The sequence below is a fragment of the Flavobacterium polysaccharolyticum genome (genome assembly GCF_038739875.1).
Lineage (GTDB): Bacteria > Bacteroidota > Bacteroidia > Flavobacteriales > Flavobacteriaceae > Flavobacterium > Flavobacterium polysaccharolyticum.
In genome coordinates this window covers 1-230,686 of the sequence record NZ_JBCGDP010000006.1, presented here as the reverse complement: position 1 = coordinate 230,686, position 230,686 = coordinate 1, and the positions used below count along the sequence as shown (strand labels likewise).

Here is a 230,686-nt window from a genome sequence, read left to right as displayed (position 1 = left end):
TTAATTTTTTGAACAGTAATACAGCAATTCCTGCCGTCATAAGTATTAACCCCAAATCAGTAATTAGTGGTTCAAGATGGGTTGATGCTTCTGCAGCTGCACTCATTGTTTTTGGTTTTGAAAATTATAAAATCTCGATTTTGGCTAATTTACAAAAATCGTTTTTGAAATCCTGTTTTTGAGCTACAACAAAAAGTTAAAACCAAAAAAAGCTATCGGTTAGGATAGCTTTTGTAGGTAAAAATATTTTTTGGACGATTAAATCCCAATAAAATTACTTGGTGTGATTTGAAGTAATTCTGCCTTTATTGCATCAGAAACTTCTAAAGTAGCAATAAATGCATGCATAGAATCTTTAGTGATTGCTTCGTTCGTTCTAGTTAAACCTTTTAGTGCTTCATAAGGATTTGGATAGGCTTCTCGACGCAAAATCGTTTGAATAGCTTCTGCGACTACCGCCCAATTATTTTCTAAATCTTCGTGGAATTTACTTTCGTTCAGTAACAATTTGTTCAATCCTTTCAAAGTCGCTTCAAAAGCAATAAGTGTATGTCCCATTGGTACACCAATATTTCTTAAAACGGTACTGTCTGTTAAATCACGTTGCAGTCTTGATAAAGGCAATTTAGCAGACAAATGCTCAAAAATCGCATTGGCAATGCCTAAATTTCCTTCAGAATTTTCAAAATCAATAGGGTTTACTTTATGTGGCATAGCCGATGAACCAATTTCGCCCGCTTTGATTTTTTGTTTGAAATACTCCATCGAAACATACGTCCAAATATCACGGTCCAAGTCGATAATGATGGTGTTGATTCTTTTTAAAGCATCGAAAAAAGCAGCAAAATGGTCGTAATGTTCAATTTGAGTCGTTGGAAAAGAGTGGTGTAATCCCAAAATATCTTCTACGAATTTTTTACCAAATTGTCTCCAGTCAATTTGTGGATAGGCAACGTGGTGTGCATTGTAGTTTCCTGTTGCACCACCAAATTTAGCCGCAAAAGGAATATTGAACAACAAACGCATTTGCTCTTCCAAACGCTCAACGAAAACCCCAAGTTCTTTTCCTAAACGAGTAGGAGAGGCAGGCTGACCGTGCGTACGTGCCAGCATAGGAACGTGAGCCCATTCTTGACTTAACTCTTTCAATTTGGCAATTAAACCAATCAAGGATGGCATATACACTTTTTCAAATGCTTCTTTTGTCGAAAGCGGAATAGCCGTGTTGTTGATGTCCTGAGAAGTCAATCCAAAATGAATAAACTCTTTGTGAGCAGAAAGACCCAATTTTTCAAAAGCGTCTTTTATAAAGTATTCTACCGCTTTTACGTCGTGATTGGTAACTTTTTCAGTTTCCTTAATCCAAAGCGCATCTTCGGTACTAAAGTTTTTGTAGATGTTGCGTAAACTCTCAAATACATTTGGGTTTACTTCAGTTAATTGTGGTAAAGGTTGTTCGCATAAGGCAATGAAATACTCGATTTCAACCAAAACACGGTATTTAATCAACGCTTCTTCTGAGAAAAAAGGCGCTAATGCAATTGTTTTATTTCTATATCTCCCATCAATAGGAGAAATGGCATTTAATTCGTTTAAAGTAGTCATTGTTGTGTTTTTTGTTCGAAAGGCACAAAAATAAGCATAAGTGTTCAGTATTCAGTTTTCAAGACTTAGTTTTTTTCTCTAATTCCAATAACTTTTGTTGCAAAACAAGAATTCCTTCTGTAGCCTTCATAGCAATACAAGTCAGCGGATTTCTCAAATTCGAAATTGTAGTCGCTTTGGGGTCAATATAAAAAATAGGAACATTTTTTGGTGCAAAATCCGTCAGTCCTGCCGCAGGATACACTTGCAACGAAGTCCCAATAATGGCGATATAATCCGCTTGTTCTACCAAATCAATCGCGGCTTCTAGCGCAGGAACTGCCTCACCAAACCACACAATATGCGGACGCAATTGGTAACCGTTCGTATCACAATCGCCCAGTTGCAAATCGCCAGACCAATCCAAAACATACGATTCATTTCGTATACTTCGTACTTTTAGCAACTCACCGTGCAAGTGTAAAACGTTCTGACTTCCCGCACGCTCATGCAAGTCATCCACGTTTTGTGTGACAATATGAACCTCAAAATCCTGTTCCAATTCCACCAAAACCTGATGCGCTAAATTAGGTTGTACTTCCAATAATTGTTTTCTACGTTGATTGTAGAAATCCAAAACCAAGGTCGGATTCTTTCGCCAACCTTCTGGCGTTGCCACCTCCATTACATCGTGTCCTTCCCACAATCCGTCGCTATCTCTAAAGGTTTTTATGCCGCTTTCAGCACTTATTCCAGCTCCTGTTAATACTACTAATTTCTTTTTCATTTTTCGAAAATTAATTTGTTTACCATTATTTGGGCGTGCCCACAGCTTCACAAAGGGGCATTCAGCAAGCGTGTTATGCGCCCCTTTGCGAAGCTGCGGTCGGGCTATCCGCGCTACTTCGGTAGCCAGCTACTATCCCTCACGCAAAAAAAACAACTCAAATAAAATCATTTTTTCAATCAATTCCCAATTCCAAAACTCAAAACTCAAATTCCAAAATCCAAATCACTAACTATTAATCACTAATTACTAAGGACTAATTACTTTTCTTATTTTTGCCAAAAAAAAAATCAGGCATGATAGATTTGGATTATCTAGAATATTTAGAAGGATTTTTAACCGACAATAGAAAAGAGAATTTCTTAAAAGTACTCAAAAACAGAACCAATCACTTTACAGTGGTAGTCGAGGACGTGTTTCAAATGCACAATGCTAGTGCGGTAATGCGTAGTTGTGAAGTTTTTGGTGTACAAAATATGAATGTAATTGAGCAGCGTTTTGGTAAACGAATCGACAAACAAATCGCTATGGGCGCTCAAAAATGGGTCGATATTACCCCATTTGATTCGGTAAATAATTGTATCGACACGCTAAAAAGTAAAGGCTATCAAATCATAGCCACCACACCTCATACCAATGATTGTGATTTGGAGGATTTTGATTTTTCTAAACCCAGCGCATTGTGTTTTGGTACCGAAAAAGAAGGTTTATCCGAAGAAATCATGCAAAAAGCCGATGGATTTCTCAAAATCCCTATGGTAGGTTTTACCGAGAGTTTAAACATTTCAGTATCTGCAGCTATTATTTTGCAAAATCTAACCAATCGACTGCGCAATTCTGATATTTCTTGGCAATTAACCGAAGCACAAATTCTCGAAAAACGACTCGATTGGGCACGAAAATCAATCAAAGACATCAAACGCATCGAGGTGCGCTATTTTGAGAAGAATTAGAAATTTATTTCACTAATTAACTTTATGTTTTTAATGTCGGTTGGATCCAATTCGTATAGATAGACGCCATTATCTCCTATGGCGTAAAGAGAGTTGTTTTTGATAATTAAGTCAAAGCATTTTTTTTCAATTACATTTTCTAAAACAGGTTCGGCTGGGTTTTGAATATTGAAAATTTTAATAACATCATCACACACTAAAAGATAGTTTGTTGAAAAAAGTGTAATTCCTTTGGGTTGTATGAGATTTCGACTATGTATTAGCTTTGGGTTGCTAAGGTTTTTTGTGTCATATACTTGTAAAACATTCACATTATTGCCGCATAATGCATTTGAATTTAAGGTTACAAAGGCATGTGTACTATTAGCAATCACTGGATCACATGCGGTAAAATGTTGTACGCTGGAAAGTTTTGTCGGGTTTTCAGGATTTGTTATGGAATAAATAAACATTCCGTTTCTAGAACCTATATATAAATTGTCTCCAAACGAAAACAAAGTTTCAATATTAAAACCAATTTGAGTTTCATTAACTTTTACTGGTTTTTGAGGATTTATTAATGAAAAAACATTGAGTTTCATCTCATCCACGCAATACAAGTAATTTCCTCTTATTGTAAAAACAGCCAAAGAACCTCCTTGACCAATCTCTGGTGTTGAGTTTGAGTCACTATCAGAACAGCCTAGAACAATAAATATAATTAGTAAGGATATTATTTTTTTCATTTATTTCCAGTCTATAATTATTTGATTATTTGTTGGATTTCCGAAGCTTCCATCAGGAGCCCTTTTTTGAGGAAACACATTTTTATTTCTATTGGTTACCAATAATTTATTGTTGCTCTTATCAAAAGTTGCAGTTACTAAATCTACAGCTTGGTTAATGAAAATGATTTCGTCAATGATTGCCAAATCGGTGGCGCCAGGTGCTTTTATAAAATGGATGAGAGTTGGCTTTTTAGGATTGGAATAATCATAGACGTGAAATCCTTTATTGACATCATTGATAAACATTAAATCTCCTTTAATGTATATTTTTCCAGATTTGATAATAGGTTGTGGATTTTGGAGAGCTATCGATTTTTCAAATGCGATTCTTTCCATTGTAACAGGTTTGTAAACAGGTTCACTAGTATCTCCTCCAGTTGTTGGCCAACAGGAATAAAAAAGGAAAGGAAAAATAAACAGTACTATTTTTTTGCTCATTGTTAAATGTTTTACTAAAGGTAAGAAAATAAATAAACAAGCTTTCGTTGTTTTTTAATTTTCACATTATCAAATAGTTATTTTTCAAAAAAAAACCGCCTCACAGTTGAGGCGGTTTTTAAAACTTATTTTAAAATATTTAGCTTACTAAAACCCAAGTTCCAGCTGCCAATAAGCTTTCAGCTTTTTTGTATTTCATCGTTTCTGTTTTGCCAGTAGCTACTTCTTGAATAGTTACAGTGTCATTACGATTAATTTTAGGCTGGTCGCGAACAATAGTTTCAGTCACTTGACGGGCTTGTGTTTGCCCTGCCTCACGATTGATACTTTCGCTATTTTCGATTTCGTCTTTATTCAATTGGTAATCGTCTTTTGGACGAGCTACTTCTTTAGCTTCTTGAATTCTTTGATTTTCTTGAGCAGGTAAGTCACCTTTAAATAAGAATGAAATCACTTCTTTATTCACATTATCCAACATAGAACGGAATAAGTTGAAGGCTTCTAACTTGTAAATAAGCAATGGGTCTTTTTGTTCGTGAACTGCCAATTGAACCGATTGTTTCAATTCGTCCATTTTACGCAAATGTTTTTTCCAAGCTTCGTCTACAATCGCTAAAGTGATATTTTTCTCGAAATCAGCTACCAATTGAGTTCCTTCAGAATCGTAAGCTTTTTTCAAATCAGTTACCACATTCAAGGATTTGATTCCATCAGAAAAAGGAACTACAATGCGCTCGAATTGGTTGTTTGGATCCTCATATACACTTTTGATAATAGGGAAGGCCTCTCTAGCACTTCTTGCTGTTTTTTCGGTGTAAAAATCTAAAGTAGCTTTGTATACTTTTCCAGTTAATTCTATTTCATTCAGTTTAGCAAAATCACTTTCGCTAACTGGTGATGTAATTGAGAAATAACGAATCAATTCAAATTCAAAGTTTTTGAAATCGTTGCTTAATTTATTGTTGGTGACAATTAATTCGCAAGTATCATACAACATATTGGCGATGTCTAGTTTTAGACGCTCTCCATGTAAAGCATGACGACGACGTTTGTACACTACTTCACGTTGTGCATTCATAACGTCATCATATTCTAATAAACGTTTACGAACTCCAAAGTTGTTTTCTTCTACTTTTTTCTGTGCGCGTTCAATAGATTTGGTCATCATAGAATGTTGAATCACTTCACCTTCTTGTAAGCCCATTCTATCCATTACTTTGGCTACTCTTTCAGAACCAAACAAACGCATTAAGTTGTCTTCTAACGAAACATAGAATTGAGAACTTCCTGGGTCTCCTTGACGACCTGCACGACCACGTAACTGACGGTCCACACGACGAGAATCGTGACGTTCTGTACCGATAATGGCCAATCCACCAGCTGCTTTTACTTCTGGTGTCAATTTGATATCCGTTCCACGACCCGCCATGTTGGTAGCGATAGTTACCACACCTGGTTTACCTGCTTCCTCAACAATTTGAGCCTCTTGTTTGTGCATTTTCGCATTCAATACGTTGTGCGTTACACCACGCATTTTAAGCATTCTACTCAATAACTCTGAAATCTCTACTGATGTTGTCCCAATTAATACCGGTCTTCCTGCTTTAGATAATTCGGTAACATCTTCGATAACGGCATTGAATTTTTCACGAGTCGTTTTGTAAATCAAATCGTCTTTGTCAATTCTAGCCATTCCTCTATTGGTAGGAATTTCAACTACATCAAGTTTGTAGATTTGCCATAACTCGCCTGCTTCAGTAACTGCGGTTCCTGTCATACCACCTAGTTTGTTATACATTCTAAAGTAGTTTTGTAAAGTAACAGTAGCAAAAGTTTGAGTGGCTGCTTCAATTTTTACGTTTTCTTTGGCTTCAATGGCTTGGTGTAATCCGTCAGAATAACGACGACCATCCATTATACGTCCTGTTTGTTCATCAACAATAAGGATTTTATTGTCCATGATTACATATTCTACATCTTTTTCAAAAAGAGAATAAGCTTTTAATAACTGAGTCAAAGTATGAATACGTTCGCTTTTTACTCCAAAATCTTGGAATAATCTTTCTTTAGCTTCCGCTTCAGCATCTTTGTCTAAATTTTGTTTTTCGATAGCCGCAATTTCAGTTCCAATGTCTGGAAGAACGAAAAAGTCCGCATCCGTATCGCCAGAAAGGAATTTGATTCCGTTGTCGGTCAATTCTACTTGATTATTTTTCTCTTCAATAACAAAATATAGTGCTTCATCAACAATGTGCATTTCACGATTGTTGTCTTGCATGTATTGATTTTCTGTCTTTTGAAGCAATTGTTTGATACCTTCTTCACTCAAGAATTTAATCAATGCTTTGTTTTTTGGTAAACTTCTGTAGGCTCTCAACAAATTGAAACCACCGTCTTTAGTGTTACCTTCTTTGATTAGTTTTTTAGCTTCTGCCAAAAATCCATTAGCCAATTGACGCTGTAAACTTACTAGGTTTTCGATTTTTGGTTTCAATTCATTAAACTCATGACGGTCTCCTTGAGGAACTGGACCAGAAATAATCAATGGAGTTCTAGCATCATCAATCAATACAGAATCCACCTCATCAACAATGGCGTAATTATGTTTGCGTTGCACTAAATCTTCTGGCGAATGCGCCATATTATCTCTTAGGTAATCAAAACCAAACTCATTATTGGTTCCGTAAGTGATGTCTGCATCGTAGGCTTTTTTTCTTCCTTCAGAATTTGGTTGGTGATTGTCGATACAATCTACTGTTAAGCCGTGAAATTCAAATAGAGGGGCTTTCCATGTGCTATCACGTTTTGCTAAGTAATCATTCACAGTTACTAAATGTACTCCATTTCCAGTAAGTGCATTTAAGTATAATGGAAGGGTAGCTACTAATGTTTTTCCTTCACCCGTTTGCATCTCAGAGATTTTACCCTGGTGCAACACCATTCCGCCAATCAACTGAACGTCATAATGAATCATGTCCCAAGTAATTTCTTTACCAGCTGCATTCCAAGAATTGGCCCAGTTAGCCGTATCTCCCACAATGTTGATGTAGCTTTTAGTGGCTGATAATTCGCGGTCTTTCGGGGTAGCTGTAACGCTAATGGTAGTGTTTTCTTTGAATCTTCTTGAGGTTTCTTTTACCACAGCAAAAGCTTCAGGAAGAATATCCATTAAAGTTTTTTCAGAAATATCATAAGCTTCTTTTTCTAAAGCATCAATAGCGATATATATATCTTCTCTTTTATCGATATCTGAGATGGTTTCTACTTCTTCTTTCAAAGAAGCAATTTTAGCGTCTTTCTCAGCTCTTGCTTGTTTGATCTTTTCTTTGAAGAAAACAGTTTTGGCTCTCAATTCGTCGTGTGAAAGTCCTTGTAAAGTACTTTCAAAACTTTTGATTTTATTTAGATAAGGTTGTAAAGCTTTAACATCCTTTTGAGATTTATCGCCTACAAATACTTTTAGTATGCTGTTTATGAAACTCATGATTTAGTTGTATTTCTGTTTTATATTGTGTGTTATTTCTAACAAAAAAAAAGCCTCTTTTTTGAGACTTTTTCTTGGGTTACTTTTTAATACTCATCCTCGTTCCAAAGGTAATCTTCGTCCGTAGGATAATCTGGCCAAATTTCTTCCATTGATTCATATATCTCGCCCTCATCTTCAATAGATTGAAGGTTTTCTACTACTTCTAATGGAGCACCAGCTCTAATAGCGTAGTCAATAAGTTCGTCTTTGTTAGCAGGCCATGGTGCATCACTTAAATAAGATGCTAATTCTAATGTCCAATACATATTTTGTCGATTTAATTTGTGCAAAAATAAATTTTTTACGGAATAAAACAAGTAAAAAGTGATTTATTTTTGCGTAAAGTTAAGAACGTTTTTTTTAAGAAAAAAATTACTTTCTAGGAATCCATTTTACTTCCTCAGCGTTCAAATCCAAGGTCAACTTTCGTGCCAATACAAAAAGATAGTCAGAAAGTCGGTTTAAGTACTGAATTGCTATTGGAGCTACTGGCTCGTTATGACTTAAATGTACCGCTAAACGCTCTGCACGTCGACATACACAACGCGCAATATGACAATATGACACTGTAGTATGTCCGCCTGGAAGTACAAAATGCGTCATTGGAGGTAATAAAGCTTCCATTGTGTCAATTTCTATTTCAAGGAATTCAATATCTTGATCAGTAATGCCTAAGTTTTTTAGACGCAATTCACCATTTTTTAGTACCTCTTTTTCGGGTGGAGTGGCAAGAATAGCTCCTATAGTAAACAAACGATCTTGCACCTCAATAAGTGTGTTTTTGTAATGATTATCCATTTCTTGGTCGCGAATCAGGCCAATATAGGAATTGAGTTCGTCGACAGTGCCATAACTTTCAATTCTAGCATGGTCTTTAGGTACTCTAGTTCCTCCAAATAGGGATGTAGTTCCTGAGTCACCAGTTTTAGTATATACTTTCATTAGAGTAAGTGTTCTAAGTTTATTTTATCAATGGTTGTTGATGGCTGTAAATATAAAAAAAGACCGCTAAAAGCAGTCTTTCTTTAGTGGATAAAAAAATTAGAATCCGAAAATTTCTTCTAAAGATACTTTCTTTATTTCACCTAATTTTTTCATTTCATTCATATCAATCTTACTTTCAGATGCTACAATGGCATAACTGTAAGGTTTATTGGCTATGAAGTTATTGTGAAAAGTTTTGAGGTCATTCATAGAAATTTGATCTACGGTAGTAAATGTTTTTTTTCTGATATCCTCTTTTAATCCTAGTTGCTTTGCTGCTAGGTAATTAAAAATAATGTTGTCTTGCGTAATTCTTTCGGTTTGAATGTCTTTTTTAACTTGACCTTTGGCTAAATTTAAATTTTCGCTTAATTCAGGTAAGTTGTTCAAAAGTTCATTCATTGCTGTTGTAGCCTCTTTGAATTTGTCAGCTTGACTTCCGACATAATTCAAAACAAGATAGTTGTCTTCTTTCTTTTCAGGTTCTACATAATATCCATAGGTGCTATAAGCTAAGGCTTTACTTTCTCTAATAGTTTGAAAAACCACTGATCCCATACCGCCACCGAAATAGTTATTGAATACGTTAATGATTGCATTTTTATTGGCATCATAGGTTTCTGTATTTCTTACCCAACGCGTTTCAGCTTGTACCATATCATAATTGGTAAAAAACACTTGGTTTTGAGTTTGAACCAATGGCTTGAAAACTTTGGCTGCTGGTGTTGCAGTAAAAGTTGCAGGAACTTTGTGTAGCGCTTTTAATTGATTTACAAAAGTAGTTAATGGTGCTGGACCATAATAAATAATCGTTTGTTCGTAATTGTTCATGTTTTTCAAACGACTCATTAAATCTTCTGTTGTCAAGGATTCTAATTCAGCTGTTGTTAAAATAGAGTTGAATTTATTTACTGGGCCATAAGTAGCATAGCTAGTTAGTCCTTGTAAAATAGCATTTTTGTTTGCTTTTACATCTTTTCTTGATTTTGCAATCCTTGCTTTTAAAGCTTTTAAAGCGTTTTCATCAGCTTTGGCATTTGAAATAACTTCTTCATACAATTGAACTGCTTTTTCAAAATTTTCTTGTAATCCTTCAATGCTCACGGTGGTATATTCTTCACCACTTGAGATATTGAAACTACAGGCAATTTTATAGAATGCTTTTGAAATTTGTTCAGTACTCATTTTATCGGTACCTAAAAATTGAATGTATTGTGTTGCTAAGGCTTGTTTTGAGTCATTTAAAGTACCGATTTTATAACGGTATTTTAATCTAAAAATAGAGTTGTCTTTATTTTGAACATAAAGTACTTCTGCTTTTTCGATTTTAGATTTCTGAATGTCTTTGTTGTAATCCAAAAATACAGGTGTTGAAGCAATGCTTGGAATAGCGTTGACTTGTTTTAAGAAGTCAGATTGTTTGTCCGCATTGGTTTCAACAGGAGTAATTTGTGGTTTTTCAATTTTAACTTTGTTTTTGTTTTCGCCTTTTCTTTTGAAAACGACTACATAATTGTCTCCAAGATATTTGTTAGCAAAGGCTACAATATCTTCTTTTTTTAATTTTGACAAATCGTTTACATAAGCTACTTGATCTCTCCAATCTAATTCTGACGTGAAATTGCTCATTAAATTGCTAGCGCGATCTCCGTATTTTTCAGTTTCGTAGATTTTACTTTTTTTAATGTTATTGATGATTGAAGGAATTAAATCATCATCAAAATTTCCTTTCTTTAAATTTTCAATCTCAGCTAAGACTAATGCTTTTGCTTCTTCTAAGGTTTGGCCAGTAGTTGGTGCTGCAGATAAATAAAGAACACTATAATCGATCAGGCTGTAGTTGAATGCGCTCGCGCGAAGCATTTTTTGTTTCTTAACTAAATTAAGATCCAATAAACCGGCTTTGCCATTAGTAAGTACTTGTCCAACTAAATTTGCTAATAAGGCATCTTTGTCTTTGTTACCAGGAAGACGGTAACCGATGGCAAAACTCTCTGCATCTGGGCCAACAACTTCAATCGCTATTGGTGCTGTTATAGGAGCTTCTGGTTCAAAAGTATATTTTTCAATTGCTTTGGGTTGCATATAAGCAAAAGCCTTGTCTATTTTTGCAATTATCTCATCTGGATTGAAATCACCTGACAAGATAATGCCCATGTTGTTAGGTACGTAGTATTTGTTAAAATACTTTCTGATTTCTATTAAGGATGGGTTTTTTAAATGCTCAACTGTTCCAATAGTGGTTTGTAAACCATAATTGTGTTTTTTGAATAGGTTGGAAAATAAAGCTTCCGAAACTTTACGACCATCATTGTCTAAACTCCTGTTTTTTTCTTCATAAACAGCTTCTAGTTCTGTATGAAAAATTCTTAGAATTGGATTTCTAAAACGTTCCGCCTGTACGGCTAAGTATTTATCCAAAGAACTACTTGGAACATCATCAGTATATACCGTTTGCTCAAAAGAAGTAAAGGCATTGGTGCCTTGTGCCCCCATAGCAGACATCATTTTGTCGTACTCATTGGCAATAGAATATTTACTGGCAACTCCCGAAGTTTGATCGATTTTCTTATAGATTTCTTTTCTTTCGATACTGTCTTTTGATTTGTTGAATTGCTCATACAAAGCGTCAATTTTGTCTAATTCAACTTTTTCTTTAGACCAATCCAAAGTTCCGTATTTATCCGTTCCTTTAAAAAGCATATGCTCTAAGTAATGAGCTAATCCAGTATTGGTAGAGGGATCGGTTTTGCTTCCAGCTTTAATAGCGATGTAAGCCTGAATACGAGGGTCTTTTTTAGTCGGGCTTAAAATTACAGTTAAGCCGTTTTTTAAAGTATAGAAACGGGCTTTAGTAGCGTCATTAGTAACATACTTGTAAGTATATCCATTACTTGAAGCTTCTTTCCATTCAATAGGATCTTGTGCTACAACAGTAGAAATTGAGCATAAGAATAGTAAAGATAAAATTGGTTTTTTAAACATATTTATAGGCTTGGTTAATGTAAATTATTTTGTAGTATCTGTTTCGATCAATCCATCTCGCAAACGAATAACTCGGTGGGCATAAGCCGCAATATCTTCCTCGTGCGTCACCAAGATAACGGTATTTCCTTGTGCGTGAATGTCGCCAAATAACTTCATAATTTCAACAGAAGTTTTACTATCTAGATTTCCGGTAGGCTCATCTGCAAGGATAATAGAGGGTTTGTTGACAAGGGCTCTTGCAATAGCAACACGCTGACGCTGACCTCCCGAAAGCTGGTTAGGTTGGTGGTCCATTCTGTCGGCTAGGTTAACTTGTTTGAGTACATCAGTAGCACGGGCCACACGGTCTGATTTTGAATAACCAGCATAAATCATGGGCAAGGCAACATTGTCCAAGGCTGTTGTTCTGGGTAAAAGGTTGAAGGTTTGGAACACAAAACCAATTTCTTTATTTCTAATTTCGGCCAATTCATCATCTCTCATTTTACTGACGTCTTTGCCGTTCAAAATATAATTTCCAGAAGTTGGTGTGTCTAAACAACCCAAAAGATTCATTAAGGTAGATTTTCCAGATCCAGAAGGTCCCATGAGGGCTACATATTCGCCTTTATTTATTTCTAAATCAATTCCTTTTAATACATAAACCGTTTCGTTACCCAATGAAAAATTTCGTTTGATATTGGTTATTTTGATAAGTGGATTGCTCATTATTGGTTGGAAGTTTAATAGTTTACTTTGCTTGATAGCAGATTGGACTGCAAATGATTGATATTGTTACAACAAATTTAAATTATTTAAGTGTTTAAATAATTTTAAATCCGAATTACAAAATGCTCTTTGGCTTGTTCCTTTCTAAAGAATACCAAGCCCCATTGATAGGTGTCGATAGTTACTCTCACTTGAGGGTGTTTTTTTATAATTTCCCAAGCTTTTTCCATAGCCGAAGACCAATGAATATCATCAAAAATCCAAACGGTTTCGTTGTTTATTGTTGGTAATAAATGTTCGAAGTAGTCCAAGGTTGCTTCTTTTGAATGGTTTCCATCAAAATAAATGAAATCGTAGTTTTTATCGAGTTGATTTGATGTAAAAAAAGATTCAAATTGGGTGGTAATAGTAGTAATATTTTCAAAGTTACTTTTTTGTAATTGCTCATTGGCTATTTTTGAAGTTTCGACACAACCCTCTAGAGTCGTGAGCTTGGCTCTTGGATTGCCTAAAGCTAGAGCTGAAGTTGCTAATCCTAAGGAAGTACCAATTTCCAAAATTGATTTTGGCTGGAAATATTGAACAATTCTACATAATAACTCAGCTCGTTTTGACGAAATTCCAGCAGTTTGTGCAATTTTTGAAATCTGTCTTTTGTTGGATTTGAAAACTCTTGAACCTGCTCCAAAATCAGTAACATCGATAGTGTTTCTGTTTTTTAGCAATGCCTTTCGATACGCTTTTAAAAGAGCATATTCTGGTTTCTTTTTTTTGTCATAAAAACATCGGGTTACCAATGAAAAAACAAAAGGCGAGTGCACGCCATGTTCGTTCTTGGAGTGCCATAAAAATTGTAAAAAAGAGTTTAATTGAAAAAGCATATAATATCAAAAAAATTTTAGTAATTGAAAGTTTAAAATAACTATTCAACTCTTGTTACAAAGAAAAGCACAAAAAAGAACAATTTAAATCTAAGCACAAAAAAAGCCACAACAAAATAATTTTAGTTGTGACTTTACTATGTTTTTTAGTTTCAAAATTAATTTACCGAAACCAATTTTATATCAAAGAGTAAAACCGAACCTCCCGGAATTGGTCCATAATCAAAACTCCCGTAACCTAGATGAGCTGGAACCAAAAGAATGCCGCTACCTCCCGTTTTAAAATACGGAATTCCTTCTGTCCAACCTTTGATTACTTGATTTAGTCCGATGGTAATTCCTTCTGCTTTACTCTGATCAAACACAGTTCCGTTTGTAAAATAACCTTTGTAAACTACTGTTACATTTGAGGTGGATGTAGGTTGTGTTCCAGTTCCGGGTTCAGTAATGATGTAATATAAGCCAGAATTCGATCGCTGAGCCGTTGTAATATTATTTTTGGTTAGATAGTCTTTGATTTCTTGTTCGTTTTTTGCGGTGTAATCTACTGCTACTGGTGGTGTAATCGGCTCAGAATTAGAGCAAGAAAGTAATAGTAAAAAGGCAAATAATGTGAAGATTTTCTTTGTCATGATTATGGTTAAATTGTTAATTAATGAAATTAGGATATAAAATTTATCCCTCTAATTTAGCTGATAGTTCAAACCAACGTTCTTCTTTGCTTTCAATTTTTTTGATGATGTTTTCTAGTTCTTTGGCTTTTTTCTCGATTTCTGCATCGGCAACTTTTCCGTCTGAAAAAAGCTGTTCAATTTTGGACTTGTCGATTTCTAAATCTTTGATTTCGCGTTCAATTTTTTGAAATTCTTTTTGTTCGTTGAACGTTAAATTTCCCGATGGATTATTTTGTTTCCATTCTTTTTTTTCTGCTTTATTGTCTTCTTTTTGAATTACATCGTTACTGTCTTCATAAGCTCTAAAGTCAGAGTAATTTCCTGGGAAAGTTTCAATTTCGCCTTGTCCTCTAAATATAAATAGTTGGTCTACGATTTTATCCATAAAATAACGATCGTGAGATACAACCACCAAACAACCTGGATAATCTAAAAGAAAACTTTCTAAAACATTCAGCGTTACAATGTCTAAATCATTTGTTGGTTCGTCCAGAATCAAAAAGTTGGGATTCTGAATCAAAACGGTACATAAATACAATCGTTTTAATTCGCCTCCACTCAATTTTTCTACATAATCGTATTGTTTTTTTGCGTCAAAGAGAAAACGCTCCAATAATTGAGAAGCTGAAATCATTCTTCCTTTGGCTAAAGGGATGAATTCTCCGTACTCTTTAATTACATCAATTACTCGTTGTCCTGGTTTTGGGTTGATACCGCTTTGTGTGTAATATCCAATTTTGATTGTGTCTCCAACTACTACTTTTCCGTTGTCTAGAGGAAGTGTGCCAGTAAGCAGATTTAAAAAGGTTGATTTCCCAGTTCCGTTTTTGCCAATAATTCCGATACGTTCCCCTCTTTGAAAATCATAACTAAAGTTGTCTAGAATAACGTGGTCCTTGAACTTTTTGGAAATTTTATGAAGCTCTACGATTTTGCTTCCCATTCGCTCCATATTAATTTCTAGTTCAACTACGTTTTCTTTTCGACGACTTTGTGCTTTTTCTTTAATTACATAAAAATCATCTTGACGTGATTTGGATTTTGTAGTTCTAGCTTTTGGTTGACGACGCATCCATTCAAGCTCTTTTACGAATAAATTTTGAGCCTTATCTACACTAGCATTTTCAGAGGCAATACGTTCTTCTTTCTTTTCTAAATAGTAAGAGTAATTGCCTTTGTATTGGTATATTTTTCCGTTGTCGAGTTCAATGATTTCATTACATACGCGCTCTAAAAAAAAACGATCGTGTGTAACCATAAACAAGGTGATGTTTTCTTTTGCAAAATAGCTCTCCAACCACTCAATCATTTCCAAATCGAGGTGATTTGTTGGTTCATCCAAAATCAATAAATCAGGTCGATTAATCAAGATAATGGCTAGGGATAATCGCTTTTTTTGGCCACCAGAGAGACTTTTTACTTTAAGTTTGAAGTCTTCCAGCTTTAATTTGAACAAGATTTGTTTGTATTGTGTTTCAAAATCCCAAGCATTATGTCGGTCCATAGCATCGAAAGCCTTTTGGTAGGCTTCTTCGTCTTCTGGGTTTTCTAGTGCTTTTTCATAAGCTTCAATAACTTTCAAACTTTCATTATCTGACGCAAAAATACTTTCTTCGATTGTTAATTCGTCTTGTAATTTATTATCCTGAGATAAAAAAGCCATTCTGATGCTTTTTCTTAAAACAACTTGTCCAGTATCAGGCTCGTCTAGACCATTAATAATGCTCATTATTGTGGTTTTTCCAGAGCCATTTTTAGCAATAAAAGCAATTTTTTGGTCTTTGTTGATTCCAAACGAAATGTCTTTAAAGAGCGTTCGTTCTCCAAAAGATTTTGATATATTTTCGACAGATAAGTAATTCACAGTGCTTATTTTTTTGCAAAAGTAAACTATTCTATAGCCATTTGCGAATTATTTATCAAAGTGTGAGGGTTGTTTTTTAGGAACAGATACAAAAGGCATTTTCAGCAAAGATGGGTCCCGCTGTCCACTATATCTCCTGTCTGGTTCGTTCACCAGTCAGGAGGATGCCGCTCCCATCGGGGTTAAAGAATAACAAGGTTACTTTTTGTGATTATTTAGATAATACTATTCAAAAATAAGTAGCATTTCATTTTAGACAAATTAGTCATCTAAAGTTTCGTAAATCTGAATAAATGTGTTCATGATTAAAAGGAAATATAAATTACTAATACTATAAATGTAGGGTCATTTGAGGTTACTTATTGAACTAGTACTTGTTGCTTTTTTCTTATTCAAAAAAGCGTTTACATGTCTTATATGTTTCATTTTTAAAGTTTGGCAAAAAAAACGACTGTTTACAAAAACTAATTTTTTTTCTTTTGGTCTTTAAGTTCCACAATGTGCCATTGTTGCGGAATCTTCAAAAATGGTTTTCTGACGAAAGCTTCGTTGGTCAAATAAAAGCTATTGCCATCAGTCGTTGCAATTCCTTCAATTTGATGAAATCGTAGTTTTAGATTGATTCTTTTTTTGGAACCCGAAAAAAAATGATTGCCTTCAAAATCATATAAAAGATATAAAAAAGGACTTCCTCTCTTGGTATACCCACAAAGCACTATTTTTTTCTCAGCATTTAAATATGTAGCTCCAGTAATCAAGCCTTTGCAATCCCAAGAAGCTTGTAGTTGTGCCACTTGATGGTCTGTTTTGTTGGGCAGAGCATAAAGGCTTGTAGTAGTCGTTTCCCATTCTTTAGTAAACAAATAAATACTGTCTTTCGTTACTATAAAAGCTTCGCAATCAAAAGCTGTTTTGTTGGGTTTTAGCGGACTAAAATCCGTTTGATTGCTATACGAAAAAGTGATCGTTTCAATATGAGGTTGTTCTTGCAAAAAGGATGTTTTCTCAATTTTTAAAATACTTAAATCTTTTCGATTCCCCGAATAGTTGTTGCCAAAGTCTCCTATATATAGGTAGGAGCTATCTTGTGTGATTTCTTCCCAATCATGATTTACGACTCCGTTTAGTTTAATTTTTCTTTTGATTTTTCCTGAATTGTCCAAACCGTAAAGCGTGGTGTCATGGTCGTCATTGTGTGTCCAAAATAAACCCTCAAAAAACACTAAACCCGAAGTTTCTTTTATGGAATCCGACATAGGAGTTGAAAGCAAGGGTTTTATTTTGTTTTTGGGACACTCACAGTTTTTCTTTTTTACTACAGCAGCATTGATACCCTTATTTGTTTGAGGATAAGCTATAGAAAAACAGCAGATTAAGTAGAACAAGAATTTCATGGACATTCATTCTAATGAATGGTAAAAATAAGGAAATACATTTGTAATAATTTTTTAATAGTAAGAATAATCACTTGTGCTTTTGAGAGAATATTATCTCATTATATTTGCATCATGCAATTATCTGTTATCATTCTCAATTACAACGTTCGCTATTTCTTGGAACAATGTGTGCTTAGCGTTCAAAAGGCGTTAGAAAACATTGAAGGCGAAATCATAGTTGTCGATAATGGGTCGTCTGATGATAGTTGCACTATGATGCAAACTCGCTTTCCAGAAGTAAAACTCATTCAGAACACCGAAAATCTCGGTTTTCCAAAGGGTAATAATATTGGAGTTGCTGCCGCTAAGGGAGAATATCTCTGTATTTTGAATCCCGATACAATCGTTGCCGAAGATACTTTTGTAAAGGTTTTGACTTTTGCCAAAGCTCAAGGAAATCTCGGAATTGTTGGTGTAAAATTAATTGATGGTTCTGGGAATTTTTTACCTGAGAGCAAGCGCTGTGTTCCCACGCCTTGGGTGGCTTTTACAAAAGTCATGGGCTTGTATCGATGGTTTCCTTCTGTTTCAATTTTTACTAAATATTATGCGCAACATTTACATCCTGATCAAACGGGTAAAGTAGATATCCTTGTAGGGGCTTTTATGTTTCTTTCTCGCGAATTGTACCTAGGTGTAGGTGGATTTGATGAAAACTGTTTTATGTATTCGGATGATATTGACTTGTCGTATCTAGTAGTACAAAAGGGAAAAGATAACTTTTATTTTCATGAAACGACAGTGTTGCATTATAAGGGAGAAAGTACTATAAAGGATGGTGCTTACATGAAACGCTTTCAAGAAGCTATGCGATTTATTTATCAAAAACATTTTAGAGTTTCCTTTTTCTTTGAAATTTTCATGCAATTAGGGATTTTCTTTTTTTCTTTATTCAAAACCCTTCAAGGGAAATCCAAGAATCAAAAAGAGCCTACAGGTTACTTGTTGTGTTCTTCCAACGAAAAATTAGCAAATGAGTTGCAATTGGTTTTAGGAAAAAAAGTCTTTTTTCAGCCTTTTGAAGGAGAAAAAATGGTAAATTCGTGTCTTTTTAAGAGAAAGCATGGAACCGAAATCATTCTAGATAATGAGGATATTTCTTTTAAAGAATGTATAGCGATTTTAGAATCGTTAAAGAACCAAGGATTTACTTTTAAAATTATACCAAAAAGTTCTAATTTTTTGATTGGAAGTAATAATAATAACGAAAGAGGTATGATTTTAAAAATTCGGTAAAAATTACATTTAATGTAATTTATATTTAAATTATTTATTAATTTCGCAAGCAGAAAATAAAAATCACCTTTTAGGTTAATAATATGGCAAGATTTGAATTAAAGCTTCCAAAAATGGGAGAAAGTGTTGCAGAAGCAACTATTACCAATTGGTTGAAACAAGTTGGAGACAAAATTGAAGCAGATGAAGCAGTTTTAGAAATTGCAACGGATAAAGTGGATAGTGAAGTTCCAAGCGAAGTTTCTGGAGTATTGGTTGAGCAATTATTTCAGGCAAATGATTTGGTTCAAGTAGGGCAAACCATTGCTATTATTGAAACCGAAGCAGGTGAGGGGGTTACAACTGTTGTGGTGAATGAAGTCCCAGAAGAAGCGGTGGCTATCGAAAAAGCGATTGAAGTAGCTAAGGATACTGTGCTCGCTCCTGTAGATTTTACCGAATCGGATAAGTTTTTATCGCCTTTGGTAAAAAATATCGCAAAAGAAGAAGGTATTTCTGTTGCTGAACTACAAACTATTTCTGGAACTGGAAAAGAAGGAAGAATTACCAAAGCGGATATTTTAGAATACCTTAAAAACAGAGGAAATCAACCTAAAGTTACGGTAACGCCATCATTAATGGTGGATACGATCGTACCTGTGGCGACAACAGTAGTATCAAAAGCAGTTCCTGTTTCTGTAAATGGAGGAGACGAAATTGTTGAAATGGATAGAATGCGTAAGTTGATTTCGGGTTACATGGTGGCTTCTGTTCAAACTTCGGCTCACGTACAATCATTTATTGAGGTGGATGTAACGAATATTGTAAAATGGAGAGATCGAGTAAAAACAGCTTTCGAAAAAAGAGAAGGTGAGAAGTTGACTTTTACGCCTATATTTATGGAGGCTGTGGCTAAATCGTTAAAAGATTTTCCAGGAATGAATATATCTGTTGATGGTGATTTTATTATCAAAAAGAAAAATATCAATTTAGGTATGGCAGCAGCTTTGCCTAACGGAAATTTAATAGTTCCTGTTATCAAAAATGCCGATCAGTTGAATTTGGTGGGAATGGCGAAAGCAGTAAATGATTTAGGAAATCGCGCCAAAGCAGGAAAGTTAAAACCAGACGATACGCAAGGGGGTACTTATACAGTGACGAATGTGGGAACTTTTGGTTCTGTCTTTGGAACACCAATTATCAATCAGCCGCAAGTGGGGATTTTAGCTTTGGGAGCTATTAGAAAAGTGCCTGCGGTAATCGAAACTCCTGAAGGTGATTTTATTGGTATTCGTCAGAAAATGTTCTTGTCTCATTCTTATGATCATAGAGTGGTTGATGGTGCATTGGGTGGAAGTTTTGTAAAACGAGTAGCTGAATATCTAGAAGCCTTCGATGTAAATAGAGATTTCTAATACTATAGAATAAAAAAATACAAAAAAAAACTGACTTTGGATAATTCAATTGTCGGTTTTTTTTTTTTTTTTTGTGTCTTACTCTTTTATAACAAGGGGAGGGATTGGTTTTATCCTAAAATGTTTAAACACTTGTTTTTAATCATTTTTAATGAATTATATTTGCAACCTTATAATAACCAAAAATGGAACTGAAACTAAATAGACCAATTTGTTTTTTCGATCTGGAAACAACAGGCATTGATATTGGGAAAGATCGTATTGTAGAAATTTCAATTTTTAAAGTGTATCCAAACGGAAACAAAGAAAGTAAAACATGGTTGGTGAATCCAACAATACCAATTCCAGCAGAGTCTACTGCGGTACACGGAATAACCAATGAAAAAGTAGTGAACGAGCCTACTTTTAAAGAATTGGCCTCACAAGTGCATTTGATGATTAAGGATAGTGATTTGGCAGGATTTAATTCGGATCGTTTTGATATTCCGCTATTAGCAGAAGAATTGTTGAGAGCAGGATTAGATTTCGATATGAAAAATAGAGTTTCGGTAGATGTTCAGACAATTTTTCATAAAATGGAAGAGCGAACATTGGCGGCGGCTTTGAAATTTTATACTGGCAATTTACTCGAAAATGCCCATTCAGCTGAAGCAGATACGATGGCAACTTATGAGATTTTGAAAGCACAACTGGATCGTTATCCTGAGTTGGAAAACGACATGAAAGTATTGTCAGAATTTACAACACGTAAAAAGATTGCCGATTTTGCAGGAATGATTGCGTTTGATAAAGATAACGAAGAGATTTTTACTTTTGGAAAGCATAAAGGGGTAAAAGTAGATAAGGTACTTGAATCGGAGCCAGGTTATTTTAGTTGGATTCAAAATGCTGATTTTCCTTTGTATACCAAAAAAGTGCTTACAGCTATTAAATTAAGAAAATTAAATACTAAATAGAGTGATTAGTGAAGGGTAATTAGTGAATAGCGCTTGTTTTCTAATTACTATTCACTATTTACTAATCACTAAGGATATGAAAATAATTTGCATAGGCAGGAATTATGCCAACCATATTGAAGAGCTAAAAAACGAGCGTCCCACCGAACCAGTTGTTTTTATGAAACCCGATTCGGCTATTTTGCTCAAGCAATATCCATTTGTGATTCCAGAATTTTCGGAAGATATTCATCACGAAATTGAGTTGATTGTAAAAATTAGTAAAGTTGGAAAATACATCGAACCTAAGTTTGCACATAAATATTATGATGAAATTAGTGTTGGAATCGATTTTACAGCAAGAGATTTACAGGAAAAACTAAAACAAAAAGGGTTGCCTTGGGAAAAAGCAAAGGCTTTTGATGGTTCGGCAGTGATTGGAGAATTTTTATCTAAAACACAGTTTAGTTCGTTAGAAAATCTTACATTTGAGTTAGTCAATAACGGACAAACAGTTCAGAAAGGCTGTTCTAGTCATATGTTATGGTCGATTGATGAATTGATTGCTTATGTGTCTCAGTTTTTTACTTTGAAAATTGGAGATATTATTTTTACTGGTACACCAGCAGGAGTAGCGTCAGTTCGTCCGAATGATATATTAGAAGGTTTTTTAGAAGGACAACAACTATTTAGAATACAAGTAAAATAATGGCTTTAAAATACAATCTCTCCAAAGTGTATGCACTTTCCGATAATGATCCAGAATTTGTTCAGCAAATTTTGACTCTTTTTGTTACCGAAGTTCCAGAGGATTTGAAAAAAATCAAAGAAGGAATTGATAATAAAGATCATAAACAAGCTTATGCATTCGCTCATAAAATTAAGCCTACCCTTGATTTAATTGGCTTAAATGTAGCTTTTGAGGAAATTCTTCAAGTGGAAGCTTGGACCAAAGCCGAAGGAAGAAAAAAAGATATTATTGAAACGTTCAAGAGTGTTAAAAAACGCGTAAAAGAAGCTGTTAAGGAAATTAAAAAGGATTTTGATTTGTAACTAGCTTTTTTTTAAATTATACATCCATTTCAATTTATTATTAAATGAAAGCAGCCATAATTACTATCGGTGACGAAATTCTTATTGGTCAAATTGTAGATACCAATTCGGGTTACATTGCCAAAGCTTTGGATCGAATAGGGATTGAGATCAAAGAAATGTTATCTATTAGTGATGACAAACAGGCTATCTTGGATACTTTTGCTTTACTGCAAGATCAAGTTGATATTGTTTTGATTACGGGAGGTTTAGGGCCTACTAAGGATGATATTACCAAAAAAACAATTTGTGATTATTTTGAGGATGTACTTGTTCGTAATACAGATGTAGAGGCTCATGTGATTGCTTTAATTGAAAGAGCGTTACAAAGAGAAGCGTCTCAAATGAATAAAGATCAGGCTTTGGTGCCTTCAAAATCTACCGTTTTGCATAATGAAGTAGGTACTGCACCGGGAATGTGGATCCAAAAAGGACAGACGGTTTTTGTTTCGTTACCAGGAGTGCCTTATGAAATGAAATATTTGGTGGACAATCAGGTGGTTCCTAAGATCGTGAATGAATATGAGCGTCCTTTTATTATTCATAAAACGGTTTTGACTTACGGTCAAGGAGAAAGTTTAGTAGCGGAACGTATTGAGGTTTGGGAGGATAATTTGCCCGATTTTGTCAAATTAGCTTATTTGCCAGCTCCTGGAAGAGTGCGTTTGCGTTTGACCGCAAGAGGAATCGATAAATCGTTTTTAGAAACTGAATTGGATAATCAATTAGCACAATTGAGTTCGCTTATTGGGGATATTATTGTAGGTTATGATGAAGAAGAGACTCTAGAGGTGGTGGTTGGAAGGTTGTTAATGCAAAAAAACAAAACGCTAGCAACAGCAGAAAGTTGTACGGGAGGTAAAATTGCGCAATTGATAGCGGGAATTTCTGGAGCTTCTAATTATTATAAAGGAAGTGTGGTGGCTTATGCTACCGAAATGAAGATGAAGTTGTTGGGGGTTGCTTCGGATACCATTCAAAGCTTTAGCGTAGTAAGTGCCGAAGTCGCAAAGGAGATGGCTTTGAATAGCCAAAAAATCTTCGAAACTGATTATGTTATCGCTACAACAGGCAATGCTGGTCCTTCAAAAGGAGACTCAACGGCTGCCATCGGCACCGTATTTATTGCTTTGGCAACCCCAGATGGAGTCCTTGTAGAAGAGTTTAATTTTGGTCAACCCCGAGAAAAAGTAATAGATAGAACGGTTGCTAAGGCTTTGGAAATGTTGCAAAAAGAAATTTTAAAAAATGTGTTATAAATTTTTGTTTCATCCGTTTATTTTTCTTTTCTTTGCACCCTGATTTTGAATAACGATAAAAGATAAGCATAATGTCAAGAGTTTGTGACCTTACAGGTAAAAGAGCGATGGTAGGAAATAACGTTTCTCACGCTATGAATAAAACTAAGAGAAAGTTTTCTGTAAACTTAGTGAAAAAGCGTTTTTATCTTCCAGAAGAAGATAGATGGATTACTCTTAGAGTAGCAGCATCTACGATAAAAACAATTAACAAAAATGGAATTGCAGCTGTTTTGAAAAAAGCGCAGTCTGAAGGATTTATAAAATAATCTTTTTCCTAAATAAATATATAGCAAGATGGCAAAGAAAGGTAATAGAATCCAAGTAATTTTAGAATGTACTGAGCACAAAACAACTGGTGTTGCGGGAACTTCAAGATATATAACAACAAAGAACAAAAAAAATACTCCAGATAGATTAGAGATTAAAAAATTTAATCCAATCTTGAAACGTGTAACTGTTCACAAAGAAATTAAATAATTAAAGATTTTAATAGACTCTAGTTTCATAAATTAGAAATTTGTTAAAATATTAAAAAACATTTAAATCATGGCAAAGAAAACCGTAGCATCGTTACAAACCGCTTCTAAGAGATTATCAAAAGCCATCAAAATGGTGAAATCTCCTAAGACTGGTGCATATACATTCGTAGAATCAATTATGGCTCCTGAAGCTGTTGATGAATTCTTGAAAAAGAAATAATTCATACACGCATTATACATAAGCTACTTTCATTCGGAAGTAGCTTTTTTATTTTTATATTTACGCTCTAAGTGAGTGATTGTCTTTTTATTGTATTTATAAATAACTACCCCATGAGTTTTTTTAAACGTATATTTTCTACTGAAAAGAAAGAGACTTTAGATAAAGGTCTTGAAAAAACGAAAGTTAACTTTTTTACTAAATTAACCAAAGCCGTTGCTGGAAAGTCGAAGGTTGATGACGATGTATTGGATAATTTGGAAGAAATTTTAGTTGCTTCGGATGTTGGAGTTACTACTACTTTAAAAATTATTACACGTATTGAAAATCGTGTTGCAGCAGATAAATATTTAGGGGTTGATGAGTTAAATGGAATACTTCAAGAAGAAATTGCTGGTTTGTTATCTGAAACCAATAATGGTGAAGCTACAGAATTTGTAGTTCCAATCAGCACTAAACCTTATGTGTTGATGGTGGTGGGCGTAAATGGAGTGGGTAAAACCACTACTATTGGCAAATTGGCTTATCAGTTTAAGAGGTCAGGATACAATGTAGTGCTTGGTGCAGCAGATACTTTCCGTGCGGCAGCCATCGATCAATTGCAGATTTGGGCAGATCGTGTTGGAGTACCTATTGTGAGACAGGAAATGGGAAGTGACCCAGCTTCTGTAGCTTTTGATACACTACAGTCAGCGGTGGCTCAAAATGCCGATATTGTGATTATTGATACCGCTGGACGTTTGCATAATAAAATCAATTTAATGAATGAGCTATCAAAAGTGAAACGTGTGATGCAAAAAGTTGTTGCTGATGCGCCTCATGATGTACTTTTGGTACTAGATGGTTCTACAGGTCAAAACGCTTTTGAACAAGCCAAACAATTTACCGCTGCTACCGAAGTTACTTCTCTTGCGGTTACTAAATTAGACGGAACAGCCAAAGGTGGCGTTGTGATTGGTATTTCGGATCAGTTCCAGATTCCTGTAAAATATATTGGAGTAGGTGAAGGAATAGAAGATTTACAAGTCTTTAATAAGTTTGAGTTTGTAGATTCTTTCTTTAAATAATTTATATGAAAAATTTGAGCCCTTTATATTTGTACTTCATCAGTATGATTTGTCTTTTCTTGGCGAATTTAGTTAGAGGCAAAATGGATTATGCGTATGGTTTTTTTCTTGGAGCTGGCGTTGTTCTTTTTCTAATTGGTATTTACAAGAAGTTTAGTGCGAAATAAAAGCTGATTTTTCCTTGCTTTTTTTGTGCTAGTTTATTGTTTTCTATCTTTTTAATTGTCTTTTAGTTGCTTTCCTTTTTCTTTTAAAATGTGGAATGCGAACAATTTTTCTTTGTTTCTTTACTTGATTTAGGCGTACTTTGTAATTAGAGCAGACGTGTTGTTGTGCACTGTTTTTCTAGCCCTGATGGGAACGGCATCCTTGTGGTCCCGGGGTTCGGGACGACAAGATATAGTGGACAGCAGGAAATAGCTCCTTATAAAAAATAAAAATATTCTATGAAAAAAGTAGTTGTAGTAGTAACCCTTTGTTTGTTTTTTTTAGGGTGTCAACCTAAAGTTGAGAAGGAATCGGTGACTTTGTTGACTGGGTATTGGGAGATTGAGAAAGTGGTTTTCGAGGAAGGTGAAGATAAAGAATACCCGAGCAATGATAGTTTTGATTATTTTGAAATTAAAGGCGATACCGGATTTAGAAAGAAAGTAATGCCGCAATTGGACGGTACGTTTCAGGCGAATGATTTGGTAGAAACGATTCGTATTCGAGAGAAAGATGATCAAATTATTCTTGATTTCAAGACTGATTTTGCGCAATGGTCAGAGGAATTGGTAAGGATTGATGCAAAGGAATTGGTCTTGAGGAATGCAGAGCAAAAAGAGTATCACTATAAAAAACAGGTCCGATAAAAATTATTGACAATGGCAAAACGACTAAATGATCAGAATACGGTAGGTGATGTCTTGAAGCATATTATTGAAGTTAATAAATTGCAAACGGGACTTAACCAGATTGATGTTCGTGAGGCTTGGAAAAATTTGATGGGGAACGGTGTGAATCATTATACCAAAAATGTGATTTTGAAAGGATCCGTTTTGTATGTTGAATTATCTTCTTCTGTTTTACGGGAAGAATTGAGCCACGGGAAATCGAAAATAATTGCGATGATTAATGAGGAATTACGTCGTGATGTGGTTAGAGACGTGGTGTTGAGATAAAGTAAAAGTGTTCAGTTTAGTATACCGACTAAATAACGTTTACTGAATTATAATTTTCAGGTAATAAAAAATCCCATTTTGCTCTAAACAAAATGGGATTTTTTTATGAGATAACTATTTTTAGTGCATTTTACTGCCCACTAAAAACTGTTTACTGAACACTGATTTAGAATTGCTCTCTTCCTGCAAAGTGGAAAGCACCTTCGATAGCAGCATTTTCGTCGCTATCAGAACCGTGAACTGCATTTTCTCCGATAGAAGTTGCGTAAGCTTTACGGATAGTTCCTTCAGCAGCCTCAGCTGGATTAGTTGCTCCGATTAAAGTTCTGAAATCTTCCACTGCATTTTCTTTTTCTAAAATGGCAGCAACAATAGGACCACGAGTCATGAATTCTACTAATTCTCCAAAGAAAGGTCTAGCTGAGTGTACTGCGTAAAATGCTTGTGCGTCAGCAACAGTCAATTGCGTTAATTTCAAAGAAACGATTTTGAAACCTGCATTTGTAATCATTGCTAAGATGTTTCCGATGTGTCCGTTTTCTACAGCATCAGGCTTAATCATTGTAAAAGTTCTATTTGTAGCCATTTTTTGGTTTTTTAAAATTTGGTGCAAAAATAGACTTTTTTTGCAAATACAATTTGTGAAATTGTCATTTTTAAGTCAAATTTTTGATTATGCGATAAAATAGCGTGATTATACTTTAAAAAACAGTTTCTTTTGGTAGAAATACCACAATAAAAGACTCCAAAAACCTACATAAAGCAAAGCAAAGACGAGTGAAGCATTCATTGGATTTTGGAAATGAGGCAAAACTCCAAATTCATAACTGTAGGTCCAAAAGTCGATTGGAGTTTTATCTTTTGGATTTTGTACCAAAATCATTACCAAAGCTTGAGGAATGATTTGCGATAAAAAGAAAACAATCATAGGATTAACTCCCCAAACCAAAAATAGGGTGATTCCTTTTTTGAAGTTGAGTAGGTCAATACAATAATATAAAATCGTCAAGATAAGCGTGGCCAATCCAGCGGTATAAAGTACATAGGAGCTGGTCCATAAGGCTTTATTGATTGGGAAAACAAAATTCCAAAGCCAACCCAAGAGCAGTAATAGTGCTCCAATGCTCAGCATTTTTTGTGCTTTTGATTTTTTGGATATATTCATATTGAGTAATTGCCCAATTTGAAGGCCTAATAAACCCGTTACGATAGCAGGAATTGTACTCAGAATACCTTCTGGATCCCAAGTTTTGGTGGCTTCCCAAACGTGTTCTGATAATACCATTTGGTCCACCCAAGTAGCTAAATTGGTTCCTTTTTCGAGATTGGTAATTACAAAGCCAGGTGCAGGAACTAATGTCATTAGCGCCCAATAGCCCAGTAGTAAAACACTGCTTACGATGAGTTGCATTTTGGGCGTAGTTTTTAAATATAAAAGAGAAGCGATGAAATATATAATCCCGATACGCTGTAAAACCCCAGGAAGACGTACGTTTTCATAAGCTGGGATACCGCTGTAAGCAAGGAACATAAAAAGAATAAAACATCCAATGGCCAAATAGGTTTTGGTTTTTTGATTGAAATTCCCCATTAAAGCATAACCAACAATAGCTGTTATAAGTAGGCGAATAATCATTAATGGTGTTCCTTCAAGGTCTAAAAACTGAATTTTACCGAAAAAGTTAAAGAACAAACCTAGGTTTATCATCCGCAATGAACGAACAAAGATTTTGTTGAAGGTTGAACTATCATAGGTTTTAGTTGGCATGGCAAAAGCAATGGCGGTTCCCATGATGAAAACAAAAAATGGAAATACCAAATCGGTTGGAGTACAGCCGTGCCATTCTGCGTGTTGTAAGGGAGCATAAATCGTGGACCAACTTCCAGGATTATTGACAACAGTCATTAATAAAATAGTTAATCCTCGAAATACATCCAATGAAATCAGTCGGTCTTTGCTCATGAAAAAAGTAGGTTTTAAAAGGTAATAATGGTAAAATTGGTAGACAAAGGTTTTATTTGCTCAACCAATTTAGGAATCAGTTGCTCGCCATTTTCTAAATAAAATTCAGCAAAATTAGCTTGACGTTCTTGCAAACTTTGGTTAGGAAAAAGTTCATTTTGAAGTGCCGTGATTCGATTCAAACTATCGGCTAATTTTCGTTTTTGTGCTTTTAGCAATCGTTTTTCAAGTTGTTCTAGTCCTTTGGTTTGTTTTACTTCCTGCGCTTTTACAGCGCCTTCAAAAGAACGGTCGGTTTTGGAAGCGAGTTCATTTAGGGCTTGAAACTGTTGTTGTAATTGCTGTTTCAAATCGCTTAAATCTATGGCGAATTCCGATAATTGTTTGGTTTTGTTGTTGATTAAAAAGTTTTGTTTTTGGAATAAATCGCTCCAAGTCAAGGCTAAGGCATCGGCTTTTTTTAGCTGTTTTTTAGTGGCTAAAACTACGGAGTTACGCACAATAAGCATTGGAAAAGTCACTTTTACCGCATCAAAAAATGATTTCAATTCTAACCAATAGGCTATTTCTCCACCACCACCAATATAGGCTAAATTAGGCAGAATAACTTCTTGGTATAAAGGACGCATCACTACATTAGGGCTGAATTTTTCAGGGTGAAGTTCCAATTCGGCAAGTAGTTCTTGTTCTGAAAACTGGAGTTTAGTATTGTTTATTTTGTACAATCCGTCTTCAAAAATAATACGCTCTCTTAAGTCGTCTTCTATAAAAAACAAATTGATTTCACGAGGATTGACTTGAACGGTATAATCTCCAAATTGATGGATAGTTTCATTCACTTTTGAAAAAGCTGTTTGCTTAAGTACCTCTTCCTTAATGAATGGAATAAATTGTCTTTTTAGATTGGCATCATCAGCATCCAAAATGACTAATCCGTAGTGACCAAAAAGAGCATTGGCCAAATATCTAGTCGCGTCTGCTAGATTGGTGTGCTTCAAATAGGCTTCTTGAAATAAATTTTTTAGCATTTCGGCATTGGTACTGCTCCCTAACTCTAGTGCAAAAATCGCTAAAAAATCTTCGAGACCTTCTGCAGATAAGCGCCCAACTGGTCCTGTACTTTCTCTGTTCCAACAGAATTTTTTTCCTTTGAAAGTAAAGTAATTGATTTCTTCAAAATCATGGTCTTCGGTAGCCATCCAATAGACTGGGACAAAATTTTGTTCAGGATATTTTTGTTGTAATTCCTTAGTAAGATTGATGGTTGAAATGATTTTATATAGAAAATACAAAGGTCCGCTGAATAAATTCAGTTGATGACCTGTTGTAATGGTATAGGTATTGGAATGATTTAAAAGTTTGATGTTGTTTAACGTTGCCGTTGAAGCATTGATTTTGGCATTTTGGGCTTCAAGAGCAGCAACTAATACGGCTCTTTTATTGTCTTCGAAGTTGGCTTTCTTTTCTTCTATTTGAGGGCCAAAGTTTTCAAGAGTTGGGAATCGATGGTACAAAGGCTGTACGTTTGGTTTTTGGTCTAAATAATCATTGATTAATGAGGAAAAATACCCAGAATTTTGAAAGCTGATACAGTCGGATGGCATAATGTTGTTATTTGATGCTAAAATATCAAAAAATATTATAAGACATTGTAAAAAACTTCTCTTTAATAGGAGGGCTTATTTTAATTCATGAATATTTATTTGAATCGTTTACTATGAAGTTGCTTCTCCTAAGTTAAGTTTTATAAATTGTAAAAATTGATTCATCAGATAAGATTAAAATAATAAAGCAACTCAATTTGAGTTGCTTTATGTTCAAGATAATCATAGTTGTAAAATTCACAACTGATTTTGCATACTAATGAAAAAGGAAATTATTAGCACTCCTGCCATAAAAAGCATTCTGTATATTGATGCCTTAAATGTTGTTGTGCCATTGGTTTGGTCTTCTTTTTTCTGTTTAATAAGATTTTAAATTTGGATGTTGTTATAATGCATAAGTTGTAATTCTAAAAGGATTTGAAAAACTTGTAAAAGTGTAAATTGCATTAGAAAATTGTATATTGAAATTTTCTTTTTTAACATACAACCCATTAGGATCCATCAGTTCTGCGTCAATTTCTTTCAAGAATGCTGGTTCTGGAATGATAACACCATTGCTCTCCCAAGAATCATGTGTAAGTACAATTGTTTTGTTTGTACTATTTTCAGCCGTTGATATATTGTGATAAATTGTCTTTTTGCCACCAGCGAATCTATATTCAATATAATTACCAAAAGGAGTATTGAAATTCAATTGTATTCTACTTAGATTTTGGTTTGCTGGTAATGTTCCATTTACGGCATTTAATAATGATATACATAGAGGAGAATTTGTAGGTGCTTTTGATAAGAAAGCTGAAATATACCCAAATGATGTTTGAGGGTTACCATCCAAAAGTTTTTTGTAATCATTCGTTATTATTAATGGTTTGTTACTATATTTTATGGTGGCAGTAATATTATTTGTTCCAGTGGCAGTAAAGGCTCCGCTCGCACTATCATAAGTAAAGTCGGTTAGTTTTTGATTACCAACTTTGACAGGCGGACTTACAATAATACCAGTTGGCGTGTAAGCGATACCGATGTTACTAGTCATGTTAGAACCTGATTCTATCGAATTAGCTGTCGCATATCTAGTTGCTTCAGTAAAGTTGAAATCAAATTGACTTGTTTTTGAACCATCGAAAGTTTCTAGAAGCCTGAATAGAGGTCTTGTGCTATTACCAATAACATTAGGGATCATAGCGATGTTTTTAGCTAAGTTTGACCAGTCGTCAGCTGTAGCTTTTACAAAACGTAATTCTTTAAAACTTCTATTCGTTTTGAAAATGATTTGATCATTCTCTTTACCATAATAAAGGAATTGAAAGTCTCCTTTATACCCCTTTCCTCTCAAACTTGCTACAGGATAATTGTTAGAATCAGACAATAAATGTATTCTGTTTTTTGTTGTAAAAACAAGACTTACTGTACTTCCTAATTCGATGCTGTATTCGCTAGAATACGTTCCAGTATCGCTATCGAAATCTGAGGCCATGTCTACTTTTCCTTGTTTAAATTTAAATAAGTGTGTATAGCCTCCCAACTGTGTAGTATCTGTAAAATAAACAGCTTTCCATCCGTATTGTGCGGATTCTAATAGGTCATTAAGCTCTTTTTGTTGTGCATTTAATCGTTCCGATGGAGTAGCGTTAAATGGAGAATCTAGTGATTCTTTATTATCACAAGAAAGAAATTGGAATACAATGAAAGCAACCAATAAGTGATTAAATATTTTCTTTAATTTCATAATTTTAAATTTATATTATAAATTGTTTAGTTGAAATATGTTTTTTGGTTAAACAAATTCGTGTTTAGAAACTAATATTATCCATTAATTACCGCATTAGTGTTTTTTTCAGCTTCATCTCTAAGTTTATAGAAATCAATACCAAAAGCATCCTTGAAATACTTTACTACAACAGCTTCTTTACTTTTTATACTAGCTTTTGCAGTGCTGCTTGTTATGGCATTTAGTATAGCTTCGTATTCCGCTTTTGAGTTAACCAACATAATAGATGCCATTTCTGCAAAATCTTCATTAATGTTTGACCTTGCATAGTCTGTAATGAAACCTTGTTCTCTAGCCACAGCTGTAGAAGTCGCATACCAGTTAGAGGTATATCCTGAAGGTGTTATTTTTGAAAACGTTTTCTCATCAAATGGTTTCGTTTGATTAAGAATATGTAGATATTCATGCTGAATAGTATGAATAAAGCGTTTCACGTTTTCGCGATCTTTTTTGTTAACATTATCGGTTTCAAACAAAGTAATTCTTTGACCTCCTTCTGCTAGACCGAGTGTTATTGTTCCTGTAGTATTTAAATTAATTCCACCCACAAGTACAAATTCTCTTGGAGCAATCTTTTTTACAAAATCAGGACCTGCGATGGTTTTATAACTCTCCAGCCAAATTTTTTGAACAATTTCTAGTACAGACTGTACCTTAGACTGCAAGGGTGGATATAAAAAACGATTATTATCTACTACATTTTGGTTCCATTTATATTGAATATTGATGTTGTATGTATTCAAATAATTATTATCAATCCAAATGTCTAATTCTGACTTAGCTGGTGTTGATAAATCTAATTGACTTTCTTTAAGGCCTTCCTCGCTTGAACAGGCATTAAATATCAGCAATACTAAAGTAAGTAATGCTATTTTTTTTACTTGTTTTAATATTTTCATAGTTCTGTTGTTTTGTTAACGTGGATTTTTTTCGATTCCTGTATTAGATACGTGTAATGGGATTTGAATAGCTTTTCGTTTATCGTCTTTTGTTAAAATATTATCCGCTTGATTATATGATTGATGGGTTACTTTTAAAGCAAACCTTTTAATATCAAGCCATCTTAAGCCTTCATGAATAAATTCTCTTCTTCTGATTTCAGCAATTGCTTTTATATAAGAAGCTTGTACAGGAGTTAAGCTATAAAAGGGTGTGTATTCATCAGTTATAACAGGATATTTTGCAATTACTTTAGCTTCTGTTATTTTATCAGTAGCGATATTGTAATTTTTTACACGAATTGACATAAAGTAATCTAATTCTTTATTAGCCAAATCGATTTGATTGGTCATAATCAGTGCTTCGATTCTGTTTAGGTACAACTCGTCATTACTTAATAATACAAGACCGGTAAACGGAAGACCAATTCCAGCATTTGCGTTAGTATATTTAAAGTATTCAGTAAATTTAGGAACGAAAATAGTGATTTGACCATTGTAAGATAACGGGCGGTATAAATATTCTTTATTTACTAAATTTGTTGATACTCCAAAGAGTTCGTCTCTATTTGCGCCTGTTAATTGAAATCTATTTGAATAAAAACTTCTAGAGTAAATAGATGAAGCAGAAACAATTAATAGGTTAGTGTTTTCACTTTCTTGAGAATATTTTCTTGTACCTGTATTAAAATCTACATCTAAATAGGATTGATAGTTTCTTAATTGATCAATTTTGTTTGCAGATAATTCATTAGAAACTTCTAAAACCTTATTCCATTCGCCTGTAATGGCATAAAAACGACTAGCAAATGCGTTTGCAGCAGCTTTGTTAAAGTGGAATTTTGGCAATTTGTAATTACTATTGACATATTTAAGGCCTTCTTCTAAATCTGCTTTAATATAATTGAAAACTTCTTCCACTGTATTTCTAGTGTATTTTTTTATCAATACGTCTTCGGGTTCTAATACATATGGTATTCCCAAATCAGTTTTTGCTGTTGCAGGATTATACCTTTGAGAAAAAAAGCTAACAAGCATAAAGTGAGAATAAGCTCTGGCAATAAGTGCTTCTCCTTTTTGAGGATTTAAATTACTTGGGTTACCTAATTTTTTTATGGCATCAAGTGCTTGATTGGCATGTGCAATAGCATTATAACAAGCATCCCAATAAAAAGAAGGAGTGTCTCTTTGAATATCATCCTGCATTTCCCAGTTGTAATTTTGAGTGTTCTTTATAGTTGTCAGTGTTAAATCACCACTGTCAAAAACATTATCCGTCATTGTTTCAGCAAATTCCATATAGTTGGCTTGCGGATATGCATTAACTAATATTTCAGATATTTTTTCTGGTGTATTTAATTGTGTTCTGTTGTCAGGAATCTCAGAAAGGAAATCATCGCAACTACTTGAAAGTACTAATGTCAATAAGAGACTTAGTGTTATATTTAGTTTTCTCATTTTTTTGGTTTATTAAAAAGATACGTTGATAGAGAATGTATACTGGCTAGTTATCGGTTGAGATACTCCACCAGATCTATAAAATTCAGGATCTTGTCCGTTTAGTTTCTTGTCAGAATAGATTAAAAGTGGGTTAGCTGATGACCCTTTCAATGTGAAGATGTTAAGTCCTAATTTTTTCTTTAAATCTTTAGGGAATTCATAGCTAATAGCTACATTTTTTAATCTTACGAAAGTACCGTCAGCAACACGTTCATCTGAAAAATTATAAGCATTGTATGCTCTTGTTAAATCTTTTGAATCTGCTGCATAGTTTGCAATTAATCTTTTGTCAGCAATAACCGGAATTGTTGTTAATGCTTCATCTCCTGGATTGATCCATCTATTTGTGAATTCTTTAGTAAAAACAGTTAAATCGTCATAACTGTCAGAGTATATAGGATTCAAACGAACTTTGTTTCCTCCAGCAGCAACAATAAGAACACTTAAAGACCAATTGTCATAAGTAAAGGTGTTGGATATACCTGCAGATTTGTTAGGTTCAATTGATCCTTCGTATTTTAAATACTTAGTTACATTTTCTGAATCTTGAAAATTTGCTCCAGATACATTATCTAATTCTCCTTCAGGCATAATAAAAGTAGGTAATCCTTGGCTGTTTAATCCTGTAAATTGATAAGAATACAAGGCATTTCTTGGATGACCAATTGCATTTCCTCCAGTCCCATCTACTAAACCTAATACTGATGGTGTGTTTTGTAATTTTGTAATTTCTTGATCAAATATGGAGAAATTAAAAGATGTTGACCACTTTAATCTAGTGTTGTTTAGGTTTTTTGTTGTAATAGCAAGCTCGATACCCTTAGTTTCCATATTGGCATTATTTCCTTGCTTTAATTTTTGACCTCCAATACCTGAAGTAGTTACAAAATCAACTAAATCAAACGCTTTACGTCTGTAAACATCAGTAGTGAATTGAATTCTGTTATTGAATACACCTAAATCTAAACCAATATTGGTTTCAAATTGTTTTTCCCAAGTTAAGTCTCCGTTTTGAAGTTCATCAATATTCAAACCAGTTTCTCTATCTCCAAGATTAAGACGGTCAGTTACAAAACTTCTATAGATAGCTAATGAATTTGTTGCTGGCCCGGCCGTAGCAGTTAAGCCATATGAGCCTCTTAAGCTTAAGGTGTTCAACTTTTCCATGTTTTTCATGAAGCCTTCCTCCTTAATATTCCATTTTCCACTAAAAGTATAAGTTGGTAGCCATCTAGAAGAACCGCTATTTCCTTGTCTATTAGAACCATCATATCTTCCTGTGATAGATGCTGTATAACGTCTGTCGTAAGTGTATCCTACTTTTCCAAAGAAACCAACGGTTCTTTCTCTTTCTTCGTTAAAACCAAAATATGATTCGCCACCATTTATTAATTTTTCTAATATTCTAGGATCTGTAAATGCGGTTAAACCTTTATTATATTGTATTCCGTATGATGTGAAATTATTACTATTTCTATCAACAGATCTAAGTTCTTGACCAAATAAAGCATCAAATTCATGAATTTCATTAAACACATTTTTGTAGCTAAAGCTATTACGAATATTAAATGAGGTTAAATCATTAGAAAATTTTCTTAATATTCCTCCATTTGGTAATACTGAAATTTTTGGAGCTGTTAAGTTGTCTGGATCTTGGTACAAAAAGATGTTTTGATCTCTTACAATAGTAGTTTCTTGAGCATTATAAGCACCAACTATATTAGATTTTTCTAAAATATTATGTTCTCTTGTTGTATTAGCACTTCTAATATTTCCTGTGAAATTGTAAGTGAATTTTGGACTTATTTTGTATTCTAAATCTGCCTGAAAACGAATGTCTTTCACTTTGATGTCCATATAATTGTTTTCTAATTCTTCAATTATATTTATAGGTGCCCAATTGTTTCTATAGTACTCGTAATTACCATTTTCGTCATAGGGTCTCAAGGTTCTGTTGGTGTTCAATACATAATTAAATGGGTTGATGTCAAAGTCTCTTGTTGTGCTTCCGCTTACACCATCTCTGAGGCTGTCATAACTTCCTGGCGCAGACTGGTTCCTCAAAGAGGCTTGTGTTGATAATGTAAGACTTAATTTATCATTAATAAAAAAAGTATTTTTAATGTTTGAAGTAAATTGTTTTACATTGTCTGCTAATGTCCATCCAGGATCATTGTAAAATCCAAGTGATGCAAAATAAGAATTGTTTACACCTCCTCCAGATAAGTTCAAAGAGTGATTTTGTGTAATTGAAGGTCTGAATAAAGCGGCAAACCAATCTGTATTTGCTAACTCATACTTTTGTAAGAAAGCATTTCTACCTGCTGCATCATTTTTAACTCCAAAAGTACCATTAGTTGTGTTGTAGGTATTAATTGCTCTAGAAAGAATATTATAAACGCCTCCATATCGGCCTTGAGAAGTTGAAGGTAAGTCAAGGAACCCTTTTGCTTCAATTTCTTTAAGAATACTCATAGTTTCTTGAGAATTTAAAATATCATACTGACTATAATTAGGTACTGTTCTTACAGTTTGTTCTAATGAATAGTTTATGTTTAATGGAGATTCTCTTTTTCCTTGTTTAGTGGTAACTACAACTACACCATTTAAGGATCTTGAACCATAAATAGAAGTTGCAGAAGCATCTTTCAAAATTTCAATACTCAAAACGTCATTAGGATTCAATCCAGCTATTGAAGAGCTTAGTAGTGTTTCTGAGTTACCAGAAGCTAGGTCTTGAAACGATAGGTTTACTATGTCTTCTTGTACAATACCGTCAATTACCCAAAGTGGTTTTGTGTCACCAAAAATAGATGAAGATCCCCTAACTGTAATTTTTGGAGCAGTTCCAAAAGTTCCAGTTACGTTTTGAACTGTTACACCAGCAGCTTTTCCTTCAATCATTCGGCTGATATCAACAACTCCTTCAACTAATAATTCTTTTTCAGTGATTTTACTTACTGCACCAGTAAATGTTCTTTTAGATGTTTTTTCGTATCCTGTAGTTACAACTATTTCTTTAAGTTTTTCACCAACTTCTTTTAGAACAATTGTTTGGGGTAAGTTGTTTATGTTTACTTCTTTTGTTTCCATTCCAATATATGAAATGACAAGTGTAGTGTTGTTTTCAGGCACTGAAATCGCAAATTTACCATCATAGTCAGTAAGCGTTGTAATTTTAGTTCCTTTAACTAGAATGGTTGCGCCAGGTAGAGGGTTTTGGTCTTCGTCTACAACTTTTCCGATTATGGTTCGCTTGTTTTGATTAGTTGTATTCAATTTATCAATGTCAATAGAACTTGCTTTCTGTAGTTTATTTTGTAAAATGATTTGATTGCTTACTTCAAAGTATTCTATATCAAGAGGATTAAGAATATTCTTTAGTATGTTAGAAAGTGACTCATTTGTTGCTTGGTAGTTTACTATAGAATTAAGTTGACTAATTCTAGAATTGTATGAAAATTTTACATTAGCGGATTTTTCTAGTTTCTTAATTACTCTATTTAAGTTCATGTTATTAAGGCTAACAGAAATTTTAGTATCTAATTTTTTTTGTCCTTTGACACTATTTGCAAGGGTAATTGTTGAAAACACAAATGCTAACAGGATTTGATATAATGTTATTTTCATGATTCGATAGAGTAATCGTTGTTTAACAACAGGTTTTTTCATAATTTTGGTTGGGTTTTATTAGTACTTATTACGGGTATTTTAAACTCTTTTGATTACTTTTTACAGAAAGTAATTTGGTTTTTTTTAATCGGTGTCAAAATGTTACAGCATGTTGGCACCTTTTTTTTTTAATCTAAATTTTTACATAGGCATAATTTTAATTGCAACCATCGGTTGTTATAATAATTTGATTTTCATTCATTTCGTAGCTGGTGTTTTTTCCTAATGCATTGCATATAATCTTAAGTTTTTCTAGTAATGGTTCGTCGCTAAGCGATGTGGTAAGAAAGCAATCTTTAAGTTTTTGTTTTGGATAGTCTATCTTAACTTGATAAGCTTGTTCAATAGTGTTGAAAATTTGAGTAACTGGAATGTCATTAAATTCAAAACTTAGTTGTTCAATATTTGTACTAGATTGGAATAAAGATTTGTCTTTAATGATATCAGTAACTTTATCAAATGTTGCACTCTTTTTAGTAAAACGAACCGCTTCATTAGGTAATAAAGTGATCTCTTCATTTTTGTTAGTACTATTTTTTTGTGACTTCACTTTTACTTTACCTGTTCTAACCAATACTTCAATGTTGGGTTGGTTTTCAAAAGCACTGATTCTGAAGCTTGTCCCGACAACTTTTGTAACAATTTCATTGGCAAAAACAAGGAAGGGTTTCTTAGGGTTTTTACTAATTTCAAAAAAACCTTCACCCGATAAATAAACTTTTCTTTCATTTCCAGTAAAATGTATTGGATAGCTTAGTTTACTATTGGGTTGTAGCAATACTGAACTTTTATCAGATAATATTATGATTTGAGGTTTGTTACTATTGTTAATTTGTACAATAATGCCGTCATGAATGTTTTTTGTTAAAACATTATCGTTTTTTGAAGCAGTATTTTTAAGATGTAAGTTGTAAAAGCTGTATCCGAGAAAAACGAAAAGTAAAAGGGATGCTGCTAATTGTGTCCATTTAATGTGTGGTATATTGAAGGTTGTTTTGTTCTTTTTTTGCTCCTCTTTTACTTCAATTTTGTCCCAAGTAGAAAGTAGTGCAGATTGTAGCTCTTCTTGGGTCACTTTTTGTACATTAGTCTTTAATGCTAAAATCCAAAGCCTAGATTCTTCTACTAATTTTGCTCGTTTTGAATTTTCTAAAGTCCATTCTTCCCAGTTTTCATTGTCTTGGTTGTTATGTACCCATAACTTGAATGATTCGTCCATTAAAAAATCATCAATCTCAGTATAAAAGTCTCTTTTTTGCATTTGTGAAGGGTAGTTATAAACACATAAAGGACAATTGTTTTAAAATATACTCATCAAATTGTGAAAATTTTTAAAAAAAAGATTATGTTTTTGAGAAGTTCTTGTAAATGAATGGTTTTTTTGAAGGAGTTTAGATGGATAATCTTCCAATTTACTATTTATGAAAGTTTTTTTTGGAATAAAAGGACTGTAATTGTAGTTGAATTAGGTGAATTTTGAAGAAACAAAAATTGATATTTTTAAATTTAAATCAATGTATAAATGATTATGTATAGCTTTTTTATTTCTAGTTTTTTAATCTATGAATTATTATTTGATTCATTTATCAGCAAGTAAAATTTGTTTTTTTACTGAATATAATTAAAGTAAGCTTATTCATTTATACTCTATAAAAACATGCTATTTTGGTAGATCAAGAAATTGTAAAAATGAATGTCAAGTATTGTACCTGATTATAAATTAGGATGTTTTTTTAATGTAAGTTTAAATTATGCTTTCTTATTGCTAATTTTGAATAGATAAAAAAGGTAAAATAAATATAAAAGTACTCCAATCTTTACGAAGTTTGAGGAGTGATCTGTGAAGTAAATTGCTAGTAGATTGATAGTTTATGTTTAAAATTTCTGCTATTTGATCAATGCTTAGCCCTTGATGATATCTAAGGAATAAAACTTCTTTTTGTTTTGAAGGTAGCTGATTTATTAATTTGTTTAGTTGACTAATTCTGTCTCTACTATTTTCATCTATTATTAATTCATGTTCAATAGAAAAATCAAAAAGAAATTCTAGTGCTTTTGTCGATGTTGACGTATTAAATATTTTATCACGTTCTTGTTGTCTAGCAATTCTTTTGCGAACACTAGATAATAGATAGATTTTAGGTGAAATATTTTCATTTAGAGACTGTTTGTATAACCAAACATCCACAAACACGTCTTGAATGCAATCTTTGACTTTATCCTCGTTTGATGAGAAGGAACACCCGTACAAAACTAATTGATTGAAATATTTTTCAAACAAATTTGAAAAAGCTTTTTCATCGCCATTAATTAATTGTTTCCATAATAACTCATCGTCAATTACTTTGATATGTTCGGAGGATTCTATCAATTTATTCGGTGTTTGGTATTAAATTTTTGTTAATATTTTGTAATAGTACGATTAATATCAAAAACATACAAATTAAACTATTTATTTGTGTTTACATTTTTTAAAACACTATTTTTTTGTTAGTAAAATACTAATAATGCTAATTTATTAATGTTTTATTGGTATTATTTAAAAATAAATCTTTGTAATTGATGTTAAAAAAACATAGTTTAGCAAATCAACCGTTTTAGAAAAAAACTATATTAATTGATGTTTTATTGATAATATTGATTAAGTTTTAAAATATAAAAATTTGTTGTTATTTATTTCATATGAATTTGAAAACAGAGAATAATCAGAAAAACAGATTAAGACACGTGCTTTTTGGCAGTTTGATAGGAACGACCATTGAGTTTTTTGATTTTTATATTTATGCCAATGCCGCGGTATTGGTTTTTCCACAACTTTTTTTTCCGAGTACAGATGCTACTATGGCTACGTTGCAGTCACTAGCTACGTTTTCTATTGCTTTTTTATCGCGTCCCTTAGGTTCGGCTTTTTTTGGACATTTTGGGGATAAGATAGGTCGTAAATTTACCTTGGTAGCCGCATTACTAACGATGGGAGTTTCTACCGTTGCCATTGGTTTTCTGCCGAGTTATGCTAGTATTGGTATTGCAGCACCTTTGTTGTTGATGTTGTGTCGTTTTGGACAAGGCGTTGGTCTAGGAGGAGAATGGGGTGGAGCTGTTTTACTAGCCATCGAGAATGCGCCAGCCAACAAGAGAGCTTGGTACGGAATGTTCCCACAGTTAGGCGCTCCGATAGGTTTGTTGCTTTCAGGAGGGACTTTTTTGCTTTTAACGGATAGTATGTCCAACGAAGACTTTATGAATTATGGTTGGCGAATTCCCTTTATAGCCAGTTCGCTTTTGGTAGTGGTTGGTTTTTATATTCGAACTAAAATTTCTGAAACGCCTTCTTTTGAACAGGCTAAAAAAGTAGAAGAAGAAGTAAAAATCCCGTTTCTTACCTTGCTTACCTCTTACAAGAATCAATTGATTTTTGGAACCTTGGCGGCAGTGACTACTTTTTTGGTTTTTTATTTAATGACGGTATTTACGTTAAGTTGGGCAACTTCTGATTTGGGTTTCACCAAAAGAGATGCTCTGTTGATTCAGTTGTTCTCCGTGCTCTTTTTTGCGCTGTTTATTCCTGTTTCGGCAGTGGTTGCAGATGCGATTGGGCGTCGCAAAATGCTTGTTTTGGCTACTATTGCCATAGCTGTTTTTGGTTTTTTCTTCCAATTTTTTCTTAGTTCGGGAAGTGCTGTAATGGTAACTGTTTTCGTTTGTATCGGAATGGCATTAATGGGATTTACCTATGGTCCTTTAGGCACCTTTTTGTCTGAGTTGTTTCCAACACAAGTCCGTTATTCAGGAGCTTCCTTAACCTTTAATTTAGCAGGAATATTTGGAGCTGCTTTTGCCCCTATGATTGCCATTTGGTTGGCTACGGATTATGACATTTCGTATGTGGGGTATTATTTGACGGGGGCTGCTTTGTTGAGTTTAGGTTCTCTTTTAGTAATTTCTAGAAAAAGTCATCAGTTTTAAGTTTAGCTTATGAATTGGTTTTGATGTAAGACCAGTTTAGTCATATTAAAGTTGACATACTTTAAACTATTATACATTAATGTCTTTGAATTCATACTTAATAGCATAACGAATCATATTTGTAAAAGCTTCCGTTGTTAATTCTGGAATTGGGAGAATAGAATTTAACAAAGTAGTGTTGTATTCATTTTTATCAGCAATAAAATAAGGTTTTAGATGCTTACCAATGCTTTCATAATATAATTTTTCGATAGTATTTTGGTATTGAAAATCTGGTGTGTTTTCTACAAAAGTATACTTAGCGTAGTTTACTTCTTCCATAATTATTTTTAATCCTTCTGAGATATTGAAACTTTTATGATTGACAATATTTAGCTGTTCGATATCTTGTCTTTCAAAAGTTTTTAAAATTGCCTTAGCAACATAATCAACCGGAATGATATTTAAAACGGTTTCTTTATTGATAATAAACCTAATACTGTCTTGTTTCTTTTTTCGCTTAGCAGTGAAATGAAAAAACTTTGCTACAAGATAGAAAACCATATATTTCGGTATGAAATAATTGTTTTCATTACTCATCATTTTGCCTCCAATGACACTTGGTCGTAATATTTGAAACGGCAGACCATAAGCGCTACATTCTTTAGCAATAAATTTTTCTGAATGAAGTTTTGCATTTTCATAACTATTTCGATGATTGGGTTCGAAATCTAAATTATGGAAGTCATTTTCGATAAGTCCATTTCTTGTTCCAGAGGCAAAAGCAGTACCAATGTAGACGAATTTTTTGATATAAGGATGTAACGTAGTAAAAAGTTCTTTTGTAATTAGGAAATTCTCGTTGAAAATTTTCTCTTCTACTTCCTCGTCCGTAGAAAGATTTACGTAACCAGCGGAATGAATCAAATATGATCCAGAAATTTCTTCTAATAATGATGAGTTATTGCTCTCAAGATTTATTATCTCATAATATTTTTCAAGATTCTCAAGTCCAAAATCTAAAAGTATTTTAGGAGTATAATCACTGGTTAATAGTTCAGTAATGCGATCAGATGCTGATTTTTTGCCATTACTTCGAGCTATGATGTATAATTTAGAATATTCGTTTTTATTTATAAAAAGTTCTAAGAACTCATACATTATATGTGATCCTAAAACACCTGTTGCTCCTGTTAGAATTATTTTCATTGTTTTTTTTTGAGCTGCAAATATAGTGTAATTGAATGCATACTTTAAGTTGTTTGGATTGGAGGTAACCATTACTTTTTTGGAGTAGGATTGAAGTTGTCTGTTTTTGAAAGATTTCTTTTTTAAAATAACTTACTTTTGCATTAAAACAATACCGCTTTGAAACAAAAACTCTTTCTCATCACGCCACCGTTTACCCAACTCAATACTCCGTATCCAGCGACCGCGTATATGAAAGTTTTTTTGAATACCTTTGAAGTACCCTCGGAACAAGAGGATTTGGGTATTGAGGTGATTTTGAAATTGTTTTCGAAAGAAGGACTTGAAAATTTGTTTAAAGTTCAAGGTTTAAAGTTTAAAGTTTCTGAACAAATTATTTCGCATAATTCGAAACGTATAATTGCCCTACAAGACGAATACCTCCAAAACCATAGATCCAGTAATTGCTTTTTTGCAAGGAAAAAATCCAACTTTGGCTTTGTAAATTTGTCAAGAAGACTATTTGCCTGAAGCGTCTTGTTTTAAGCAATTAGTAGAGAATAATATAAATTTTAATATTCAAATTGCATATTAAAAGGTCTTCAAAGTTTATTTTGAAGACCTTTTTTTATCGTTTTAAGCTAAAGTGATTTTTAAATTCAGAACCGTTTTTTCGAGTAGCCATAAACCAATAATCCGTAGCTGGAAGTACATGACCAAGATATGTTCCATCCCAAGAATCATTATTTCTTAATTCTTTGACCAGTTTACCATAGCGATCAAATATTCTGATGGACGAGTTAGGTTCTAAATAGTTAAAATCAATTGTCCAAGTATCGTTGAAGCCATCATTATTTGGTGTAAAGAATTTTGGATACGGAAGTGCATCTACTAGATTAATACATTCACTATTTATAGCATCGAGAATAGTTATCAAAATTGGAATTCGGGTACTTTCGCAATTGTTTACAGTTTGAGAGGCGTAATAGGTTATTCCATTCGTTAGTAAAGTGGATTCAGGTAAACTTATCAAAGACGTGAGACTATCGAACCAATTTATATTTTGTCCTAAAATCGAAATATCGCTAATTTTTGCATTTTTTTGAACGCAAAAGGATTGTATTGCTTCTGCTGTTGGTGGAGTACTATCTTGTATAATTGAAGTAACCGCTAGTCGTTCACTTTCACAACCATTAATTGTTTGTGCTGCAAAGTAGGTCTTTCCGTTTTGAAGAGTAGTGTTGTTTGATAAAAGGTTGCCACCTACTTGGGCATCATACCACTTGATGGTAGTTCCAGAAATAGTTAAGTTAGAAAGAAGTGGATTTTCATCGATACAAAATTGTTGATTGCTTTTCGCTAATGGTAATGGTGTATCTTGAATTCTAATTAGAATTGGAATTCTACTACTTTCACAACCTATGATTTGAGAAGCATAATAGGTAGTATTGTTTACTAATAATTTGTCATTAGGGAGAGTAACTGTCGAAATAGCACTATCATACCATTTTATATTTTGTCCTGATATCTGTATGGAATTAAGTGATGCTTTTTCATTTTTACAGAAGGATTGAAATGCGTTTGCAGTTGGGCTAGGCGGAGTATTTGTAATCGAAACAGTAATTCCTAATCGTTTACTTTCACAATTATTAATGGTTTGAGTAGCGTAATAAGTTGTGCCATCAATAAGATTTGTAGTTGCTGCTATGGAAGAACCATTACTAGATGCATCGTACCATTTTATGTCGGTTCCAGTTATTTGAATAGCAGCAATCGTTGGGTTTTGATTACTACAAAAGGTTTGATTTGTATTTGTGATTGGTGTAGGTGTATTTTGAATATTGATTAAAACAGCAGTTCTCTCGCTTTCGCAGCCGTTTAAAGTTTGTGATGCATAGTAAGTAACGCCGTTTTGCAAAGAAGTATTACTAGCGAGTAGATTTCCATTGGTTAAAGCATCGTACCATTTTACATTTTGCCCTGTGATGGCAATCGAATTTAAAGTTGTATTTTGTTGGATGCAAAAGGTTTGGGGAGAGGTTGAAACAGGCAAAGGTTGAGCATTAATTATTACCTTTTGGTCTTGAGTAACCGAATTTCCATTTCCATCTTGATAGTTCCAAACAATTGTGTAAGTTCCGGGTAATGTATAAAATAATGGGCTTGTAGTGGTTCCTGTAACAACTCCTGTACAGGCATCTGTGGCAGTTGGAATTGTTGTAATTGAGGTGTTACAGTCTCCATAAATAGTAGGTAAAGTTGTTAAATCAGGGATGGGTGCATCTGCATCTCCAACAAAAACATCTATACTTTTTGTGTCATCACAACCTCCTGTTCCAGTTATGGCACAAAAATATTTGCCACTATTTATGGCAGTAACATTAGGAATTGTTGGGTTTTGTAGTGATGAAGTAAACCCATTGGGACCAGTCCAGGAATAATTGGTTCCACCTGAGGCCTTAAGTTCAAGAGTAGTTCCTGTGCATATTGAATTATTACTAGTGACGGTAATATTAGAAACACAGTCTTTGAATTTTATCAAAAAAGTATCAATATCTCCATTCTTATTTTTTTGAAATGCATCTGCTGAAGCAATATTAGTGTTACTGTATGTCCATCCAGATATATAAAAAACACCATTTTTTTCGTATGCGATGTCTCCAGAATAATCTGCGCTTTCTCCTCCATAATAGGTTCCCCAAATTCTTTCACCTGAAGCTTTAAATTTTATAATATACAGATTAGAATGTCCTTTAATGTTTTCTTGATAAGATCCAATGGTTGCAATATTATTACTACTTGTACCACTGCTAAATAGATAAATTGAATTATTTTCATCAATGTTTAGTGAGTTGTTTCCCCAATCACCATCATATCCTAATCCTCCATAAAACGTACTCCAAATTAAATTTCCGTTATTAGTAAATTTAGCAAGATAAATATCATATTCACCCCCGTTTTTTTGTTGATAAGAATTTATGTTTCCAATACCGTCAATGCTTCTAGTATGGCCTGTAATTATAAAATTATTTTCATTATCAATTTTAATATTACTATTTATATCATAATCGTACCCACCATAATAAGTACCAAATACTCTCTCTCCATTCGAGTTGAATTTTACAACAAAAGAATCATTCCAATGCATTGTGTCATAATGAAATTTTTCATTATATGAACCAACTGTAGCAATTCCATTAAAACTATCAGTTGTTCCTGAACAGAAAATATTATTATTAGAATCAACATCAATTGAAATTATGGAATCATGTCCATCATTGCCACCATAATAGGTAGCCCATATCCTTTGTCCATTAGGAGAAAATTTTGCAAGAAAACCGTCTGAACCTTGATTCTGACTTGATGTTGTTGGGGGTACTGTAGGTTTAAAACTGTTGGCAGTAGCTATATTATTAATACTATGAGTTAAACCTGCAATTAATATATCTTGATTATTATCAATTTTTATACTTGTTGCATCTTCGACAAATTCTCCGCCATAGTATGTACCCCATATTCTTTGTCCATTTTGATCAAATTTGATTAACATTACATCATACCATTCGTTATAAGTTGTTTGATGTGATCCTGGTGTAGCAATATTTGTTGTACTTCCTGTGTCTCCCAAAGCATAAAGATTATTATTACTATCAAAATCTATTGCTCTAAATATATCTCTATGATTTCCACCATAATATGTGCCCCAAATTCTTTCGCCATTTTTATTGAATTTTGAGATAAAGGCATCAATATATTCAATAAGACTTGATTGATGACTAGCACTAGTTGCTATGTTAGTTGCGCTTGAGGTATGCCCGCCTATGTAGACAAACTGATTATTTGTTTTAACAATACCATTAAAATTGTTTTCTTCTCCTTCACCTCCATAATACGTCCCCCATAGCCTAATGGGCACAGGGTCAATTACCACAGTTTTGCCAGATACATTTTCAGCACTTTCAAAGCCATACACATTCTTCTTAATTTTTTTATATCCAACCGCAATCTCTTTTTTAACTTCTCCATCTTCAGTCCAACTGGCAGGTAGGGTTTCCTCCATTTCGCCAAAACGAACGCTCATTCGGATTTTATTGTCAACTAATGCTGTTTCAGCTCCTCTAAACTTTAATTGTATATCTGATATATTTCCTTTTGGGTGGATTACAAAATTGTATTCTACGGTTTTTAATGTGTCTTTTGGAACCGTGAAAACCACATCAATGTTAGGGTAAATGTTTTTATAGGTGATTTGTTGGTATCTATGAACTTTCAAAACACCATTGGGCTTATTGGAAACGTTATAAAAATTATCGTAATCTTTCGATTTTTCTTCTTTTATGAGTTCTACATTAGGATTTGAATTCAGAAAGTCAATGTCTATCCTATGGTAAATGTGCTCTAAAGAATAATCAGGAATTACTTCTTTATTTTTTTCGGGTTGTAATGATGGATGAATTTTTGATTTTTGCTTTTCAGTCAGTGGATGTTTTTTGGTTTCATAAATATCATATGAAAAACCATTAGTTTTAATTTGAACATTCAATCCAGCTGAGTTTAGAAGATATTTTACTGCATCATTGGGTTTGCCATTTTGGTCTATAATTTGGCCTTTATTCTCTTTAAAACCAATTGTTTTGTTTTTATTTTGAGCAAAAGAAGAAGTGATTATTAAAATAAGTAGTAGGAATATTTTGTATTTCATTTTTCAAATTTAACAGGCATAAATGTAGCTAATTATATATAAAAAGAGCAATCTATCTTCGAGATTATGTGTATTTTTTAATCAAAATTTTGGCAACCAATCTTTTTCAAAAAAAACAATTTTTATCCCTTATTTTTGCATCAAAACAATACCGTCTTGAAACCAAAACTCTTTCTCATCACGCCACCGTTTACGCAACTGAATACCCCGTATCCAGCGACAGCGTATATCAAAGGTTTTTTGAACACCCTTGAAGTGCCCTCAGAGCAAGCGGATTTGGGTATTGAGGTGATTTTAAAATTGTTTTCGAGAGAGGGATTGAGCCCCCTAGCCCCCAAGGGGGGAACTAGCAACTTGTCTGATAATGCGAAAAGAATAGTAGCACTTTGGGACGAATATCTCAAAACCATAGATTCAGTGATTGCTTTTTTGCAAGGCAAAAATCCAACCTTGGCTTTGCCAATTTGTCAAGAAGATTTTTTGCCCGAAGCGTCACGTTTTGCGCAATTGGAGGAGTTGGATTGGGCTTTTGGTACGATGGGAACACAGGATAAAGCCAAACATTTGGCAACTTTGTACCTTGAAGATATTTCGGATTTTATAGTCGAATGTGTCGATGAAAATTTTGGGTTTAGTCGTTATGCTGAGCGTCTGGGTCGAAGTGCCAATTCGTTTGACGAATTGTACGATGCTTTGCAAAAAGAACCTACTTATATTGATGGTATTTTATTGTCTATTTTAGAAGAAAAAATAGCCAGAATTCAGCCTGAATTATTGCTGATTTCTGTGCCTTTTCCTGGGAATTTGTACAGCGCTTTTCGTTCGGCACAGTGGGTGAAAAAGCATTATCCGAATATTAAAATTGCAATGGGAGGTGGCTTTCCCAATACCGAATTGCGTTCGCTTTCGGACGCTCGAGTGTTTGAGTTTTTCGATTTTATTACTTTAGATGATGGGGAACTTCCTGTTGAATTACTAATTTCCAATATTCAAAATCCAAATTCCAATGAGTTCAAAAGAACTTTTCTGCTAGAAGAAGAAAAAGTCATTTATAAAAACAATGCTACTAGACCTGATTATAAACAATCGCAAGTAGGTACTCCAGATTATACAGATTTGTTGTTGGATCAATACATTTCTGTAATCGAAGTGGTGAATCCGATGCATCGAATGTGGAGTGATGGTCGTTGGAACAAGTTAACGATGGCGCATGGCTGTTATTGGGGCAAATGTACTTTTTGTGATATCTCTTTAGATTACATCAAAATCTACGAACCCATAGCCGCCAATTTGTTGTGCGACCGAATGGAAGAAATGATGACGCAAACGGGTCAGAATGGCTTTCATTTTGTTGACGAAGCAGCGCCACCAGCTTTAATGCGAGCTTTAGCACTTGAAATTTTACGACGAAAATTATCGGTTACTTGGTGGACGAATATACGTTTTGAGAAAAGTTTTTCGGCCGATTTATGTCGATTACTAAAAGCTTCAGGTTGTATAGCAGTTTCGGGTGGATTGGAAGTAGCTTCTGATCGTTTGTTACAATTAATTGATAAAGGAGTAACCGTGGAACAAGTAGCCAAAGTGACTCGCAATTTTACGGAATCAGGTGTTATGGTACATGCGTATTTGATGTACGGTTACCCAACCCAAACGGTTCAAGAAACGATAGACAGTCTCGAAATGGTGCGTCAATTGTTTGAAGCAGGAGTGTTGCAATCTGGATTTTGGCATCAGTTTGCGATGACGGCTCATAGCCCAGTGGGATTGTATCCAGAGCAATTTGGTGTTACGCCAGAACTACTTCCCTTACAAGGTTCAGAGAAAGGAATTTTTGCCATCAATGACATTAATTATACTGACAAAACAGGTATTGACCACGAAAAATTTAGTTTCGGATTGAAGAAATCCTTGTTCAATTTTATGCATGGTATTTGTTTCGACTTTGAGCTGCAAGAATGGTTCGATTTCAAAATTCCAAAAACCAAAATTCACCCTGATTTTATTTTTAATGCACTTCAAGAAGAAGAAAATTTCACCACAAAACCTACAGCCAAAGTAGTTTGGTTGGGAGGAAAACCTTCGGTTGAATATTTTACTAAATCCAAAAAAGGCAATTCTTGGGAACTCGCTAAATTGACCTTTCACGATAAAAAAGAAAGTTTTGCTGTTCAAACCAATAAAGCGGAAGGCGAATGGTTGCTTGCTATTTTAGATAAAATTTCAGTTTCACAATCCAAAGTGTATTCTTTTCAAGAAATTAAAGCTGATTTTGAAGACCATTTATCCGATTTTGAGCTGTTTTGGTACTCAAAACCGATGCAAACGTTGCGCTCCTTTGGATTATTAATTTTGTAATTTATTTACATTTTTCTTTCGAAATCTATCGTTAGAAAAACCAATTTTCATTATTTCTTTTAAAACAGTTTACTACTTAGTATTTTTTGTATAAAACTTACTTTAACTGTGTTACGAAAACGTTTTCTTTAATTACATTTACCAGTACTAAAAACGTAAACATGAGTAGTAGTTATCAACTAAAAGTAAATGATACTTTTCATTTCGAATGCGATGCAGCCTCAGCCAATGCGCTAGATGTGGTTGCGACAACTGACAATCAATTTCATATTTTAAGTGAAAACAAGCGGTATCAAGCTCAGATTATAGCTGCTGATTTTCATAAGAAGGAATACACTATTGAAGTGAATAATTCAGTGTATACTGTAACCATTGCTGACGCTTTGGACCTTTTGATTAAAGAAATGGGATTTGATACCAGCACGGTACAAAAAGTTAATGCCATTAAAGCACCAATGCCTGGTTTGATTTTAGAAATCAATGTGAGTGTGGGACAAACCGTTCAAGAAAACGATAATTTACTTATTTTGGGAGCGATGAAAATGGAGAACAGTTTTCAATCGCCACGAAATGGAGTAATCAAATCGATTGCTGTAGCTGTTGGCGATGCCGTAGATAAAGGACAATTGTTGGTAGAATTTGAATAGAAAAAAAATGAAAAAAATACTAGTTGCCAATAGAGGAGAAATCGCGATTCGCGTGATGAAAACTGCTCGAAAAATGGGAATCAAAACAGTGGCGGTGTATTCTACTGTAGACCGAAACGCGCCTCACGTAGCTTTTGCAGATGAAGCGGTTTGGATCGGTGAAGCACCCTCCAATCAGTCCTATTTGTTAGGAAATAAAATTATAGAAGTAGCCAAAGCGGTTCAAGCAGATGCGATTCATCCAGGCTATGGTTTCTTGAGTGAAAATGCTGAGTTTGCCGAAGAAGCTGAAAAAAACAACATCATATTCATTGGTCCAAAATCCAAAGCCATTCATATTATGGGTAGCAAATTGGCAGCCAAGGAAGCTGTTCTACAATACGATATTCCAATGGTTCCTGGAGTGGATCACGCGATTACCGATATTGAAGAAGCTAAGCGAACCGCAAAAGCAATTAGTTTTCCTATTTTAATCAAAGCTTCTGCTGGAGGTGGAGGTAAAGGAATGCGCGTGGTGGATAATGAAGCCGATTTTGAAGCACAAATGAACCGTGCTATTAGCGAGGCAGTGGCTGCTTTTGGTGATGGAGCGGTTTTTATTGAAAAATATGTGGCGTCGTCAAGGCATATCGAAATTCAAGTGATGGCTGATAGTCACGGCAATGTATTGTACTTGTTTGAAAGAGAATGTAGTATTCAACGTCGTCATCAAAAAGTAGTGGAGGAAGCTCCCTCTGCAGTTATCACACCTGAAATTCGAAAAAGAATGGGTGAAGCCGCTGTATTGGTTGCTAAATCTTGTGATTATTTAGGTGCAGGAACCGTGGAGTTTTTGGTAGATGAACAACTGAATTTTTATTTCTTAGAAATGAACACGCGTTTGCAAGTAGAGCATCCAGTTACTGAAATTATTGCTGGAGTTGATTTGGTCGAAATGCAAATTCGTGTGGCTAGAGGTGAAGCGCTTACCATTCAACAAGATGATTTGAAAATTCACGGTCACGCTGTAGAATTACGTGTATATGCCGAAGATACTTTAAATGGTTTTTTACCGAGTGTAGGTAATTTAGAAGTCTACCAATTGCCAGAAGGCGATGGTGTCCGAGTGGATAACGGATATGCTCAAGGTATGGATGTTCCTATTTATTATGACCCGATGTTGGCCAAATTAATCACTTACGGAGCCACTCGTGAAGAAGCTATTCAGCGTATGGAACAAGCTATTGCGGATTATAAAGTGGAAGGCGTGCAAACTACCTTACCATTTGGTGCTTTTGTAATGCAGCACGAGGCGTTTCGTTCGGGAGATTTTGACACCAATTTTGTAAAGAAGTATTACCATCCTGAGATTTTAAAAGAACAAACCCAGAAAGAAGCATTGATTGCAGCAAAATTGGCGTTGAAACAGTATTTACAGGACCAAAAAGTACTTCGATTGCCTAATTAAATAGGCGCTTGGTACATTTTAATAACAACAGAAAAGTATGGAATCTAAAATAAAAGTATTAAACGAAAAAATAGCACTAGCCCAATTGGGTGGTGGTCAAGCGCGAATTGATAAACATCACGCTGGTAAGAAACTAACCGCAAGAGAGCGTGTTATGTATTTGTTGGACGAAGGTTCTTTTGAAGAAATTGGGATGTTAGTTACCCACAGAACTACCGATTTTGGAATGGAGAAGGACCTGATTTACGGAGATGGTGTAGTTACGGGTTACGGAACTATTAATGGCAGATTGGTCTATGTTTTTGCCCAAGATTTCACCGTTTTTGGTGGTTCTTTGTCCGAAACACACGCCGAGAAAATTTGCAAAGTGATGGATATGGCGCTCAAAGTGGGTGCACCTATGATTGGATTAAACGATTCTGGAGGCGCCCGAATTCAAGAAGGTGTACGTTCTTTGGGAGGTTATGCTGATATTTTTTATCGTAATGTACAATCTTCTGGGGTGATACCTCAGATCTCTGCGATTATGGGACCTTGTGCGGGAGGTGCGGTATATTCACCTGCGATAACCGATTTTACTATGATGGTAGAGAATAACAGTTATATGTTTGTTACGGGACCTAATGTAGTGAAAACGGTAACCAATGAAGAAGTAACTTCAGAAGCTTTAGGTGGAGCCGTAACTCACGCTTCCAAATCAGGAGTGGCGCATTTAACTGCTCCCAACGGAGTGGCTTTGTTGAATAGTATAAAAAATCTTTTGAGCTATTTGCCACAAAATAATAAAGAAACAACTCCAAAAGTACCTTATGTTTTGGGCGATGAAGTACGAATGGAATTGGCTACCATTATTCCAGACAGTGCCAACAAACCGTATGATATGCACGAAGTGATTCGAGGGATTATTGATGCCGATTCTTTTTATGAAATTCATAAAGATTATGCCGAAAATATTATTGTTGGTTTTGCTCGTTTGGGAGGAAGAAGTGTCGGAATTGTAGCCAACAATCCAATGTTTTTGGCAGGCTGTTTGGATGTGAAGAGTTCTATCAAAGCTGCGAGATTTGTTCGTTTTTGCGACAGTTTCAATATTCCGTTGTTGGTGTTGGAAGACGTTCCGGGTTTCCTGCCAGGTACCGATCAAGAATGGAACGGAATCATTGTGCACGGTGCTAAATTATTATATGCTTTTAGTGAGGCTACAGTGCCAAGAGTTACGGTGATTACTCGAAAAGCTTATGGTGGAGCTTATGATGTAATGAACTCAAAACACATTGGTGCCGATATGAATTTTGCTTGGCCTACAGCAGAAATTGCGGTAATGGGTGCTAAAGGTGCGTCTGAAATTATCTTCAAAAAAGAAATTAGCGAAGCCGAAGACCACGAAGCAAAACTATTAGAAAAAGAAGCTGAATATGCTGAGTTATTCGCCAATCCGTATACTGCAGCACAACGCGGATTTATAGATGAGGTTATTCTTCCAGAAGATACACGTCGAAAGTTGTTAAAAGCCTTCAGTATGCTCGAAGGAAAAACAGTCCATAGACCAGACAGAAAACACGGCAATATTCCGTTGTAGTTCATTGGAGTAATAAAATGACAAAACCACCTGAATAAGGTGGTTTTGTCATTTTTATAAAGAGATGTTGAGAGGTTAACAAAAAAAACGAAACCCAATCCCGTGTAGGTTTTCAATGGTAATTCCGGGTTCATTGGCTAGAATTTTACGCAATCGGGAAATAAAAACATCCAAGCTGCGACCCATGAAATAATCATCATCACCCCAAAGTGCCGTTAAGATTTCTTCTCGTTTCAAGACTACATTTTTATTGTCTAGAAATAATTTCAATAATTCGGATTCTCTTTGGGTTAATTTTATTTTTTCGTAATCATTCCAAAGTAAATAGTTTTTGGTATCGAAAATATATTTTCCAATTTGATAATGCTCTTTTTCAAGTTTCACCTTTTTTTGAGAACGTTTTAAGAAAATTTCAATTTTGAGCAATAATTCTTCGATACTAAAGGGCTTTACTAAATAGTCATCGGCTCCCAAGCGCAGTCCTTTGATGCGATCTTCTTTGAGTGTTTTGGCTGAAAGGAAAATGATGGGAATATGAGTGTCTACTTTTCGTATGGCTTCGGTCAATTCAAAACCATCTTTTTTGGGCAGCATAATGTCGAGAATACAAATGTCAAAAGCTATTTCATGAAACCGTTCTAAGGCAGTTACACCATCTTCACAATGATAAACATCATACTGATTTTGTTCTAAATTGTCTTTTGTCAAAAAAGCCAAAGTGGCATCATCTTCGACATATAAAATTTTTCGATTATTCATTTTTTATCGGCAATACTAAAGTTATGGTTGTTCCAAAAGTCTCATTGTTTTTAGCAATTATTTTCCAATGATGCAAATCACAAATTTTTTTAACATAATACAATCCTAGTCCAAAACCATTGATTTCATTGCTTTTTTTGGATGGAATTCGGTAAAACTTATCAAAAATAAAAGAAATTTTTTTAGGCTCAATCCCAATTCCGTTATCGATACAGTCGATTTGTAAATGCTGTTTAGTATCAGTAAAACGAAGAGTGATTTCGGGTGTTTTATCGCAATATTTTATCGCATTGTCGAATAAATTATAAATGATGTTTGAAAAATGAAAAACATCACCGTTTAGCTGAGTTTTGGTACTTTGATTCTCTAAATGAAACACCACCATTGGATGCTTGAGTTGACAGTTTTCTATTATTTCTTTGATGATCGGAAGAAATTCAAAAGTAGTTTTTTGGAGTTGTAACGGCGTAGCATCCGATTTGGCCACCGTTAAAATCTTCTCGATGTGCTGGTTCAGTTTGTTGCTTTGCTCCACAATGATTTGGGCATATTTTTCCAACTTTTCGTCATCAGTAATTGGTTTTTGTTTACTCAAATAATTCGAAGCAATTAGTATGGACGACAAGGGTGTTTTGAATTCGTGGGTCATATTGTTGATGAAATCACGTTGTAAATCGGAATATTTTTTTTGTTGCAAAAGCGTATAAATCGAATACACATATATCAAAAGAATCAACACCAAAACCAATGAAAGTACGAACCAAAACTTAAGAGAGCTGAATAAAAAGCTCGTTTCGTTGGGAAAACGAATGGCAAAATAATACACCAAGTTTTTGTGTTTGGGAAAATGAATAGAGTGCTTAGAAGTATCTTTTTCGTCAAGCGAAACATAATTGCCATAAACCATTTCGTCGCTCTGACAATTATAAATAGCATATTCGAAATCTGTGGTTACGCCTAATTTTTTAAATACCGATTTGAGGTAAAATTCCAAAATCGAGGCATCAAAATCATTCTCAACATTAACGATGTAATAATCATTAGAGATTTTTTGCACTGGATTTTGCACCGGAATTTCTTGATTGTTGCCTTTGTATAAATTTTTGGCTACTTCATATAATGCAATATGAGCTTTTTGACTGAATTTTTTTTCTTCAATTCGAAAAGCTTCTTTGGTCCATAAAAGTTGTGCCAATAAAATACCTATAATGGCAATTAGTCCAATGACAATGATACTATTGAGGCGATTGATTTTCAAGAAAGGATCTTTTTTTGATGTAATATTAAGTAAAAATAAGTTGTTTTTAAGGCATTAACAAGTCGTTAACAATCATTTGAATTTGTTTAACAGCAATAAGAAAAAGAGTAACTATATTTGAAAAGTAAAAAATAGAACACTAAACAATTAAATATAGAAATTATGAAAATGTTAAAAATCTCTTTATTGGCAGTAGCTTTTGGATTAATGTCTTTCTCGGCTATTACTCCAGTTAAAACAATGGTAACCAAAGTAGCAAATTATGCTAGTGTTTTGGTTTGGAAATCAGAAACCATTGATGTGGGTTCTATTCCACAAGGCACACCAAAACCTATTGTTTTTGATTTTAAAAACACAGGAAAAACTCCTGTAATTTTGACTAATGTTCAAGGTTCTTGTGGTTGTACAGCTACTAATTATACTAAAACTCCAATCGCTCCAGGAAAATCAGGAACGGTTACGGCTACTTACAATGCAGCAGCAATGGGAGCTTTTACTAAAACTGTTACGGTAACTTCTAATGCAGAAACTACTCCAAAAGTATTAACTATCAAAGGAACTGTAGTTGCGGCTAACGTGAAAAGCTAATACAAAATAGATTATAAAGGCAATCAAACCACTCTCAAAAGGGTGGTTTTTTTGTGCGTTTACTTTTCGGATGGATAAATTTATACGATCAGTGTATCAAAAGGGAAGTGGATTGATAAAAAAGCAAATAGTATAAATCCATTTGGTAGTATTTGATTAGAAAATGAAATAATAGTATCTAAATTTACTAATCTATCCCTTTAAATTTGTAGCTTATGTTAAATAAATTTCCAAAATTCATGTTTTTAAATAAGTTACGTTTTGCTTTGGTTTTGTTGTTGTTAGTGATAAATGTATCGGCGCAACAAAAACAGGAAAGTTCTAGTTATTATACTTTGTCAGGTCGAGTAGCTCCACTCGAGAATAATCAAGTACTTCTTATTGGTTCAGCTGCTTCGGTGGCTTTTGAGTTTACGGGTTCGACTTGTGCTATTTCGCTTCAAAGTGTAGATGGTTTTGAACATCATAATTATGTTTCTTTGGTAGTAGATGGTGAGTATCTGGGTCGTTTACGAATAGAAAAAGGAAGTGCTCAATCTTTTCCAATACAAGTTACTTCTGCTAAAGAAACGCATCGATTAGAGGTGTATAAAGCCACGGAGGCGGCCAATGGCAGTGTGCTTTTTGCAGGTACGACAGCCCAAGTGATTCCGTCGAAAACAAAAATCAAAAACAAAAAGAAAATCGAGTTCATAGGTGATTCGATTACTTGTGGAATGGGCAATGATTCGAATCCGATTCCTTGTGGTTCGGGCGAATGGTACGATCAACACAACGGTTATTTGGCCTATGGACCAGTGCTTTCTAGACGTTTGGATGCAGACTATCTGTTGAGCTCTGTTTCTGGAATTGGAATGTATCGCAACTGGAATGACGAGCATTTGGAAGAAGCCATTATGCCTGATGTTTACGAAAATTTATACTTGAACAAAGACCAATCCAAACCGTATGATTTTGCTTTTCAGCCGGATTTGGTGAGCATTTGTTTGGGTACCAATGATCTTTCGGATGGTGATGGAAAAAAGCCAAGACTGCCTTTTAATGAAGAAAAATACGTAGCGAATTATATTGATTTTATCAAAACGGTGTATAAACATTCACCCAATACCCGAATTGTTTTGTTGACTAGCCCTATGGTTTCGGGAGATCGTAATGTGACTTTGGTGAAATGCTTGAAAAAAGTAATCCAAGCTTTTGAAACGGACAAAGCTCACAAACCGATAACCTTGTTTGAATTCCAACCGATGTCTCCCAAAGGTTGTGGTTATCATCCCGATACTAATGATGATAAAGTGATGGCGGATCAATTACTTCCTTTTTTTAAAAAATTATTATATGAAAAATAGACTTTTTGCCCTAGTCGTTTTCTTCCAAGTTGGTTTGGCTTTAGCCAATGTTACGCTTCCGAATATTTTTTCGGATAATATGGTTTTGCAACGCAATGCTGATGTGACATTATGGGGTTGGGCAAATCCGCAGGAAGAAGTAGTGATTACTCCTAGTTGGAACAACGAAACGTACAAAATCAAAGCGAGCAATCAAGCCCAATGGGAAATTAAGATTCCAACGCCCAAAGAAGGAGGACCTTATACAATTACCATAAAAGGCTACAATGAACTTGTTCTTAAAAATATTTTGATTGGAGAAGTTTGGATTTGTTCCGGGCAATCGAATATGGAAATGAGTGCCGGATGGGGAATAACCGATGGCGATGAAGCAGTAAAGAATGCCACAAATACCAACATAAGATTCTTTTCGATTCCCAAATTAACGGCGTCCACAACGCAAAATAATGTATCTGGTACCTGGACTACCTGTACACCAGAGACGATGAAATATTTCAGCGCTGTGGGCTATTTTTTTGGGAAGCGTTTGCAAGAAGAATTAAAAAATGTACCGATTGGTTTGATTTCATCCAATTGGGGAGGAACGCCAGCAGAGATTTGGATACCAGAAGAAGTGATTCAAAAGGATGCTGTTTTGTTGGAAGCTGCGAAAACTAGAAAAGAAGAAAGTTATGGCCCCAATCAGCCGGGACGAGCCTTTAATGCTATGATTTATCCGTTGACTAAATTCAAAATTGCTGGGGCCTTATGGTACCAAGGAGAAAGCAATGTGGGATCAACAGTTTATGATAAAACCCTCACAGCTTTAATTACTTCCTGGAGACAATTGTGGCAGTATGACTTTCCGTTTTATGTGGTTCAAATTGCTCCTTATAAGTATGGAGAAGATCATTTTGGTGGTGCTGTGATTCGCGATGCTCAGCGAAAAGTAGCCCAACAAGTTCCTAATACAGGAATAGTGGTTACTAGCGATATTTCGCCTATTGATGATATTCATCCAAAGGATAAAAAATCGGTCGGGATTCGATTGGGGAATTTGGCTTTGGCGAATACGTATAAAACCAACAAAACATTGGTGAATGGTCCATTGTTTAAGGCCATAAAAATGGAAAAAACTAAAGTGATAGTCACTTTTGACTATGCCGAAGGCTTGCATTTTAAGGATAAAAAAGCTGATTTATTTGAAGTTGCGGGTGCTGACAATGTGTTTTATAAAGCAACAGCTGTGATTAAGAATAATTCGGTCATCGTACAATCGGATAAAGTAAAGACGCCGACTAAAGTGCGTTACGCTTGGAAAAATACGGATCAAGCCACACTTTTTAATCAAGCCAATTTGCCGGCTTCGACTTTTATAAGTGAGTAAGTACATAGCATAAATTTGTCATTTCGACGGAGGAGAAATCTCATAACTTGATTGATATAAGCTGTTCACAATATGTGATTCTTCGTTCCCCAGAATGACCAAAAAACGAATTGATTGATGGGATTTCACGTGAGGGATAGGAGTGAAAAGCCCACAGCTCCGATTTTTTCGGAGAGGACTTGTAGCGGATAGCTTGACCTGCCTACTGAGCTTGTCGAAGTATCTGGCAGGGCACGCCCAAAAAGTAAAAAAAAAAACATAATATGAAGCAAAAAATAGTAGTAATGACAGGGATTTTTACCCTGATGACAACAGTAAGTATGAATGCACAAAAAATACCACATTTAGATCAAACGAAACCCATTGAAGAACGAATTGATTTGTTAATGCAACAAATGACGCTGGAGGAAAAAGTGGGACAAATGAATCAATACAACGGCTTTTGGGAAGTAACTGGACCTGCGCCCAAAGGAGGAGATGCAGAAAAGAAATACGAACATTTACGCAAAGGATGGGTGGGCTCCATGCTTACAGTTCGCGGCGTAAAAGAAGTAAAAGCGGTGCAAAAAATAGCAGTCGAAGAAACCCGTTTGGGGATTCCGTTGATTATAGGTTTTGACGTGATTCATGGATACAAAACCTTGAGTCCGATTCCGTTGGCCGAAGCTGCGAGCTGGGATTTGGAGGCGATTAAAAAATCGGCTCAAGTGGCAGCAGACGAAGCATCGGCGGTGGGGATCAATTGGACATTTGGCCCAAATGTGGATATTTCGAATGATGCGCGTTGGGGACGAGTGATGGAAGGTGCGGGAGAAGATCCTTATTTGGGAAGTAAAATTGCCAAAGCTAGAGTAACTGGTTTTCAAGGAGACACCAAAGCCGATTTGCTCAAGGTGAATACGATAGCAGCTTGTGCGAAACATTTTGCGGCCTACGGTTTTGCCGAATCGGGAAGGGATTACAATACAGTAGACATTAGCGATTCTAAATTATACAATACCGTTTTGCCTCCGTTTAAAGCGGCGACAGATGCTGGTGTGCGTACGTTGATGAATTCGTTTAATATTTTGAATGGCGTTCCTGCTACAGGGAATGCCTTTTTGCAAAGGGATATTTTAAAAGGACAATGGAAATTTGACGGATTTGTGGTGTCGGATTGGGCTTCGGTTCGAGAAATGATCGCACATGGTTTTGCCAAAGATGGAGCAGAAGCGACTGCAAAAGCCGTGATTGCGGGTTCAGATATGGATATGGAATCGCATTTGTATGTGGTTGAATTGGTGAAGTTGGTCAAAGAAGGAAAAGTAAAAGAAGCGTTGGTAGACGATGCGGTTCGCAGAATTTTGCGTGTGAAGTTTGAATTGGGCTTGTTTGATAATCCGTATAAATATTGTGATGAAAAGCGTGAGAAAGTGACCTTAGGTAGCAAAGCCAACAATGAGGCAGTGCTGGATATGGCAAAGAAGTCGATTGTATTGTTGAAAAACGAAAAGGGATTACTTCCACTAAAAAAATCGGGTCAAAAAATTGCCTTGATTGGAGCTTTGGCCAATGATAAAAACAGTCCGTTGGGAAGCTGGAGAATTGCTTCGGATGATAATACAGCGGTTTCGGTTTTGGAAGGAATGCAACAGTACAAAGGCAATCAATTGACGTTTGAAAAAGGAGCCGATTTGACGGTAGGTAAAACGACCTTTATTGACGAACTGGTGTTTAATACCGCCGATAAAAGCGGATTTGAAGCGGCCAAAAAAGTTGCCGCAACCGCAGATGTGGTAGTGATGGTTTTGGGTGAACACGGTTTTCAATCAGGAGAAGGACGTAGTAGAACCAATCTTGATTTACCAGGCGTTCAACAAGAATTATTAGAAGAAGTTTATAAAGTGAATCCAAATATTGTTTTGGTTTTAAACAACGGTCGACCTTTGGCTTTACCTTGGGCAGCGGAACATATTCCTGCGATTGTTGAGGCTTGGCATTTGGGAACACAAACCGGTAATGCGGTGGCTCAGGTGTTGTATGGTGATTACAATCCGAGTGGTAAATTGCCAATGTCTTTCCCAAGAAATGTAGGTCAAGTGCCAATTTATTATAACAATTACAACACAGGAAGACCTGTAAATAGTGATAAAAATGTGTTCTGGTCGCATTATACGGATGTAGAGAAAACACCTTTGTTTCCTTTTGGTTTTGGATTGAGTTACACTACTTTCGATTATAAAAAATTGAAAATCAACAAAGCTTCTTTCGCAAAAGGAGAGCCGGTTGTGGTTTCGGTGGATATTACCAACTCCGGTAATTATGATGGTAAAGAGATAGCGCAATTGTATATCCAAGACGTTGCAGCAAGTTTGGCTAGACCTGTAAAAGAACTAAAAGGCTTCGAGTTGATTGCTTTGAAAAAAGGAGAAACCAAAACCGTAACCTTTACTTTGACTGAGAAGGAGTTAGGATTCTATGATAATGCTGGGAAATACTTGGTAGAAGCGGGAACCTTTAAACTGATGGTTGGCGGAAGCTCGGATAAAGGTTTGGAAGGCCAATTTGAGTTGGAGTAATTCATAAATAAATACGAATTTCACGAGTTTGCACCAATTAATTAGTGTAAATTCGTGAAATTCGTGTTTTATATTTATATCATTTTAAATCAGAATTATGCAATACAACAGATGTGGGAAAAGTGGTCTGTTATTACCGCAAATTTCTTTGGGTTTATGGCACAACTTCGGTTCGGTGGATTCTTTTGAAATTGCGGAAAGTATCGCTAAAACTGCTTTTGATCGAGGCATTACTCATTTTGATTTGGCTAATAATTACGGACCAGTTCCAGGTTCGGCAGAGACGAATTTTGGTCAGATACTAAAGAATAATTTTCAAGGCAATCTACGAGACCAAATTGTAATTTCGACCAAAGCGGGTTACACTATGTGGGAAGGTCCTTATGGTGATTGGGGATCACGAAAATACCTGTTATCAAGTTTGGATCAGAGCTTGAAGCGAATGAATGTAGACTATGTGGATATTTTTTATTCGCATCGTTTTGATCCAGAAACTCCTTTAGAAGAAACGATGATGGCATTGGATTTTGCCGTTCGAAGTGGGAAAGCTTTGTATGCAGGCATTTCGAATTACAATCCAGAACAAACCAGAGAGGCTACCGAAATTTTGAAGCGATTAGGCACTCCTTGTTTGATTCATCAAGCAAAATATTCGATGTTGGTAAGAGCTCCCGAAGAAGGATTGCTAAATGTTCTCGAAGAAAGGGGAGTGGGTTGCATAGCTTTTTCGCCTTTGGCACAAGGTCTTTTGACCGATAAATATTTGAAAGGTATTCCGGAGAATTCTAGGGCTCACAATCCTAATGGACATTTACAAGAAGCCGAAGTTTCGGAGGAACGCATTCAGAAAATCATTCGATTGAACGAAATAGCGAAAGAGCGAAATCAATCCTTGGCACAAATGGCTTTGGCTTGGTTACTCAAAGACCATAGGATAACTTCGGTGTTGATTGGAGCAAGTTCCGTAGGGCAATTGAACAACAATATCGATAGTCTGAATTCGCTTTTTTTTACAACTGATGAATTGGAGGCTATTGAGAGGGTTTTAGATTATAATACTATGTCTTTTTAATTTTATTGTTATTTTATTTTGTATTGTTTTTAACGAATTGATAATTAGTTATTTTTGCTTTTATAAGTATAGATTTATTTAATTGGTAAGTGTTTTTTTAGGAATATTTGGTTAAAAAAAACATGCTACTTTAAAATTTCACAAGTATGACATTAAGTATTAAATTCAAAAATTTCGTTTTCTACCTATTTTTTCTAGTAGCAAATATTGTGTTTTCCCAAAAAGTTCCTTTGATAAAAGAACAGTTACTTCCGCTTTCGCATTTTGAAATTAGTTCCGATTATGGAAAATTAGTTGATGGTGTAACAGGATTAGACAATACGCTTACTTATACACCGGCCGAAAATTCCTCGCCCATTTCATGGTCACATAAAATTTTGATTGATTTAAGAGGAACCTATAATATTACTCAATTAAAAGCCTATGATGGATATGGAACACCAACGATTAATTGGTATGCAGGTACGACTCCTTTTAATACTACATTAATTCGAGGTCCCATTAGTCTTACAGGATTTAATAGTTATAATACACAGAATGTTAGTGCCAATGGCGTTCGTTATATTATTTTAGAACAGTTAGAAAATCTTTCACGTTTCCCCTCTGAAATAGAAGTTTACGGAACAGCTATTACAACTATTCCAATAGTATCTTCAAGTATAAAGCCTGCTGTTGATGCAAAACAGTTGCTTGGGGGTAATGGTTTCTTCTGGGAAGATCCTAATAATGTTGGTGTTTTTACTAATTATAGATTGTTTGCCGAAAGTCAGTGGTTTTTTAATGATGCCCAAAAGTTAATGGTTTCTCCATCTAATTCGGGAGGTGTAAACATGAAAGCACAACTGACCTCTTTTAAGAATAAAGGTACTGAGTCAGTTATAGTGTTACAAAAATCCCCTAATTTTATCATGAATGAATCAGCTACGGTTCATAATGGTGATTATAAGCCAATTGCTTATAATATAACGGATTATAATACACCATCAAACTGGTTAGATATTGCTAAAGCTTATTATCGGATAGCGGGTTATTTGGGTACTCAACAGATACCCAACACGGATTTAAATTTTAATACTACCCCAAGATGGAATGGAGATGTTCTTAATGTTGAAGAAAGTGGCTTAGGATTGGCAAAATGGATTGAAATTTTAAATGAACCCGATAAAAATTGGAGTTCACCCGTTACTGCAGGTTATTATACTCCTTATACATTGGCCTCTTTAATGTCGGCTGCTTACGATGGACATCAAGGGACTATGAGCAAAGCGGGTATAAAAACAGCCGATCCTTCTATGAAAGTAGTTATGGGGGGAATTTATAAGTTACAAGTAGAATATGTAAAGGCAATGCATGAATGGGCTAAGGTAAACAGACCAGACGGAAAGTTCCCAGCTGATGCTATTAATTTCCATCATTATAACAATAACGACAACACAGGTGGGCAAGGAACAGGAACAGCATCGGTGCATCCAGAACAAGGTCAGTTGTTTACACAAATGCAGCAAGTGGTTGAGTATCGAAATAAATACTTGCCAGATCTTGAAATATGGTTATCAGAATGGGGAATGAGTACTAATTTAGGAAATCTTAAAGTACCTAATCTTGCCAGTTATGGCACTAAAGAAGATGTGCAAGGTGCTTGGATGATTCGAACTTATTTGTCATTAATGAAATTAAACATAGACAAGAGTTATATGTATGCCACCGAAGATGAAAATGATCCAAACAATAATTCTTTGTTTGGAGGAGTTGGAATTTTAAAGCATGGGACATTAGAGAAAAAAAGATCTTATTACTATGTGACCGACTTTATCAATTTGTTTAAAAATAATAATTATAAATTAAAAACTGATTTGTCTACCGCTAATGTTAGAGATTATGTTTTTGAAGATGTTGCACAAGGGAAAGAAATGCGTTTTGTATGGTCACCAACAGGAAACGAAACAACTATAACAAATTATAATGTAAATATAACAGGCTCAAACATAACTGGTTTTCAGTTTACTGGTGGTACTCATCCTATTAATAATTATCCTAATTCAAATACTATTACTGTTACCGAAATTCCTAGGGTTTATATCTATAATACTACTGCATTATCAGTAAATGAAAACGAAAGCGAAAGAGTAGTGTTTTATCCTAATCCAACTTCTGGAAAAGTCAGTATTAATCTTCCAGTTCAAAGTATTACGTTACTTAATTTAGCTGGATTAGAATTAGAGACGTTTAATTTAACAAATAAAACATCAGAAATTGATTTGAAAAATTATCCAACAGGAGTTTACGTCCTTAAAATAAGCACAGCAGACAATAAAACAAGAAGTGCAAAAATTATAAAAAGATAAAAGATAGAACTATAAATCAGCCACAAACTTATATGCCCCATAATTTAGTCCTAAATGACGAGATTATGGGGCACATTTTATTCTAAATATTAATCGAGGGCAGATCTGCTTTTAAAAATTTAAACTACAAACTTAGGTTTTTAAATGTTTTATTGAATTTTTTGATCAACTGCATAGTACTGGTTTCTGATGAAAAAACAGAGTTTAATCCCTGTGGTTCCTGAGGAGGATCAGTGGTGAAATCTAAACCTATTTTCCATTTTCCATCTTTGGGATTGTTTTTGGCTATGCCAGCATACCCCCAAAAGTTCAAAGCAACAAAAGGTTCTTTGTTGGTAACCGCTTTCAATAGTCGATCAAATACAGCTTTGTAAAATTCGTTTCTATATACTACTGAAGCTTTTCTGTCTAGACTTTCTTGGCTTCTTGGATATCCAAATTCTTCTAATACAATTGGCTTTTGCAATCTCTTAGCGACTGCGATATGTTCATCGATATAAGCCATTGTTTTTTCAATAGCGATTGGAGTGGATCCTTTTTCATCTTCTATCTTATACCAACCCCAGTTTTTGGGCCAAATATGCATAGTTAAATAGTCTATATTTGGATTGGTATGTGTTCTTTCGAAGGTGGCTAAATCGTCATTAGACCCCGCTTTTCCTTCAGACCCCGTTGTGATGAGGTGATTAGGATCCAATCGGTTCATTTCGTTTACGACTTCATTGAGCCATTGGGTAAAAGCGGCTTCGTTTTCTTTAGTAAATACACGGGGCTCATTGGCTACTTCCCATGCCATAATAGCGGTGTCTTCAGTGTATTTTTTATGGGTGATCGTATTGGTTCTTCCCATAATAAACTGAAGGTGTTTTATAAAATCGGCTTTGCAGGGTTCACAAGTATGAAATTTGGAGGTGAATTCCATAAACTGCGGCCAAGTGTTGGGAGCAATATTAGGGTTGGGTACTTTTCCGTAACCATTCCATTCTAAATATTTTGCCATGCCGCCTGACCATTCCCAATTGTTGTTGAGGTACAAAATGGCGTTCAAATCGCGTTTACCCATTTCGGATAACACATAATCTAGACCTTCTAATAGTTCTGTGTTATAGTTGTTCTTATTGGATTGCAAAGCTGGTGTAACGGTGTAATCTTGGTCGCCACCTTCTGCACCTACAAGGATTCTTAAATTGGTTATGCCATTAGCTTTGAGTTCATCCAATTCTTTTAAAAGCCGTTTTCGGTCACCTGTTTTGGCACCAATCATCGCTCCATACCAATAGTTTGTACCAATAAAATGGTAGGCTTTACCGTTTTTGATGAATTGGTTGTTTTTTACAGTAATCATTTTTTGAGCTTGTCCAAAAGCAGTACAAACAAGTAAAAATGACAATAGGAATACTTTCTTCATTTGAAAAATTAATTAGGTAAAACGTACATTTTTGGTAGTTTATTAATCAGAGCCGATTTGGTTTTTGTAGCAAAAGTGGTAAAATCTGCCACGTTTGAAGTGCCAGGGGTAGGTACATAATAGCCATCTTTTGAATTAGTCCAAAAGAGTACATAACTTATCTCGATGTTGTTGTTGGTAAGGGAACTGTATAAATAAGTCGAGAACCAATTGGCTATGGCAGGAGTAGTAGCTGTTACTTGATAACCTGTTTCGGTCATGGCCGCAATTTTTACTTTGCTAATGGCAAGTTCCGAAATCATTTTTAGTTTGGTATTGGCGCGATCGGCTCCAGTTTGTCCTTGGTTATTAAAGTCACCATAATTATCCATTCCGAGTACATCCACATAAGCGTCACCTGGATATCTGCTCAAATAGTTGTTTGCGGTGCTATATGAATTGTCAGGGGAAAAGGCATACAATACATTATGTACTCCTTTGGTATTCTTAAGGTAGTCTACTGTAAATTGAAAAGCTGTTTTGTACTCTTCTGCGGTGCAATAATTTTGTCCCCACCAAAACCAATTGCCATCAAATTCGTGAAATGGACGGAAAATAACAGGGATCAATACGCCATTGGCGTCCTTTAAGTTCAAGAAAATAGAAGCTACTTTGTCTAACTTTTGTTTGTACCAATTGTGATTGCTTCCGCCGGGTAAAATACTTTTGAAAGCTGTTGCTTTTTGTTCTGTAGTCATATCGGCAGCATAGAAACTTTCTTCTTTGAAGGGTTCTCTCAAGTGCCACGCAAAAGTGGTAATCATTCCTTTACCGAAGGCTTCTTTGGCATCATCAATGATTATTTTTTCTTGTTGGTAAAACCAATTATCGCTTTGTCCGTTATTGTTTTTGTCGGTGATAAACATAAAATCTAAACCTAAAACCGCGGGATCGTTTCCTGTCGTTTTTTTAATGTCAGATTGTGCTGATGAACCATTGTTGTAAAAGCCATTAAATGCGTCTTGTTGACCTATGGCAAAATGGGTTTTAGCAAGTTTTTTTAAATTGTAAAATAAGGCTACTGTTGCTTCGGTTGCATTGGCATCGACCATATAGGTTTTTACATTTTTTGTAGTCAATGCATCTGTTGAGGTTGGCGGATTTACCACAGGATCAGTGCTCGAATTATCTTGTTCTTTGGAACAGGAAATAAATATAAAACAGCCGATTAACAGGAAATAAAAGTTGATTTTTTTCATAGGTTTTAGTTGAAGGTTACGTTAATAGCATCTGCATAAAGGGTTCCGGTAGCAAATCCTAGCGCTACCATTATTCTATACTTTTTAGTTCCTGATGGAAGAGGAAATGTTTTGGTGTAAAAGGTCCAATCGGTGGTTCCTGTGACAAAACTAATGTTTTGATCGTCTCCCGTTTTTTGGTTGTCATTTCCTGCAAAAGCTACATTGAGTAAGCCGTTGTTCCAAGTGTCTTTTCCTTGTTGAATCTTTTCTGATTTTAACCAGCCAGAAATAGTTATGGTTGTTGCTTTTTCGGGGACATCAGCAATTTGATCAATACCATTCCAATCGAAAGTTGATGATTGTATCATTAGTGCTGCTTTTCCTTCTTTGGTTACGGTATTTGACGTAGATGCATTCCCTCGCCAAGCAGTATTTCCGTTCTCGAAGTCACCATTGGTAAAGAGTGTTACTTTTGATTCTTTACTAGGTTCAATGGCAGCCATGCGCTTGGTGTTTTCTTCTTCTTGAAATTTGTTGAGTTGTTCTTGGGTTATAGGAATTGCTTTTATATCATCAAAAAACAAGGTGCCATTGGTCTGTCCAAGCGCCAACATGATTCGTAGTTTTGATGCGCCATCTGGTACGTAAACTCTTTTTTGGTAAAAAGTCCAAGGAGTGGTACCCACTACTGCGGCGATACTTTCGTTTTGAATTCCTTTTTCTCCCGATGATAAAAATTCAATATCGAATTTTCCAGTATTCCATTCGTTTTTCCCTTTTTCGACGCCATCACTTTTTACCCATCCGCTCAATTCTAAAGCAATTGTGTTTTTGGGAAGAGGAATAATTTGATCTATACCTTTCCATTGCTCACCAACATATTGATTGATGGTACAGCCATTTTTACCGGTTTTTTTATCGTATGGTGAAATAGTAGCGATATCGTTTCCTCTCCAGTAGGATAATTCGGCTTCGAAACCGCCATTTTTGATAAGATTCGTTTGTGCATAAGTCATCCATTTGAACAATAGCAAAGCAACAAGAAGTAGTCGTTTCATAATCAGTAGCATTAAGGATTAGGTTGCTAAATGGCTAAGCTTTTGATCTAAGAAAATAGTTGTAGGGCTTTTTGTTAAACTAAGTGTATGAAGATTAATTTTGGGAAAATTTGATTCTCGTTTTCTTAGCCATTAGTAACTTAAAAAAGATTTAGATTCTGTGAATCAGTTCTATGCAAGCGCGGCTGTTGTGGTAAGGGCATTTCCAGAAACCCGCTTTGTCTTTTTGCATAGTAGAATAGTCGCTATTTACACCCCAAAACCATTCTCCATTTTCATGGTCAATGATATGTTTTTTGACAAAAGACCAATTATGAAATACAATGTCTAAATAGTCTTGATTTTCCGAAAGCTGCCAAGCATTGTAATACCCAATCATTAATTCTGCTTGAGGCCATGAATGTTTTTCGGCCATTAACTGTTGTGTTTCAGGATCGTATTCGTACCATAATCCACCGTCGGTATCAATGCCCTCTTTGGTCACCTCGGCGATTTGTATTGCATGTTTTTTGTACTTAGCAACCAAAGTAGTGTCACCAATTATTTCGGCGCATTGTAACAATAACCAAGCAGCCTCAATATCGTGACCATAAGAAATGACATCTGGTTTTTCGATCCAATTTTCATCAAAAAACAAACGTAAATGACCATTTTCGGTATTGATGAAATAGGTTTCTATGGTGGTTAAAAGTTCGATTATCGTTTGACGAAGCGTTTCGTCTTTCCAAACTTTATACAAATTGGCATATCCTTCTACGATGTGCAAATGTGTGTTCATCGTTTTCTTTTCGTTAGCATCTTTGTCGCTCAAACGCAGGTCGTCAATGAGTTTCCAGTCACGAGTAAAGGCTTCCAAATAGCCTTTGTTTATTGGGTCAAAGCTGTAGGCTTCTATTTTTTTATAAAGTTGGATGGCAATGGTTAATGCTTCTTCGCTTTTTGAAATGGAGTAATATTCAGCCATTCCGTAAATCACAAAACCTAAGGCGTAAATTTGGTTTTTGGTATCTTTTGGTGTACTATCAAAATGTAAGCTCCAAAATATACCACCGTGTTCAGGATCAAGAAAATAGTTTTTGATGTATTCAAAAGCTCTTCTAGCAGTGTTTTTATGTTCTTCGTTTTTAGATAAATGATAGGCAGCCGAAAATGCCCAAAGAATTCGGGCATTTAAGACAGCACCTTTATCAGCATCGTCATTTTTATGATTTTCAAAATCAATTTGGCCGATAAACCCTCCGTTTTTACTATCAATTGTATGATTCATCCAATATTCTAGTATGTTTTGGAGTTCTAATCGCAACTCGATTTTTAGGTTTTTTAATTCGCTTGTCACAAGGTTTAGATTAATTTGTTTTTCTCTACTTGTTTGATAATGGTTTGTACGGAACCTGCAGAAGTAAAGGTGTCTTCTGGAGTGTTAGTGACATAATCTACTAACTGTTCTATGCTAGAAACAGCTACATGCATGCGTGTATCCGAAGAAGCATAATAGATGTATACAGTTCCATCCTCATCGGCAATCCAACCGTTTGAGAACAATACATTTGATACATCGCCCACTCTTTCTGCACCTTCTGGAGCCATAAAATGTCCTGCGGGATAGTGTGTTACTTTCGAAATATCATTCAAATCGGTCATAAACATATAGAGTGTATAACGAAGACCAGCGGCGGTATTACGAACACCGTGTGCTAAATGTAACCATCCTTTTTCAGTTTTGATAGGAGCTGGACCCAAACCGTTTTTTAGTTCATAAACGGTATGGTATTGTTTTCCGTAAATGATTTGTTCTTCTTTCACTACTGGATTGCTCATGTTTTCAACGTAGCCTAATCCAATGCCGCCACCGTTTCCTACATCGATGAAGCCATCTTGTGGACGAGTATACAAAGCATATTTTCCATTTATAAATTCAGGGTGTAAAACCACATTACGTTGTTGTCCCGTATTTGAGATTAGGTCAGGTAATCGCTCCCAATTCACTAAATCTTTCGTACGAACAATTCCTGCATTGGCAATAGCCATACTCGTGTCACCGGCAGGAGCTTTAGGGTCTTTACGTTCGGTACAAAATATGCCATAAATCCAGCCGTCTTCGTGTGCAATTAAACGCATATCGTACACATTGGTGTCTGGTTCTTCAGTTTGAGGAATAACACAAGGTTTGTCCCAAAATTTGAAATTATCCACTCCATTTGGACTTTCGGCAATAGCAAAAAAAGATTTTCTGTCTACACCTTCTACACGTACCACGGTGATGTATTTGTTATTCCATTTTAGGGCGCCAGCGTTGAATGTAGCATTAATACCAATGCGTTCCAATAGCATAGGATTGGAGTTTGGATCAAAGTCATAGCGCCACTCAAGTGGAGTATGAGCAGCAGTTATGATAGGATTTTTGTAACGGGTGTAAATCCCGTTTCCAGCAGTGTTTTCTGGTTCATTTTTTTTCTCAATTAGTTTTTGAAATTCCTTTTTCAAATTTTCTAATCGATCGGCTACTATGGTGTTTTCAGATGTAATCATGCTATAAAATGCTAATTCAAAGTTTATTTTTATTTTTCTCGTTTATTGTTGAGTTCGTCCTCTATAATTTGTAATTTTTCTTCGTTTAATGGGTAAAAAAAGATGAAAATGACGGATATAACTGCTGCTATTGCTGGGAGCACACTTAGCATAAGTTGAATCCCGTTTTGAGTATCTGTAGTTTGTGCCACATTCGCTTGAAAACCATAATATCCTAATAACCATCCGGTTCCAGCTCCTCCAATGGTCCAGCCAAATTTTTGAGACATCGATGAGGCCGAAAATACTAGGCCAGTTGCTCTTCTACCTTGTTTCCATTCAGAATAATCGGCACTATCAGCATACATCGACCAGATTAATGGGAAAATACAACCTGCACAAATACTAATGAGCACTTGGAAACTTAAGATCCAATAGATTTCATCGTTTTTGAACAGATAAAAAATCAGACTAAAGATGGCTGCTAAAAACATAGCACCCAAGAATGTATTTTTCTTTCCTAATTTATTGGCAATGGGCGTAGCAATTACAACTCCAATAATATTAGCGGCTTGCCCTAAAACCAAATATATAGAAGTAGGTGTCATATGGAAATCGGTCCCGAAAAGGGTAAAATCAAAATTAATAGAGCTACTTACATAATATTTGAAATAGTATACCGCAGCTCCATCTCTAATTGAATTGAAAATTAAAGCCCCAACACCTGCACCAAGGAGAATCCACCATGGACGATTTTTTAGCAAGTCGTTTAAATCTTCTTTCAGGTTCGATTTTTCGTCAGAGATAGGTTGTACTCTTTCTTTGGTCCATAAAAAGCAGGCCCAAAAGAAAATCGTGGTAATAACTCCAAAAACCGCAATTGTTATCAACCAACCCGATTTTGAATTGAGGTTCCCACCAAAATAATTTACCAGAGGTTCGATAAGCCATAGTGCTAGCAAGCTTCCGCCAAAGGCAAACACCATGCGGTAAGAAGAAAGGGTGGTTCTTTCTTTTCGGTCAGAGGATAAAACGCCAAGCAAGGAGGCATAAGGAACATTGATAACGGAATACACCATCATCATTAAAGAATAGGTGATATAGGCGTAAATGATTTTGCCTTTTTCGTCAAAATCTGGCGTGTAAAAAGTTAGCACTCCAATTATTGCAAAGGGTATGGCAGTCCATAATAAATAAGGTCTGAATTTCCCCCATTTTGATGTTGTTCTATCAGCAAGAATTCCTACAATGGGGTCAAAGCAAGAATCCCAAATTCTAGTGATTAAAAACATGGTTCCAACTACTGCTGGTGCTAGGCCAAACACATCCGTGTAGAAAAACAGTAGGTACATGCTGAATATTTTCCAAAACATAGAAGACGCAGCATCGCCAAGTCCGTAGCCTATTTTTTCTTTTAAACTTATTTTTTCGTGCATTTTTTTTGGATATAAGGTTTTGGTAATTATTTATTGTAAAGGTTTTCCTTTGCAGCATCTTTCTCAAAAAAGATACGTTCTAAATTATAGAAATCTACAAAATCTTTAGCGCTAGTTTGCCCCTTGAATGGTGCATAATAGTGCATTTTTTTCTCTTGTTCCTGCCAGCCATGATTGCGCCAAACCAATACATAGGAAATTTCGAAATCGCCCATAGCTTTCATTAGCGTATCGGTCCACCATTGGCTGTAAGGGATGGCTTCGTAGCCCGTTTCGGCAAATGCCATGATTTTGTTTTGCTCTTTGGCAATTTCGCTCATGATTTGAAATTGTTTGAGACAATTTTCAACAAACGAATGGTCTTTGGTTGGGTCATTGTAAACGTATTTATCAAAACTGAGTATATCTACATAATTTGAACCTGGATAAAAGGCAAGAAATTCTTCCTTAGAGTTAAAATCGGCAGTATTGTATACATAGATCAAGTTATGAATTCCTTTTTTTTGGAGATATTCAAATGAAAATTGCCATAATTTTTTGAATTCTTCGGGCGTACAATTTCCTTTTCCCCACCAAAACCAGTTGCCTGTAAGTTCGTGAAAAGGGCGGTATAAAATGGGAATAGCTTTTCCTTTGTCATCTTTCAATGATTTTAGAAACTTAGCTTCTTTATCCAGCCATGATTTGAATTTTTTATGGTTTTCACCGCCAGGTAATATTGAAGCTATGCTTTTGGTGGAGTTATCCCAAGCATTTTTTCCGCTGATAGGATTGTCTAAATGCCAACTAATCGTATTTACGCCGCCTCTTTTTTTAACGTCAGCCATGTAACGTCTCATGAGCTCAAAAGATACACCATCAAGATTTTTCGGACTGCTTTTTTCAATCCCACCAAGATCCCATCCATATACTGCAGGATAATCTCCTGTGACATCTTTTACATCGCTACGACCTGGTTCGTATTTCCAGTTTACGCCATAAGCCAAATCATCTTGATGGCCAAAAAGAATGGCTTTTTTACTTGTTGTAATGAGATTTTTGTAAAGTGCAATGGTTTCTGGTGTTGATTTTTTGTCAGAAATTGATAAAATAGTATTATTCATTTGGCCAAAACCAATTGTACTCATGCTCAGTAAGAGTAGGCCAGTGGGTATTATTTTATGAAGGTTCATTTACAATGATTTTGTTTTCAGTGGTTTATCTACTTGTTGTTTTTGTAAGAAACCGTTTTTATAAAAATAGCTCAAATCAGATGATAATTTGATAATCGTATAAAATTTAGTTTGATAAAAAGTGATTTTGATTAATTTATAGGTATACAATTGAAAATTGTATAATTCTATTTTTCAAAGATAATTCGAACTCTTTTGTCTTAGTAGTATTATTTTATCAAATTTATATCATATAATTGCATGCAAAAAAGGAAAATATCATGAGTGCTTTAACAAATTTTTATAGAGAGATCCCTCCGTTGTCTGGTGGAGACAGTTTTTTGGTGTTTGATAGAATCAAAGATAATTTTGATTTCCCGGTGCATTATCATCCAGAATTTGAAATCAATTTCATTAAGAATGGTAAAGGCGTGAAGCGAGTAGTGGGAGATAATATTGAGGAAATAGATGAGGTTGAGCTAGTTTTGGTGGGGCCTAATTTGTATCATGGTTGGGAGTTACATAGATGTACTAATAAAGAAATACGTGAAATCACGATTCAATTTCATAATGATTTGTTTCATGAGTCGTTGTTGTCAAGGCGGATTATGCATCCTATAAAAGACATGTTTAATCGTTCTATACATGGTATTTTATTTTCAAAAAGTACTGCTGTTGCGCTCACAGATCGCTTGATTAAGCTCTCGAAGCTAGATGGGATGGATTATTTCTTGGAAATTACTTCGATTTTATATGATTTGGCTACCTCTAGAAATCAACGTCTATTGTCCACATTTACAGTTGATAATGATACTTTTGAAGAGTATGATAAAATGAAGTTGATCTATGAATATGTTCAGAAGAATTTTTCGGAGAAGATCAAATTAGAAGATGTGGCAAATGTGGCAAGTATGACTACCATCTCGTTTAATCGTTTTATTAAGAAGCGTACTGGTAAAACCTTTGTGAATTATATTAATGATATTCGTATTGGTTATGCAGCTAGGTGGTTGATAGAGAAGGATTTGAGTATTTCAGAAATTGCTTTTAAATCGGGTTTTAATAACATAGCGAATTTTAACAGAAGTTTTAAAACCATAAAAAAAAGAACACCTAGTCAGTACAGAGATGATTTTTCGGGTCTTAAAAGAATATTGTAAATTGTTGATTTTTATTGCGAAAACGTTTGAATTTATGGAGTTTGAGTGATTTAAAATTATATAAATCGCATTTTTTATTTATTTTTTTACATATATTTTATTTTTACCTCGATATATTTATGGTATTCTTTATTTATTTTCGAATAAGTAAAAATATTATCATGAATTGATATAATACTATTAATTTGATGTTTAGTTCTGTTATAAATTTGTTAATTATAAAACAGATTAATTAATATGGATTTAAAATTAGAATTCCTTACTACTGATTTTAAATGCTTAACTAACTAAACACTTATTATGAAAAAACTATTGTCTAATTTTTTGCATTGGAAAGGCGACCTCAAAGTGGTTCCAATGTTTTTAATTGTATTGCTCTCCAGTAATTTTATTACTGCGCAAAATAAAGTACGAGGAACTGTAAAAGATGTTACCGGAATGTCTATTCCTGGTGCCAACATAACGGTTGTAGGAGCCACGAAAGGAGTTTCGACTGGTTTTGACGGTCAATATGTAATCGATGTGCCTGATAATGCTACTTTATCTTTTTCTTTTATCGGATTTGTTACTAAAAAAGTAGCAGTCAATGGTGCAAAAGAGCTGAATGTAGTCTTGAATTCTGCTGCTGAAGATTTAAAAGAAGTAGTAGTCAATGTTGGATATGGAACTCAAAAGAAGAAAGATATTAACAGTTCTATTTCTTCAGTAAAAGCCAAGGATTTAGAAAACATCAAAATGGTTAGTGTAGACCAAATGCTGCAAGGAAAGGCTGCTGGGGTTACTGTTACTAATAATTCAGGAGCGCCCGGGAGTGCTGCCTCAGTAAGGGTTCGTGGTACTACTTCTATTTCGGGGACTAATGAGCCTTTGTATGTAATTGATGGTGTGCCAGTTTCTGGTGATGCGACAGGAAGATCAACTAGTGGACAACCCTTAGCAGGTAGAGACGGATTTTCTGCCTCAGGGGGTAGTGGTAATAATGCGGTGAGTCCATTATCGATGATCAATCCAAGTGATATCGAAACAATGGATATCTTAAAAGATGCTTCTGCAACTGCTATTTATGGATCAAGAGGTGCTAATGGGGTAATTATTATTACCACAAAATCAGGAAAAAAAGGAACGGGAAGAATTTCTTATGAAAACTTTACTTCTTTTAGTACTGTGGCAAACAAATTAGATGTATTGAATTTAAGACAATATGCCACTTTAAAGACTGATTTAGCCAGGCTTTGGGGTTTTCAAACACGTCAAGAGTTTTCTCATCCAGAATTGCTAGGTTCAGGAACTGATTGGCAAGATCAAGTATACAGAACGGCTATTACTAAAAGTCATCAATTGTCTTTTTCAGGAGCCAAAGACGGAACAAACTATTACTTATCAGGAAGTTATTTAGATAACGAAGGAACAATTATCAACTCAGGTTTAAAAAGATATACTATTCGTTTGAACTTAGATTCAAAAGTTAAAAACTGGCTAAGAGTTGGTGGAAATATTACAGGTGGTATTACAAATGAAGATATTACAGTTAATCAAAGTTTTACTGGTTTGATTGCTAATACTTTACTACAGTCTCCAGATATTCCTGTTAGAAACACAGATGGAACTTTTGCTGGTCCTCCATCTTCAGAGCAAAGTGTAACGTATTATAATCCAGTAGCTGAGGCATTGACTAGAGAGAATAAATTAGTTAGAAAAAACTTTTTAGGAAATGTTTATGCTGAAGCAGATATTTTTAAGGGATTAAAATACCGTGTGGAAATGGCAGCCAATACCGAGTTTTCTGAAAATGATGACTTTAGACCTTCATATGCTTGGGGGAGTCAAGTAAATTTATTAGCTGATTTGGATGTAAGAAGACAAAATTGGTATTCTACCAACGTAAAAAACTTATTGACATATGATAAGAGTTTTGGAAATCACAAAATTACTGTTCTATTGGGACAAGAATCTAATGATTCACATTGGGAAGGTTTAATTGCCTCAGCTCAAGGATTCAAAACTAACTCGATTCATACAATTAACTTAGCCGATGTAGATAATAACACTATAACACAATATAAGGGAAGTGCGTCACTTGCTTCTCTTTTCTCTCGTGTGATCTATGATTTCAATAGTAAGTATAGTGTAACAGGATCTATTCGTCAAGATGTTTCTTCTAAGTTTGATCCTACTACAGACAATCAAAAAGGAGTTTTCAAATCTATTTCTGGTTCTTGGAAATTGTCGAATGAGTCTTTCATGGAGTCCACTCGTGACTATATAGATAACATCAAATTTAGATTTGGTTATGGTGAAACTGGAAATCAGCAAATTCCTAACAACGCTTATTCTGCTATGTTAGGTGTTCAAAACTCTGGATTAGGAAGTGGCTTTTTACCTGCTAATTATCCTAACCCAGACTTAAAATGGGAGTCTTTGAATCAAACTAACTTAGGTATAGATTTTACTTTATTTAGTTCTAAATTATCGGCAAGTTTCGATATGTATAATAAAGTATCTAAAGACTTTTTATTCCAAGTGCCATTACCATTATACTTAACTGGTGGTGGAGGTTTTAATGGAGGTATTTCTGCTCCATACTCTAATTTAGGAACGATGAGTAATAAAGGGTTTGATATTACTTTAGCTTTTGATACCAAATCTTCAGGCAATTTTAACTGGGATACTTCTCTGGTGGTTTCTCATTACAAAAACAACTTAGACGAAATCGCTAACGGTATTGTGTTAACTCAGGAAGTAAATACCAATGGATTTCAACCTGTTGTAGTGACCAATACTTTAGTGGGTAATCCTATTGGAATGTTTTACGGTTATGTTGCCGAAGGAATATTTAAAGATCAAACCGTTTTGAACAATGCGCCATTACAGTTTGGACAAACTGTAGGGACAGCAGCAGGGCAAACTGCTTTAGGAGATGTAAAATACAAAGACATCAATGGTGATGGGGTAATCGATCCTAAGGATAAAACATTCATTGGTAATCCTCACCCAGATTTCACCTTTGGTTTTACCAACAACTTTAAATACAAAAATTTTGACCTATCTGTTTTTGTTCAAGGGTCATATGGTAACGATGTAATGAATTTAACTAAAAGAGCTGGTACTACAAATGCTTCTTTATACGACAATCAATTAGTAGATGCTTTAGATTATTATTCTCCTACCAACTTAGCTAGTAATAATCCAAGACCTATAGGTGATACCGCTAACAGTAACTTGGTGATTTCGTCTCGTTATGTTGAAGATGGTTCTTATGTCCGAATTCAAAATGTAACTTTTGGGTATTCTTTGCCTCGCGATATAATTGAAAGAATCCATATGTCAAGATTGAGATTGTATGCTACCGCTCAAAACTTATTTACTTTCACAAAATATACAGGTTACGATCCTGAGATTGGTTCTTTCAATCAAAATGTGCTTTTGTCTGGAATTGATAACGGAAGGTATCCAATATCTAGAACATTCACTTTTGGATTAAATGTAGAATTTTAATAAAAATAGAAACAAAATGAAAAAGAAATCTTTTTTAAATAAATATAGCTTGCTGTTTTTAGCAACAGTATTGCTGGTATTAGGTTCATGTCAAGATGACTTTACAGACAGACCTTCTGAAGACGGAATTAGTTTAGACTCTTATTACAGCACAAATGATCAAGTATCTTCGGCTACTAATGGGATGTACAGCAGAACCTGGTTTCAAATGTATAATAAATTTTGGTGGTCACTTGAAGTAGGTTCTGGTAATATGTTTACTTATTCTGCAGATGTAGCAGGTTTAAGAACATTTTCATTGAACGGTAGTGATCCAGAATTAGTAAACGGTTGGTCTGCTTTATGGGCCAATGTGCAACAATCTAATATGATTATCAATTTTTTACCTGCAAGAGTTGGACCAGCGGTAAGTAAAAGTGTTTTAGATAACACTGTAGGAGAGGCTTATTTTTTGAGAGCTACCGCTTATTTTGATTTAGTGAGATTATGGGGGCCTGTGCCAATTATTGAAAATCCTTTGACTTATGCTAGTGACCCTTATATTAATACTAACAGAGTAGAGGACATCTATCAATTAATTATAATGGATTATTTAAAAGCGATCGATTTATTAGTTGAAAAAAATAGAGGATCAAATTATGCTAGTAACGGACGTGTCTCTAAAGGTTCTGCAAGAGCAATGTTGGCTAAAGTATATTTGTACCAAAAAGACTATGCTAATGCTAAAAGAATGGCAGAATTGGTTATCAATAGTGGAGAATTCAAATTATTAGGAGGAGAGTTATTACCTACTAAAAGTTTTGGTGATTTATTTACTTATCCAAACAATAATAATGAAGAGTCAATTTTTGCAATCCAATGGAAAGGTGACGGAACCTACGGTTCAGCAAACAACTGTAATACACAATTTGGTTTCATTGATGGAACTTTATCGACATCGAATGCATCTTATGCAGGTGTTTTTGCACCAGCTCAGGAGATTTTCACTTTGTATGAGGCTAATGATAGAAGAAAACATGAAACCATCATGGTTGGAGGAGATAGTTATCCAAACATTAAAACATCACTGGGTACGGGTTTTACGGTACCAACGGATAGAGATTTGGCTCAAGGTTCAGGTGGAGCCATCAAAAAATATTGTATTGGATTAGTAAATGGGGCAGTTACAGGTCCAGCAGATGGCTGGGCAATGATGGACAACAATACATATAAAATGCGTTATGCAGAATTGTTGCTCATTCATGCTGAAGCTATTTTGGCCGGAGGCGCAAGTACTTCTGATGCTGCCGCTCTAAAATCAATCAATGCCGTCAGAAAAAGAGCTGGGCTTACAGACTTAACTTCGATTACTTTTGACAATATCTTTCTTGAAAGAAGAAAAGAGTTGTGTTTTGAAGGAGATTATTGGTTTGATTTAGGACGTATCGATAAAACAAAAGCTATTGCGATTATGTCGGCTCAAAACAGAGGTGATAGAAGAGCCTCTGCTACATTTACTCCAAATTATGATCCAAATAATCATGCTGCCAACGATTTTTACATGGACTACCCAGATAATGAGGTGGCTAAAAACCCAAAATTATTGGAAGCACCTGTTCCATATACATTTAAATAACGTTTAAAATTTAAAATTAGGAATCGTCATTACGACTATCTTTTTTCAATATCATAATAATGACGATTCCATATTTAACTGTTAACTAAATAAATTATATAAATATGAAAAATATAAGAATAAAATACATACTACCTTTCTTTACCATGGTAGTTATGGTACTGGGTTTGTTTTCTTCGTGTGATAACGAAACCGATTCAGGTACAACTTTGGCCATTACAAATGTGGCTAAAGCAGAGGAAGGAGATTTGACTCCAGTGACTCAAGGTGATCCAAGCAATTACTATATTATTCGTGGAACTGGACTATCAACCGTTCAAAAAATCTATTTCAATGATTTCGATACTTATTTTAATCCAGTTTTAGTGACTGATACTGAAATATTTGTTTTAATTGATGAAAAAACACCTTATGCGAATGCAAGTAATAAATTAAAAGTAGTAACCAAAAATGGTACAATAATTTATGATTTTATTGTAAAACCACCTGTGCCAACTGTGTTAGGTTTTCAGCCGATTAATGCAGTGGAAGGTGATGAAGTGATAATTAAGGGAAGATATTTTCTTGACCCTATAGTTACAATTGGTACAGTAAGTGTTCCTGTAATCTCTTCAACACTTGAAGAAATTAAAATCAAGTTACCTGCGGGTGTGGATAAAAAATACATTACAGTAACCAATATTTCTGGTGCAACAGATTCTAAACAAGCCATTGGTACTGCTATATATGACGATGTGTATCGTGGCATGGAGTGGGGTGGACCATGGTCTAATTACCCAGTTGATTTGGCTTACACGACAGATGTTTATCAAGGAAAAAATTCCATTCAGTATCAATTTGGTGGATGGAGTGGATTAGGTATGGGGTTCACCTCTGTGAGTTTGGCTCCATACAAAGCCATTCGTATAGCAGTAAAAGGTGCTAAAGAAGGAACACTTAAAGTGGTAGTTAGTGGCAACTGGGGAGCAGCATACTCTGTTCCTGTCACAACTCAATGGGCTAGTGTTGAAATTGAACTTTCCAAAATTGGTAATCCTACAGTTTTCAATGAACTGGTTATGCAAGAATCAGGTAATACTGGAGGAAATACAATACTTGTTGATGATATTGGTTTCGTTTTAAAATAAATTGGTTTTTATTTGAGTTAGTTTTGAGATATTCCCTAACATTGAGCAGTTAGGGAATTCTTTGTTGTTAGATTCCGTGTTGGCTATTCTTGTTTGTAGGATACTAACACGGAATTTTGTTTTACAAGTATTTTTTAAGCCGTCATTACAAGCAGAAAGCATTGTGATACAATAGATGATAATGAGTAAGATGCAACAAATAATAGCATTAATTGAAAAAAAAGTATCATTTTTTATGATTACTATTTAGTAAACTTGTAAGTCACATCCCTTTGAGATTATAAAATCTTTACTAATGAAAAAGCCCTATTACATACTATTTTTACTATTCTTTTTTTTTATTTATCCAGCTTTAGTTTTTCCTCAATTTACGTCTAATATTAGAGAACATATCACTATTGATCAAGACTGGAGATTTGCTTTTGGTCACCCTTTTGATACTAGTAAAGATTTTAATACAGGAACAGGTTATTTTTCCTATTTGGCCAAAACTACTTATGGGGATGGAGCAGCCGCTTCAGATTTTGATGATCGTTCTTGGCGAAAATTAGATCTTCCCCATGATTGGGCTGTTGAGCAAGGATTTAGCGAAAAAGCCAGTTACAGTCATGGATTTAAAAGAATAGGGCGCGCTTTTCCAGAAACGAGTATCGGGTGGTATCGAAAAAAAATAACCATTCCACAAAGCGATTTAGGTCGCCGAATTCACATTGCTTTTGATGGTGTTTTTCGCAATGCTATCGTTTGGTTCAACGGGCATTATTTAGGAACTCATCCCTCAGGTTATTTGGGATTTGAATATGATGTAACCGATTATGTCAATTATGGAGGAGAAAACACGATCGCTGTTCGAGCAGATGCAATGATGGAAGAAGGTTGGTTTTATGAAGGAGCAGGCATTTACCGCCATGTTTGGCTAAATAAGACGAATTCGTTGCATGTACCAGCAGATGGAACTTTTGTGAGTACCACAAAACTGAGCAATGCCAGTGCTCAACTAGCCTCAAAAGTTGCAGTTGTCAATGAAGGAAGTAAATCGTATCAGTTCAAAATTGTACAAACCGTTTTAGATGCAGTAGGAAAATCAATTGCAACAACCACTATTGATAACCTTCAGCTAAAACCTATGGAAACCAAAGAGTACGAAACCAATCTAACTATCGATAATCCTAAACTTTGGTCGGTAGATCAGCCGTATTTGCACAAAATGGTAACTACTATTTATGCTGGAAATGTGTTAACAGATACCCAAACCACAATTTTCGGAATTAGAACGGTGTATTTTGATGCTAGCAAAGGATTTTTCTTAAACGGGAAGCACCTTAAAATCAAAGGAACCAATAATCACCAAGACCACGCAGGAGTTGGAGTGGCTATGCCAGATGCATTGCAGGATTTTCGTATTGCTACTTTAAAATCTTTTGGGTCTAATGCTTATCGATGTTCGCATAATCCACCTACACCAGAATTGCTTGAAGCTTGTGATCGCCTCGGAATGCTAGTAATTGATGAAACAAGATTGATGGGTATTGCAAGCACTCAACTCAGCGAGTTGAAGCGAATGATGCTTCGTGATCGCAATCATCCAAGTATTATTAGCTGGTCTATTGCCAATGAAGAGTGGGGAATAGAAGGCGATATCAAAGGCGCCAGAATGGCTCGAACCATTCAAGATTACGCCAAAACGATTGACACTACTCGAGGTATAACAGCAGGAATTAGCGGTAATTGGGACAATGGTATTGCAACTGCGGTAGATGTTATTGGTTACAATTATATCAAACATGGAGGCAAAGAAACAACTGATAAACACCATCGTGAGTTTCCTCATCTGGCCAGTTGGGGTACCGAAGAAGGTTCTACTTTTGCCACCCGAGGCATTTATTTTGAAGACAATGAAAAACAATTTAAACCAGCCTATGATTTTCCACAATCTCCTATAGCACATAGTATAGAACAGGGTTGGAAACATTATGATGCAAGAGATTATTTAGCAGGAATGTTTATTTGGACAGGTTTTGATTATCGTGGTGAGCCTACACCTTATCAGTGGCCAGCAACAGGTTCTTATTTTGGAATGTTGGATCAATGTGGTTTTTATAAAGATGATGCTTGGTACCTCAAATCCTGGTGGGGAACAGAACCGGTTTTGCATCTTTTACCTCATTGGAATTGGAAAGGAAAAGAAGGACAACTTATCGATGTTTGGGCATACAGTAATTGTGATGTTGTAGAGCTTTTCCTCAACAAGAAAAGTCTTGGCAAAAAAACAATGGAAAAAAATGGTCATTTAGAATGGAAAGTAAAATATCAAGCAGGAACCTTAGAAGCTATTGGCTATAAAAACGGCAAAAAAACCTTGACCCAAACCGTAAAAACGACTTCCGACGCGGTTGCTCTAGGTTTACAATCCAATGTAAAAACAATCCAAGCCAATGGTACTGATATTGCTTTGATAACGGTAGATACCAAAGACAAATCGGGCTTGTTTGTGCCAACTTCAGAGGACGAAGTCGCTTTTAGCATTTCTGGACCAGCAAAAATTATTGGCGTTGGAAACGGAAAGCCAACAGCAACAGAACCCGATCAATTTTTAGAAAAAATAACGGTTGTTCCTATTTCAAATCTCAAAGAAAAAATAGTTAACTCCATTTCTGAAGCTTCAGAAACTGTTGATAACTTGGATATTTCCAATTGGGACAATGCATTCAAAGACAGTCGAGATACTATTTTCGAAAAGAAAGTAAAAGCCCTGGTTTATAGAACGGATTTTGAGTTACCCGAAAATTTTAAAGAGAGTAAAATCACCTTTTTTTATAATAGTATCGGTAAATCCCAATCCATTTATATTAACGGAAAACAAATTGCAAATGCTATTCCCGAAAATAAAAAAGGCGACAGTTTTATTTTAGATAAAGCTACTCTTCGTTCAGGAAAAAACAGCATTGTCATCGTTGCCGAGCCTTTAACATACAAGTACAATTGGAATCCAGTAAATACCAATCCAGGTACCATTCAACTTATCTCACCTGCAGCGACTTGGAAGAGAACGCTTTTCAGCGGCCTAGCGCAAGTCATCCTGCAATCAACAGGCGATGCTGGGCAAATTACCCTAACAGCCACCAGCAAAGGACTCAAAAAAGCAATAATTCAAATCAATGCCATTAAAAACTAAAATACTAAACACACAACATCTTGATTTAATTGGGCGTGTCCCGCCAGAAAAAGGCGGGTCGGGCTGTACGCTCCCGCTTCCCGATAAAAAATCGGGAGAGCTCCGCTGCCATCCCTCACGCAAACCCTGCTACTCAAAACCTTTGCATTATAGCCAAATGAATACATTATCTTAACAAATATAAAAATAGAATAACATGAAAAAAATACTCATCACTTTATGTATAAGTGCCATTACTTTCCTTGGTTTTGCACAAGGCAACACCCGCACACAGGAACTCGGGAAATACGAAGGTCTTGCTATGACGCCACCAATGGGTTGGAATTCTTGGAATACCTTCGGAACCAATATAGACGAAAAGTTAGTCAAAGAAACCGCTGATATTATGGTGTCTTCTGGTATGGCAGCTGCAGGCTACAACTATATTGTACTCGATGATGGCTGGATGGCCAAAGAACGAGACGAAAACGGCAATCTAGTGCCAGATCCTATTAAATTTCCAAACGGAATGAAAGTGCTTATCGATTATGTACATTCCAAAGGACTAAAATTCGGCTTGTACAATTGCGCAGGAACACATACTTGTGCTGGTTACCCTGGAACACGTGGTTACGAATACCAAGACGCTCGTTTTTATGCTAATTTAGGTGTTGATTTCCTAAAATACGATTGGTGTAATACCGCTGGAATTACTGCCAAAGAGGCTTATACTACTATGAGTAATGCCCTCAAAAAAGCAGGTCGCCCTATCGTATTTAGCCTATGCGAATGGGGAGACAATCAACCATGGGAATGGGGAAAACCAGTAGGAAACCTTTGGAGAATTTCGGGAGATATTTATCCTTGTTTTGATTGCGAATTCAAACATCCAGAAAATTGGTCTTCATGGGGATTCATGAAAATTGCCGAAATGCGAAAAGATATTCGTAAATTTTCAGGCCCAGATCATTGGAATGATTTTGATATGATGGAGGTAGGTAATGAAATGACTACTATCGAAGATCGTTCGCATTTCGCTATGTGGTGCATGTTGGCTTCTCCTCTTATTGCTGGGAATGATTTTAGAAAAATGAAACCCGAAACATTGGCTATTTTGACTAATAAAAACTTAATTGCTGTAAATCAAGACAAATTAGGTATTCAAGGATTCAAATTGACGGTAGAGGATGGTGTAGAAGTTTGGGTAAAACCATTGTCAGATGGAGCTTGGGCAGTCACTTTTTTAAACAGAACCGAGTTACCAAAAACAATCAACTTCGATTGGAAAAAACACCCAATCAAAGATGCTGATTTTGGTTTTGAAGCTGATTTTGCCAAAAACACTTATCAACTTCAAGATCTTTGGAAAAATAAAAGTGCAGGGTCGACTAAGAAAAACTTTGCCGCATCCATAATTGCACATGATGTAATCACTTTGAAATTAATCCCTTAATTTAGCAATATGAAATCTAAACACCACTTTTTTATAGTAGCTCTTTTGCTTGTTGGATATTATTCCAACGCTCAGTTTGTGAAGAAACATGGGCAACTAAGTGTAAAAGGAACACAACTTGTAGATAAAAATCAAAATCCTATCGTTCTTAGGGGGGTAAGTTTTGGCTGGCACAATTGGTGGGGTAAATTCTACAACAAAGGTGTAGTAAAAACCTTGAATAAGGATTGGAACGCTACTGTTTTGAGAGCCGCAATGGGTGTTGATGTTGATGAAAATTGCTACATTAAAAAACCAATTGAATCAAAAGCAACAATTGAGGCAGTGATTAAAGCAGCAATAAAGCAGGATATTTATGTGATAATTGATTTCCACAGTCATAATATTCACCTCGAACAAGCAAAAATATTTTTTGATGAAATGTCAAAAGAATATGGAAAATACCCAAATATAATTTACGAAGTTTTTAACGAACCTGATAACGAAACTTGGACAGAAGTAAAAGCTTATTCGCAAGAAGTGATTAAAGTGATTAGAAAAAATGATCCTAAGAACATTATTCTTGTTGGCACTCCGCATTGGGATCAAGATATTCATCTAGCCGCTGCAGATCCAATAGTTGGTTTTGAAAACATAATGTATACTATGCATTTTTATGCGGCTACACATGGCAAATGGCTTCGAGACAGAACTGACGATGCGATCAAAAGTGGCTTGCCTATTTTTGTCTCCGAATCGGCGGGTATGGAAGCCACTGGTGATGGTCCTTTAAATAGTATTGCATGGCAAGAATATATCGATTGGATGGAAGTAAGAAAATTAAGTTGGATTACTTGGTCAATTTCAAGCAAAGACGAAACCTGTTCAATGCTTAATAAATCGGCAAATTCCGAAGGTGATTGGAAAGATAGCGATTTGAAGGAATCCGGTGAAAAAACCAGAGCTTATCTAAAAAAGTATACTACAGATAATAATAAATAGATTACCCGTTGGGTGTAATTATTTGCAGTAAAATACACTGACTAGATATTGGTCAAGATACTGAAATTCAGTATCTTGATGTCGCCAAACAAACCAATATCTATGTCAAATATAGTGAAAAATTATTTTAGAGTTTTAGAAGTTATAAGTTCTTTGAATTGTGAATTGGAATATAAATCAGATGTTGGAAGAAAACAAAAAATGTCTGATTTAGAAGTATTTGCATTAAGCCTAACAGCTGAATTTATGTCTATTGATAGTGAAAACTCTTTGTTTAAAGAGATAAATAGAGAACAAATTTCCAATTTAATTGAACGAAGTCAGTTTAATAAAAGAAGACGAAAATTGTTTTTCTTTTTAGAAGAAATAAGAACAAAATTAGCGTCTCGGTTTTTAGAATTTGAAGATTATTTTATTGTGGATAGTATGCCGTTGGAGATTTGTAAATTTGCTCGTCATAGGAGAATTAAAATTTGTAAAAACGAGTTTGAAACTGCTCCTTCAAAAGGGTTTTGTGCTTCTCAAAACAACTGGTTTTACGGATATAAATTGCACGGGGTTTGTTCTATAAATGGAATTTTCCATTCATTGGATATTACAAAAGCAGAAGTTCACGATGTTCATTTTTTAAAGAACATAAAACATCAAATGTCTGATTGTGTTTTGCTTGGCGATAGAGGTTACTTGTCTCAAAGCATTCAATTGGACTTGTTTCAAACGGTAAATATTAAATTAGAAACCCCAAAAAGGAATAATCAAAAAGACTATAAACCACAACCTTATATCTTTAGAAAATCAAGAAAAAGAATTGAAACATTATTTTCTCAACTATGCGACCAGTTCAGAATTAGAAACAATTACGCTAAAACTTTTGAAGGTTTTAAAACAAGAATTTTAGCAAAAATAACAGCATTAACATTGGTTCAGTATATCAATAAATTCATTTTTGATAGACCGATAAACAATATTAAAAATCAAACAATTTAATTACACCCAACGGGTTAAATAGATTCATAAAATATACTTCGAAACACTATTGATCGACTAAAACAATTACGTCAGAAAAAGTAAATTATAGGGCTTAAAAATTCATTTTGATTGGTTAGGTAGCTAAATAAATTATTACAAGTCAGTCTCAAAAGTTGTTTTAAAAACAGCCCTGTTCTTTTTGAAAAAACTTCTAAACACCAATAAGTTCAATTTTTTTTGGATTTTTCTGTAGATACTAAGTAACTAGGAAATAATAATTCAAATACTGTTTTAAAAACAACGAGAGGAAAACTTGTTATACATAGCAAGTGTAAGAGTTTGTTGTAGTGTTAAATGCTTTTTTTGTCGAATTACTTATAAGGTTTGGTGATTTTATTTCTGAAATAATTTGTGATAGCCAAAAAAGTATTCTATATTTGCACCCGCGTTACGGGGTGTAGCGTAGCCCGGTTATCGCGCCTGCTTTGGGAGCAGGAGGTCGCAGGTTCGAATCCTGCCACCCCGACAAAATCCTTTCTGAGTTTCAGAAAGGATTTTTTGTATATATGGGATTTACAGTTTACATATTATATTCAAAATCCGCTGACAAATAGTTAGAATTTCCGTTAAGCGGAATAGATTCTGCCACCCTGACAAATTCTTTCTGTGTTCAAGAATGTGTTTTTTTATTACTCCATAATCAAAACAAATACTTCAAAGTGAGTTATTATTTTTTAAAATCCTATTTTTGCGTGTATTTTAAAAAACTCAAAACACAATGTCAAATACTATCGAAAAAATTAAATGCCTAATTATAGGTTCAGGTCCTGCGGGTTATACCGCTGCTATTTATGCAGCTAGAGCCAATATGAATCCAGTATTGTACCAAGGAATGCAACCAGGGGGACAATTGACTACGACTAATGAAGTAGAAAATTTTCCAGGTTATGTAGACGGTGTAACTGGGCCAGAAATGATGATTCAGTTGCAACAACAAGCACAACGTTTTGGCGCTGATGTGCGTGATGGTTGGGCTACCAAAGTTGATTTCACTAGAGATATCCACAAAGTTTGGATCAATGATACCATCGAACTACACTGCGAAACCGTAATTATTTCTACTGGAGCTTCTGCAAAATATTTAGGTTTGCCATCAGAACAACATTATTTAAAAATGGGTGGCGGAGTTTCTGCTTGTGCTGTTTGTGATGGATTTTTCTATAGAAATCAAGAAGTGGTAATCGTTGGAGCAGGAGATTCAGCTTGCGAAGAAGCACACTACTTATCTAAGTTGTGTAAAAAAGTTACGATGTTGGTTAGAAGCGAAAAATTCAGAGCTTCCAAAATTATGGAAGAAAGAGTACGTAAAACCGAAAACATCGAAATCCTTTTAAACCACGATACAGTTGAAGTTTTAGGAGATGAACAAGTGGTTTCAGCTATCAAAGTAAAAAACAAAACCACCGATGAAGTGTATGACATTCCAGCTACCGGATTTTTCGTAGCCATTGGTCACAAACCCAACACCGATATTTTCAAAGATTACTTGACCTTAGACGAAACGGGTTATATCGTAAACGTTCCAGGAAGTTCAAAAACGAATGTAGCAGGAGTTTTCGTAGCAGGAGACGCTGCCGATCACGTGTACCGCCAAGCCATTACTGCCGCTGGTACAGGTTGTATGGCTGCATTGGATGCCGAACGTTATTTGGCTGCCAAAGAGTAATTTTTTTAGGAGCAGTATTCAAAGCGCTTTTTTGTGAGCAAAGTCCCGCTCTCCGTTATAATCTTTGTTGCCGAACCCCGGCAACAAAGGATTTCCACTACGATCGGGGCTAAAGAGCTGCAATAGTCCTTTTGGGTTACATTTTAATTTTAGTCATAAAAAAAGTCCTTCACGAAGAAGGACTTTTTTTGTGTCTACTAAAAACTATTCTTGGCTTATCGAACCGCCAGAACTTTCACTTTTTTTCAGGCTTTTCGGCTTGTTTTTATAAGAGATGTTTGCTCCGCTAGACGCTTCAGCATCGAGACTTACCAACGGATGTAGTGATTGAATACTTCCCGATGAAGCCTCAGACTTGATATCGTTTACCAATAATTCGTCTGCATTAATAGAACTTCCGCTGGAAGAACTGGTTTGTAAACTAATGGCTTTACCTTTCAATTCAATACTACTTCCGCTTCCAGAATCACAAATTATTTTTTCAGATTCTATGTTCAAATCTAGTGAGGCCGCACTCGATGCATCAATCTTAAATTCTGTAGCTTTAAAGGTAGATTTACTATTTACAGTCGAAGCACTATTGGCTTCAATACCTTCTATAATAGGAGCTCGAACAATTACTTTTTTCGAAGTGATATTCAAGAAAGAACTGTATTTACATCCAATAATAAGCTTACCGTTTTCTACTTTGGTAGTGATTTCTTTTTGCAAATTATCATCGGCTTCTACTATAATCTCAACTTTATCGGCTTGTTCTAGTACCAAATCGATAGCGTTTCCTACTTCAATACTTTTAAAATCGCCATTTACAATTCTCTTTTCGGTGGTCACATTACCACTTCCTGTGATGGAATTGAAATTTGTAGACAAGTTACAAGAAGCAAATAGTAATGCGGTCAGTGTAACAATGATGAATTTTGTTACTAAAGTGATTATTTTTATCATGGCTATTCGGTTTTGATGATTATTCCGTCTTTATTGATTTTTAATTCTTTTATATCCTTATTGGATTTAATTAAAGTATCTTTTTTAATAGAAATTCCATTTTCATTGATCGTAACATTAGCAGAACTTGAATCATTTTCTACATCATCCCATTCGTCCTCATCATTAGGGCAATTTAAACATTTTATTTGAGAATTAGTTACTTTGTAAACGTAATTATCTGAGCTATAGTGTAAATTGAAGAAATCATTATCTGAACGATCATAGTTTTGTACTGATGCGTCTGGTTTTAATAATGTACCTTCTGGTAAATACAAATACAATTCTACTTCTTGGTCACGGAATTTATTTTTTACATCGGTCAATAAATAATTGTCTAAATACAAATGATTCCCTTCTACTTTTATACCATATTGAATTTTTTCAGCTCTGAATTTTGCATCTTGAAACGATTTTCCTTTAGCGGTTCTTTCAATTTGGATGTAAGGTGTTTTTTCATCAGTATACAAAATTCTCAAGCTTACATTGTTAGAATAAATCAATTTGTTGTTCGCAGAATCTTGTACAAATTCAAACTCGGTGTGATCGTCAATATCTTTTGTGTAATAATCATTATATCTGAATTTTACGAATAAAGTATCGTTTGCACTCAAAGGAATATTTTGTTTTACTACAGTTTTTCCATCATACGCTACTTGAGTAGCAGTTTTTACTCCGATAGAGATTAAGATGGCAACAGAGATTAACCACAAAGCCAACAAGCTATATTTAGCAATATTCCCAATTGATCCAATAGTTGGAGATAATAATTTGAATCCTAAAATAGTTAGGAAAAAGAAAGGTATGCCTACAGCAAAAAACATCAATAACCCAAAGCTCCAAACAGGATAATCAGCAAAGTTACCAGCTTCAATAAAATTTTGCCAAGGAAAATCTATAAATGCTGAGGATCCTAAGGTAAAAACTCCAATAAATAAGCTAACTAGTGTAAAAAGTCCTGTTAAGATTAAAATAACACCCAAAACTTTAGAGAAAACTTTAAAAAGAGTCATAATAAAATCACCTAAAGAGTTTCCCAACTTTTCGGCTCCAGATTTTACTTGGTTTCCCATTTTGTCATAATCGGCATTTTTGAATTTACCAGATACATTTTCAAATTCTTCACGAACTTTTTTCTCAATATTAGAGATGGTTACGGGTTCTCCAGTCATTTCTAATTTTTCTGAAGTTGTGATGGCTTCAGGAGTTACAATCCAAAGGATAATATAAGCCAATATACCTGAACCAAATCCAGCAAAAACAAAAATTAAGAACATGATTTTTAACCAAACTGCATCGATCCCAAAGTAATGTCCTAGACCTGTGGCTACACCACCAATCATTCCTTTTTCTTTATCACGGTATAATTTTTTGGTAGCTCTAGTGCCATAATCATTAAATTTTCCTGAAGTGCCTGTTTCTTCCTCAATGATATAATCTTCAGGTTGGCCCATTACAGCGATTACTTCATCAACATCTTTTAGACCAACTACATGTTTTTCGCTTTTTTGTTTTTCATTTAATAATTCTGAAACACGCATTTCGATGTCTTTTATGATTTCTTCTTGACCAGAAGATTTAGACAATGAGCGTCTGATAGCTTCAAAATATCGAGTTAATTTTTGGTATGCATCTTCATCAATATGGAAGAACATTCCTCCTAGGTTTATATTTACAGTTTTGTTCATGATTATTGTTTTTGGTTGGTTATTAGACTTACGGCTTCGGATAATTCATTCCAAGTGCCGCTTAATTCGGTTAAAAAGGTTTGTCCTATTTCGGTTAGACCATAATACTTTCGTGGCGGTCCTGAGGTAGATTCCTCCCAACGGTAGTTGAGTAATCCGTCATTTTTTAATCGAGTTAGCAAAGGATAAACGGTTCCCTCTACAACTAACAATTTTGCGTCTTTTAAAGTGTCTAATATTTCAGAAGTGTAAGCATCTTTTTCTTTTAAAACTGATAAGATGCAAAACTCGAGAACACCTTTACGCATCTGGGCTTTTGTGTTTTCAATGTTCATAATTTTCGTTTTGATTTTTTGTTTGATTAGAACTGTTCGTTTTTTGATTACTTTCCATTATAGGTGATAGTTGAGATGATCTATAGTGTTGATTAGACTACTATATACTACTTTATAATTGATTACTTTATAAAGGGAATAGTGAATGGATATTGGTATTTTTCTCCATTTGATGTTTTCACAGCTGCAATAATTATTAAGAAGAATTCTGCTATTTTGAATCCAACAAAAGCAAGAGCAGCGATGATTCCAACTGTAATAAGCCCAATGTGATCTTCAAAATTGAAATCTTTTAGTACCAAGCCTTGATTGTGATAAAAATCATTGAATGTCATGTTGCCAAAAACAGTGAAAATTAAAATAGGTAAAGCAATTGCTGCCATAACCAAAGAGTAAATAAGTATACTCAATTGAAAATTAATAGCTTGTTTTCCATGATGGTCTATAAATTCTGATTGATCTTTTTTTGAAGTCCAAATCAAAATAGGGAAGATATAATTTCCAAAAGGAATTATATACTGGCTCAGTGTACTCAGGTGAGTAAATGTTGCAATGTTTTTTTCTGATGATGTTTCCATGATTTAAAGTATATAGTAATTTCTTATGCAAATATATGTCTAAAAGAAAGTATCTTGTATCGCATAGTAGTAAATATTAACACAATATTAACATTTTAGATGTGTTTTAATCTTTTGTGTGCTATATGTTTTGCTTTGTTTTACAGTTGTTTAGCGCTATTTTGGCTTTAAAGACTTTTGAAGAGGGAGTAAGTTTTATTTTTATATGTATGCATAGTATTTTTTTGTATTTTTACCCAAAAACCAATACATAATGGAAATAAACGTATCAAAATTGAATCAATTCTTGCTTTTTAAATTGCCTTCAGCATTTTTATGTGGAGTAAGAGTAAAAGCTATTAATGAAAAGCAATGTGTAGTAAGTGTAAAACACCGTTGGATCAATCAAAATCCGTTTAATTCGATGTATTTTGCTGTACAAGCTATGGCGGCTGAGTTGTCTACTGGCGCTTTAGTGATGTTTCAAATTCAAAAAAGCGGTAGAAAAATATCTATGTTAGTAGCTAACAACAAAGGGAATTTTACTAAAAAGGCCACAGGCAGAATTACATTTATCTGTAATGATGGACATTTGATAGAAGAAGCAATAAAACAAACTATTGCTACAGGTGAAGGGCAAACCTTTTGGATGAAATCCATTGGAACCGATGAAAAAGGAGTTCAGGTTTCTGAAATGGATTTTGAATGGAGCGTTAGAGTAAAATAATAAGTTCTATATTTAAGTAAACAATAAAAAAATGCCTCAATTGAGGCATTTTTTTATTTTGATTTTTTAGAAGAGCAACATTTTTTACCTTCTGCTTTGCATTCGGTCTTTGTTTTTGTTGCTTCTTTTTTAGTTGTTGAAGTTTCTTTTTTTGTTTTTTCTTTAGCTGGAGCTTCTTGTGCTTGAACTGACAAAGCAAAGAATGAAAAAGCTAAAATTGCTGCTACTTTTTTCATTGTATTTAAGTTTAGTTTATGATATACTTTTATATGCTATCAAATATAACAAGAAAATCAATTGTACGATTTTTATCAGCTTCTTTTTGGTAAAAATTAACAAAGGCCCTAAGGTGTACATTGATAATGGTTTAAAGTTGCAGTGAGGGTGAAGAGTGAATAAGATATAAAAAAAGCCTCAAATTTACTATTTGAGGCTTTTAGTAGCGAGACCGAGATTTGAACTCGGGACCTCAGGGTTATGAATTCGGAATTTAAAAATTAATTCCAGTGTTTGCAGGGGTTCCCGAGGGCTATTTTAGTTAAAATTGGCACAAATCGTATGCGTTTCCGTATGCAATTTTGTTATTGAATTTTCCTTATAGAATCTATGGTAATCTAAATTTTTGAATTGTTTTTATTATTAATTTTTTCTGTTTTTTCGGCATAAGAATTTTAAATTCTAAAATACTTCTTCTTCCTCTCTCTTCCAAACCACTCGCATACTACTATGCGGGTTGACTTTTATCGTGGTCATTCGGTTTTAAGAGTGATTGTAAAAAGGCTTTGTCTTTTCTTAATTCTGCATTCTCTTTTTTTAGCGCTTCATTTTCGAATTGCAATTTTGTCAATAAACTATTCTGGCTCATTTCGGCCAAGGTTTCGTTGTATCCTTCAAACAATTCAAACAGGTTAACTTTTAAAGCATTTGCTATATTTTGCAATTTAGAGAGCGGAATGTCTGATTTTCCGTTCTCGTAGTCTACATAAGTTCGCTTTTTTATACCTGAAAGTTCAACGATTTCGTCTTGAGTTAGTTTTTTACTCTCTCTTACTTCTTTGATAATCAGTTGCATGAAATTTGTTTTTGGAAATTTGTGGTATTTTTTTATAAAAATTGCAAAATATTGCAATTGTTGCATATATTTGCAATAGTTGAATTTGCTATTTGTACGCCTTTGTAGCGTAATTGTAGCCGCAAATGTAACAAATATATATTGCAGTTTATTGCTATATGATATAAAATGTTGCAGATAATTGAATTATTATTCGTCACAAAGTATAAATAGTACACTGGCAACATGATACGAACTCAAAAAATTAATAGACGATACCGATTGCATCAAAAATTAAGAAGAGCTGGATTACGCTATAGTGCAACGCTTCGAACCATTTATGTACCATGGAATTTTGAAATTGAGAATGCTGACTTGAAAGAATTACAAAAAGATTTTAGTTACCAAATACAATTTGAAATATGATTAACAACCAAGAAAGAACCAGTATTATTAAAACTTTAGGAAAGCAGTACTCAGCCACAATTTCCTTGCATTTGAAAAAAAAGAAAATCAAAAACGCTATTGGCGAAGACTACACGAGACAAAGCATCCGCACTTTTGTCAATGGAATGCGTGAAAATGAACAAGTAGAATTGGCTATTATGCAATTGGTCAACAAAACCGTAAAAGCCAAAAAAGCACTACAACTCAAACGTCAACGATTATTTAAAGTGTAAGGGCAATGAACAATCCCAAAGTCTTATCTATACTTAACAATGCAAAAATCTTTCTTTCCCCCGAGGAATTGAAAGAACTCGCCTTGTGTATCGATAAAGAAGTGGGAAGACCTGAACCCCGAAAAATTAGAAAATCAAAACCCTTACAGAATTGGACTTTAGAAAGTGTAACCGAAAATTTATTGGCTACCCAATTCAAGAGCAAACGTAGATCCTAAAAATACCTCCAGCAACTGCTGAAAATTCCTTGATGTATTCGGGTCTATTGGCCCGATACAGCAAGGATAAATGCTGACAATATGAAAAATAACTCTTTAGATAGCAATGTTTTTTCATTAGCTTCTCATCTTTTTGGTTTTGGAAACACAGACCACAAATACAAAACCCTTGAAAGCATTGCAACGACCGTTGCAACTTCTTTGCAACTTGAAAATAGAATTATGGCAGTTTATCCTGCAATAACCATTGAAGCCTTTTCCATCACAATGGATAACTACAGAAAGTACATTTCAGGTTATAATTTTCAAACGAATGCCGAGAATGAATTAATAGATAAACACAACGAAAATGTTAGATTGTTTCTGAGGAACAATGAATTAAACGAGGTTCAGAAATCATTTTCTATTCTTTTTGCAAAGAAAAATCAATCCTTAAAACCAAGAGCGTTTAATCAAAGTGTAGAAGATTTTTGCAATGAATACGGAATGATTATTTGCAAAAAGAAAATCCAAACGGTTAAGTATGCTACAGAATTGGTTTTTCAAAACTTGCTTCATCTTTACAATTCCCAATTGATGAAGCGCAATGAACAGTACATGAAATTGGGAGTAACAGCCGTTCGCCCAATTGAAGAATTCAAAATCAATTCGTTTTTAGTAACTGAGTTAAAGCGCAACGGAGTGAATAGTTTGTCTCTTTGCACTAAAACCGTTCGGAATCACAGACAGCGTTTGGAAGAATGTGGAGTGTTTATCGATTATGTATTCAAAGGGCAAAATAGACCCGTAGAATTACATATCAATCCTGAAATTTTGACCGTTTTAGATCTCAAAACCTCAAAATTAACAACTTCTGAAAATCAACGTTTTACCCTTGAAAGCGAGAAAGTTTTACCTGATAACAATGAGAGTACTAGAACATCTTTAAATGAATCTCAAAAGAAAGAGAATGTGAAAAACATTTCTCTTTTTAAAAAGGAGTTCCCTTCGGTCACGCCTTCTCATTTGTTTTTTACTAGAACACCAGCCAGCAATATGCAAAATCCAACCGAGGTGGCGCCCGCGGAAACTGTTAAAAAAGAAGCAACTTTATCCGATAAACTTCAAAATTTAATCTTGCACCCTCAAGAATTGGCGGTAAACTTGGCTAACAAAGAGTACAACAATTACAAGCCGATTGATATTCGCTATTTGTTCAAAGAAGCCTATTCGGGAACTATGCTCAAAGAAGATTTTAGGCAATTAGTGATTCAAGACTTTTTCAAGAGTATTTCTAAGATTTACAAAAATTCCACACCGTTTGCAGGTTCTTGGAAAAAAGCCATTTCACTTTATATGGAATTCAAATGGATTGCTTTTACTGGAGAAGCCTTTAACAAAGCTTCGATTGTGGATGATATTCAGCAAATGCGTTGGCGTGCAGAATGGGCCAGAAAATGGTTTGTGAAAAATGAATTCCCTCCATTATTTCCCTTCGATTATTTTGATATGACCCGAAAAACGGCAAAAGAAGTGGGTTTTGAATACACTAAAGTAAAATGGAACGAACATTTACAGGGAAAAGCAAAATACGAAGCCATTAAGAAGAAACAGGAATGTAATGCACAACGCAGAAAAGAAGCTATCAATCACGCTAAAAAATGTGAGAATGAAGTCAACCGCTTTTTCAAAAACAAAATTACACTACCGCAATTATTTGATTATGTCGAAAAGAATTTGCCTGCGTCATACTTGGAAAAGTTACCCCAAATGATTGAAAAAAAGTGCTTGAAAAGTACTAAGAAAGTAGTTGCTGCATCTGATTTTGTACAATATGATTTGAGTGATTTTTAACCTAAACCTTTTATATCTATGCCAGTATTTGCACCCGAAGCATCCAAAATCAAAATGGTGATCCTTACTAAAAGCAAACAAGACAATGCAGTTTGGTGGTCGCCAATCAATCAAAACAAACGGAATTCACAACGCATTATAGAAAGCATGCTAAGACGTTTTGAAAAACATGCCCTTGCAAAAATGACCAATGTTATCCAGTTCTATGAGAATGGAAACCTAATTGCCGAAAAAAAGTTATGACCAGTATTCAATTGAAAAAGTGTACTCGAGACGAAATTGAGGTGCTACGAGAACAAATTAATGCTTTTATTCAGAAACGAGAAGAAAAGCAAATTAGCAAAGGAAAGGGCAATTTTGATTTTTATGTCAGTTGTATTTTGATGGATATTTTGAGACGATTATCCTTAAACCTTCGCAACAAAATCGAGTTGAGTTTCAAGAATTGTATTTCTGTTCGGATGACTGTTTTTGAAGCAACGGCACTTTTAATTGTATGCCATTGGGATATAGCTTTTTTAAATGCCTACCAAAAAAATGTCCTTTTGAAAACCCGAAATAGTATCGACCAACAACTAACCAATTTGAATTAAAACCAAAGAAAAATGCTAAAAACATTGTACTACATTCGAAATAAAAAAGAGTTGCAAGAGCTGTATTTGAGCCAAATGCCCGAGAAGTGTATCCGAAGTGAAATCAATTCGATTATCAACGAAACTAGAAAAGATATTTCTCCTGGTATGAGATTGAATGCAAAAAATATCAAAACCGAAGAAGCCTTGATTTTCATTGACCGAAACGGTACTCCTGACGGCTATTTGTTGTCCGAAGAGTTAAAAATCAAACTCAACGAATACCGAGAAGTTGAACTGAAAAACAAACAATTTTTAAAGAAAATTAGCCATATCTCGTAATTACGGTATCCCATCAAGCAACCCAACCAATGCCTTTATCAATCAGAATTTTATTATCCGAATTCTCGAAAAGCCAAAAGGAAATTCGACAAAAAACAAAAATTAACCTCTAGTAATGAGCTTTCTAACTTTATAAAAGACGAACAGATTAATAAAAGCTTTTTGATAAGTGTTTATATCCCTTTTTAAATGATTTATATTAAAAAGACCTGAAAAAGCCTACGCCTAATTGTTTGCCGTTATAAAAAGGTGCAATAGTTGAAATAGTATTTTTTTCTTTGGTTTTAAATATTTTTCCCTGAATCCATGGATTAATCCAATAAGCAATTTTTGTGCTTAAAATACCAATTCCAGCACCTGCAACTACATCTGTCAGCCAATGTTTGTCGTTATAAATTCTGAATGCTCCTGTTCCTGTGGCAATTATATATCCGGAAATTCCATACCATATTGAAACATCTTTATATTCTTGCCAAAGGAACTCTGCACCTGCGAAAGCGGTAGCGGTATGTCCTGAAGGAAACGAATTGAAAGCTGAACCATCGGGTCTTTCTACTTTAGTAATTGATTTTAAACTAAGTACAGTAGCCGACATTAGCAAATAAGAAGTTCCTAGTATGATAGTTCTGTCTTTGAAATTATGCTTCCCTTTTATGCCTAAAGCATTTAATCCATAAACGGATAGTGCAGGTGCATATTGTGAAAAATCATCAATTGTGATTTTTCCATCAATATCTTCATTTACTTCGTCTTTTATTTGAGTATTGAAGAGTTTCAACTGATCACTTTCAATACCAATTATTCCATAAGCTATTAAGAGAGACGGAACAATTACTTGTTTGTAATTGAATTTGAGATGCTGGTTGGTTATTGAAGTTTTAATGCTATCTGTATCAATTTTTTGAGCATTAATAATATTCGTTATAAAAACAAAAATGCAAGCTATTTTTATTATACTATTCATTTTGATATTAAATTCTAAACTATTATTTCCAATCCACTTTTTATCATTGAAATTTCTATTGTATTAGTTTTGAAATTATGAAATTCTCCATCAATTTGGATGTCTAAAAAGATTTTATCTGGCATTTCAATACTTATCTTTTCTAATAATTTGTGTTGCGCTATTTTGAATTTTTCAATTTTATTGAATATTACACTCATAGCTAAAGTTATCTTTTCAAGAAAGTGTAGTTGCGGTACTAGAACCAGATCTAACTTACCATCATCTAAACTTGCTTTAGGTGTTAGACTCATTCCATAGCCCATTTCATTTGAATTTGAAATAAAAACTATTAGAGTCTTTGTATTGATAATTTGATTATTAAACGAAAGTATCGTCTGCATAGGTGTAAACTGAATGCTTGAGGCTATTGACGCCCGAACATAAGACATCAAAGTTCGCTTAGTGTAACTCTCATATTTTTTTATAATCAGTGCATCAATACCAACTCCTACGTTGCTAAAAAAATACTGTTCGTTTACTTTACCAACATCAATGAATTTAGTGTTATCCTTGCGTATTATTTCTGTTGCTTTATCTAATGATTTTGGGATACTTAAATTAGAGGCTAAACCATTTCCAGAACCAACCGGAATAATTCCTAATTTTATTTTGGTGTTGATTAAACAAGAAGCTACTTCATTAATAGTACCATCGCCACCACAAGCTACAATGCAATTTGGATTATTTTCGATTGCTTTTTTAGTGAGTGTTATTGCGTGTTTTTTATAATTAGAATAATCAACTTCAATTTTAAAGCTTTCTTTTGGAAAATGTTTTTCTAGTTCTGTTTTGTTAATATTATGTTTTCCTTTCCCTGAAATTGGGTTTATTATAAAATGAATATACCGCATTATCTAAGCAATTTGTTGGTAAATAAATAATCAGCCGTTTGGTACCAAGAAATTGTTTCGTTAAGAAATGGTTTATTCATTGGTAATGGTTTCAAACTATTGTCTGTTTTATTCCAAGTATAAAATGCTTGCTTTTTTTGGTCGGACAAAATCATTACTTTTTCTTTTTTCATCAATACTAATTTTCTGTATGTTCCCACTAATGCGCGTTCTTCAAAGGATGGATTAAATACATTTTTACCAAAGAAATTGCTTTCATAACTCCAATTCATAATTGAGAAAAAAGTTGGGAATAAATCTATTTGAGAACATTGTTTAGTAACTTTTTGATTTAGTTCTTCGGGAAAATTTACTATGAACGCCGGAATGTGATAATTTGCTACATCAATTTCATCTTTACCTGCACTACTCGCACAATGGTCTGCAATAATTATGAAAACAGTATTTTTAAACCAAGGTTTATTCTTTGCTTTTTGAAACATTTTCTTTATTGCATAATCAGTATATTTTACTGCTCCTTCACGACCAGTTCCAGATGGAATATCTATAGCATTATCAGGATAAGTGTAAGGACGGTGGTTGGATGTTGTCATCACAAAATTGAAAAATGGTTTATTGTTTTTGTAATGTTCGTCAGCTACTTTAATCATTTTAGAGTAAATATCATCATCGCAAATTCCCCATGCATTTTCAAAAGTTACTTCATCATCATTAATGTTATTTCTAATTGTTTTAATTTTATCACTTAATACACTTCCACGTCCACGATCATAAATTGTAAATCCGTTTCCGCCAAAATAGGCATTCATATTATCGAAATAACCATCACCACCGTAAAAGAAATTAGAATCATAGCCTTTGCTTTTGAAAACATTTGAAACGGTGAATAGGTTTTGATTTTCTGGACGTTTCACTATACTTTGTCCCGGCGTTGGCGGAATACAAAGTGTCATTGCTTCCATGCCTCGAACTGTTCTTGTGCCTGTAGCGTACAAGTTCTCAAAGAAGATGCTTTTTTGTGCTAAACTATCTAAAAATGGTGTTATGTTTTCTTTATTACCAAACTCTTTCATAAAACTGCCGCTTAAACTTTCAACCAAAATGAAAATTACATTTTTCTTACTTGGTTTTTGGTTAGTGCTGGTTGTTATTGTTCTATAAATCGAAAATCCTTCCGACTGGTATTTACTATTTGTATCACTAAGTTTATTTCTGATTATATCAAAAGCAGTTTTGTTATTTACAGAAGTATAGAACTCATTGTAGACCATTTGATTGTTTCTAAAGGCTGCAAAAAAAGAATAAATTCCTGATTTTGATATCTCGGCATTATACCTGTTTTTTGACCATTCAGCTTGATTGTTTGTAATAAAAAAACTAAAAAATAATGCAATTACAATTACAGCTGAAAGCATAATTGTTCTGTCTTTAATACTTGCTTTAGACTGAAATGTATTTTTAATGCTGCCAAGCTTATAAAAACCAAACAATATAATTCCAGTTATTGCTAAAACTCCAAAAATAAGTATAGGTAGTGGATAGGATTGCTGAATGTTGGCAACAACTTCGTGTGTATATATTAAGTAATCAACAGCGATAAAATTAAATCTCGTTTTAAACTCATCCCAAAACGTAATCTCTGCAAAAAATGTAAAGACTAGTATGAAAATTGTTAGTGAGGTGAAAAACCAAACTAAAATTTTATCTACCCAAGTGCCAATCCATTTATTTGGAAATAAAAAGTAATATGCTACCGCAGGAAGTATAAAAAAACTTATTGTTCCTATGTCATAGAAAAAACCTGTTAGAATTGTTCCTATGATGGTAAACAGATTAAAAGAAACTTCGTCATATTGCCAAAAAATAAGTGAAATACGTAAAATGAATGAAAAGGTTAGAAACCATAAAACGAATGCAAAAAGCAAACTGTAACGAGGTGATAAATTGATTTTATTAAACATAATTGTTTTTTTTAGAAAGAGTCAATAAAGTCCTCACAATTAAGGATTAATTAAAGCAAGAAAATTGTATTAACTTTTATTGAATTTCTTATAAATGTTAGTTTTTTTAAATATTGGCAAAAGTGAAAAACAATTTTGAAGAAATATTGAATTCTAATTTTGATAGGTTAATGCGAACTAAAATTTATAATTATAACCTATTCTAATTACTTGTGTTTCGTAGTAATCGTTACTAGTATAACTAAAATCTTGACCTTGAATTTCTTTCTTAATTACCAATGTATTTAAGAGGTCGGTTGCATTTATAAAAAATTCTCCTTTGCCATTTTGAATTGATTTTTTCAGTCCTAAATCAATTGAGAAACGCGCTTTTATTTTGCCTTGTGGTATAATATCAGGTGCCAAATATATTGCTGTTAACTGGGCATCTACTTTTTTAGACAAGTGTAATGTGTTATTCCACTTTATGTTGCCAGAGAAAATATCTTGTTTTGTAGCAGAAAATGTATTGGGTTCAGGATATAAATTTTGAACTGTAAACGCACCAATTTGATTGTAATACGCATTTAGATTTAGATTGGATGAATACCAATTTGCTATATCCTGTGAAAGAACGATTTCAACACCTGTATTGGAACTTTTATTTACGTTTTGAAAGATGGCATAAATTAAATTACTACTAGGAACAGTAGAAGCTATTCTAGTTATAGTTGCATCGGCAAAACGATGGTAGATTGCCGAGTAGAAGTAACCTTTTTTCAAGTTTCTTTTAAAACCTAGTTCTACTAGATTTGTGAATTGGGGTCGTAATCCTGGATTACCCACCTTAATAATTTCAGCATCATCATACTTAGGGAATATTCTGATATCCACTTCGTTTGGTCTGTCAATTCTACGATTGTAAAATAATGATATTTTGTTGTTGTCATTGATTTTATAAGCAAAACGGAGGTTAGGAAATGGTTCAAAATACGAGTATCCATCAGTCTTGTAAGTTGGGTGATTCGGATTTACTTCATATTCTAAATCTAAGTATTCTAGGCGTAATCCAATTTCAGCTTCGATTGTATTGGTTTCGTAAATGTAGTTTCCATAAATCGCAGGAATGATTTCTTCATAGGTTGCCTTTCCACCTGCATTTGCATCCAAAGGTGAATTTATTCCGGGAAAGAATTGCATATTAGTTGGAATTATGCGGTTTCGAAATTTTAAACCTGTTTCGAGGCGACCATATTTTAATGGCTTTATGTAATCTATATTGAAGTCAATTACACTTTCATCTGATAGCAGTTTGAAAGAGTCTTTACTGGTTGAATAGGGTAAAATATTATCGAAGAAATATTTTTCGTCTTCCCTGTGAAAGGTATAATTGAAGCCTATATTTAATAAATGCCCAGCTTGTTTAAATTTATGTTGATAGGCAGCTGTCCCCATCACTGTAGTTTTTAATTCGTCTTCTAAAAATTGCCAAAGGCGCAATCGTTCGGAATAGTCTTTATTAAAAAAAGGTTGGTCGCCGTTATCAATAATTTTTTCTGAACCAAATAAACCCGAAACGGTTAACGTATTGTTATCATCAATTGCCCAATCAATGCCAGATTTGATAGTGGTGAAATGGGTGTTTCGATTTCGCTTTAATTGTTGATTAATGATTGTACCATCATTGTAAGTTCGAGTTACGAATTCATTTTTATTTAGCGTTTCTGTATATAGATAGTCGCCTTGGAAAAAAGCATTGATTTTGTTTTTACGATAATTGAGCGATAAGGTTGGATTAACTTTTGGAGTTAATGAATATTGTGGTCGAATCGTAGGTAAATTTTGTTTTCGTTCCCACAAAGCACCTAATCCAGAGGTAAAACCTATTTTACCATTAAAGCCTTCTTGTTTATTTTTCTTGTAGATGATATTGATAATTCCAGCATTTCCATTGGCATCATATTTTGCTGATGGATTATTAATGATTTCTATTTTATCGATTGCTGAAGCAGGAATATTATCTAAACCTGATTGATTTCCAAATCCTGTTAATGCTGTTTGTTTACCATCAATCAATACAGTAACTTTATCATTGCCTCTAATTTGTACTTTTCCGTCTTGGACAGTAACACCAGGTAAGTTTTGCATGGATTGTAAAACAGAGCCGCCACTTTGACTAATATTGTCAGCCATTGAAAACGTTTTTTTATCCATTTTCTCGCTGACAGTATTTGTTTTAGAAACCACTACCACTTCTTGTAAGGTTGTAGCATCTTCTTCCAGTTCGATAGTTCCTTGATCTAAAAATTCGGAAAGTGAACCAACATAAACTGTTTGTGTCTTGGTTTTGTAACCAATAAATGAGAATTCTAAAATATAGTTTCCAGATTTGATATTGGTCAATGAAAATCGACCTTCTTCATTGGTAATAGTTCCAGAAATTATAGTATTATTATCTGAATTTTTTAATGAGATATTTACATATGGTATTGCGATTTTTGCTGTTTTATCTTTAGTTATGCCAGATAATGTTGCTGATTTGTTTTGTGCTGTTAAATTTGCAACCAATAATTGTAGTATTGCTACTAATAGAAAGTTTTTAATTTGCATAATATTTTTTCCTTTTACTTCTTTTAGCAAAGTTCTAAATGGAATTTGAAGAAATATTGAATTTTAGAAAACTATTTCAAAGTGGTGCATTCTATCTCTATAATTATAGCTAATGGTCCAATGATTGGTATCTACAATTTTCTTAATGATGGACAACCCTAGACCATTACCTTGTGAGGACGGATTCGATTTCGAAAAACGTTCAAACATTTTTTCAGTTTGTAAAGGTAAAAGAACTCCTGTATTCGAAAATACTATGCTATCAGTGGTCAGTTTGATATGAATTTTACCATTAAGAATATTGTGATTTATAGTGTTTAAAAAAAGGTTGTTAATTAATGTTTCAACAAGAAAATGATTCGAATTAACTATAGCTTCCTCTAACAATTCTGTTGTAATATTTATTTTTTTTGAAAGGGCTTGTTCGCTAAAAAAATCTAGTTGATTATTGATTATCTCACTTAAATTTATTTTCTCGATTTGATAGTATGAGTTACTATCAATTTTGGATAAAACCAACAAATTTTTATTAAGCTTAACAAATTTTGAAGTAGTGATATTTAAATCATCAATTAATTTGAACTGTTCTGAGTTTAGGTCTTTTCTTTGTATAATATTCTCTAGTTTACCTTTAAAAATTGCAATTGGTGTTTGTAACTCATGCGCCGCATTTTCTATAAACTCTCTCTGACTTTGATAGATGCTACTGTTTTTATGGATTAAATTATTGATGGCATTATTTAATCTTTCGAACTCTTCGGTTGTACTTGTTATTAATTTTACTGAGGTAAATTTGTCAATTTCAAATAGTTCCATTTTATCTAATGCTACATAAAATGGTTGCCATAATTTTTTTGAAATTATTTTAGTAATAATGAAAAATCCAATAATCAGTAATAAGAATAGAGAAATAAAAAGAATCACGGTACTACTGATAAGATTTTCTTTTTCGACCATATTCATTTTTGCCGAAAAAGTAAACCATTTGTGTTCAATTTTTACAGGAGAATTAAGAACTCTGAATGGCTCATTGTCTTTGTTTAAGGCATCGTAATAATTATGATCGAACAAACTATCTTTTGAATTGCCGTTGAATTTTTCGATTGTGATATCTCGATTGAATTTATTCCAAAGCACAATATCTTTGATAGTCAAGTCCTTTTTGGTGAATTGATCGAATTCAGCTTTAATGGCATATAAATCTTCATTTGCTTCGTGCTCAAAAAGAATATTAGATACCTCATAAAATATTGGCGCAATAGTAAAAAGAATAACTACTGCATAAATAAAATAATACTTTAGTATTTTTTGGAGTAGTTTTTTATTCCGCTTCCCATTTATATCCTGTTCCATAAACTGATTTTAGATAATCGGTTGCACCCATTTCCTTGAGTTTTTTTTTCATATTTTTTATATGGGCATATACAAAATCATGATTATCTAACATATCCGCCATATCGCCCGATAAATGCTCAGCAATAGCACTTTTGGAGAGTACTTTATTTTTATTGCCAATCAAAAATAACAATAAATCCATTTCTTTTTTGGTAAAGTCTATTTTATTACCTCTGATTTTAACCAACTTACTAATGGTGTCAATCTCAATTTCATTAAAAGAAATCACATTACTTCCATTAAATTGCTTTCGTCTAACCAATGCTTGAATGCGAACTAATAGTTCTGAAAGATGAAAAGGTTTAGTTAGATAATCATCTGCCCCGAGTGTCAACCCTTCAATTTTAGTCTCCAAAGTATCTTTGGCAGAGATTATAATGACACCATCCGTTTTATTTTGCTTTTTTAGTAATTCTAAAATTTTAAAACCATCGCCATCTGTCAACATTAAATCTAAAAGAATGCAATCGTACGAATATAAATCTATTTTCTCGATGGCAGCTTTTAAGGTAGTTGCTGATTCACAAACAAAATCGTTACTGCTCAAGTAATTTATGATACTTATTGCAATTTCGATTTCGTCTTCTATTATTAAAATTTTCATATTACAAAGAAACTAACCAATTTTGAATGAATGTTGAATTTTAGTATTTTACAGCTACTTTCCCTTGCTATCCTTTCTTTTAATTTACTTAAGATAAACTGTATTTTTTCTGTAATTTTTTTTTTGAAGTTAAGCCTGTTATTTGGTAACCATTATTCCATCTTTATGCATTTTTAGCAGCTCTATTTATTCTCTGCTGCTTTTGGAACTATTACAAAGCGCTAATAATATCTAAAAAGTTTTTAGCTGTATAACAACCCTCAACGTTTTTATTCTCGAAAACCATAAAGTATTTATAGTTATCGCCTGATTTTTCAGCCCATTTTTTGCCTAAAACATTTTTTGCTTTACTGTCATCATTGTCTAGGAAATCACCTTTGGTTTCCACTAAAATGATGTTTTGTTTTTGTGTGTAAAGAATAAAATCGGGGTAGTGATTGTTGCTAAAACCGTTTAGATAAAATCCTTTATCTTTGGTTACTGAATTTCTATGCCAAAACAAAACATTTTCTTGTGAAGCAATATCCATAATCAAACGTTGTTCAAAATTATTCATATCGCCTTCACGTTCGTAAAGTGATTTGTCAATTTTAGCCCCTTCTTTTGTGTGAATTAGTGTTTCTTTAAACTTGAAACTTGGCTTTACAATTATTTTATTGGTGTCCAACAATCTACTAAATTCTTCTTTTGCATGTTGGTTTGATAATTCTAAAATCTTGGCTTTTATTTTGTAGACGTAATTGTATTCATTGTTTACCGCATCAATAATCTCTTCTGTAGAAAATTCACTGAAGATACGCTCGATGTATTTCTTGATTTCTTGTTCTGGAATTGGTGTCATATTACCAATTTTACCCACCATTATACTTGTAATATCTTTAACCTGCTTTTCCTTTGGTTTGGCTACAATGGTATCAATCAATATTTTTTTTGCTTGAATACTAAATTTAGAAATTATAGCATCTTTACGAACTTCATCATAATCGACCTTTACAATGTCGGCACTAACACTGTTAAAATCAATTTCAATATCTTTTGAAGACAATTTGAAGGTACTTAATAACTGGTCTCTATTCAAAAAAACTTCTCCTTGACTTAATTCGTCAAAAATTAATTCGCGACTTAAAACATCTGTATCTAATTTTTTGTAAAACTGAGGTAACTCTATATTTTCGGCTACTTGATGAAAATGTTCAACTATTTTGTAACGTTTTGGTTCTTTTCCCATTTCTCTTAAAAGGTATTCGGTACTATCTCCTGTGTCTTCATTTAATCTTGTATCAAATGCATTTCCTTGTTCGATAGCTTTTTGAGTAATTTGATTTATTGTTGAATTCGCAGTGGGTGTAAACTCTTTTTCTAAAGGATCAAATTGAATTGCACCTATATTGATATTTGTAATATCGTTATCATCAAACTGTTCACTAGATTTGTCTTCGTTTGAAGTTCCAAACAAATCTCTATCTAAGGCTTCCTTGTCTGATATTGGCGCAACATTGTTTTCAGGGATAATTTCTTCGGCATAATAGTCTTTATTGCTAAATCCTGCATCTTGCAGTCCTTTGACAATATTATCCAAGGTTTCATTGAATTTAGCAGAAGCTGTTAAAACAAAAGACAAATTTAATAAGGGTTCTTTATGCTTTAATACATAAGGCTGACGCAATACTCTCCCTAAAATTTGTTCTACTTCTACTGCTGATGATTTGTCTGCTAATGAAGCTAAAATATAGGCAAATGGACAATCCCATCCTTCTTTTAGTGCATTGATTGTAATAATGTATCGAACAGGACAATTTTCATCCATTAGGTCGATTCCTTTCAACTCATCTAAACCACTTACTTTGATTTTGATTTGCTCTTCAGGAATTTTTAACTCAATTAGTTTCTCTTTAATCTTAGTATAGGTTGTATTGTCACTTCCTTTAATATTGGATTGTGCCTGAAAAAGAATAATTGGTCTTATCTTTTTGCCACCTTCTAAAGATTCTTGAATTGCTAGCTGTTCTAATTGTCTTTGTAAATGTAAAGCACTATTGATTACTTCTTCTTTGCGGCTGTGGTTATAGACAATAACTGGTAATTTTACCATATGCTCTTTTTTCAATTCGATAGCATTGACATAACTAACAATATTGCTGTTCTTTTTTGGCGTAGCGGTTAAATCTAGTACAAATGATGGATTCAAATTTTGCAACATTTCAACACTCAAATCACTTTCGGCATTATGACTTTCATCAACAATAACCAATGGATTTAGACTTCGAATAATATTGATTAAAGCACTTTCGTCAGTGTCAGGTAAAACCAAATCTTGCTCAACAACAGTATCTCTAAATGCTTCCAAGGAGCCGTTTTGTTGGTATATTTTTCGGTCGTCTTTTTTCTTGGAATTAATTCGTAAACTACTAAAATTGAATACAAAAATATTCAACTGTTCGGAAACGGATGTTGGATTAAAATTAGCTCCTTGCAACAAACTTTCTTTTTCATACACTTCCACACTATGATTAAATAAAGTATTTAATTTTTGGCGGTAAGGATGAGATGAATCAGATAAACTTGAGGCTGTTTGTTGTAATAAGTTACTCCATGGCACTAACCAAACCACCGCTTTTGGTCTGCTACTGTCATAAGTACTAAAAATAGAGTGTATGGCATTGCAGGCAATAAATGTTTTTCCTCCAGCGGTTGGAACTTTTATTGCTATGTGTGGTGTATTAAGAATGTTGTCTTTGTAGGGAACCATTCCGCTATATGTACCATCAAGCTTTAATTCGTATGGTCCAACTTTGTCTTCCCAATAGTGTTTGAAGGCTTTTGCTGGGTTAGCATACTTTTGAAGGTATTCTAAAAATAATTCTAGATCAGTAATTACTTGTTGCTGGTAGGATTTTAACTCCATTTATTTTTTATTTGCTTTTTATTCCTGTTTTTGCATTGAGTTCTTCATACCGTTTGGATGAAGGAAATCGAGAAACGCAAGCCTAGATGCTTTGCGTTTTTTGCTTTTTATAACTTTTCGTTTTCTAAAGTGGTCGAATTCGACCACTTTAGATAGTTTCTAATTTTGAAATCCAGTTATTAAATCTTGGGCATTTGGATCTAATTTTATTTATGCCAATATCCTGAGCCAATAAACAGCCATGTGTTATTTTAGAATAATCTTTAATTATTTTAAGTAACCTTTTAGAAGGAGCCGTAACACTACTGTCATTTATTAATTCGGGGTTTTCATTCTCATTTATAGTTTGAACTAAATAATCATAATCTAGAAATTCATTTTCCTCAAAACCATTATCGAAAACATTAATGTCGCAAAATAATAAGCCTTCAAATTCGTGTAATTGAATGTAAGGGATAAATCTTTGATGTAACTGAGCAGGAATACTTGAAAGCATTCCCTGTTCCATTAAATCCATTCCAACATTTTTATTATTATGTTGATTGGCTTGTAACCAATTTGGATAATTATGATTAGCATGAATACCATAAAAATCAATTAACGTTGTTACAAATGCCGTTGGGTCTTGTTTTAAATGGGTTTCAATTTGATGTTTTAACGAAGACCAATTTACAATACCCCCTGCTGTTTTCTTTATTGTTGGATTTTGAATTACAATTCCAAATTGGATAAAATGCGGTTGTAAAATGTCATTACAAAATTCTTGTTCTGTTTGCCCTTCACAAACTATAATTAATCTTTTCATTCTTATACTTTTATAAAAGGCTGCCCCGAATTAATAATATTTTGTTCCCATAAATCACCTAAAGTGAATTTCTCGAACCATACGCTTAAATTATGAGAATTTAGTCTTTTAAAAACCGTTTGATTTTCCTCTACACTTCTGTCCATAACAATAACGTCCTCTGGTTCAAATTTAGAAATTAGTCCTGGTGATTGTGTTGCAACAATTATTTGAGATTTACTTGAAGCTGATTGTATCATACCAGCCAATTTTCCTATTGCAAAAGGATGTAAACCTAATTCGGGTTCGTCAATAATGATTACTGATGGAGGAGTTGGTTGCATTAAAAGCGTAGCCAAAGCAATAAATCTCAATGTTCCATCCGATAATTGGTATGCTGAAAAATTACTTTCGGCATCGCCTTTATCAACCCAACGTAACGCGATTTCATTCTCATCTAGTCGACTTGGTTCTAAAATAAATTTATCAATGTAAGGAGCAACTGTTTGAATAGTTTTTTCAATACGATTGTAAATTTTTGGATGTTTTTCTTTTAATAAATAAAGAAAAGCAGGAAGATTTCGACCGTCTTGCTTTAAGTACTGATTATCATTGATATCACACTCCCTTCTTAAAAAAGAAGTTGCTGAAGTATCGTGAAAATGAAAAACTTGAATATTTATTAAATGTTTACTTAAATAATTATTTCTATAGGAACCACTTTTCGTGATACCACTTTCTTCTAAATTATAATTTACATAATAATTACTTATAACGTTTTCTCTTTCAACATTATATCCTGAGCCTTCTTTGTCAAAGAATAATCCTCCTTCTTTAGTTTGAATTAGGTTAAAATAGTAAGCATTATTGTTTCCGTTACCACTATCAAAAATGAGTTTCCCAAATAAACTCTCAGTTGTTTTTCTTCCAAAATAAAGTAAATTATCCGCTTTTTCTTCTTGAACGAATTTTTGCAATCTTAAATTAAAAATAGCATTGATTAATTTGAAAAAAGAAACGAAATTACTTTTCCCAACTCCGTTACTACCAATAAGAATATTGATTGGTTTCATTTCCAATTCTAGATTCTTAATAGATTTATATCCTTTTATTTCTAAATAGTTTATCATAATATTAATATTTAAAACCTCGTTATATCTCTCGGAATTTTTTTGAAAATGATGTGATGCTTTAGCATAAAATCTTTTTCGAGTAAGCAGTTATCTGCATAAATGATATATTGACTGGCTTTGTGTTTTATTTTGGCCATAAAATCATAATCTACCGTTGTAATCGCATCTTTAATGTAATAAAAATAATAATCTGTTTGGTCTTTTGAACCTATGCGATAGTTTTCTTTTACAAGTGAATGCGTTGGGTTGTAAGATGTTCTTGTTTCAGAATACCAAATATATTTCAAGATGTTTTCTATACCTACGGACTCATTCAAAATATCTTCTTCCAAAAACAAAGGCTCGCCCAACTCATAATAATCAAAACTTCCTCCTGTGCCTTCTGTTTTTTTATTGTCTTCACCATAACCTTTAATTACGCGTTTCACCCTTTCGGCAGTAATGGTATTGGCGTAATCTTCCATTTCTATCAAAATGAATTTTCTATTACCGCCATCTTGTTTATTCAAATTCAAGACTGCGTGGGCTGTTGTTCCTGAACCCGCAAAACTGTCTAGGATTATGTCATCAACATTGCTAATTGACCTGATAGCTTCTTCAATAAGTTCCAAAGGTTTAGGATAACTAAATGTTTTTGTTTGAAAAATTTCATTTAAAAGTTTTGTTCCGTTTACTGTATGAAATGATTTTTCATTCCAAATAGTTGGAATCTGATTTCCTTCTGTTTTGTTTTCTCCAAAATCTAGTGTTGGTATATCTGAATTGTTATTTAAAACCTCTAATTCTCCTTTTTTTATTTTTTTTATTACACCTTCTGGCAGATACTGTATGCTATATAAGTTTTTATTATTTTTATTATTATTTGGGCTTATTTTTATATAGCCTTTTTCCCAATCAGAAATTAGTCTGTCAGAAATTAATCTCCAGACACAATCATCTCCTTTACTTGTTACCGGCCAAATACAAACGCAATTTTCAGGAGCTTCATTATAATCATATTCAAAATCTTCAGTATTACCAGTATATGACCCTTCTTTAATTTTCTGATTTAATGATTTTCCAACTCCTTCAAGTTTCCCTGTGTTTTTATTTACATATATAGGATAAGTTTGATTAGGTCTTTGAACTTTATTGAAAGTTGCTAATGTTAATCCTTCAAATGGCGATCTAGATTTTCCACCTGCAAATGATAAACTGTTAGGATCAAAATCATTTGAAACTATAAAAATTAAATATTCATGGACATAATTAAATCCACCAGAAGGTTTCCCACCAGAAGTTTGAACGGTAATAGTCACAATTTGCCTATCAGCAAAAATCTCTTTGCACAATAAGGTAAACGAAGATAATTCATGATGGCTTAAACTAATAACTAAATTACCGTCTCTATGAAGTAGTTTCTTAAGCAATTTTAGGCGTGGATACATCATACACAACCATTTGTCATGGCGGGTTAAATCTTCTCCTTCCTTACCTACAATCTCACCTAACCATTTTTTGATTTTAGGATGGTTTACGTTATCATTATACACCCAACTTTCGTTTCCTGTGTTGTAGGGTGGGTCAATGTAAATACATTTTATTTTGCCTTCGTATTCTGGTAATAGGCTTTTTAGGGCTTCGAGGTTGTCACCATGAATGATTTTGTTGCCACTATCGTTAGGTTCAGATTGTTGTACACCATCAGCAAAGCCATATTGTGGCTCTAGTATTTTGTAGGGTACGTCTTGGTGATGGTTGATTACTTTTTCTTTTCCGATCCAGTTTAATGTAGGCATTGCGAGTCGCTAGTTTTGTTATGATTTTTTTGCATTTGAATTGTGTCGACAGTGTCGGCACAATTCATTTTTTTTCTTACACTAACATAAATTACAACTTAATTGCAAAATATGTTAGTGCCAATCAACAAACATACAAAAATGCAATTGATTGTAAAAGGAAGTTACATGAATATCGTGGGCAGTATAACCCAAAAAAAGTGCATAAGATTATTTATATAAAATATAAAATATAGCTTTTTTATTACTTATTTCTGTCAAATGAAGTATAGTATAGTTGAAGCAAAAGAGGGTTGTTTGAACAATAAATTTCATAAATCCTTTGCAAACCCTTTGCAACTTTACCCCATCCTTTGCAAAGCGGTTTCATCCTCTCCAACCTTCCAATTCTTAATAAAAAGCTTTTGATATTTGAATTCAAGAAACAAAAGAAAGCCTGATATTCTATGCAAGAACGAAACGAAAATGGACATTGATAGCTTGTTACAACGAAAACTATTAGGCGGTCAAGAGTACGAGCCGTTGTTTCCTAAAGTTGCTTGTGATAAAACAAAGTTAGGCAACGGCAATACTTTTGATACCGTTCGACTGATAAAGGAAATGGTTATCAAGTACAACGACCAAACCAAGCAAGTTGCAACGCTTTTGCAAAGGGAATCGTTAAAAGAAACCTGTGATAAGATTTACTGGTTTTTGTATCATCACATTCAGTACAAGGCGGATGGGATGGAGCAAAATTTAAGAAGTCCAGCCTGTGCATTCAAGCAACGAGCCGTGGGAGTTGATTGCAAAACCTATTCGATTTTTGCCAGTTGTTTGCTAGTGAATTTAGGGATTAGACATTACATAAGACAAATAAAACAACCGAGTTTTCGCCCTGATTTATTTACTCACGTGTATGTCATTGTGCCTTTGAATCAGGAAACAGGCAACATAAGCGAAGGCTATTTTATCATTGACGGAACGACGAATAATAACCGAGAACCCATACATACCATGGCACACGACACCGAAGTTAATTTACCTCATTTTGGATTGAATGCCCCCAAAGGCAATCGCAAAAACGTTGCAAAGAAACCGAATTTCTTTGCAAAGCCCTCTTCAAATGTGGTGTTGGTATCGGCTATTGTGGTGGTAATTGGAGGAGCGTTTGTATTTGGAAAATCAAATTAAACTATGCAGTATGATAATTATAAATGATGGCGGAGTAGGATTAGGAAAATCCAAATTCCTGAGAAAAATTAGGCTTCGAGACGTGAGCTTAAAAAACACAATCAAGGTAGCAAAGTTTGCTGCACCCATAGCAGCGAGTTTTATTCCTGTTGGCGGTGGTGTTGCTTCCAAACTAATGGATTCTAAAACGGGTAGATTGGTTCGAAAAGTAGCCAAATCCAAGGCTGTAACTAAGGCGGTGCAATTGTCAAAAACACCTATTGGTAAACAAGTTGTTGACACGATTAAGAACCGTCCGAGACCCCAATTGACCACGGTAAATGAGATCACACCTGCTTCATTTGCTACCCCTGAAATTGGGAATGAACAAAGCCAAAGTGCCGATACGAGTTCTTATCAAAGTGAGACAAGCGAAAGCAGTACGACCGAAAAAGAACCTGTTGGCGAGTTAATGCCTATCAAACCCGTTGAACAAAAGCCAAAAGACAATACTATGCTGTATGTAATTGGAGCAGTGGTTTTGGGAGGAGGAATTTACATGGCCACAAAAAAGTAAAACGTAATTAAATCAATAAAAGTAAGATGAATAAAGAAGTAGCAATCATTGGTGGTGGAGTTGTTGGAGGTGCGGTATCAAATGGAGTTAGCACTTTATTACCCCAATCCGAAAGTCCGATTATCAATATCGTTTTGGCAGGAGCTTCGGCTTTTGGAGCCACAAAAGTCAGAGGAACATCCACAAAAGATAATCTTTTGAAAGGCGCTTTGATGGGTTCAGCTGTGGTGCAAGCCTTGACAGGAATAAAAAAAATAGCCGATAAAAGTTTGAGCACTAGACTTACAGGAGATAGCAAAGCCACCCGATTTATCAAAGGAGCTGTAGGCTTGGCTTGTCCTTGTGACGAAGGTTTGCAAGGTACTTTCATGGGAGGCGATGGTCAAATTTACCAGTACGATGAAAACGGCTTGAACGGCACTTTCATAGACGAAGCAGGAAATGTTTTTGAAATGAATAACGGTCTGAATGGCGCATTGGAAGATGAATTGTACGACCACGGACTACAAGGACCTGAAGCCAACATTTACGGAATGGAAGACGAAAGCGGTCTGAACGGTTCCGATGAAGAAGATTTGTATTCGGAATTATACCAATAGCAACAAGAAACAAACTCAATCTTGACTCCCCTTTCCTTTGGAGAGGGGTCGGGGGTGAGGAAAAACAATCAATCATCAATCAAAAAACAATCAAATGACTAGAAGAGTAGAATTAGCGTCAGCGGTAGCGACAATCAAGGCTAAAAGAAATGGTGGAATTCCAAGAGTGGGGCAATTAAAATTGACCGACAAAACGCTTTACTTAAATGTGAAGATCAAAGGAAATGCAGGTATTGTAAATCTAGTAGATGTCAACACTAGAAGAGAAGTTGGAATTACCAACATTGATGGAAACAAATTAAACGCAGGCCGTGACTACATTTTGGATAGCATGCGTGTTTTGTTGGGAGCCACGGGTTCAGACGATTTGAAAAATGAAACTTGGGTAAGCCCTTGGAGCATTACAGGACAAAACAGTTTGCCTAAAGCCTTTTTAGGAGCTGAGTTCCGAATTAACCAAGACAGAAATCAATTGGTAGATATGCCGATTACCGATTTATGTCAAGATGGATTTGTGTCTTCTTTTAGAAGTTTATCCACTTCGCCTTTGATTCGTTCGAATATGGAGTTTGAAATGGAAATCGAATACCCAAAAGGTGTTTCCGTTCCAGCTGACCAAGAGCACAATATTCGCATTGAAATACGAGCGCACCAAGCACAAGTTTAATCCGTAAAGGTTCAATTTATAAAGCCGTATCAGTAATGTTTACGGCTTTTTTTCAACACTATTCACTATGGCAGTAAGAGAAAAAGTAATCAATTTATTGATTCCAACCGAAGGAAATGAAGCAATGCTTACCACGGCTTTAGATGTGGGTTTTATACTGGGAGCTGAATTGCACACCAACCACAACGACCCTGATAATTTTGCCGAGTTTGGTATTTATGATGATAGTGGCGTAGCGTTTTCAAAACCTACTCACGTAAATCATTGGAAACGAAGAGAAGGCGCAGGATTTGAGGATAGTTACAAACCCTTGCTTTTTGATACGGAATCTAAAACTTTCACCTTCAAAGCAAAGACGGCAAAATCAGTAGATAAAGACACCTATTTTCATTTGATTTTGATGTACAAAATAAATCCTTCTAGCTGTTAAGACTTCTAAAAATGACACAAGACATTCTAATTATTAACACAGGAGTAGTTTTTTTGAAACTCAAAAAAGACCAGGACATCACCATTGAGGATGTAACGACTTTGCAAGTAATCAATAGTGGTTTTGTGCCCGTTTTTATCAATGATTTGGAGTTGGCTAGCAAGGAAAGAGCCACGATTGTAGTTTCGGATGGTTCTACTTCAAAAGTGGAATTATCCATTCGTTTTGCACCAACGGATACCAATGGTTCGAGTGAATTTTCAAAATTCAGTTGGAACAAAAAAGAACTAGATATTGTCTATAAAAAATTAATACGATGCAGGAATTAGATCATCTCATAGAAAAATTAAACACCGACCAATATTCGGCAGTTTCGGTTTTCGATTTGGATACCAATTCGTTTGTGTTTCGCAATAAAACCCATGCTGAAATCACAGCTGATGAAGGAACGGCAGAACAGTTTTTTGAAACCCTTTTTGCCAAAGGTCACAAGCGATTAAGTTTGAGTTTGAAGCGCAAAAACGGAAGTACGTTCAAAATTGATGGTCAAAGTTTTGAAGTCAATTTTTCAAAAGATACTTCCGAGCCAATGCCAGCTCCACAAGCACCCCATGTACCACCTCCGCCAACCGATTTTTTTCAGAATTCGTATGGTTTAGGAACACTGGACATGATTAATTTATTTGTAGCCAAAGGCGATGCCCAACGATTGTTGACCGAAAATGAAGTCTTGAAAGCCGAAAATAAAGAGTTTAAAAAGCAAAATGAAGAGCTGAAAGAAGAACGCTTGGCTTCCAAATATGACATCAACAAAAGCAAAGGCAATCAAGAAATGTTGTTAGGAGCCATTCAGCAATTGCCCGCTTTAATGAGTTTTGTCAAAGGTACACCGCCTGTGGGTTTGGGAAATGCGGTGGAAAGTTTCACTTCACCAGCTAAAAAACAGTTTGCAACGGCTTTGCAAAACATAGACGATTCAGTTGTAAATGTTTTGGATAGCATCAACAACGGATTGAATTCTAATGCTGAATTCTCGAATGAATTAGCAGAATTATTAAAAAAACATCACTTATGGGAAGCGTAAAACAAAGTATTCAAATCGAAGTGGTTGCCAAAACCCCTTTTGAGTTAAAACCAAAGACATCGGCAATCAAAGAACTCGCCAAACTCGATGCAGAAGTATTGACCAAGTTGGCGGAACTATCCAAAAATAAATCAGCCATCACGCAATTGAAAACCAATTTTGAGATGATAAAAGGGTTTTTAACGGCATAAAACAAAAGGAAGATGGAAAGTACAATGAGGTTGAGCCCAAGAGGAATGACCGTTTTGAAAGTGGCACTCTTGGGCGGAATATTTGCCTTTGCCTACTATAAAATTTTCAAAGGATTCCAACAGTTACGAGCCGACAAAAGATACAAACCAAGCAATATCAATGTAACCCAAGCCAAAGCAAGAGCCGAAGCTATTTACACCGCATTGCTGGGTTTTGGAGCCAATTACAAAACTGTAGAGAACAACTTAACAGGTTTGAATCACAACGGTTTTATTATGGTGTACAATGAGTTTGGAGAGCGAAGAAGTGCCACGTTGGTCAAGATGAATTTAGTGGAATGGTTGCAAGATCAGTTCAATGAAACCGACATTGCCAAGTTGAGATTTTTAATAAAAGGATTTTTCTAATGACAAATAAAACGAAAATACTACTAGGCGTATCGGTTTTGGTTATTGGAACTGGGATTTTTTTTCTAACCAAGAAGAACAAAAACGGACAATCGGTTTTAGGTGGAGGAACCAAATATATTGATGAAGGCGATGTGAATATGATTCCAGTATTTTCTGCTAGTCAAAAAGCCACAACCTTGTACAATGCCATGAACATTTACACCGGCACAGACGAGCAAACAATCATTGAGGAACTAACAGGAGTTTCACAAGCTCAATTTGGTTTAATCAGTAAAGCCTTTGGACTTAGAAATTACAACCGCTATTTGGGATACAATACCATTGGCGGAACTCCATTGCCTTTGAAAACGTGGTTGAGAGAAGAGTTAAATGATGCCGATTATCATTTGTTGCGAAAAAAATTTCCAATGTATTTATAATGTAGAATATGAAAGTGAGCAAAGAAAATAAAGTACTACTAGGAACAGCAGTAGTTGGAGCGGGAATTTTAGGTTTTCTGTATTGGAAGAAAAAGAAAAAAGAAGCCGAAGAGGATTTGATGGTTTATACTCCAGAACCCGTAGCACCAGCAACCCCAAAAGTAACTATTCAACAACCCGTAGTCGGAGCCGTTTTAGACAAAAACAAACTATTGTTTAAAGGAAGTAAAGGGCTTGAAGTGCGAGAATTGCAACGTTTGTTGGGCGTTAAAATTGATGGTGATTTTGGAAACATGACAAAAGCAGCACTATTGGCCAAAAAAGGAGTAACCAAAATCAGTCTCAATGGATATGCTAAAAAGAAAGTAGCCAGTAAAGCACAACCAACCGCTTTTGTTTTGCCCAAAAAAGGACAAAAAGTAATGGCGATTCAAAATGATGTGAGCGTTTTCAATGCCCAAAAAACAGCCGAAGGAACCTATTTCAATACAGGAACCAAGCCTTTTATCGGTGGAAGCTTTGATTACGGAGAACATATCGGCGTGTTTGTCGCTTCAAAAGTGGGCGGTCAATATTTAATCAACCGCAATGGGGTGTATTATTTTGTGAATGGCAATGCCGTAAAACCGTATTAAGATGAAATCGCCACTAATAACAAGTTTGTTGCAAACAAACACTAATAAATAAAAGGCGATACCATATTTGACCTTTAAAAAATAAATTTTACAAATATGAAATCAGAAACCAAAGTTGTACTCGGAGCAGTAGCCATCATTGGATTGTTGTTGCTCATGGGAAATAAAAACAGTGAACCACAAAAAGTACTATTGTAATGGCAAATTTCAATTTATTTCTACCCGAATTACTAAAAGCGGAAGGAGGGTATCAAAACAAAATTTCCGACCGTAAAGGCAATACCAACTCCCTTGGGCAAATGGTGGGAACCAAGTACGGAATATCTGCACCCGTTTATGAAACGTATATCAAACGCCCGCCAACGGTAAGCGATATGAAAAATCTGCCTTTATCTACAGCGGTTTTGATTGCTAAAAAATATTATTGGGATGCTTGCAATGCCGATGAAATTGAAAATCAATCCGTAGCGAATCTCATTGTAGATCATTATTTCAACTCGGGAAAACGAATGTTTGTCAAGCAAGTGTTGAAAGACCGATTTGGAGCCAAAATAAAAGTAGACAGCAAGATTTCAAGAGATACCATTGCGCTCATAAACGCATCGAATCCAGAGTTTTTGCATTTCGAATTAAAAAAATCAAGAGAGAAGTATTACCGAAGCTTGGGCGGTGTGAATTTAAGAGGATGGCTCAATCGTTTGTCTCGTTTTGTTTTCGAAAAAAAAAAGCCCAAACCGAATAATCACCCAATTGCTTCTGCCAAGCCTAGTTATAGCTACGCTTGGGATTGGCTCGTATTTACTAACAAAAAAGCCTTCCAAAAATGAAAAGTACCTTCTTAAATAGTATCAAAGAATATCAGGATTATTTTCTTTTTCTCATTGTGGTTTTGGCTGGCGTTTTTACCAAAGTGTATAATGCCATATCCAAAGGAAAAAAGCCAAGATTGAGTTGGTTTCTTGCCGAAGGCATTATGAGTTTTTTTGTGGCTTTCTCGGTCTATGCCGTATGCGACCAGTATTTGAATTTGAATAAAATTCTAACCTATGTCATTTGTGCTTGGGGAGGTTCCTTTTCCACTTTAATCCATAGTGAGGTTGAAGACTTAATCAGTAGCTTTTTTGATGTGCTAAAAAGTGTCATAAAAACAAAATTTAGATAACTATGAATCCAAATTATCAATCCGAGAATCCATTAAAAACCTTTTTGCAAACCCTTTTGGTTTTAGCGTTCGTTTTCATGCTTACCCTTTTAATGAATGGGTGCGCTTCAAAACCCCTAGAAAAAACACATACCATCGAACGATTGGTAACCTACAAAGCGGATAGCTTGAAAGTAACGGTTGTCAACCAAGCCGTTTTGGATAGTTTATTTATTCAGGTTTCCAAAGTGAAAACGGTAAAACCCGAATGTGATAGCATCACACAAATAACCCTTGACCAACTTTTGATGCAGCTCAATAGCAAAAAGAAATCAGGTCAAAACGAAATGGGTATTTATTACGATACCATAAAAAAAATGATTGTGGGTTGGCAGAAAATGGCACAAACCCAAAACGAAAAGTCAGCGAGTAACAAAATCACAAACACGGTAGCCATTGAAAAAGAAAAAATTCAAATGCCTGTGAAATACATTCCCATTTGGATTAAGATTTTGGCGGTTTTGGGAGGAGTAACTCTTGGGGTTTTGGTGTGGCGAGTAGCTAAAGTTTGGGTGTAATTGTTTTAATAATCACAAAATGAGTGTACGAAAAATTATCATCGGTGTGGGCATAGTGGCAGTAGTTGGCTATTTTTTATTAGGCAATAAAATCAAGAAAATCATTGAGCAGTTTCAATTCGTGAAAGTGTATCCAGTGGCTTTCAAAAAGTTTGATGTCAAATGGAATGATGGAGTTCCCTTTGTGACGTTTCTTTTGGATTTGAAAATGGTTAATCCAACTGGGGTGAATTTTGATGCCAATATTGTTGCAGTGACCTTAAAACGCATTTTGTTTTATGACAAAAGAAATATGCTTTTTGGGAGTTCCGAAGTGAACATTAACTCGATCAATATTCCAGCCAATTCCAATATCATACTCAAAGAAATCCCTGTAAAACTAGATTTACAAACCGCTATTACCACCGCCATCACCATTTTACGAAATGATGGTTTCAAAATAAACGAGATTAGAACAGAAGCCGTAGTAAGCATTTTAGGAATCGATTATACACTTTCATAACATGACTTTAGCAGAAGAATTCAACAACTTAAACGGGAAAGTGATTACTAGAGAAACACTTGAAAGTCTATTGGTCAAAGCCGAAAAAGAGCAAAATTCCACTATTTCCAATCGAATTAGAAAAGTGTTGCAAGCATATATATCCGATACTTTTTTAATTGAATTGCAACATACCGAATCCGCTTTTGGGTTAAATGGTGTGGATGTTCAAGGACATACAGGCTTGTTGAATGGTTTGGATTTTATTCCAGAATCCGAAGATATTGGATTGGGAAAACCCGTTTCTCCCGATGAAATCTATGATATGGTGACCAAGCGCATGATTGATTTAATCAAAGATGCCAACAAAGGCGATTACAAACGAGCTTGGAAAGAAGAAGGTTATTTGGTTCCATATAATTTCATTTCCAAAAAGGCTTATCGAGGAGTGAATGTAGTGATGTTGTCTCCTCTTTTTGGGATGTTGGATAATCCTTATTTTTTGACATTCAAGCAAATTCAAGAGAAAGGGGGGAAAATCAAAAAAGGAAGTCATGGGTATCGTGTGATTTATTATTCAACCTACGACAAAGAATATTCCGATGCTGAAATTGAAAGATTGAATTCGGTAATTGAAGATAACAAATTAGAGAAAGGCGATAAAAAGACAGTCTATTTCTTGAAATACTACAATGTCTTCAACGGACAAGATATAGAAGGAATCGATTTTGATTTAGAAAATTTTCCGTTTTTAGGCAAAGTAGTGAACAATGAAATAGAAACTGGAAACAATCAGAAAATTGAAGTAGCCGAAGCGATAGTGAGAAACTATCCCAAGCCACAACCTGAAATTCGATTTACAGGAAGCAGAGCTTTTTATGTTCCAGCAAAGGATTTGTTAAGTATGCCTGAATTGTCAAAATTCAAAACTTCAGAGGATTTTTATAGAACCTATTTCCACGAGTTAAGCCACAGTACAGGACACTTTAGTCGATTGAAAAGAGATTTAGCCAATGAATTTGGGTCGGCTGAATATGCTTTTGAAGAGTTGATTGCAGAGTTTGGAGCCGTTTTTTTATCGGCACAAGCAGGGATTATGTTTTACACCAATAAAAACCATGCAGGCTATTTAAAAGGATGGAACGATGTGTTGTTATCAAATTTAGAAAACGACAATCGTTTCTTGATGAAAGCCAGTAGCCAAGCTCAAAAAGCAGCAGACTTTATTTTGCAACCCGATGCTAATGGTGATTTCTTGTTTGTTAAGGAACTTTTGAAGTCAGAAGGCAAAGTGAAAAAACCGACAACCAAGCGTGTATCCAAAGTAGCTACGCCCAAAAAAGCAAAAGCTACTCCAGCTAAAAAAACAACGCAATCAAAAGCAAAAACACCAGTTAAAAAGCCAACCAAAAAGCCAACCAAAAAGCCAACACCAAAAATTGGCACCAATGCAATTGCTTCTTTAAGAGATATTGGAAATGGATTTTTGATGATGCATAAAATTGAGCTAAAAGCCACGGAATTTAGAGAAAGTAACGAAGTGGTTTTTGAACCGAGAAGTTTTGGAAAAATCAATGTAGATGGATTAATAATCAACTACAACACCAAAACCAAAATTTTTGAAGTTGCAGAAATGCAAGCAGGTAAAAAGGAAGACCAAATATGGGTGTATTTGGAAACCAAGCAACTTGTTATGGCTTTGAAAGAACTCATTAAAGGTAATAACAGAAAGCCGAAGAAAATCATTGATATGTCGGTGAAGCCCAAAACGTCAAAGAAAGTTGTCCAACCAAAACCAACAGTTGACAAAACGGAAACGGTAGAGGAACCTAAAATAGAAGGCGGTCAATATGCTTTGTTTGGAGCTGTAAAAGGGAACAAAACCAACCGAAATACCTTGGCTTATAAAATGGCAAACAAGTCTAAAAACGTCAATTATTTCAAGATTGACAACTTAGAAATGGCGCAGTTTTTAGGTCAAATTGAGCGCAAGAATAAAGAAAGTGTCGTGATTTCGTTAACAGGCGGACAAGGTTCGATGAAGACCAGAATGGCTTTTCAGTTTATGAATGCCATGGCGCAAAACTACAAAGTGGGTCACGCCAGTATCGAAGAGCATCCCGAGAGTAATTTATATTTTGACAAAGCCGAGCAATATTTAAATGCCAAAGCTTTGAATCATATCGAAGCTCCCGAAGTAAAATCGGTGCAGGAATTAGAGCAGCTTATTGCCAAAAATGATGTGATTGTCATTGATAGCTTTACCAAAATGCAAGAAATGCATAAAGGATTTGAGGTAGATAAAGACTTGCGAAAAAAATACGATGGTAAATTGTTTCTAGTGATTTTCCAACAAACCACTGATGGTAAAATGCGTGGCGGAAGCAAAAGTCAGTTTGATGCTGATATTGTTTTGTTTACTGAAAAGAAAACAGATTATCATGAGAATTATGTCTATGCCGACAAAAACCGCTATCAAGACAAACCTTTGGACGGCTTGAAGTTCAATATTTTCAATAAACGATTACTACGAAGTGGAACGGAAACACCAACCGTACCAACCAGTAAAAGAAGATTATCATTTAGTGTGAATTAAGTATGGAAACGATAAAACAACTCGAAGCAAGATTGTTATTTGAAACCAAACAATCCAATGCCTTTAGATTTAAAAGAAACGAAGCCAGATCTATAAAGGAACAGAAAGCTTGGCAAACCTTAATTGATTTAGCTGACCAAAGTAAAAAAAAACTTAGAACTAAAATTGAAATTATGAAAGCAGGATTAAAAAAACCAAGTGTGAGAGGTTTAAAAACCGTGTGTACTAGAGTAGTAAAAGCCACAGGCTTGAAAGTAGATGGTACACTAAAAAAAGGCTACAAATACATCAAAGGCGGTAAAGTCGTCAAAGTGGCACAACCAAAAAAGCCAGTAAAAAAACGTGTGGTAAAAAGAGTTGCTAAAGCCAAAACACCAAAAAGGAGAGTAGTTCGAAAAAGAAAAGTTAGAAGAGCGGCTTAATTTCTAAATATGAGCAAAATTGTAAAATTTGTAAAAGATAAAAACGGAAATGTCTTGTTGTTTCGCACACAAGACAATTTCCTAATTACCTCTTTTAGTCCGGCACAAAATGTGGTTGGTGTTCCTTCTTCGGTTACTCAGTTTAAAATCCAATCCGAAGCTTCTTTTGGGAACAATCCTTTTGTTATGGATTATTTGCAGGTAGCTACTGAATTATGTGAACCGATGATTATGGCTCAAAACTTCAATGCTTTTTTAATTGAATTGGCTGAAAAATTCTTTTTTACCGACAATTGTTGTGATGGTGGAACTGGTGAACAGGGCATTCAGGGAGAGCAAGGAATCCAAGGGGAACAAGGTATTCAGGGAATCCAAGGAGAAAAAGGCGAACAAGGAATTCAAGGTGTTCAAGGAGAACGTGGATTTCAGGGTGTTCAAGGAGAACAGGGCATTCAAGGCACAAAAGGAGATAAGGGGGAACAAGGACTTCAGGGTATTCAAGGCGACAAAGGCGATAAAGGTGACAAAGGCGATCAGGGTATTCAGGGTATTCAAGGAGAAAGGGGAGAACAAGGAGTACCAGGAACAGGAACTTCGGGACCAATTCCCAATCGATTCGAACCCAATTCTGGGTATAGTCCAAACTATGATGGGTATTCATTAATGGATTATATAACTGCAAATGGCGATAGACAAACGTTTGTCAGTCTATTCAATGAGCAAGGAATTCCTTCGGGAACTTTGGGAATGATCGATACGGATGGTGTTTACAAAGCGTTGATGAGTTTAGCTACAGTGGAACGTGTAGTTGAATTTGCTTTTAAATATGTGGATTTGGTTAATGGTCTTAACACTATTGCTTTACCTGATACGGCTTTTGGAGAAGTAATAGATGTTTTAAGTATTCGAGATGCATCAGGAAATAACATTCCTTTTCGATTTACTAATGTTGAATACTGGCGAAATGCGAACATCTTTGTAACGCAGGCCTATTCCAATGTGAAGATTAATTTTTTAGTAAGCCATTTCAAATATTCACCAGTGAATTTTCAACCTGTTTGGTAATAGTTTTTAATGAGAGTGATTTATACTTTTCATCCCACAATTCTAAGTAGAGAATGGGTAAAACCTGATTTTCAACAATGGTTCCTTAGAAAATCTATCAAAGATGCTTTGCGGTTTTATTCAGAGGTCTATTTTTATACCAATGATGAATTTGCAAAGCAAATCAAAGACATTCAAGGGATACATATTATTATTCAAGAACCAAGACCATTTGATAAAGAACTTTGGGCTATGCCTAAAATTTTTGCTTATGAAGCGCAAAACATCCCTTTTTTATTCCTTGATTTAGATGTAATTTTAGGACATCAACCCGAGTTTGATTCGGTTTTGGTGGAAAGTATTGACAGTGGTGCTTTTTTTAAAGAAAGCTACAGACAAGCTGAAAAACACCATACTCATGCCTATAACATGGGAGTTTACGGTTGTAAAGATTTGAGCTTCAATACTGAATTTTGTAAAAAAGCGCATCAATTTATAGCTGATAATTATGAAAAATTCGCCAAAAAAGGTATAATTCGATTTATGCCCATCTATTTCGAACAATTAATGTTAGCCGAAACTTTGAAGGAATTCAACTTAGAACCCAAACTAATTGACAACCCTAATTATGTTCACTTAAAAAATCAAAAGTGGGATCTTGAAACGTATAATAAAATGCTCAAAAAATAGAAGAAAACTATTTATTGCGCATTATTAATATGTTTTGAATAATCCTCAGGAAGAACTGCATCAATATCACGTAAATATTTATCCAAAGCAACCATTGTTTCGTGACCTGTAATCAACATCAATTTGCTTTTAGCTTCAAATGGAGTGCTGTTTTTTACAAATTCATGGTACAGTTTGGTAATGAAAGTGTGTCGGAAACTGTAAAGACCATAATCCTTACCTAAGCCTAAGCTATCTTTTACTTTTTTGAAACGTTTACTGAAATAATCTCTTTTGTCAGTTTCATTTGTTGCCCACTCTTGCCCAATTCCATTAGGAGTAAATAAATAACTCTCTGGATGGAATTTCTCTAAATCGGGTAAAGTAGAAAGTAATATCTCGGGTATGATTTTCACTTTTACCGCTTTGTTTTTTGCTCTCACGTAAATCCTTCTATCTTTTACGTTTACGTCTTTAATTTGTAAGCGTACCACTTCAACGGGGCGTAAATGATTATAAGAAATGAATTGAATGAACAGTAACATCAATTCATCATTACTTTTTAGATAGTTGAAAATGTCAACTTCTTGTTTACTGCTATAGGTTTTGTTTCGCTCAGGATTAGATTTTAAGACATTGATTTTTTTGACAAAATTGTCAGGAATAATATCGTTATCCTCCAAAGATTGAAAAAACATGGATAAAATAGCTCTTGTGTTGTTTCGATTTTTGGCACTGGTTGTCGATAAAACGCTATTCAAAAACGTCACAATTGTTTTTTTGTTAACCGCTGTAATGTATCGGTTTTCAAAACCGTTGGCCAAAAGCCATTTTTCAAAAGATTTGATTCGTATTCTATAATCTCGAAAACTATTATCTTTTAAAGTGTTTTTCTTAAGTTCTAAAGAAAAGGTTATAGCATCAGGAATTGAATATTTTTTTGTTTCGTCTACTGGAACAGAATCTTCATCATAAGGATTAAAGCCATTTTCTAAAATATTCTCAACAGCTTTGGCTAAAATCTTAATAGCGTTTTTTCTTTCCTTAAGATTTTTGAATTTGTTTACCCCAGCATAGATAGGAGTCTGTCTTTCTAGCTTGTCAGTTGCAGGGTTTCTGTAGGAATAATATACATACCAACGCTTCGATAAATCACCGTTTGCATCGTATATTTTAGGTGCTGAATATTGACTTTTGTATTCCAAATCGTATGCGTTAGCGTATTCATTTGATAAGAGGTCGATAATTTTAGGCATAAAAAAACGGTTTTAAATTGCTTTAAAACCGCATAAAATCTGTGTTTTTTGATTTTTCAACCTAGTAGCGAGACCGAGATTTGAACTCGGGACCTCAGGGTTATGAATCCTGCGCTCTAACCAACTGAGCTATCTCGCCTTATTCTGGTTAATTGAATAACCCCTGAATGCGGGTGCAAATATAAAAATAAAATTAGAGTTGGCAAGCATATTGATGTAAAAAATATTTTTTTTTAAAAACGTTTTATTTTGGCATTATATTCTTATATTTCCAAAAAAAAGTAAGTATGGATCAAAAAGTAAGATACGAGATTGAATTCCCAATAAACTCTTCACCACAATTATTGTATCAATATATATCTACACCTTCAGGTTTGGCGGAATGGTTTGCTGATGATGTGAATTCAAGAGGAGAATTTTTTACTTTCATTTGGGATGACACAGAAGAAAAAGCAAGATTAGCTTCAAAAAAATCTGGAGAGAAGGTTAAATTTAGATGGGTCGATGAAAAAAACAAAGACACAGACTATTTTTTTGAATTGCATATTCTTGAAGATGAATTGACTAAAGATGTTTCTTTATTGGTGATTGATTTTGCCGAGAAAAACGAAGTATCTGAATCTTCACAATTGTGGGAAAATCAAATTTCTGATTTAAAACATCTCATCGGTTCCGTATAGTAAATGTCTATTTTAAACTATATCTTTGCCCTAAACTAACTTTAGGGCTTTTTTATGATTAATTTTAATGGAATACTACAGGATTCAGATACAAATTTGTTAGAACAAAATCGTGGTTTTTTATATGGAGATGGTGTTTTTGAAACACTGAAAATTGTAGATGGTAAGATTTTATTTTTTGAAGATCATTATTTTAGATTAATGGCAGCTATGCGAATTGTTCGTATGGAAATCCCAATGAATTTCACATTAGAGTATCTCGAAGAACAGGTTTTGTCTTTGGTTAAAAATAATAAATGTGAGTCATCCGCTCGTGTTAGAATAACAGTTTACAGAAATAATGGTGGTTTTTATTTGCCTACTAATAATACCGTGTCTTTTTTAATTCAAGCTTCAGCTATAGAGAGTTCAACCTACAGTGTTAGTGAAAAGGAATATGAAGTAGATTTGTATAAAGATTTTTATATCCCAAAGCAATTATTGTCTAGTCTGAAGACAACTAATAAAATAATTCACGTTACAGGAAGTATTTTTGCTAAAGAAAATGATTTGGATAATTGTATTTTGCTAAATGATAGTAAACATGTTGTAGAGGCTTTGCAGGGTAATTTGTTTATGTTAATGGGGAATACATTAATCACTCCACCAGTAAGTGAAGGGTGTTTGAATGGTATTATGAGAAAGCAAATTTTGAGTTTGGCTAAAAAAGAAACTACTCTAGAAGTTGTTGAACAAGTTATTTCTCCTTTTGACCTTCAAAAAGCGGATGAATTATTTGTAACCAATGTTATTAAAGGCATTCAGCCGATTACCAAATACAGAAAAAAGGAATTTGCAATTGAAACAACCAAAATGTTGAATGATATACTCAATCAACATTTGGGGATGAATTAGTTCAAATAAGGGTTTTCGGGGGCATTGGACCAAATTAAATAATCGCCACCTAATTCCATTAATTGTTCTTTCCAGAAATGGGTAGAGGATTTTCCGATTATTTTGTTTTCATATAAGTTTTCGGCTATGATCCAAGAGTTGTCTTCCATTTCGTTTTCTAATTGTTTTTCTACCCAACCTGTATAGCCAAGAAAAAAACGAATGTTATTTTTTCCGATTAAACCCAAATTAATCAATTCTTTGGTGGATTCAAAATCGCCCCCCCAGTAGATGCCATTTGAGATTTCAACACTATTGGGGATAAGATCAGGAATGTTATGAATAAAGTAAAGATTGTCTTGTTCAACAGGTCCGCCATTGTATATTTTGAATCGAGCCTCAATCTCAGGGATCAAATCATTAATGGTGAACTTTAAAGGTTTGTTGATTATAAAGCCAATAGAGCCTTCTTGGTTATGATCGGCTAATAATATTACGGATCTATTAAATGATAAATCACCAATTAGCGAAGGTTCTGCTATTAGCAGGTGACCTTTTTTTAATTTTTCTGATATCATAATTTTTATTTTTTTTATTAAATTTAACAAAAAAAAAATTATTTATCAAAAAATAATCGTTCAAATGCAAAAAAAAACCTTCCATATGGAAGGTTTTGATGTATTATTGATAGAATGGATTAGTTTACCGCTCCTTCTAAATCAGCCCCAGCTTTAAATTTAACAACATTTTTTGCTGCAATTTGAATAGTTTTTCCAGTTTGAGGGTTTCTACCATCTCTAGCCGCTCTTGAAGAAACTGACCATGATCCGAAACCTACTAAAGATACTTTTCCTCCTTTTTTCAAGGTACCACCTACATTTCCTAAAAATGATTCTAATGCTAATTTTGCAGCTGCTTTAGTAATTCCTGCATCAGCAGCAATAGCGTCGATTAATTCTGATTTGTTCATAATAAATAGTTATTAATTGTTGGTTAAAATGTTATTACAACAAATTTAGTAGGATTTGCGTTCCTTGCAAGTGTTTTTGTGATTTTTAGCCAATTTTGTTAATAACTTACTTTTTTTGTTCATAAAAGAAGCTTTGAGAAAGCCTGAAATTTGGGAGTGCCTATTTTTACTGGTGTTAAGCCACTATAATGTTTTTAGAAAAAGTAATGCCATTTAGTAGTTCGGCAGTTTTCATTCTTTTTTTTCCAGGAAATTGTAAACTCAAAATTTCAATAAAGCCATTGTGTATGGCTATTTTTAATTCTTTTTTGGTGCAAACGATACTTCCAATAGGATTGGAATGAGATTCTGTTACAATTTTTGACTCATAAATCTTAACATTGTATTCGGTATTATTGTCTATAAAATAGCACCAAGCGGCTGGATAAGGGTTTAAACCACGAATCAAATTATGAATACTTTCGGCGGATTGATTCCAGTCTATTTTGCAATTTTCTTTGTTGAGTTTATAGGCTGTTTTGATTTCTTCGTTATCTTCCTGAATTGTTGGGTTAACTTTGTTTGATTCAATAAGTCTTAAAGTTTCTATAACTGTTTCGCTTCCAATATACATCAGTCGATCATGCAATTGCCCTGCATTTTCTTCTTTTTCGATTGTTGTTTCTTTACTAAGGATCATCGCGCCTGTGTCGATTTTATCGTCAATAAAGAAGGTGGTAACGCCTGTTTTGGTTTCTCCATTGATAATGGCCCAATTAATAGGTGCGGCACCTCTATAATTAGGTAATAAGGAAGCGTGAAGATTAAAGGTTCCTAATTTTGGCATTTCCCAAACAACTTTTGGAAGCATTCGGAACGCCACTACAATTTGTAAATTAGCATTTAATGCTTTTAATTCTGCCAAAAAACTTTCTTCTTTGAGGTTACTAGGTTGTAGAATTTTTAATCCTTTTTCTAGTGCATACTCTTTTACTGCTGAATACTTGATTTTTTGTCCTCGTCCTGCTGGCTTATCTGTAGCGGTTATTACCCCAACTACTTCAAAATTATTTTTGACTATTGTATCCAGAATTCCTACTGCAAATTCAGGAGTTCCCATAAAAACGATTCGTAATTTTTCCATTTTATTGTAAAGTGTATTTATTGTTGGGTAACATTTTAATTTTGTTTTGCTCTAGCAAGGTTTGTAGTGCAAAGATAATAGCATCGGCACTTTTTTGTGTCTTTTTTTCGAGTTGTCTTGAGTTTAAATCTTCTTTTTGCAAAAGTTCACGAATGACATTGGGAAGTTCTTCATCAAAAGTCAAAGTTTTTGAATTCGAGATGCAGTAGGAACAAATACCACACTCTCGGCTTGATTTTTCTCCAAAATAAGCAAGAAGCAGCTGACTTTTGCATTGTTTTTTATTTTGTGTATACTCGATAACATTAGCCAGATGCTCTTTTTTTAATTGATTTTGTTGGTCCAAATGTTTAACTACCCGATTGATGGTTCGTTCATCTTCTCTTACTTCATTAAAAAGAATGGAGGCATCATTGTTTTTTGCATGATACTCAATGATTTCCTTTTCGGTTAATTTTTTTAAAACGAAATGAACGTCCTCTTCCTTGACGTTTGCTTTTTTGGCGATTAGTAAAAGGTTGAAAGGTGTTTGCATTTCGTATATTCCTGGATAAGTTCGAAGTATAGCTAGAATAATCTCTTCATCATTTGGATTAAGGCTAATGTGTCGAATTACTTCTTTGGACGGAATTAGAAATTGCAAGGTTATTTTTTCAGAGAATTCTTGAGATAAAGTAATAATACCCTGTTGGTCCAGAAATTGTAACGCTTGATACGATTTTAGAATTGGAAAACTATATTTTGTGCAAAAATGATTTAAGTTGAAGGTGAATTGTTCGTTTATTCCTTCTCCGTAAGCGATTTTAAAATAATTACAAAGTTTGACAAAAGCTAAATTCAAAAAAGGGCGATCTGGTAAATTATTAATGAATTGAGCTGTTGCCTGAAGGCTATCTGATGGACTGTTTAATAAAATGGCATACGCTTTATTGCCATCTCTTCCTGCTCTTCCTGCTTCTTGATAATAATTCTCTAGATTTTCGGGTAATTGAATATGGATGACGGTTTTTACATTGGCCTTATCGATTCCCATTCCAAAAGCATTGGTGGCAACGATAACTTGTGCCTCTTCGTTCATCCACCGTTGCATGTTTTTTTCTTTCTCTTTATACGATAAGCCGCCATGATAATACGTGGCTTTAAATCCCAAAACGTTGAGTTGTGCAGCAATGTCTAAACACGACTTTCTATTTCTTACATATATAATAGAAGGTGCAGGGTTTTTTATCAGTATTTGTTGAATACGATACAATTTGTCCTCGACTTCAAAAACCATATAGGCTAAATTTTCTCTAGCAAATGATTTTTGAAAAATAGCAGGTTGATGTAAGTTGAGATCTTGTATAATGTCTTCTTTTACTTTTGGTGTAGCAGTGGCTGTCAATGCCAAAAAAGGAATTTTAGGGAAGTGTTCTTTAAGATGGCTGATTTTTAAGTAAGCAGGTCTAAAATCATGTCCCCATTGCGACACACAATGCGCTTCGTCAATAGCGATTAAGTTGATGGGTAGATTTTTGATTCTGTCCAAAATCCAATCAGCTTGAAGTCGCTCCGGAGAGAGATATAGAAATTTGTAATTCCCAAACTGACAATTGTCTAACAAATCAATAATTTCTTCAGTTGCAATTCCGCCAGTAAGAGCTATAGCTTTGATGTTGCGCTGTTGAAGATTGACTACTTGGTCTTTCATTAAAGCGACAAGAGGTGAAATGACCAGACAAATGCCTTCTTTTAGTAATGCAGGAACTTGAAAACATATCGATTTGCCTCCACCCGTTGGTAGAATGGCTAAGGTGTCCTTACCATTATGAACCGATTCGATAATTTCCTGTTGAAGTGAACGGAAACTATCGTGTTTCCAATATTTTTTTAGAATTTGTAAGGCTTCTTGCATGGATTTCAGTTTCGTTCAAACTAGAAATCTATTCCCGATTTCTTAATTATTTGCTGGAAATTCGGTCTAAGATAAAAAGAATTCTGTTATCAACGGTATCTTTTGGAACTTCGATTAATTCGTAGCCATAGTTTTGATAGGTCTCTTTCAGATGAATGTATATTTGTTGCGCTTGTTCATAGTTTTCGTAGCGTTCACCATCGCTTTTGTATATTTCTTCCCAGGGAGGGAGCATGAATATTTTTGAATACGTACAAGCCAAGCAGGCTTCTTCAAAATGTGATGGATATGCATCGCCAATAAAATTCATATAAGCGACTACGTCAGGCACGCCTCTGTCTATAAAAACTACTGGATGAGCTTCTTCTTGTGCATCGTTAAATTGTTTAATTCTTCCTTCGAGTAGTTTTTGACTAAACAATATTGGATTTTCTAGAAATAATTGGTCAATTCCTTGTTTTTTGGCTTCGGCAGTTACTTGTCTAGAGATTTCTGGATAACAGCAATGTCCCATAGCTGTAAGCTGATTAATGATAGTTGATTTTCCTGTTCCAGGACCGCCAATAATAACGATGATTTCTTTTTGCACGTTTTGTAAATAAGGGCGCAAATTTACCTAAACTTATTGGTTTTCAAAACATTTTTGTTAGGATTATTTATGGTAAAATATACTATTGATTTTGATTGATGTTTTGGATAAAGACAAGATATAAATGTCTTGGTTATGAGTGTTTTACTTTTGGGTTTCTTTTTTGAGTTACAGAAAACAGTTTTTTGGATAAAGCTACTTTGTCTTAATTGCTTATTGTAAAAAAAAATCCTAAATCCTAGTTGTAAATTCTTGAATCTGCCCTCAAAAATGTATATTTGCGTTTATTTTAAATTAGTAATGGATAAAGATAAAGAAAAAGAGACCGCTGCTTTTTATGAAAGATTACAAGTAGAATTAGATAATAGTAATACTTGGCCAGCGGAATACTTGTTTAAATTTATTGTTCCTTCAGTGGATGGAAATGTAAAAAAAGTAGAGGAGGCGTTCAATTGTATGGGAGCCGTAATTAAAACTACTAAATCAAAAACAGGTAAATTTACTAGTGTTTCTGTTGATGTAACCATGAAAAACTCACAAGAAATTATTGAAAAGTACCAAGAATTATCTACAATTGAAGGTATTGTTTCCCTATAATTATGATCGAAAAATATAAAAAAGAAAATGCTAATGATGTAGTGTGTCATTTAGAATATAATTCTGAAAGAAAACATTTAATCATTCCTGAGTATGGTCGTCATTTGCAAAAATTGATTGAGCAAGCTACTGTTATCGAGAGCGATGAAGAGCGTAACAAAGCTGCTAGATACATTATTCAAGTAATGGGAAGCTTAAATCCTCATTTGCGTGATGTGCCTGATTTTCAGCATAAGTTATGGGATCAGTTATTTATAATGTCCGACTTTCGTTTGGCGGTAGATTCTCCGTATCCTATTCCTTCACGTGAAGTTTTGCAATTGAAACCTGAGGTTTTGCAATATCCACAAAATTATCCTAAGTACAGATATTATGGAAATAATATTAAGTACATGATAGATGTGGCTAATAAGTGGGAAGAAGGTGAAATGAAAAGTGCCTTGGTCAAGGTAATTGCCAATCACATGAAGAAGTCATATTTAAGTTGGAATAAAGACACTGTAAAAGATGATGTTATTTTTGAGCATTTGTATGAGCTTTCTGAGGGTAAATTGAATTTGTTGCAAAGCAAAGAAGAGCTTTTGGGTACAACAGATTTACTTCGAACCAATAAAAGAATGTCGAATAAAATCACTCCTTCTAATCAGCAAAAAAATCAGAATAACAAAAATAAATCGGGTAAAACTCCGATGCACAAAAATCAAAATAGAAAACCGCAATAATTATATTTGGGTAATTATTGATTAATATAAATTGGTATAACAAATGGGAATTTTCAAGATCGAAGGTGGAATTCAATTAAAAGGAGAAATCACCCCACAAGGAGCAAAAAATGAAGCGTTACAAATTTTATGTGCCGTTTTGCTTACTCCAGAAAAAGTAACAATCAATAATATTCCAGATATTATTGACATCAACAAATTAATTACTTTGTTGGGTAATTTAGGAGTTAAAATTCAAAAAAACGGAAATAGTTCCATTACTTTTCAAGCTGATGAAGTAAATATGGGCTATTTAGAAACCGAAGCTTTTAAAAAAGAAGGTGGTTCTTTACGTGGTTCGATTATGATTGTTGGTCCATTATTAGCTCGTTTTGGTAAAGGCTATATTCCTAAACCAGGAGGAGATAAAATTGGGAGAAGAAGATTGGATACTCATTTTGAAGGGTTTATCAATTTAGGTGCTAAGTTTAGATATAATAGAGAAGATCATTTTTATGGAGTTGAAGCTCCAGATGGACTTACAGGTACTGATATGTTACTGGACGAAGCCTCAGTAACGGGAACTGCTAACATCGTAATGGCTGCTGTTTTGGCCAAAGGGACGACCACAGTTTACAACGCTGCTTGTGAGCCTTATTTGCAACAATTATGCAAAATGCTTAACTCCATGGGTGCTAAAATTTCTGGTGTTGGATCTAATCTTTTAACTATTGAAGGAGTAGAAGCATTAGGTGGATGCGAACACCGAATTCTTCCAGATATGATTGAGATTGGTTCTTGGATTGGATTGGCCGCTATGACTAAATCTGAGATTACTATAAAAAATGTAAGTTGGGAAAATCTTGGAGTTATTCCTAATGTATTCCGTAAACTAGGGATTACACTAGAGAAAAAAGGAGATGATATCTTCATTCCTGCTCATGTGAATGGTTACGAAGTTAAAACAGACATTGATGGTTCTATTTTAACCATTGCTGATGCGCCTTGGCCTGGTTTTACTCCAGATTTATTAAGTATTGTTTTGGTAGTAGCGACTCAAGCAAAAGGTGATGTGTTGATACACCAAAAAATGTTCGAAAGCCGTTTGTTCTTCGTAGATAAGTTAATCGATATGGGAGCAAAAATTATTTTGTGTGACCCACATAGAGCGGTAGTTATTGGGCATGATTTCAAATCGCAATTAAAAGCTACTACAATGTCTTCACCAGATATTCGTGCGGGTATTTCGTTATTGATTGCTGCTTTGTCAGCGAAAGGAACAAGTACTATTCAAAATATTGAACAAATTGATAGAGGTTACGAGCGCATTGATGAGCGTCTTAGAGCTATCGGAGCCAATATTGTAAGAGCTTAAAAAGAATAATAATTTCAATGAGTCGTTTAAATTAGTTTTGTTTTTTTGTCAAAGCTAGTTTAAACGATTTTTTAATTGACTAAAAAATGACTAACGAACAAACAGCTATAAAAGCAACTTATTTTAGTATTATTGGTAATACGTCTTTGGCTATAGTAAAAGGATTGGCTGGTTTTTTCGGTAATTCTTATGCGCTAATTGCTGATGCGATTGAATCTACTACTGATATTTTCGCGTCCTTTTTGGTGCTTTTTGGAATCAAATATTCTAATAAACCTGCGGATGATAATCATCCATACGGACATGGTCGTGCAGAGCCTTTGATTACGTTTCTAGTGGTCGGTTTTTTGATTACTTCGGCTACGATTATTGCCTATGAGAGTATTCAGAACATAGGAACCCCTCATGAATTACCTAAATCTTGGACACTTTATATTTTGGGAGCCATCATTATTTGGAAAGAATATTCGTTTCAACTAGTGATGAAAAGAAGTAAAGAGACCAATAGTTCTTCTTTGGAAGCCGATGCTTGGCATCATAGAAGCGATGCTATTACTTCGGTAGCTGCATTTTTAGGTATTTCTATCGCACTTTATTTTGGTAAAGGTTATGAATCTGCCGATGATTGGGCGGCTCTTTTTGCATCTGGTTTTATTTTGTACAATAGCTATAAAATATTTAGACCGGCTTTGAGCGAGATAATGGATGAACATCTATATGATGAATTGGTGGAGGAAATTAGAGTTGTTTCCTTAACGGTTCCAGGTGTGATAGATACTGAGAAATGTTTTATTAGGAAGGCAGGAATGCAGTATCATGTAGATTTGCACGCAAGGGTAGAAGGTACCATTACAGTTAGAAAAGGACATGATATTGCACATGATTTGAAAGATACACTCAGAGCTCAAATCCCTTCTTTGGGACATGTGTTGATTCATGTAGAACCGAATTAATTTTAAGTCACTACGAAAACAAAAAGGTAAGATGTTAACTTTTAGCCCCGGTAGTAGCGGCATCCTTTTTTTAATAACCCTTCTGGAGTTTTGAATTCTAGAAGGGTTTTTTTATTTGGGTTATTAAAAAAAGATATAGCGGATGACGGGACTTTGCCCACAAGAAAGCCTGTTCTTGCTGCTCCTAATCTAAAATATTCAATAGTTTTAGTCCAAAAATTACGCCGTCACCTTGAAAACCATTTTGGTAAGAGCGGACATAATCTACTCTGAACTGTTTGAATTTCCCTATTCCTAAGTTATCGAGTCCTATGCTGATTTCTTGGTAAGGTTTGCGATTTGGAATGGCTAAGTTGTGAAAACCGAGCATTAAACTGCTTTTTAAAAGGTTGAGTCCTGGTATTTTGTTCATTATAAAACCATTGTCGCTGTACTCTGAATGAAATTCAAGATATGCATCGTTTGTACTATTACTGTAATAAGGTAACAGGTTGAAAACGTTTAAATAGCGTTCGGTTTGGCCAATTCGTGTTTGATTGCCATTGAAATGTTTGTAATCCATAAAGGCAATATTTTCGGCATTGAAGAATTTACCTGCTCTTAGATTTACACCCAAATCGCCTTTGTTGGATAATGAAAGGTCATATAGCACACGAGCACTAATTAAATCATACTCGTAGTTTTTTTGGCTAGCAGCAAAGGCTTTTTCGTAGCCTAAAAGCACGGTTGGATACTTGTCGTTTCGGAGGTTGAATTTTCCGTCAGGGCGCGAAATGTATTGGTTGCCAAAGTTAATGCGCCAGTTCAAATTAGCTTTTAGTAACTGATGAGTTGAGAAACCAGCAGTTGAATAATCATTAGAATCCAAAGGATTGTTTGAAGAATAAAGGTCGTCATTTTTGATAAAGGTATAGTTAGTAGTATTAAATAAAGGTTTGCGTTGGCTGTATTCAAGTTTTCCAGTAAAGTTGATGCCGTTGGCTATATTTTGAGAATACGTAACATTGAAAAACTCTTTGTTGTACAATTTCATAAAATTGTTTTTGAAGAAGAGTGTGCTTATCGAATTGATGAAAGGCGAGATTGGATTGTTTTCGTTGAATTGTTTCACAGCCGTTCCTCCAGCAACCCAAATTGTGGCATAATTTTGATTATTAAATCGGTGACTAAAGTTTCCGACTACGCGAAGACGTTCGTCTGAAAAGCCATAATTGAAAGTTGTTGCAAGAGCTGTGCTTTTTCCAGATTCATCATCCCATTTGCGATAAGTAAAGCCAGAATCAAGATTGAAACCTTGAACCGTGTTGAACGTTAATGAACTTATGTCCATTAATCCAGCATAATCGAATGACCATTTTTTGAAGGTATTTTTGTAATGATACCCTGTTATTGGGTTTAATGATTTGAATTTATTTCGTTTTTGGTCGATTGAATCCAAATATATTTTGGAAGAACGGATGGTTTGAATGCTATCTTTTTTGATATAATCATTACTTTCTTCCTCAGTGAGTGGAATAGGTCTTGTGCTTTCCCAGAAAGTGTCTTCTTTTTTGTTGGCATTGTTTTCAAAACTAACAATTTCATTGCCAAAGGTCTTTTTCTCAAAAGTTTCAAAGAACTCATAATTGCTATACACATAATTGAAGGTGCCTGAAAATCCGATTCCGAAAGCACCAGCTGTAAATGCTAAGCTTTGGGCATTTTTGCTCCAAACTTTAGTTTTGGAATTGTAATTGAAATTTTGTTTTAAGGTCATCACTTCCGTGAATTCATTCCGCATGCGATAGCCTTTTATATCAAAATCAACGGCATAAATTGCCCAACTGTCTTCTACAATATAAATGTAACCTTCAAAAACGGGTTCTTTGTCGCGTCTTGGAATGACTTTAATTTTGTTGATTTGATGATTGCTTTCGTCAAAAAAAGTGCTTTCGAGTTTGTATTTATAATATTGAAAGGCATTACTTGCTATGGGCGAAATCATTTTTACATTAAAATCGACTGTATTGTCATAAAAATCGTAAAATGAAGAGCGAGCAGTATTGTAACTAAAGCCTTTATCGTTTCCTGATATTTTAGAGGCAATAATTCTTTCTTTATAGTTGTTTGGTTTTTCGAAGGTGAGTTTCGATACGGTTTCAGATAAGTACAAAATACCACTTCCAGTTGAATCTAAGCCAGTGGTCATTTCGTCTGGCATATCTAATTTCATTCCTAAAATCTTTTTAGGTAGATTTTTGATTTTAAACAATCCACGAGAATAAAAATCGGCGGTGAATCGGGCTGTTTTTTCAGTGTTTTCTTTTCGTGCTGCAATCGCACTTTTGATGATGGCGTTAGCAGGATTATTTTTTGGATTGATGACTACTTCGTTGAGATTGTAATTCTCTTCCGACAACTGAATGTCAATTGTTATTGGTGTTTTTTCGTAATGAATAGTTTTCTTTACGGTTTTATAACCAAGGAACTGAAATAGTAAGGTGTAATCGCCTTCTTTTTTGAGATTTAGTTCGTATTTTCCTTTCTCGTTGGTGGTAGTTCCTGAATAGGAATTTTGAATGATAACGGAAACAAAAGGTAATGGGTTTCCTTTTTCGTCAGTAATAGTTCCTTTTACTTGTGCGATAAAAGGCGAATAAAGTAAAAATAAAATAAAAACGTAAAATTTTTTCATCTGCTTTTTTTAGTAAAATTAAACAGATGAAAAAACTTACATCATAAAAACTTGTTAATTTATTGTGTTAAAAATGGTAAGATTATACAAAAGATTGAATCGCGAGGTCATAACTTTTTAAACCGAAACCCAAAATAACTCCTTTGGCATTTCCTGAAATATAGGATTGATGTCTGAAACTTTCTCTTGAAAAAGTATTGGAAATATGCACTTCGATAACTGGGGCAGTGATAGCTTTTACGGCGTCGCCAATACCAATCGAGGTATGGGTATAAGCACCAGCGTTAAGAATGATTCCGTTATAGGTAAATCCGAATTCTTGGATTTTATCGATTAATTCCCCTTCGATATTGCTTTGGAAGTAAGAAAATTGGATATGAGGAAACTTAGTTTTTAAACTTTCAAAATAATCCTCGAAAGTTTCTTTTCCATACACTTCGGGTTCACGTTTTCCTAATAAATTTAGATTTGGGCCGTTAATAATAGCAATTTGCATAATGGTTGTTTTTGGTAAAAATAAAAAAACCGCACTAAATAATAGTACGGCTTTGTAATAGATTTTGTTATTTATTAAAACATAAATCCAGCAGAAACTTGCACCACAGAATTTTTTGCTTTTGCATTGGTTGAAACTTCCGTTAAACCAAGTCCATAGCGTGCTTGAACAAAGATGCCTTTTGTGATTTTTATGCCTAAACCACCAGCAACCGCAAAGTCGAATGTCTTAGAATCTTCTATATTCACGTTGTCTTTTTCACTTAATAAGAAAGAGGCTTGTGGTCCTAATTCTAAACTGAAAGTGTTGTTCAAATAAATTTTTGCCATTACTGGAATAGCCAAGTAGCCTAATTCATTTTTAAATTCTTTGACGGCACTTTTGTATGACGCTCCTTGTGTAGAGTACAACAACTCGGGTTGGATACCAAATTTCTCGGTTAATTTGATTTCGGCTAATAAACCAATGTGGTAACTTGTAATAGCATCTGATTTGTAATTTTCTGAATTAACTGTAATATCAGTCCCAGTAAGGTTGGCATAATTAATACCAGCTTTGGCTCCTAATCGTAATAATTGTGCTTGAGCGTTCCATGTGCCTAAAAGGGCAAAAACAGCAATAAGAATGATTTTTTTCATATTCTTTTTTTTAGTGGTTTTACATGGTTATAAACTGAATTTTCAAACAAATATTGTTTTATAAAAGTTAAGTCTACAACTAGATGATTTTTAAATTACGAAATAACAACATTTTTAATTGCTTTCCAAAGTTTAAAGAAAGATTTAACTTGTTAAAATGTGTTTTTTTATAACTTTCCTAAAAAATACCTGATTTTAGTGAGAGTTTTTTTTAGATTGTTGATAGTTAGTTTTTTAAACTGATAAGTTCTTTTTTTGGTGTTTAAAATGTCATTATAGAAGGATTGTTTTAAAGTGTTGTTTCTTTATTTGATTTTGAATCATTTGTTTGGCTTAATAATCTTACTAAACTAAATAAAAAAAATGTAAAAAATATTTTACTGCTGTGGCAGTATTTGGATTCACATTTGCTAATGGACAAGAAGGTGGTTTTAAAGTAGGAGTTAATTTAGGATTAGCATTAGGGCATATTAAATAAAGATACTTATTCTTTAAACTTAGGTGTAGATGTTGCTAAAACATGGAAAGTTTCTGATAAGTTTGAAGTTGGTTTTGGAGCTGGTTATGCTCATTATTTAGGAGAAACAATTGATTTTGATAGTTTTGAATTAGATATTGGAGATGCTGATTTTGTTTAAGTTTATGGTACTGCGCAGTACTCTTTGTCTAAAAACTTTTTCTTAGGTTTGGATTTGGAATATGCAACTGCTGTAGCACCTAGTGGAAGTGAAGGTAGATTTTTATATCAACTTAAGTTAGGCTATTTTTTTGGTAAGACAGAATTGTTTTTAGACTATAAAGGAATTTAAAATAATGGGACATTGTTATCTTTAAATCTTGGAGTTACTTTTGTATTGTAATTCTTATATTTTACCATATAAACCTCCCCTGAAAAGGAGGTTTTTTTATGCCTTAAAATTGTCTTTCTTTGTAGTATGAGTTGGAATAATTATATTAAGCAATATCAGTCGTATCTAAGAATCGAAAGAGGTTTGTCTGTCAATACCATTGCAAATTACACGTTGGATATCGAACGCCTTTGCTCGTTTTTGTTTAATCAAAATATAACGGTTTCTCCCGTAACTATTAATGAAGAAACAGTGCAGCAGTTTATCTATTCGGTTTCAAAAGAAGTAAACGCTAGATCTCAAGCCAGAATTATTTCTGGACTAAAAAGTTTTTTTTCCTATTTGATTTTTGAAGACTACAGAGAAGATAATCCGATGGAATTGATTGAATCACCTAGATTGGGTAGAAAGTTGCCCGATACTTTATCAGTTGACGAAATTGATGACTTAATTCTAGCGATAGATTTGACTTCAAATGAAGGGGAACGTAATCGCGCCATGCTTGAAACTTTATATGGTTGTGGTCTTCGTGTCTCAGAATTAGTTGGCTTGAAAATTTCGGATCTTTTTTTTGAAGAAGGTTTTATCAAAATACACGGAAAAGGTAACAAAGACCGTTTTGTACCCATTGGCGAATTGGCTCAAAAATATATCACCATTTATAAAGAAACTATTCGTGTTCATTTGCCTATTCAAAAAGGTTTTGAAGACACTTTGTTTCTAAACCGACGAGGGCGACAATTGACCAGAGCAATGATTTTTACTATTATCAACAGACTAGCCGACTTGATAGAGCTCAATAAAAAAATTAGTCCACATACTTTTAGACATTCTTTTGCGACTCATTTGTTGGAGAATGGTGCTGATTTGCGATCTATTCAATTGATGTTGGGGCATGAATCTATTACTACTACTGAAATTTATGTTCATCTAGATCGTTCTTTTTTAAAACAAGTAATGCAGTCTTACCACCCAAGAAAAGAAAAGGTGTAAAGGTTGAGTTTTTAACTATATTATTGCAAAATGTTAGTTTGATTAAAACTTTTAGTATTTTTATCCAAATGAAAGAGCATAACAAATGATATTTGCAAAAAGTAGAAATCCAGAAGATTTAAATAAACTCTACGAAAGTTTAATCAAACAACTTCCTAATATTATTTTTCAAATTCGCGTCAATGCTGATCGGCAGATAGCGTTTGATTTCTTGAGTAAGCCCATTGATTTTTTTAATGAATTCTCCTTTAATGAGTTTATTGAAGACTCCTATAAATTATCAAATTACACTATCTATGAACCTGATTTAAAAGGCTTTATTGAATCCTATGAGCGGGCTATTACTAATATAGAAGTTTGGGATATAGAGTTTAGGTTGTTATTGCCAGATAGTGGATACAAATGGATTAGGATTGATGCTACTCCAAAGAAAAATGACAATAATGAGATTGTTTTTTATGGTCTTATCTCGGATATTACCGATGTAAAAGAACAAGAAATTAGAATGCGTCTCGCTGATGAACGCTATCATTTTGCTGTACAAGCATCAGATAGAGGAGTTTGGGATTGGGACTTGGTTACTGGAAAAGTTTATTATTCCTCAGAATCTATGAAGATTTTGGAACTGACAGAATCCGATTTAGTAGCTACTCCTGAAGAATGGGACGAACGTGTGCATCCTGATGACTGTGGGGAATATTACGGAAATATTAATCTCCATTTCGAAAATAAAATTCCTTTTTACGAAACCTGTCATAGGGTGTTATGTAATGGTCGCTATAAATGGATTTTGGATAGAGGAAAAGTTATTGAACGTGATGCAGAGGGTAAGCCATTGCGAATCGTAGGAACTCATACCGATATTTCTGAGCAGAAAGAGAAAGAATTGGAGTTGGCCAAAATGCTTGAAATTTTAAATACTCAAAATAACAAGTTGCTCAATTTTGCTCATATAGTTTCTCATAATTTGCGTACTCATAGTGGAAATATTAAATCTTTATTGGACTTGCATAAAGAAGAATTGCTTTCGGATTTTGATACGTTGAGTAATATTCAAATTGTTTCGGATGAATTGTTTTCCACAATAGAAAATCTGAATGAGTTGGTCAGTATTCATACGGTAAAAGACAAAGAGATTGAGCAGTTGAATTTAAATGTTTACATCAATAAAGTTTTGGATGTATTGCACGATTCTATCAAACAAAAAGATATAGTGGTACTAAATTATATTCAAAGTAGTGTAACTATTAATTGTTTGCCCGCTTATTTAGAAAGTATTTTGTTGAATATTGTTACGAATGCTATTAAATATTCTGATCAAAAGAAAGTACCTAAAATTATTTTTACCTCAGATGAAAATGAGGATTTTATTATTCTAAATATAAAAGATAACGGTTTGGGTATCGATTTGAATAAATATAAAGATTCTATTTTTGGCTTGTATAAGACATTTCATAAAAACAACGATGCTCGTGGCGTTGGTTTGTATTTGACAAAAAATCAAATTGAAAATATGGGAGGGAAAATTGAAGTAGAAAGTACTTTGCATGTAGGCTCTACTTTCAAAATTTATTTTAAAAAACCAGTTTTGGATTAATTAAGTGCATATAAAAAAGACTTCCGTAAGGAAGCCTTTTTTGTATATTACATATTGTTGAAATTATTTAGCAATATTTACAGCTCTTGTTTCTCTGATTACGGTTACTTTAACCTGACCTGGATATGTCATTTCCGTTTGGATTTTTTGAGAGATTTCGAAAGATAAAGATGCTGCATTGTCATCAGAGACTTTTTCGCTTTCAACAATCACACGTAATTCTCTACCAGCTTGAATAGCATAAGCATTTTTCACTCCGTTAAAGCCATAAGCTACTTCTTCTAAGTCTTTTAAACGTTGGATGTAAGAATCTAATACTTGTCTTCTAGCGCCTGGTCTAGCGCCTGAAATAGCATCACAAACTTGAATGATTGGTGATAGTAAAGATTTCATTTCGATTTCGTCGTGGTGTGCCCCAATTGCGTTGCAAACTTCTTCTTTTTCACCGTATTTTTCTGCCCATTGCATACCTAATAAAGCGTGTGGTAAATCACTTTCAGCATCTGGAACTTTTCCAATATCGTGAAGTAAACCAGCTCTTTTCGCTAGCTTCACATTTAGTCCTAATTCAGCAGCCATGATGCCGCATAACTTAGAAACTTCACGAGAGTGTTGTAGTAAGTTTTGTCCATAAGAAGAACGGTATTTCATTCGTCCTACTACTTTGATTAATTCTGGATGTAATCCGTGAATACCTAAATCAATAACGGTTCGTTTACCTACTTCAATGATTTCGTCATCAATTTGTTTTGTTGTTTTTGCTACAACTTCTTCAATTCTTGCTGGGTGGATACGTCCGTCAGTAACTAATTTATGTAAAGATAAACGAGCAATTTCTCTTCGAACAGGGTCAAAACAAGAAAGAATAATAGCTTCTGGAGTATCATCTACGATGATTTCAACACCAGTTGCGGCTTCAAGAGCTCTAATGTTTCTACCTTCACGTCCAATAATTCTTCCTTTTACGTCATCGGATTCAATGTTGAAAACTGAAACGCAATTTTCTACAGCTTCTTCAGTACCTACACGTTGAATAGTATTGATGATAATTTTTTTAGCTTCTTGTTGAGCCGTTAGCTTAGCTTCTTCAATCGTTTCTTGGATATGAGACATGGCTTTTGATTTAGCTTCTGATTTTAATCCTTCTACCAATTGTTCTTTTGCTTCTTCGGCTGACAATCCAGAGATTACTTCTAGTTGTTGCAATTGACTTTTGTGTAGTTTTTCAACTTCTACTTGTTTTTTGTCAAGAACTTCAATTTTAGCTTGGAATTCTGCTTTTTTTGCTTCGAAATCATCGTTGATTTTTTTGGCTTTAGACAGTTCACTCGAAATTTGAGATTCTTTATCACGAACTCTTTTTTCTACTTCGGCTACTTTTTTATCTCTAGCCAAAATTACTTGCTCGTGCTCTGATTTCAATTCGATAAATTTTTCTTTTGCTTGAAGAATTTTGTCTTTTTTAATGTTTTCAGCTTCTAAATTGGCGTCTTTTAAAATTGAAGCAGCTTCTTTTTTAGCGTTCTTAATTAAATTAGAGATATTGCTTTTTTCGATAATTTTGGCAATACCAAAACCAACTGCAATACCTATAATTCCTGAAACAATTATTAATAATGTACTATCCATTTGTGTTTAAATTATATATAAAAAAAAACCTACATTAGCGGGATTGTATAAACTCGAAAAGACAAGTTTTGAGCTAACTCGTTGTTCAAGCTTCCAAACTGAATTGGCTTGCTATAGTAACGATGATTCGCTCATTCTAAATTGTTAGTGTTGAGTTTATCAAATAAGAACTAATGTAGGCAGTATCTTAATCTGTTGTAAGAACGTTAATCGAGATATTGATCTAAAACAGCATTGATTTTTTGCAATCTATCAATGGTTTCACTACCATTCATTGCATTGTCAATTTGTTTTTGTTCAACTTGAGAGGCAAATTGTAGTGCGCACATGGCTAAAACATCTTGCTTGTCTCGAACGGCATAATTTTCTTCAAATTGCTTAATCATCATATCAATTTTTTTTGAAGCACTTCTTAATCCTTCTTCTTGAGAAGCATCTACCGTTAGCGGGTAAACTCTGTCTGCAATCGATATCTTTATTTTAAGCTTTTCTTCCATTTTTTAATCTGATAGCTGAGCTATGCAGTAATCAATTTCACGAATTAATGAATTTATTTTAAGCTTTGTATCTCTTTTATTGTTGTCACTGCCTAATAATGTATTAGCAATTTTGAGTGTTTCATATTGCTTTTTCAGCACTTCAATCTCTTCAGACTGTTGGGATATGATTTGTGAAGCTTCAGATAATTTTCCTCTCAATTCTAGATTGTTTTTTTCTAGATTTTTTATTTTAGAAAAAAGTTTTACAATCTTATTTTCAAGAGTATCAATTATTTCTGCAATTACACTCATTTTTAACCAATTCATTTCTTAATCTTACAAAGTTAGTATTCCTTTTTATTATTACAATATTTTATTAGCTTTTTTGTAGTAAAAAAAAGTAACGCATTGATAATCAGTTAGTGTTTTGTTTTTGTTTTGTTTTTTTTAATTTTAAGAGTTTTGGTTACCTTAGCAAAAAGATTAAAATGAAGTTATTCTGTTTTCTATTACTTTTTTGCAATGCTTTAGTAGGTCAAAATCAGTATCCTAAAGATTATTTTCGATCCCCATTAGATATACCAATGCAGTTGTCTGGTAATTTTGGTGAATTGCGTCCCAATCATTTTCATGCAGGGTTTGATTATAAAACGCAACAGCGTGAAGGTTTGTCTGTTTATGCGGCAGCAGATGGGTATGTCTCTAGAATTAAAATTTCGACTTTTGGTAACGGAAAGACCATTTATGTCACTCATCCAAATGGGTATACTACGGTTTATGCTCATTTGCAAAAAGCAGTTGGATCAATTCAGGAATTAATAAAAAGAAGACAGTACGAAGAAAAAGCTTTCGAAGTTGAGATTTTCTTAAAACCTAATCAGTTAGTTGTGACCAAAGGGCAACTAATCGCTCTTTCTGGAAATACTGGTGCTTCAGAAGGACCACACCTTCATTTTGAAATTAGAGATTCTAAAACAGAATTTATCATCAACCCTATATTTTTTGGCTTTGATTCTTTTTTGAAAGATACAAAAAAACCACAAGTTACAGCGGTTTATGCTTTTCCTTTGGATAATAAAACTACCGTGAATCAGTCTTTGCGTCCCATTCCAATTAATTTGACCTTGCAAAAAGATGGGACTTATTTAGCTGATCCTGTTTTGGCTAACGGAAAGATTGGTTTTGGAATTATTGCCACAGATACGGACGATGTTTCTTTTAATAAAAATGGTGTTTTTGAGGTACAAGCTTTCTACAACGGAACGCCCACTTATGGCTATCAATTTGGGACTTATTCGTTTGATGAAATGCGTTACATCAATGTTTTAATAGATTATGCGAGATATAAAAAATCGCAACAGCGTATTCAGCGATTGTTTCGAACCACGCCATTCGATCTGAGTATCGTAAAAACTGATGAAAGTAATGGGGTACTATCGGTTTTGCCTAATTTGTCAGGTACTTATCGTATTGAAGTAGCTGATTTTTTTAATAACAGAACACTCATCACTATTCCTATAGCTTATGATGAAAAGGCGGCAGTAATTCCAAAAGAAACAACTCCTTCGAATTATTTTATTAAAGCAAAAAAAGAATACATGTTTGAAAAAGATAATTGGACGGTTACTTTTCCTGCCAATACTTTTTATAATGATTTTGATTTGAATCTTTCCGTTGCTAATAAAGTTTTGACTTTACATGATGATACAGTTCCTGTACATTCTAATTTTACAATTAAAGTTCAGGATAGTACTCATACGGCATTGGAAAAAGAGAAAATGTTTTTGGGTAGGATAGAAGGAGGGCGTATATCGTATAATACAACTACTGTAAAAGAAAACACCTTTACCACTAAGGTTAAAATTCTTGGAAAATATGGTCTTGTGTTAGATAATGTAAATCCTGTTGTTAGCATTGGTAAACCTATTGAAGGAAAATGGATTACTACTCAAAAAGAGTTGAAGCTCTCTATCTATGATGCTTTGTCAGGAATTAAATCGTACAATGCCTATTTGAACGATCAATGGATTTTGATGGAGTATGATAATAAAACACGATTATTAACTCATGATTTTAGTGATGGTGTTGTTGCTGAAGGCGCTAATATTCTTAAAGTAATTGTGGTGGACCAAATGGGAAATTCTACTACCTTTGAAACTCATTTTTTTAGAAGTCAAATCATTAAATAGTTCTTCGCTTGAAAGTATTCCAAATCTGCTTTTTTTTCACCCTTATTTTTATCGGTGCGCCTATGTTTTCTCAAAAAGGGAAATTGCAAGGTTTTATATTAGATGATAAAAAAAATCCTATCAATGATGTAAATATAACGATTCAAGGACTTGCTTCACAAACCAATGCAAAAGGATTTTATTCGATTTCGATTCCATCAAATGAAAAAGTAGCTGTTGTTTTTAGTCATATCTCATTTAAAAAAGCCACATTAATTTTGACGGTAACTCCAGATGAAGTGGTAGATTTTAATTTGGTTCTAAGTGAGAAAGAAGAACAAATGGGGGAGGTATTTGTAAATGCTAATAACAAAAAAGGCGTCCAAGGAATTTTGACCATAGACCCAGCTACATTAAAGAATGTTCCTGGAGCTAATCCTGGAATAGAAAATGTTTTGAAATCACTGGCAGGCGTAAATTCCAATAACGAATTAAGCTCTCAATACGCTGTTCGTGGCGGTAATTATGATGAGAATTTAGTGTATGTTAATGAGGTAGAAGTGTATCGTCCTTTTTTGATTCGATCAGGTCAGCAAGAAGGTTTGAGTTTTACGAATACAGATTTGATTCAAAATGTGGATTTCTCTGCAGGTGGTTTTCAAAGTAAATATGGAGATAAGTTATCTTCAGTTTTGGATATAACGTATAGAAAACCAACACAATTTGGGGCAACCGTAGAAGCTAGTTTTTTAGGAGGAAGTGCTTCTTTTGATTTGATTTCAAAAGACAAGCGATGGACGGCAATTACGGGTGTTCGTTACAGGAATAATAGCTTATTGGTCAACAGCCAAGAAACACAAACCAACTATACTCCGTCATTTGTTGATGTACAAACAGCTATCAATTTTCAAGCTTCTTCAAAATGGCAATGGAGTTTTTTAGGAAACATTTCTCAAAACAAGTACAATTATGAGCCTTTAACGCGTCAAACTAATTTTGGGACAATTGATAATCCTCAAGCGTTATTGATTTTTTATGAAGGACAAGAACGTGATCAATACCAAACTTTTTTTGGGGCCGTAAAATCTACTTTTAAAGCTTCGGATGTGTCAACCTATAAATTTATAGGAGCTGTTTTTCATACTTTAGAAAAAGAGCATTTTGATATATTGGCTGAATATCGTTTAGCAGAAGTAGATACCAATATTGGCTCTGAAACCTTGGGAGATGTTTCGTTTTCAAGGGGAATTGGTTCACAATTGAATCATGCTCGAAATGATTTGGATGCCTTAATTGCTAATGCAGAGTTTAAAGGGATACATGATTGGAAAAGCAATCTTGTCGAATGGGGAGTAAAATACACTCGTGAATCTATACGAGACAGAATTAGTGAATGGGAAGTGATTGATTCTGCAGGTTTTGCTCTAAATCCACCGCGTTTTTTACCTAAAAAAGATGAGCCTTATACAATTTACAATGGCCCTTTGGCTCCTTACCAAGATGTGAGAGCAATAAATTTTAATACTATCAATCGTTTTTCGGGTTATTTGCAATGGAGCCGTAAGGCTAATTTAGGGACTAGTTTGGTTTGGTATACTTTGGGGGTTAGAATGCACAGTTGGCAAGTTTTAGGAGGATATGTTTCAGGAGAGCAGCAATTCACTTTTAGTCCAAGAGCTCAGTTTACTATTAAACCCAATACAAAGGCCAATCTTTTGTTTCGATTGTCCGGAGGAATGTACCATCAACCGCCTTCTTATAGAGAACTTCGTGATAGTGATGGAGTAGTTCAGCCCAATGTAAATGCGCAACAATCGATACATGTGGTGCTTGGAAACGATTATAGTTTTAGCTTATGGAATCGTCCTTTTAAATTAGTCACAGAGCTATATTATAAATCATTGTCCGATGTCAATACATATACCATCGACAATGTTAGAATTCGTTATCAAGCCAATAATGATGCAAAAGCATATGCGCAAGGAATTGATGTGAGATGGAATGGCGAGTTTGTGCCTGGTACAGAATCTTGGATAAGTTTTGGGTATTTAAAAACCGAAGAAAATAGTAACGGAAAAGGATTCATTGCTCGACCTACAGATCAACGATTAAAGTTTGCGATGCTGTTTCAAGATTATATGCCGAATATTCCTAGTGTTAAATTGTACCTCAATTTGGTCTACAATACAGGCTTGCCTGGCGGTTCTCCATCGTATGCGGATCCTTTTTTGTATCAAAATAGACTTAGAGATTACCGTCGTGCCGATGTTGGGTTTTCTAAACTTTTAGTCGATAGAAGTGCTTCTAGGCAATATGGAAAATGGGCCAGTAGTTTTCAAGAATTGGCTATTGGTGTTGAAGTGTTTAATATATTTAACAATCAAAATGCTATTACCAACACTTGGGTGCGTGATGTATATACCAAAAATCAATATGGGATTCCTAATTATATGACGACTAGAGTTTTTAATATCAAGTTGAATGCACGTTTTTAATTGGCTAAGTGTTGATTATTTACCGTGATTTCAATACATAATAAGTGTAGGTTTTTGTTAGAATTGTTTACTTTTGAAAATAAATTATGTTTAGCATGAAGATTCAATCAATAATCAGTGGTTTGTTTTTAGTCTTTTTTATGGTGAGTTGTCAGAAAGAAGTTGAAAAGCCTAAAGTGATATATGACAATTCGTCAAAAAATACTGTGGCACCAAAACTAGATTCTACAAAAATAGAAATTGCCGATTTGCCAGTTCAAATGGAAGGAACTGATTATTTGATTCATCCTATAGGAGATTTGCGTATTTATGAAAGAGGAACTAAGTCTAAATATGGTTCTTCAGCTGTAAATGACGTAAGTTTTACGATTAGCAATGTAGCGCAATATGAAATAACAGGATTTTTGCAGAACTTAAAATTTCAAAAAATTGGTTCAGATTCAATTCGCCCTTTAACCACTCAGCCTATTTTAATTGAAACAGCAACTTACTTGAAGCCGGTTTTCAATCGTATCAAAAAACAAATTATGGTGTACACTATGGTTGATGCCGATACGAATAAAGATGGTAAGTTAGATACTAATGATATAAATACATTGTACTTGAGTGCTATTAGCGGTGATGGTTTTACTAAAGTTTCTACAGATTTAGAAGAACTTATAGATTGGAGTTTAATAGAGTCTTCTAATAGATTGTATTTTAGAACTATTGAAGATACTAACAAAAATGGTCAGTTTGATCAAAAAGATGTGGTACATTATAATTATATTGATTTGAATAAAAACGATTGGAAAGTTATTCGTTATTCTCCAATATAATTATATCAAAATATCACTTTCTAGGTCTGATTTTTCTATAGCAATATCAAATCCTAATTGAGCTACTAGTTGAATGACGAGATTTTTATACCAATTTTCAGACTTTGGGTGAATGTATATTTTTTCTATTAGTTGGTTTACATCGACATTAATTTTTAGCCCATCATTCAATTTTAAGTTGTTTTTGGTCACATCGCTTATTATACGGACTTCTCGTTCGTATTGAAAACTTTTTCTTTTGTACAAAAAAGGAAAAAATAAGTCATCAAAAGGAATGTATTCTTTTTTGTAGTCAATATAATTTACCTCTCCAATGTATTGTTGAAAATGGTCTTCAGGCTGTAATGCTTTTTGCAATCTTCCTATGGTGGATTGTATCGCAAGACCCTCGCTATTTTGTGTAAAAATTTGCCACATAGCAAAAGATTCATATTCATTGATGTGCCAACTACTGATAGCTACTTTTTCGCGATGCGTTTTATAGTAATTTAAAAAGTCAGGATTGTCAATTGAAAGTTTTCTGATTTCCTCAAAAGTGGGTTCGCTAAAGGTGCCTTCATATTGATCTTCAAATTTGTCGGACCTAGACATGAACAACTTTTTAGATAATAATAAATCTAAAAATTTAGACAAGTCTAGGTATTTCCAGACAATAGTTTCAGGGTCTTCAGGTAATTTTATATTGGGGTTGTCTAAGTACATTAGTAAAATTTAAAAAAGACTAAAATCTAGTTTAAAGATACAAATCATTTCAGACTATTCAAGGGATTGCATGGTTACTAATTTGTTATAAGTGCCTTCAAGAGCAATCAATTCTTCGTGTGTGCCTTGTTCAACAATTTTTCCTTTTTTCATTACTACAATGACATCTGCTTTTTGAATAGTAGAAAGGCGATGTGCAATAACAATAGATGTTCTGTTTTGCATCATGTTTTCCAAAGCAACTTGAACAAATTTTTCGCTTTCGGTGTCTAACGCTGATGTGGCTTCATCTAGAATCATAATTGGTGGGTTTTTAAGCACCGCTCTGGCAATAGATAAACGTTGTTTTTGGCCGCCAGAAAGTTTGTTTCCGCTATCACCAATGTTGGTGTAAATACCCTTAGGTAGCGTAGATACGAATTCATAGGCATTGGCAACTTTTAAAGCTTCGATGATTTCTTCGTCTGTGGCGTTGGGTTTGCCAAGTGAAATATTGGCTTTAATAGTATCATTAAATAATATACTGTCTTGAGTTACTAATCCCATTAAGCCACGAAGTGATTGTAAATCGATGTCTTTAATGTCAATTCCATCAATAGATATGTTTCCTTCGTTTACATCATAAAAACGAGTGAGCAAGTTTGCAATGGTACTTTTTCCGCTACCAGATTGTCCCACAAGCGCCACAGATTGTCCTTTTTTTACTTGTAGAGAGAAATTTTTCAAAACGTTCTCGTCTTCGTACTTAAAGTTGATGTTAGAAATGGTAATGTCCGATTCAAATGCCTTTTTTTGAATGGCATTTTCTTTGGAAGTGATTTCGTTTTCTACATCTAGAACTTCAAAAACACGTTCCGCCGCGGCCAAACCATTTTTTACGGAATAGGATGCTTTTGAAATGGCTTTTGCTGGCGTAAGAATGTTAAATGCTAGTGTTAAATAAACAATAAAAGAAGCTCCGTCAAGAGTTTTGTCATTTAGGACTAAAAGGCCGCCATAAAAAAGTAAAATAGCAATGGTGGTTACTCCAAGAAATTCGCTCAAAGGTGTTGCGAGGTTGTTTCGACTTCCTATGCTATTGTTTAAATTTAACAATCGTGTTACAGAATTATTGAAAGTGCCTTTAAAAGTAGGTTCAGCATTATAACTTTTAATAACTTTTAACCCACCTAATGTTTCTTCAACCACAGAAATTAACGATCCACTTTCTTTTTGAGCTTCGGCTGATTTGCTTCTTAGGTTTTTTGCTAATTTCGAGATGATCCAACCCGAAATAGGCATAAAAATCAGAACAAATAAAGTTAATTTTGTACTGATAGCAAACATCATTCCTAAGGCAAAAACGATGGTTAGAGGTTCTTTAACTACTAATTCTAGGATAGAAAAAAAAGAATTTTGAACTTCGTTTACATCACCTAGCATGCGTGCCATCATATCACCTTTTCTTTTTTCAGAATAATAAGAGATTGGTAACTCAATAATTTTAGCATACATTGATCTTCTCAAATCCTTTAAAACACCGTTCTTAAGATGCATGATATGGTATGAAGCCAGATAGTTGAATAAATTCTTAATGAAAAATGTTGTAATTACCATTGCTACAACAAACAAAAGTACTACCTCAGTACTTTGGTTCTCTGATAATGATGATATTTTGAAGTTTATATATTCTGTTACATAATCCTTAAGATGTCCTATTCCTGTGTATACGGGTTGAGTGTATTTTTTTTTATCTTCAGTTTTTCCGAAAAGGACCTGTAAAACAGGAAACAATGTCAACATCGAAATCGTGCTAAACAAAGCATATAATACATTATAAATCACATTCCAAATAATATGGGATTGATAAGGTTTTGTATAGGGTATTAATTTTTTTATATTTTGATCCATTTGAATTGTTTTTTATCGTCAAGACCCGATGAGTTCTTGGACTTATCGGGTCTGTCAGAAAAATAGATGGTTTTTATATTAGTTCAATTGCATTGCAGCAATGATGTTTTTTATTTTTTGATTTAAAATATTTTCTACGGTATCAAAGTCAGTAGCTGTTTTTAAGTCGGCATTTACGCTGATGTAAAATTTAATTTTTGGTTCGGTTCCACTTGGTCTTGCACAAATTTTAGAACCATCTTCAGTGTAATAAATTAGCACATTTGATTTTGGAATATCCATGGTCAATTCTTCGCCAGACAATAAATTTTTGGCAATTGAAGATTGGTAATCTTCTACCATAATTACGCGTTGATCGTTGATTTCTTTTAAAGGATTTTCGCGCAAGTCAATCATCATTTGGTTAATGGCTTGTAAACCATCCATTCCTTTTTTGGTTAACGAAACCAAATGTTCTTTGTAGAATCCATGATCTACATATAGTTGAATTAATTCATTGTAAACAGAGCTTCCTTTGGCTTTAGCCTGAGCTGCAACTTCACAAATTAATAATGTAGCAGCAACAGCATCTTTGTCTCTTACGGCATCGCCTACCATAAAACCAAAACTTTCTTCTCCACCGCCAATGAATTGTAATTCTGGGAAGTCTTTAATCATTTTGGCAATCCATTTGAATCCAGTCAAACCTACTTTACATTCTACGCCGTAGGCTGTAGCAAGTTCCATCATCATTGGTGTAGAAACTATGGTAGAACCTACAAATTGTTTACCATTGATTTTTTCGGCTTGTTTCCATTTTTCTAACAAAAAGGCGGTCATCAAAATCATGGTTTGATTTCCGTTTAACAAGACCATTTTTCCTTCGTTATTTCGCACGGCAACACCAAGACGATCGCAATCTGGGTCAGTTCCTACCACAATGTCAGCATTGGTTTTGTCGGCTAGTGCCAATGCCACAGTAAGTGCTTCTGGTTCTTCTGGATTAGGTGATTTTACGGTTGGGAAATCGCCATTTGGTACAGCTTGTTCCTCTACAATATGTACATTTGGATATCCTGCTTTAGAAAGCGTTTCAGGAATAACTGTAATTGAAGTTCCGTGTAAAGAGGTGAAAACAATGTTTAAATTCTCTTTGGCAGTTGCTGGAGTATTAAAACTTGCATTTTCTATAGAGGATTGAATGAATGCTTGATCAATTTCTGTATCGATAAAATGAATTAAGTCTTCGTTAGCCGTGAAATTAATTTCGTCATACTTTAGATTCTCAATAACTTCAATAATTGCACCATCTTGTGGAGGTACAATTTGTCCGCCGTCTTGCCAATATACTTTGTAACCATTGTATTCTGGTGGATTGTGAGACGCAGTTAGCACAATTCCACAATGGCAGTTCAAATGTTTTAAGGCAAAAGACAATTCTGGTGTAGGACGTAAATCTGAAAAAAGGAACACTTCAATTCCGTTAGCAGAAAATACATCAGCTACAACTTTTGCTAAGGTTTTACTGTTGTGACGACAGTCAAAAGCGATGGCTGCTTTTATTTGTTCTCCAGGAAAAACGCTTTTCAAGTAATTGGATAAACCTTGAGTACTTTTTCCTAAAGTATATTTATTGATGCGGTTGTCTCCAACTCCCATAACTCCTCGCATTCCTCCAGTTCCAAACTCTAAGTTCTTATAAAAACTTTCTTCTAAATCTTTTGGAGCGGAAGTCATTAATTCTTTTACAGCATCTTGAGTAGCTGTATCAAATGTTGGGGTAAGCCAAATATTAAGTGCGTCTAGGATATTTTGAGGAATGTGCATTTTATATTGATTTTATATGAAACAATAAATTGTGTTTATTTTTTTTATTTTTATATGAGATTATGATTATAAATTGATTTGATTGGCAATTTTGTATCGCGCTTCATTGTTTTTAGTTCTGAGAATAATCTCGCCAAGAAATCCAGCAAGAAACAATTGTGTACCTAAAATCATTGTTGTTAAAGCAATATAAAACCAAGGATTATTGGTGACCAAAGTGTATTTCATGTCGTTATACATATGATACAATTTGGAGATCCCGATGTAAGCTGCAGCTACAAAACCGATAACAAACATTAAAGAGCCAATTGCTCCAAAAAGATGCATAGGTCTTTTTCCAAAACGGGATAAAAACCAAATGGTAATTAAATCTAAAAAACCATTAATGAAACGATCCATTCCAAATTTGGTTTCTCCGTATTTTCTTGCTTGATGTTGTACAACTTTTTCTCCAATTTTTCCAAAACCAGCATTTTTAGCCAGAACAGGAATGTATCGGTGCATTTCGCCAGAAACCTCAATGTTTTTGACTACAACATTTTTATAAGCTTTTAATCCGCAGTTAAAATCATTCAGTTCAACACCTGATGTTTTTCTAGCAGCCCAATTGAATAATTTTGAAGGCAGATTTTTAGCCACAACCGAGTCATAGCGTTTCTTTTTCCATCCCGAAACCAAATCATATTTTTGTTGGGTAATCATGTTGTATAATCCTGGAATTTCGTCAGGACTATCTTGTAAATCGGCATCCATAGTGATGATTACGTCACCTTTGGCTTGAGCAAATCCAGCATGTAACGCTTGTGATTTACCAAAGTTTTTCATAAAACGAATCCCTTTTACGTTGGGATTTGTAGTAGCAAAATTTTCAATAATGGTCCAAGAATTGTCGGTACTTCCGTCATCCAAAAAAAGGATTTCATAGGAGTAGTTATTGGATTGCATCACTTTTAGAATCCAAGTGTACAATTCTTGTAAGGATTCCTCTTCGTTAAGAAGTGGTATTAGGATAGTTAAATTCATTTAATTGTTTTATTCTTGATAAGATCTTCTAGTTTTGAAAAAAGCTGCCATAATAAGACCAAAGATGCAACTGATAAGTAGATTGAAGAAATAACCTTTCAATTGTGAATCTATATCAAATTGACTGTTTTCTTTCATTCCTTTTATTGCTTCGTTAATTGCAGACGCAGGAGTGTTGAATTTTTGCATCATCGAAACAGTATATTTTATAGTAAGTTCGTTCAGAGTTTCTTTTGCGGAAGGATCAATAAAATTCCATAATACAATATTAAATAGTGTAGAAATCAAAAGACCAATTGCTGCATAAATGAAATAAGTTGTAAATGCATCCTTAAACGAAAAATCGGACTGTATTTCTTTTTTTGTTTTTGATAATAGTATAATGGATAACGTTAGTGAAATTGCAATAATGATAAGTGTAATCCACCATTTAAGGAATAAATTTAAATCTATGGCATATATGATTGAAACAATCATACACGAAACAATTCCATTAATTACTCCAAAAGTAATTCCATTCTTTTTTATAATTTCATTGATCATAATTGGTTCGATTTTTAATTAATCCACAAATATAAGAATTCTCCAATTTAAAGTGGGGTAAAAAATGTTTTTTAGCCAAATACAAAAAAAAAGCAACAATGGTTTGTATATCTAAAAATAAGTGTAAATTTGCACACTCAAAAATAATAGTGTAAATAAAAAGTTATAAGATGTTTATACCTTTTCATTCAGAAGAAAAGCTGCAAAACAAATTATAATTGAACCAATAAAAAAAAGATTTAAGATGAAAAAAGGTATTCACCCAGAAAATTACAGATTAGTTGCTTTTAAAGACATGTCAAATGAAGATGTTTTTATTACTAAATCTACAGCTGAAACAAAAGAAACAATTATTCACGAAGGTGTTGAATATCCAGTAGTGAAAATGGAGATCTCTAGAACTTCTCACCCTTTTTACACAGGTAAATCTAAACTTATCGATACTGCAGGACGTATTGATAAATTCAAAACTAAATACGCAAAACACGTTAAATAATTTTAACTCGTTTTTAAATACAATGAAGCCTTTCTTTTTAGAAAGGCTTTTTTTGTTTGGCTTTGTTTGGATAGAATTTATACCATAAAATGATTTAACTTTGTCTTTGATAACCAAATCGAAAAAGAAACAAAAGCCAAATCAATTTTTTATGAATTACATTCTTTTTGACGGTCCCGCTCGAAATGCTTTGCTGCCGTTTACCTTTACCCGACCCGTTGCAGATATTCTCGTAGGGATTATGACTATTCGTCAAAAATGGGAACTCCACCTTGGGTCGACTACCACTACTTTAACCGAAGAGTATTTATCAGATAAATATCCAATGGTAGAATTAGAAGGCAATGTTATGATCAATGCTTCTTTTTTGCCGAATGCAATTTTGGCAGAATTGGTAAGTAACTTAGAGCCCAATCAAGCCATTTTCAAGAAAGACGAAATCATTGCTTTTTATACTTCAGAAAATCAAGAAGAGGTTGATTTTGAGACTTATGATATTATAGAATACAACGACGATTGTATCACTATTGAAAATACCTGGGACATTTTTTCTAAGAACGATGTCGCTATAAGAGAAGATTTTGAGCTTTTAACACAAGACAGACGTTCTCAACCGATTCCTAAAAGTGTGAATGTAATTGCTTCCGAAAATGTATTTATTGAGGAAGGGGCTAAGTTGGAATATGTAACCTTAAATGCTTCTTCAGGTCCTATTTATATTGGTAAAGATACCGAGATTATGGAAGGTTCTGTGATTCGTGGTCCTTTTGCGCTTTGCGATAATGCTCAAGTTAAAATGGCTTCCAAAATTTATGGGGCAACCACTGTTGGTCCGTATTCTAGAGTAGGCGGAGAGGTGAAAAATGTAGTGATTTTTGCATATTCCAATAAAGGACATGATGGTTTTTTAGGAGACTCAGTATTAGGAGAATGGTGTAATATTGGAGCGGATAGCAACAATTCAAACCTTAAGAATAACTATGAAGAAGTACGTTTGTGGAGCTATCAAACTGAGGGTTTTGCTAAAACAGGGCTTCAGTTTTGTGGTTTAATGATGGGGGATCATAGCAAATGTGGAATCAATACAATGTTTAATACAGGAACTGTAGTAGGAGTGAGTGCTAATATCTTTGGAAGTGGGTTTCCTAGAAATTTCGTTCCAAGTTTCTCGTGGGGAGGAGCTTCTGGATTTACTACCTATCTAACTAAAAAAGCTTTTGAAACCGCTAAATTGGTGATGTCTCGAAGAAATGTTGCTTTTGATGAGAAAGAAGCAGCAATTTTAGAGCACGTTTTTGAAGTTACTAAAAAATATCGCAAAGAATAGTTGGTGCTTCAACTGTTTATAGAAAATGCCTCTTCGTTTTGGAGGGGCATTTTTTATTGCACTTAATCTGGTTACCAATTGCGCAATTCTTTATTTAAACTATCTTTGCACCTTCAAAATTTTGGCGTTCGAAATCATCTGATTTTTAACCTTTAACCTTTTATTTTTAAATTAATGATTACAGTAAACGATATTGCCGTTGAATTTGGTGGCACAACGCTGTTTAGCGAAGTTACATTTGCTATCAATGAAACTGATAAAATTGCCCTTATGGGTAAAAATGGAGCTGGAAAATCTACTTTGTTAAAAATCGTTGCAGGTGCGAACAAACCCACTCGTGGTGTTATTTCGGCTCCAAGTGATGCGGTGGTAGCTTATTTGCCACAGCATTTATTGACGGAAGATAATTGTACCGTTATGGAAGAAACATCCAAAGCTTTTGCGGGTGTTTTGAATATGAAAAAAGAAATTGATGATATCAATGAACAGTTAACTATTCGCACGGATTATGAGAGTGATGAATACATGAAATTGATTGAAAGAGTTTCAGAACTATCTGAAAAATATTACTCCATTGAAGAGGTCAATTATGAAGCTGAAGTTGAAAAAATATTAAAAGGTTTAGGTTTTGAAAGAGAAGATTTTAATCGTCCAACCAAAGAATTTTCTGGAGGTTGGAGAATGCGAATTGAATTGGCGAAAATCCTTTTGACAAAACCTGATTTGATTCTACTCGATGAGCCAACCAATCACTTGGATATGGATAGTATCGAATGGTTAGAGGACTTTCTAATCAATCAAGCCAAAGCCGTTATGGTAATTTCTCACGATAGAGCTTTTGTAGATAATATTACGAATCGTACCATCGAAGTAACAATGGGAAGAATTTATGACTACAAAGCTAAATATTCTCACTATTTAGAATTGAGAAAAGACAGACGCGTTCATCAGCAAAAAGCATATGATGAGCAACAAAAATTTATAGCAGATAATCAAGCATTTATTGAGCGTTTTCGCGGTACTTTTTCTAAAACCGATGCCGTACAATCTCGTGTGAGAATGTTAGAAAAAATTGTTCCTATTGAAGTGGATGAAATTGATACATCGGCTTTACGATTGAAATTTCCTCCATCGGTTCGTTCGGGACAATACCCTGTTATTGTGAAAGATTTGGAAAAATCGTATGGCGATAAATTGATTTTTAAAGATGCCAATTTAGTAATTGAGCGCGGTCAAAAAGTGGCTTTCGTGGGTAAAAATGGTGAAGGTAAATCAACTATGATTAAAGCCATCATGAAGGAAATTGAAATTAACGGAGGTTCTGTTGAAGTTGGGCACAATGCTCAAATTGGTTATTTTGCTCAAAATCAAGCGGCAATGTTGGATGAGAACGCAACCATATTTGAAACCATTGACAGAATTGCTGTTGGTGATGTTCGCACGCAAATAAAAAATATTCTTGGAGCGTTCATGTTTCAAGGAGATGATATTCAAAAGAAAGTAAAAGTGCTTTCGGGTGGAGAAAAAACGCGTTTGGCAATGATTAAGTTATTGTTAGAACCTGTAAATCTTTTGATTCTGGATGAGCCGTCCAATCACTTGGATATGAAAACTAAGGATATTATTAAAGATGCTTTACGTGATTTTGACGGAACTTTAATTCTAGTTTCACACGACCGTGATTTTCTTGACGGATTGGCAACAAAAGTTTTTGAATTTGGAAACAAACGTGTGGTAGAACATTTTGAAGATATCAAAGGTTTCCTTGCTCATAAGAAAATGGATAGTATGCGAGAAATTGAAAAGAAATAATTTACTTTTTCTGAAATAATAAAAAAGGCAAGTGATTCAATTCACTTGCCTTTTTTATTTACTATTAAACCTTTTGCAATTTTGTCTATCTTAGAGGTGTATTAACGGTAAAAAATAAAAAGCATGAAAAATGTATTGCCTTATTTGACACTTTTCTTAATGAGTTGTTTTAGTCTTTCGATCAATGCTCAATCCAATGATGAACCTGAAGCATTGGGGATACCTGGAGATAATTTGAATTTGTATGCAGTTTTAGATGTTTTTCAAAAATCAAAAACATTAGAGGATTTTGAGAAAGCGATAAATGATGAAGAAGGGAAAATCAATAATCTTGATTTGAACAATGATGATGCTATTGATTATATTCAAGTAGTTAGTGAGAAGAAAGGAGATTTATTTTTTGTGGTTTTACAAGTGGCAGTTAGTTCATCTGAAAAACAAGATGTTGCAGTTGTTGAGGTAACCAAAGATAAAAAAGGACAGGTGTTGGTTCAAATCATTGGTGATGAAGAATTATACGGTAAAGATTATATTGTTGAACCTGCAGAAGTTGACAGAGTTTCAGGTACACCAAATCCAGGCTATAAGGGCGAAGGAACGGTTGTTATTAACAATAATACGACCAACAATTATAGTACTAGTAGTGGAACAACGGTTAGTGCTTGGCCTGTAGTGATTTATATGTTTTCTCCATTGTTTATACCTTGGCATTCTCCATGGTATTGGGGGTATTATCCGCCATACTGGAGACCTTGGCGTCCTGTTTTTTATCATAATTATTGGGGTTATCACAGGCATTATTATGGTAACCGTTACTATCATCGAACAGTAATCATTCGAAATCCAGGTCACCGAGTGTATTATTCTAATCGAAGAACTACTTCGGTTGTGGTGAGAAATAATAGAGTAAATGGAAATTATAGGGCTACTTATGATGGAAGAACATATAGACAGCCAGCTTCTTCAGTGGTTCGTCCAAGTAATGTGAATAGACCATCGGTAAACAGACCAGCAACAAGACCTTCTGTTAAACCGAATGTCTCTAATAGTAATGGAGTGAATCGTCCATCTACTAGGCCTTCTGATAGATCACCTTCAACATCTAGACCTTCAACTCCAAATGTTCGTCCAAGTACTCCATCAGCACGATCTACTTCAAGACCAGTAGTAAAACCCACTGCTGTAAATAGGGGAGGCAATCGAGCTGGGCGAAATAATTAAAATGAAAGCTACCTATAAAAAGGTAGTTTTTTTATAAACGAATCCCAGGAGGAAGAAGTTCTTTATACGAAGGATTTTTTTTGAAGAAATGTACGATTTTTGGTAAAATTGGGACGGCTTTCATGTTGCGTTCACTGATGTTGTCTAAAATAGCTTTGAAAAATTGTTGGATTATTTCTTCATCAGAAAATGAATCAGGTGCACTGAATTTCGTTAGAAAAATCTTTTTCTCTTGAAAGGAATATTCAACGATTAAAAGTCCTTCAGCTACAATGGTTTCAAATTGTCGTGCAAAAATATTATCTTTAATTTCCATTGTAATGATTGTTTTTGAAAAATTAAGTTTAGTTTTTTTAAACTTACTCTTTTGTGGGTAAAGAATAATTTTTTACAAAGGTAATAAATTGATAATCAATCAATAGGATTTATTGTGTTATTTCTAGTAGAACGCTGTGTTTATTTTTTTTGTACTTAACAAAAGGTTGTTAAAGGAGAAGTAATTAAAATTACAATAATTTGATTCATATTTTGTTTTTTAAAGCTAAATTTAGCTTGTTTTAGAATACACTTAAATGAATAAAATTCCAGTTTACTTTATGCCCGGTTTGGCGGCTAGTTCCGCTATTTTTGAACGAATTGATTTACCCAAAGAACAGTTCGAAATAATCTTATTAGAATGGGAGATTCCGATTCCTTCCGAAACGCTCTTTCAGTATGCTGAAAGAATGGCTGTAAAGGTAACTCATGAAAACCCTGTGTTGATTGGAGTGTCGTTTGGTGGGATATTGGTTCAAGAAATGGCTTCATTTTTACGTCCTTTTCGGGTTATAATCATTTCGAGCGTCAAAACAAATTTGGAATTTCCTAGACGAATGAAAGTTGCCAAGACCACCAAAGCATACAAATTGATTCCTACGAGTTTGATTCTGAATGTAGAGAATTTAGCTAAATTTTCTTTTGGAGAAAAAATTAAAAGCCGATTACAATTGTATGAAAAGTTTCTTTCGGTTCGAGATATCAATTATTTAGATTGGGCTATTGAACAAGTGATTCTTTGGGAACGAACCGAGGTTGATACCAAAGTGATTCATGTTCATGGGGATCAAGATGATGTTTTTCCAATAAAATATATCTCAAATGCAATTGTAGTACCAGGCGGAAATCACGCGATGATTTTGTTTAGATTCCGTTGGTTGAACGATCATTTACCAGAATTAATTCTTACTGGAACTAAAAAAGGCGATTAACTTTAATTAGTCAATCGCCTTTTGTAAACTATTAGGATGTAGCAATTAGATTTTTTTCATTTGCTCTTTCATCAAAGTAATTTGTTCTTTCAACATATTTTGTTTGTCTAACTTTTTTGCCTCATTCAATAAGTTAGTTGCTTCTAATTTTCTTCTTCTAGAAAGGGCGATTCCTGCTAAGTTAAGTTTTGCTACGGCCAAATCCATATCCATAGAAAGTCCAAGTTCAATAGCTTTTTTGAAGAATTTTTCAGCTTGATTGATATTTGTTTGCGAAACCATAATTCCGTGAAGGTAATTAAAGTATCCTTGTTGTTTTTTAACTAAAGCTGTTTCAGGATTTTTGATATACGCTAACCATTTTTGAGCGCCAGGGAAATCTTGTTTTCTTAATTTTAAAAAGGCTAATAAAATGAATTCATTTTTGTAGTAAAGAAAAATAGGAAAGGCACTCAAAAATAAAAGGAAAATTCCGTTTCCAATATTAGACTCTGTAAATTGCCAAATTCCTGCAATGATGATTAATGCAGCGAGGATAAGTTTGATATTTCTGTGAAACATAATAGGTGTTAAATTTAGATTGCAAAGATAGTAAAAGGAATTAAAAATATTTTTATAAAACTACTTGCTAGAAAAAAAAGTCTTTGTATATTTGCACTCGGTTTTGGAATAAGGGTTAGTCCAAAGAAAATTAGATATATAAATTACTATTTTAAAGATACAAAGCAATGAGCAAAAGAACATTTCAACCATCGAAAAGAAAAAGAAGAAATAAACACGGATTTATGGACAGAATGGCGTCTGCGAATGGAAGAAAAGTTCTAGCGCGTAGAAGAGCTAAAGGAAGACACAAATTGACTGTTTCTAGCGAACCTAGACACAAAAAATAATGTTTTCATAAACATAATAAAGGCGTTACTTATTGTTAGTATCGCCTTTTTTTATACCCAAACGCGACAGGCGTAGATTAGTTTCCTCGGAATAAGTACAATAACAACACAATCCCATACAAAATGCCAAAAGATACATCGATAAAATCCGTTTTAATAATAGGTTCAGGACCTATTGTAATTGGTCAAGCTTGCGAATTTGATTATGCAGGTTCTCAATCTGCACGCTCTATTCGTGAAGAAGGAATAGAAGTTATTCTTATAAATTCGAATCCAGCTACAATTATGACGGATCCTTCTATGGCGGATCACGTTTATCTAAAACCTTTAACTACAAAATCTATTATTGAAATTCTTAAAGCACATCCACAGATTGATGCTGTTTTGCCTACAATGGGAGGTCAAACAGCTTTGAATTTATGTTTGGAGGCGGATGAAAAAGGAATATGGGACGATTTTGGGATAAAAATGATTGGTGTTGATGTAAATGCAATCAACATCACCGAAGATAGAGAGCAGTTCAAACAACTACTTCAAAAAATTAATGTTCCAACAGCTCCTGCTAAAACAGCAACTTCTTTCCTTGAAGGTAAAGAAATTGCTCAAGAATTTGGTTTTCCGTTAGTAATTCGTCCATCGTTTACTTTAGGAGGAACTGGAGCTGCTTTTGTTCATACCAAAGAAGAATTTGATGAAAAACTAACCTATGGTTTGGAAATGTCACCAATTCACGAAGTATTGATCGATAAAGCGCTACTAGGTTGGAAAGAATATGAGTTAGAGCTTTTAAGAGATAAAAATGACAACGTAGTGATCATTTGTTCTATCGAGAACATGGATCCTATGGGAATCCACACTGGAGACTCGATTACAGTAGCTCCAGCAATGACTTTATCGGATACGACTTTCCAAAAAATGCGTGATATGGCCATCTTGATGATGCGTTCTATCGGAAATTTTGCTGGAGGTTGTAACGTACAGTTTGCGGTTTCTCCTGATGAAAAAGAAGATATCGTTGCTATCGAAATCAACCCTCGTGTATCTCGTTCTTCTGCTTTGGCTTCTAAAGCTACAGGATATCCAATTGCTAAAATTGCTTCGAAATTGGCTTTGGGCTACAACTTAGATGAACTACAAAATCAAATTACAAAATCTACATCAGCTTTATTTGAGCCAACTTTAGATTATGTAATTGTAAAAATTCCTCGTTGGAATTTTGATAAATTCGAAGGTTCTGATAGAACGTTAGGACTTCAAATGAAATCTGTAGGTGAGGTAATGGGAATTGGACGTTCGTTTCAAGAAGCATTACACAAAGCCACTCAATCATTAGAAATCAAACGTAATGGATTAGGTGCTGACGGAAAAGGGTATACCAATTACGAGCAAATTATTGAAAAACTAACGTTTGCTAGTTGGGATCGTGTTTTCGTAATTTATGATGCTATTGCAATGGGAATTCCGTTGAGTCGTATTCACGAAATTACCAAAATCGATATGTGGTTCTTAAAACAATACGAAGAACTTTATATCTTGGAAAAAGAAATTTCTAACTATAAAGTAGATACTTTATCGAGAGAATTGCTACTTGAAGCCAAGCAAAAAGGATTTGCCGACAGACAAATTGCTCATATGATGGGTTGTTTGGAAAGTCAAGTACACGAGTTGAGAGAAAAGATGAACATCAATCGTGTGTTCAAATTGGTTGATACTTGTGCGGCTGAGTTTAAAGCGCAAACACCATATTACTACTCAACTTTTGAGGCTGAAATTGAAAAAGCCAATGGAGAGCGTTATGTTGATAACGAAAGTATAGTAACAGATAAAAAGAAAATTGTCGTTCTTGGATCAGGACCAAACAGAATTGGCCAAGGAATTGAATTTGATTACTCTTGTGTGCATGGCGTTTTAGCGGCAAAAGAGTGTGGTTACGAAACCATTATGATCAATTGTAACCCTGAAACGGTTTCTACTGATTTTGATACTGCGGATAAATTGTATTTTGAACCAGTTTTCTGGGAGCATATTTATGACATCATCAAACACGAAAGACCAGAAGGTGTTATCGTGCAGTTAGGTGGACAAACCGCTTTGAAATTAGCTGAAAAGCTATCTAAATATGGTATAAAAATCATCGGAACAAGTTTTGAAGCTTTAGATTTAGCAGAAGATAGAGGACGTTTCTCTGATCTTTTGACTGAATTAGAAATTCCTTTCCCTCAGTTTGGAATTGCAGAGACTGCTGATGAAGCTTCGGCTTTAGCAGATAAATTAGATTTCCCATTGTTGATTCGTCCATCTTATGTATTGGGTGGTCAAGGAATGAAAATCGTGATCAACAAACAAGAATTAGAAGAACACGTTATCAACTTGTTGAAGTCTATTCCAGGTAACAAACTACTTTTAGATCATTACTTAGCGGGAGCTATTGAAGCTGAAGCGGATGCGATTTGCGATGGTGAAAACGTGTACATCATAGGAATTATGGAACATATTGAGCCATGTGGAGTACACTCTGGTGACAGTAATGCTACTTTGCCTCCTTTTAATTTAGGGGAATTCGTAATGCAACAAATTAAAGATCATACTAAGAAAATTGCCTTGGCATTGAAAACGGTAGGATTAATCAATATTCAGTTTGCGATAAAAGATGATATGGTTTACATCATAGAAGCTAATCCTAGAGCTTCTAGAACGGTACCGTTTATTGCAAAAGCTTACGGTGAACCTTACGTGAATTATGCTACAAAGGTGATGCTTGGAGTAAATAAAGTAACTGATTTTGATTTCAATCCACAGTTAAAAGGTTATGCTATTAAACAACCGGTTTTCTCATTTAGTAAGTTCAAAAATGTAAACAAAGCTTTAGGGCCAGAAATGAAATCTACTGGAGAAAGTATTTTGTTTATTGATGACTTGAAAGATGATCAATTCTATGAGTTGTATTCTAGAAGAAAAATGTACTTGAGTAAATAAACTCAAATCAATTTATAGAAAAAGCCCCTTCTTTAGGGGCTTTTTTCGTGTCTTAAAAAAAAACTAACGGTTTTGTTATTTGTTCGTAGCTATTGGTTTGTCGTTTCGGCTCCATTCGCTCCAAGAGCCTACATACAATTTAGGTATAGCAAAACCTGCATGATGTATGGCTAATAAAGTATGGCAAGCGGTAATACCCGAACCACAATGAACAATGGTATTTTCTGTAGAAGATTCGGCAAGGATAGGGCTGTATTTTTCTTTTAAAACTTCTGGTGGCAAAAATAAACCGTTTTCATCTAGGTTGTGAGTAAAAGGAATGTTGATGGCGCCAGAAATATGCCCTGCAATTAAATCAATGGGTTCGCTTTCTCCGTTATAGCGAAAAGCTTCTCGAACATCAATTACGGTATGTGAAGGAAGTTCAGCTACTTTTTCTACTTCATCAATTGAAGCTATAGGCCATTGCCAAGTTGTACAAGGATAGTTTTCTTTTTTGGCTATAGAAACTGGTTCTGAATTTACAGGGAAACCTATTTTCTCTGCTGCTTGAATGCCACCATTAAGTACTTGTACTTTTTCGTGACCAATAGCGCGTAGCATCCACCAAAAGCGAGCGGCGGCATTTGCTCCATTTTTATCGTCATAAACTACTACCCAAGTTTGAGGAGTAACTCCTAAATCGCCCAAAGTTTTTGAAAAATCTTCAATGCTTGGCAAGGGATGTCTTCCTCCAACAGCAACATTAGTTTCGATAGTAGCCAATTGTGTATTAGCATCTGCAAAAATGGCTCCTTCCAAATGCTTGCTATCATAATTAAGTCTAGTGTTTGGCCCGTTGCTGGCATCAATCAAAAGGATGTTTTCGGTTTTGTAAATAGTTAGTAGCTCTGTGGCATTTATAATTGGGGATATTGACATATTCAATTTTTAGTTGGTTTCAAAAGATTTTTTCAAACTATAATATAATAACATTCCTGTAATTTCATTGGTGTAGTTTATGGAGGCACTAAACAAATGATTATTGATGAAAGTGTTATAGATTTCTTGTGTTAATACAAGTCTGTCATTTTTAGCATTGTAGAGTCTAATCGTTATTTTGTAGAATTGGCGAGGTCCTAACTTTAGATTTGAAGCTTTTATTTCGGATTTGAGTTCTTTTATTTTAGTATAGGTATTGGTTAATAATTGAACCGAAAAATTCTTATGCTCTTCCAAAGTTACTTTTTTATCACCTTTAAGAGATTCGTAGCTTGAACTGAAATAGTTGTATTTGTTCCTTTCAAAACCAATCAAAAGTGGAGGTTTGGAATGGATAGAGGTAGCTTCTTGAACATTGTTTTTGATAAAAGTATATCCTTTGTTTTGAAGTTCTTCAGATGTTTTGAGTTCGGTTACTTTAAATCCTTTTGGTATAGCAATTTTCCAATCAAATAGATTACAGATGAATATGTTGTTCTCTATTTTTCCATTAGTGACTTCTTCTATAATTATTTCTTCTGGGTCAATATTTATTACCTTTTCTTGTGCGTAAAAAAAGGGAGTAAAACAGAGAAAAAATAATAGAAGGAGGCTATTCTTCATTTGCAATAGCTTTCAAATTAGTAATAGCATCGCCTGTAAGATCAGCGACATGTTTGGTGATTTTTTCTATATCCCAATCCCACCACTTAAGTTCTAAAAGTGTTTCGATTTTTTCATCAGTGAATCTTTTTTTAATCACTTTTGATGGGTTGCCTCCCACTATCGAGTATGGTGGAACATTTTTGGTTACTGTTGTATTGGCAGCAATTATTGCTCCGTCACCTATTGTTATTCCTGGTAAAATTGTCACATTGTAACCTATCCAAACATCATTGCCTACTATTGTGTTTCCTTTGTTCGGATATGTTTTGTGTTTCATAGCATTTTGCCAATCGTGGCCAAAGATCGCAAAGGGATACGAACTAATGCTTTGGGTTAAATGGTTCGCTCCGTTCATAATAAACGTCACGTTAGAAGCAATCATGCAAAACTTACCAATAATCAATTGATCTCCTATGAAATCAAAATGATATTTTACATTTTTTTCAAAATTTGACACATCTTCAAAATCATCATAATAGGTATAGTCTCCAACTATAATGTTGGGATTGGTGATTGTGTTTTTTAAGAAACATAATCTTGTGTAGTTTTCGAGTGGAAATTTTTGATCTTTATTTGGGTATTGCATATTACTCTTTTGGTGTCTTTTTCTGATTGCTATTTATTTTAGATTTTTTTTGAAAAAATCAATGGTTCTTGTCCAAGCTAAAGTGGCTGCTTTTTCATCATATCTAGGCGTAGTATTGTTGTGAAAACCATGATTTACATCGGGATAGATGTGAACAGTATAATCGACTTTATTTTGTTTTAAAATGGTTTCATAGGCCGGCCAGCCTTCATTTACTCGAGTATCTAAGCCTGCATATTGTATCAAAAGCGGTGCTTTTATTTTAGCAGCATCTTCTGCGCTAGGTTGACCACCATAAAACGGTACTGCTGCTCCTAATTTTGGTATTCGAACGGCCATCATATTGGCAATCCAACCGCCAAAACAAAATCCTACTACACCCACATGGCCATTACAATCTTTATGATCTTTTAAAAATTCGTAAGCGGCAATAAAATCTTCGAGCATTTCTTCACGGGTGCGTTTTTTTTGTAATTCACGACCAGCATCATCATTTCCGGGATATCCACCAAGCGGACTCAAAGCATCGGGTGCTAATGTGATAAAGCCATCTATAGCTCCTCTTCTTCCAACATCTTCAATGTAGGGATTTAAACCTCTGTTTTCATGAACTACAATAATACTTGGAAGTTTTTTCTTTTTGTCTGTTGGTTTAGAAAGTAATCCTTTGATTGTTCCGCCTCCTTTTGTGGAAGGGTAGCTAATCATGGCTGATTCTAATCTTGGATCATCGGCTGCGATAGTTTGAGTGTCTTTATAATTTGGCGTTATGAAATTGAGTAGTGTAGGAACAGTCAAACTACCCACAGCAAAAAGCGATAATTTTTCAATAAATTGCCTTCTTTCAATTTTGTTATGGGCATAATCATCATATAAATCAAAAACTTCTTGGCTAATATCAGCTTTGGTAATCTCTTTCATGGTGGGTTGTTTTTTGGTTATGTAGGTTTTATTTGTTGAGTAATAAATCTATTACCCCAAGAGCTAAGGCGGCTCCAATATTATTAGTTCCGTAAGGGTTAAAAGAATCTATTTTTGTTCCACTCGCATACAGAGCGTTTTGTGGAATATAAAACGATTTACTGTATTTTGATTCTTGGTTTTTTAAATAAAATGTATCGTTCAAACCACTAGTGGGATTATAAATATTCAACAAATAGGGTGTAGTATGCGTTTTGAAACTGAAATTAGGATAAGTAAATTGGATGCTGTTGTAATTTGAAAACACCAATTTAGGTTGAAAAGATGCTACAGGAATGTGCATTTTGAGCTGCTGAGCATTCATTTGAGAAGTAGCAAATACAATTATGAAAAATAGTGTTCTCATAGATAGAAGGTTTTTGCATATAAAAATAACTTTTTTTTCGCTTACTTAATGAGTGATTATAAATTCTAGCGTTATTTAGTTATTTTTATTGCATTAAAAATAACTAAAATACTGTTTTTGGTATATAATCTTCAAGTTTTATGGCTCTTTTTCAACGATTGAATTCCAAATTAACGCCCATTATCAATACTGGATTTGGGACCAATGCTACTGTGAACGGAAAACGCTTTTTGGACAAGGAAGGTAGTGCTAGAGTGAAACGTTTAGGCTTAACTTTTTTTGAAAGAAATAGTTGGTACCATACACTTTTGGATTTGCCTACTTGGAAGTTCCTTCTGCTATTGTTGTTGTTTTACATAGGAATTAATTTTGTTTTTGCTTGTTTGTATTTCGCCATCGGAATAGAACACTTAAATGGTATAGCGACTACTCAAAGTCAATGGGAGCAGTTTGGACAAGCTTATTTTTTTAGTGCACAAACTTTTACCACTGTTGGATATGGTCATATAAGTCCCGTTGGTTTTTTAACCAGTTCGCTCTCTGCAGCCGAAGCGTTAACGGGACTTCTGAGTTTTGCTATTGCAACAGGTTTGTTTTTCGGGCGTTTTAGTAAGCCTAGAGTTTATCTAAGGTTTTCTGAGAATGCGATTATCGCACCATATCATGGAGGAACAGCATTAATGTTTAGAATGGCACCCTACAAAAACACTAATTATTTGGATACAGAAGTCAATGCAACATTTGGTTTGAGTATAGAAGAAAATGGCGTGTTGACGAACAAGTTTTATACGTTAGATTTAGAAATCAGTAAAGTGAATACCCTAATGCTTAGTTGGACAATTGTACATCCCATTACCGAAAAAAGCCCATTTTATCAATTTACTGCCCAAGATTTCGAAACCTTACAAGGTGAAATATTAGTTTTTATTAAAACTTTTGATGATATGTACAGCACAACGGTTGCAACAAGAACGTCTTATATTTTTCCAGAAGTCGTTTATGGTGCTAAGTTTAGGTCGATGTTTGAAAGTAGTACAAAACACTCGCATACTTTAATACATTTAGATCAGCTCAATGATTTTGAAAAAGTGACGTTATAATTTTTATTTTCCATTGTTTATCAAAAAAAATATTTTACTTTTGTTTAATAAATTTTCAAAAACAATGAACAATATTAAAAATGTATTTAGCATCAAAGACCTAGAAAACCTCTCAGGGATTAAAGCACATACGATTCGTATATGGGAAAAACGATACAATGTTTTGCAACCCATGCGAACGGATACAAATATTCGTTTATATGATCTTCATAGTCTGCAAAAATTGTTAAACATTACGTTACTTCACGACTATGGATACAAGATTTCGAAAATTGCTACCTATTCTGAAGAAAAAATTCCTTCATTGGTGCGTGAAATTATCACCTCCAAAAATGCCAATAATCACGCAATTAGTGATTTTAAAATGGCAATGATGAATTTTGACCAAGACTTGTTTTTTAAAACCTATGATTGGCTGATTGCTAAGAAAACATTCAAAGAGGTTTTTATGCAGGTCTTTGTCCCATTGATGAATGAATTAGGATTGTTATGGCAAACCGATACGATTACTCCAGCACATGAACATTTTGTGAGCTATTTAATCAAACAAAAATTATTAATTAATATTGAGCAATTACAAACGCAGCCTGTACAACATCACGACAAAGTATTTGTGTTGTCTTTGCCAATGAATGAAATTCATGAATTAGGCTTGATGTATTTGCATTACGAAATTTTGTTACAAGGCTTCAAAACGATTTATTTGGGGGAAAGCATGCCGATTGATAACTTAAAAGTCTTGAAAAATAATTTTGGCCCCATTGTCTATGTTACTTATATGACAGTTCAGCCTGATCGTGAAGCGATTAATAATTATGTGTCGACTATGGAGTCTGAGTTGTTGGGAGATGGAACGCAATTGTGGTTTATTGGTCGTTTAGTCGAAAACATCAATAAAGAAAAAATTGCTGATGATACTAGAGTTTTCGGATCAATGACAGAATTGGTTGACGCCATTTAGCCTTTTTAATTAACGCCCCTTCATACATAATGAAAAAAATCACAATTATTGGATCTGGTTTTTCTGCTTTATCAGCCTCTTGTTATTTGGCCCAAAGTGGCCACGATGTTACTGTTTTTGAGAAAAATGCAACAATTGGCGGAAGAGCAAGACAGTTAAAAGCTGACGGTTTTACTTTTGATATGGGACCCAGCTGGTATTGGATGCCCGATATTTTTGAACGTTTTTTTGCTGATTTTGGAAAGAAAACTACAGATTATTATGAGCTAATCAAACTGTCTCCAGCTTACAGAGTATATTTTGGAATCAATGATTTTATAGCTATTGCTGATAATTTAGACGAAATAGCCCAAACTTTCGAAGCAATAGAAAAAGGAAGTGGTAAAATCCTCAGAGCTTTTATGGCCGAAGCCCAAAGCAATTATGATATTGCCATAAAGGATTTGGTGTACCGCCCAGGAGTATCTCCACTAGAGTTAGTAACTACTAAAACGGCCAAAAAAGTAGGACAATTTTTTAGCAATATCAGTAGAGATGTTCGCAAAAAGTTTACCAATCCAAGATTGATTCAGATTCTTGAATTTCCTGTTCTTTTTCTAGGGGCTAAACCTTCTGACACGCCTTCGTTTTATAGCTTTATGAATTACGCCGATTTTGGTTTAGGAACTTGGCATCCCAAAACAGGAATGTTTGATGTAGTTTTAGCTATGGAAAGTTTGGCTAGGGAGTTAGGCGTTAAGTTTGTAACCAATGCAGCCATCGAAAAAATTGTAGTCGAAAACAAAACTGCAAAATCAGTGGTTATCAACGGACAAACCATCACCTCTGATGTAGTGTTAAGTGGTGCCGATTATCATCATACAGAAACTTTATTGGATAAAGAGCATCGAGCTTACTCAGAAGCGTATTGGGAAAGTCGCGTTTTTGCACCTTCCTCATTACTTTTTTATGTTGGTTTTGATAAAAAAATAGAAAATATTTCTCATCACGCTTTATTCTTTGATGTTGATTTTTACCAACATGCCAAAGATATTTACGATGAACCACAATGGCCAAAAGAACCTTTGTTTTACGCTAATTTTCCCTCTCTTACGGACCCAACAGCAGCACCAGAAGGCATGGAGTCTGCTTTCTTTTTGGTGCCTTTAGCTCCAGGAATTAATGATAGCGAAGCGTTGAGAGAACAGTATTTTGATAAAATAATTACTCGTTTTGAGCAACTTACGCAACAAACTGTAAAAAATAATATTATATTTAAACAATCATTTTGTAAAAATGATTTTGTTTCTGAATATAATTCATACAAAGGAAATGCCTATGGTATGGCCAATACGCTACTCCAAACGGCTTTTTTGAGACCAAAATTGAAAAGTAAAAAAGTAAACAATTTATATTTCACTGGACAATTAACAGTGCCAGGACCAGGCGTTCCACCTGCATTAATTTCAGGAAAGTTAGTATCAGAGTTAATTAATAAAAAATTTTCAGAAGCGTAAATTATGAAGCAATTATTTGATGATGTATCTTTTAAGTGTAGTAAGTTAGTTACCAGGAGCTATAGTACTTCTTTCTCTTTGGCCGTAAAAATGCTAGCGCCAAGTATTCGAGAAGATATCTATAATATATATGGTTTTGTCCGCTTTGCTGACGAAATCGTAGACTCTTTTCACGGATATCAAAAGGAACAATTGATTCAAGATTTTGAAACCGATTATTACAAGGCATTGGCTTCAGGAATTAGTTTGAATCCTATCCTGAATGCCTTTCAAATCACTGTAAAAAAGAATAATATTTCTGATGATTTAGTGCAAGCTTTTCTAAAAAGTATGAAAATGGACCTGGTAAAATCAGAGTATAACACCAAGGCGGAATACGATGATTATATTTACGGTTCAGCTGATGTGGTGGGCTTAATGTGTCTTAAAGTTTTTGTTCAAGGAGATCAAGAAAAATATGATGCCCTTAAAGACGAAGCGATGCGCTTAGGTTCTGCTTTTCAAAAAGTGAATTTCTTGAGAGATTTAAAAGACGACAATCTGGTTTTGAATCGCAATTATTTTCCAGGGGTAGACCTTCGTTCTTTTGATGATGAAGCAAAAAAAGCCATTATTGCTGAAATTGATGAAGATTTTAAAGCAGCAAGAGAAGGCATTAAGAAATTACCGCTTGAAGCTAAATTTGGTGTTTTTACAGCCTATGTCTATTACAAAAAACTATTGAATAAGTTAGAGCGCACTCCTTCACACAAAATCGGCACATCAAGAATACGCGTTTCCAATTATTCCAAAGCGGGATTGTTGGCGCAATCTTTCGTAACGTACAAGTTGCGATTAGTTTAATATTTCATTTCAAATTCATTCAAAATGCTTAATTTTTTCATATTTCTAGGAGTTTTTCTTTTTATGGAGTGCGTCACTTGGTGTACACATAAGTTCGTGATGCACGGTTTTATGTGGTATTTTCACGCCGACCACCATCAGCCAAAATATGCACATATCTTTGAGCGGAACGATATTTTCTTTGTCATCTTTGCCATTCCGAGTATTCTCCTTTTTTATTTTGGTGTAGAAGGTGGTCTTAATTATTTGTTTTTTATAGGATTGGGTATCTTTTTTTATGGATTATGTTACTTTCTAATCCACGATGTATTGATTCATCAACGCTTCAAATGGTTCAAAAACACCAACAACAAGTATCTTATAGGCCTACGAAAAGCCCACAAAGTACACCACAAACATTTAGGTAAAGAACACGGCGAATGTTTCGGAATGCTATTCGTTCCGTTCAAATATTATAAAATGTAGTTTTTGGGCGTGCCCCCCGAAACACGAATATACTAACGACACGATTCTCCAATCGGGGGTCGGGTCATCCATTCCCGCTTTGTTGTAGTGGCCTTTATCGCCACTACAACAAGAGCTCCATTACTACCCCTCACGCAGGGAAATCAATATCATTTATCGTACATATTATGAAAGTATATAAATTAGAAACCGTGCAACACGTCAACGCTACACTTGACGAATGTTGGGCTTTTTTCTCTAGTCCACAAAATCTGCAAAAAATTACGCCTTTGGATATGGGGTTTCAAATCGTAGATTTCGACGGAAGAACCGCCTATCCTGGTCAAGTGATTCAATATAAAGTGTCGCCTTTGGCAGGAATAAAACTCGGTTGGATGACCATCATTACAGCCGTAAAAGACAAAAGCTATTTCATAGACGAGCAGCGATTTGGACCTTATACTTTGTGGCATCACAAACATTTCTTTGAAGCCACCGAAAACGGAGTAAAAATGACGGATGTTGTTCATTACGCCCTTCCTCTTGGTTTTTTGGGTCGCATTATGAACACACTTGTGGTCAAAAGCAAGTTAAAAGAAATATTCTCTTATCGAGAAAAAGCCGTAGATGAACTTTTTAATACCAAATAATGACTGCCCAGCCTATTACTGTTTTTTGGTTTCGTCGCGATTTGCGGTTAGAAGATAATGTAGGCTTGTATCAGGCGTTACAAAGTGGCTATCCAGTACTTCCTCTTTTCATTTTTGATGAGGCCATTTTGGAACATTTGCCCAAAGACGATGCTAGAGTTACTTTTATCTACGAATCACTTTCGAAAATCAACGAAAAATTAGCCGAATTTGGAAGTTCTCTTTTAGTAAAAAAAGGAAAAACCCAAGATGTTTGGCATCAATTAATAACCGAATTTGAGGTCAAAGAAGTTTTTTTCAATAAAGATTACGAACCCTATGCCATAAACAGAGACCAACAGATTACTGAATTGTTAGCTCAAAATGGCGTAAAAGTTCAGGCATTCAAAGACCAAGTCATTTTTGAAGAAGCCGAAATCACCAAGGCCGACGGTTTGCCTTACACGGTTTACACGCCCTATAAAAACAAATGGCTAGAAAAATACAAAATGATAGCACCTGTTGCGGAACACGATACGACAGTTTTTTCTAAAAATTGGTTGGCTAGTTCCTTCGTATTTCCTTCCTTGTCTGCTATTGGTTTTGAAACGAGTACCATCAAAGTCAAACCCCACAATTTGACTAAAATTGCAAATTATCACGAAACCCGTGATTTTCCAGCATTAGATACAACCTCTTATTTGTCACCACATTTGCGATTTGGTACTGTTAGTGTTCGAAAATTAGTGAATTGGGCAGCGCGTAAAAATGACGTTTTCTTGAGCGAACTCATTTGGAGAGAATTTTTTATGCAAATCTTGTATCATTTCCCCAAAGTAGTCCAACACAATTTTAAATCAGCTTACGACGGCATACAATGGCGCAATGACCAAGCCGACTTTCAACGCTGGTGTTCAGGAAATACAGGTTATCCAATGGTTGACGCAGGTATTCGCGAACTCAATGCTACGGGTTATATGCACAATAGAGTGCGTATGGTGGTGGCTAGTTTCTTGTGCAAACATTTGTTATTACCGTGGCAATGGGGCGAAGCCTATTTCGCTCAAAAACTCTTAGATTATGATTTGTCTGCCAATGTGGGTAATTGGCAGTGGGCTGCAGGCACTGGCTGTGATGCCGCTCCTTATTTTAGAGTGTTCAATCCCGATATTCAATTGCAAAAATTTGATGCCAAAGGACACTACATCCGAAAATGGATTCCTGAATTTGATTTAGGTTACGGAGTACCTATGGTGGAACACGCTATGGCAAGAGACCGCGCAATCGCTACGTACAAAGCAGGGATTTTGAAATAAGCAATCACATATTTTGTATTTTTACAAAAAACTCCAAAAATGAAAATCTATATCAAAAATATGGTGTGCCAGCGTTGTATTATGGTGGTACAATCTGAGTTGGAAAAGAGCGGATTTGCGCCACTTTCCGTATCTCTTGGTGAAGTAGTTTTTGAAAAGGACCTTGCTGTAAGTGACCAGCAAATTATTGCTAAAACACTTCAAAATGTTGGTTTTGAAATCATCGAAGACCAAAAAAAACAAGGTGTTGAAAAAGTGAAAAACTTGATTATTGATTTGGTTCAAAATCAAAATTCGGCACTCAAAAACACCCTTTCCGATTATTTGAGCACCCAATTGGATTGTGATTATAAATACATTACTACTTTATTTACTGAACTCGAAGGCACTACGATTGAGAAATATTTCATCGCTCAAAAAATCGAAAAAGTCAAAGAATTGTTGGTGTACAACGAATTGACTTTGAGTGAAATTGCATTCCAGTTGCAGTATTCCAGCGTAGCACATTTGAGCAATCAATTCAAAAGTGTAACGGGATTAACACCAAGTTATTTCAAAAATCTTCGTTCTGAACGACGCATTCCTTTAGATCAAGTCCAAGCAAAGTAGTTCGTTTCCCTTAAAAAAGTTAGCCACGAATGCACAAATTGACACTAATTTTTATAAATATTAAAATTGAATTGCACTAATTTTATAGATCCTTAAGAATTCGTGGAATAAAAAACGGTTATAAATTAGTGTTTATTCTTGTTTTTTGTAGTGGAAATTTTAGAAGATAATGTGTTGATTATAAGGTGTTTTTAATGGTTCAAATTCTAAAATTCATGTTATTTGTGAATTGAAGAACCAAAGCAAATTGCACCACAATTATTATAGTATTCTAGCTGCAATTGGTGCATTCGTGGCTCTTTTTTAGATGACGGATGCTTGAAAAAGTATTCACTGTTTATCTTCCGAAATTGTTGTAATTCTTTTGGATAATTGTGTAATACTTCTCATTTAGAATACGTCTAATTTTGTACTGTAATTTAAAACAGTATACTATGAAAACTACTATAAAGAGACAAATTCCTGTTTTACAAATGGGATGTGCGTCTTGCGCCAATAGAATCGCTTCTACGGTTCAAGCCTTAAATGGGATTGTTTCAGCCGAAGTTAACTATGCTTCGGCGATGCTTTCTCTTGAGTTTCTGCCAAAAATCATTACCCTATCCGAAGTCCAAAAAGCGGTGCAAGACGCAGGCTATGATTTGTTTATTGAAGAAGAAGCCAATGAAAATAAAACCTTGTCTTCGATACAAGAAGAAAAAATGACCACTTTAAAAAACAAAACCATTTGGGCTCTGCTATTGGCTTTGCCCATTGTAATTATTGGAATGTTTTTTATGGAAATGCCTTATGCTAACGAAATTATGTGGGTGTTAGCAACTCCTGTTGTTTTCGGATTTGGAAGTAGTTTTTTTATAAATGCTTGGAAGCAAGCCCAACATCGTACAGCCAATATGGACACACTCGTAGCGCTGAGTACGGGTGTCGCTTATGTGTTTAGTGTATTCAATACGTTGTTTCCTGAGTATTGGCATCAAAAAGGACTACACGGACACGTCTATTTTGAAGCAGCAGCAGTAGTGATTGCTTTTATTTTATTGGGCAAATGGTTGGAAGAAAACGCCAAATCCAATACTTCCACGGCCATAAAAAAGTTGATGGCGTTGCAACCTAATGAGGTCACTTTGTGGCTAGACAACGAGCAACAAAAAGTAATTTCCATCGAACAAGTCAAAGTTGGGGATCGATTGCTGGTAAAACCTGGCGAGCGTATTGCAGTCGATGGGGTTGTGATAAGTGGCGATTCTTATGTGGATGAAAGTATGTTGAGTGGTGAACCCATTCCTGTACTCAAAAAGGTAAACGAAAAAGTTTGGGCAGGTACGTTGAATCAAAAAGGTAGTTTGGTGTTCAAAGCGGTCCAAATTGGTTCCGAAACGCTTTTAGCTCATATTATCAAAACGGTACAAGAAGCTCAAGGAAGTAAAGCCCCTGTACAGAAAAAGGTCGATTTTATTGCTAGTATTTTTGTACCTGTGGTTATGGCAATTGCTGTTTTAGCCTTCGTTTTGTGGTGGACTTTAGGGGGAGAAAATGGCTTTACGCAAGGTATTATGGCTTTGGTCACTGTTTTAGTGATTGCTTGTCCTTGTGCCTTGGGATTGGCAACTCCAACAGCCATTATGGTTGGAGTAGGTAAGTGTGCCGAAAATGGTATTCTTATTAAAGATGCACTGAGTTTAGAATTGGCACAAAAGATAGACACCATCGTTCTAGATAAAACAGGAACCATCACCGAAGGAAAACCCAAAGTAACTGATGAACTGTGGAGTACTGTCGATTCTTATTTGCGTTCTATTTTGTTGAGTATTGAATCGCAATCAGAGCATCCTTTGGCGGAAGCCGTAGTTCATTATTTGCAAGGAGTTCCAATGGTTTCTATAATGAATTTCGAGAGTATAACAGGGAAAGGCGTTCGAGCTAAAGTGGACGGTGAGGATTATTTTGTAGGGAATCCCTCTTTTTTAAAAGCCAACCAAATCGAAATAAACGAAGACTTTCTTCAAAAGAGTACCGTTTGGGAAGCCGAAGCCAAAACCGTAATTGGCTTTGCTAATGCAACTAGCGTTTTAGCCCTCTTGGCCATTTCGGATGCGGTAAAACCCACTTCAGTGGCTGCTATTCGTGAGTTAGAACAGATGGGGATTTCCGTCTATATGCTAACGGGCGATGCTGAAAAAGCCGCGCAAGCGATGGCTACACAAACGGGAATTACTCACTACAAAGGCGGAGTGTTGCCTCAACAAAAAGCTGATTTTATCAAAGAATTGCAAGCTCAAGGCAAAACAGTAGCTATGGTGGGTGATGGAATTAACGACAGCACCGCATTGGCCCAAGCCGATGTCAGTATTGCTATGGGAAAAGGAAGCGCCATTGCGATGGAAGTCGCCAATATGACGCTAATGACCTCCGATTTGCATAAGATTCCACAAGCGATTCGTTTGTCTAAAGCTACTGTTGCTACGATTCACCAAAACTTATTTTGGGCTTTTATCTATAATGTGATTGGCATTCCTGTCGCGGCAGGTATTCTATTTCCGTTTAATGGATTTTTACTCAACCCAATGCTAGCGGGTGCAGCTATGGCACTGAGTAGCGTGAGTGTGGTAAGCAACAGTTTACGATTGAAATTGAAAAAGTTATAGGGAAGTAAACTTTTAAAAAAGCAAATTCCAAATTCCAAGTTGTCGCAGTAGCCTTGGAATTTGGAATTTATTTTTTAATCAATTTATTAATCATGCCTTCAAAGATGAAGCCATGAAAAGGGAGAACGGAGTACCAATACAATTTGCCCCAAAAACCATGGGGTTTGAAAGTGGCGGCTTGGTATAACGTATTGTGTATGATTTTGAATTCTAGCCAAGCTTCTCCGGGGAGTTTCATTTCGGCATACAAAACGAGTTTGCCTTCTTTTTTGTTGGCATACAATACCCGCCAAAAATCCAAAACGTCACCTGAATGAATGTCGTGTTTGTTGGTACGTCCCCTACGAAGACCCACACCTCCAACTAATTTGTCAAGAAAACCGCGTATTTCCCACAGCCAGTCGCCATAATACCAACCCGTTTCGCCACCAATAGACCAAATGCGTTCTGTGGTATAGGAGCGGTTGAGGATTTCTTTTTTGCGACGATCGATAAAGCAATTTTTTTTAGGTACTTTGAGGTAATCGGCAACACTCCCAGTGAATTGACCACTAATCATAGCGTCTTTCCAACTTGACACAATGTCGTCTTTGTCTATTTTCACAAGCGCTCTTGCAACCGCTTCGTTGTAAGTCATAGGCACAACTCCTAGTAATGCGTTAATTCGATTGTCTTTGCAAACTACTTCTACTTTCATACTGCTGACTAAAGCCGCAGCGAGTTTGTAAGTTGTTGAAGTAACAAAATACAACCAATACGATGACAATTTGGGTGTCATTACTGGAACTGTATAGATGTAGCGTTTCAATCCTGCCGCTTGTGCAAATCCTAAGAGCATTTCTTTATAGCTTAAAATATCAGGTCCACCTATGTCAAAGTTTTGATCGTAAGTTTCAGGTTGATGTAAACTTTTTATCAAAAAGGCTAAAACATCCGTAATGGCTATCGGTTGACATTTGGTATTGAGCCATTTTGGAGTAATCATAACAGGAAGTTTGTTGACCAAATCACGGATAATTTCAAAAGAAGCACTTCCTGAGCCTACAATGATGCCAGCTCTTAAAGTTGTGATGGCAAAAAGGCCTGTTTTAAGAACATCTTCAACTGCTTTTCGTGAGGCCAAATGCTTCGATAAAATAACATCATTAACGATACCACTCAAATAAATTACTTGTTTTACTCTGGTGAGGTTCATTCGGTCTACAAAATTCAAAGCAGAGGCATACTCCAGCTCATCATAATTCTTGGCCGAACCTGACATGGAATGAATCAAATAATAAGCGGCATCAATATCATTGGGAATGCTACTTAAACTTTCTTGATTCAAAAAATCTACTTCTATTACACGAACTTGATTAACATATTCCTCGGGAAGCGTAAAACGGTCTTTGTCTCTTACACAACAAATCACATGATGCCCTTTGGCCACTAGCAAAGGCAGTAGTCGCTTTCCAATATATCCTGTGGCTCCTGTTAAAAGAATATTCATTTGGTTTGTTAATTGATTGATAACAATATAGTTGAAAAAATTGTATAATCTTAGAAATAACCGATAGAATTGCTAAAATTATCGATAAAACTGTCTGAATCATGTTTTTTGGTTACTAATTCTTATATTTTTTCTGGTCAATTATTGTTGGTAATCTAGAATTCTATTTGATTATTTTTTTTGTTTTTCTTTAATTTGAATCAAATGGTTTTATATTTTAAAACTAACCATACCATAATCCATGGCAAAAACTTGTCCCGAAATGGATTTGGCTTCTTCTGAAATTAAGAAATTCGCCATGTGCGCTACTTCATCAGGTTTTAGATACCCTTTCATCGGATGGCGTTCAATCATGTTTTCTTTCATTCTGTCATTTCTTAAAATACCCGCTGCTAATGAAGTTTCTGTAATTGTAGGCGCAATGGCATTTACGCGTACAACTGAAGCCAGTTCCGCTCCTAATGATTTTACCAATCCTTCAACACCTGCTTTGGCAGTAGCAATACTCGCGTGAAATGGCATTCCTAATTTGGCAGCAACTGTACTAAACAAAAGAATCGAAGGCTGTTGTCCTTTTCGCAAGGCTGGCAAATATTTTTGAATGGCTTTTACAGCACCGATGACATTGATTTCAAAATCGTTTTTGAAATCCGATATGCTGAGGTTTCCGATTGGTTTTAAGTTAATCGAGCCCGGACAATAAATCAAAGTATCCACGTTTTCAATGTCAGGAAGTGGGTCTTGTAAAACATCAACGGCATAGTGCGTTAAATTGGGATGCGATACATCTGGCGCTGTTCTACTGATGTTGATTACTTGATTCGATTGCAATTGTTGCATTAGTATCGCGCTACCAATTCCTTTGCTACCGCCAATAATTACGATGTTTTTCATAATGTAATGTGTTGAGTTTGGTTTATCGTTTTGATATTTTGTTGTGGGTGATTTGTCGCTGTAAAGTACATTTGAATCTTCCTTCGGTAAAATTTCGAAGTTTTTCGTGTTTTGTTTTTCGACCTTGCACACGGGCACGCCAAAGTCTGAAACTTGAAGGTTTCATTTCGGTACGCATCAAGTCGATGACTTCTTGTTCTTTTAATCCAAATTGCAATTGGATGGCTTCGAAAGTGGTTCGGTCTTCCCAAGCCATTTCTATAATTCGGTCGATTTCTAATTCGGTAAGGGCTATTTTGTTGGGCATAGCTAAAGCTTTTTTGATAGATGTTCTAGGTTGTTTTTTTAATCGCTATCGCCAATATCGGCTAGGGTATGTAATTTTAAAATCCGATTGCTTTCTTCTTTAACCAATGGATTTTTCTTCATTTTCCATAAAAAATCCGAAGCAAATTTTCGAGTTCTGTCAATATTTACAATCGGTTTTGGATAGTCTTTTCCCAATTCAAAATTGTTGAATTTTTGGTCCAAAAAAGTCATTTTACTAGGTTGATGAACGAAAGGCAATGGCAAATTTCGTAACTCGGGTACCCATTGTTTGATAAATTCTCCTTGTGGGTCGTGTTCCAAACTATTTTTTATCGGATTGTAAATGCGCAATAAGTTGACACCCGTTTCACCTGCTTGCATTTGCAATTGCGGGTAGTGAATGCCCGGCTCAAAATCCAAAAACATTTGCGATAAATGTTGTGTAGCTTCTTGCCAAGGTTGCCAAAGGTTATGAGTAAAAAACGACACCAAAAGTGCTCGCATTCTAAAGTTGAGGTAGCCCGTTTCGTTCAAACATCTCATGGCTGCATCAACGAGAGGTACACCAGTTTGTCCTTTTTTCCAAGCTTCGACATAAGTGGAATTGATTTTCTTTTTTAAATCGTGATAGCCTTTGTTGATGCTTTCAAACTCCATAATTTCTTCCATTTCAAATTTTTGAATGAAATGGGCTTGCCAAGTGAGTCGCGACACAAATGAATCGATTTGTTTTTTATTGGTACAAATCAATCGAAAAGTAGCGGCTCGCTGCAGTACTTCTCGGGTAGATAAATTCCCCCAAGCAATATAAGGTGAGATTCTGCTGCAACTTTTTCTCGCTAGTAAAGGTTTCGAAATATGATTGCTGTAATTGAAATAACGGTTTTTGAAGAAGGAGTCTAAATATTTCTGTCCCATTTCTGTCCCACCTTTTTGAAAAATAGCATCGGGAATGGTTACTAAATTTGTCTTTTCTAACAAGCGTTCTAGCTGTTCAATTTGGGGCAATTCTAAAAAGCTATTGTCATTTGGTAAGAATGCAAATTGCGGTTCATTCATATATTTCTCCCATTGCACCACCCAATTGCTTCGGTTTTTTAGCCCTCTAAAAATGCCATTATTGATGTTTTCGACCCAATTAATTTGGTTGTTTTTGCAAAATCTTTTAAAAGCTTTGTCTCTATCGTACGTAATTCTTATTCCGGTTTCTTGATGCGAGTAGACATTTTTGATGGTGTATAGTTCGAGTATGCTATTAATGGTGCTAATGACTTCTCCATTTACAGCTAATACTTTTGTTTGATACGGTTGCAGTTCTGCGTTGAGGGCTACGATAGATTGCTTGATAAAATTCCAATGTCTTGCGCTGTAGTGCGTATCGTTTTGCAGTGATTTTTCAAAAACATATAGTAAAAGTGTAGGCTGACCAGATTGGATTGCATTATGGATAGCCTCGTTGTCCTGCAAACGAAGGTCTCTTTTGAACCAAACGATATTGATATGTTTTTTATTTGAATTCATCTTTTAAAAAAGTTGTTGTTGAAGCCAGCGTTGTTGGAATTTGGACTGTTTATCATAGTTTTGAGCTTGCAAGGCGACATTGAATTTTCTATCACGAGGGTCGTTGCCTACACCTGAAACATACATCCAATTGCCATAATTGCTGTGTACGTCATAATCCAAAAGCATCGATTCAAAATAGGCCGCTCCAATTCTCCAATCTAAGAGTAAAGTTTTGGCAAAGTAAGAAGCTACGTTTTGTCGTCCACGATTGCTCATCCAACCTGTTTGTTGCAATTCCAGCATATTTGCATTCACAAAAGGTGCAGCCGTAGTGCCGTTAATCCATTGTTGGATGGCTTTTTTGTCTTGCGACCATTGATAATCTCGGTTTTGAATGCCTCCAATTTTAAAAATCGCATTACCATTTTGCAGCGAAATGTATTTGAAATAATCCCTCCAAATCAATTCGAAAACCAACCAATACGTAGACTCATTGGCTTCTACTTCTTTTTCGTAGCGCTTGATTTCCCAATAAATGGTTTTGGGTGAAATGCATCCATTGGCCAACCAAGGCGAAAATTTTGAGCTGTAATCTGTTCCAATCAATCCGTTACGGGTTTGTTTGTACTGACTGATTTTTTTGGTGTTCCAGAGATATTCTCGCACTCTTGTCAAAGCCTGATTTTCGCCACCACGAAAAGGAAAAGCGGTTCTTCGATCTTCTTGAAATGTTGTAAATCCTAAGTCTTCTAAAGTAGGAATAGCGGTTTGCATGTCAATTGAATTGGATTTGGGTAGAACGGTTAGCTTTCCAATTTTTGGAACGATTGCTTTTTTTTCGCATGCATTTCTGAATTGTGTGAAGACAGCAGGTATTTCAGCTATTGAAAACGGAATTACTTCTGGTGGAAATAAAAATTGATGATAGGTCGCGACAAATTCTACAGTTGGGCTGCAATTTTTTTTCACTCTTTCGATTTCCTCTTTTTCCTCGCTCGTCCATTCGTTTTGAAAGTAAATCGTTGTAGAAGATGTGCTTTCAATTAAACTTGGAATTATAGCTGACGCAGCGTCTTGATACACCAAAAGCGTAATGCCAAGTGTTGCCAAATTTGCTCTTAATTCCTGAACCGATTCTATGGTAAACTGAGCTCGAAAATGGGCCGTTTTTTTGAACCCGTAAAACGTGGTTGCATACTGTTTTGGGTCAAAACAATACACACCGACGACGCTTTCGTTTTCGGCAATAGCCTTTTGTAGCGCTGGATGATCCGCGATTCTTAAGTCATTTCTGAACCAAACGATTCCTTTTTGTTTCTTCTGCATTTTTCGCTACAATATTTTACTTCGTCCCAAACTTTTTCCCATTTTTTTCTCCAATCAAAAGGGCGATTACAGACCACGCATATTTTGGAAGGCAAGTGCGTTTTTTTCAATTTTATAAATAGTTTTGGTATTGATTTACGGCGATGGAAGCTTTTAGGTCAAACATCAAATTATACAAACCAAAGAAGGTTCTATTCATATAAATAAAATGCTTGGAACCTCGATTACCATTCATCTTACGCAGGTTGGTGTCTTTGGCAAATCGTTCGCCCAATTGCGCAATATTGTTAAAGAAGACTTCATCTGAAAAATCAAAATGCGTGTTTTGAAACGGCAAAGTGAAGAGCGATAGCAAATCATAAAACATACTGGTGAAATACGCAATTTCCTCTGGAGTATCTTCTTTTCTTAAAATCTCAAGCTCAAACAATTTGGCATTAAAGAGTTGTTTGTTGTCAATGATTTCTTTGTTGATTAATTCAAAGTACGGAACATAAAAGTCATTCGGAATGCTTTTCATACAGCCAAAATCCAATGCGACCAATTGCTGGTTGCTATCTACCAAAAAGTTCCCAGGATGTGGGTCGGCGTGTACTTTTCGTAAGACGTGAATTTGATACATATAAAAATCCCAAAGTGCTTGTCCTACTTTGTTGGCAGTTTCTTGATTGGGATTTTCGGCAGTGAACTCAGATAAATGTTTGCCTGTCATCCAATCCATCGTTAGGATTTTTTCGGATGAAAATTCAGGATAGTAAGCAGGGAAAACCAAGTTGTCTATCTTTTGGCAAGCAGCAACTACTTCTTGACTTTGTTTTAGTTCAAGAGTATAATTGGTTTCTTCAATCAATTTGTCTTCTACTTCTTTAAAGTATTTATCAGAATCTTTGCCCTGTAGATTAAACATTCGAATCGCCATTGGTTTTACCAAAGCCAAATCCGAAGAAATACTATTGGCAACACCTGGATATTGAATTTTTACAGCCAATTTTTTTCCGTTTTTCTTGGCCAAATGTACTTGACCAATACTTGCTGCATTTACCGATTCGGCATTGAATTCATCAAAAATCTCATAAGGTGTTTTGCCAAAATTCGATTTGAAGGTTTTGAGTACCAAAGGAGCCGAAAGCGGCGGTACAGAAAACTGCGATAATGAAAATTTTTCTACATAGGCTTGTGGCAGAAAATTTTTGTCCATACTCAGCATTTGTGCTACTTTTAGCGCACTTCCTTTTAAGCTTTTTAGGCCGTCATAAATATCTTCGGCATTGTCTTCGTTGAGTTTGTCTCTAGTTAAGTCTGAGTTAACAATTTTTTCGCCATAATATTTTAGGTAATTCACACCTACTTTTGCACCTGTTTGCACCAATTTTGTCGCTCGTTCAATCTTTGAAGTAGGAATATAGTCTATGGTTTTCATTAGTTTTGTTTTTGTATTTTTTCTTTGAAAATAAATTTGCCAAAATCGATTAAACTTTCGATAGGAGTGATGTTCATTAATTCGAAAGCTGCTTTTACCGATTTTTCTATATAGATGTCTGTCTTTTCAAATCCAGCCGAACTGTCGTCCATCCAAAACTTTAAGGTGAGTAAAAACTGAATCCACAGCGATTCTTTTGTCGCTTTTTCTTGGTATTCCTGAAAACGCTCTATTTGAATGCGGAAATCATCGGTGGTAATTTCACCTATATAGTTTTTGAATTTTTTACGAACATCAGCTAAAAGCATTACGTTTTTTAACTGATTTTTATGTTGTTGCAATGCATATAAAACATAACTTCGATTCGCTGTAAGTAATTCGAAGAACGTAAAATAGAAGCTCAACAGTTTGGATCGCATTTCATAACTTGGATAGGCAGGGTTTTTTTCTAGCAATTCAATGGTTTTATCAAAGAATTGGATGAAGATTTCTTTCTCTATAGCTTCAAGTGTTCCAAAGAAAGTATAAAACTCTGCTTCGCTAAATCCGTTTAGCTTAGCAAATTGGAAAATTGATTTTGGTTTTTCATTGTGCTCTACTACATAATCCATATAATAGGATACGATTTTGTCTTTGGATATTGCTGTTTTTTTAGTTGCCATTGTTGTTCCATTTAAATTAGAGTATAAAGATACTATTGTTTAACTTATTATTAATAATGTTAAACAAAATTTTAACCTATGTTTGTATAAGTTATTTTGATAACACAAAAAAACAATAAGATGAAAAAGAGAGTATTGTTAACTGGAGGTACTGGTTTTGTTGGAAAATATTTGACTCAAATGTTACTCAACAAGGGATATGCTGTAAATGTATTGACGCGAACACCAATGAAAAATGTAGAAGGGATTTCTTATTATACTTGGGATGTTTCTACGGGTAGTATAGAAGAGAAAGCTGTTATGGACGCCGACTATATCATTCATTTGGCTGGAGAATCTATTGGTGATAAGCGTTGGACCGTAGCACGTAAAAAAGCAATTTTAGACAGTAGAGTGCAATCTGCGGGTTTGCTGGTTTCAGTTTTACAATCCAATAATAAAAAAGTTAAAGCCTTTATTTCGGCATCTGGTGTTGGAGTGTATGGCGCTCTGAATGGAGAAGGAATTTGCACCGAAAAATCACCAGTTGCTCATGATTTTTTGGGTAAAGTTTGCCAAGAGTGGGAAAAAGCCGCTGATGCTATAGCAGCACTTGGTATCCGAACTGTGAAAATAAGAACTGGATTAGTTCTTGGTAAAAATGAAGGTTTTCTACAAAAAATGGTTCCTGTTTTTCGATATGGATTTGGTTCGGCATTGGGTTCCGGTAAACAATATATGCCTTGGATTCATATTCATGATTTGTGTGCCATTTATCTAGAAGCGTTGGAGAATGAAGAAATGGTTGGCGCCTACAATGCCGCAATAGAAGACAGTACTACTAATACGCTTTTCTCCAAAACCTTAGCTTATATTTATGGTTATTCGGTTTGGTTGCCCAAGGTTCCAGCCTTTGTATTGCAATTAGCCTTAGGCGAAATGGCACTTTTGTTGCTCACGGGGCGTCGGGTTTCTAATGATAAATTACTCGATTTGGGCTTCCGCTTTCAATTTAAAAATCTCGATTTCGCTTTGCGAGATTGCTTAAAAAAATAGAAGAATTTGTTTTAATAGTTTAATTTGTTACTTGTAGTTTGTTGTAATAACCTCATTTTGCTGCTGCCATAGCGAAATGAGGTTTTTTTATTCTTTAAATGGAAACAACAAAAGAAAAGCTTCGTAGATACTTTGGTGCAAAATAGTAGCGTGATTGTCATTAGGCATACTCTTGAAATCTATCTTGGTGTCTTTCAATTGTGCTTTTTGCAAAATAGTAACTAATGTTTCGGCATCTTTTTGCATCACAGGATGCTCTTTTTTTCCAACTGCTATGTAAATGTATTTTGGCTGAAGGCTTAATTTTGATAGTAATTCTGGCGCTTGTGTTAGTAAACTTTCGTCATCCCACCACAAACTTGGACTCACAATTAAGTAATGAGAGAATAAATTGGGGCGTTTTAGGACGATTTCAATAGCTAAAAGTCCGCCCAAACTTTGACCAATTAAGTAGTTGGTTCCGTTGGTTTTGTATTGCGATTGGATAAAGGGCTGTAACTCTTTTTCAATAAAATTGATAAATTCCGCCGAATGTCCCGTAGTGGGAAATTCTTTTTGAAAGTCTTTTTTATCGGTATAAAAAGTAAAATCTTTTTTACGGTCAATGTTGGCAATGCCTACCAAAATACAATCTGGCATTTTGAATTGAAGGTTAAAAAACTGAACCAAACCTACAATATGCAGAAAATCTTCATTCCTACTTCCATCAAGAAGATAGATTACGGGATACGCTTTGGTCGCATCGTAATTTTGAGGTAAATAGATATTTAACGTTCTATCTTCTTTTAGTATTGAAGACGCTATGGTTTTCACTTCACCAATCGTCAAAGGCGTGCTTTGTTTTAAAACGGATTGCCCTTGAACAGAAAAATGAAGGATACAAAAAAGGACTAAAAAGGAATATTTCATACTATACTTGTTGCTTTGAAAAGGCTATTTCTTGTTTTCTTCCACTCTAAACACTATAATTTCAGCGATTAAATCAAGCGGAAGCGGCTGTTCATTCGGAAACTGCACGGAGCCTTTGCCTTGTTTGTAAGACGAAAGCGCATCCGCAAAATGCGTATGGCCAGAAGGTGTAGCATACAAACCAATGTGATTTTTGAAAGCCGCATAGTAAATCAACGGTTTTCCATTTGTTTTGTAGGCGGGCATTCCGTAGCTAATACTTTCTTGAACCTCGGGCGCTTTTTCCAAAATGAGCGCTCTAATTTGCTGCATTCTTTTCTGACTGGTTTCGGGGAATTTAGCGAAATAAGAGGCTACGGTTTCCATATCTTATTGGTTTAGATTTTTGAGACTTTCTTTCAAATGCTTGGTTCTTTCTTTGGTTATTTCCTCCAAACAAGTCAACCAAATTAAAGGTTTTATGCTTCCACCCGTATAAGGGTCAGCCTCAAATTTACAATGCGAGTCTCTGAATTTTATCCAATCTTTTTGCGCTTGAATGAGCAACGCTTTTTCATTTTTGTCTAAAAGCGAAACCAATTTTTTGTAGGTTTTGTTGAGTTCTCCATCGGCTTTCTTGTAATCTAGCGAAGCTTTTTCGTTCATCTCTAACTGAGTTTGTGCCGTGACAGCCGAAAAGGTAAATACCAAAAATAATAGGGACAGTAGAAGTTTTTTCATTGGAGAATTAGGCGTAAAGTGTTTGATTTTCAAATGCAGTAATGTTTTCTTTTAAGGCTTTGTAATTGGAAAACGTTCTATAAATACCTAAAAGCAATAAGAGGATTAAAGGGAGTATGAAATAATTCCAATATTGAAAGCCTCCCTCAGAAAGCATTTGGATTACACTTCCGATAATCAGTAAAATTGCAAGTAGAAGATAGGTAATCCTTTTTTGGTATTGGTGATATTACTAAGAATAATCTTCAATTTCGAGTTTATTTCTTCAATTTGGTTACCGTTCTTGTTTTCGATTCTAATTAAATGTTGTAGTAAAAGCGTTTTATAAATTTCACTTTGTAAATTAATAAAAAACGAAAATGAAACCAGAAACATTCCTCCGCTTTTGCTCCATTTTGGCAGATTTTCAAGCACTAAGTATTCATTTATAATTGCCAAGAAAACAAACAAAAAAGAAATTCCTGCCAAAATTCCATTGACGAGTAAGAGCCATTTACACTTTCTGTACCTCACAAAAGTGTCAGCGTCTGAATCTCCTTTTAAGGGATTAAAATTATTGATGATGTCGATGCGTTCTGACATAGTTCATTTTAAGATGGTGAATTTTAGGAGCAGTAACAATCGGCTTTTTGGCCATCAAAGTCCCGTGATACGCTATATCTTTGCCTTTTTAAAGAAAAAAGACAAAGGATGCCGCTCCTCCCGGGGCTAAAAGGAAACAAAGTACCCTTATGTAAACATTCTCAAAAATAGTAAAATCTTTTTTTTATTTTTTAGTCAGTAAAAGATTTAAAAAAGAATTTGTGAATTTGTGGCCTGCTTTTTTAGCCTTTGTTAGGATTCTTTTTTCATAACATTCAATTTTTAGCAAAAAAGTATATCTTTAGCCAACTATAACTAACCGATTTCTTATGTCATTTCAAGTGCATACCGCTCCAACTTTGCCCAAACCTTGGTATAAAGCTCTTTATTTTCAGGTGCTCCTTGCTATTCTAGCGGGTATTTTATTGGGTCATTTTGTACCCGAAAAAGCGATGAATTTAAAAGTCTTAGGAGACGGATTTATTGCTTTAATAAAAATGATTATTGCCCCAGTAATCTTTGTAACAGTTACTACAGGAATTGCCTCTATGGGCGACCTAAAAGCAATGGGAAGGATTACCAGTAAAGCATTTATTTACTTTTTTATCTTTTCAACTTTGGCTTTGATTATAGGAATGTTAGTAAGTAACATTATTCAACCTGGAGCCGGCCTGCACATTGATGCAAAATCCCTAGACCCCAAATCTATACAAGATTATATTGATGCCACAAAGGAGCATAATTTATCCAACTTTGTACTAGATATTATTCCAAAATCACTGATGAGTTCCCTCACTGGTGACAGCATTTTGCAAGTACTTTTCGTTTCGATTATGTTCGGTATTGGGATTACGTTGACTATCGATAAAAGTAAACCAGTACTTGATTTTTTACACGCATTGTCGCATCCCATTTTTAAAATCGTCGAAATATTGATGAAGCTGGCTCCAATTGGTGCGTTTGGAGCGATGGGCTTTACAGTGGGTAAATTTGGTTTGTCTGTTTTATTGAAATTAGGAGGATTGGTAATTACCTTTTACCTGACTTCCGCCTTTTTTATTTTTATCATTTTAGGGGCTGTTGCTTGGTACAATAAGTTCAATATTTTCAAATTGCTACGATACATTAAGGAAGAGTTGGTTTTGGTATTAGGTACTAGCTCTTCTGAATCGGCTTTGCCAAATGTGATGAAGAAGTTAGAAAAAGCAGGCTGTGCCAAACAAGTCGTTGGATTGGTAATCCCAACCGGCTATTCTTTTAATTTGGATGGGACGAATATTTATATGACTTTGGCAGCACTTTTTATTGCCCAAGCCTGTGATGTTGATTTATCTCTTGACAAACAAATTTTGTTGTTACTTGTTGCTATGCTAAGTTCAAAAGGAGCTGCGGGAGTTTCGGGAGCTGGATTTATTACTTTGGCCGCTACATTAGCTGTCGTTCCTGATGTGCCAGTAGTTGGAATGACGCTGATTCTTGGTATTGATAAATTTATGTCAGAATGTAGAGCATTGACTAATTTTATTGGCAATACCGTTGCTACAATTGTCATTGCTCGTTGGGAAAATCAACTCGATGAGGAAGCCTTAGAAAAAGCATTGCGATAACGCCTTTACTTTTAAAGAGTGAACTCACATTTTTTATGCGATTAACAACTGGCGAAAACCAATTTTATTTAATGAATTTTAACTTCAACTATGAACAAAGAAAACAAACCCGAAGATTTTAAACGTGAACTCGGACTTTTAGATGGTACGATGCTCGTAGTAGGTTCGATGATTGGCTCAGGAATTTTTATTGTAAGTGCCGATATTGCGCGTCAAGTAGGTTCTGCTGCTTGGCTTACTTTGATTTGGTTAATCTCTGGCCTAATTACGATGATTGCAGCGGTGAGTTACGGCGAATTGAGCGCTATGATGCCCAATGCTGGCGGACAATATGTGTATCTAAAAGAAGCCTACAACAAATTGATTGCGTTTCTGTACGGATGGAGTTTTTTTGCAGTGATTCAAACCGGAACTATTGCTGCGGTGGGTGTAGGTTTTTCTAAGTTTGCCGCCTATTTGATTCCATCATTGAGTGATGAAAATATTTTGCTCGATTTGGGCGCTTTTCAACTCAACGCGGCTCAAATTGTGTCTATCATTACCATTGTTTTCTTAACCTATCTCAACAGTCGCGGGGTAAAAGACAGCAAAACGCTGCAAACCGTACTTACCATTATCAAAATTTTGTCTCTTTTTGGATTGATTGTTTTTGGATTTATCCTTGCGGCAAAAGCAGAGGTTTGGGACGTGAACTGGACGGACGTATGGGAAACCAAATCCTATAATTTAGACACGAAACAATGGACACCAATTGCTGGAACAGCACTTTTGGCAGGTATTTCTGCTGCTATGGTGGGGTCGTTGTTCTCTAGTGATGCTTGGAACGGAGTTACTTTTATTGCAGCCGAACTGAAAAATCCAAAACGCAATGTGGGCTTGAGTTTGTTTCTAGGGACTTTCATTGTGACGATTATTTATGTTTTGACCAATTTGATGTATTTGGCGGTTATTCCGATAGAAGAAATTGCTACAGCCAAATCCGATAGGGTAGCGGTGGTTGCTTCTCAATATACCTTTGGTGATTACGGTACGGTGATTATTGCAGTAATGATTATGATTTCGACTTTTGCCTGCAACAACGGATTGATTATGGCGGGCTCCAGAGTGTATTATACGATGGCAAAAGATGGTTTATTCTTCAAACAAGCCGCACAACTGAATGAGAAAAGTGTACCAGGATGGGCGCTTTGGGCACAGTGTTTTTGGGCTTCGGCTTTGTGTTTGACAGGTAAGTATGGCGATTTATTGGATTTTGTAATCATCATTGTATTGATTTTTTACATTTTGACCATCTATGGTATTTTTATTTTGCGTAAAAAAATGCCCGATGCCGAGCGTCCTTACAAAGCGTTTGGCTATCCGTTTTTGCCAGGTTTGTATATTGTAATTGCTTCGGCAATTTGTATTTCGTTATTGTTTACCAAATTCTCTACTTGTGGTTGGGGCGTACTGATTATGCTTACGGGTATTCCAGTGTATTATGTTACACAACGTAAGGTGTTGAAAGAGTAGTGTTCTGCACAGAATGGACAAGGTTCAAAGAGATAATGTTTTTAAAAGCAACGGATTGTAATTCGTTGCATAGCAGAATTATTTTTTTTAATTGTTCTGTTTATTTTTACACCTGACAGGTTTCAAAACCTATTAGATGTAGAAATAGGAAGTGTAAAGAAAGGTTTTATTTTTAAAGATGAATATTGAAAGTGAATTAATTGTAAAAAGTATTAAGTTCTTTGCTTGCAGACTTAAGCAAACGAAAATTACCAATGTATGTAGTGAATATAAATAAGCTTTCAGAATTAATATAAACGAAATAGTATTGAAAATAGTAACTTGGAATTGTAACGGTGCCTTTAGAAAAAAATTTGATAGTTTATTAGATTATCAGGCTGATATTCATATTATTCAAGAATGTGAAAACCCGATTGAATCTAAGCATTACGAATACCAGAATTGGGCTAAGAATTATCTTTGGATTGGTGACACTAAAAATAAAGGACTTGGTATTTTTGCTAAATCAGAAATTATTCTTGAAAAATTAGATTGGACAAATATTTTTAATGAGCATCCTGTAAAACATTTTTTACCGTGTAAAGTAAATAATGATTTTGATTTGCTGGCTGTTTGGACGCATAGAAATAATTCACCAAATTTTGGTTATATAGGACAACTATGGAAATATTTACAATTAAATAAACACAAACTAAACCAAACCTTAATAGCTGGAGATTTTAATAGTAACGCAATATGGGACCAATGGGATAGATGGTGGAATCATTCAGATGTTGTTAGTGAATTGAAAGAATTTGAAATCGAAAGCCTTTATCACAAAATAACAGGAGAAGAACACGGGAAAGAAACTATACCTACTTTGTATTTTCAAAAAAAAATCACAAGACCTTATCATATCGACTACTTTTTTGGTCCTAAAAAAATAATTGAAAAGGCAAATAAATTTGAAATAGGAGAAGTAGACAAATGGCTTACATTAAGTGACCATATGCCAATTTTTTTTGAAATTACGATGTAATGAAAAGATAAACCCCGATATCTAATAGTATTAGCATCTCACTTTTATCCATAAAGTTTTTGTCAGAATCTGAGTAAAGCAATGAAGTTTTTACTAATCTTTTGCTTATCAATACCTCCAAGAAAGCCATTTCTCAGCTTTTAGCCCTGATCGCAGCGGCATCCTTTGCTTTTTGGGTTAAAAAGCAAAGATATAGTGGAGAGCAGGACGATGACCACAAAAAAGCCTATTCTTTCCGCTCCAAAAAAAGCATAAAAAAATCCGTCTGGTTTTGCAACGAGACGGATTTTGTATTTTAACTGTAAGGAATTAGCAAACAGCTTCTTCGGCTAGCACGCTTTCTACTTCGTGTAAAGGTAAATCCCAAGCTTCGGCAACGCCACGGTATACTACTTTTCCGTTCGCTACGTTCAATCCTAATTTTAATTCTTTGTTTTCTTCGCAGGCTTTTCTCCATCCTTTGTTGGCCAATTGAATTGCGTAAGGCAAAGTCGCATTGGTCAACGCCAAAGTTGAAGTGTAAGGCACTGCACCTGGCATATTAGCCACACAATAGTGAACAATATCATCGATGATGAAAGTCGGGTCTTCGTGAGTGGTTGGTTTACAAGTTTCGATACAACCTCCTTGGTCAACGGCTACGTCTACTACTACGGTTCCAGGACTCATTAATTTTAGCATATCGCGAGTGATTAAGTGAGGCGCTTTGGCTCCTGGAATCAATACACCACCAATTACTAAATCGGCAGTTTTGATTGCTTCGCAAATGTTGTAATGATTTGACATTTGAGTTACTACGTTAGCTGGCATTACATCAGATAAATATCTCAAACGTGGTAAGCTTACGTCCATAATGGTTACTCTAGCTCCAAATCCAGCGGCCATTCTAGCTGCTTGAGTTCCTACGATTCCACCACCTAAAACTACTACGTTTGCTGGAGGAACACCTGGTACACCACCTAAAAGGATTCCTTTTCCTTTCATTGGTTTTTCTAAATATTTAGCTCCTTCTTGGATAGACATACGTCCCGCTACTTCAGACATTGGCACCAATAAAGGCAAACTACGATCTGCTTTTTCTACCGTTTCGTATGCCAAACAAACTGCTCCACGCTCTAACATTGCGTGTGTTAAAGGCTCAGAAGAAGCAAAGTGGAAATAGGTGAATAATAATTGGTCTTTTTTAATCAAAGGATATTCAGAAGCGATAGGCTCTTTTACTTTTATAATCATTTCAGCAATGTCATACACTGCTTCTATAGTTGGAAGAATGGATGCTCCTGCATCTATATAAGATTGATCCCCAAAACCGCTGTTGATTCCAGCATTGGTTTGTACATATACGGTATGCCCTTGTTTTTTGAATTCGGCTACACCAGCAGGTGTAAGAGCTACTCGGTTTTCGTTATTTTTGATTTCTTTTGGAACACCAATAATCATATGAGAGAGTTTTAAGTTACTACTTGTTTGAAAGTATAAAAGTAATTTAAAAAGAAAAAGTTTTTACATACTACCATTAAATAGGAAAAAATTAATTTATTTGTGTAATTTAGCCTTAAATATTTCTTTACGAAATCGTTTTTTTGGATTTAAAAAGAAAAATTATCTAAAGAATCCCGTCTAGAAAAAATACCTTGATTATGAATATAGATGAAACCGACAAAAAAATCTTACGGCTTTTGCAAGTGAACGCGCATTTGACGTTAAAAGACATTGCAAATCAAATTAATTTATCCTTGACACCTGTTCACGACCGTGTGAAACGTCTTGAAAAAGAGGGAGTTATTGATAAATATGTTACGGTGCTCAATAAGAAAAAGTTGGGTAAGAACTTAACCGTTTTTTGCCAAGTTACTCTTGTAAAACAAACGTTTGACATCTCTGAGGCTTTTAATGAAGCGATTCTGAATTTGCCTGAAGTAGTGGAATGTGATTTTGTTTCGGGTAGTTTTGATTATTTGCTCAAAGTGGTGTTGCCTGATATGGAAAGTTACCACCATTTTCATCAAAAGAAATTATCGGTCTTGCCTGAGGTTAGTTTGATTAATAGTTTCTTTATTATTTCTGAAGTGAAAAGTACGACGGTATTACCGATTTAAAAAAAGAACCATCAAAAGTTGCCTCTTGATGGTTTGTTGAATTATAATTAACGTTGGTTTTATCTACTAATAGTAAGTATAACGTCTTACTTTTGAAATGTATTTGGCCAAACGAATTACTTGATGGCTGTAGCCGTATTCGTTATCGTACCAAATGTAAAGCACGATGCTTTTTCCGTCTTTAGAAACAATAGTAGCATTGCTATCATAGATTGAAGGAGCTGTAGTTCCCACTATATCCGAAGAAACCAATTCATTGTTCAAAGAATATTTGATTTGCTCCACCAACTCGCCTTCTAAAGCGTATTTTTTCATAATGTTGTTAATGCCTTCGACAGAAGTTGCTTTTTTAACTTCAAGATTCAAAACCACTAAGGAGCCATTTGGAACAGGAACACGAATCGCGTTTGAAGTTAGTTTTCCTTCTAATGACGGTAAGGCTTTGGCAACCGCACTTCCAGCACCTGTTTCGGTAATTACCATATTTAGAGCAGCAGCTCTACCACGACGGTATTTTTTATGCATGTTGTCAACCAAATTCTGATCGTTGGTGTAAGCGTGGATGGTTTCTAAATGTCCTTTTACAACACCCAAAGTATCTTCGATAGCTTTCAAAATTGGAGTGATGGCATTAGTTGTACAAGAAGCCGCTGAGAAAATAGATACTTCGTCTGGATTGTATTCGTTTTGGTTTACCCCGTGTACGATGTTTGGAACGCCTTTTCCTGGAGCAGTAAGCAATACTTTATCGGTTCCTTTTGAAGTTAAGTGACGACTCAAAGCTTCTTGAGTAGTGAATGCTCCAGTATTGTCGATTACTAAGGCATTGTCAATATTGTAAGCAGTATAATCAATTTCTTCTGGAGTGTTGGCTGTAATCATGTGAACGGTAGTCCCGTTGATGATTAACGCATTGTTGGCTGGATCGGCAATAACAGAACCATTAAAATCGCCATGAATGGAATCGTAACGCAATAAAGAAGCTCTTTTTTCTAAGCTAGTAGCATCGTTTTTATCTCGAGTTACAATAGCTCTTAAACGCATTTGGTCTCCTTTACCTGTTTTGGACATCAACTCACGAGCTAATAAACGTCCAATTCTTCCAAAACCATATAATACCACATCTTTTGGTTGAATTTCATCACTTGTTTTGGCTTCTTTTAATTTGTCAATGACAAAATGTCTAGCATCTGGATACTTTTCGTCCAAAAGACCGTATTCGTAAGTCAATTTTCCGATATCTAATTTAGAAGGTGGTAAGTCTAAAGAAAGAATTACACTAGCGATTTCTACAGAATCTGAAATTGAAATGGGTTTTCCAACAAATTCACCTGCATACTCATGCAAGTTTAGAATTTCGCTCACATTTCTGTCAATCAAATGGTTTCTGAATAAAACCAATTCGATGGATTTGTCATACCATAAGTCGCTAATAATTTTGATTAATTCTACTCCAGACCGTCTTCTGTCGGCTTGTAACGTAACTTCTTTTTCGTATAATTGTGTTGTACTCATATGGGTTTTTGTAAAAAAATAAAGTTGTGTTTTTTAAATTTTTTGCAAAAGTACCCTATTTCAATCGATTTCGTAAACTGTTTTGCAATTTTTTTTCATAAAAAAAAGCCATCATGCTTTGATGCGTGATGGCTATTGGATTTATGTTATGTAGTGTTAAATAATTATTCTGAAAATTTCTCCATTTCGGTTGATCATTTCAATTCGGATACTTTGTTGTTCTTCCTTGTTTTTCATGATTTTTGAAACAGTTTCTACATTCGTTGCTTTTACATTGTCAATACTCAAAATGATATTGCCTTGTAATTCATCTGCATATTGTAAGTAGCGTTCATTCGTTATAGCTTTGATTTTCACACCATAATCAATCTTGAATTTCTTTTTGTCGGCAGCATCAATATTCTCTACCTCGATTCCTTTGAACTCTGAACTAAAATATTCGTTTTTGCTCAAGGTTACTGTAGTCGATTTGTTTTTACCCTCACGAATATAGTTTACAGCTACTTTGTCATTCGGGCGTTTAGTATTAATGTATCCTGACAAATCCGCAAAAGTTGCTATGTTTTGGTTGTCAATTTTTACAATGATATCACCTTTTTGCAAACCAGCTTTTTCAGCTCCAGAGTTTTTACTCACTTTATTAATGTAAAAACCTTGAGTTTCATTTACACCCAAATCTTTTGAAGTTTTGCTGTTCAATTCGCCACCTTCTACACCAAGAATGCCTCGTTGTACGTTACCGAATTCCATTAAATCTTCAATGATTTTTCTAGCATTATTAGAAGGTACAGCAAAAGAATATCCTGTATAACTTCCCGTTGGAGAAGAAATCATCGTGTTGATTCCGATTAATTCTCCTCTAGCATTTACCAACGCTCCACCAGAGTTTCCTGGGTTTACAGCGGCATCGGTTTGAATAAACGATTGTATGCCTCTAGTATCTAAATTTCTGGCTTTGGCTGAAACGATCCCTGCAGTTACCGTTGAATTTAAATTGTAAGGATTACCAACAGCCAAAACCCATTCGCCTACTTTTACATTATCTGAGTTAGCAAAAACAGTATAAGGCAATTTTTCATCGGCATTGATTTTCAATAGAGCGATATCCATTTTAGAATCGGTTCCGATTAATTTGGCTGGATAGGTTTTTTTGTTGTTCAGTGTGATTTCGATTTCTGAAGCGTCTTTTATTACGTGATTATTCGTTACAATATAACCATCTTCAGAGATAATTACTCCAGAACCTGTTCCTACTTGTTCTTGTAATTGTCCGCCTCCATAACCATAAAAGAATTCCATAATAGGATTACTTACGGTTCTACGAGATACATTTTTTACGTGGACTACTGAGTGAACGGCTTTGTCAGCTGCTTCAGTAAAATCCACTGCTTCTGCCGAGAGACCTACATTTCTTCCGTAATTTTCTGATGCGACTGTTACAATGCCTTTTTTGTCATTAGAAAAATACCCATTGCCCTCAAACAAAAGCTTGTAAGCTCCCAGAGTGGTAGCACCACTAAGTAACGATACCAAAAATAAGGATGAAAATTTTTTCATAATACAATTTAGTTTTATTAGTTATTTGGTCACAAATTTAATAGATATTAGATTTACCAAAAAGTAGTTTAACGCACTTTAACAGTGTTTAACTTTTCATTATTAATCGTACTTTTGTGCATTAAAATTAAGAAAAATGCTAATAGATTTTTATAAATACCAAGGAACGGGGAACGATTTTGTAATGATTGATAATCGCTCTCTTTTTTTTCCAAAAGAGGATGTCTCGCTTATCGAGCGTTTATGTGATAGACGATTTGGAATTGGTGCCGATGGTTTGATTTTGTTAGAAAATGACGCCGCAACCGATTTTAAAATGGTCTATTATAATTCTGATGGAAACGAAAGTTCGATGTGTGGTAATGGAGGACGTTGTTTGGTGGCTTTTGCCAAAGAACTGAACGTTATTGATGATGCAACAACTTTTATAGCAACAGATGGACTACACCATGCTACTGTTGCTTCTGATGGTTTGGTTTCGTTACAAATGATAGATGTAAAGGAACTCAAAATTACTCCTGAATTTTCTTTTTTGAATACAGGATCGCCACATCATGTGCAAATTGTAGATGACCTTGAACATTATAATGTAAAAAAAAATGGAGCAGCTATTCGTTATAGTGAATTGTATGGCAAGGCTGGTAGTAATGTTAATTTTGTTTCTCAAATAAACGAAGATACGTTTGCAGTTCGCACATACGAGCGTGGGGTAGAAGATGAAACATTGGCTTGTGGTACAGGTGTTACAGCAGTTGCAATCGCGATGAATGCAACTGGAGTTACTTCTTCAAACGCCATTCATCTAAATGTAGAAGGAGGGAAGTTAGAAGTTTCCTTTGATCAATTAGGAAGTCAGTATACCAATGTATTCTTAAAAGGACCTGCGCAATTCGTCTTCAAAGGTCAAATCGAAATCTAATTATTCTAACATCTTGATGAATACATTAAAAGGGAATACAATTTATTTACGAGCTTTAGAACCCAATGACTTGGAGTTTGTATATGCTATGGAAAACGACCAAAGTATTTGGGAAGTGAGCAACACGCAAACGCCCTACAGTCGCTTTTTGGTTAAGCAGTATTTAGAAAATGCCCATCAGGATATTTACGAAGCCAAACAATTGCGGTTGGCGATATGCAAGGACCAAGATTTTCCAGCTGTTGGACTCATTGATTTGTTTGAATTTGATCCTAAAAACAATAAAGCAGGAGTAGGGATTGTTATTCAAAGTAGTTCAAATCGCAACCAACAGATTGGTTCTGAAGCTTTGGAACTTTTGATTCGATATTCTTTTTATGACTTGAATTTACATCAGCTCTATGCAAATATCAGTGTTGAAAACACCGCTAGTATTGCTCTTTTTACTAAATTTGGCTTCGAAAAAATTGGAATAAAAAAAGATTGGATTTTAGTAAATGGAATTTACAAAGACGAGGCTATCTTTCAGTTAATTAATCATAAATTTTAAATTTTATATTTTGAACGTAAAAAAAATCATTTCAATCGGAGCTGTAGTAGTTGCCGCTGTATTATTAGTGTACGGTTTTGTATTGATTCGTCAAATCTTTAGTGCTAATACTAAATTCAGTGAGGAAAAAGTATATGTTTATGTTCCTACAGGTTCTGATTATGAAGCAGTCAAAAAACTCATTTCGCCTTATGTTGAAGACATGCAACGATTTGAATTGGTTGCAGGAAAAACAAGTTATCCGGAAAATGTGAAGTCAGGTCGTTTTTTGCTAAAAAATGGCATGAGTAGTTATGATTTGGTGAAAAGTATGCGTAGCAATGATCCTGTAAAATTAGCTTTCAACAATCAAGAGCGTTTAGAAAATTTAGCAGGTCGTGTGGGTTCTCAAATAGAACCAGACAGTTTAGCGTTATTGACAACGTTCAAGGATTCTGTGTTTCTTAAAGAAAATGGTTTTACAGAGGATAATGTTTTTGTGATGTTTATTGCCAATACTTATGAAGTATATTGGAACATTACAGCCGAAAAATTTCGTGATAAAATGATCAAAGAATACCGTACTTTTTGGAATGAAAAAAGAACGCAACAAGCAACTCAACAAGGTTTGACGCCTGTTACAGCAACGATTTTAGCTTCTATTGTGCACAAAGAATCGGTAAAGAAAGATGAAAGACCTCGAATTGCGGGAGTATATTTGAACCGTTTGAAACAAGAAATGCCTTTGCAAGCGGATCCAACAGTGATTTATGCCTTAAAAAAGAAAAGCAATGATTTTAATCAAGTAATTAAGCGCGTGTTTTATAACGATTTGTTTTTGAATTCGCCTTACAATACTTATAAAAATATAGGTTTACCTCCAGGTCCAATTGCCATGCCTGATATCACAGCATTGGAAGCTGTTTTGGCACCTGAAAAACACAATTACATTTATTTTTGTGCTAGTGTAGATCGTTTTGGTTACCATGAGTTTGCAGCCACTTTGCCAGAACATAATATTAATGCCAAAAAGTATTCAGATTGGATCAACAACCAAGGTGTAAAACGATAATTATTTCCTTTCGAAATAGTAGGTTTCGATTGCTACTTTTTTTTTGGAGCACTTTTGGGCTTTTTGCTCAAGAGGCTCCAAACTCTTTTTTTACCCCATCCGATTCTTTGAATATCCAAAGACGAAATACTGTTATTATTACTGAAACGGTGTTGGGAGGAGCTACTTTGGTGGGACTGAATCAACTCTGGTACGCAGATTATCCCAAATCAAATTTTCATTTTATTAATGACAATGCCGAGTGGTTGCAGATGGACAAAATAGGACATTTGTATTCTGCTTATCATTTGGGACGTTTTGGTGCCGAAGCTTTACAATGGAGTGGCGTTCGAAAACAAGATCAGTTGATTTATGGCGCTACTTTAGGTTTTGCCTTTTTGTCTATTGTCGAAGTGATGGATGGCTATTCTGCAGAATGGGGAGCGTCATCTAGTGATATTTTGGCCAATGCGCTTGGAACAGGACTTTACGTTTCGCAAGAGTTGCTTTGGAAAGAACAACGAATTACCCCAAAGTTTTCTTTTCACACTACTTCATATGCCACACAAAATCCCAATAAATTAGGTAGTACTTTTTCGGAACAACTACTGAAAGATTACAATGGACAAACCTATTGGTTATCGGTCAATATGCATTCTTTTTTTAAAGGGTCTAAAATTCCAAAATGGCTTAATTTAGCATTTGGATATGGAGCTAACGGTATGCTCGCTGGAATTGATCCAACAGATCAACGATACAGACAGTTTTATGTCAGTTTTGATGTCGATCTAACGAAAATTACTACTAAAAATTCTTTCTTAAAGACTCTTTTTTCGGTTTTTAACACCATAAAAGTGCCTGCTCCAACTTTGTCATATAGCGCCCACACTGGTTTTAAGGCATACTCCTTGTACTTTTAACATTTTTTAACTTACTGTATTTCAGTCTCATTTTTTTAAGTGGTATCTTTGCGTGTAGAAATTTCACAAGGTGACAGCGAGTGAAGAAAAACAATTTATGATAAAGAAATGGTATTTTTTCTTGAGTTTAATCGGTATCGTTACCTTTTTAAGCTTAGGTTTTAAAAACGAAAAAAAGAGCCTCACTCCGATGGCTCAAACTGTAGAAAAGGAAGCAACAATTTCAGATTTTCCTTTTAACGAAACGTCTATTTCAGACATTCCCTTTACCAAAAATTTATTTGTAGGCTTCAAAGAGGCCATTGCTCACAAAGAATCTAGAGGTAAATATCAAAAAGTAAATTCTTTTGGTTATTTAGGGAAATATCAATTTGGTGTACAAACACTTCGAGCAATTGGTGTACAAAATCAACATCATTTTTTAAACAATCCAGCATTACAAGAAAAAGCCTTTATTGCGCTTTTATCAAAAAACAAATCCTTGTTGCAATCGGTTATCGAGAAACACGAAGGAAGTGTAATTGATGGAATTTTGATTACCGAGTCTGGTATTTTGGCTGCTGCGCATTTGGCAGGAGCCGGTACAGTAAAAAAATTTTTTAGGCACAAGGGCAAAAGGTATTTCCGTGATGCTTATGGAACTTCTTTACGAAGTTATTTAAAAGCTTTTGGAGGATACGACACTTCATTTATTGTTGCCAACAATAACGCAACGGTGCATTCAATTTAAATTTTTTTACGATTATTTTGAAGAAAGCTATGATGTAATTCATAGCTTTTTTGTTTTAAGCCACAATCAGATAATATTTTTTTAATTGTAAACATCTGTTTATTAATTGTTTATTTTTTTTTATTGCTAAAAGAATAAAATTTATTAGGAAAATTGAAAAATAAAAATAAATCTTTGTACCAGAAAATTAGTAACCTTTTAATAGCGAAGAAAATGTTTGTATTTAAATCATTACCTCAAAGTGATGCATCAGTTGGAACTGGTGTGGCTTTTCTTCGTGGCTTCTCACAATCATAGATAAAACAACATATATGAAAAAGCCCGAAGACATTTAGTTTCGGGCTTTTTTTTGTTTATTCTAGAACCTTCAAAAATTTTCCCGAAACGTGTTCAACAATATTGCAATGTGTAATTGATTTGCCTTCTTGGTAAACCTCTACGCCTTGTTATGAATCATTTTTAAAATAATCATGGGAAATAAACTATCCGGGAAAGACCTAATTAAATTAGGCTTCCCAAAAAATAATGCCATAAATATTGCCTTAGGGCAAATCAATAGATATCGAAAAAGAGAAAAAAAGGAAAGTATTTTGACCGAAGCTAAGCAAGTACTGTTACATCCAGAAAAATTCAAAGGTGATGGTACTTGGGGAAAAGTAGCAGAAGGTTTAGTCAACCCAGTTCAAGTAAAATTCAACCAATTGAAAACGACTCGAGCTCCTTTTTCCATCTTTGGAGAAAACGAAATAGATGAACAAGCCAAGTTTCAATTGTATGATGCTTTAAAATTACCTATTTCAGTAAGAGGGGCTTTGATGCCTGATGCACATTCTGGTTACGGATTGCCAATAGGCGGTGTATTAGCCACAGATAATGCGGTAATTCCATATGGTGTAGGAGTAGATATTGGTTGTAGAATGAGCTTATCGATTTTCGATTTACCTGCGTCTTTTTTTAAAGGGAAAGACCATCAATTACAAGCTATTTTGAAAGACAATACCAAATTTGGAATGAGTGAAACGCATAAAATTAAAGCCGATCATGAAGTTTTTTACCGAGACGAATTCAAAACCATTCCAGTTGTGAAACAGTTGTTAGACAAAGCCTACAAGCAATTAGGCTCATCTGGTGGAGGAAATCACTTTGTAGAATTCGGAATTGTGAAATTAGACAATCCCTTACCTGAATGGAAGTTGGAAGCCAAAGAATACGTGGCAGTTTTATCGCATAGCGGTTCACGCGGCTTGGGTGCCAATATCGCTAAACATTACACGTATTTGGCAAGTAAACAATGTCCGTTACCCAAAAATGTACAGCATTTGGCTTGGTTGGATTTGAATACACATGACGGACAAGAATATTGGATGGCTATGAATTTAGCAGGCGATTATGCCAAAGCTTGTCATGAAGATATTCACAGAAGATTGGCTAAAGCGCTAGGAAAGCGTATTGTGGTAACCATCGAAAATCATCACAATTTTGCGTGGAAAGAAATGGTGGATGGGAAAGAATGTATTGTGCACCGAAAAGGTGCTACGCCAGCCGCTAAAGGACAATTGGGAATTATTCCAGGTTCGATGACGGCGCCAGGATTCATCGTAATGGGCAAAGGAAACGAAGACAGTTTACAATCGGCTTCTCACGGAGCGGGACGTTTGTTTTCGAGAGCGAAATGCAAAGCTACTTTTACGCAAAGTCAGATTAAAAAAGTTTTGGCTGATAACGATGTTACTTTAATCGGAGGTAATATTGACGAAGCACCAATGGCGTATAAAAACATTCATACGGTGATGAATTTACAAACTGAATTGGTGGATGTGTTAGGTACGTTTACACCAAAAATTGTTAGAATGGATAAATAAATTTAAAATCATGGGAGCACCACATAACATAAAAAGATACGGAGAATTGTGGGATCAATCGCGTATTGATGAAGGATTAAAAATCCTCTCTATTATAAAAGAATATATTGTTATTTCTGGAGGTTGGGCTTGGCACTTTATGAGTGTCACTAACCATACAGAATATAAACATGCACACGATCATAAGGATATAGATGTTTTTGTAAATCCTAAAAATGTTGCTGTAGTAATGGCACTTTTGCAAGAAAATGGATTTGAAAAAGTTTGGACACGTTACGACCATTTGCCAAGTCAAGAGAATTTTAGAAGATATGAAAAGGTAATTTATAAGAAAGATGAAAAGTCTTTTAGAGTTACTATCGATTTTTTTGAAAGAGACGATATAAATGCAATTGAAACGAATGGTTTTTTCGTGGTTTTGCCTAGTCAGTTGTTGACTTTTTATAGAAATATTCATTCTAGTGATAAATGCTGGGCAGTTATGAGAGCAAAAGAATTCATAGATAAGGGGATAAATCCAGTAGGACGAATTGAGCTTTCTGAAATTCCAAAGGATTTTCAAAAAGTGAAAAACTAAAAATTTTAAAAATATTGGAAAAGATTATACAAATAACATCAGGAAGAGGACCTGCGGAATGCACTTGGGTTGTGGCGCAAGTGTTGAAAAAAGTGTTGCAAGAAGCAGAAACTTTACAATTAAAAGCGACTGTCTTGCAACATGAAGCAGGTTCCGAAAATGGAACAGTAGCTTCGGCAATGGTTCAAATTATTGGAAAAAATGCGACTGAATTTTTGGATTCATGGGTAGGCACCATTCAATGGATTGGAAAAAGTACGTTTAGAAAATTTCACAAACGCAGCAATTGGTTTGTTGGAATTTTCGAAGTAGACGCGATTCCATCTCGTGCTTTTTCTGAAAAAGACATTCAGTATCAAGCAATGCGAAGCTCGGGAGCTGGTGGACAACACGTGAATAAAGTAAGTTCGGCCATTCGAGCGACACATGTACCAACAGGAATTAGTGTAGTGAGTATGGATTCACGTTCGCAACATCAGAACAAGAAATTAGCAACTGAGCGTTTATTACTGAAACTAAATGAAGCCCAATTGAATCTTTTGAAGCAACAATTTCAAAGTCAATGGACGAATCAATTAGCTGTAGAACGTGGAAATCCGATACGAACTTTTGAAGGTTCTGATTTTAAGAAACTCAAAGTAGAAAAGAAGTTTAAAGCTGTACGACAGCAATTAAAAAACGAATTAAAAAATGAAAAATACTGATAAATACTTATTTCAAGCCTTGGATAATTATCCATATTGGTTGGAAGGAACTTCGGAAGCTTTGGATTATGCCTTGTCTTACGATGAGAAAAATACAACTGCTTTGTGTTTGTATGCGAGAATAGAAGCAGAGCAATTGCAAAACTATGAAGCAGCAAAAAACTATTTTCAAGAAGCACTGGCGATTAATATAGATGCTGTAGCTGTATATCCGTATTATTTAGAAACCTTGCTTTTGAATGAAGATTATGAAGAAGCTTCTAAGTTAATTGATTTTGCCTTAACGATTAAAGGGATTAACAAAATGGCGATTTTATTAAAAAAAGTACAATTGTTAGAACGCCAACAGAAGATAAAAGAGGCGATAAAAGTAATGAAAGAAGTAAAATTAGCCTCTTTTGCAAACGATTCTTTTGAAATTGATGAAGTAGCCAATAGGTTAAAAGCCAAAAAGGATTTACTAAAGCCAAAGAAAAAATCGAAGAAGAAGAAATCGGATAAAATAGGCAAGAAGAAATGAGAGAACCAGCTTTAGAGCTGGTTTTTTTGTGATCTTACACAGTAAAATCGGGTTTCATGACTAAAAAGTAGGACTTTAGAACATCTTATATTATGATGCTTTATTCGTTTTTTATATTTGATACAGGTTTAATACATTACCCATGAACACCAATCACTTACTTGTTGCTTTCAGAAATAGAGCCTTAGGAGTCAAAGAAACGACCGAAAACTGGACACATGAAATAGAATATTTATATAAAAGAGGGGTTGGAATTGATGAAGCTTTGCATTATTTGTACTTTGAAAAACCTTCTATTGAAGAATTTGAGGATTGGGTCAATGAAAAAGAAACTAAACTAGTTTCATCAGTTGCAGAGGTTGGTAACGTTTTAAGTGATGACGAATTACAGTTTTTTGAAACCAACGGGTATATTATTTTACCTAATGCGATTTCAAAAGCGGATTGTGCTGCGACTCAACAGGTCATTTGGGAGTTTTTGGGAATGCATCCAGAACAACCCGAAACTTGGTACCAAAGCCATCCCCAACAACGCGGAATGATGGTTAATATTTTTGATCACCCTTTGTTAGAAAAAAACAGAGCTTCGGCCAGAATCAAGAAAGCTTTCGAACAGCTATATCAGTCTGAAGCTATTTATAAAACGATAGATAAAATAAGTTTTAATCCACCCGTTACGCCAAATTATGTTTTCAAAGGAGATGGTTTGCATTGGGATGTGAGTTTGCAATTGCCCATTCCGTTCCGATTGCAAGGCTTGATTTATTTATCTGATTGTGGACCACAAGATGGCGCTTTTCATTGTGTGCCTGGTTTTCATCATCAGATTGCTTCTTGGATGGAGCAGATTCCCGAAGGTGTTCACCCGAGAGCGCACGCTTTAGCAACACTCACACCCCAAGCCATTACCGCCTCTGCAGGCGATATGGTGATTTGGCATCAAGCCCTGCCACATTGCGCAACTCCAAATTACGGTACTTCGCCACGTATGGTGCAATATCTAAGTTATATTAGTGAATCGCATGTAGAAGCTAAAGAGTGGATTTAAAATTGTCTATACCTGACAGGTTTTTAAAACCTGTCAGGCTTGAAAATACAATTATTCCTCCATCAATATCTCCAAAATACTAATGGCAGCCTCACTAATTTTGGTGCCAGGACCAAAAACGGCAACGGCTCCAGCATCAAAAAGGAATTGGTAGTCTTGCACTGGGATGACGCCACCTACTACGACCATAATATCTTCGCGGCCGTATTTTTTGAGTTCTTCGATGACTTGAGGAACTAAGGTTTTGTGACCTGCCGCCAAAGAAGAGACACCAAGAACATGTACATCGTTTTCTACGGCTTGTTTGGCTGCTTCTTCTGGTGTTTGAAACAATGGGCCAATGTCTACGTCAAAACCTACATCGGCATAACCTGTGGCTACAACTTTGGCTCCACGGTCGTGTCCATCTTGCCCCATTTTAGCAATCATGATTCGGGGTCTTCTTCCGTCTTGTTTGGCAAAAGCATCGGCAAGTTGCTTGGCTTTCTCAAAACTTTTGTCGTCTTTAATTTCTTTGCTATACACGCCACTAAAGGATTTAATTTGTGCTTTGTAACGTCCAAAAACCGTTTCTAACGCATCGCTTATTTCGCCAAGGGTTGCTCGGTTTCTCGCGGCTTCTACGGCTATTTCTAACAAATTGCCTTCATTGGTTTTGGCACAATGAATCAATTTTTCGAGACTACTTTTTACTTTTTCAGAGTCTCTGTTGGCTTTGATTTTTTCCAATTGCGCCAATTGTTGTTTGCGAACCATTTGGTTGTCTACATCCAAAATTTGCAAAGGATCTTCTTTTTCCAATCGGTATTGATTGACACCTACAATAATGTCTTGTCCGCTGTCGATTCGCGCTTGTTTTCTAGCGGCAGCTTCTTCTATTCTTAACTTTGGAATACCGGCTTCAATGGCTTTGGTCATTCCGCCCAAGGCTTCTACTTCTTGAATCAATTGCCAAGCTTTTTCGGCAATTTCATTCGTAAGACTTTCTATATAATAGCTGCCTCCCCAAGGGTCTACAGTTTTGGTAATTTGGGTTTCTTCTTGTAAATATATTTGGGTATTTCTTGCAATTCTCGCTGAGAAATCGGTAGGTAACGCAATGGCTTCGTCTAGTGCGTTAGTATGTAGTGATTGAGTTCCGCCAAAAGCAGCTGCAGCCGCTTCGACTACGGTTCGTGCCACGTTATTAAAAGGGTCTTGCTCGGTTAAACTCCAGCCAGAAGTTTGACAATGCGTTCTCAAGGCCAATGATTTTTCATCCGCGGGGTTGAATTCTTTGAGCAATTTGGCCCACAACATTCTACCCGCACGCATTTTTGCGATTTCCATAAAATGATTCATTCCAATGGCCCAGAAAAAGGATAATCTTGGCGCAAATTCATCGATTTTCATTCCAGTGGCTAAACCGGTTCGAATGTACTCTAGCCCATCGGCTAGGGTGTAGGCCAACTCAATATCTGCGGTAGCTCCCGCTTCTTGCATATGGTAGCCAGAGATGGATATAGAGTTAAACTTTGGCATTTTCTTGCTGGTAAATTCAAAAATATCAGCAATAATTTTCATAGAAGGAGTAGGAGGATAGATGTAGGTATTTCGCACCATGAACTCCTTTAAAATGTCATTTTGTATCGTTCCCGAGAGTTGTTCTGGAGCTACGCCTTGTTCTTCTGCTGCCACAATATAAAAAGCCATGATAGGCAAAACAGCACCATTCATAGTCATCGATACCGACATTTCTTGTAGTGGAATTTGATCAAACAACACTTTCATGTCCTCCACTGTGTCGATGGCTACACCCGCTTTTCCAACGTCTCCAACCACACGTTCGTGATCGGAATCATAGCCTCTGTGCGTAGGGAGATCAAAAGCAATGGAAAGTCCTTTTTGACCCGCGGCTAAATTGCGTCGGTAAAAAGCATTGCTCTCTTCGGCAGTAGAAAAGCCCGCATATTGGCGAATGGTCCACGGTCTACGCACATACATTGTAGCATAAGGGCCGCGTAAGTTAGGAGCAAAGCCAGCCCCAAAGTCCAAATGCTCTAAGGTTTCAATATCTTTTTCAGAATAGGTAGGCGGAATCGTAATGCCTTCCGCTGTTAGGAAAGGTTCGGGACTAGGAATACTAGCACTTTTTGCGGAATGGTTTAAGGTAATATGTTGAAGGTCTTTTCTTTTCATGGCTGAATAGTAATGGTGAAACGTTTTGGTTAGAATAAGCTTACTCTGTGGCGAGTCGTTCTTGTTCGATTTTTTCGGCCAAACGTTTTTCGATTATCGGGGTAATCAGTGTTTTTCGTGGATTGATTTTTACAAAAGGAAACAATTCCAAATCGTGTTTCATCCGATCCGCTGGGTTAGGGTGCTTATTGGTTCCCAATAATATTTTTTTACCAGTATCAAATAAAGCTTGTTCCTTGTCTGCGCTTTCTTGGATTTTTCTTTTGATGATGCCTTCTTTCAACTGCTTTAAGAAACCACCATTTTTTTCGATGTCTTTAAACAATTGAAGTCCTTTTTCTGCCAATTGTTGTGTAATGCTTTCTATGTAATAACTTCCGTCGGCAGGATTGTTTACTTTGTCGAAATACGATTCGTTTTTCAAAATCAACAATTGATTTCTTGCAATACGATCTCCAAATTCGTTGTCTTTGTGGTACAAGGCGTCATAAGGTAAATTAGCCACTGCATCTGCTCCTCCCAAAATGGCGCTCATGCATTCTGTTGTGGTTCGTAGCATATTGACATTGTAGTCGTAAATTGTTTTGTTTCTTTTAGTTGGAGTGGCTAGAATATGACAATCGATATCCAATTCATAGGCATTGGATACAATTTCAAAAAGTTGACGAATGGCTCTTAACTTTGCAATTTCAAAAAAGTAGTTGCTTCCTACAGCGACTTGAAACACTACGCTTTTTTTACAGTTTGGAATATGGTTGAAGTATTCATTGGCTTGTGCTAAACCATAGGCTATTTCCTGAACCATATTGGCTCCTGCATTTTGATACAAGCCCATATTGACACTCAATAATGAGCAATTTTGGGTGCTGTTAAAAAGCAATTTGAGGGTTTCGAAATTGTCTTTTTCAGGCGTTGAGAACCAATTACCGTCTTGCGCTAATTGTCCGATAGGATCTAATAAGCAGAAAATCTTAGCTTCTTTTTCTTTGGCAATTTGGTCGATTTTTTTAACGAAATCGATTGAAAGAAATTGGAAATGAAAATATAGGGTTGTTGTAGCTAAAGGAAGTGCTACAAGTAATTTTTCTATAGCGATGTTTTCATTTGGAATTGTAAATCGGAGACTCGTAGCGCCACGTTGTATCGTATCTAAAGCTCTTTCTATCGATTTGTCTAAATCGTGTACAAAGATGTTTTGGCAAATGGTAAACGCTGTTGCTTGGGTGCTAACGTTAGTGCTACCTTTTAAATCTTCTTTGTCGTAAAATGGTTTTACTTTTATTTCCTCTGAGGAATTCCAAATCACCGTTTCGTTGTAATCGGCACCTTTGAGTTCAAATTGGATTTTTTGTTTCCACTGTTTAGCCGAAACTGGATTGAAATCTTCAAATAGATTTTGCGCCATTGTAGTTGTATTAGTTGGTGTCGTTTTTAGTAATGCTATCGCCTTCAAATTCTATGATATAGATGTCCTCGCTATCTTTTTTCATATAGTATTTCTCGCGAGCATATTTTTCTATTTGTTCAGAATTATGCAATTGTTGGATATTTTGTTTATCCTTTTTTATTTCTTCTTGGTAGTATTTTTTATTTTCTTCTAATTGCTGAATGTCTTCGTCTAGAATTCTGTGATCAAAATAGGAGTAATTGTCTAGGAAAGTCATCCAAACTATAAACGATAAGGAAACCCAGATGTATTTGTTGCTGAGTAATTTGAACCATTTTTTATCTTTATAGGGATTGTTCATTGCTAGTGTTTGGGATATAAGTTGTTGGTTTACAATATGCGTTGGTTGATAACCGCTCGAACTACATCAATGGCTACGGTGTTGAACTTGTCATTAGGGATAATGATGTCGGCGTAGGCTTTGGTTGGTTCTATGAATTGTTCGTGCATAGGTTTGAGCGTGTGTTGGTAACGACTCAATACTTCTTCCATATCACGACCTCTTTCTGATATATCACGGCGTAATCTACGAATTAATCGCTCATCAGAATCTGCATGAACATAAACTTTGATGTCAAATAAATCACGCAATTCAGGATTGGTAAATATTAAAATACCTTCTACAATCATCACTTTTCGTGGGTGAGTCACTATGGTGTCGTCGGTTCTGTTGTGTTTGATGAACGAGTAAACAGGTTGATTAATGATATTGCCTTGTTTTAGTTCTTTTAGATGGGCTACTAAAAGTTCAAAGTCGATGGCTCTAGGATGATCAAAGTTAATGTTAGAACGTTCCTCATAACTCATGTTTTTGTTCTCTTTGTAATAAGAATCTTGAGAGATGATACCTACTTCAGCATCAGGTAGTTCGTTCATGATTTGATGTACTACTGTTGTTTTTCCACTTCCGGTTCCTCCCGCAATTCCTATGATGAGCATACTAACTTTAATTTTAAATTTTGTTACAAAAATAAGAATTAAAAGAGATACCTATTTGTTTTTGTGGACTATTTTTAATCGGCCTGCGATTGAGTAGATTAGGTTTGGTTTTTGAAAGCTAAGATGTTCTTTGTCTGTTTTTAGCCCCGGGAGGAGTGGCATCCTTTGCTGCCGGGGTTCGGCAGTAAAGATAGAGCGGATCACGGGACGATGTTTCCTGATAAGCCTATTTTTCCTGCTCCTATTTGAAACAATAACAATAGGTGTGTTGTTGTATTTACATTTTATGCAAAATAAAAATAGTAGGACGCTTGTGTAGGTCTACTTTTTCTTTTTTCCAAGCCGCTATTTTTTTGGTTTTGATGTATTCGGTAGGTAGGGTGATATCGGTCGCTACGCAAAGATGGGTTTCGGGATGTAGGATTTGAATTAAATCTTCGAGTAGTTTGTTGTTGCGATAAGGTGTTTCGATGAAAATTTGCGATTGGTTTTTGTCGAAAGATAATTTTTCTAAAAACTTCAAGGCAGATTTTTTCTCTTCTTTTTCGATAGGTAGATAGCCGTTGAAGGTGAAGCTTTGTCCGTTCATCCCAGAAGCCATAAGGGCTAGTAGGATAGAGGAAGGACCTACCAATGGAATGACTTGTATGCCTTTGTCGTGTGCGATTTTTACAATGACAGCTCCGGGATCGGCTACGCCAGGGCAACCAGCTTCGCTCATTAATCCCATGTTTTTTCCTTCAAGCAGGGGTTGAATCATAGCCAAATGTTCTTTGTTTTCGGTATGCTTGTTTAGGGTAAAAAGCACCAACTCGGATTGCTTTTTTTCAGGCTGTACTATTTTAATTGATTTTCGGGCTGTTTTTTCGTTTTCTACGATGTAATGGTCAATAAAATCGATACTTCTTTTGATGGTTTGTGGCAAGACATCCATAGGGTCGCAATCACCCATAGTGGTTGGAATTAAGTAGAGTTTGCCTAGTGAAAGATTTGGTTTCATTTAGTGGTTTTCTTTGTTTATTCTTTTGAATACCTCGTTAACTGTAATTTGCATTTCTGAAAACAGTGGACTTTTAATTATTTGCCCTTCAGAAAAGGGTTTTAATCCGATGTATTCTTCGTTTTGTAAGGTGTACACTAAAACAAAACGTTCTTCGGGTTCTACCATCCAATATTCTTTTACGCCACTTTCTTGGTATAAATTAAATTTGGTATCTACATCGTGCTTGCTGTTGTTGGGAGATAAAATCTCTACAATCAGGTCTGGTGCGCCGTTGCATCCTTTGTCGTCTAATTTGTTTTCGTCACAAATAATGCACAAATCGGGTTGCACTACAGTAGTGTCTTTTTTTGAAGATTTAATCGGAAGTCTTACGTCAAAAGGGGCAACAAAAACACTGCAAGGACGATTTTCGAAAAAGCTATAAATTTTCCAATTCAAGTTCTGTGAGATTGTTTGATGCTTTCTACTTGGAGCAGGACTCATTTTACATATAAATCCTCTGATCAGCTCAACTCGCTCTGAAAATTGCCATAGCAAATAATCGGAATAGGTGTAAGTTTTTGTCAAATCTAAGTCAGAAAATTTTTTTACTACTGGCATGTTCTGCGTTTTTCACAAAGTTATAAAACTATCTGAACTTGTTTATAAATTTTTGTAATTGAGTAATAATAACAGCTGTGTTTTTTACCCTTTTATTTTCAATAAAGATGTGAGTAGTATGTTTATCCAATAAGCAGGAATTCTTGTTGTATTTAGGAGTGTTTCTCAATGATTTTTTTGGCAATCACATCGCAAACTTCGTCTAGCATTTGATATACATTTTCAAAACCATTGGCTAAACCGTAGTATGGATCGGGTACATCGACATTTTCTCCTGGAAATAATTCGTTCAAAATCATTTGAACTTTGTTTTTCTGGGTGTCGTTTTTTGCCATTTCAATCACAGTGTCATAATTGGAGGCATCCATTACATAGATATAATCGAAGGTATCGAAATCTTTTGTGTTAAATTGTCTTCCTTTTTGGTGAGCAATCGAGAGGTTATGGTGCTCTGCTACTGCGATGGAACGTTTGTCTGGTGAATGGCCAATGTGCCAAGAGCCTGTTCCTGCAGAATCAACAAAAAATTGATCCCCTGGTAGTTTTGAGGCTAATATTCCTTCTGCCAAGGGAGAACGGCAAATATTGCCTAAACATACCATTAAAATCTTTACAGGCATAATCCGCGTTTATAGCGTTAATTTAGAATTGATATCGTCCACAAATTTCTTGAATTGTTTGTCTGTGGCTACTAAGTTGTCTACCGTTTTACAAGCATGTAAAACTGTAGCGTGATCGCGATCTCCTATTTGTGAACCAATATTCGCTAGTGAGGCTTTAGTGAATTTTTTAGCAAAAAACATGGCTAATTGCCGGGCTTGAACCACGTGTCTTTTTCTGGTTTTAGATTGTAGGGTTTCTAGATCCAATTGGAAATAATCGGAAACAATTTTTTGTATGTAATCGATGGAAATTTCTCTTTTAACGTTTTTGACAAATTTCTCTACCACATTTTTGGCCAACTCAATGGTTACTTCTTTTTTGTTGAAAGAAGATTGGGCGATTAACGAAATGATAGCACCTTCTAATTCACGAACGTTTGACTTGATATTTCTAGCAACATACTCAATGATGTCATCAGGAATGTCAACACCGTCACGATACAAAATGTTTTTAAGGATCGAAATTCTAGTTTCGTAATCTGGTTGGTGTAACTCAGCGGATAATCCCCATTTGAAACGCGACAATAAACGCTGTTCAATATCTTGCATATCAACAGGAGCTTTGTCTGAAGTCAAAATAACTTGCTTGCCGTTTTGGTGCAAATAGTTGAAGATATGAAAAAAGACATCCTGAGTTCCTGATTTTCCAGATAAAAACTGAACATCATCTATGATTAACACATCGATTAATTGATAGAAATGAATGAAGTCGTTACGGTTGTTTTTCTTAACCGAGTCGATATATTGTTGTGTGAAAATTTCGGCTGAAATGTATAAAACCGTTTTTTCAGGATATTTGTCTTTGATTTCAACACCAATAGCGTGTGCTAAGTGTGTTTTTCCTAATCCAACGCCACCAAATATTAGTAGCGGATTGAAAGAAGTTCCCCCCGGTTTGTTCGCTACAGCCATACCCGCAGAACGAGCCAGTCTATTTGAATCTCCCTCAAGGAAATTGTCAAAACTGTAATTAGGATTTAATTGAGATTCGATTTTTAAATTACGAATACCAGGAATAACAAAAGGATTTTTTAATTCTGGATTCAAATTTTTAATAGGAGCGTCCACTTCTTGTGGTTTCATAACTACACGATTGGCACTTGGTAACTGTTCTGTAAACGGTTGTTTGTTACCATATGTGTTCTCCATTTTAATTTTGTAAAGCAATTTAGCGTTCTTACCTAGTTCTTTGGTAAGGGCTACTTTTAATAATTTCACATAGTGTTCTTCTAGCCATTCGTAGAAAAATTTACTAGGTACTTGAATATATAAAGCATTGTCGGTTAGTTCAACTGATTTAATAGGCTCAAACCAAGTTTTGTAAGCTTGCTCTTGGATGTTGTCCTTTATAAAAGATAAACAGTTTTCCCATACCGATTGTGCAGTTTTATTCATAGATTTGGCGAAATTATTTTAACTTTAGTTGTTTTTTTTGAATAAAAAAACGTGTTTTTTTGTGTGTTTTTTGGGTTAACAAAAGTGTGAATAATTTTTTGTATAAAAAAATATATTGAACAATTATTTTAGAAAAAAATGTCGTAAATGGCATTTCAAAATTTAATTTTTTTAAAGCATTATTAATGAAAGATCATCAAGTTCAAGTACGTGTTCGGTATTCCGAAACCGATCAAATGGGAGTCGTTTATCATGGAAATTATATTCCTTATTTTGAAATTGGAAGAGTGGAATGGCTCAGAAATAAAGGGGTTTCCTATAAAGTTATGGAAGAAAACGGAATTGCGCTCCCTATTGTTTCTATGAATATTAATTACAAAAAATCGGCACGCTATGATGATTTGCTGACCGTCCACACGCGTTTCAAAAGTCAGACGTCTGTGAAGATAGATTTTGATTGCGCAATTTATAATGAAGCACAAGAGTTATTAACAACTGCCGAATTTGTGTTAGTTTTTGTGTCCTTAAAAACGGGTCGTCCAGTCGCTCCTCCAGATTATATTTTGGATTTGTTGAAAACCATAGATTAACGACAGAAATCATCGACGAAAAGCGGTATTCTACATTTTTTTTTCGATTTGAATCTCAAACATGTTTTCAAAAATGCCGAATACCATTTCGGCATTTTTTTTTCGAATACAACACTCAATTTTGCCAATTGGTAAATTCGTTTCGGCATCAATTTCCATTTCTTGATTCACAATTTGAAGTTGCTTTTCTTTAATAACGCGCATGACTTTGTTCATGTTCTTATAATCGAAAGTGATTTCGAAAAAAACATCAATAGTTTTCTCCACAATTTCACTCGATTCTATCGCTAATTGAGCGGTTGTTTTGTAGGCTGCAATCAATCCGCCCACTCCCAATTTGGTGCCGCCAAAGATGCGAACCACTACAATTAATGTATTCGTTAAACCAAATGATTGAATTTGCCCATAGATTGGCGTGCCCGCCGTATTACTCGGTTCTCCATCGTCATTGGCTCTAAAAACCACCGATTCAGTCCCGATTTGATACGCATAGCAATAATGCACCGCATGCGGATGTTCTTTTTTAAGTATTTCAATAATGGGTTTTACTTCCTCCTCGCTACTAATCGGAAAAGTGTAGCCAAAAAACTTACTGTTTTTCTCCTTAAATAGTATGGGTTCGTTGGGTGCAGCAATAGTTTGATACGTATCTTTCATTAGGTGTATTCCTTCCAAAAGGATATTTTGATGCAAAAATAGCTTTTTTTGGAGCCCAACCCAAGGCATTTTTAGTAGGCATGGGTTCCCGCTATCTGCTATATCTTTTTTTATACCCTTGTCGGATTTCTTACTAACTGGTCAAGGGTATAAAAAAAGGATGCCGCTGCTATCGGGGCTAAAGGAGGAGCAGTTGGCTTTTTTGGATACATTTTTTAACCTTTTATTCCAAGCTGTTCTTTTCAAATAGATCCACAACATCTTCTTTACCAACTTGCAGATTCCAAACTTGAAGTCCGAGAGCTTGAGCTGCATCAGTGTTTTCTTTTTTATCGTCTACAAACAAGGTTCTTTTGGGTGACAAATCATTTTGTTGCAAAACGTGCAAATAAATTTCGGTATCCGGTTTTCGCATGCCTACTTCAAAAGAAAAATACACTTTTTCAAAGCATTGGTAAAAAGCCCCATAAAATGAACTTCCCGTTTTTTGCTCAAAAGTGTCAATATGAATCGCGTCGGTATTGCTCAACAAAAACAAGCGGTATTTTTGTGATAATAATTGTAAGAATTCTAAACGATACAGGGGAAAATCAAGTAAAACTGCATTCCAAGCCGCAAGAATTTCTTCGTGGCTCGCATTGGGAATTTGTTTTTGAAAACCGTTTAAAAAAGCTTCTCGGGTACAATCGCCTTTTTCAAAAGCGATGTTTAGAGCGTCCAATTCTTCATTCCATGCTTTGAGACCCAAATCCTGTAATTGATCTTGCGTGGCTTGCTTGTCTAGATTGATAAATACATCTCCAAAATCAAAAATGATGGCATTAATCATGATTTCTAAGTATTAAAAGTTCGTCTGTTGCAATTCTTAATTTAATTGGATTCTCTTTTTGGAGTATTGGTGCTTTTGTTCCAGAATGAAAAGAAATTACTCCAATAAAAATCCGTGCTTCATCCCACAAATTCAAATCAATAAAATGCTGAATGGTAGTGGTGCCACCTTCAATAATTACAGATTGAAGACGGTGCTCATATAACCTTTGCAGGAGTTGTGGTACAATGTTTTGATTGAAATCTAGGATTTCAAAAGTACAATTCTCCTTGTTTTCATTGTGTTTATTTGTTGTGAAAATCAGTGTAGGAACACTTTGGTCCAGAACAAAACTGTCCTCTGGTATGCGTCCTTCTTTGTCAATAATTATTCTTGTAGGATTTTGACCAAACCAATTTCTAGTGTCTAACTTTGGATTATCTGCAAGCACCGTTTGTGTTCCTACCAAAATCGCCTGTTCTTCGCTACGCCATTTGTGCGCTAATTGTAGCGAATAGGTATTGGTAATCCAAATTGGGGCTCGTTCGTGATTCGGTTTTGGTGATGGAGCGATAAAGCCATCTTGGCTCTCGGCCCATTTTAGGATAATGTAGGGACGTTTTTGGTTGTGAAACGTAAAAAAACGTTTGTTGAGTTCTTGGCATTCTTTTTCAAGCACACCAACGGTCACTTCAATGCCAGCATTTTTCAATCGTTCTATACCTTTACCTGCTACTTGATGGTTAGGATCTACCGTTCCAATAACCACTCTAGGAATTTCATTTCGAACAATCAAATCAGCACAAGGTGGTGTTTTTCCAAAATGACTGCAAGGTTCAAGACTAACATAAATAGTAGCGTCTTTTAATTGCGATTTGTCTTTTACCGAATTAATGGCGTGCACTTCTGCGTGAGGTTCTCCTGCTTTTTTGTGCCAACCTTCGCCAATTATTTTTCCGTTGGCTACAATTACGCTTCCTACCATAGGGTTAGGATACGTTGTGCCTAAGCCATTTTTGGCTAGTTCGATACAGCGTTTTATATAAGTTTCATGTGTGTTCACTATGCAAAAGTACTATTTTTTGGGAGTTAGATTTCGTTTTCTTTGAGTAAGACGTTCGCTTTTATGTGTAATGGCCACGAATTACAATAAGTAAACACAAATTTCAAAGTATTTTAATTTGCTGCTCCTTTTCAAGTCACACATTCTTTAAGCCCTAATTATTTGTGTGATTTTATTCCAATTTAGATTGTATTCAAGCTGTAATTTGTGAATTCATGGTTGCTTTTATAAAAGCGAATGCCTTACTAGTTTTGCTAATTTGTCAATTAACAATGCTATTTTTGTCACATTAACTTCAGAGATATACTATATGACATCTTGGACTATTAGAAAAATTGAAAAGAAAGACAATCCTGCCGTGGCCCAGTTAATACGAGCTGTTTTTGATGAATTAGAAATTCCAAAAGTAGGCACCGCTTACGAAGACCATTATTTGGATTTGATGTTTGAGGAATATAACAAGCCACGTTCTGTTTATTTTGTGGTGGAGCAAGAGGGCGAAGTAGTTGGTTGTGCGGGAGTGGCACCTCTGGCTAATGAAAAAGAAACCATTTGTGAATTGCAAAAAATGTACTTTTTGCCAGCCACTCGAGGAAAAGGAATTGGAAGCGAAATGATGGCTATTTGTTTGCAAGCCGCTAAAGGCTTTGGTTTTGAGAAATGCTATCTCGAAACGATGCCCTTTATGCATTCCGCTCAAAAGTTGTATAAGAAAACAGGTTTTGAGTACTTGTGTAGTGCTATGGGTAATACAGGTCATAGCAGTTGTCCGGTTTGGATGCTGAAAGATTTGTAAATTCTCCAATTAATTCAATACGTATTACTGTTAATTATGACAATAAGAGCCTACAGAACTCATTTTATTCAGGAACTTTCTTCTATTTATGAGGAAGGCGAGGTCGAAAGTTTTTTCTATTTGATTTTGGAAGCCAAGCACCAGCTCAAAAGAATCGATTTGGCGTTACAACCCGATTTGATTTTTTCGGAGGTGGAACTCGTGGTTTGGAACAGCATTTTAGAAGATTTAAAAAAAGAAATCCCGATACAGTACCTTTTAGGAAAAACCAGTTTTTATGGATTGGATTTTGAAGTCAATGAAAACGTGTTGATTCCACGACCCGAAACCGAAGAGTTAGTAGAATGGATTCTTGAGGATTGTGACAAAACAGATACAATAGCAGAATTTTCAATTCTTGATATAGGAACAGGAAGTGGCTGCATTCCGATTAGTTTGAAAAAGCAGTTGTCAGTGGCCAAAGTTTCGGCTATTGATGTTTCGGAAAAGGCTTTGGAAGTGGCTAAGGGTAATGCGAAGTTAAATGGAGTAGAAGTGCATTTTATACTGCAAAACATTTTGGAAACAACCGATTTGTTGGAAAGCTATGACGTCATTGTTTCGAATCCGCCCTATGTTCGGAATTTAGAAAAGCAGGAAATCAAGAACAATGTGTTGGAATATGAACCTCATTTGGCTTTGTTTGTAGCCGATGATGATGCCTTGATTTTTTATAGAAAAATTGGGGAGTTAGCATTAAAAAGTTTGCGTCCCAACGGGAAATTGTTTTTTGAAATCAATCAGTATTTGGGTAAGGAAACGGTTGATTTGTTAAAAGATTTAGGTTTTCAAAACGTGGAATTGAAAAAAGACATTTATGGAAATGATAGGATGATTTTGGCATTGAAATAAGTTTTCAGACGGCAGAAAGCAGAAGGCAGACTTTAGAAAATAGACGGCTGATTTTAGATTTCAGACGGCAGGTCTTTTAGATTGAAGATTTTAGACGCAGAAAGCAGAAGGCAGATTTCAGAAAATAGACGGCAGGTCTTTTAGATTAAAGATTTCAGAAGGCAGATCTCAGAAGTTAGAAAGCGGACAGTTGATTTCAGAAATAAGATTTCAAATTCTATTTTTAACCATAGATCTATCTAATCTATGCCTTCTGCTATCTTCTATCTTCTGTCAAAAGTCTATTTTTTGCTTTTTTAAGTAAACTTATCAGGATTGTTGATCATATAGTTTATTAGTCTTCCTACTTCTAAACTTTTTTGAGTTAAGTCTGTAAATAAATTCTCTGAAATATATTCACAAGCTAAAGCGTATTGTAACCATGATTGTGTTTCAGCATTCTCTGCGTCACTATCGGTTAGTTTTAATATAAAATGCTTTTCGTATCTTATTTTTCTAGAGGCTTCGGCAATATTAGCAGATACACTTCTCGAAGATCGTCTAATTTGATCTGTTAAAGAATATTTTTCTTCGATTGGAAATGTTTTTGTCATTTTAAAAATCATCATAGATAACTCAAATGACTTTTTGTAGGCTAACAATTCTTGAAACTTCATTTTAAATGTTTAAAGTGATTGCTTTTTAAATTTTGATATATTCTAAACTGTTTTAGTTTTGATTTTACAAAAACTGATTTCTTCAATCTGCCTTCTGCTATCTTGAATCTGCTATCTTGAATCTGCTATCTTGAATCTGCTTTCTGCCTTCTTCTTTCTGCCTTCTTCTTTCTGCCTTCTTCTTTCTGCCTTCTTCTTTCTGCCTTCTTCTTTCTGCCTTCTTGAATCTCTCTTCTAAAAATCTCTTTTCAAACAACTACTCATATCGCAATGCTTCAATTGGGTCGAGTTTGGAAGCTTTTATCGCGGGATACAATCCAGAAACAATGGCGACCATAAAACTAGTAGCAAAAGCGGCTAAGATGGCGCCCCACGGAATAACGAAAGCAAAATCCATTGCGCTCGCGATACCAAAACCGATTAAGATTCCGAAAAAGATTCCGACAAGCCCGCCGATTTGACCAATTAGCAAGGTTTCGATAAAAAACTGAATTGCCACGGTCGATTTCTTGGCGCCTAAGGCTTTTCGAACGCCAATTTCTCGGGTTCTTTCGGTTACCGAAACAATCATAATATTCATTAAAGCGATGGAAGAACCAAAAATGGTAATCACCCCGATGAGCCAAGCAGCTAAACCTAAATATTGAGTGATGCCTAAAATACGGTTGATTAAATCATCGCTGCGCACTACGCCAAAGTTGTTGTCTTTTACTGGGCTTAATTTTCGCACGCGACGCATTACGCTAGTGGCGTTGTCTACGGCTTGGTCTAATAATTCTTTTTTTCCCACCATTACGCTCAAACTGTAATTGATGTTCGGGGCACTAAAGAGCGAACGCGCTACTTGAATCGGAATCAACACGCGCAAATCCTGACTGTTGCCAAAAGTGGAACCTTTTTCTTTGAGCACGCCAATGACTCTGAATTTGGCTCCGCGAATCGAAATGACTTTGTCGATAGGATTGACGTCTTTCAAAAGGCCTTTCTCAAAATCCGAACCTACGATACACACAAAGGCATTGTTGGCAATATCAAAACTCGTAAAATTTCGTCCCGCACTAAAATCCAATCCCGAATTCACCGCATACATTTCGTCTACGCCTACGATTTTGTTTTCGGGGTCTGTTTTGGTGTTCAGGTATTTTACTTCGGCGGCCGAGCTTGCGGTAAACGAAATAGAAGTCTCGGTAAAAGGATATTTGTATTTGTTTCTAAACGCCACGGCATCTGGGTAAGAGATAATCGGGTTGATGATTTCTCGTTCGCCGCCGCCACGGTTTCGCGTCGTATTTTCGTATTGATTGATGTTGAAAGTATTGGCACCCATCGAGGCAAAATCCGACGAAATTTGATTTTCTAAGGCCGCCACCACGGTCAAAATTCCCACCAAAGCCGTGATTCCAATAGCAATAATCAGTACCGTAAGAATGGTACGCAGCAATTGCGTTTTGATTGAACCCAACGCAATTTTAATATTTTCTTTGAATAATTTTAGCATCATACAAGTTTGTCACGAAAATACAATTTTTGTTACAAGTTTGGTTTTCAAAAATCACTAAATTTCAAATCCACAAGCCTTCTATTTTTTTTAAAACCATATAATGCATATAAGAGCATTTAAGTTTTTCTTTCCGAACTTGGCTGACATCTTTGTGTCTTTTGCAGTTAAATTTTATAGCTTCAATAAAAACTCCAATGACTTATATTTTTAGCAGTTTTGCGAACCTTGCGGTTAAATTTCATTAATAAAAAGTTTCACTTTAGTGCAACTTGACTATATTTGTATATTATGGATAAGCGAATATGAAAACGAAAAATAATAATCTAAAAACACTTGACCAGTTTAAAGACAAACATTACGGAAAAATTGGAACTGCAGAAAGAGACCAATTGGATGCTGGATATGAGAATTTTAAAATTGGCGCATTGATTTATGAAGCTAGGGTTCAAAAAGGTCTGACACAGGAAGAACTTGCTGAAAAAGCTGGAACTACAAAATCCTATATCTCTAAGATTGAAAACAATGTTAAAGAAGTTAGATTTTCAACGCTACAAAAAATTGTTGAGCTAGGTTTAGGCGGACATTTGGAACTATCAATTAAATTGTAGGGATTCAAAAGAAACACCTAATAATTGTTACAACGTATTTCGCTAATTGGCTTAATGAGAAGTTGGTTTTGTATTTGTTTAGGTTTAGCAAACCTTGAATAAAGGATTTGCTTTGAACTTTAATGCAATTGCTAAAACCTTATGAATAATTACTAAAACCCACTAAAAAAAGGAAAATGGATTTAAAAAAAACATTTAATAATTTTCTTGAAGTTTTCAGAGAAAATTCCTCAATAATCATTGCAATCCCAACCATATTAGGTGGATTGTGGCAGGTTATCAGTCTTGTTTTGATTTCGCCAATTTTTCTTCGATTCTTTTCTTTGTCACAACTAATTTCGGATGGAATTTTTGTTGCCTTATTAATTATTATTGCTGTTGGAGTACCTTATATTATTGCATTAAGTATATCAACTCTTTTTGCAAAATACTCATCGAAAGTTAAACTGATACTTTCTGGCTTTTTTACTTTCATACTAATGCTATCGACCTATTTAGATATAAATGAAAAAAAATTCAACATTTTTGTATTGATGTTTTATTCCTATTCAATGTTTCAATATTATCTACTTAATTTTACCACCAATTATAGAGTTCATAATTTTACTAAGATTGAAAAGGTTATGATGTTTTTTATGATTTTTTCCGGTATTTATATTTCAATTTTTAGTGTGTTTAAAATAGGTTCAGAATTTTCTAGGTCATATAAAAATATCGAGAATATAAGATATATTGAATTAAAAATACATAAAAAATATCCACGTGCTAGGGTAGAATATTTTAATGATAAATATATATTCATTGAGAAAGATTCAATTTGTTTTTCAAAAACTTTTTTAATTGAGAAGTTCGATGTGTTGACAGAAACTAATTAACGGAAATAAATAATTGTATCTAGAAGCTTCTATTGATATAGGGAATTAGCTTTCACGCAGTATCAGAATGAAAATCGTTTAACGTAATTATGTGACTTATAATCTAGGGATTCTATAATCCAAGTAGATTGAATTTAGCTCAAAACAAAATGACACCATCAACCCTTACAAAAATACAATTCGACAACTTTGTTTGGATAGACATTTGCCAACCCAACAAAGAAAATCTAGATAAAATTGCCCAAGAATACCAGTTGGATTATTTTCAAATTAAAGATAGTTTGGAGCGAGGCCATTTGCCTAAATTTGAAAAGCAGCCCAATTATAATTTTTTAATTCTGAGGGCTTTTACACCGAGAATGGCTAGTAAAGCGACTACCATCAATGAATTGTCACATAAAATTGCCTTTTTTTACAACGGACACAAAATCATCACGATTCATCGCAGTCCGTTTGCGTTTTTGGAAACGGTAAAAAAAGACCACAAAACACCCGAAGAGATTTTGATTTATCTCATCCACAAAATGGTAGAAACCTATCAAGTACCTTTGAATGACTTTGACGAAAAAATCATTCAAATCGAAAAGACGATTTTCCTGCAAGATTATTCTAAAATCTCCTTGGAAGAACTGTATTTTTTGAAAGCGCAAACCCGTATCACCAAAAAACTATTGCAGATTTTTCAAAATGTCATTCACCAACTTGAAGTGAGTGAGTCCTCCAAAACCGCTTTGCAAGACATCAAAGACAAGCTACTGAGCTTGCTGCTCAATTATGACGAAGTGCTTGAAAATGCGAACAATTTACTGAATACCTATCTTTCTGTCAACGCACAAAAAAGCAATGATGTAATGAAATTGTTGACCATCTTTTCGGCTTTCTTTTTACCCTTAACTTTTATTGCAGGTATCTATGGAATGAACTTTGAAAATATGCCAGAACTACAATGGCCTTTGGGTTATTTTATGACCTTGGGCGTGATGGTGGTTATTGCTTTGGTAATCTATTTTTGGTTCAAAAGAAAACGCATTCTTTGATTTTGGGTGGTACCTTAAACTTTGTAGGTAATTAAAGAAGCAATAAAATAACCATATAAGGAATGTAAGGTCATATAAGATTAGAATAGAATTTACCGCTCCCTATTTGGCAAAAACCTCATTTTTATTCTTTAAATGAATAGGAATGGGCTTTAACCCATTCTGAAAAAGGAGTTTTGTATTGGGCTTTAGCCAAAATCTGCCACAATAATTTTTGCATATTTAAAAACTTATATGACCTTAAATGCCTTATATGGTTCAAAAATAAGATTGGTTTGTTGTAGAATAATAAAACCCACTTTTTTTGGATAGGATTTCTTTTAAAAAGTAAGATATTTGCAAACCTAATTGAAAATTCATTTTACAATGGCTTCAAAACCCAGTATACCCAAAGGAACGCGCGATTTTTCGCCAGCCGAAGTGGCCAAAAGACAATACATTATTCAAACGATAAAAAGCAATTTTGAGAAATTTGGCTTTCAACCTATAGAAACTCCATCCTTCGAGAACTCAGATACTTTGATGGGAAAATATGGCGAAGAAGGCGACCGCTTGATTTTTAAAATCTTGAATTCGGGCAACTTTTTTTATAATAGAAATAAAATAGAATTGCCCGAATCGCTAGCGAGTTTACAACAAAATTCGGCCGAAAAAATTACCCTAGAACAACGTATAGAATTGAATAAATTTACAAGCAAGATTTCCGAAAAAGCCTTGCGTTACGATTTGACCGTTCCTTTTGCGCGTTACGTGGTACAGCACCAAAGTGAAATCGAGTTTCCGTTCAAAAGATATCAAATTCAGCCTGTTTGGAGAGCCGATAACCCACAAAAAGGACGTTTCAGAGAATTTTTTCAATGCGATGCTGATGTGGTAGGTTCCAAATCATTATGGCAAGAAGTGGAGTTGGTACAATTGTATGACACCGTTTTTACAGCTTTGGGATTAACAGGTGTAACTATCAAAATCAATAATCGTAAAATTTTATCGGGAATTGCTGAGGTGATTGGCGCTTCGGAAAAGTTGATTGATTTTACCGTGGCATTGGATAAACTGGATAAGATTGGCGAAGACGGCGTTAAGAAAGAAATGATTGAAAAAGGCATTTCTGAAGAAGCGATTTCCAAAGTGCAACCGTTGTTTAGTTTTACAGGAACGATTGCTGAGAAAATCAATCAATTGTCACAATTGCTTTCTGCCTCAGTAGAAGGGATGAAAGGTGTGGAAGAATTGCAATTCATTTGCGAAAAAGTGACCCAACTCGGACTAGCTACTGCACAGTTGGATTTGGACGTGACTTTGGCAAGAGGACTGAATTATTATACAGGAGCTATTTTTGAAATCGCTCCACCTAAAACCGTTGCTATGGGTTCTATTGGCGGTGGCGGAAGATATGACGACTTAACAGGTATTTTTGGCTTAAAAAATATGAGTGGTGTGGGGATTTCTTTCGGCTTGGACCGAATTTATTTGGTAATCGAAGAATTGGGATTGTTCCCAGATACGGTTGCCGCTACGTCAAAAGCGTTGTTTGTGAATTACGGCGAAACCGAAGCTTTTGCAGCAATGCAAGCCATTCAGAAGTTAAGAGCCGAAGGCATTAAAGTAGAATTGTATCCCGATGCTGTCAAAATGGGGAAACAATTGCAATATGCTGACAAAAGAGGCATTCCGTTTGCAGTGATTATAGGGACACAAGAATTAGAATCGAGTACTTTTGCATTGAAGAATCTCGTTACAGGAGAACAAGTAGTCTTGGATTATGAAGGCTTACAACAACAATTGCAATAGTAAATTTGTCTAGTCCTGAAAAAGTGATACAGGATTAATAAAAAATAAAAGTACAATTTTAGACAGTAGCAAGCTCAGGTTTGCTACTGTTTTTTGTTTTATAGGTTCTCATTTTAATTTTGTTTTGGTGATGCATCTGATTTGGAGTAAGCATGTAATTAGAATAATGAGGTCTGAT

212 protein-coding genes, 2 tRNA genes, 1 other RNA gene and 1 pseudogene (1 of these 216 cut by a window edge) are annotated in these 230,686 nt (G+C 34.8%); 112 read left to right on the top strand and 104 right to left on the bottom strand.

Annotation, left to right across the window (positions count from 1 at the left end; all coding sequences use genetic code 11):
* From WFZ86_RS08570 to WFZ86_RS08560, 3 genes are all read right to left on the bottom strand, one after another.
* A protein-coding gene (locus WFZ86_RS08570) for a cation:proton antiporter domain-containing protein (RefSeq protein ID WP_342691546.1) crosses the window boundary here: on the bottom strand, positions 1 to 106 show its 5' end (the start). 2,126 nt of this gene lie to the left of the window's left edge; only the first 106 of its 2,232 coding nucleotides appear in the window; its start codon is at positions 104 to 106; its stop codon lies beyond the left edge, outside the window.
* Between the two features lie 152 nt (positions 107 to 258).
* Entirely contained in the window at positions 259 to 1,605 is a 1,347-nt protein-coding gene (gene purB, locus WFZ86_RS08565; protein WP_342691545.1) for an adenylosuccinate lyase, read from the bottom strand.
* A 58-nt stretch (positions 1,606 to 1,663) separates the two neighbouring features.
* Positions 1,664 to 2,371, bottom strand: a complete 708-nt coding sequence (locus tag WFZ86_RS08560) for an SIR2 family NAD-dependent protein deacylase (protein WP_342691544.1) — start codon at positions 2,369 to 2,371, stop codon at positions 1,664 to 1,666.
* A 296-nt stretch (positions 2,372 to 2,667) separates the two neighbouring features.
* On the opposite strand from WFZ86_RS08560, the gene WFZ86_RS08555 reads away from it, so the two are divergent.
* Positions 2,668 to 3,324 carry a TrmH family RNA methyltransferase gene (locus WFZ86_RS08555; protein WP_342691543.1) on the top strand — a complete coding sequence of 219 codons (657 nt, stop codon included), beginning with the start codon at positions 2,668 to 2,670 and terminating at the stop codon, positions 3,322 to 3,324.
* On the opposite strand, the gene WFZ86_RS08550 is transcribed toward WFZ86_RS08555, so the two are convergent.
* The 11 genes from WFZ86_RS08550 to WFZ86_RS08500 form a co-directional block, all read right to left on the bottom strand.
* Positions 3,321 to 4,049: an LVIVD repeat-containing protein gene (locus WFZ86_RS08550; RefSeq protein WP_342691542.1), complete on the bottom strand. Its 729-nt coding sequence runs from the start codon at positions 4,047 to 4,049 to the stop codon at positions 3,321 to 3,323. The genes WFZ86_RS08555 and WFZ86_RS08550 overlap by 4 nt on opposite strands.
* Positions 4,050 to 4,529, bottom strand: coding sequence for a hypothetical protein (locus WFZ86_RS08545; RefSeq protein WP_342691541.1), 480 nt, complete (start codon positions 4,527 to 4,529; stop codon positions 4,050 to 4,052).
* A gap of 139 nt (positions 4,530 to 4,668) precedes the next feature.
* Entirely contained in the window at positions 4,669 to 8,013 is a 3,345-nt protein-coding gene (secA, locus tag WFZ86_RS08540) for a preprotein translocase subunit SecA (protein WP_342691540.1), read from the bottom strand.
* An 86-nt stretch (positions 8,014 to 8,099) separates the two neighbouring features.
* Positions 8,100 to 8,321 (bottom strand): DUF2795 domain-containing protein, encoded by a 222-nt coding sequence (locus WFZ86_RS08535; RefSeq protein ID WP_007138072.1) that lies wholly within the window; start codon positions 8,319 to 8,321, stop codon positions 8,100 to 8,102.
* 106 nt (positions 8,322 to 8,427) lie between these two features.
* Positions 8,428 to 8,997 carry a cob(I)yrinic acid a,c-diamide adenosyltransferase gene (locus WFZ86_RS08530; RefSeq protein WP_064715265.1) on the bottom strand — a complete coding sequence of 190 codons (570 nt, stop codon included), beginning with the start codon at positions 8,995 to 8,997 and terminating at the stop codon, positions 8,428 to 8,430.
* A 99-nt stretch (positions 8,998 to 9,096) separates the two neighbouring features.
* On the bottom strand, positions 9,097 to 12,024 hold the full coding sequence (locus tag WFZ86_RS08525) for a M16 family metallopeptidase (protein ID WP_342691539.1): 2,928 nt from the start codon (positions 12,022 to 12,024) through the stop codon (positions 9,097 to 9,099).
* Between the two features lie 24 nt (positions 12,025 to 12,048).
* Entirely contained in the window at positions 12,049 to 12,735 is a 687-nt protein-coding gene (locus WFZ86_RS08520) for an ABC transporter ATP-binding protein (RefSeq protein WP_342691538.1), read from the bottom strand.
* 104 nt (positions 12,736 to 12,839) lie between these two features.
* Positions 12,840 to 13,616: an O-methyltransferase gene (locus WFZ86_RS08515; protein ID WP_342691537.1), complete on the bottom strand. Its 777-nt coding sequence runs from the start codon at positions 13,614 to 13,616 to the stop codon at positions 12,840 to 12,842.
* A gap of 158 nt (positions 13,617 to 13,774) precedes the next feature.
* Positions 13,775 to 14,248, bottom strand: coding sequence for an FKBP-type peptidyl-prolyl cis-trans isomerase (locus WFZ86_RS08510; RefSeq protein ID WP_342691536.1), 474 nt, complete (start codon positions 14,246 to 14,248; stop codon positions 13,775 to 13,777).
* 43 nt (positions 14,249 to 14,291) lie between these two features.
* Positions 14,292 to 16,154 carry an ABC-F family ATP-binding cassette domain-containing protein gene (locus WFZ86_RS08505; protein ID WP_342691535.1) on the bottom strand — a complete coding sequence of 621 codons (1,863 nt, stop codon included), beginning with the start codon at positions 16,152 to 16,154 and terminating at the stop codon, positions 14,292 to 14,294.
* A gap of 464 nt (positions 16,155 to 16,618) precedes the next feature.
* Positions 16,619 to 17,548, bottom strand: coding sequence for a T9SS C-terminal target domain-containing protein (locus WFZ86_RS08500; protein WP_342691534.1), 930 nt, complete (start codon positions 17,546 to 17,548; stop codon positions 16,619 to 16,621).
* A gap of 114 nt (positions 17,549 to 17,662) precedes the next feature.
* Here WFZ86_RS08500 and WFZ86_RS08495 point away from each other — a divergent pair, with 114 nt between their 5' ends.
* The 13 genes from WFZ86_RS08495 (at position 17,663) to WFZ86_RS08435 (ending at position 26,477) form a co-directional block, all read left to right on the top strand.
* Entirely contained in the window at positions 17,663 to 18,826 is a 1,164-nt protein-coding gene (locus WFZ86_RS08495) for a glycosyltransferase family 2 protein (protein WP_342691533.1), read from the top strand.
* A gap of 83 nt (positions 18,827 to 18,909) precedes the next feature.
* Positions 18,910 to 20,220 carry a dihydrolipoamide acetyltransferase family protein gene (locus WFZ86_RS08490; RefSeq protein WP_342691532.1) on the top strand — a complete coding sequence of 437 codons (1,311 nt, stop codon included), beginning with the start codon at positions 18,910 to 18,912 and terminating at the stop codon, positions 20,218 to 20,220.
* Positions 20,221 to 20,405: 185 nt separating this feature from the next.
* A complete protein-coding gene (locus tag WFZ86_RS08485) occupies positions 20,406 to 21,176 on the top strand; it encodes an exonuclease domain-containing protein (RefSeq protein WP_342691531.1) in 771 nt (256 codons plus the stop codon).
* 76 nt (positions 21,177 to 21,252) lie between these two features.
* Positions 21,253 to 21,864 (top strand): fumarylacetoacetate hydrolase family protein, encoded by a 612-nt coding sequence (locus WFZ86_RS08480; protein WP_342691530.1) that lies wholly within the window; start codon positions 21,253 to 21,255, stop codon positions 21,862 to 21,864.
* Positions 21,864 to 22,208 (top strand): Hpt domain-containing protein, encoded by a 345-nt coding sequence (locus WFZ86_RS08475; RefSeq protein WP_342691529.1) that lies wholly within the window; start codon positions 21,864 to 21,866, stop codon positions 22,206 to 22,208. Before WFZ86_RS08480 ends, WFZ86_RS08475 begins: the two co-directional genes overlap by 1 nt.
* Positions 22,209 to 22,252: 44 nt before the next feature.
* Entirely contained in the window at positions 22,253 to 23,506 is a 1,254-nt protein-coding gene (locus tag WFZ86_RS08470) for a CinA family nicotinamide mononucleotide deamidase-related protein (protein ID WP_342691528.1), read from the top strand.
* Between the two features lie 71 nt (positions 23,507 to 23,577).
* Positions 23,578 to 23,814 (top strand): 50S ribosomal protein L28, encoded by a 237-nt coding sequence (gene rpmB / locus WFZ86_RS08465; RefSeq protein WP_024980263.1) that lies wholly within the window; start codon positions 23,578 to 23,580, stop codon positions 23,812 to 23,814.
* A gap of 28 nt (positions 23,815 to 23,842) precedes the next feature.
* Complete coding sequence (gene rpmG, locus WFZ86_RS08460) at positions 23,843 to 24,025, top strand: 50S ribosomal protein L33 (RefSeq protein WP_007805817.1); 183 nt, start codon at positions 23,843 to 23,845, stop codon at positions 24,023 to 24,025.
* Between the two features lie 69 nt (positions 24,026 to 24,094).
* On the top strand, positions 24,095 to 24,247 hold the full coding sequence (locus WFZ86_RS08455; RefSeq protein WP_066310049.1) for a DUF4295 domain-containing protein: 153 nt from the start codon (positions 24,095 to 24,097) through the stop codon (positions 24,245 to 24,247).
* A 113-nt stretch (positions 24,248 to 24,360) separates the two neighbouring features.
* Positions 24,361 to 25,314 carry a signal recognition particle-docking protein FtsY gene (gene ftsY, locus WFZ86_RS08450; protein ID WP_342691527.1) on the top strand — a complete coding sequence of 318 codons (954 nt, stop codon included), beginning with the start codon at positions 24,361 to 24,363 and terminating at the stop codon, positions 25,312 to 25,314.
* Between the two features lie 5 nt (positions 25,315 to 25,319).
* Complete coding sequence (locus WFZ86_RS08445; protein ID WP_342691526.1) at positions 25,320 to 25,481, top strand: hypothetical protein; 162 nt, start codon at positions 25,320 to 25,322, stop codon at positions 25,479 to 25,481.
* Positions 25,482 to 25,760: 279 nt separating this feature from the next.
* The gene (locus tag WFZ86_RS08440) at positions 25,761 to 26,168 is read left to right on the top strand and encodes a lipocalin family protein (protein ID WP_342691525.1); all 408 of its coding nucleotides are present in this window, start codon (positions 25,761 to 25,763) and stop codon (positions 26,166 to 26,168) included.
* 12 nt (positions 26,169 to 26,180) lie between these two features.
* Entirely contained in the window at positions 26,181 to 26,477 is a 297-nt protein-coding gene (locus WFZ86_RS08435; protein ID WP_159685879.1) for a DciA family protein, read from the top strand.
* Between the two features lie 166 nt (positions 26,478 to 26,643).
* Here the strand turns inward: WFZ86_RS08435 and WFZ86_RS08430 are convergent, their stop codons facing one another.
* From WFZ86_RS08430 to WFZ86_RS08390, 9 genes are all read right to left on the bottom strand, one after another.
* Positions 26,644 to 27,063 (bottom strand): nucleoside-diphosphate kinase, encoded by a 420-nt coding sequence (locus WFZ86_RS08430; RefSeq protein WP_064715300.1) that lies wholly within the window; start codon positions 27,061 to 27,063, stop codon positions 26,644 to 26,646.
* 108 nt (positions 27,064 to 27,171) lie between these two features.
* Entirely contained in the window at positions 27,172 to 28,440 is a 1,269-nt protein-coding gene (locus WFZ86_RS08425; protein ID WP_342691524.1) for an acyltransferase family protein, read from the bottom strand.
* 14 nt (positions 28,441 to 28,454) lie between these two features.
* Positions 28,455 to 30,044: a bacillithiol biosynthesis cysteine-adding enzyme BshC gene (gene bshC / locus WFZ86_RS08420; protein WP_342691523.1), complete on the bottom strand. Its 1,590-nt coding sequence runs from the start codon at positions 30,042 to 30,044 to the stop codon at positions 28,455 to 28,457.
* Positions 30,045 to 30,429: 385 nt separating this feature from the next.
* Positions 30,430 to 31,773 (bottom strand): DUF4302 domain-containing protein, encoded by a 1,344-nt coding sequence (locus WFZ86_RS08415; protein ID WP_342691522.1) that lies wholly within the window; start codon positions 31,771 to 31,773, stop codon positions 30,430 to 30,432.
* A gap of 77 nt (positions 31,774 to 31,850) precedes the next feature.
* Positions 31,851 to 32,714 (bottom strand): zinc-binding metallopeptidase, encoded by an 864-nt coding sequence (locus WFZ86_RS08410; RefSeq protein ID WP_342691521.1) that lies wholly within the window; start codon positions 32,712 to 32,714, stop codon positions 31,851 to 31,853.
* A 15-nt stretch (positions 32,715 to 32,729) separates the two neighbouring features.
* Positions 32,730 to 34,211, bottom strand: coding sequence for a RagB/SusD family nutrient uptake outer membrane protein (locus tag WFZ86_RS08405; RefSeq protein ID WP_342691520.1), 1,482 nt, complete (start codon positions 34,209 to 34,211; stop codon positions 32,730 to 32,732).
* 12 nt (positions 34,212 to 34,223) lie between these two features.
* Positions 34,224 to 37,925: a SusC/RagA family TonB-linked outer membrane protein gene (locus WFZ86_RS08400; protein WP_342691519.1), complete on the bottom strand. Its 3,702-nt coding sequence runs from the start codon at positions 37,923 to 37,925 to the stop codon at positions 34,224 to 34,226.
* A gap of 157 nt (positions 37,926 to 38,082) precedes the next feature.
* Positions 38,083 to 39,186, bottom strand: a complete 1,104-nt coding sequence (locus tag WFZ86_RS08395; RefSeq protein ID WP_342691518.1) for a FecR family protein — start codon at positions 39,184 to 39,186, stop codon at positions 38,083 to 38,085.
* A gap of 504 nt (positions 39,187 to 39,690) precedes the next feature.
* Complete coding sequence (locus WFZ86_RS08390; protein WP_342691517.1) at positions 39,691 to 40,296, bottom strand: RNA polymerase sigma factor; 606 nt, start codon at positions 40,294 to 40,296, stop codon at positions 39,691 to 39,693.
* A 311-nt stretch (positions 40,297 to 40,607) separates the two neighbouring features.
* Between WFZ86_RS08390 and WFZ86_RS08385 the strand changes: the two genes are divergently transcribed.
* Positions 40,608 to 41,891 carry an MFS transporter gene (locus WFZ86_RS08385; RefSeq protein ID WP_342691516.1) on the top strand — a complete coding sequence of 428 codons (1,284 nt, stop codon included), beginning with the start codon at positions 40,608 to 40,610 and terminating at the stop codon, positions 41,889 to 41,891.
* A 69-nt stretch (positions 41,892 to 41,960) separates the two neighbouring features.
* Here WFZ86_RS08385 and WFZ86_RS08380 read toward each other — a convergent pair whose 3' ends face one another.
* Positions 41,961 to 43,079, bottom strand: coding sequence for an SDR family oxidoreductase (locus WFZ86_RS08380; protein WP_342691515.1), 1,119 nt, complete (start codon positions 43,077 to 43,079; stop codon positions 41,961 to 41,963).
* A gap of 159 nt (positions 43,080 to 43,238) precedes the next feature.
* Between WFZ86_RS08380 and WFZ86_RS08375 the strand changes: the two are divergent.
* Positions 43,239 to 43,560, top strand: a pseudogene (locus WFZ86_RS08375) (radical SAM protein); the annotation flags it as partial.
* A gap of 126 nt (positions 43,561 to 43,686) precedes the next feature.
* Here the strand turns inward: WFZ86_RS08375 and WFZ86_RS08370 are convergent.
* Entirely contained in the window at positions 43,687 to 47,760 is a 4,074-nt protein-coding gene (locus WFZ86_RS08370) for a DUF7948 domain-containing protein (protein WP_342691514.1), read from the bottom strand.
* A gap of 156 nt (positions 47,761 to 47,916) precedes the next feature.
* On the opposite strand from WFZ86_RS08370, the gene WFZ86_RS08365 reads away from it, so the two are divergent.
* The 4 genes from WFZ86_RS08365 (at position 47,917) to WFZ86_RS08350 (ending at position 53,791) form a co-directional block, all read left to right on the top strand.
* On the top strand, positions 47,917 to 50,118 hold the full coding sequence (locus WFZ86_RS08365; RefSeq protein WP_342691513.1) for a B12-binding domain-containing radical SAM protein: 2,202 nt from the start codon (positions 47,917 to 47,919) through the stop codon (positions 50,116 to 50,118).
* A gap of 161 nt (positions 50,119 to 50,279) precedes the next feature.
* Positions 50,280 to 50,765, top strand: a complete 486-nt coding sequence (locus WFZ86_RS08360; protein WP_342691512.1) for an acyl-CoA carboxylase biotin carboxyl carrier protein subunit — start codon at positions 50,280 to 50,282, stop codon at positions 50,763 to 50,765.
* 7 nt (positions 50,766 to 50,772) lie between these two features.
* Positions 50,773 to 52,212 carry an acetyl-CoA carboxylase biotin carboxylase subunit gene (locus tag WFZ86_RS08355; RefSeq protein ID WP_342691511.1) on the top strand — a complete coding sequence of 480 codons (1,440 nt, stop codon included), beginning with the start codon at positions 50,773 to 50,775 and terminating at the stop codon, positions 52,210 to 52,212.
* A 37-nt stretch (positions 52,213 to 52,249) separates the two neighbouring features.
* Positions 52,250 to 53,791 carry an acyl-CoA carboxylase subunit beta gene (locus tag WFZ86_RS08350; RefSeq protein ID WP_342691510.1) on the top strand — a complete coding sequence of 514 codons (1,542 nt, stop codon included), beginning with the start codon at positions 52,250 to 52,252 and terminating at the stop codon, positions 53,789 to 53,791.
* 75 nt (positions 53,792 to 53,866) lie between these two features.
* Here WFZ86_RS08350 and WFZ86_RS08345 read toward each other — a convergent pair whose 3' ends face one another.
* On the bottom strand, positions 53,867 to 54,550 hold the full coding sequence (locus tag WFZ86_RS08345) for a response regulator transcription factor (protein WP_342691509.1): 684 nt from the start codon (positions 54,548 to 54,550) through the stop codon (positions 53,867 to 53,869).
* Entirely contained in the window at positions 54,543 to 55,808 is a 1,266-nt protein-coding gene (locus WFZ86_RS08340; RefSeq protein ID WP_315170064.1) for a sensor histidine kinase, read from the bottom strand. The genes WFZ86_RS08345 and WFZ86_RS08340 overlap by 8 nt, the downstream gene beginning before the upstream one ends.
* 162 nt (positions 55,809 to 55,970) lie before the next feature.
* Between WFZ86_RS08340 and WFZ86_RS08335 the strand changes: the two genes are divergently transcribed.
* The 6 genes from WFZ86_RS08335 (at position 55,971) to WFZ86_RS08310 (ending at position 65,083) form a co-directional block, all read left to right on the top strand.
* The gene (locus WFZ86_RS08335; protein WP_342691508.1) at positions 55,971 to 56,396 is read left to right on the top strand and encodes a DUF1573 domain-containing protein; all 426 of its coding nucleotides are present in this window, start codon (positions 55,971 to 55,973) and stop codon (positions 56,394 to 56,396) included.
* 215 nt (positions 56,397 to 56,611) lie between these two features.
* The gene (locus WFZ86_RS08330; protein WP_342691507.1) at positions 56,612 to 57,742 is read left to right on the top strand and encodes an SGNH/GDSL hydrolase family protein; all 1,131 of its coding nucleotides are present in this window, start codon (positions 56,612 to 56,614) and stop codon (positions 57,740 to 57,742) included.
* Entirely contained in the window at positions 57,732 to 59,108 is a 1,377-nt protein-coding gene (locus WFZ86_RS08325; RefSeq protein WP_342691506.1) for a sialate O-acetylesterase, read from the top strand. Before WFZ86_RS08330 ends, WFZ86_RS08325 begins: the two co-directional genes overlap by 11 nt.
* Positions 59,109 to 59,371: 263 nt before the next feature.
* Positions 59,372 to 61,666 (top strand): beta-glucosidase BglX, encoded by a 2,295-nt coding sequence (gene bglX / locus WFZ86_RS08320; RefSeq protein ID WP_342691505.1) that lies wholly within the window; start codon positions 59,372 to 59,374, stop codon positions 61,664 to 61,666.
* Between the two features lie 97 nt (positions 61,667 to 61,763).
* Positions 61,764 to 62,738, top strand: coding sequence for an aldo/keto reductase (locus WFZ86_RS08315; protein ID WP_342691504.1), 975 nt, complete (start codon positions 61,764 to 61,766; stop codon positions 62,736 to 62,738).
* A 146-nt stretch (positions 62,739 to 62,884) separates the two neighbouring features.
* Positions 62,885 to 65,083, top strand: a complete 2,199-nt coding sequence (locus WFZ86_RS08310) for a T9SS type A sorting domain-containing protein (RefSeq protein WP_342691503.1) — start codon at positions 62,885 to 62,887, stop codon at positions 65,081 to 65,083.
* A gap of 124 nt (positions 65,084 to 65,207) precedes the next feature.
* Here the strand turns inward: WFZ86_RS08310 and WFZ86_RS08305 are convergent, their stop codons facing one another.
* The 7 genes from WFZ86_RS08305 to WFZ86_RS08275 form a co-directional block, all read right to left on the bottom strand.
* Positions 65,208 to 66,491, bottom strand: a complete 1,284-nt coding sequence (locus WFZ86_RS08305; RefSeq protein WP_342691502.1) for a glycoside hydrolase 5 family protein — start codon at positions 66,489 to 66,491, stop codon at positions 65,208 to 65,210.
* Between the two features lie 8 nt (positions 66,492 to 66,499).
* On the bottom strand, positions 66,500 to 67,729 hold the full coding sequence (locus tag WFZ86_RS08300; protein WP_342691501.1) for a glycoside hydrolase family 26 protein: 1,230 nt from the start codon (positions 67,727 to 67,729) through the stop codon (positions 66,500 to 66,502).
* Between the two features lie 5 nt (positions 67,730 to 67,734).
* Positions 67,735 to 68,769 (bottom strand): carbohydrate binding domain-containing protein, encoded by a 1,035-nt coding sequence (locus WFZ86_RS08295; RefSeq protein WP_342691500.1) that lies wholly within the window; start codon positions 68,767 to 68,769, stop codon positions 67,735 to 67,737.
* A gap of 151 nt (positions 68,770 to 68,920) precedes the next feature.
* Positions 68,921 to 70,105 carry an AGE family epimerase/isomerase gene (locus WFZ86_RS08290; RefSeq protein WP_342691499.1) on the bottom strand — a complete coding sequence of 395 codons (1,185 nt, stop codon included), beginning with the start codon at positions 70,103 to 70,105 and terminating at the stop codon, positions 68,921 to 68,923.
* Positions 70,106 to 70,110: 5 nt separating this feature from the next.
* On the bottom strand, positions 70,111 to 71,298 hold the full coding sequence (locus WFZ86_RS08285) for a glycoside hydrolase family 130 protein (RefSeq protein ID WP_342691498.1): 1,188 nt from the start codon (positions 71,296 to 71,298) through the stop codon (positions 70,111 to 70,113).
* Positions 71,299 to 71,327: 29 nt separating this feature from the next.
* On the bottom strand, positions 71,328 to 72,713 hold the full coding sequence (locus tag WFZ86_RS08280; RefSeq protein WP_342691497.1) for an MFS transporter: 1,386 nt from the start codon (positions 72,711 to 72,713) through the stop codon (positions 71,328 to 71,330).
* Positions 72,714 to 72,739: 26 nt separating this feature from the next.
* Positions 72,740 to 73,885, bottom strand: coding sequence for a glycoside hydrolase family 26 protein (locus tag WFZ86_RS08275; protein WP_342691496.1), 1,146 nt, complete (start codon positions 73,883 to 73,885; stop codon positions 72,740 to 72,742).
* A gap of 260 nt (positions 73,886 to 74,145) precedes the next feature.
* Between WFZ86_RS08275 and WFZ86_RS08270 the strand changes: the two genes are divergently transcribed.
* From WFZ86_RS08270 to trxB, 10 genes are all read left to right on the top strand, one after another.
* The gene (locus tag WFZ86_RS08270; RefSeq protein ID WP_342691495.1) at positions 74,146 to 75,024 is read left to right on the top strand and encodes a helix-turn-helix domain-containing protein; all 879 of its coding nucleotides are present in this window, start codon (positions 74,146 to 74,148) and stop codon (positions 75,022 to 75,024) included.
* 300 nt (positions 75,025 to 75,324) lie between these two features.
* Positions 75,325 to 78,519 carry a SusC/RagA family TonB-linked outer membrane protein gene (locus WFZ86_RS08265; protein WP_342691494.1) on the top strand — a complete coding sequence of 1,065 codons (3,195 nt, stop codon included), beginning with the start codon at positions 75,325 to 75,327 and terminating at the stop codon, positions 78,517 to 78,519.
* Positions 78,520 to 78,535: 16 nt separating this feature from the next.
* The gene (locus WFZ86_RS08260) at positions 78,536 to 80,134 is read left to right on the top strand and encodes a RagB/SusD family nutrient uptake outer membrane protein (protein WP_342691493.1); all 1,599 of its coding nucleotides are present in this window, start codon (positions 78,536 to 78,538) and stop codon (positions 80,132 to 80,134) included.
* A 104-nt stretch (positions 80,135 to 80,238) separates the two neighbouring features.
* Complete coding sequence (locus WFZ86_RS08255; RefSeq protein WP_342691492.1) at positions 80,239 to 81,261, top strand: IPT/TIG domain-containing protein; 1,023 nt, start codon at positions 80,239 to 80,241, stop codon at positions 81,259 to 81,261.
* Between the two features lie 295 nt (positions 81,262 to 81,556).
* Positions 81,557 to 84,436, top strand: a complete 2,880-nt coding sequence (gene galA / locus WFZ86_RS08250) for a beta-galactosidase GalA (protein WP_342691491.1) — start codon at positions 81,557 to 81,559, stop codon at positions 84,434 to 84,436.
* A 196-nt stretch (positions 84,437 to 84,632) separates the two neighbouring features.
* Entirely contained in the window at positions 84,633 to 85,868 is a 1,236-nt protein-coding gene (locus WFZ86_RS08245; RefSeq protein WP_342691490.1) for a glycoside hydrolase family 27 protein, read from the top strand.
* A 9-nt stretch (positions 85,869 to 85,877) separates the two neighbouring features.
* The gene (locus WFZ86_RS08240; RefSeq protein ID WP_342691489.1) at positions 85,878 to 86,849 is read left to right on the top strand and encodes a glycoside hydrolase family 5 protein; all 972 of its coding nucleotides are present in this window, start codon (positions 85,878 to 85,880) and stop codon (positions 86,847 to 86,849) included.
* Positions 86,850 to 86,951: 102 nt separating this feature from the next.
* Positions 86,952 to 87,836 (top strand): IS982 family transposase, encoded by an 885-nt coding sequence (locus tag WFZ86_RS08235; protein WP_425402872.1) that lies wholly within the window; start codon positions 86,952 to 86,954, stop codon positions 87,834 to 87,836.
* Positions 87,837 to 88,269: 433 nt separating this feature from the next.
* Positions 88,270 to 88,344, top strand: a tRNA-Pro gene (locus tag WFZ86_RS08230).
* Positions 88,345 to 88,596: 252 nt separating this feature from the next.
* A complete protein-coding gene (trxB, locus tag WFZ86_RS08225) occupies positions 88,597 to 89,544 on the top strand; it encodes a thioredoxin-disulfide reductase (RefSeq protein ID WP_342691488.1) in 948 nt (315 codons plus the stop codon).
* Between the two features lie 204 nt (positions 89,545 to 89,748).
* Here trxB and WFZ86_RS08220 read toward each other — a convergent pair whose 3' ends face one another.
* The 4 genes from WFZ86_RS08220 to WFZ86_RS08205 all read right to left on the bottom strand — a co-directional run bounded on the left by WFZ86_RS08220 (position 89,749) and on the right by WFZ86_RS08205 (position 93,129).
* Positions 89,749 to 90,489 carry a head GIN domain-containing protein gene (locus WFZ86_RS08220; RefSeq protein WP_342691487.1) on the bottom strand — a complete coding sequence of 247 codons (741 nt, stop codon included), beginning with the start codon at positions 90,487 to 90,489 and terminating at the stop codon, positions 89,749 to 89,751.
* 2 nt (positions 90,490 to 90,491) lie between these two features.
* Positions 90,492 to 92,216, bottom strand: a complete 1,725-nt coding sequence (locus tag WFZ86_RS08215) for a PspC domain-containing protein (protein ID WP_342691486.1) — start codon at positions 92,214 to 92,216, stop codon at positions 90,492 to 90,494.
* A 2-nt stretch (positions 92,217 to 92,218) separates the two neighbouring features.
* A complete protein-coding gene (locus WFZ86_RS08210; protein WP_342691485.1) occupies positions 92,219 to 92,551 on the bottom strand; it encodes a PadR family transcriptional regulator in 333 nt (110 codons plus the stop codon).
* 122 nt (positions 92,552 to 92,673) lie between these two features.
* A complete protein-coding gene (locus WFZ86_RS08205) occupies positions 92,674 to 93,129 on the bottom strand; it encodes a DUF4870 domain-containing protein (protein ID WP_342691484.1) in 456 nt (151 codons plus the stop codon).
* 253 nt (positions 93,130 to 93,382) lie between these two features.
* Here WFZ86_RS08205 and WFZ86_RS08200 point away from each other — a divergent pair, with 253 nt between their 5' ends.
* Entirely contained in the window at positions 93,383 to 93,835 is a 453-nt protein-coding gene (locus tag WFZ86_RS08200; protein WP_342691483.1) for a DUF4442 domain-containing protein, read from the top strand.
* A gap of 53 nt (positions 93,836 to 93,888) precedes the next feature.
* Here WFZ86_RS08200 and WFZ86_RS08195 read toward each other — a convergent pair whose 3' ends face one another.
* Positions 93,889 to 94,071: a hypothetical protein gene (locus tag WFZ86_RS08195; RefSeq protein WP_315145814.1), complete on the bottom strand. Its 183-nt coding sequence runs from the start codon at positions 94,069 to 94,071 to the stop codon at positions 93,889 to 93,891.
* A 488-nt stretch (positions 94,072 to 94,559) separates the two neighbouring features.
* Positions 94,560 to 94,907 (bottom strand): helix-turn-helix domain-containing protein, encoded by a 348-nt coding sequence (locus WFZ86_RS08190; RefSeq protein WP_269223640.1) that lies wholly within the window; start codon positions 94,905 to 94,907, stop codon positions 94,560 to 94,562.
* A gap of 225 nt (positions 94,908 to 95,132) precedes the next feature.
* Here WFZ86_RS08190 and WFZ86_RS08185 point away from each other — a divergent pair, with 225 nt between their 5' ends.
* The 7 genes from WFZ86_RS08185 (at position 95,133) to WFZ86_RS08155 (ending at position 98,531) form a co-directional block, all read left to right on the top strand.
* Positions 95,133 to 95,312 carry a hypothetical protein gene (locus WFZ86_RS08185; RefSeq protein ID WP_342691482.1) on the top strand — a complete coding sequence of 60 codons (180 nt, stop codon included), beginning with the start codon at positions 95,133 to 95,135 and terminating at the stop codon, positions 95,310 to 95,312.
* A complete protein-coding gene (locus WFZ86_RS08180; RefSeq protein ID WP_294961216.1) occupies positions 95,309 to 95,566 on the top strand; it encodes a hypothetical protein in 258 nt (85 codons plus the stop codon). The genes WFZ86_RS08185 and WFZ86_RS08180 overlap by 4 nt, the downstream gene beginning before the upstream one ends.
* A 5-nt stretch (positions 95,567 to 95,571) precedes the next feature.
* The gene (locus tag WFZ86_RS08175) at positions 95,572 to 95,784 is read left to right on the top strand and encodes a hypothetical protein (RefSeq protein WP_269223638.1); all 213 of its coding nucleotides are present in this window, start codon (positions 95,572 to 95,574) and stop codon (positions 95,782 to 95,784) included.
* An 81-nt stretch (positions 95,785 to 95,865) separates the two neighbouring features.
* Positions 95,866 to 97,617 carry a hypothetical protein gene (locus tag WFZ86_RS08170; protein ID WP_342691481.1) on the top strand — a complete coding sequence of 584 codons (1,752 nt, stop codon included), beginning with the start codon at positions 95,866 to 95,868 and terminating at the stop codon, positions 97,615 to 97,617.
* An 18-nt stretch (positions 97,618 to 97,635) separates the two neighbouring features.
* The gene (locus tag WFZ86_RS08165) at positions 97,636 to 97,860 is read left to right on the top strand and encodes a hypothetical protein (protein WP_342691480.1); all 225 of its coding nucleotides are present in this window, start codon (positions 97,636 to 97,638) and stop codon (positions 97,858 to 97,860) included.
* Positions 97,857 to 98,210 carry a hypothetical protein gene (locus WFZ86_RS08160; RefSeq protein ID WP_342691479.1) on the top strand — a complete coding sequence of 118 codons (354 nt, stop codon included), beginning with the start codon at positions 97,857 to 97,859 and terminating at the stop codon, positions 98,208 to 98,210. Before WFZ86_RS08165 ends, WFZ86_RS08160 begins: the two co-directional genes overlap by 4 nt.
* A gap of 12 nt (positions 98,211 to 98,222) precedes the next feature.
* Positions 98,223 to 98,531 (top strand): hypothetical protein, encoded by a 309-nt coding sequence (locus WFZ86_RS08155; protein ID WP_342691478.1) that lies wholly within the window; start codon positions 98,223 to 98,225, stop codon positions 98,529 to 98,531.
* Positions 98,532 to 98,730: 199 nt separating this feature from the next.
* Here the strand turns inward: WFZ86_RS08155 and WFZ86_RS08150 are convergent, their stop codons facing one another.
* From WFZ86_RS08150 to WFZ86_RS08105, 10 genes are all read right to left on the bottom strand, one after another.
* On the bottom strand, positions 98,731 to 99,495 hold the full coding sequence (locus WFZ86_RS08150) for a phosphatase PAP2 family protein (RefSeq protein WP_342691477.1): 765 nt from the start codon (positions 99,493 to 99,495) through the stop codon (positions 98,731 to 98,733).
* Positions 99,496 to 99,509: 14 nt separating this feature from the next.
* The gene (locus WFZ86_RS08145; RefSeq protein WP_342691476.1) at positions 99,510 to 100,388 is read right to left on the bottom strand and encodes a diacylglycerol/lipid kinase family protein; all 879 of its coding nucleotides are present in this window, start codon (positions 100,386 to 100,388) and stop codon (positions 99,510 to 99,512) included.
* Positions 100,388 to 102,349, bottom strand: a complete 1,962-nt coding sequence (locus tag WFZ86_RS08140) for an LTA synthase family protein (protein WP_342691475.1) — start codon at positions 102,347 to 102,349, stop codon at positions 100,388 to 100,390. Before WFZ86_RS08140 ends, WFZ86_RS08145 begins: the two co-directional genes overlap by 1 nt.
* 177 nt (positions 102,350 to 102,526) lie before the next feature.
* Positions 102,527 to 104,938 (bottom strand): TonB-dependent receptor, encoded by a 2,412-nt coding sequence (locus WFZ86_RS08135; RefSeq protein WP_342691474.1) that lies wholly within the window; start codon positions 104,936 to 104,938, stop codon positions 102,527 to 102,529.
* Positions 104,939 to 105,001: 63 nt separating this feature from the next.
* Positions 105,002 to 106,291, bottom strand: coding sequence for a sensor histidine kinase (locus WFZ86_RS08130; protein WP_342691473.1), 1,290 nt, complete (start codon positions 106,289 to 106,291; stop codon positions 105,002 to 105,004).
* Positions 106,260 to 106,937: a response regulator transcription factor gene (locus WFZ86_RS08125; RefSeq protein WP_342691472.1), complete on the bottom strand. Its 678-nt coding sequence runs from the start codon at positions 106,935 to 106,937 to the stop codon at positions 106,260 to 106,262. The genes WFZ86_RS08130 and WFZ86_RS08125 overlap by 32 nt, the downstream gene beginning before the upstream one ends.
* A 211-nt stretch (positions 106,938 to 107,148) precedes the next feature.
* The gene (locus WFZ86_RS08120) at positions 107,149 to 109,842 is read right to left on the bottom strand and encodes a DEAD/DEAH box helicase (protein WP_342691471.1); all 2,694 of its coding nucleotides are present in this window, start codon (positions 109,840 to 109,842) and stop codon (positions 107,149 to 107,151) included.
* A gap of 148 nt (positions 109,843 to 109,990) precedes the next feature.
* Positions 109,991 to 110,647, bottom strand: a complete 657-nt coding sequence (locus WFZ86_RS08115) for a DUF4276 family protein (RefSeq protein ID WP_342691470.1) — start codon at positions 110,645 to 110,647, stop codon at positions 109,991 to 109,993.
* 2 nt (positions 110,648 to 110,649) lie between these two features.
* On the bottom strand, positions 110,650 to 111,756 hold the full coding sequence (locus WFZ86_RS08110) for an AAA family ATPase (protein ID WP_342691469.1): 1,107 nt from the start codon (positions 111,754 to 111,756) through the stop codon (positions 110,650 to 110,652).
* Positions 111,757 to 111,767: 11 nt separating this feature from the next.
* Positions 111,768 to 113,537 carry a site-specific DNA-methyltransferase gene (locus WFZ86_RS08105; protein ID WP_342691468.1) on the bottom strand — a complete coding sequence of 590 codons (1,770 nt, stop codon included), beginning with the start codon at positions 113,535 to 113,537 and terminating at the stop codon, positions 111,768 to 111,770.
* 411 nt (positions 113,538 to 113,948) lie between these two features.
* Here WFZ86_RS08105 and WFZ86_RS08100 point away from each other — a divergent pair, with 411 nt between their 5' ends.
* From WFZ86_RS08100 to WFZ86_RS08010, 19 genes are all read left to right on the top strand, one after another.
* Complete coding sequence (locus tag WFZ86_RS08100) at positions 113,949 to 114,710, top strand: hypothetical protein (protein ID WP_342691467.1); 762 nt, start codon at positions 113,949 to 113,951, stop codon at positions 114,708 to 114,710.
* Positions 114,711 to 114,720: 10 nt separating this feature from the next.
* Positions 114,721 to 115,266 carry a hypothetical protein gene (locus WFZ86_RS08095; protein WP_342691466.1) on the top strand — a complete coding sequence of 182 codons (546 nt, stop codon included), beginning with the start codon at positions 114,721 to 114,723 and terminating at the stop codon, positions 115,264 to 115,266.
* A 26-nt stretch (positions 115,267 to 115,292) separates the two neighbouring features.
* Positions 115,293 to 115,865, top strand: a complete 573-nt coding sequence (locus tag WFZ86_RS08090) for a hypothetical protein (RefSeq protein WP_064714422.1) — start codon at positions 115,293 to 115,295, stop codon at positions 115,863 to 115,865.
* Between the two features lie 94 nt (positions 115,866 to 115,959).
* Positions 115,960 to 116,532, top strand: coding sequence for a hypothetical protein (locus tag WFZ86_RS08085; protein ID WP_342691465.1), 573 nt, complete (start codon positions 115,960 to 115,962; stop codon positions 116,530 to 116,532).
* Between the two features lie 67 nt (positions 116,533 to 116,599).
* The gene (locus tag WFZ86_RS08080; RefSeq protein WP_342691464.1) at positions 116,600 to 116,962 is read left to right on the top strand and encodes a hypothetical protein; all 363 of its coding nucleotides are present in this window, start codon (positions 116,600 to 116,602) and stop codon (positions 116,960 to 116,962) included.
* Positions 116,963 to 116,973: 11 nt separating this feature from the next.
* Entirely contained in the window at positions 116,974 to 117,291 is a 318-nt protein-coding gene (locus WFZ86_RS08075) for a hypothetical protein (RefSeq protein WP_342691463.1), read from the top strand.
* Positions 117,279 to 118,046 (top strand): hypothetical protein, encoded by a 768-nt coding sequence (locus WFZ86_RS08070; RefSeq protein WP_342691462.1) that lies wholly within the window; start codon positions 117,279 to 117,281, stop codon positions 118,044 to 118,046. Before WFZ86_RS08075 ends, WFZ86_RS08070 begins: the two co-directional genes overlap by 13 nt.
* Positions 118,034 to 118,237, top strand: a complete 204-nt coding sequence (locus WFZ86_RS08065; protein ID WP_064714427.1) for a hypothetical protein — start codon at positions 118,034 to 118,036, stop codon at positions 118,235 to 118,237. Before WFZ86_RS08070 ends, WFZ86_RS08065 begins: the two co-directional genes overlap by 13 nt.
* Positions 118,238 to 118,249: 12 nt before the next feature.
* Positions 118,250 to 118,645 (top strand): hypothetical protein, encoded by a 396-nt coding sequence (locus WFZ86_RS08060; protein WP_342691461.1) that lies wholly within the window; start codon positions 118,250 to 118,252, stop codon positions 118,643 to 118,645.
* Entirely contained in the window at positions 118,645 to 119,067 is a 423-nt protein-coding gene (locus WFZ86_RS08055; protein ID WP_342691460.1) for a hypothetical protein, read from the top strand. The genes WFZ86_RS08060 and WFZ86_RS08055 overlap by 1 nt, the downstream gene beginning before the upstream one ends.
* A gap of 8 nt (positions 119,068 to 119,075) precedes the next feature.
* On the top strand, positions 119,076 to 119,702 hold the full coding sequence (locus tag WFZ86_RS08050; RefSeq protein WP_342691459.1) for a peptidoglycan-binding domain-containing protein: 627 nt from the start codon (positions 119,076 to 119,078) through the stop codon (positions 119,700 to 119,702).
* Positions 119,703 to 119,899: 197 nt separating this feature from the next.
* Positions 119,900 to 120,529, top strand: coding sequence for a glycoside hydrolase family 108 protein (locus WFZ86_RS08045; RefSeq protein ID WP_342691458.1), 630 nt, complete (start codon positions 119,900 to 119,902; stop codon positions 120,527 to 120,529).
* Positions 120,526 to 120,864, top strand: a complete 339-nt coding sequence (locus WFZ86_RS08040) for a hypothetical protein (protein WP_064714432.1) — start codon at positions 120,526 to 120,528, stop codon at positions 120,862 to 120,864. The genes WFZ86_RS08045 and WFZ86_RS08040 overlap by 4 nt, the downstream gene beginning before the upstream one ends.
* 2 nt (positions 120,865 to 120,866) lie before the next feature.
* Complete coding sequence (locus WFZ86_RS08035) at positions 120,867 to 121,421, top strand: hypothetical protein (protein ID WP_342691457.1); 555 nt, start codon at positions 120,867 to 120,869, stop codon at positions 121,419 to 121,421.
* Between the two features lie 19 nt (positions 121,422 to 121,440).
* The gene (locus WFZ86_RS08030; protein ID WP_342691456.1) at positions 121,441 to 121,923 is read left to right on the top strand and encodes a hypothetical protein; all 483 of its coding nucleotides are present in this window, start codon (positions 121,441 to 121,443) and stop codon (positions 121,921 to 121,923) included.
* Position 121,924: 1 nt separating this feature from the next.
* On the top strand, positions 121,925 to 124,498 hold the full coding sequence (locus tag WFZ86_RS08025; protein ID WP_342691455.1) for a zincin-like metallopeptidase domain-containing protein: 2,574 nt from the start codon (positions 121,925 to 121,927) through the stop codon (positions 124,496 to 124,498).
* Between the two features lie 2 nt (positions 124,499 to 124,500).
* Entirely contained in the window at positions 124,501 to 124,920 is a 420-nt protein-coding gene (locus WFZ86_RS08020) for a hypothetical protein (RefSeq protein ID WP_342691454.1), read from the top strand.
* A gap of 9 nt (positions 124,921 to 124,929) precedes the next feature.
* Positions 124,930 to 125,985, top strand: coding sequence for a collagen-like domain-containing protein (locus tag WFZ86_RS08015; RefSeq protein ID WP_342691453.1), 1,056 nt, complete (start codon positions 124,930 to 124,932; stop codon positions 125,983 to 125,985).
* Between the two features lie 9 nt (positions 125,986 to 125,994).
* Complete coding sequence (locus WFZ86_RS08010) at positions 125,995 to 126,654, top strand: DUF6734 family protein (RefSeq protein WP_342691452.1); 660 nt, start codon at positions 125,995 to 125,997, stop codon at positions 126,652 to 126,654.
* Positions 126,655 to 126,665: 11 nt separating this feature from the next.
* Here WFZ86_RS08010 and WFZ86_RS08005 read toward each other — a convergent pair whose 3' ends face one another.
* Both WFZ86_RS08005 and WFZ86_RS08000 read right to left on the bottom strand, forming a co-directional pair.
* Complete coding sequence (locus tag WFZ86_RS08005; RefSeq protein ID WP_342691451.1) at positions 126,666 to 127,889, bottom strand: tyrosine-type recombinase/integrase; 1,224 nt, start codon at positions 127,887 to 127,889, stop codon at positions 126,666 to 126,668.
* A gap of 65 nt (positions 127,890 to 127,954) precedes the next feature.
* Positions 127,955 to 128,028, bottom strand: a tRNA-Met gene (locus tag WFZ86_RS08000).
* A gap of 148 nt (positions 128,029 to 128,176) precedes the next feature.
* On the opposite strand from WFZ86_RS08000, the gene WFZ86_RS07995 reads away from it, so the two are divergent.
* Together WFZ86_RS07995 and WFZ86_RS07990 are read left to right on the top strand one after the other, a co-directional pair.
* Positions 128,177 to 128,569, top strand: coding sequence for an START-like domain-containing protein (locus WFZ86_RS07995; RefSeq protein ID WP_342691450.1), 393 nt, complete (start codon positions 128,177 to 128,179; stop codon positions 128,567 to 128,569).
* 54 nt (positions 128,570 to 128,623) lie between these two features.
* The gene (locus WFZ86_RS07990) at positions 128,624 to 129,463 is read left to right on the top strand and encodes an aminotransferase class IV (RefSeq protein WP_342691449.1); all 840 of its coding nucleotides are present in this window, start codon (positions 128,624 to 128,626) and stop codon (positions 129,461 to 129,463) included.
* On the opposite strand, the gene WFZ86_RS07985 is transcribed toward WFZ86_RS07990, so the two are convergent.
* From WFZ86_RS07985 to WFZ86_RS07965, 5 genes are all read right to left on the bottom strand, one after another.
* Positions 129,460 to 130,020: a YqgE/AlgH family protein gene (locus WFZ86_RS07985; RefSeq protein WP_342691448.1), complete on the bottom strand. Its 561-nt coding sequence runs from the start codon at positions 130,018 to 130,020 to the stop codon at positions 129,460 to 129,462. The two genes, WFZ86_RS07990 and WFZ86_RS07985, sit on opposite strands and share 4 nt — an antisense overlap.
* A gap of 119 nt (positions 130,021 to 130,139) precedes the next feature.
* Positions 130,140 to 130,412, bottom strand: a complete 273-nt coding sequence (locus WFZ86_RS07980; RefSeq protein ID WP_077375548.1) for an HU family DNA-binding protein — start codon at positions 130,410 to 130,412, stop codon at positions 130,140 to 130,142.
* Between the two features lie 175 nt (positions 130,413 to 130,587).
* Positions 130,588 to 131,535 carry a methionyl-tRNA formyltransferase gene (gene fmt, locus WFZ86_RS07975; RefSeq protein ID WP_342691447.1) on the bottom strand — a complete coding sequence of 316 codons (948 nt, stop codon included), beginning with the start codon at positions 131,533 to 131,535 and terminating at the stop codon, positions 130,588 to 130,590.
* A gap of 1 nt (position 131,536) precedes the next feature.
* Complete coding sequence (locus WFZ86_RS07970) at positions 131,537 to 133,429, bottom strand: RecQ family ATP-dependent DNA helicase (protein WP_342691446.1); 1,893 nt, start codon at positions 133,427 to 133,429, stop codon at positions 131,537 to 131,539.
* 46 nt (positions 133,430 to 133,475) lie between these two features.
* Positions 133,476 to 134,018 (bottom strand): AAA family ATPase, encoded by a 543-nt coding sequence (locus WFZ86_RS07965; protein WP_342691445.1) that lies wholly within the window; start codon positions 134,016 to 134,018, stop codon positions 133,476 to 133,478.
* A 300-nt stretch (positions 134,019 to 134,318) separates the two neighbouring features.
* On the opposite strand from WFZ86_RS07965, the gene WFZ86_RS07960 reads away from it, so the two are divergent.
* From WFZ86_RS07960 to WFZ86_RS07945, 4 genes are all read left to right on the top strand, one after another.
* Entirely contained in the window at positions 134,319 to 134,615 is a 297-nt protein-coding gene (locus tag WFZ86_RS07960; protein WP_159690785.1) for a DUF493 family protein, read from the top strand.
* Positions 134,616 to 134,617: 2 nt separating this feature from the next.
* Entirely contained in the window at positions 134,618 to 135,337 is a 720-nt protein-coding gene (locus WFZ86_RS07955) for a DUF4290 domain-containing protein (RefSeq protein ID WP_342691444.1), read from the top strand.
* 43 nt (positions 135,338 to 135,380) lie between these two features.
* Positions 135,381 to 136,691 carry a UDP-N-acetylglucosamine 1-carboxyvinyltransferase gene (gene murA, locus WFZ86_RS07950; protein WP_342691443.1) on the top strand — a complete coding sequence of 437 codons (1,311 nt, stop codon included), beginning with the start codon at positions 135,381 to 135,383 and terminating at the stop codon, positions 136,689 to 136,691.
* Positions 136,692 to 136,777: 86 nt separating this feature from the next.
* A complete protein-coding gene (locus WFZ86_RS07945; protein ID WP_342691442.1) occupies positions 136,778 to 137,644 on the top strand; it encodes a cation diffusion facilitator family transporter in 867 nt (288 codons plus the stop codon).
* Between the two features lie 184 nt (positions 137,645 to 137,828).
* Here the strand turns inward: WFZ86_RS07945 and WFZ86_RS07940 are convergent, their stop codons facing one another.
* The 3 genes from WFZ86_RS07940 to WFZ86_RS07930 all read right to left on the bottom strand — a co-directional run bounded on the left by WFZ86_RS07940 (position 137,829) and on the right by WFZ86_RS07930 (position 141,452).
* A complete protein-coding gene (locus WFZ86_RS07940) occupies positions 137,829 to 140,318 on the bottom strand; it encodes a DUF5686 and carboxypeptidase regulatory-like domain-containing protein (RefSeq protein ID WP_342691441.1) in 2,490 nt (829 codons plus the stop codon).
* 82 nt (positions 140,319 to 140,400) lie between these two features.
* Entirely contained in the window at positions 140,401 to 140,814 is a 414-nt protein-coding gene (aroQ, locus tag WFZ86_RS07935; protein ID WP_342691440.1) for a type II 3-dehydroquinate dehydratase, read from the bottom strand.
* Between the two features lie 74 nt (positions 140,815 to 140,888).
* Positions 140,889 to 141,452 carry a porin family protein gene (locus WFZ86_RS07930; protein WP_342691439.1) on the bottom strand — a complete coding sequence of 188 codons (564 nt, stop codon included), beginning with the start codon at positions 141,450 to 141,452 and terminating at the stop codon, positions 140,889 to 140,891.
* A 935-nt stretch (positions 141,453 to 142,387) separates the two neighbouring features.
* Between WFZ86_RS07930 and WFZ86_RS07925 the strand changes: the two genes are divergently transcribed.
* A complete protein-coding gene (locus WFZ86_RS07925; protein ID WP_342691438.1) occupies positions 142,388 to 143,293 on the top strand; it encodes a site-specific tyrosine recombinase in 906 nt (301 codons plus the stop codon).
* Positions 143,294 to 143,378: 85 nt separating this feature from the next.
* Positions 143,379 to 144,890 (top strand): PAS domain-containing sensor histidine kinase, encoded by a 1,512-nt coding sequence (locus WFZ86_RS07920; protein ID WP_342691437.1) that lies wholly within the window; start codon positions 143,379 to 143,381, stop codon positions 144,888 to 144,890.
* A 63-nt stretch (positions 144,891 to 144,953) separates the two neighbouring features.
* On the opposite strand, the gene rny is transcribed toward WFZ86_RS07920, so the two are convergent.
* The 4 genes from rny to WFZ86_RS07900 form a co-directional block, all read right to left on the bottom strand.
* On the bottom strand, positions 144,954 to 146,519 hold the full coding sequence (rny, locus tag WFZ86_RS07915; RefSeq protein WP_342691436.1) for a ribonuclease Y: 1,566 nt from the start codon (positions 146,517 to 146,519) through the stop codon (positions 144,954 to 144,956).
* 49 nt (positions 146,520 to 146,568) lie between these two features.
* Positions 146,569 to 146,675, bottom strand: a non-coding RNA gene (gene ssrS / locus WFZ86_RS07910) — 6S RNA.
* Between the two features lie 50 nt (positions 146,676 to 146,725).
* Positions 146,726 to 147,016 carry a cell division protein ZapA gene (locus WFZ86_RS07905; protein WP_064714474.1) on the bottom strand — a complete coding sequence of 97 codons (291 nt, stop codon included), beginning with the start codon at positions 147,014 to 147,016 and terminating at the stop codon, positions 146,726 to 146,728.
* A 3-nt stretch (positions 147,017 to 147,019) separates the two neighbouring features.
* Positions 147,020 to 147,310 carry a hypothetical protein gene (locus tag WFZ86_RS07900; protein WP_342691435.1) on the bottom strand — a complete coding sequence of 97 codons (291 nt, stop codon included), beginning with the start codon at positions 147,308 to 147,310 and terminating at the stop codon, positions 147,020 to 147,022.
* A 176-nt stretch (positions 147,311 to 147,486) separates the two neighbouring features.
* Here WFZ86_RS07900 and WFZ86_RS07895 point away from each other — a divergent pair, with 176 nt between their 5' ends.
* From WFZ86_RS07895 to WFZ86_RS07885, 3 genes are all read left to right on the top strand, one after another.
* A complete protein-coding gene (locus WFZ86_RS07895) occupies positions 147,487 to 149,187 on the top strand; it encodes a M23 family metallopeptidase (RefSeq protein ID WP_342691434.1) in 1,701 nt (566 codons plus the stop codon).
* Between the two features lie 62 nt (positions 149,188 to 149,249).
* Entirely contained in the window at positions 149,250 to 151,661 is a 2,412-nt protein-coding gene (locus tag WFZ86_RS07890; RefSeq protein ID WP_342691433.1) for a TonB-dependent receptor, read from the top strand.
* A 95-nt stretch (positions 151,662 to 151,756) separates the two neighbouring features.
* Positions 151,757 to 152,479 carry a hypothetical protein gene (locus tag WFZ86_RS07885; protein WP_342691432.1) on the top strand — a complete coding sequence of 241 codons (723 nt, stop codon included), beginning with the start codon at positions 151,757 to 151,759 and terminating at the stop codon, positions 152,477 to 152,479.
* Here the strand turns inward: WFZ86_RS07885 and WFZ86_RS07880 are convergent, their stop codons facing one another.
* The 5 genes from WFZ86_RS07880 to WFZ86_RS07860 all read right to left on the bottom strand — a co-directional run bounded on the left by WFZ86_RS07880 (position 152,480) and on the right by WFZ86_RS07860 (position 158,443).
* Positions 152,480 to 153,181, bottom strand: a complete 702-nt coding sequence (locus WFZ86_RS07880; protein ID WP_342691431.1) for a hypothetical protein — start codon at positions 153,179 to 153,181, stop codon at positions 152,480 to 152,482.
* Between the two features lie 54 nt (positions 153,182 to 153,235).
* Positions 153,236 to 155,071 carry an ABC transporter ATP-binding protein gene (locus WFZ86_RS07875; RefSeq protein WP_342691430.1) on the bottom strand — a complete coding sequence of 612 codons (1,836 nt, stop codon included), beginning with the start codon at positions 155,069 to 155,071 and terminating at the stop codon, positions 153,236 to 153,238.
* Positions 155,072 to 155,149: 78 nt separating this feature from the next.
* On the bottom strand, positions 155,150 to 156,877 hold the full coding sequence (locus tag WFZ86_RS07870; RefSeq protein ID WP_342691429.1) for a phospho-sugar mutase: 1,728 nt from the start codon (positions 156,875 to 156,877) through the stop codon (positions 155,150 to 155,152).
* A 66-nt stretch (positions 156,878 to 156,943) separates the two neighbouring features.
* Positions 156,944 to 157,900, bottom strand: coding sequence for a glycosyltransferase family 2 protein (locus WFZ86_RS07865; protein ID WP_342691428.1), 957 nt, complete (start codon positions 157,898 to 157,900; stop codon positions 156,944 to 156,946).
* A gap of 9 nt (positions 157,901 to 157,909) precedes the next feature.
* Positions 157,910 to 158,443, bottom strand: a complete 534-nt coding sequence (locus WFZ86_RS07860; RefSeq protein WP_342691427.1) for a DUF4199 domain-containing protein — start codon at positions 158,441 to 158,443, stop codon at positions 157,910 to 157,912.
* Between the two features lie 244 nt (positions 158,444 to 158,687).
* Here WFZ86_RS07860 and WFZ86_RS07855 point away from each other — a divergent pair, with 244 nt between their 5' ends.
* From WFZ86_RS07855 to WFZ86_RS07840, 4 genes are all read left to right on the top strand, one after another.
* The gene (locus WFZ86_RS07855; RefSeq protein ID WP_159682559.1) at positions 158,688 to 158,939 is read left to right on the top strand and encodes a type B 50S ribosomal protein L31; all 252 of its coding nucleotides are present in this window, start codon (positions 158,688 to 158,690) and stop codon (positions 158,937 to 158,939) included.
* 151 nt (positions 158,940 to 159,090) lie between these two features.
* Entirely contained in the window at positions 159,091 to 160,266 is a 1,176-nt protein-coding gene (locus WFZ86_RS07850) for a GlmU family protein (RefSeq protein WP_342691426.1), read from the top strand.
* Positions 160,267 to 160,440: 174 nt separating this feature from the next.
* Positions 160,441 to 162,078, top strand: a complete 1,638-nt coding sequence (locus tag WFZ86_RS07845; protein ID WP_315140298.1) for an ABC-F family ATP-binding cassette domain-containing protein — start codon at positions 160,441 to 160,443, stop codon at positions 162,076 to 162,078.
* A gap of 123 nt (positions 162,079 to 162,201) precedes the next feature.
* Positions 162,202 to 163,299, top strand: coding sequence for a hypothetical protein (locus tag WFZ86_RS07840; protein ID WP_342691425.1), 1,098 nt, complete (start codon positions 162,202 to 162,204; stop codon positions 163,297 to 163,299).
* Positions 163,300 to 163,330: 31 nt separating this feature from the next.
* On the opposite strand, the gene WFZ86_RS07835 is transcribed toward WFZ86_RS07840, so the two are convergent.
* Positions 163,331 to 163,615: a GNAT family N-acetyltransferase gene (locus WFZ86_RS07835; protein WP_342691424.1), complete on the bottom strand. Its 285-nt coding sequence runs from the start codon at positions 163,613 to 163,615 to the stop codon at positions 163,331 to 163,333.
* A 256-nt stretch (positions 163,616 to 163,871) separates the two neighbouring features.
* On the opposite strand from WFZ86_RS07835, the gene WFZ86_RS07830 reads away from it, so the two are divergent.
* Positions 163,872 to 164,546 carry an alpha/beta fold hydrolase gene (locus WFZ86_RS07830; protein WP_342691423.1) on the top strand — a complete coding sequence of 225 codons (675 nt, stop codon included), beginning with the start codon at positions 163,872 to 163,874 and terminating at the stop codon, positions 164,544 to 164,546.
* 45 nt (positions 164,547 to 164,591) lie between these two features.
* Here the strand turns inward: WFZ86_RS07830 and WFZ86_RS07825 are convergent, their stop codons facing one another.
* Positions 164,592 to 165,107 carry a DUF2892 domain-containing protein gene (locus tag WFZ86_RS07825; RefSeq protein ID WP_342691422.1) on the bottom strand — a complete coding sequence of 172 codons (516 nt, stop codon included), beginning with the start codon at positions 165,105 to 165,107 and terminating at the stop codon, positions 164,592 to 164,594.
* A gap of 167 nt (positions 165,108 to 165,274) precedes the next feature.
* On the opposite strand from WFZ86_RS07825, the gene rpmH reads away from it, so the two are divergent.
* Together rpmH and carB are read left to right on the top strand one after the other, a co-directional pair.
* On the top strand, positions 165,275 to 165,436 hold the full coding sequence (gene rpmH, locus WFZ86_RS07820; protein WP_008464848.1) for a 50S ribosomal protein L34: 162 nt from the start codon (positions 165,275 to 165,277) through the stop codon (positions 165,434 to 165,436).
* 123 nt (positions 165,437 to 165,559) lie between these two features.
* Positions 165,560 to 168,412, top strand: coding sequence for a carbamoyl-phosphate synthase large subunit (gene carB, locus WFZ86_RS07815; RefSeq protein ID WP_342691421.1), 2,853 nt, complete (start codon positions 165,560 to 165,562; stop codon positions 168,410 to 168,412).
* Between the two features lie 75 nt (positions 168,413 to 168,487).
* Here the strand turns inward: carB and WFZ86_RS07810 are convergent, their stop codons facing one another.
* Genes WFZ86_RS07810 through WFZ86_RS07790 form a run of 5 tightly spaced genes read right to left on the bottom strand, consistent with a single transcriptional unit; the run spans position 168,488 to position 171,951 of the window.
* Positions 168,488 to 169,333 carry a sulfurtransferase gene (locus WFZ86_RS07810; RefSeq protein WP_342691420.1) on the bottom strand — a complete coding sequence of 282 codons (846 nt, stop codon included), beginning with the start codon at positions 169,331 to 169,333 and terminating at the stop codon, positions 168,488 to 168,490.
* A gap of 9 nt (positions 169,334 to 169,342) precedes the next feature.
* The gene (locus tag WFZ86_RS07805; protein ID WP_342691419.1) at positions 169,343 to 169,996 is read right to left on the bottom strand and encodes a hypothetical protein; all 654 of its coding nucleotides are present in this window, start codon (positions 169,994 to 169,996) and stop codon (positions 169,343 to 169,345) included.
* Positions 169,986 to 170,624: a CatB-related O-acetyltransferase gene (locus WFZ86_RS07800; RefSeq protein ID WP_342691418.1), complete on the bottom strand. Its 639-nt coding sequence runs from the start codon at positions 170,622 to 170,624 to the stop codon at positions 169,986 to 169,988. Before WFZ86_RS07800 ends, WFZ86_RS07805 begins: the two co-directional genes overlap by 11 nt.
* Before the next feature lie 33 nt (positions 170,625 to 170,657).
* A complete protein-coding gene (locus WFZ86_RS07795; RefSeq protein WP_342691417.1) occupies positions 170,658 to 171,545 on the bottom strand; it encodes a dienelactone hydrolase family protein in 888 nt (295 codons plus the stop codon).
* A 28-nt stretch (positions 171,546 to 171,573) separates the two neighbouring features.
* A complete protein-coding gene (locus WFZ86_RS07790; protein ID WP_342691416.1) occupies positions 171,574 to 171,951 on the bottom strand; it encodes a hypothetical protein in 378 nt (125 codons plus the stop codon).
* Between the two features lie 140 nt (positions 171,952 to 172,091).
* On the opposite strand from WFZ86_RS07790, the gene WFZ86_RS07785 reads away from it, so the two are divergent.
* From WFZ86_RS07785 to WFZ86_RS07745, 9 genes are all read left to right on the top strand, one after another.
* Entirely contained in the window at positions 172,092 to 173,051 is a 960-nt protein-coding gene (locus WFZ86_RS07785; RefSeq protein ID WP_342691415.1) for an ion channel, read from the top strand.
* 64 nt (positions 173,052 to 173,115) lie between these two features.
* Complete coding sequence (locus tag WFZ86_RS07780) at positions 173,116 to 174,012, top strand: MerR family transcriptional regulator (RefSeq protein WP_342691414.1); 897 nt, start codon at positions 173,116 to 173,118, stop codon at positions 174,010 to 174,012.
* A 26-nt stretch (positions 174,013 to 174,038) separates the two neighbouring features.
* On the top strand, positions 174,039 to 175,508 hold the full coding sequence (locus tag WFZ86_RS07775; protein WP_342691550.1) for a phytoene desaturase family protein: 1,470 nt from the start codon (positions 174,039 to 174,041) through the stop codon (positions 175,506 to 175,508).
* Between the two features lie 3 nt (positions 175,509 to 175,511).
* Positions 175,512 to 176,351, top strand: coding sequence for a phytoene/squalene synthase family protein (locus WFZ86_RS07770; RefSeq protein ID WP_342691413.1), 840 nt, complete (start codon positions 175,512 to 175,514; stop codon positions 176,349 to 176,351).
* Positions 176,352 to 176,375: 24 nt separating this feature from the next.
* Positions 176,376 to 176,816 carry a sterol desaturase family protein gene (locus tag WFZ86_RS07765; protein WP_024981255.1) on the top strand — a complete coding sequence of 147 codons (441 nt, stop codon included), beginning with the start codon at positions 176,376 to 176,378 and terminating at the stop codon, positions 176,814 to 176,816.
* A 167-nt stretch (positions 176,817 to 176,983) separates the two neighbouring features.
* The gene (locus tag WFZ86_RS07760; RefSeq protein WP_315145834.1) at positions 176,984 to 177,445 is read left to right on the top strand and encodes an SRPBCC family protein; all 462 of its coding nucleotides are present in this window, start codon (positions 176,984 to 176,986) and stop codon (positions 177,443 to 177,445) included.
* Complete coding sequence (locus WFZ86_RS07755; protein WP_342691412.1) at positions 177,445 to 178,740, top strand: cryptochrome/photolyase family protein; 1,296 nt, start codon at positions 177,445 to 177,447, stop codon at positions 178,738 to 178,740. The genes WFZ86_RS07760 and WFZ86_RS07755 overlap by 1 nt, the downstream gene beginning before the upstream one ends.
* A 39-nt stretch (positions 178,741 to 178,779) precedes the next feature.
* Positions 178,780 to 179,349, top strand: a complete 570-nt coding sequence (locus tag WFZ86_RS07750) for a helix-turn-helix domain-containing protein (RefSeq protein WP_342691411.1) — start codon at positions 178,780 to 178,782, stop codon at positions 179,347 to 179,349.
* Between the two features lie 434 nt (positions 179,350 to 179,783).
* Positions 179,784 to 181,994: a heavy metal translocating P-type ATPase gene (locus tag WFZ86_RS07745; protein ID WP_342691410.1), complete on the top strand. Its 2,211-nt coding sequence runs from the start codon at positions 179,784 to 179,786 to the stop codon at positions 181,992 to 181,994.
* 67 nt (positions 181,995 to 182,061) lie between these two features.
* On the opposite strand, the gene WFZ86_RS07740 is transcribed toward WFZ86_RS07745, so the two are convergent.
* From WFZ86_RS07740 to WFZ86_RS07705, 8 genes are all read right to left on the bottom strand, one after another.
* On the bottom strand, positions 182,062 to 183,483 hold the full coding sequence (locus tag WFZ86_RS07740) for an SDR family oxidoreductase (protein WP_342691409.1): 1,422 nt from the start codon (positions 183,481 to 183,483) through the stop codon (positions 182,062 to 182,064).
* 210 nt (positions 183,484 to 183,693) lie between these two features.
* On the bottom strand, positions 183,694 to 184,377 hold the full coding sequence (locus WFZ86_RS07735) for an SDR family NAD(P)-dependent oxidoreductase (protein WP_342691408.1): 684 nt from the start codon (positions 184,375 to 184,377) through the stop codon (positions 183,694 to 183,696).
* Between the two features lie 22 nt (positions 184,378 to 184,399).
* Positions 184,400 to 184,684: a TIGR03643 family protein gene (locus WFZ86_RS07730; protein ID WP_315140257.1), complete on the bottom strand. Its 285-nt coding sequence runs from the start codon at positions 184,682 to 184,684 to the stop codon at positions 184,400 to 184,402.
* 38 nt (positions 184,685 to 184,722) lie between these two features.
* Positions 184,723 to 186,207: a cryptochrome/deoxyribodipyrimidine photo-lyase family protein gene (locus WFZ86_RS07725; RefSeq protein WP_342691407.1), complete on the bottom strand. Its 1,485-nt coding sequence runs from the start codon at positions 186,205 to 186,207 to the stop codon at positions 184,723 to 184,725.
* A 3-nt stretch (positions 186,208 to 186,210) separates the two neighbouring features.
* On the bottom strand, positions 186,211 to 187,515 hold the full coding sequence (locus WFZ86_RS07720; RefSeq protein ID WP_342691406.1) for a DASH family cryptochrome: 1,305 nt from the start codon (positions 187,513 to 187,515) through the stop codon (positions 186,211 to 186,213).
* Positions 187,470 to 187,625 (bottom strand): DUF2256 domain-containing protein, encoded by a 156-nt coding sequence (locus tag WFZ86_RS07715; RefSeq protein ID WP_201296271.1) that lies wholly within the window; start codon positions 187,623 to 187,625, stop codon positions 187,470 to 187,472. The genes WFZ86_RS07720 and WFZ86_RS07715 overlap by 46 nt, the downstream gene beginning before the upstream one ends.
* Before the next feature lie 2 nt (positions 187,626 to 187,627).
* Positions 187,628 to 188,935, bottom strand: a complete 1,308-nt coding sequence (locus WFZ86_RS07710) for an ABC1 kinase family protein (protein WP_342691405.1) — start codon at positions 188,933 to 188,935, stop codon at positions 187,628 to 187,630.
* A complete protein-coding gene (locus WFZ86_RS07705) occupies positions 188,935 to 189,597 on the bottom strand; it encodes a TetR/AcrR family transcriptional regulator (protein ID WP_342691404.1) in 663 nt (220 codons plus the stop codon). Before WFZ86_RS07705 ends, WFZ86_RS07710 begins: the two co-directional genes overlap by 1 nt.
* Before the next feature lie 120 nt (positions 189,598 to 189,717).
* Here WFZ86_RS07705 and WFZ86_RS07700 point away from each other — a divergent pair, with 120 nt between their 5' ends.
* The gene (locus tag WFZ86_RS07700) at positions 189,718 to 190,632 is read left to right on the top strand and encodes a TIGR01777 family oxidoreductase (RefSeq protein ID WP_342691403.1); all 915 of its coding nucleotides are present in this window, start codon (positions 189,718 to 189,720) and stop codon (positions 190,630 to 190,632) included.
* Positions 190,633 to 190,719: 87 nt separating this feature from the next.
* On the opposite strand, the gene WFZ86_RS07695 is transcribed toward WFZ86_RS07700, so the two are convergent.
* The 4 genes from WFZ86_RS07695 to WFZ86_RS07680 all read right to left on the bottom strand — a co-directional run bounded on the left by WFZ86_RS07695 (position 190,720) and on the right by WFZ86_RS07680 (position 192,843).
* On the bottom strand, positions 190,720 to 191,541 hold the full coding sequence (locus WFZ86_RS07695; RefSeq protein ID WP_342691402.1) for an alpha/beta hydrolase: 822 nt from the start codon (positions 191,539 to 191,541) through the stop codon (positions 190,720 to 190,722).
* Positions 191,542 to 191,565: 24 nt separating this feature from the next.
* A complete protein-coding gene (locus WFZ86_RS07690; protein ID WP_342691401.1) occupies positions 191,566 to 191,907 on the bottom strand; it encodes an iron chaperone in 342 nt (113 codons plus the stop codon).
* A gap of 3 nt (positions 191,908 to 191,910) precedes the next feature.
* Complete coding sequence (locus tag WFZ86_RS07685; protein ID WP_342691400.1) at positions 191,911 to 192,294, bottom strand: lysozyme inhibitor LprI family protein; 384 nt, start codon at positions 192,292 to 192,294, stop codon at positions 191,911 to 191,913.
* A 144-nt stretch (positions 192,295 to 192,438) separates the two neighbouring features.
* Positions 192,439 to 192,843 carry a hypothetical protein gene (locus WFZ86_RS07680; protein ID WP_342691399.1) on the bottom strand — a complete coding sequence of 135 codons (405 nt, stop codon included), beginning with the start codon at positions 192,841 to 192,843 and terminating at the stop codon, positions 192,439 to 192,441.
* 329 nt (positions 192,844 to 193,172) lie between these two features.
* Here WFZ86_RS07680 and dctA point away from each other — a divergent pair, with 329 nt between their 5' ends.
* The 3 genes from dctA (at position 193,173) to WFZ86_RS07665 (ending at position 196,980) form a co-directional block, all read left to right on the top strand.
* Positions 193,173 to 194,450 carry a C4-dicarboxylate transporter DctA gene (gene dctA, locus WFZ86_RS07675; protein ID WP_342691398.1) on the top strand — a complete coding sequence of 426 codons (1,278 nt, stop codon included), beginning with the start codon at positions 193,173 to 193,175 and terminating at the stop codon, positions 194,448 to 194,450.
* A 90-nt stretch (positions 194,451 to 194,540) separates the two neighbouring features.
* Positions 194,541 to 195,962 carry an APC family permease gene (locus WFZ86_RS07670; RefSeq protein ID WP_342691397.1) on the top strand — a complete coding sequence of 474 codons (1,422 nt, stop codon included), beginning with the start codon at positions 194,541 to 194,543 and terminating at the stop codon, positions 195,960 to 195,962.
* A gap of 307 nt (positions 195,963 to 196,269) precedes the next feature.
* Positions 196,270 to 196,980 carry an exonuclease/endonuclease/phosphatase family protein gene (locus WFZ86_RS07665; protein WP_342691396.1) on the top strand — a complete coding sequence of 237 codons (711 nt, stop codon included), beginning with the start codon at positions 196,270 to 196,272 and terminating at the stop codon, positions 196,978 to 196,980.
* Positions 196,981 to 197,289: 309 nt separating this feature from the next.
* Here WFZ86_RS07665 and ald read toward each other — a convergent pair whose 3' ends face one another.
* Entirely contained in the window at positions 197,290 to 198,420 is a 1,131-nt protein-coding gene (gene ald, locus WFZ86_RS07660; protein ID WP_159682724.1) for an alanine dehydrogenase, read from the bottom strand.
* 200 nt (positions 198,421 to 198,620) lie between these two features.
* Between ald and WFZ86_RS07655 the strand changes: the two genes are divergently transcribed.
* The gene (locus tag WFZ86_RS07655; RefSeq protein WP_315153075.1) at positions 198,621 to 199,079 is read left to right on the top strand and encodes an Lrp/AsnC family transcriptional regulator; all 459 of its coding nucleotides are present in this window, start codon (positions 198,621 to 198,623) and stop codon (positions 199,077 to 199,079) included.
* 66 nt (positions 199,080 to 199,145) lie between these two features.
* Here the strand turns inward: WFZ86_RS07655 and WFZ86_RS07650 are convergent, their stop codons facing one another.
* Both WFZ86_RS07650 and WFZ86_RS07645 read right to left on the bottom strand, forming a co-directional pair.
* Complete coding sequence (locus WFZ86_RS07650) at positions 199,146 to 200,594, bottom strand: glyceraldehyde-3-phosphate dehydrogenase (protein ID WP_342691395.1); 1,449 nt, start codon at positions 200,592 to 200,594, stop codon at positions 199,146 to 199,148.
* A gap of 156 nt (positions 200,595 to 200,750) precedes the next feature.
* Positions 200,751 to 202,151 carry a Do family serine endopeptidase gene (locus WFZ86_RS07645; RefSeq protein WP_342691394.1) on the bottom strand — a complete coding sequence of 467 codons (1,401 nt, stop codon included), beginning with the start codon at positions 202,149 to 202,151 and terminating at the stop codon, positions 200,751 to 200,753.
* Between the two features lie 136 nt (positions 202,152 to 202,287).
* On the opposite strand from WFZ86_RS07645, the gene dapF reads away from it, so the two are divergent.
* The 10 genes from dapF to WFZ86_RS07595 all read left to right on the top strand — a co-directional run bounded on the left by dapF (position 202,288) and on the right by WFZ86_RS07595 (position 211,011).
* Complete coding sequence (gene dapF, locus WFZ86_RS07640) at positions 202,288 to 203,070, top strand: diaminopimelate epimerase (protein ID WP_342691393.1); 783 nt, start codon at positions 202,288 to 202,290, stop codon at positions 203,068 to 203,070.
* A 16-nt stretch (positions 203,071 to 203,086) separates the two neighbouring features.
* Positions 203,087 to 203,620 (top strand): GNAT family N-acetyltransferase, encoded by a 534-nt coding sequence (locus tag WFZ86_RS07635; protein WP_342691392.1) that lies wholly within the window; start codon positions 203,087 to 203,089, stop codon positions 203,618 to 203,620.
* Positions 203,621 to 203,630: 10 nt separating this feature from the next.
* Positions 203,631 to 204,671, top strand: a complete 1,041-nt coding sequence (gene mltG, locus WFZ86_RS07630) for an endolytic transglycosylase MltG (protein WP_342691391.1) — start codon at positions 203,631 to 203,633, stop codon at positions 204,669 to 204,671.
* A 29-nt stretch (positions 204,672 to 204,700) separates the two neighbouring features.
* Positions 204,701 to 205,570, top strand: a complete 870-nt coding sequence (locus WFZ86_RS07625) for a DUF2279 domain-containing protein (RefSeq protein WP_342691390.1) — start codon at positions 204,701 to 204,703, stop codon at positions 205,568 to 205,570.
* Between the two features lie 97 nt (positions 205,571 to 205,667).
* Positions 205,668 to 206,300: a peptidoglycan-binding protein LysM gene (locus WFZ86_RS07620; RefSeq protein WP_342691389.1), complete on the top strand. Its 633-nt coding sequence runs from the start codon at positions 205,668 to 205,670 to the stop codon at positions 206,298 to 206,300.
* Positions 206,301 to 206,770: 470 nt separating this feature from the next.
* Positions 206,771 to 208,162 (top strand): RtcB family protein, encoded by a 1,392-nt coding sequence (locus WFZ86_RS07615; RefSeq protein ID WP_342691388.1) that lies wholly within the window; start codon positions 206,771 to 206,773, stop codon positions 208,160 to 208,162.
* Positions 208,163 to 208,172: 10 nt separating this feature from the next.
* A complete protein-coding gene (locus tag WFZ86_RS07610) occupies positions 208,173 to 208,739 on the top strand; it encodes a hypothetical protein (protein WP_342691387.1) in 567 nt (188 codons plus the stop codon).
* A 14-nt stretch (positions 208,740 to 208,753) separates the two neighbouring features.
* A complete protein-coding gene (gene prfH / locus WFZ86_RS07605; protein ID WP_342691386.1) occupies positions 208,754 to 209,443 on the top strand; it encodes a peptide chain release factor H in 690 nt (229 codons plus the stop codon).
* Positions 209,430 to 209,963, top strand: coding sequence for a hypothetical protein (locus tag WFZ86_RS07600; RefSeq protein ID WP_342691385.1), 534 nt, complete (start codon positions 209,430 to 209,432; stop codon positions 209,961 to 209,963). Before prfH ends, WFZ86_RS07600 begins: the two co-directional genes overlap by 14 nt.
* Positions 209,964 to 210,105: 142 nt before the next feature.
* Positions 210,106 to 211,011: a phytanoyl-CoA dioxygenase family protein gene (locus WFZ86_RS07595; protein ID WP_342691384.1), complete on the top strand. Its 906-nt coding sequence runs from the start codon at positions 210,106 to 210,108 to the stop codon at positions 211,009 to 211,011.
* Between the two features lie 51 nt (positions 211,012 to 211,062).
* Here the strand turns inward: WFZ86_RS07595 and scpA are convergent, their stop codons facing one another.
* The 8 genes from scpA to dnaA form a co-directional block, all read right to left on the bottom strand.
* On the bottom strand, positions 211,063 to 213,189 hold the full coding sequence (scpA, locus tag WFZ86_RS07590) for a methylmalonyl-CoA mutase (RefSeq protein ID WP_342691383.1): 2,127 nt from the start codon (positions 213,187 to 213,189) through the stop codon (positions 211,063 to 211,065).
* Positions 213,190 to 213,229: 40 nt separating this feature from the next.
* A complete protein-coding gene (locus tag WFZ86_RS07585) occupies positions 213,230 to 214,594 on the bottom strand; it encodes a methylmalonyl-CoA mutase subunit beta (RefSeq protein WP_342691382.1) in 1,365 nt (454 codons plus the stop codon).
* A gap of 10 nt (positions 214,595 to 214,604) precedes the next feature.
* A complete protein-coding gene (locus tag WFZ86_RS07580) occupies positions 214,605 to 214,937 on the bottom strand; it encodes an FtsB family cell division protein (RefSeq protein WP_342691381.1) in 333 nt (110 codons plus the stop codon).
* Between the two features lie 29 nt (positions 214,938 to 214,966).
* Positions 214,967 to 215,575, bottom strand: coding sequence for a uridine kinase (gene udk, locus WFZ86_RS07575; RefSeq protein ID WP_315171712.1), 609 nt, complete (start codon positions 215,573 to 215,575; stop codon positions 214,967 to 214,969).
* 277 nt (positions 215,576 to 215,852) lie between these two features.
* Entirely contained in the window at positions 215,853 to 216,575 is a 723-nt protein-coding gene (locus tag WFZ86_RS07570) for an SAM-dependent methyltransferase (RefSeq protein WP_315171711.1), read from the bottom strand.
* A complete protein-coding gene (locus WFZ86_RS07565; protein ID WP_342691380.1) occupies positions 216,576 to 217,178 on the bottom strand; it encodes a Uma2 family endonuclease in 603 nt (200 codons plus the stop codon).
* Between the two features lie 152 nt (positions 217,179 to 217,330).
* Positions 217,331 to 217,798, bottom strand: a complete 468-nt coding sequence (locus tag WFZ86_RS07560; protein ID WP_315171707.1) for a low molecular weight protein-tyrosine-phosphatase — start codon at positions 217,796 to 217,798, stop codon at positions 217,331 to 217,333.
* Between the two features lie 9 nt (positions 217,799 to 217,807).
* The gene (gene dnaA / locus WFZ86_RS07555) at positions 217,808 to 219,235 is read right to left on the bottom strand and encodes a chromosomal replication initiator protein DnaA (protein ID WP_315171706.1); all 1,428 of its coding nucleotides are present in this window, start codon (positions 219,233 to 219,235) and stop codon (positions 217,808 to 217,810) included.
* A gap of 185 nt (positions 219,236 to 219,420) precedes the next feature.
* Here dnaA and WFZ86_RS07550 point away from each other — a divergent pair, with 185 nt between their 5' ends.
* Positions 219,421 to 219,825, top strand: a complete 405-nt coding sequence (locus WFZ86_RS07550; RefSeq protein WP_342691379.1) for an acyl-CoA thioesterase — start codon at positions 219,421 to 219,423, stop codon at positions 219,823 to 219,825.
* Positions 219,826 to 219,855: 30 nt separating this feature from the next.
* Here the strand turns inward: WFZ86_RS07550 and WFZ86_RS07545 are convergent, their stop codons facing one another.
* The 3 genes from WFZ86_RS07545 to ribD all read right to left on the bottom strand — a co-directional run bounded on the left by WFZ86_RS07545 (position 219,856) and on the right by ribD (position 222,353).
* Entirely contained in the window at positions 219,856 to 220,482 is a 627-nt protein-coding gene (locus tag WFZ86_RS07545; RefSeq protein ID WP_342691549.1) for an IMPACT family protein, read from the bottom strand.
* Between the two features lie 223 nt (positions 220,483 to 220,705).
* Positions 220,706 to 221,311, bottom strand: a complete 606-nt coding sequence (locus WFZ86_RS07540) for an HAD family hydrolase (RefSeq protein ID WP_342691378.1) — start codon at positions 221,309 to 221,311, stop codon at positions 220,706 to 220,708.
* Complete coding sequence (gene ribD / locus WFZ86_RS07535) at positions 221,304 to 222,353, bottom strand: bifunctional diaminohydroxyphosphoribosylaminopyrimidine deaminase/5-amino-6-(5-phosphoribosylamino)uracil reductase RibD (RefSeq protein ID WP_342691377.1); 1,050 nt, start codon at positions 222,351 to 222,353, stop codon at positions 221,304 to 221,306. The genes WFZ86_RS07540 and ribD overlap by 8 nt, the downstream gene beginning before the upstream one ends.
* Positions 222,354 to 222,663: 310 nt before the next feature.
* On the opposite strand from ribD, the gene WFZ86_RS07530 reads away from it, so the two are divergent.
* Both WFZ86_RS07530 and prmC read left to right on the top strand, forming a co-directional pair.
* The gene (locus WFZ86_RS07530) at positions 222,664 to 223,149 is read left to right on the top strand and encodes a GNAT family N-acetyltransferase (protein WP_342691376.1); all 486 of its coding nucleotides are present in this window, start codon (positions 222,664 to 222,666) and stop codon (positions 223,147 to 223,149) included.
* Between the two features lie 36 nt (positions 223,150 to 223,185).
* On the top strand, positions 223,186 to 224,040 hold the full coding sequence (prmC, locus tag WFZ86_RS07525) for a peptide chain release factor N(5)-glutamine methyltransferase (protein WP_342691375.1): 855 nt from the start codon (positions 223,186 to 223,188) through the stop codon (positions 224,038 to 224,040).
* A gap of 296 nt (positions 224,041 to 224,336) precedes the next feature.
* Here prmC and WFZ86_RS07520 read toward each other — a convergent pair whose 3' ends face one another.
* Both WFZ86_RS07520 and WFZ86_RS07515 read right to left on the bottom strand, forming a co-directional pair.
* On the bottom strand, positions 224,337 to 224,696 hold the full coding sequence (locus WFZ86_RS07520; protein ID WP_342691374.1) for a four helix bundle protein: 360 nt from the start codon (positions 224,694 to 224,696) through the stop codon (positions 224,337 to 224,339).
* Between the two features lie 256 nt (positions 224,697 to 224,952).
* Positions 224,953 to 226,197, bottom strand: a complete 1,245-nt coding sequence (locus tag WFZ86_RS07515; RefSeq protein ID WP_201296272.1) for an ABC transporter permease — start codon at positions 226,195 to 226,197, stop codon at positions 224,953 to 224,955.
* A gap of 302 nt (positions 226,198 to 226,499) precedes the next feature.
* On the opposite strand from WFZ86_RS07515, the gene WFZ86_RS07510 reads away from it, so the two are divergent.
* From WFZ86_RS07510 to hisS, 4 genes are all read left to right on the top strand, one after another.
* Positions 226,500 to 226,805, top strand: coding sequence for a helix-turn-helix domain-containing protein (locus tag WFZ86_RS07510; protein WP_342691373.1), 306 nt, complete (start codon positions 226,500 to 226,502; stop codon positions 226,803 to 226,805).
* Between the two features lie 176 nt (positions 226,806 to 226,981).
* Positions 226,982 to 227,680, top strand: coding sequence for a hypothetical protein (locus tag WFZ86_RS07505; protein WP_342691372.1), 699 nt, complete (start codon positions 226,982 to 226,984; stop codon positions 227,678 to 227,680).
* Between the two features lie 149 nt (positions 227,681 to 227,829).
* Positions 227,830 to 228,717 carry a CorA family divalent cation transporter gene (locus WFZ86_RS07500; RefSeq protein WP_342691371.1) on the top strand — a complete coding sequence of 296 codons (888 nt, stop codon included), beginning with the start codon at positions 227,830 to 227,832 and terminating at the stop codon, positions 228,715 to 228,717.
* 366 nt (positions 228,718 to 229,083) lie between these two features.
* Complete coding sequence (hisS, locus tag WFZ86_RS07495; RefSeq protein WP_342691370.1) at positions 229,084 to 230,508, top strand: histidine--tRNA ligase; 1,425 nt, start codon at positions 229,084 to 229,086, stop codon at positions 230,506 to 230,508.
* Positions 230,509 to 230,686: the final 178 nt, after the last annotated feature.

Coding starts and splice junctions, on each gene's coding strand:
- purB (WP_342691545.1), bottom strand. CDS start 1,605: ATGACTACTTTAAACGAATTAAATGCCATTTCTCCTATTGATGGGAGA.
- WFZ86_RS08560 (WP_342691544.1), bottom strand. CDS start 2,371: ATGAAAAAGAAATTAGTAGTATTAACAGGAGCTGGAATAAGTGCTGAA.
- WFZ86_RS08555 (WP_342691543.1), top strand. CDS start 2,668: ATGATAGATTTGGATTATCTAGAATATTTAGAAGGATTTTTAACCGAC.
- WFZ86_RS08550 (WP_342691542.1), bottom strand. CDS start 4,049: ATGAAAAAAATAATATCCTTACTAATTATATTTATTGTTCTAGGCTGT.
- WFZ86_RS08545 (WP_342691541.1), bottom strand. CDS start 4,529: ATGAGCAAAAAAATAGTACTGTTTATTTTTCCTTTCCTTTTTTATTCC.
- secA (WP_342691540.1), bottom strand. CDS start 8,013: ATGAGTTTCATAAACAGCATACTAAAAGTATTTGTAGGCGATAAATCT.
- WFZ86_RS08535 (WP_007138072.1), bottom strand. CDS start 8,321: ATGTATTGGACATTAGAATTAGCATCTTATTTAAGTGATGCACCATGG.
- WFZ86_RS08530 (WP_064715265.1), bottom strand. CDS start 8,997: ATGAAAGTATATACTAAAACTGGTGACTCAGGAACTACATCCCTATTT.
- WFZ86_RS08525 (WP_342691539.1), bottom strand. CDS start 12,024: ATGTTTAAAAAACCAATTTTATCTTTACTATTCTTATGCTCAATTTCT.
- WFZ86_RS08520 (WP_342691538.1), bottom strand. CDS start 12,735: ATGAGCAATCCACTTATCAAAATAACCAATATCAAACGAAATTTTTCA.
- WFZ86_RS08515 (WP_342691537.1), bottom strand. CDS start 13,616: ATGCTTTTTCAATTAAACTCTTTTTTACAATTTTTATGGCACTCCAAG.
- WFZ86_RS08510 (WP_342691536.1), bottom strand. CDS start 14,248: ATGACAAAGAAAATCTTCACATTATTTGCCTTTTTACTATTACTTTCT.
- WFZ86_RS08500 (WP_342691534.1), bottom strand. CDS start 17,548: ATGAAATTCTTGTTCTACTTAATCTGCTGTTTTTCTATAGCTTATCCT.
- WFZ86_RS08495 (WP_342691533.1), top strand. CDS start 17,663: ATGCAATTATCTGTTATCATTCTCAATTACAACGTTCGCTATTTCTTG.
- WFZ86_RS08490 (WP_342691532.1), top strand. CDS start 18,910: ATGGCAAGATTTGAATTAAAGCTTCCAAAAATGGGAGAAAGTGTTGCA.
- WFZ86_RS08485 (WP_342691531.1), top strand. CDS start 20,406: ATGGAACTGAAACTAAATAGACCAATTTGTTTTTTCGATCTGGAAACA.
- WFZ86_RS08480 (WP_342691530.1), top strand. CDS start 21,253: ATGAAAATAATTTGCATAGGCAGGAATTATGCCAACCATATTGAAGAG.
- WFZ86_RS08475 (WP_342691529.1), top strand. CDS start 21,864: ATGGCTTTAAAATACAATCTCTCCAAAGTGTATGCACTTTCCGATAAT.
- WFZ86_RS08470 (WP_342691528.1), top strand. CDS start 22,253: ATGAAAGCAGCCATAATTACTATCGGTGACGAAATTCTTATTGGTCAA.
- rpmB (WP_024980263.1), top strand. CDS start 23,578: ATGTCAAGAGTTTGTGACCTTACAGGTAAAAGAGCGATGGTAGGAAAT.
- rpmG (WP_007805817.1), top strand. CDS start 23,843: ATGGCAAAGAAAGGTAATAGAATCCAAGTAATTTTAGAATGTACTGAG.
- WFZ86_RS08455 (WP_066310049.1), top strand. CDS start 24,095: ATGGCAAAGAAAACCGTAGCATCGTTACAAACCGCTTCTAAGAGATTA.
- ftsY (WP_342691527.1), top strand. CDS start 24,361: ATGAGTTTTTTTAAACGTATATTTTCTACTGAAAAGAAAGAGACTTTA.
- WFZ86_RS08445 (WP_342691526.1), top strand. CDS start 25,320: ATGAAAAATTTGAGCCCTTTATATTTGTACTTCATCAGTATGATTTGT.
- WFZ86_RS08440 (WP_342691525.1), top strand. CDS start 25,761: ATGAAAAAAGTAGTTGTAGTAGTAACCCTTTGTTTGTTTTTTTTAGGG.
- WFZ86_RS08435 (WP_159685879.1), top strand. CDS start 26,181: ATGGCAAAACGACTAAATGATCAGAATACGGTAGGTGATGTCTTGAAG.
- WFZ86_RS08430 (WP_064715300.1), bottom strand. CDS start 27,063: ATGGCTACAAATAGAACTTTTACAATGATTAAGCCTGATGCTGTAGAA.
- WFZ86_RS08425 (WP_342691524.1), bottom strand. CDS start 28,440: ATGAGCAAAGACCGACTGATTTCATTGGATGTATTTCGAGGATTAACT.
- bshC (WP_342691523.1), bottom strand. CDS start 30,044: ATGCCATCCGACTGTATCAGCTTTCAAAATTCTGGGTATTTTTCCTCA.
- WFZ86_RS08415 (WP_342691522.1), bottom strand. CDS start 31,773: ATGAAATTAAAGAAAATATTTAATCACTTATTGGTTGCTTTCATTGTA.
- WFZ86_RS08410 (WP_342691521.1), bottom strand. CDS start 32,714: ATGAAAATATTAAAACAAGTAAAAAAAATAGCATTACTTACTTTAGTA.
- WFZ86_RS08405 (WP_342691520.1), bottom strand. CDS start 34,211: ATGAGAAAACTAAATATAACACTAAGTCTCTTATTGACATTAGTACTT.
- WFZ86_RS08400 (WP_342691519.1), bottom strand. CDS start 37,925: ATGAAAAAACCTGTTGTTAAACAACGATTACTCTATCGAATCATGAAA.
- WFZ86_RS08395 (WP_342691518.1), bottom strand. CDS start 39,186: ATGCAAAAAAGAGACTTTTATACTGAGATTGATGATTTTTTAATGGAC.
- WFZ86_RS08385 (WP_342691516.1), top strand. CDS start 40,608: ATGAATTTGAAAACAGAGAATAATCAGAAAAACAGATTAAGACACGTG.
- WFZ86_RS08380 (WP_342691515.1), bottom strand. CDS start 43,079: ATGAAAATAATTCTAACAGGAGCAACAGGTGTTTTAGGATCACATATA.
- WFZ86_RS08370 (WP_342691514.1), bottom strand. CDS start 47,760: ATGAAATACAAAATATTCCTACTACTTATTTTAATAATCACTTCTTCT.
- WFZ86_RS08360 (WP_342691512.1), top strand. CDS start 50,280: ATGAGTAGTAGTTATCAACTAAAAGTAAATGATACTTTTCATTTCGAA.
- WFZ86_RS08355 (WP_342691511.1), top strand. CDS start 50,773: ATGAAAAAAATACTAGTTGCCAATAGAGGAGAAATCGCGATTCGCGTG.
- WFZ86_RS08350 (WP_342691510.1), top strand. CDS start 52,250: ATGGAATCTAAAATAAAAGTATTAAACGAAAAAATAGCACTAGCCCAA.
- WFZ86_RS08345 (WP_342691509.1), bottom strand. CDS start 54,550: ATGAATAATCGAAAAATTTTATATGTCGAAGATGATGCCACTTTGGCT.
- WFZ86_RS08335 (WP_342691508.1), top strand. CDS start 55,971: ATGAAAATGTTAAAAATCTCTTTATTGGCAGTAGCTTTTGGATTAATG.
- WFZ86_RS08330 (WP_342691507.1), top strand. CDS start 56,612: ATGTTAAATAAATTTCCAAAATTCATGTTTTTAAATAAGTTACGTTTT.
- WFZ86_RS08325 (WP_342691506.1), top strand. CDS start 57,732: ATGAAAAATAGACTTTTTGCCCTAGTCGTTTTCTTCCAAGTTGGTTTG.
- bglX (WP_342691505.1), top strand. CDS start 59,372: ATGAAGCAAAAAATAGTAGTAATGACAGGGATTTTTACCCTGATGACA.
- WFZ86_RS08315 (WP_342691504.1), top strand. CDS start 61,764: ATGCAATACAACAGATGTGGGAAAAGTGGTCTGTTATTACCGCAAATT.
- WFZ86_RS08310 (WP_342691503.1), top strand. CDS start 62,885: ATGACATTAAGTATTAAATTCAAAAATTTCGTTTTCTACCTATTTTTT.
- WFZ86_RS08305 (WP_342691502.1), bottom strand. CDS start 66,491: ATGAAGAAAGTATTCCTATTGTCATTTTTACTTGTTTGTACTGCTTTT.
- WFZ86_RS08300 (WP_342691501.1), bottom strand. CDS start 67,729: ATGAAAAAAATCAACTTTTATTTCCTGTTAATCGGCTGTTTTATATTT.
- WFZ86_RS08295 (WP_342691500.1), bottom strand. CDS start 68,769: ATGAAACGACTACTTCTTGTTGCTTTGCTATTGTTCAAATGGATGACT.
- WFZ86_RS08285 (WP_342691498.1), bottom strand. CDS start 71,298: ATGATTACATCTGAAAACACCATAGTAGCCGATCGATTAGAAAATTTG.
- WFZ86_RS08280 (WP_342691497.1), bottom strand. CDS start 72,713: ATGCACGAAAAAATAAGTTTAAAAGAAAAAATAGGCTACGGACTTGGC.
- WFZ86_RS08275 (WP_342691496.1), bottom strand. CDS start 73,885: ATGAACCTTCATAAAATAATACCCACTGGCCTACTCTTACTGAGCATG.
- WFZ86_RS08270 (WP_342691495.1), top strand. CDS start 74,146: ATGAGTGCTTTAACAAATTTTTATAGAGAGATCCCTCCGTTGTCTGGT.
- WFZ86_RS08265 (WP_342691494.1), top strand. CDS start 75,325: ATGAAAAAACTATTGTCTAATTTTTTGCATTGGAAAGGCGACCTCAAA.
- WFZ86_RS08260 (WP_342691493.1), top strand. CDS start 78,536: ATGAAAAAGAAATCTTTTTTAAATAAATATAGCTTGCTGTTTTTAGCA.
- WFZ86_RS08255 (WP_342691492.1), top strand. CDS start 80,239: ATGAAAAATATAAGAATAAAATACATACTACCTTTCTTTACCATGGTA.
- galA (WP_342691491.1), top strand. CDS start 81,557: ATGAAAAAGCCCTATTACATACTATTTTTACTATTCTTTTTTTTTATT.
- WFZ86_RS08245 (WP_342691490.1), top strand. CDS start 84,633: ATGAAAAAAATACTCATCACTTTATGTATAAGTGCCATTACTTTCCTT.
- WFZ86_RS08240 (WP_342691489.1), top strand. CDS start 85,878: ATGAAATCTAAACACCACTTTTTTATAGTAGCTCTTTTGCTTGTTGGA.
- WFZ86_RS08235 (WP_425402872.1), top strand. CDS start 86,952: ATGTCAAATATAGTGAAAAATTATTTTAGAGTTTTAGAAGTTATAAGT.
- trxB (WP_342691488.1), top strand. CDS start 88,597: ATGTCAAATACTATCGAAAAAATTAAATGCCTAATTATAGGTTCAGGT.
- WFZ86_RS08220 (WP_342691487.1), bottom strand. CDS start 90,489: ATGATAAAAATAATCACTTTAGTAACAAAATTCATCATTGTTACACTG.
- WFZ86_RS08215 (WP_342691486.1), bottom strand. CDS start 92,216: ATGAACAAAACTGTAAATATAAACCTAGGAGGAATGTTCTTCCATATT.
- WFZ86_RS08210 (WP_342691485.1), bottom strand. CDS start 92,551: ATGAACATTGAAAACACAAAAGCCCAGATGCGTAAAGGTGTTCTCGAG.
- WFZ86_RS08205 (WP_342691484.1), bottom strand. CDS start 93,129: ATGGAAACATCATCAGAAAAAAACATTGCAACATTTACTCACCTGAGT.
- WFZ86_RS08200 (WP_342691483.1), top strand. CDS start 93,383: ATGGAAATAAACGTATCAAAATTGAATCAATTCTTGCTTTTTAAATTG.
- WFZ86_RS08195 (WP_315145814.1), bottom strand. CDS start 94,071: ATGAAAAAAGTAGCAGCAATTTTAGCTTTTTCATTCTTTGCTTTGTCA.
- WFZ86_RS08190 (WP_269223640.1), bottom strand. CDS start 94,907: ATGCAACTGATTATCAAAGAAGTAAGAGAGAGTAAAAAACTAACTCAA.
- WFZ86_RS08185 (WP_342691482.1), top strand. CDS start 95,133: ATGATACGAACTCAAAAAATTAATAGACGATACCGATTGCATCAAAAA.
- WFZ86_RS08180 (WP_294961216.1), top strand. CDS start 95,309: ATGATTAACAACCAAGAAAGAACCAGTATTATTAAAACTTTAGGAAAG.
- WFZ86_RS08175 (WP_269223638.1), top strand. CDS start 95,572: ATGAACAATCCCAAAGTCTTATCTATACTTAACAATGCAAAAATCTTT.
- WFZ86_RS08170 (WP_342691481.1), top strand. CDS start 95,866: ATGAAAAATAACTCTTTAGATAGCAATGTTTTTTCATTAGCTTCTCAT.
- WFZ86_RS08165 (WP_342691480.1), top strand. CDS start 97,636: ATGCCAGTATTTGCACCCGAAGCATCCAAAATCAAAATGGTGATCCTT.
- WFZ86_RS08160 (WP_342691479.1), top strand. CDS start 97,857: ATGACCAGTATTCAATTGAAAAAGTGTACTCGAGACGAAATTGAGGTG.
- WFZ86_RS08155 (WP_342691478.1), top strand. CDS start 98,223: ATGCTAAAAACATTGTACTACATTCGAAATAAAAAAGAGTTGCAAGAG.
- WFZ86_RS08150 (WP_342691477.1), bottom strand. CDS start 99,495: ATGAATAGTATAATAAAAATAGCTTGCATTTTTGTTTTTATAACGAAT.
- WFZ86_RS08145 (WP_342691476.1), bottom strand. CDS start 100,388: ATGCGGTATATTCATTTTATAATAAACCCAATTTCAGGGAAAGGAAAA.
- WFZ86_RS08140 (WP_342691475.1), bottom strand. CDS start 102,349: ATGTTTAATAAAATCAATTTATCACCTCGTTACAGTTTGCTTTTTGCA.
- WFZ86_RS08135 (WP_342691474.1), bottom strand. CDS start 104,938: ATGCAAATTAAAAACTTTCTATTAGTAGCAATACTACAATTATTGGTT.
- WFZ86_RS08130 (WP_342691473.1), bottom strand. CDS start 106,291: ATGGAACAGGATATAAATGGGAAGCGGAATAAAAAACTACTCCAAAAA.
- WFZ86_RS08125 (WP_342691472.1), bottom strand. CDS start 106,937: ATGAAAATTTTAATAATAGAAGACGAAATCGAAATTGCAATAAGTATC.
- WFZ86_RS08120 (WP_342691471.1), bottom strand. CDS start 109,842: ATGGAGTTAAAATCCTACCAGCAACAAGTAATTACTGATCTAGAATTA.
- WFZ86_RS08115 (WP_342691470.1), bottom strand. CDS start 110,647: ATGAAAAGATTAATTATAGTTTGTGAAGGGCAAACAGAACAAGAATTT.
- WFZ86_RS08110 (WP_342691469.1), bottom strand. CDS start 111,756: ATGATAAACTATTTAGAAATAAAAGGATATAAATCTATTAAGAATCTA.
- WFZ86_RS08105 (WP_342691468.1), bottom strand. CDS start 113,537: ATGCCTACATTAAACTGGATCGGAAAAGAAAAAGTAATCAACCATCAC.
- WFZ86_RS08095 (WP_342691466.1), top strand. CDS start 114,721: ATGATAATTATAAATGATGGCGGAGTAGGATTAGGAAAATCCAAATTC.
- WFZ86_RS08090 (WP_064714422.1), top strand. CDS start 115,293: ATGAATAAAGAAGTAGCAATCATTGGTGGTGGAGTTGTTGGAGGTGCG.
- WFZ86_RS08085 (WP_342691465.1), top strand. CDS start 115,960: ATGACTAGAAGAGTAGAATTAGCGTCAGCGGTAGCGACAATCAAGGCT.
- WFZ86_RS08080 (WP_342691464.1), top strand. CDS start 116,600: ATGGCAGTAAGAGAAAAAGTAATCAATTTATTGATTCCAACCGAAGGA.
- WFZ86_RS08075 (WP_342691463.1), top strand. CDS start 116,974: ATGACACAAGACATTCTAATTATTAACACAGGAGTAGTTTTTTTGAAA.
- WFZ86_RS08070 (WP_342691462.1), top strand. CDS start 117,279: ATGCAGGAATTAGATCATCTCATAGAAAAATTAAACACCGACCAATAT.
- WFZ86_RS08065 (WP_064714427.1), top strand. CDS start 118,034: ATGGGAAGCGTAAAACAAAGTATTCAAATCGAAGTGGTTGCCAAAACC.
- WFZ86_RS08060 (WP_342691461.1), top strand. CDS start 118,250: ATGGAAAGTACAATGAGGTTGAGCCCAAGAGGAATGACCGTTTTGAAA.
- WFZ86_RS08055 (WP_342691460.1), top strand. CDS start 118,645: ATGACAAATAAAACGAAAATACTACTAGGCGTATCGGTTTTGGTTATT.
- WFZ86_RS08050 (WP_342691459.1), top strand. CDS start 119,076: ATGAAAGTGAGCAAAGAAAATAAAGTACTACTAGGAACAGCAGTAGTT.
- WFZ86_RS08045 (WP_342691458.1), top strand. CDS start 119,900: ATGGCAAATTTCAATTTATTTCTACCCGAATTACTAAAAGCGGAAGGA.
- WFZ86_RS08040 (WP_064714432.1), top strand. CDS start 120,526: ATGAAAAGTACCTTCTTAAATAGTATCAAAGAATATCAGGATTATTTT.
- WFZ86_RS08035 (WP_342691457.1), top strand. CDS start 120,867: ATGAATCCAAATTATCAATCCGAGAATCCATTAAAAACCTTTTTGCAA.
- WFZ86_RS08030 (WP_342691456.1), top strand. CDS start 121,441: ATGAGTGTACGAAAAATTATCATCGGTGTGGGCATAGTGGCAGTAGTT.
- WFZ86_RS08025 (WP_342691455.1), top strand. CDS start 121,925: ATGACTTTAGCAGAAGAATTCAACAACTTAAACGGGAAAGTGATTACT.
- WFZ86_RS08020 (WP_342691454.1), top strand. CDS start 124,501: ATGGAAACGATAAAACAACTCGAAGCAAGATTGTTATTTGAAACCAAA.
- WFZ86_RS08015 (WP_342691453.1), top strand. CDS start 124,930: ATGAGCAAAATTGTAAAATTTGTAAAAGATAAAAACGGAAATGTCTTG.
- WFZ86_RS08010 (WP_342691452.1), top strand. CDS start 125,995: ATGAGAGTGATTTATACTTTTCATCCCACAATTCTAAGTAGAGAATGG.
- WFZ86_RS08005 (WP_342691451.1), bottom strand. CDS start 127,889: ATGCCTAAAATTATCGACCTCTTATCAAATGAATACGCTAACGCATAC.
- WFZ86_RS07995 (WP_342691450.1), top strand. CDS start 128,177: ATGGATCAAAAAGTAAGATACGAGATTGAATTCCCAATAAACTCTTCA.
- WFZ86_RS07990 (WP_342691449.1), top strand. CDS start 128,624: ATGATTAATTTTAATGGAATACTACAGGATTCAGATACAAATTTGTTA.
- WFZ86_RS07985 (WP_342691448.1), bottom strand. CDS start 130,020: ATGATATCAGAAAAATTAAAAAAAGGTCACCTGCTAATAGCAGAACCT.
- WFZ86_RS07980 (WP_077375548.1), bottom strand. CDS start 130,412: ATGAACAAATCAGAATTAATCGACGCTATTGCTGCTGATGCAGGAATT.
- fmt (WP_342691447.1), bottom strand. CDS start 131,535: ATGGAAAAATTACGAATCGTTTTTATGGGAACTCCTGAATTTGCAGTA.
- WFZ86_RS07970 (WP_342691446.1), bottom strand. CDS start 133,429: ATGCAAGAAGCCTTACAAATTCTAAAAAAATATTGGAAACACGATAGT.
- WFZ86_RS07960 (WP_159690785.1), top strand. CDS start 134,319: ATGGATAAAGATAAAGAAAAAGAGACCGCTGCTTTTTATGAAAGATTA.
- WFZ86_RS07955 (WP_342691444.1), top strand. CDS start 134,618: ATGATCGAAAAATATAAAAAAGAAAATGCTAATGATGTAGTGTGTCAT.
- murA (WP_342691443.1), top strand. CDS start 135,381: ATGGGAATTTTCAAGATCGAAGGTGGAATTCAATTAAAAGGAGAAATC.
- WFZ86_RS07945 (WP_342691442.1), top strand. CDS start 136,778: ATGACTAACGAACAAACAGCTATAAAAGCAACTTATTTTAGTATTATT.
- WFZ86_RS07940 (WP_342691441.1), bottom strand. CDS start 140,318: ATGAAAAAATTTTACGTTTTTATTTTATTTTTACTTTATTCGCCTTTT.
- aroQ (WP_342691440.1), bottom strand. CDS start 140,814: ATGCAAATTGCTATTATTAACGGCCCAAATCTAAATTTATTAGGAAAA.
- WFZ86_RS07930 (WP_342691439.1), bottom strand. CDS start 141,452: ATGAAAAAAATCATTCTTATTGCTGTTTTTGCCCTTTTAGGCACATGG.
- WFZ86_RS07925 (WP_342691438.1), top strand. CDS start 142,388: ATGAGTTGGAATAATTATATTAAGCAATATCAGTCGTATCTAAGAATC.
- WFZ86_RS07920 (WP_342691437.1), top strand. CDS start 143,379: ATGATATTTGCAAAAAGTAGAAATCCAGAAGATTTAAATAAACTCTAC.
- rny (WP_342691436.1), bottom strand. CDS start 146,519: ATGGATAGTACATTATTAATAATTGTTTCAGGAATTATAGGTATTGCA.
- WFZ86_RS07905 (WP_064714474.1), bottom strand. CDS start 147,016: ATGGAAGAAAAGCTTAAAATAAAGATATCGATTGCAGACAGAGTTTAC.
- WFZ86_RS07900 (WP_342691435.1), bottom strand. CDS start 147,310: ATGAGTGTAATTGCAGAAATAATTGATACTCTTGAAAATAAGATTGTA.
- WFZ86_RS07895 (WP_342691434.1), top strand. CDS start 147,487: ATGAAGTTATTCTGTTTTCTATTACTTTTTTGCAATGCTTTAGTAGGT.
- WFZ86_RS07890 (WP_342691433.1), top strand. CDS start 149,250: ATGTTTTCTCAAAAAGGGAAATTGCAAGGTTTTATATTAGATGATAAA.
- WFZ86_RS07885 (WP_342691432.1), top strand. CDS start 151,757: ATGAAGATTCAATCAATAATCAGTGGTTTGTTTTTAGTCTTTTTTATG.
- WFZ86_RS07880 (WP_342691431.1), bottom strand. CDS start 153,181: ATGTACTTAGACAACCCCAATATAAAATTACCTGAAGACCCTGAAACT.
- WFZ86_RS07875 (WP_342691430.1), bottom strand. CDS start 155,071: ATGGATCAAAATATAAAAAAATTAATACCCTATACAAAACCTTATCAA.
- WFZ86_RS07870 (WP_342691429.1), bottom strand. CDS start 156,877: ATGCACATTCCTCAAAATATCCTAGACGCACTTAATATTTGGCTTACC.
- WFZ86_RS07865 (WP_342691428.1), bottom strand. CDS start 157,900: ATGAATTTAACTATCCTAATACCACTTCTTAACGAAGAGGAATCCTTA.
- WFZ86_RS07860 (WP_342691427.1), bottom strand. CDS start 158,443: ATGATCAATGAAATTATAAAAAAGAATGGAATTACTTTTGGAGTAATT.
- WFZ86_RS07855 (WP_159682559.1), top strand. CDS start 158,688: ATGAAAAAAGGTATTCACCCAGAAAATTACAGATTAGTTGCTTTTAAA.
- WFZ86_RS07850 (WP_342691426.1), top strand. CDS start 159,091: ATGAATTACATTCTTTTTGACGGTCCCGCTCGAAATGCTTTGCTGCCG.
- WFZ86_RS07845 (WP_315140298.1), top strand. CDS start 160,441: ATGATTACAGTAAACGATATTGCCGTTGAATTTGGTGGCACAACGCTG.
- WFZ86_RS07840 (WP_342691425.1), top strand. CDS start 162,202: ATGAAAAATGTATTGCCTTATTTGACACTTTTCTTAATGAGTTGTTTT.
- WFZ86_RS07835 (WP_342691424.1), bottom strand. CDS start 163,615: ATGGAAATTAAAGATAATATTTTTGCACGACAATTTGAAACCATTGTA.
- WFZ86_RS07830 (WP_342691423.1), top strand. CDS start 163,872: ATGAATAAAATTCCAGTTTACTTTATGCCCGGTTTGGCGGCTAGTTCC.
- WFZ86_RS07825 (WP_342691422.1), bottom strand. CDS start 165,107: ATGTTTCACAGAAATATCAAACTTATCCTCGCTGCATTAATCATCATT.
- rpmH (WP_008464848.1), top strand. CDS start 165,275: ATGAGCAAAAGAACATTTCAACCATCGAAAAGAAAAAGAAGAAATAAA.
- carB (WP_342691421.1), top strand. CDS start 165,560: ATGCCAAAAGATACATCGATAAAATCCGTTTTAATAATAGGTTCAGGA.
- WFZ86_RS07810 (WP_342691420.1), bottom strand. CDS start 169,333: ATGTCAATATCCCCAATTATAAATGCCACAGAGCTACTAACTATTTAC.
- WFZ86_RS07805 (WP_342691419.1), bottom strand. CDS start 169,996: ATGAAGAATAGCCTCCTTCTATTATTTTTTCTCTGTTTTACTCCCTTT.
- WFZ86_RS07800 (WP_342691418.1), bottom strand. CDS start 170,624: ATGCAATACCCAAATAAAGATCAAAAATTTCCACTCGAAAACTACACA.
- WFZ86_RS07795 (WP_342691417.1), bottom strand. CDS start 171,545: ATGAAAGAGATTACCAAAGCTGATATTAGCCAAGAAGTTTTTGATTTA.
- WFZ86_RS07790 (WP_342691416.1), bottom strand. CDS start 171,951: ATGAGAACACTATTTTTCATAATTGTATTTGCTACTTCTCAAATGAAT.
- WFZ86_RS07785 (WP_342691415.1), top strand. CDS start 172,092: ATGGCTCTTTTTCAACGATTGAATTCCAAATTAACGCCCATTATCAAT.
- WFZ86_RS07780 (WP_342691414.1), top strand. CDS start 173,116: ATGAACAATATTAAAAATGTATTTAGCATCAAAGACCTAGAAAACCTC.
- WFZ86_RS07770 (WP_342691413.1), top strand. CDS start 175,512: ATGAAGCAATTATTTGATGATGTATCTTTTAAGTGTAGTAAGTTAGTT.
- WFZ86_RS07765 (WP_024981255.1), top strand. CDS start 176,376: ATGCTTAATTTTTTCATATTTCTAGGAGTTTTTCTTTTTATGGAGTGC.
- WFZ86_RS07760 (WP_315145834.1), top strand. CDS start 176,984: ATGAAAGTATATAAATTAGAAACCGTGCAACACGTCAACGCTACACTT.
- WFZ86_RS07755 (WP_342691412.1), top strand. CDS start 177,445: ATGACTGCCCAGCCTATTACTGTTTTTTGGTTTCGTCGCGATTTGCGG.
- WFZ86_RS07750 (WP_342691411.1), top strand. CDS start 178,780: ATGAAAATCTATATCAAAAATATGGTGTGCCAGCGTTGTATTATGGTG.
- WFZ86_RS07745 (WP_342691410.1), top strand. CDS start 179,784: ATGAAAACTACTATAAAGAGACAAATTCCTGTTTTACAAATGGGATGT.
- WFZ86_RS07740 (WP_342691409.1), bottom strand. CDS start 183,483: ATGAATATTCTTTTAACAGGAGCCACAGGATATATTGGAAAGCGACTA.
- WFZ86_RS07735 (WP_342691408.1), bottom strand. CDS start 184,377: ATGAAAAACATCGTAATTATTGGCGGTAGCAAAGGAATTGGTAGCGCG.
- WFZ86_RS07730 (WP_315140257.1), bottom strand. CDS start 184,684: ATGCCCAACAAAATAGCCCTTACCGAATTAGAAATCGACCGAATTATA.
- WFZ86_RS07725 (WP_342691407.1), bottom strand. CDS start 186,207: ATGAATTCAAATAAAAAACATATCAATATCGTTTGGTTCAAAAGAGAC.
- WFZ86_RS07720 (WP_342691406.1), bottom strand. CDS start 187,515: ATGCAGAAGAAACAAAAAGGAATCGTTTGGTTCAGAAATGACTTAAGA.
- WFZ86_RS07710 (WP_342691405.1), bottom strand. CDS start 188,935: ATGAAAACCATAGACTATATTCCTACTTCAAAGATTGAACGAGCGACA.
- WFZ86_RS07705 (WP_342691404.1), bottom strand. CDS start 189,597: ATGGCAACTAAAAAAACAGCAATATCCAAAGACAAAATCGTATCCTAT.
- WFZ86_RS07700 (WP_342691403.1), top strand. CDS start 189,718: ATGAAAAAGAGAGTATTGTTAACTGGAGGTACTGGTTTTGTTGGAAAA.
- WFZ86_RS07695 (WP_342691402.1), bottom strand. CDS start 191,541: ATGAAATATTCCTTTTTAGTCCTTTTTTGTATCCTTCATTTTTCTGTT.
- WFZ86_RS07690 (WP_342691401.1), bottom strand. CDS start 191,907: ATGGAAACCGTAGCCTCTTATTTCGCTAAATTCCCCGAAACCAGTCAG.
- WFZ86_RS07680 (WP_342691399.1), bottom strand. CDS start 192,843: ATGTCAGAACGCATCGACATCATCAATAATTTTAATCCCTTAAAAGGA.
- dctA (WP_342691398.1), top strand. CDS start 193,173: ATGTCATTTCAAGTGCATACCGCTCCAACTTTGCCCAAACCTTGGTAT.
- WFZ86_RS07670 (WP_342691397.1), top strand. CDS start 194,541: ATGAACAAAGAAAACAAACCCGAAGATTTTAAACGTGAACTCGGACTT.
- ald (WP_159682724.1), bottom strand. CDS start 198,420: ATGATTATTGGTGTTCCAAAAGAAATCAAAAATAACGAAAACCGAGTA.
- WFZ86_RS07655 (WP_315153075.1), top strand. CDS start 198,621: ATGAATATAGATGAAACCGACAAAAAAATCTTACGGCTTTTGCAAGTG.
- WFZ86_RS07650 (WP_342691395.1), bottom strand. CDS start 200,594: ATGAGTACAACACAATTATACGAAAAAGAAGTTACGTTACAAGCCGAC.
- WFZ86_RS07645 (WP_342691394.1), bottom strand. CDS start 202,151: ATGAAAAAATTTTCATCCTTATTTTTGGTATCGTTACTTAGTGGTGCT.
- dapF (WP_342691393.1), top strand. CDS start 202,288: ATGCTAATAGATTTTTATAAATACCAAGGAACGGGGAACGATTTTGTA.
- WFZ86_RS07635 (WP_342691392.1), top strand. CDS start 203,087: ATGAATACATTAAAAGGGAATACAATTTATTTACGAGCTTTAGAACCC.
- WFZ86_RS07620 (WP_342691389.1), top strand. CDS start 205,668: ATGATAAAGAAATGGTATTTTTTCTTGAGTTTAATCGGTATCGTTACC.
- WFZ86_RS07615 (WP_342691388.1), top strand. CDS start 206,771: ATGGGAAATAAACTATCCGGGAAAGACCTAATTAAATTAGGCTTCCCA.
- WFZ86_RS07610 (WP_342691387.1), top strand. CDS start 208,173: ATGGGAGCACCACATAACATAAAAAGATACGGAGAATTGTGGGATCAA.
- WFZ86_RS07600 (WP_342691385.1), top strand. CDS start 209,430: ATGAAAAATACTGATAAATACTTATTTCAAGCCTTGGATAATTATCCA.
- WFZ86_RS07595 (WP_342691384.1), top strand. CDS start 210,106: ATGAACACCAATCACTTACTTGTTGCTTTCAGAAATAGAGCCTTAGGA.
- scpA (WP_342691383.1), bottom strand. CDS start 213,189: ATGAAAAGAAAAGACCTTCAACATATTACCTTAAACCATTCCGCAAAA.
- WFZ86_RS07585 (WP_342691382.1), bottom strand. CDS start 214,594: ATGGCGCAAAATCTATTTGAAGATTTCAATCCAGTTTCGGCTAAACAG.
- WFZ86_RS07580 (WP_342691381.1), bottom strand. CDS start 214,937: ATGAACAATCCCTATAAAGATAAAAAATGGTTCAAATTACTCAGCAAC.
- udk (WP_315171712.1), bottom strand. CDS start 215,575: ATGCTCATCATAGGAATTGCGGGAGGAACCGGAAGTGGAAAAACAACA.
- WFZ86_RS07570 (WP_315171711.1), bottom strand. CDS start 216,575: ATGAAACCAAATCTTTCACTAGGCAAACTCTACTTAATTCCAACCACT.
- WFZ86_RS07565 (WP_342691380.1), bottom strand. CDS start 217,178: ATGCCAGTAGTAAAAAAATTTTCTGACTTAGATTTGACAAAAACTTAC.
- WFZ86_RS07560 (WP_315171707.1), bottom strand. CDS start 217,798: ATGCCTGTAAAGATTTTAATGGTATGTTTAGGCAATATTTGCCGTTCT.
- dnaA (WP_315171706.1), bottom strand. CDS start 219,235: ATGAATAAAACTGCACAATCGGTATGGGAAAACTGTTTATCTTTTATA.
- WFZ86_RS07550 (WP_342691379.1), top strand. CDS start 219,421: ATGAAAGATCATCAAGTTCAAGTACGTGTTCGGTATTCCGAAACCGAT.
- WFZ86_RS07545 (WP_342691549.1), bottom strand. CDS start 220,482: ATGAAAGATACGTATCAAACTATTGCTGCACCCAACGAACCCATACTA.
- WFZ86_RS07540 (WP_342691378.1), bottom strand. CDS start 221,311: ATGATTAATGCCATCATTTTTGATTTTGGAGATGTATTTATCAATCTA.
- WFZ86_RS07530 (WP_342691376.1), top strand. CDS start 222,664: ATGACATCTTGGACTATTAGAAAAATTGAAAAGAAAGACAATCCTGCC.
- prmC (WP_342691375.1), top strand. CDS start 223,186: ATGACAATAAGAGCCTACAGAACTCATTTTATTCAGGAACTTTCTTCT.
- WFZ86_RS07520 (WP_342691374.1), bottom strand. CDS start 224,696: ATGAAGTTTCAAGAATTGTTAGCCTACAAAAAGTCATTTGAGTTATCT.
- WFZ86_RS07515 (WP_201296272.1), bottom strand. CDS start 226,197: ATGATGCTAAAATTATTCAAAGAAAATATTAAAATTGCGTTGGGTTCA.
- WFZ86_RS07510 (WP_342691373.1), top strand. CDS start 226,500: ATGAAAACGAAAAATAATAATCTAAAAACACTTGACCAGTTTAAAGAC.
- WFZ86_RS07505 (WP_342691372.1), top strand. CDS start 226,982: ATGGATTTAAAAAAAACATTTAATAATTTTCTTGAAGTTTTCAGAGAA.
- WFZ86_RS07500 (WP_342691371.1), top strand. CDS start 227,830: ATGACACCATCAACCCTTACAAAAATACAATTCGACAACTTTGTTTGG.
- hisS (WP_342691370.1), top strand. CDS start 229,084: ATGGCTTCAAAACCCAGTATACCCAAAGGAACGCGCGATTTTTCGCCA.